The organism is Labrenzia sp. PHM005 (assembly GCF_006517275.1).
Lineage (GTDB): Bacteria > Pseudomonadota > Alphaproteobacteria > Rhizobiales > Stappiaceae > Roseibium.
The window spans coordinates 1545001-1775686 of record NZ_CP041191.1; the positions used below are offsets into that span (position 1 = coordinate 1545001).

Below are 230686 nucleotides of genomic sequence, written 5' to 3' on the forward strand. Positions count from 1 at the left end.
TACCGCCTTACTGATCCTAACCAAACTCCGAATACCGAGAAGTACTATCCGGCAGACACACAGTGGGTGCTAACGTCCATTGTGGAGAGGGAAACAACCCTGACCGCCAGTTAAGGTCCCTAAGTTATGGCTAAGTGGGAAAGGATGTAGGACTCCCAAAACAACCAGGATGTTGGCTTAGAAGCAGCCATCATTTAAAGAAAGCGTAACAGCTCACTGGTCTAAATAAGGGGTCCCGCGCCGAAAATGTACCGGGGCTCAAGCCATACACCGAAACTGCGGGTGCACACTTTGTGTGCGCGGTAGCGGAGCGTTCTGTAAGTCTGCGAAGGGAGACCCGCGAGGGCTCTTGGAGATATCAGAAGTGCGAATGCTGACATGAGTAACGATAAAGGGAGTGAGAGACTCCCTCGCCGAAAGTCCAAGGGTTCCTGCTCAACGCTAATCGGAGCAGGGTTAGTCGGCCCCTAAGGCGAGGCCGAAAGGCGTAGTCGATGGGAAACAGGTTAATATTCCTGTACTTGGTGGTAGTGACGGATGCCGTGTGTTGTATCTCCTTATTGGATTGGGGGTGCAGCGAAGGTGTTCCAGGAAATAGCTCCACCGTATAAACCGTACCCGAAACCGACACAGGTGGACTGGTAGAGAATACCAAGGCGCTTGAGAGAACTATGCTGAAGGAACTCGGCAAAATGCTCCCGTAAGTTCGCGAGAAGGGAGACCTCTGATCGGGCAACCGGTTAGGGGTGGCACAGACCAGGGGGTGGCGACTGTTTATCAAAAACACAGGGCTCTGCGAAGTCGCAAGACGACGTATAGGGTCTGACGCCTGCCCGGTGCTGGAAGGTTAAGAGGAGGTGTGCAAGCACCGAATTGAAGCCCCAGTAAACGGCGGCCGTAACTATAACGGTCCTAAGGTAGCGAAATTCCTTGTCGGGTAAGTTCCGACCTGCACGAATGGCGTAACGACTTCCCCGCTGTCTCCAGCATAGACTCAGTGAAATTGAATTCCCCGTGAAGATGCGGGGTTCCTGCGGTCAGACGGAAAGACCCCGTGCACCTTTACTACAGCTTCACACTGGTATTCGTAATGACATGTGTAGGATAGGTGGTAGACGTTGAAGCCTTTGCGCCAGCAGAGGTGGAGTCACCCTTGAAATACCACCCTTGTCCTTATGGATATCTAACCGCGGTACAACAATATCCGGGACCGTGTGTGGCGGGTAGTTTGACTGGGGCGGTCGCCTCCCAAATGGTAACGGAGGCGCGCGAAGGTGGGCTCAGAGCGGTCGGAAATCGCTCGTTGAGTGCAATGGCATAAGCCTGCCTGACTGCGAGACTGACAAGTCGAGCAGAGACGAAAGTCGGCCATAGTGATCCGGTGGTCCCTCGTGGAAGGGCCATCGCTCAACGGATAAAAGGTACGCCGGGGATAACAGGCTGATGATGCCCAAGAGTCCATATCGACGGCATTGTTTGGCACCTCGATGTCGACTCATCACATCCTGGGGCTGGAGCAGGTCCCAAGGGTTTGGCTGTTCGCCAATTAAAGTGGTACGTGAGTTGGGTTCAGAACGTCGCGAGACAGTTCGGTCCCTATCTGCCGTGGGTGTAGGAGAATTGAGAGGATCTGTCCCTAGTACGAGAGGACCGGGATGGACGTACCTCTGGTGGACCTGTTGTGGCGCCAGCCGCATTGCAGGGTAGCTATGTACGGAAGGGATAACCGCTGAAAGCATCTAAGCGGGAAACCCACCTCAAAACCAGTTCTCCCTGAAGAGCCGTGGAAGACCACCACGTCGATAGGAAGCGTGTGGAAGTGCGGCAACGCATGAAGCTTAGCTTTACTAATAGCTCGTTCGGCTTGATCCTCTCATTAGTCAATGTTCATCTTTTAAAAGGCGCTTTACGCGCCTTGTAAAAGGTAAGTTTTAGTGTGCTACCGGCCTTTGGCCTACTTGAGCACGCTGTTCTCGTCCCTTGCGGGCGAAAGATAAGACCAGTTTTACAACCAAATTGCCCTTCGCCGGCCTGGTGGCTCTAGCGGGGAGCCCCCACCCGATCCCATCCCGAACTCGGCCGTGAAACTCCCCAGCGCTAATGGTACTGCATCTTAAGGTGTGGGAGAGTAGGTCGCTGCCAGGCCTGCAAAGGACAATTTGGAAATTACTCTTCAACAAACTGGCGCTCACGCGCGCATCGCCCTCAGGGCTGCGCTCCGCGAGGGCGGCCTGACCGGCCGGCGGCCACTCGGCCTTGCCTCCGCTGCGCTCCGGATCTCTTGTTCCAAATCAGCGCAACACACCGGTCTCCTGAATTATTGTGCCGATTCCTTGAGGGAAACAGCACGCGCTCAAGCACCCCGAAGGGCGATAGCGCAAACAAATAACGCGGGATGGAGCAGTCCGGTAGCTCGTCAGGCTCATAACCTGAAGGTCGTAGGTTCAAATCCTACTCCCGCAACCAAATACAAAAATGGCCGCCCAAAAGGGCGGCCTTTTGTGTATTCGGGCGGGGGATATTGGTGAGGCCCTCAGCGGGCCCAATCAAGCAGGGCTGCGCCCGACGCAGAAGGGCAAAAAAGACAAATCAGACGCCCGCAACCAAATCCCCCCAAAATAAACAAAACCTCCCATAAAAGCGGGGCTATCTGCGTTTCCACACCGCTGCGATCCGAACTCTTGCTCCCTGCAAAACTTGGAAAAAAGAATCCTCAAAATCTAAATTAACACCAGTTCTAAAACAAAACTAAACAGCACGGAGCGAAAACGATTCATAAGACCGTACTCCGGTTCCTTAGACGGAGGAGAATAACGCGCCTTTGAGCGGAGCCACTTGGCAGGATAAATGCAATAATCAATCTCCAAAAAAATTGACTAGGTCCCATCAGGGGTCAGTTTTGATCATGGCCGAACGGACATTGGAAATAGCGTTGCCTAGATGTGCGCAAAAGTCCTTCGCGACGATAGAAATAGGCCGGTGTGTTGGAGTTAGAATAGATAAACCATTTAGAATCCGCGGTCGGAAGGGGCGAAATACAATCATTGGCGGCCCAAATCCCAACCGGCTTTTTTCTTGGGTCTCATAGGCGGTGATCATGTCGCAAATGAGCGCGCACAATCCAGCTTCGACAAATTTTAGGCCTGGTAGGGCCGTCTGAATTTCAAATCTTTGATTGAACTCAACCCCGGCATCGCGAAAGCGGGCAATCGTCTGACGGTGACTTCTATGTTCTGCATGCAACAGAGCTAATGGATAGCCGTCTAGGTCCGAAGGTGTAATGACTTCCTTTGAAGCGAGCGGATCGGTCGCAGACAGGGCGCACATGCATTCCAGATCGAAATCCGTCTGATCGTAGGAATTCCGGGACCGAGGTGTTTCGGCAATGCCGATATCAAAATGTTGGGCCGCGATGAGTTCTTCAATTTCCGAAGACGATCGGCTCGCCAAGGATATCTTGACACTGGCCTTGTCTTTAATAAACGAAGAAAGAACTGCAGGCAGGAAGTCATCCGCAATTTCCGGAATCCCGGCAATACGCAGTTGGCCGTGCTCACGGTTTGCAAGGCCTCTCAATGTGCGTTTGGAGATTTCCAAGCGTTTTAGGATTGCATCAGCTTCTTCGAGAAAAAACTCAGCTTCCGGTGTTGGAACAAGACGCCCTTGTTCTCTGACAAAGAGCTTGAGTTCCAATTCGGTTTCTAATCCGGAAATTGTGGAACTGATCGCGGGTTGTGTTCGCCCAAGCGTACGGGCCGCCTCTGAAATTGAGCCGCAGCGCATGACTTCGCGAAAGGTTGCCAACTGCCTGATTGAGAGATTCATGAGAACTCTATTGAACAATCCGGAAATTCGTCAGTACTGTGATCCTGAAAAGTGCTATCGTCAACTATTTGCGTGTATTGAGATATTTCCCAATAATTACCTTAACGTAAGACTTGTGGGGCTTTCAGGCATGTGCGTTGGGAGATAGATAGGCTTTCTAGATTTGGGTTAATCGCGCGCCTCTGGCCGCCAAAGTCTGTTGATTTGGAAGGCATTCACGTCCTGCAGCAACTCAATAAAACTCTTGGCCGCATGGTGGAGCGATTCTTGGCCCTTCTCCGCAGTCGCAGCAGCGGCGTTTCCAAGCGCGCCTTTCGGGTTAAGATCTTGGGCCTTCCAGCCGAATTGCGCTTTTCCGTGCCCTCTTAGATGTTTAAACTCGGCTAGAAACGTTTGTTGTTCTGAAGAAAAGTCTCTCGCCTCATCCATGCGGACAAGGTCAGGACGGAGCGCCAGCATGAGCGATGTTTCAATATCGCCGCCATGAATTCCATAAGTAAATTCTTCGGCTGGGAACAGGTCATCTGGCTGTCCAAAGCGCAACCAGTTGGTGGAGACAACAAACATCTCGTGTTTGATGCGCAGCTCCCTGGCCACGATGTCAAGTACAGGAACATTGCCGCCATGGGAGTTGATCAGCACCATTTTGCGGAGGCCCGCTCGCGCGACACACTCCCCAATTTCAATCCAGCAGCGGGTGACCGTTTCCCAGGAGAGCGTGAGTGTTCCCGGCGATGAGATATGTTCATCGGACTTGCCGATTTGCTGAATAGGCAAAAAAGTCACCGGTAGATCGTCTGGGAGCAGTTCTGTAACCTTTTGGATTTGTCCTTCGGCGAGAGTTGTATCGGTCGAGAGTGGCAGGTGTGGGCCATGCTGCTCGATCGCGGCAACGGGTAAGACAGCAATCCAATTTTCCTTACCCGGACAATCAAAGTCAGTCGTGGTCATGTCCTGCCAATACCGCTTGGGCAACATCTTGAAATTCCCGATCATCTCTGTCTGTCTTCCGATAGCCGTGCCATCTGCTGACAGATAAGTCCAGTCAAGCCAGCTTTTCACGCATTTATGATCCCGTTTCTTAATGGGAATTAACAATCTGGCGAGGATTTTCGGAGAAAACAAAGGGTATGATCGGCGCGTTGTTGTCCAATACGCCGGCGAACCTTTTGAGAGGCAGCGGGGTAGCCGGTGAGGTTGCACCCAGGTCCGGGGAAGTTGACCCAGGCCGGGATCCTTCGGCTGCGCGCGACAGCCAGGCTAGCCCGCGTGCTGCTGCTATAAGTGTTCAGAACGCTCCGACCCTGACCTCTCAGGCAATCCTTGCTCTTCAAGATGTCGAGTCCGCAGACGCTTCTGCAAAGCGGCCATCTCAGTCCGGCCCGTTGCAAGCGGAGCCGGACGATGCAGAGATCTCGAGCGCAGATCGGGCTCAAGACGGTGATAACCCAGCTTCAAAACCAATTGCTGAGGCAGATCGTGGTCAAGCACCGGACAACTCAGCAAATGCTGAGAATTCTGATGAAAAAGAAGACCCGGATGGTGACGGCCTGAATGAAGCGGAAGAAAAACAGGTCCAAGAGTTAAAGCAGCGCGACCGGGAAGTCCGCGCTCATGAGCAGGCTCATGCCCGTGTGGGCGGCGCGTATGCAAGTGCACCTAGTTACACCTTCCAGCAAGGACCAGATGGCAAGCGTTATGCCGTGGGCGGCGAAGTTCAGATTGATACAGCTAAAGAACGCACGCCAGAGGCGACCATCCGGAAAATGCGTGTGGTCATCAGTGCGGCTCTTGCTCCGGCCGAACCGTCCGGTCAGGATTTGAGCGTTGCTCAACAAGCCCGCTCCCAACTTTCTGAAGCGCAGGCGGAACTGCGTCAGCAGAAGCTGGAAGAGCTGAAAGGCGATGAGGGGGAGGCAGACGTCGCTGAAAACGTAGATGGCGCGATAGAAAATCCGGCCAGTTCGGCACCCTCCTCAACCGAACGGGAAGATGACAAAAAGGATGGGGCCCCAGACCGAACAGCACAGAGCGAAGAAGGCGCCGCCAGTAATTCGAGACGTCAACGCGCGGATAATGCAGAGTTTGATGCTTATAAGTCCGCTATCGAACGGGCAATGGCCCAACAGTCATCTATCAATTCATTGTTTGCTTGATAAGTCTGACTTTCCAAAAACAAACATCAAAGGGCTGCACCAATCGCCAGCCTTGCGGCCAGTTCCAATCCATCTTCCGTCAGAGACACCAGCCGCCGGCCGAACCCCGGCGGTTTGACATGGGTTGCAAGGCCCCGCTCGACCAGTTTTGAAATGATTGTTGCGGCTTGGTTGCTATGAAGGCCGCAGTCCTGCGCGATGCCATCGATCGTGCGGACCGTGAAATTGGCCGCTGCTTGCAACACAGCTTTTTCGAGATCGGTCAAAGAGCGCCCAATTTGCCCAAGTTTCGGCGGGAGCGGCTGTTCAGCCGTCGTTTCCATGTGATCTTTCGAATGCAGGGAATAGGCGAGATTGTCTTTGAGTTCCTGGATTTGGATCTGAGCCCGCTCTTCTCCGTCGGTCATTTTGTTTGTCAGTTCATGGATCACTTTGTCAGACAGAGTTGAGAGAAAGGCCTTGGCGGTAAATCCGGCCAAGATGTAGAAACCGGCGAAGATCAAATACGCTTCACTGTCCTGGCTGCTTTTAACATCATCCAGTAGTTTGGATTGCAGCAGCGACAAAAACAGCGGAACTGTTAGCGCAGCGATCATGCCCACCAAACAAAACCCAAAGGCCCCAAGGCGAACCTGGGACGCGGCCGGTTGAGCCGTGGTCAAGAAGGCCGCTAACCCGCCAAACCCGCCGGCGATGATCATCGTCAGGCTCAAAGGGAGGATGGCTTTTAGAAACTCCAGAAATTCAGTCATCACGTTCCGGGCCAGTCCGCGGGTTTGCGCAATGGGCTGGTCATTGCTGTCCCTCGAAGACGTTAGCCAGGTGTCTTTGTGACAGTTGAGGTGTCAGTAGATGATTAGCCGCCTTTCATTTTTTGTATATTTATCAAAATGATATAGCCGAACTTCAAGTGAAGTCCGGACTGTCATTTGACGGTTAAATAACTTGGCTAGTGTGCCCGCGAAGAAGATGGACGAATCGGACCATCGTGCGTTTGGGGACCTTTGGATGCCTTTCAATTACAAAAAGAGCATTACGTTTCGCTTGCTGCAGGCGGCCAAAGCGCAACGCGCCCGTTCGGGCGCTCATTTGATGCGCATCGGGCTGCATCCTGGTCAGGAACTGGTCTTGAAAGTTCTGGCGGATGCAGATGGGCGAACGATGAGCCAACTGGCTTTGGCGTTGGGAGTTCAACCGCCAACCGTCACTAAAATGGTCACACGGTTGTCCAGCCAGGGATACTTGCGCCGCCAGGTATCTGATACGGATGGGCGACTCGCTCGAGTCTATCTCACAGAGACTGGCCGGGAATTGGTTTTATCAGTAGACAAGGCTTGGAAACGGTTAGAGCGGGAAGCTATGGCCGGTATTGAAGACAAGGACCGGAAAAAACTGCGCAAGCTGCTGCGCCAAGTGGAAAAGAATCTGTCGATTTCCGTTGATGATGACCCGGAACATGAGGCGGACCTTGAACCGGATGGAGACGAGGTTTTAAGCAAATCAGGTACAGACAAGGAATTGTCGACAGTTTGATTGAGGACTGTCCGTTGGACAGCCGGATGTTACCCAACCTATCCGAATACTGTTTTCGCTAGGAAACCGAGCACAGCGGTTGCTCCCAGCACCGCAAACATGCTCCGTTTCGCCCAAAACACCAAAATCGCGGCGACAACTGCAATGGTCAGTAAGACGCCATCGAGGCTTGTAAAGACGGGCCAGAGCACAGTGATCGGACCGGCCGTTATGGTCTCGGTTTTTGCAAAAAGTACATTTAGTGCAAACCAGACCGCCAGATTGAGGATGGTGCCGGCGACCGCGGCGGTGATCGCCGACAAGGCGTTGCTGAGCCTTTGATTGCCATAGAGCCGTTCCATCCACGGTGCGCCAGCAAGCACAAACAAAAAGCTCGGTGCGAAGGTGACCCAGGTGGTCATGGCTGCTGCCAGAAAAGCCATCGCGGCAGGAGTAAACGGCTCGGGGTTCTGCCACCCGCCCAGAAACCCGACAAATTGGGTAACAAGGATTAAGGGCCCAGGTGTTGTTTCCGCCAAGCCCAGTCCATCGAGCATTTGCCCAGCCGACAGCCAGCCCTTGGTCTCGACAGCGACCTGAGCCATGTAGCTCAAGAGGGCATAGGCACCGCCGAAGCTTACAACAGCGAGGGTTGAGAAAAATCCGGCTACATCAATCAACACGGATTGTGGAGTGAGAAACAGCGCTGCCAACAGTGGCGGAGCAGCCCAGACGAGGCCGCCAATTGCCAGCGTCTTTGCCGTTTTCTTGAACGAAGCCTTTGTCGAATTCGTGGTGTTTTCATCCTTTTCCGATCCGGTTCCTCGGCCCAAAACGAGACCGATAACAGCTGCGCCGATGATCACCAGCGGGAACGGAATGGCAAAGAAGAACAAGGCACAAAAGGAGAGGGCACATAGGATCCGGCCAAGCCGGGTTTTGAGTGCTTTGGCGACGATGCGGAGGAGGGCTTGAACAACGATGGCAAGAACACCGGCTTTTATCCCGTAAAACACTGCTGAAATGACAGAAGTTTCGCCGTAAGCCGCATAAATGTAGCTCACAAGAGCCATGGCGAAAGCGCCGGGCAGAATGAACAAGAGGCCGGCAATCAATCCGCCTAATGTGCGGCCCGTCAACCAGCCGCAGTAGGTCGCCAATTGCTGGGCTTCAGGGCCTGGCAAAAGCATGCAGTAATTGAGCGCGTGGAGAAACCGGTCTTCTGAGAGCCACTTTTTGTTTTCGACGAACTCGTGGTGCATCACCGATATTTGCGCAGCCGGACCGCCGAAAGACAGTAGGCCGACTTTTGTTGCGACCCGGGTCAAGTCCGTCAGCGATGGCGCAGGTTGGCCGGAAGTGCTCTTGAGTTCAGTACCTTCTTGGCTGGCTGACATCCTGGGTCCGCTTGTTGTGTCCTGTGGTGGTCTCCTAAATCGGCTATGTGACCGCTGCAAGACAGGATTTCTTTCTCAAAACATTACAAAAAACTCATTTGCAATCACACTTAACGCACCCACCTCGTAATAAAGCGGTCTGCACCGCTTGAGAGGAGCGTCCTGAATGTCTGATCGAACACTCGATAATGATCGTGGTGCCAAGCGTGCTGAGGAACTGCGGCGGCGTTTTCAAAACGTGTCGGATGCTTCATTTGGCCGGCGCGGATTTTCTTTTCCTTCTGGTCGCGGAATGAAGGGACGTTGGAACACTGCAGGTGGCCAAGGCTCGGGCAGTGTTTACAAATTCTGGCTCGCCTGTGCCCTCTTGATAATGGCGGCAGCCTTGTTTCTTTAAATCAGGAACGGATAGCCGCCTTCGAGTTTCAACAAAGCTATTTTTGTATCGGTGCCTCCGGCTCCGGAGTAACCACCAAGCCCATTTGCAGACAATATGCGGTGACATGGGATAATGACCGGAATTGGATTTGCGCCGCACGCCTGGCCGATAGGCTGGCCATAAGTGTCAAGCTCCTTGGCGAGATCACCATACGTCCGGGTCTCGCCGTAGGGAATTGCCAGCATAGCCTTGAAAACAGCCTGATGAAGCTCACCGCCTTTCGGTTTCAACGGCAAGTCAAATTCTTTCAAGTTTCCATCCATATAAGCGGCCAGTTGCGAACAAGCTTCACGCAGCAAAGGTGTTTCTCCTTGGCTTGGTGTGCCATTCCAGTGTAGGTCGGTAATGGCCTCATTTTCTTCCGTGATAGTGAGGCACCCCAGCCATGTTTCAAGTCCAGCAACTGGCATCAAAACTCCTTGTGATTCCGGCTCTGCCAAATGGATGTGTCCAAAGGCCAGCAGCTAATTCTGCGTCATTGGTCCAGCCAAACACCATCCGCAGCTTTCTTGAAAGGTCAACCATCAATGTCGGCTGAAACAGGTGGTCAGCAAGCAAATGGGAAAGGCGGGCCTGCGTCTGCCGCGCCCATTGCCGGGATAGGATTGATTATTCTGGCCTGCCTTTGTTTTTCTGTGCTGGATGCCACCGCCAAATACCTGTCCACCAGCCTGCCTACATTGCAGATCGTCTGGGTGCGTTTTGTCAGCCATGTCGTGTTGTCGCTGGTTCTTTTCCAAGTCTGGAAATCTCCTCAACTGCTGAAGACGGACCGGTGGGGCCTGCAAATCATTCGGGCCTTTTGTCTGCTGGGCACGACAATTTTCAATTTCCTCGCTGTTCGCTATCTGCAATTGGCGGAAACCATGTCGATTATGTTCGCGGCACCATTTGTCATTACGGCCCTTGCTGGGCCTGTACTTGGCGAGTGGGCCGGAATCCGGCGCTGGGTAGCGATCATTGTTGGCTTTCTGGGTGTTCTGGTGGTGACGCGGCCCGGTCTTGGCGGATTGCATTGGGCCGTTATCTATTCGCTGGCCGCCATGTCGTTTTTTGCCACCTACGCCCTGTTAACTCGAAAGCTGGCTGCAACAGACAGTTCAGCTGGAATGCTGATTATTTCAGGGCTTGTGGCCTCGGTCGCCATGGCTCCGGTCGGTCTGTCGGTGTGGCAGGCGCCTGACGGGGCCTGGGAATGGGGGCTGCTGATTGCCACAGGCGCATTCGGCGGAGGCGGGCATTTTCTGTTTATCCTCGCGCACCGTCTTGCCCCGGCACCAGTTCTTGCGCCGATGACCTATGTCCAGATCGTCTGGATGGTGGCGCTTGGCTATCTCATATTCGGCGACATTCCGACGCTAACAACAATCTTGGGGGCTTCGATTGTTGTCGGTTCAGGCCTCTACATTCTCTATAGGGAGCAGGTGAAAGCTGGTTAGCAGAATTTCCTAACGGTTGACCGGTTGACCATGCAAGGATCTTGACGGCTTAATAACCTCCAGTTTGGAATGCTGGTCACTTCGATGGCCGGATTGCCTTGGAGGGCTGGGATGGAAATGAACCGCCGAACGCTGCTGAAAGGTGCAGTTGCGGTAACTGGAACACTGGCGTTGCCAGCAATTGCGCGCGCCAATGCAGCTGCGAACGCCTATTTTACCGGATACCAGGATGACAATGGTTTCCGGTACCGCCGGACTAATTTCAAAAAGATCGATAAGATCTGGCACCGGCAGATGGTCCAGTATTACAGCCCCGAACCTCCGGGAACAGTCGTGGTCGATACCACCAACCACTTCCTTTACTGGGTTTGGGAAAACAATACGGCGCTGCGATACGGCGTCGGTGTCGGCAAGGAAGGGTTCAAGTGGTACGGGCGGGCACGGATCGACCGTAAAGCTTTGTGGCCGCGCTGGGTGCCGCCGCCTGAAATGCTGAAACGCCAGCCGGATCTGCCACGCCGCGTGGAAGGTGGGGCGGCAAACAATCCGCTCGGACCGCGTGCTCTGTATCTTTATCGTGATGGAGTTGATCTCGGGTATAGGCTGCACAGCACGCTGGAGCCCTGGAGCATAGGTCATGATGTTTCAAGCGGATGCATCCGGATGTTTCCTGAGGACGTGATCGACCTGTATCAGCGCTGTCCAAAGGGAACTGGTGTACTTGTCCTGGAGCACCTCGGAGCAAATGCCGGTTGAGGCCGGAAGCAGGATACTTAGGAATTGGGGGCTTTTTTGACTACAAGACTTCGCCGCGTGAACAGCGGCATACTGCTGGCTGCCGTTTGCAGTTTCGGGCTTGCGGGCTGTAACACCGCGTCTAACCTGGCAACGCCGAATGTGACCAACGCACCCGCGGCAGGTTTTGCGTCTATTGAACCGGGGTCCGAAGAAGAATTTATCATCAATGTTGGCCGCCGGATCTATTTCGACAAAGGATCAGCGACAATCTCCAGTGAAGCCAAGATGACGATCGACAATCAAGCGGTCTGGCTGAAGCAGAACAAGAAGTGGCTGGTAAAGGTTCAGGGGCATGCGGATGATCCAGGCAGTGAAGCAGCACAGAAAACCCTGTCTGCAAAACGGGCAGCTGCGGTTCAGTCCGCTCTGGTTCAACGCGGCGTTGATCCAAAACGCATGTGGACGAAGGGATATGGTGTAGAGCGCCCTGTCACCGATTGTGACGAAGTGACATGTCAGTCCCAGAATCGCAGGGTAGTGGTAAATCTGAGGGATGAATTCGACGCTTCAGCACCGCAAAGAAACTGATAAACAGAAATCGTCTTTTATAGTCCAAGTTTCAGGCTGCTTCTGATAAGGCTGCCTGATAATTTGGCGTTTGAGTATACGGAATGTCTGACGGCACAGATAACAAGTCCTCTCCCGTTGCAGGAATGCAAAAGCCCGGAAAACGCCTCACATTGGGGCATATTGCCGATCAGCTGGGAATATCCACCGCGACCGTCTCATTGGCGCTGCGCGACAGTCCGCTTGTCGCGGAGGAAACGCGGGCAAAGGTTAAACGGACAGCTGAAGAAATTGGCTATATCTACAATCGGTCGGCTGCATCGCTCCGCACGTCCCGCAGTCAGATTGTCGGTGTCGCGGTTCACGACATTCTAAACCCCTTTTTTGCGGAGGTGTTTTCTGCCCTTGAAGATGTTCTCGAGGAACAAGGGCAGATGATTTTCATCTGTAACCACCGCGATGATGTGAAACGGCAAAAGGCGTTTGTGAACACCTTGCTCCAGCATCGGGCTGATGGGCTGATCTTGTGTCCGTCGGTCGGAACGTCGGCTGAAGATATCAACCGGCTGATTGACCAGGGAATACCGGTCACGCTGGTTGCCCGCGAGTTACCGGGAGTCTGGGCGCCATGTGTGCGTGGGGATGATCAGGCCGGAACCAACAGAATTACAAAACATTTGATTGAACAAGGGCACCGCAAAATAGCTATGGTGGGTGGACGCCGCGAAAGCTCGACCGGCCGTTACCGGCACATGGGCTGGCGCCAGGCTTTGGTCGATGCGGGTCTGGATCCGGAAAAGCAAGTCGACATGCCAGAGCTGATGACCCAGGCAGATGGGCGCGCGGCAGTTCCCGCTATGCTGGAGGCGGAAGAACGGCCCTCTGCCGTTGTATGTTTTAATGACCTTGTCGCTTTCGGGATGATGACCACCATGCGCCGGGCCGGCGTGGAGCCAGGGCCGGATATCGCCATCACCGGATATGATGACATAGATGGCGCAGATGCGCGCACGCCGGCACTGACAACCGTACATGCACATCCTGACAAGATCGGGCGGTTGGCCGCGCTGACCCTGTTGCGCCAGATCGCCGGCGACCGGGTTCCGAATACACCCATTGTCATTGAGCCGGAGCTGCGAGTGCGTGAAAGCTCCCCCCCGCCGGGTGTCCGGTTTGCACCTCGACTTGCGGATTGAGAAGATTGAAACCAAAAGCGGCTGCCAAACCTGGCAGCCGCTTTTGGTTTGTTTGGATCAACTCGATAGGATCAGTCGGCGAAGATAACGTCCAGACCTGAACTGTATTCGACGCACTTGTTCCGGCCGGTTGATTTGGCGTTGTAGAGCGCCATGTCGGCCCTTTGCATCAGGGTTGAAAACTCAACGTCTTCACGGACCACTACAGCAAGTCCCATACTGCAGGTGATGGTTTGTTCGATATCGTCGAATTGGCATTCGTTGACAATTTTTTCGCGTAAGCGTTCCGACACCAGCATCGCCTCTTCCATCGATGTGTTGTGCAAGATCATGCAGAACTCTTCGCCGCCGACCCGGCCGAAAACATCGACAGTTCGGAGCGCGCTTCCGATGATGCTGGTGAATTTCTCTAGCACCTCATCCCCTACCGAATGGCCATTGCGATCATTGATCAGTTTGAAGTTATCGATGTCAATCATAACCGCAGTAAATGGCCGCTTTGACCTGCGGAAACGTTGAATTTCCTTGTTGGCTGCTTCCAGGAAAGCCCGGCGGTTGAGAATGCCGGTCAAGTCGTCAACGCTGGCAATACGTTCCAGATTGACTTTGGCCTGCATCAGAGCATTGTGATCGCGGTCACGGGCGATTTCATGGCCGACCCAATCCGCAAATTGCCGGGTGATCTGGATGTCTGCCGCGGTGAAAGGACGTTTCCTTCTTTCCGGGGCATTAAAATTGATTGTTCCATAAACCTCACCGTCTACCAGCAACGGCGCGCCTATGTATGTTTCTAACTTAAAGGCCTGGTAACAAGGGTGTTTTGAAAATTCAGATTGTGATGCATGCGTAGTGGCCAGCGGACGATCTGCTTGTAGGGTCAAAGTGCAATAGGTATCTGCAAGTGGGAAGGTCATGCCGGGTTCCAGTTCGCTGCCCAAGCAATGAGCGTGTGTAACTGAGTAGTGATCATCGATCACATGACTGATGATGCCGCACGGCAAGTCCAAATGCTCGCATCCAAGGCGGAGGATCTCGGCAATCTTGTCTTCATAGCAGAGCTCGTTTGTTGAGGTGATGGCATAGAGCTCGGCGAGCGTGCGTTCTGTCTTTTTCTTGTCGGTAATGTCGACAATCATGACCACGAGGCCGCAAACGTTTCCGGCTTCGTCATATCGCGGATTGGATTCGAATTGGCATTCGCGGGTTATGCCGTCAGGGAAATGGAAACAGATTTCTTCCGAAGCCCTCTGGCCGCCATACGATTTCTGGAAACAATGTCGGACTTGCTCGCGTTCCTTCCAGGAAAGGCGCTCTCGCAGCCGCGTTCCGACCAACTCTTCCAGAGTACCATCAAACCATTCACAGCCTTTTTTGTTTATGAAGACACATCTGCCATCAAGGTCAACTTCGGTGATTGAGCAAGATATGATGTCTGCAATGAGTGAAAGATCCCGGTACGCCGATTCCGCCTGCGCTTTGGCCGTCTTCATTTCAGTGATATCTGCGCGTATACCCGCAGTGCCACCGTTGCGTGTTTTGGTTTCTGAAATCCGTAGCCAGCGCCCGTCACTAAGGGATTGCTCTATTACGCTCCCGTCGGCCGATTTGTGGTGGTCCAGACGGTTGGCCAACCATTCTTCCTTGCTGAGAGAACCGGTATCATATTGGTCTCGCTCCAAACCATAGCGCAAGATCGCCTCAAAATCGTTGCCCGGATACATAGCCGGGGCGGAAGGGGCATATATTTCCCGGTAATTATCGTTGCAAATGACTAACTTGTCTTCAGTGTCATAGATGGCAAAGCCTTCTGAGATTGCCTCCAGAGCGTCTTCGAGTGTTTGAGCAATATCCTTGGCACGGGTTTCGAGCGCAATCCGTTCCGATTGATCACGGGCAAAGAACAAAATACCGGTCAATTGATGGTCCGCGTCAAACAGCGGTGCGCTGACCACTTCGACGGGGATCAAATCACCCTCTCCGGTTATCATATCGAAAGAATATGCCTTGCGATGCCGTTGTTCGTTGGGAGAGTTGTAGAGTTCTCCCAGTTCTTCAAACTTTGACTTATCGGCAAAAAAGTTTTCAGTCGTTGTACCGATCAGATCGTCCCGGCTGACTTTTAATAAATCCTCTAGTGCCTTGTTGACAAAGAGGATCTTACGGTTCCGATCGGTAACCACAACGCAATCGTTGAGTTCACCAAAGGATTGCTCAAGATTCAGGGCGATATTCTCTGCCATTTCAAATCCCACCATCGTGCTTCGCATAGAGCATGGGTGACATTGAAAGATCTAAAGGTTTAATAAAAGGGTACGCAGGGTAATTTTGGATATTCTAAGGTAAATGTAATCCTAATCATTTAGATGACATAAGTAGTTATAGGGATGTTTGTTTTTCTTTGTTGGTTCCGAGAAATGTCCTTACTCTGTCAAGTGCGGTGTTAATGTTTGCCGTTGAGTTCGCGTAGCTTAGCCGGATATATCCTTCTCCAAGGACACCAAAGTCCGGCCCGCCAATGACAGCAACTCCAGCGTCTTCAAGCAGTGCAGAGGCGAGTTTCTTGGCTTTCCATCCAGTATTTTTGATGTTTGGGTAGGCATAAAAGGCACCAAGTGGTGTTTTGCAGGAGATACCGTCAATTGCGTTCAATCCATCGACGACCACTTTTCTACGCCGGTCAAATTCCTCAACCATTTCCAAAACGGCATCTTGTGGGCCGCTCAGGGCGGCAAGAGCAGCGTATTGTGCTGGTGCGTTGACGCAGGACCAGGCATTCACCGCAAGCTTTCGCGCTTTGTCGATCAATTGGTCCGGCCAAAGTGAAAAACCAAGGCGCCAACCGGTCATGGCATAGGTCTTGGACCAGCCATCCAGCAAGATCAGCCGGTCACGGATTGATGGGAAAGTTAGCAGGGAAACATGTTCCATCCCGTCATAAGTCATTTGGGAATAGATTTCGTCCGACAGGATTGCAGCTTCCGGATAGGCTTCCAGGCCGTTGACCAGTTTTTCGATCTCGGAGCGCGGTGTAATTCCCCCGGTCGGATTTGCTGGTGAATTGAGGATCAAAAGGCGGGTTTTGTCCGTCATTAGCGATAAGGTTTCTTCGGCTGAAAAAGCGAAGTTGTTCTCCTCTCGGATTGGAACTGGGACCGGCCGGGCGCCAGTAAACTCGATCATGGACCGATAAATGGGGAAGCCGGGATCCGGATACAGGATATCAACTCCCGGTTCTCCAAACATCAAAATCGCCATGAACATGGTGACCTTGCCGCCAGGCACGATCACCACCTCATCTGGATTGGTTTCAACGCCATGGCGTTTCAGGAGATCGGCCGAAACCGCTTCGCGCAAAGGGGCAATGCCGGTTGCTGGCGTATAACCGTGATGACCATCGCGGAGCGCCTTTACCGCAGCTTCGACTATGTGATCCGGTGTTTTGAAATCCGGTTGGCCAATGCCAAGATTAATGATGTCGTGGCCTTGAGACGCCAATTGGGTTGCGCGGGCCAGAACCGCAAAAGCATTCTCTTCGCCAATCCGGTCAAAGCCTGAAATTGTTATCATGACGTGCCCCTCCGCTCTTTGATCCCCAAGCCAATCGGAGTGATACCACGTCCATCGGGTTGGAACAGGCCGGAGGAAGCAAATGCGGTTCGCCTCATTCGTTTTATAATGCGGTGTGGGCTGACGAAGGAAAAACGGTTCTCCGCTCTCCCATTTCGGACGGGATGTGATTATATGAGCGTAACGCCCGTGGTTCTTTTGAACCCGCTCAATTTCAAGATTTCCAGGAAGATACGCAATGTCTGCGACCCAGGAGACACCGGCTCAGATCCCGGTGACCGTTTTGACAGGATATTTGGGAGCCGGCAAAACGACTTTGCTCAACCGGATTCTGACCGAAAATCATGGCCAGCGCTATGCGGTGATCGTCAATGAATTCGGTGAAGTCGGCATCGACAACGACCTTTTGGTCGAGTCGGATGAAGAAATTTTCGAAATGAACAACGGGTGCATTTGCTGCACGGTCCGCGGCGATCTGATCCGCACTGTTCAAAACTTGATGAAACGCAAGGGCGCCTTTGACGCGATTATCGTTGAGACCACTGGCGTTGCCGATCCTGCGCCGGTCGCTCAAACGTTTTTCATGGATGATGACGTTCGCGCCGCTGCCAAGCTGGATGCTGTGGTTGCGGTGGTGGATGCCCGCCACGTTTTGCAGCGTCTGGAAGACACGCAGGAAGCTGAAGATCAGGTTGCTTTCGCCGACGTCATCCTGATCAATAAAACTGACCTTGTTTCAGCTGAAGAATTGACAGCGGTCGAAACGCGTATCCGCTCGATCAATCCATATGCGATCCTTCATTACAGCGAGCGCTGCGGCATTGAGATTGCCAAGGTGCTCGATCGGGGTGCTTTCGATCTGGATCGGATCTTGTCGCTTGATCCGCATTTTCTGGAACATGGGCACCACGCTCATGAGTGCAGCGATGATTGCGATCATGATCACCATCATCATGGAGATGGCCATGGACATGATCATCACCATCATGACCATGAGGATAAACACTCCGTCAAAAGCATCTCGTTGACTGCTGGAGACCTTGATCCCGAAATGTTCTTTCCCTGGATCAACCAGGTGACCCAGGTGCAGGGCCCGAACATTTTGCGCATGAAAGGTATTCTTGCGTTCAAAGGAGACCCGCAGCGGTATGTCATCCAAGGCGTGCACATGATTGTCGAAGGTGATCATCAGCGTGATTGGAAAGATGATGAGCCTAGAGAAAGCCGGCTTGTCTTTATTGGACGCGATCTCAATTGGGACGTCCTGAAAGCCAACTTCCAATCTTGTGCCGCTGAATAGGAGCTGACTTTGCCAACCGTTGCTCCGATAGACGTGGACGGCTTTGTCGTCCGCGCCGGCTTTTTGGGTGAAACACCATATTTTGTAAGTGGAGAGGGCGAAATTCTCTTCCTTGAGAACGGCGGGCAACGGCTAAGCCCTCATAAAAGCGGGGTGCTTGCAGTTGAGCAGTCCCTTGATGACAAGGTTTTGGTGACCTCGGGAGATGATGGCGCGATATATTTGTCGTCGCCGGATGGGTCGTCAGACCTTGTTGCCGAGCGCCCGCGCAAATGGATTGACCTCATCGCCTGCGGACCGAATGGTGCGGTTGCCTTTGCAAGTGGGCGGACAGCCTGGGTGCGTCTTGCAGACGGGCGGGAAAAGGAATTCGCTCATGATCGGGCCGTTGGCGGGCTTGCGTTTGCCCCCAAGGGCATGCGCCTTGCCGTGTCCCGCTATGATGGGGCGACCCTCTGGTGGGCCGGAACCGATGGCGATCCGGTTAACTTGACCTGGAAAGGCGCACATCTCGGCATCAGTTTTTCTCCGGACGGCAAATACCTGGTCACGGCGATGCAGGAAAATGCCCTTCACGGCTGGCGCTTGTCCGACACGCAGGACATGCGCATGACTGGATATCCGGCGAAAGTGAAATCCTTCAGCTGGTCAGTCAAAGGCCGGTATCTTGCAACATCCGGTGCCAATGCTGCGATCCTGTGGCCATTCTTTGGAAAGACCGGGCCTATGGGTCAAGCGCCGTTGCAGTTGGGCACCAGAGGGGACGCCATGGTGACTGCCGTTGCCTGTCATCCGAAAGAAGACGTGGTCGCACTCGGGTATCAGGACGGCATGATCATGATGAGCCGTTTTGAAGACAATGCCGAAGTTTTATTGCGCCGGCCTGGTGGGCATCCGGTGTCAAGTTTGGGTTGGGATGCTGCGGGCTTGCGCTTGGCTTTCGGGACGGAAATGAGCGAAGCCGGTCTGATTTCTTTGCAGGACTAAGTTCGCTTCGTTGAGGTAAGAGAGATAAAGGCTGACGGGCGGCAACGCCATAATGGGGAGTGATAGCGATGCTGCGGATCTTCATGGTGGTGACGATGCTGGCCAGCGGGACGCTTACGTCCCAATTGCCTGAATTCGCGCAGCAGTACCGGCAGCGCCTTGGTGGCGCCATTGATGCACTCGAGCAGGTGCTTGCCGATTTTAAAGACGACGCTGAGACGTTTGGTCTGACAGTGCCAGAAGCGATTGCCCGCCAGAAAACGTCTAGCGACCCCTTCATTCAGGCGAGAGGTGTCAGTATGGAAACAGCTGATCTACGCTTGACCAATCTAAGATCTCAAAAGGCCGACTTTGAAGCAGCAGGGTCTTTTGAGAGGATACTGATTCTGCTCAAAAGCCCAGACCGTGATCTGACACAAGCAACTGCTGAAGACTATGTGCCAGCAATACCGGTCACTCCCGCTGGATTGGTCAGCGCAGGAATTGGCGCTGCCGGTGGATTTCTAATCATATGGTTTTTGTCGAGTATTTTGCGTATGACGCGCCGTAGGGCCGTGAGCTGAGTTGTGGTTGATTATTAAACAGCCGGTGTTGGTGGCACCTTAAATAAGTTGGAGACTTTGTTGGATGGATGCCTTAACGCGGATGCGTTGTTTTATTCAGGTGGTTGATTCAAAGGGATTTTCGGCTGCAGCCCGGGACATGGGGCGCTCAAAGGCGTTGGTATCCAAATATGTCAGCGAGCTTGAGGATGAACTCGGCGTCCGCCTTTTGAACCGCACCACACGCCAGGTGTCGCTGACCGAGGTCGGTGAATCCTATTACAAGGAAGCTTCAGAGATCTTGCTGCGGATCGACGACCTGCAGGCGTCGGTGCAATCATCTCATCATGAAATTCGCGGCCGGTTGCGCGTATCGGCGCCAAGGTCCATGGGCGATAAGTTACTAAATTCGGCCATGATGGAGTTTCTGGCCAAACATCCGGATGTGGTTCTGGACTTGAGGCTCGAAGACCGCTTCGTCGATTTGGTCGAAGAAGGGTTTGATGTTGCGGTACGGGTAACGCAATTGGAAGATTCCAGTCTTATTGCCCGCAAAATTGCCCCGTTCCAGACCGTGGTTTGTGCCAGCCCTGAAGCTCTGGAGAAATTTGGGGTGCCGAATACCCCAGCAGATCTGGCAAATCGTCCGTGCATCATCGATACCAATTACCGCTACAAGCAAAACTGGGTGTTCGATGTTCATGGCGAACGTCAAGTTGTTACGGTGAACGGCCCTTTGGAGGTCAATAGTGCGGCAGCCGTCTGCGAGGCGGCCGTTTTGGGGCTCGGGTTCATTAGAACACCGCTGTTTTTTGTTTCGGACTATATTGAGGATGGCCGCCTACTGGTCGTTCTTCAGGATTACGAAGAACCGTTGAAAGGTATTTATGCGGTGTACCCGCATCGTCGCCATTTGACTGTGAAGGTCCGCGCCTTCGTGGATTTTCTGGTCGACTGGTATGCTGCAAGAAGAAAGCTGCAAGTTGAAGCGTAGTCTTTTTAAGGGTTTGATGAGCAATAACAAAAAATTCATGTTGAACCCTGTGAAAAGTATCAGTTGCCTCTGCAAGTTTTTCTTGATTGCAGAAGAGTTCACGCTCACATTCGAATTATGAGTGACGCTAAGGAAAACATCGCTGCCGGATTAGAGCAGGTCTTCTGGAGCCGGGGTTTTGCCGAACCTAGTGTTCCCGATTTGCGTGCCGGCGTCGGTGTCAGCATGCGCACCCTCTACCGGTATTTTCCATCGCGTGAGGCGATGATTTTGGGGGCGCTGGAATTCCGGCACCAGCGCTACATGCGCTATGTCCATGAGGGCGTTGATGAGCCTGGAATCAGAGCGGCTGAGCAGCTGTTTGACAAATTGGGCGGATGGATGCGGATGACCGAAGGAAAGGAATGTTTCTTCCGGCAAGCTCTTGCGGCCAATCCAGATAGCGGTGAGATCGCTGAGACTGTGAAACGGCACAAATCGGAACTTCTCACGTTTTTTGGTGAACTCAGCGGTAAGATGGAGTTTGCGTCGACTCTCTACCTGCTCCACGAGGGTGTGACTGCGTCCTATGCAGAATTGGGTGAGACTGCTGTTGAAGACGCAAAAACCTTGGTGCGCGAAATGTTTAGGCGCTCCAATGAGAGCCGGCTTTCTTAAGGAAATCTTGGAAAGAAAAAGGCGGGAGTTTCCCGCCTTTTGAGATTTAATAAACCGGCTGTCTGATCACGCCTTTCTGGCAGCTGCCAAACGTTCTTCTGCCATTTTATCTGCGATTTGCTCTGGTGTGGAATTCTCGCGCTCTGCCCGGACAAAAATCTGAGACAGGGTTTTGCCGATTGCAATGGTCTTCTCACAGACCACGGTATCATTGCCGCCTGGTTCAACCTGTGTGATGGAAATGACGCCACCTGCGTTGATGGCGTAGTCCGGCGCATAAAGGATGCCTCGCTTCTTGAGGGCAATGCCATCAGCCGGGGTTTGCAGCTGATTGTTTGCCGCGCCAGCAACAATTTTCGCTTGGATGTGCGGAATGGTGCGCGAATTGAGGCCTGCACCCAAGGCGCAAGGCGTAAAGACATCCGCTTCAATCATATGCGCTTCCGCTGGGTCCACTGCTGTCGCGCCAAACGCTTCTATAGCTTTGAGCACGGCAGGTGCGTGAATGTCGGACACAATCAGCTTCGCACCTGCTTCATGCAGCTGGCGGGCAACATCATATCCGACATGACCAAGCCCTTGAACCGAAATGGTCCGACCCGTCAGATCAGCACTGCCGAATACATGCGCGACAGATGCCTTGATGCCCTCAAAGACGCCTAGCGCTGTATACGGGGAGGGATCGCCCAGACCGGTCGCTTTGGTTCCGCGAACATGATCAGTGAAGCGGGCCACAGCCTCCATATCATCGGGCGAAACACCAACATCTTCGGCGGTGATGTAAGTACCGGAAAGGCGGTCGACATGGCGACCGAAAGCCTCCATCAGGTCTACCGATTTGTCCTTGCGTGGATCTGCAATGATAACCGCTTTGCCGCCGCCAAGCGGCAGACCGGCAAGAGAGTTCTTGTAGGTCATTCCGCGGGACAGCCGGAGCGCGTCATTCAGTGCATCATAGGGCGAATCATACGGCCATACCCGGCATCCACCCAATGCGGGTCCAAGTGTCGTATCGTGGACTGCGATGATGGCTTTCAGGCCCGTCTGATGGTCTTGAGCGAAAACGATATTTTCATGGCCATCCATCTCCGGATGGTCAAAGACCGCCGAATGATGGATTGAGGTGTGCATAGCGTTCATGATCGGCTCAACTCTATAACAGTTGTTGTTGGATATATTTTAGACAAAAAAGCCGGAATGTGATGTCTATCTTGCTCAATTGACCAGAAAAGCAGGTTTGAATATTCTCAAAAAACACGTTTGTGCGTGAAAATAATTTTTCAGAAGTTTTGCGTCTGCGAACGTCTCGGGCCATTTTATCGCCGCCTTCTCCGGTGACAAAAATAATTGCCGGATTAGATGGAAATCGGACGAATGGCAGTATGATGTGCGCCAGCAAAGCGGTAGCGCAAATGGGGATTGGATGACCTTTTTTAGAGTTTTGTGCGCAGTGTTCTGGTTTGCCGCCCTGGGCGTCGTAGCCGTACAGGCGCACCCGCATGTCTTTGTTGAGGCGCGGTCGTCGTTGGTCTTCAATGATCAGGGCGAGGCCGTCGCCGTCCGGCATATCTTCAGATTTGATGATGCATTTTCAGCCTTTGCCATCCAGGGGTTCGACAAGAACCAGGACGGGGTCTATTCGCGTGAGGAGCTTGCGGAACTGGCCGACGTCAATATCGAGAGTATGGCTGACTTCGGCTATTTCACTTTCGGGGACAATACGCGTGTCGAACTCGATTTTGGAACGCCGACGGAATACTGGCTTGAGGTCGCAACTGTTTCCTTAAAAGACTATTGGGTGATGAAACCGCAGGACTTTGAGGCAATCCAGGAAGACATTGAGATGAATGGCGGCACAGCGCCACAGGATGTTGATCTCCTGGAATTGCATTTCGTGTTGCCACTCAAAGATCCAAGTGATGCGACGGCGCCGATTACCCTCGATGTCTATGATCCGACCTATTATGTTGACTTCCGCTTTGGCCGTGAAGACAGCGCGCTGGCAACAGTAAACGCCCCAGCGGCCTGTCAGATCACCCGCAAGGAGCCGCCGCCGCTGGACGACGCAACCGCTTATGCACTCGCTCAAATTGGCCCAGATCAGCGTGATTTACCGCCGGAGCTGCAGTCAGCTGCCGCATCCCAGATCAATCAGATGATCGTCACTTGCGCATCTGCTGCTGCAGCTTCTGCAGAAGACGGTGTGCTTTCAGCAGCTGATACCTCAACTGGCACGCAGAGCACGTCAACGGAAACAGTCCCAGAGACCTCTGTTGCCGCCGTAGAGACGCTCGTTTCCCAAGGTGTTGGCAGCGCCGCGACCTCACGAAGCGAGGAAGTCCTCCAGAACACCCAGCAAACAATCGTTATTGAGCCGAGCCTTATGGATCGAGTCTTCGGGTCAATTGCCCAGACGCAGAAGGATTTTTATCAAAAACTTGTCGCCAGCTTGCGGTCTTTCCGCAACAATCCAAATGCGTTCTGGCTTCTGGTCGGACTGTCCTTCGCTTATGGCGTGTTCCATGCGGCCGGTCCTGGGCATGGCAAGGCGATCATTACGTCCTATGTGGTTGCCAACAACGAGACATTGAAAAAAGGTATCGTCCTTTCATTTGCCTCAGCGTTTGCGCAGGCGGTGACCGCGATTGTGCTGGTTGGCGGTCTTGCTGTTGTGTTCAATCTCACCAGCATTGCCATTCAAGACACAGCGCGCTGGTTTGAAATCGGCTCTTACATCTTGATTACCGCGCTGGGCGCTTGGCTTTTGTGGCAGAAGGCCGCAAAGCCGCTTCTTGCCACCATTGCCAGTCGCAGTGGTAATGGCGCATTGGCGTTCGCAGGCGCTCATGGAGCCGGTCACCATCATCATGGACACGCGCATGACCATGACCACGGTCATCACCATCACCATCACCATCACCATCACCATCATCATGATCACGATCATACTATCGGGCCGGACGGCGTGTGCTCAACATGCGGTCACGCGCATGCGCCAACACCGGATATGCTTCAAGGAGAAATCACGGCTGCCAAAGCGGCTTCGATTATCCTGGCGGTTGGATTGCGGCCGTGTACAGGCGCCTTGGTTGTTCTGGTTTTTGCTTTATCTCAAGGCATGATTGCTGCCGGAGTTGCGTCGACTTTGGCCATGGCCGTTGGGACCGGGATCACGGTTTCCTTGCTGGCCGGCCTTGCTGTTTCGGCCAAGGAATTGGCAATCCGCCTGTTTGGGGAGGGCAGCCCGACAGCTGTCAAAATACACCGCACGATCGAGATTACCGGAGCCGCGGTCGTCTTTCTGCTCGGCGCGACCCTATTGATTGCTGCGGTCGGCTGGGGCTAATCAAGAAACATTCAGAAGGACTGGCGGCTACAGAGCCAGTCTTTTTGTCCTGTAGGTTCTCACCGCATCGCCAAAGGCCTCAAACAGCTTCTTCGACGGACCGTCAGTCATCACCCAATATTCCGGATGCCATTGGGTTGCCAGCACATAACCTGGAGCATCTTTCACAGTCATCGCTTCTATCGTGCCGTCTTCGGCCTTGGCTTCGATGGCCAATCCCTTGCCAAGGTCTCCGACCGCCTGCCGGTGCAGCGAATTCACCTCAAAGGGCTCGGTCCCAAGAACTGTTTCCAGCGGACCGCCCGGATTGATTTCAACAGTGTGCGCGATCTGGAACCGTTCGTCCTGACTGTCTGACGTCGGCGGACGGTGATCCTGACGACCTTCAATGTCTTGGACCTCTGTCAGAAGCGTACCGCCACAGGCAACGTTGAGCTCCTGCATGCCACGGCAAATCGCAAAGACCGGGACACCCCGATCGACCGCACGTTTTATCAGCGGGAGCGTTGTTGCATCCCTATCCGGATCATACGGGCCATTCGCTTCGGTCGGTTCTTGGCCATAAAGCTGCGGATTGACGTTTGAGCGAGACCCGGTGACCAAGACACCATCCACATTGTCGAGCGCTGCGTCCAGATCCAAATCCGCACCAAGCGCCGGCAGGATCATCGGAATGGCATCGGCACCTTTCAATACAGCTTGAAGGTAGGTTGAGATCACGGCATGCCAGTTGAAGCCATCGATGGATTTGACATCGGCGGTGACAAGAACCAGCGGTTTGGACATGTGACGACCCTAAGCGGTTGAATAGAAAGATGGACCAGATTGTTCTGAGAAATAGTTACCGGTAGCCGGTCAATCAAGCAATCCAAGATCTTGCGCTACTTTATAAAGCTGGGCGGCGTTTTTGTTGCCAACTTTCTCCCGGAGGTTCAGCCGGTGGGACTCCACCGTCCGGACACTGATGCCCAATTCCCTGGCGACCTCTTTGTTTGGTTGCCCCTTTGCAATGGCGGTGAGCACCTGCCGTTCCCGGTCCGTGAGACCATATGGATCTTCAATGGGAGTTGAGCTTGGTGTGCCGACGAGAGTCGGACCGACGGCCGAGGAGAAATAATACCCCCCGGAGGCAACACTCGAAATCGCCGTTATCATCTCAGTCGCTGAGATGTCCTTTAAGATGTAACCGCGAGCACCAGCTTGAACCACGCCGCGCACATATTCTGAGTTGTCGTAGACCGACAGAATCAAAACAGCGATTTGTGGCGCGGACCTGCGGATTTCGGATGCAGCCTCCAATCCATTCATCACTGGCATGGAGATATCCATCAAAAGGACATCTGGCTGGAGCTCCAATGATAGATCCAAAGCTTCTTTGCCATTCGTCGCTTCGCCAACGATCTCAATTTCGGGCACTTTGAGCAGCCGTGCCCGGATGCCGTCACGGACAAGTTCATGATCATCGGCCAGCAACACTTTGATTGGTTTTACGGCTGGTTCGATTTGACGTGAATGAGCGGTCATATTGGTATCATGCCGCTTTTGCCGTGGCGTTGTCGAGAGGCATTTCCACTTCTATCCGTGTCCCGCCAGTTTTGCCCCGGCCCAAGGAAAGCTGCCCGCCATAGGTTTCGATGCGTTCCCGCATGTTCCGAAACCCGAGGCCGCCGCCGCGTGGCAAGGGTTGGGGCAGGCCGATGCCGTCATCTTCGACGCAAAGATCAAGCGTATTCGGGCCGACTGACAGAGAAATACTGACTTCATCAGCCTCAGCATGACGTGCCACATTGGTCATACATTCTTGGACGACCCGATAAAGCGCAGTTTTAGCCCCTTCAGACAGCCGGGTGTGACAACGTTCGGCTTCGACATTTACGGTAATGCCCGATTGCATCTGGAACTCCTTGCCAAGGCTGCCAAGGGCTGCAGCCAACCCCATGTCATCCAGAACGCTTGGCCTGAGGTCTCTGGAGATACGCCTGACCTCAGTGATGGTGCCGTCCAAAATGGTGAGGCATTTGGCAGCCTGCGCCTGCAGTTCCGCATTTTGGTTGGCTTCGCTGTGGATCATCTCAACGCCATAACGAACAGACACAAGCAGTTGGGAAATACTGTCGTGAAGCTCGGTCGAAACGCGTTTTCGTTCTTGTTCCTGAACCTGCAAGATCCGGTTCGTCAGGGCCTTCAATCGGGTGTCTGCAAAACGCTGTTCTGAAAAGCGTACGCCCGCAATCAGCGTGCCGGCAATGATGATGGCAGCAAGAGTGATCAGGAAAATTACAAACAAGGTTTGCCGGATACTTCGGGCAAAATCGGCCCGGATGGCGGCAACTTCCTTGGCAATATCATCGGTATAAAGGCCGGTGCCCAGAACCCAGTTCCACTTATCGAGCAAAATGGCATAGCCGAGTTTTTCTTCCACCGTCCCGGTTGAAGGCTTATGCCAAACATAGCGGTGAAAGCCGCCGCCGTTCTTTGCCGCATTGATGAGGTTGCGGATGACATAGTCGCCGTTATCGTCCTGAAGATCCCACCAGTTGCCGCCGACGAGATGGGGCAGCTTCGGATGAACAATGCTGGTGCCGTCCAGCGTATAGGCAAAGAAATAGCCGTCATAGTCAAAGGTCAGGTTTCTTAAGATCCGCATGACCTCATCTTGAGCTACCATGCGTCCACCCGGTTGGTTCTCATAAATCTCTTCGATGGACGTCAGCGCCAGGCTGACATAGTTGCGAATTTCCTGCCGTTTCGAGGCGAGGATCCGTTTTTCGACAGCTTCGGTTTGCGCATCGATCAGCGTCCTTGAATGGTAGTAAGTCACGCTGCCGATCAGGATGGAAACGGCGATAAGGGGCAGGATAGTGATGAGCAGCAATTTTGTTTTAAAAGTCAAAGTCTCGTCCTTAAGTTGCTCAAATATCCAGCAGATTTCGAATCTCTTGCGCGAGTCTCAGTAATACTACCGAGAAGTTGCGCAGAACCACGAATAGCGCCGGTGCCGTGAGGTCAACTAGACATACGGCGAGATCGGTGCAAGGGTGTATTCCGGTCCGATATCAGGTCCGTTTAGGGAGGAAACTAATGGATCGTCGTTCGTTTATCAAAAAAGCTGGTCTTGGCGCCGGTGGTATTGCTGCTGGCTCGGCTCTTGCTGCTCCGGCGATCGCGCAGGGCACACAAGATATGGTGATTGTGTCCACCTGGCCGCGCGATTTCCCGGGTCTGGGTATTCCGGCACAGCGTCTGGCAGCTCGTATTGGTGAGCTCACAGATGGCCGCATTAATGTTCAGTATTTTGCTGCTGGTGAGCGCGTTGGTGCCTTTGACTCGTTTGACGAAGTCGCATCCGGCAATGCTCAAGCTTACATCGCTGCCGACTACTACTGGAAAGGTAAGCACCCGGGTTGGGCTGCGTTCACCGCTATTCCGTTCGGCTTGACCTACACTGAAATGGACGCCTGGATTAAGTATGGCGGCGGCCAGGAACTGTGGGATGAAATCGCTGGCGAATTTGGCCTGAAGAACTTTGCCTGTGGTAACACTGGCGTTCAGATGGGTGGCTGGTTCAACAAGGAAATCGAATCTGCTGACGACCTGAAAGGTCTGAAGATGCGTATCCCGGGTCAGGGCGGTGACGTTCTGGCGAAACTCGGCGCATCTCCGGTGTCCTTGCCAGGCGGCCAGATCTACGAAAACCTCGTCTCCGGCGCGATCGATGCTACCGAGTGGGTTGGTCCGTTCAACGACTACTTCATGAAGTTCTATGAAGCGGCCAAGTACTACTACTGGCCGGGTATGCACGAGCCGGGCGCACAGCTTGCAATGGGCATGAACAAAGCATGGTGGGATGGTCTGTCCAAGACAGACCAGGCAATCATCCAGGCTGCGTGTAATGAAGAAAACGCACGCACCATGGCTGAAACCAACGCCAACAACGGTCAGTACCTGAAGCGTCTTGTTGATGAGCACGGTGTAGAGCTGCGTGAATTCAACGACGAAATCTATGACGCCTTCGGTGAAGCTGCTCAGGAAGTCCTCGAAGAAGCGATGGATCATTCCCCGCTTGCTAAGAAGATCTTCGAAGCTAACATCAACGCACGTCAGGAAATCGGCAGCTGGATGTCGATCTCCGATATCGCTTACAGCAACAAGCGTAACCGCGTGCTTGGGATCGGCTCGTAAGTCTGCGGACTTCACAGAGGGACGGAAGCAATTCCGTCCCTCTTTTTGTATCTGACGAATAAAACATAAAGGCAGCGCTACGATGACGGCCTTGGACAACGTTCAAGACGGGTCGCACGCCACTGATTCCGCTTACGCATATTCTGCGGAAAGCGGGCGGATATTCCGGCTGTTCGCTTGGACAGTTTTAGCTCTGATGGCTGCGTTTCTGCTCAACAACTATCTGACCTACTGGCAAGACCTTCCGGGTGTCGCACCGATTTTTGGCGGGGTGGCCAACGGCTCGGCTCCGATGTTCTGGTCCTGGTTGCAGCTGGCACTGTATGTTGCCTTAGTGGCTTATGCCGCGTCCTATGTGTTCCGAACCGGCAAGACACTGCGTGAAGACAGCATCCGCATCAGCAATATCAATACCTATCTAATCCGGGCTGCCTTCTTCGCAGTCCTGATTGTCGGATTGGTCGATGCTGCGATTTCTTTTCTTCGTGTGGAAGGCTGGCTGGCGAGTGTTGTCGGCGACACCTTGGCGGAAGATCTTGGGAAATCCAGGTTCCGTGGCGCCTATGTGCATATGCCGTTGATCGGATTGTCGGTAGTCATTGCCGCCTTTACCCGAACTCTCGGCTTTACCTGGCTTGCCTTGCTGGTGGTTGTGGCTGAGCTTCTTATCGTGATCGGCCGGTTCGTGTTTTCTTACGAACAAGCGTTTCTGGCTGACCTTGTCCGCTTTTGGTATGCCGCTCTGTTCCTGTTTGCCAGTGCCTACACTCTGCTCGAAGAAGGACATGTACGCGTTGATGTCTTCTATGCGGGCATGGCAGCCAAGACCAAAGGTTATGTGAATGCCGTTGGTTCTGTTGTTCTTGGCATGGGGCTTTGCGCCACCATTCTGATCATCGGAATGGGCGGCAAGCAAAACATCATCAACAGCCCGATCATCAGTTACGAAGTGACCCAGGCAGGGTTTGGCCTCTATGTGAAATATCTCATGGCAGGCTTTCTTGGGGTCTTCGCCGTAACAATGATGGTTCAGTTTGTGTCCTATTTTCTCGATGCGATCGCCGATATCCGTGGCGAGCCTGGAGGACGGGACCATGACAGCCATACAATTCAATAACGCCTGACGAGACCGCTCGATATGGAACTCTTTTTCCTTCTTCTTCTTGTCGTCCTAATGGCGTTTGCGCTCGGGTCCGGTTTTCCGGTGGCCTTCGCTTTGCCAGGGTCTGCAATCCTCACAATCGGTATTGCTGCCGGTGCTGGCGCCTTGTTTGGCACCGGAGCTGATGCTTACTTCTCCCACGGCAGCGCTGGCCAGTGGTTGAGTGCAGGGGTCACCAACTTCCGCGGTATTTACTGGGAAGCTGAACGAGACACGCTGATCGCCATTCCACTGTTCGTGTTCATGGGCATTATGCTTCAGCGCTCGAAAATCGCTGAAGATCTGCTGGTGACCATGGCGCGTCTGTTCGGTCCTGTTCCAGGCGGCCTTGGGATTTCGGTTGTCTTCGTGGGAGCTCTTCTTGCAGCGACCACAGGTATTGTTGGTGCGACTGTGGTGGCGATGGGCCTCATCTCGCTGCCGGCCATGCTGCGGAACAATTATTCGGTGCCTTTGGCAACAGGTACGATTGCCGCATCTGGCACATTGGGCCAGATCATTCCGCCATCCATTGTTCTCATCATTCTTGCCGACCAGTTGGCAAGCGCGGTGGATCAGGCCGGGTCTTTGCGTCAGTCGCTCTATAAAGCGAATACGGGCGAGCTTTCCATGCCGTCCGATTTCTCTGTGGTTTCTACCAGTGCCGGCGAGATGTTCCTTGGCGCATTCCTGCCAGGTTTGGTGCTTGTCGGTCTCTACATGTTGTTCATCCTTGGCTTTGCTTTGATGAACCCGAAAGCAGCGCCGGCTGTTCATGAAGAGGGAACGTTCACTCGCAAATTCGCCGTTAAAGTCGTCATCACGCTGGTGCCGCCGCTGTCATTGATCTTCCTGGTTCTGGGGTCGATCATTGCCGGTATCGCTACCGTTAACCAGGCTGGTGCGATCGGCGCGGTTGGTGCCATGATCATGGCAGGTTATCGCCTGCGGGACGGCGAAAAGGGCGCCTATACGCCCGCCATCATCGGGATTATTGCCTTACTCGGCCTTGCAGTGGTGATCAGCTTCATCGGTGCAGTAAACATCAAGCTGATCCAAACCAGCCAGGACTTGCTCGGACTTGTGCTTGCGGTCATTGCAGTATCGCTGCTGATGATCGCCATCTTCTGGTCGGGTTGGCGGACGTTGAAGCTGGAAGACACGCTGCGCGGTGTCATGGTTGAGACGGCCAAGACAACGTCGCTAGTCTTCATCATTCTGCTTGGCGCGGCCATGCTGACCTCGGCCTTCCGCGCCTTTGGCGGTGAAGAGCTGGTCAAGGAGTTTTTGCAAGGGCTGCCTGGTGGGTTCTGGGCTCAGTTCCTGATTGTTATGTTGGTGATCTTCATCCTCGGCTTCTTCCTCGATTTCATCGAGATTGCCGTGGTTGTTGTGCCGATTGTCGCGCCGATTCTTCTGGCGGATCCGTCGGCAAACGTGACCGCTGTGTGGCTCGGTGTCATGATCGGTCTGAACATTCAGACCTCCTTCTTGACGCCACCTTTCGGCTTTGCGTTGTTCTATCTGCGTGGTGTCGCGCCTGCCGTGGTGAAAACAATCGATATGTATAAGGGCGTGATTGCCTTTATTGGTCTGCAGCTGATCGCGCTGGCCATTGTCGGTCTTTATCCGCAGCTGGTGAACTATCTGCCGAACCGCTCAACGCTTCTGTCTGAGACGGCACCGCCGCCGAAAAATCCGCGTCTGCAGTACTGCATGGAAACCCTTGTCTATGAGGATTTCCAGCAAAATGGCAGCAGCATTCTTGCGGCGATCGACAAGGCAGAAAGTGTCGATATGAGTTATCTGCCGAAGGATATTCAAAAGGATATGGCCAAGGGCTTTGAAAAAGCTCGTGAGGCTCTGCCTTTGATGAAAGAAATCCGCAGTGCGGAAGAAGCTGTGAACGCTGCTGCCGGCGACTATCGCCCGGTTCATAGAGAAGTGCGTGCGCTAGAGCGGGACGCCCGGCGGGTAGACGAGCATATCGCTGAGCTTGAAGTCGTGGTTCGGCGGTCAGGTGACAACGGTATCTACACCCAAGCTCAAGGCGATCGTGCTCAGGCAAAAATCGACGGGTTGACCGCAGAACGGGATGCTTTGCTTGCCCAAATTCCTGCCGAATGGGAGGATATTTATGGGAAGTTCTCAACGATCCAGAAAGCTGAAACAAAGGCAAGGCAGACTTATCGCCGAACTGTGGATCAGGCTTATGAGCCAATCCTGGAGTTGAAGGCGATTCTTCTGGATGCGGACAAGGTCGCCTCATTCGAAGCCGACATGGAAGCTCTGAAAACTGAGATTCCGCAGCTTGAGCCAAAAGCGGCCGTCGATGCGATCGCCGCATTGCGCTCCAAAGTCGGTGAAGCCGAAGGCACGAGTGATATCCGCAAAGGCCTGTCGGACGCTCGCAAAATCATGCGCAGCAAAACTCCGAATGCCGAGGAAGCAATTGCCAAGGTAGACGTTTCGATTGCAGCGCTGAAGGAAGATCTTGAGTGGCGCCGGAAGGCGGCAGCGGAAATTCTTCCGGCTTTGCAAAGCTATGACGGAGCCATCATCGACAGCATTGGCCTACGCCAGCAAAGGCGCTTGCCAAATGATATGGCGCTTGATGTTGCCAGCTGCCTCTCCGGACACAGAGACATCTCTCTAAGCTTCTAAAAACAAAAGGGCGGGAATCAAATCTCCCGCCCTTTTTTCTATCTGCTTTTTCCAGTGAGCTTCTTTGCCGAATTTACTCGGCGATCATCCCCATTTGACATCGCAGGCGAGCATGTAACCCGATCCATAAATGGTTCGGATATGTGCGGGGCCGTCTTTTCTGTTCAGTTTCTTGCGGATGCGCGAGATCCGTACGTCAATGGAGCGGTCAAGGCTCTCGTCCCGGCCGCCGTGTTCCAAAAGGTAATCCCGTGTCAGCACACGTTTGGGTGCGCGCAGCAGGGCTTCCAAAAGAGTTGCCTCTCCGGTGGACAGAAACGTTTCTTCGCCTTCCGGTGAAGTTAAGCAGTGGGAAGAGGGTTTATAGAGCCAACCCTCGAAACTCGCTTGTTCATCCTTGGCGGTTGGCCGGCTTGCTTCGCCGCCGGAACGCCTGAGAATGGACCTGATACGAGCGACAACTTCGCGCGGGTCAAAGGGCTTCACCACATAATCGTCGGCGCCTAACTCCAGGCCGAGCACACGGTCGGAAGAATGTGAACGGGCGGATAGGACGATAATCGGAACAGACGACTGGCGGCGGATTTCGTTGATCAATGCCATGCCTTCCATATCCGGCAGGCCAAGGTCGACGATACAAGCGTCTGGCGTTGTTTCCTGGAGGGCTGCAAGCATATCCGTCGCCGTCGAAAAAACACGGCCCTCCATGTCGAAAGGTTGCATTGCTTCTAAGAGAAGCCGCCCAATTTCCGGCTCATCATCAACGATGAATGCGGTGGTTTTTGCCGCTGTCATAGACATGTTTTGCAATGGAACCCTGGTTTTCGAATTAAAGTATTTTCCGAAGTGTTTCAGCGAGTTGATAGTCCCCAAATGGCTTAGCCAATACCGGAAATTCACAACTGCTGCTGTTGTCGGCCAAGGCCGACCAATCGGCGTATCCCGTCATCAGAGCGATGCCGAGCTCTGCCCGGTTCTGCCGGATCTCCCGGGCAAGCATCAGTCCATTCATCTGGCCGGGCATGATGATGTCACTTAAGACGCCTTTCAGCTCAGGCAGGTCTAGGGCAAGTTTACAGGCATCTTCGGCGTTCTCTGCCTTAAGGACTGCATAGCCGAGGCTCTGCAATTGGTCAGAAATTGTAGCGCTGACATCCGGGTCATCTTCAACCAGCAACAACAGTTCACCTTGGCCGCGCTTCAATGCCGGGAGCTCTGATGCGGTTGCACCGTTTGCATCTGGCCCTGTAAGATTTTTGAGTGGCAGATAAATCGTAAATGTAGTGCCTTCCCCAACCTTGCTGCGGACTTGGATCGCTCCACCTGATTGGCGGATGAAGCCATAGACCATGGATAATCCGAGACCGCTGCCCGTGCCGAATGTCTTGGTCGTGTAAAACGGTTCGAAAATCCTCAATTGGCTATCGTTGTCCATGCCGCTGCCGGTGTCCGCAACTGTGATCATTGCGTAGTCGCCAGCTGATACCGAAAGATCTTGAGCTTGGTAGGTATCCAGTTTGGTGGACGAAAGGGCAATGGAAAGCGATCCGCCGTCCGGCATGGCATCACGGGCATTGAAGGCCAGATTGATAAAGGTTGTTTCCATCTGTGTCGGATCGATCAGGGCACCAATGCTGCGATCGTCCGAGTCGATGGTGAAGTCAATCGACGAGGGAAGAGATCCTTCCAGTAGTTTAGCCGCTGTTCCTATCACATCCGAAATCGATACGGTCTGCGGGTCAATAGCTTTGCCCCGGCTGAAGGCTAAGAGACGCTGAATCAGATCAGAGCCGCGTTTGGCGGCTTCCAGCATTGGCGCAATTTTGCCGTCGAGTGTGTCCTTCTCAATAGGGGTTTCCAACCGGCCAAGCGCCAGCAAGTTGCCCATCAGAATAGCCAATAAGTTGTTGAAATCATGCGCTAAGCCGCCGGTAAGCTTACCGACAGCGTCCATGCGCTGAGATTGGACAAGAGCAGCTTCGGCCGCCTTCTGGTCCGTTGCATCGAGAGAAAGAACGAAGATCCCAAGCGTACGCCCATCCACTGTCATATCCGGGATGAGGGTAGACCTCATATAGGCTGTTGTTCCGTCTAAGCGCTCGCGCTGATATTCGTAGCTGACCGCATTCCCTTCAAAGGCGCGGTTAATATGCGGTAGAAGTTCGGCGAACAATTCTGCCCCGACTACTTCATGGGCAGACCGTCCAGCAATGGATGCAATTGAGTGTCCGAACCATTCCGCATAGCGCCTGTTGGCGAATCGGAACACAGGACCTGGTGCGAGGTAGGCAATGAGCGCTGGGATATTGTCAGTCACAAGACGCAGCCAGTCTTCACTTTGCTGAAGGGCGTGGGTGCGTTCTTCGACAGTGCGTTCAAGTTTCTCCTGGCGCCTGCGTTCCTCGGTTACATCGGAGTAAATCGTGACAAAGCCACCATTGGGCAATGGGGTGCCGGAGACCGCTATGATTTGCCCGTTCGGCCGGATACGTTCGAAATAATGCGGTTCGAATAATCTGGCGCGTTGGATCCGCCGTTCGATCTTGGCTTCGATGTCTCCGGGGCCATATTCGCCCCGTTCTGCATTAACGCGAATAAATTCTTCCAGGTGAGAACCGCGGCGCACAATACTCGATGGCATGTCGAGCATGTCGTACAAACCACGGTTCCAAGCGACCAGCCTGAGGTCGCTGTCAAAGACGGTAAATCCTTGATTAATATGATCAAGGGCCGCCTGCAGCAGGTCAAGCTGAGTCTTTAGGTGTTTGGTCTCCTCCATGGGGTGAAGACTAAGGCGGGAATCACTGTTTGGCTACCGGCTTGTTTCGCAGTTGCAGCGTACTTGCAACAATTCGATAAGATTTAAACATACTGCTGCAAAGCGCCCCTTTTAGCGTGAGATTGTCAGTTATGGGCTGGGCCCTGGGTAACCCCAAAACCAAATTCTGGTTGAATGGGATGGCCTCAGGCTGTTTCATACCTGACGAGAACGATCCCGGATAACCGGGGCGGCTTCTAAGGGAAGAAACATCTATGGTAGGGTCGGCCAGCGCTGGACAGCGCGCGGAGGACACCTTTCCGAAAATCCTTCTTCAAAACGGGAAGGTATTCGGGAACCGGACGGCGTTCCGGGAAAAGGATCTAGGAATCTGGCAAAGCTGGACCTGGTCCGAGGTGCTCGATGAAATCCGTGCTTTTTCAATCGGACTGCAATCTTTGGGGCTGAAGCCTGGAGACAAGATTGCAATTGTGGGGGCCAACAGGCCACGGCTCTATTGGTCCATGGTGGCAGCGCAAGCGCTGGGGGCAGTGCCGGTGCCGGTCTATTCCGACTCTGTCGCAGAAGAGATGGCCTATGTGCTGGGCCATGCGGAAGTCCGGTTTGCTGCGGTGGAAGATCAGGAGCAAGTCGACAAGCTGCTCAGCATGTCCGAAGAAGTTTCGTCGCTTGAGCATGTGATCTACGACGATCCGCGCGGCTTGCGGGACTACGAACATAGCCGTCTGAGTTATTTCAATACCGTTCAGGACAAGGGCCGCGAACTCTTGGCACAAAAGCCGGGTTTGGAAGCGGAATGGGTCGACGGGTTCTCGGGATATAAAGGCGATGACATCGCGGTCATGCTGTACACTTCCGGAACAACGGGCCGTCCAAAAGGGGTCATGCTTTCGTTTGACAACTTGGTAATATCGGCGCGCAACGGCAACGCCTTCGACAGTCTTGATGAGACTGAAGAAGTTCTTGCCTATCTGCCGATGGCTTGGATCGGAGACCATGTGTTCTCGCTGGCCCAGGCCTTTACCGCCGGGTACTGTGTAAACTGCCCGGAGAACATGGAAACGGTCGACACGGACCGGCTTGAAATCGCGCCAACCTACTTCTTCGCACCGCCGCGTGTTTATGAAAACATGCTGACCCGCATCATGGTGCAGATGGAGGACGCCGGGAAATTCAAGAAGAAGATGTTCGACTATTTCATGGGTGTTGCCCGGAAAGTCGGCGAGAAAATCTTGAACGGTGAGCAAGTCGCCTTCGGTGACCGGGTCCTCTACAGCATCGGCGAGTTCTGTGTATACGGCCCGTTGAAGAACCGGATGGGCCTGACCCGCTTGAAAGTGGGTTACACCGCCGGTGAGGCGATCGGTCCGGAAATCTTCCAGTTCTTCCGTTCGCTTGGCCTGAACCTCAAGCAGCTCTACGGTCAGACCGAAGCCAGCGTGTACATCACCCTTCAGCCGGATGGCGAAATCTTCGGTGATACCGTCGGCAAGCCTGCGCCGGATGTGGAGATCAAGATCGCTGACAATGGCGAAGTGATGTACCGCTCACCGGGCGTTTTTGTCGGATACTTCAAGAACGATGAGGCTACCGCCAGCACTAAGACGCCAGATGGCTGGGTGCATACAGGTGATGCCGGCATCATTGCCGACAACGGCCACCTGAAAATTATCGACCGGGCGAAAGACGTCGGCAAACTCAATGACGGGGCCTTGTTCGCGCCGAAATACATTGAGAACAAGCTGAAGTTCTTCCCGAACATCAAAGAGGCAGTTGCCTTCGGACATGAACGTGATGTGGCAACCGTCTTTATCAATATCGATCTGACCGCGGTTGGCTCGTGGGCTGAGCGGAACAACGTCAACTACGCGTCCTACCAAGAGCTGGCGGCAAATCCCGAAGTCTACGCGATGATTGAAAGTCATGTAGATCAGGTCAATCGCGATCTCTCCGCTGAGCCGATGATGGCCGGTGCCCAGATCAAACGCTTCCTGGTTCTACACAAAGAGCTGGATGCTGATGACGGCGAGCTGACACGGACGCAAAAAGTCCGCCGTTCATTCATCGCCGACCGTTATGCTCCATTGATCGAAGCCCTTTACGATGGGTCTACCAGCAAACATGTCCGCACCGAGGTCACCTTTGAAGATGGGCGCAAGGGCGCCATTGAGGCGACTGTCGAAATCCGCGACATGAGGATCTATGAGCCTGGCAAAGTGTTCCAGGAGGCAGCCGAATGAATGCCCTTGTAAGTGAAAAAAATATCTCGCCGGCTGCAACAGAAACCGCACCTCAGCGGGAAGAGCTGCTCCGCGTGGACAATGTTTCATTGTCCTTTGGCGGTGTGAAGGCGATCACCAACATCTCGTTCGACATCCAGAAAGGCGAGATCCGCGCGATCATCGGCCCGAACGGTGCCGGCAAGACGTCGATGCTGAACGTCATCAACGGCTTTTATCATCCGCAAGAAGGCACGATCACCTGGCAAGGCAAAGTGCGGCGGAAAATGAAGCCGTATGAGGCGGCCAGCAACGGCATCGCCCGGACGTTCCAGAATGTGGCGCTCTTCAAAGGCATGACCACGCTGGACAACATCATGTCCGGCCGGTCTTTGAAGATGAATAAGAATTTCTTCTGGCAGCTGCTGTGGCGCGGTCCTGCGGAAGCAGAAGAAATCGAGCATCGCCGCAAAGTCGAAGACATCATCGATTTCCTCGAAATTCAAGCAATCCGGAAAACGCCAGTCGGCAGGCTGCCTTATGGTTTGCAAAAACGGGTCGAGTTGGGCCGGGCATTGGCCATGGAGCCGGATCTTCTTCTTCTTGATGAGCCCATGGCGGGCATGAACCTGGAAGAAAAGGAAGACATGAGCCGCTTCATTCTCGACGTAAATCAGGAGTTTGGCACCACAATCGCCCTGATTGAACACGACATGGGCGTTGTTATGGACCTTTCCGACCGGGTGGTCGTGCTCGATTACGGCAAAAAAATTGCGGACGGTCCTCCCGAGGAAGTCCAGGCCAGCCAGGCCGTTATTGATGCGTATCTGGGCGTGAGCCACTAGCGGGGGGAACCAAATGCTCTACGATATTTTCATTGATCCCTTCGTCCAGATGTACGACATGCCGGATTTCTTCCTGCAGGTCCTCTGGGAAGGGTTTGTCGCCGGGATCCTTTATGCGCTGATCGCGCTTGGGTTCGTTCTGATCTTCAAGGCTTCTGGAGTTTTTAACTTCGCCCAAGGCATCATGGTGGTGTTCGCCGGCCTGACACTCGTCGGTCTGCACGAAAACGGTGTGCCGGCCTATCTCGCCCTAGCGTTGACAATTGCCGCTATGGGGATCTTGGCCTATGGGGTTGAGCGGGTCGTTATGCGGCCGCTGGTCAACCAGCCGGATATCATCTTGCTGATGGCAACCATCGGTCTGACCTATTTCCTGATCGGTTTTGGTGAATTTGTCTTCGGCGGTGAACCGAAACAGATGATCACCGAAGAACTCGGACTGCCGACAGGCTCTACCGCCATTGAATTCGGCGAGCGCGGCCTGGTTATCCTGCAGCACATCGATATCGCCGCGGCGGTCATCGCCGTGATCATGGTGGCGGCACTGGGTATCTTCTTCAACAAGACCCGCATCGGCCGCGCCCTGCGTGCGGTGGCTGATGATCACCAGGCAGCTCTGTCTGTCGGTATCTCACTCAATCAGATTTGGGCCATCGTCTGGTTCGCAGCCGGTCTAGTTGCTCTGGCAACCGGTATCATGTGGGGGGCGCGCTCTGACGTGTCCTTCGCCCTGGAAATCGTGGCCTTCAAGGCACTGCCGGTCCTAATCCTTGGCGGGTTTACTTCGATCCCTGGGGCGATTGTCGGCGGCTTGATCATCGGCTTCGGCGAGAAGATTGGCGAACTCTACTGGGGCGGTCTCGTCGGCGGCGGGATTGAATCCTGGCTTGCCTACATCATCGCACTCATTTTCCTGCTGTTCCGGCCGCAAGGGCTGTTCGGCGAAAAGATCATCGAGCGGGTTTGATTACATGTTTTATCGCGAAGCTGGCCAATTCAAAACGAGCTACCAGGCGGACCAGGCGCTCATGCCGATCCGTCAGGACCGGATCGGTCTGGCGGCAATCATCCTGATCGCTTTTGTCGCCATCCCGGCCTTTGCCAACGACTTCTTCTTAACATCCATCATGATCCCGTTCCTGGTGTTTGCACTGGCAGCGATCGGTTTGAACGTCTTGACCGGGTTCTGTGGACAGTTGTCCCTCGGGACAGGCGCGTTCATGGGCGTTGGCGCCTATGCAGCCTACAAGCTGACCACCATCTTCCCGGATGCGAATGTCATCTTGATGGTTCTTCTGTCAGGTGTGTTCTCAGCCGGTATTGGAGCGATCTTCGGTCTTCCAAGCTTGCGGATCAAAGGCCTCTACCTGGCCGTGACCACGCTGGCGGCCCAGTTCTTCCTGGAATGGTGTTTCATCCGTATTCCGTGGCTCTATAACAACAACGCTTCGGGTGCGATCGAAGTGCCGCACCGTGAGATGTTTGGGATTGTCGTCTCGGGTGCGGAAGCCTCACCGCTGGTGCGTTATTTCATCGTACTTTCAATCACAGTTGGCATTGCGGTCCTGATGGCAAACGTTCTGCGCGGCCGTATCGGGCGCTCCTGGATGATGATCCGTGACATGGATATTGCTGCGGAGCTGATGGGGATCCGTCCACTTCAGACCAAGCTGATGGCCTTTGCTGTGTCGTCCTACATCTGCGGTGTTGCCGGTGCAATGATGGTGTTCTTCTGGCTGAACGCTGCTGAACCGTCGTCTTATTCCATCAGCCTGTCGTTCCAGATCTTGTTCATGGTGATTCTGGGCGGTCTGGGCAGCTTGAGCGGATCCTTTATGGGTGCTGCCTTCATCTGGATCCTGCCGGTGTTCTTGAAATTCATTCCGGGTGTCATGGGCATGGATATTGCCGCTGAGACAGTCGAACACGTCACTTTCATGATTGTCGGTGCATTGATCATCTTCTTCCTGATTGTTGAACCGCACGGGTTTGCCCGGCTGTGGCAGATCGGGAAGCAAAAACTTAGGGTCTGGCCGTTTCCGTATTAAGGCGGCCAGCCTTTTCGCCCGCCATCCGGACTTGGACCGGTCCGGGGAGGAATGGCGTCACTGGTCTGGCGGTATTGGAAAATCCGAACCGCATGGGAGGAGTACAAAATGAACTTCAAGCAACTTGCTCTGGGAACAGCTGTTGCATTCGGTGTGGGACTGTCGGGCGCTATGACGTCTGTTGCCCAGGCTGAAGACAGCAACTATGTCCCGCTGCTGACTTACCGGACCGGCCCATTTGCTGCTTCCGGCATCCATATCGCCAACGGTATGAGTGACTACCTCAAAATGCTCAACGAGCGTGATGGTGGTATCGGTGGTGTCAAAATTGCCGTTGAAGAATGTGAAACCGGCTACAACGCGCAAAAAGGCGTTGAGTGCTACGAAGCCACCAAAGGCAAAGGCGCGCTGGTGTACAATCCGTATTCAACGGGGATTACGCTTCAGCTGATCCCGAAAGCCAGTGTCGACAAGATCCCGGTTCTATCCATGGGTTATGGCCTGTCTGCTGCGGCTGACGGCAACACCTTCCCGTGGGTCTTCAATGTGCCGGACACATATTGGGACGGTGCTTCTGTTGTCATCAAATACATTGGTGAACAAGAAGGCGGCCTGGAGAACCTGAAGGGCAAAAAAATCGGCTATATCTTCCTGGATGCCGGTTATGGCCGCGAGCCGATCCCGCTTCTGGAACAGCTTGCCGAAAAACACGGCTTTGAACTGGCGAAATACCCAGTTGGCATCAAAGAAATGCAGAACCAGTCTTCGCAGTGGCTGAACGTACGCCGTGACCGCCCGGACTACATGGTCATGTGGGGTTGGGGTGCTATGAACCCGACCGCGATCAAGGAAGCTGTGAAAATTCGCTATCCGATGGAGAAATTCATCGGCGTGTGGTGGTCCGCAGGTGATGACGATGCCGGTGCTGGCGGTGAAGGCGCTAAAGGCTACAAGGCTCTGAACTTCTCCGGCGTTGGCCGTGACTACAAGGCACTTGATGACATCCAGAAGCATGTTATCGATGCCGGCTTGTCTTCCACCGATGCCGAAACCGTTGGTCAAACTCTATACAACCGCGGTGTTTTGAACTCTGTCATCGTTGCTGAGGGTATCCGTACAGCCCAGGAACTGACCGGTAAGAAAGTGATCACCGGTGAAGATATGCGTATGGGTCTGGAAGCTCTGAACCTTGACGAAGCCCGTTTGGCCGAATTGGGCCTCACCGGTTTTGCTCACCCGATGAAAGTCACCTGTGACGACCACTCCGGTAGCCACCCTGTGTTCGTTCAGGAATGGACCGGTTCCAAGTGGCAACAGGCCTCTGGCTGGATTGAGCCGATGACTGACGTCGTTCGTCCGCTGATCGAAGCTGCGGCAAAAGAATATGCCGAGAAAAACGCTCCGTGGCCTGCACGGACTGAAGCCTGCCCGAACTAATCGGCAGCTTGCTCCGCCGCGCTTTTAGCGGCGGAGCTTCTCAGGAGAGGATGGAATGGCGTTATTGGATGTAGACACACCGAATTCGGAACCAGCTGCTGAGGCGGCGGAAACGATCCTGTCGGTCAACAATATTGAAGTGATCTATGATCACGTGATCCTGGTGCTAAAGGGTGTGTCTCTGACTGTGCCCAAAGGCGGAATTGTCGCTCTTCTCGGCGCTAATGGCGCTGGCAAGTCCACCACCTTGAAGGCCATATCCAATTTGCTGGGTGCTGAGCGCGGAGATGTGACGAAGGGCAAGATTCTCTTTGAAGGTGAAGAAGTCCAGGCCCTCTCTCCCAACGATCTCGTCCGTCGCGGATGTATTCAGGTCATGGAAGGCCGGCATTGTTTCGGTCACTTGTCGATCGAAGAAAACCTTTTGACCGGGGCCTATACCCGCAAAGATGGCCATGCTGCGGTCAAAGCTGACCTCGAGATGGTCTATGATTATTTCCCTCGTCTGCGTGAGCGCCGCCAAAGTCAGGCGGGTTACACCTCAGGCGGCGAGCAGCAGATGTGCGCAATCGGACGGGCGCTTATGAGTCGACCGAAGATGATCCTTCTGGATGAGCCGAGCATGGGTCTTGCTCCACAGCTCGTTGAAGAGATTTTCGAAATCGTACGCAAGCTCAATCAAAACGAAGGCGTTTCGTTCCTTCTGGCCGAACAGAACACCAACGTTGCGCTTAAATACGCGACCTACGGATACATTATGGAATCCGGCCGGATCGTTCTCGATGGGGATGGGAAATCTCTCCTTGAGAATGAGGACGTCAAGGAATTTTACCTGGGTGTGGGCGGAGAAGGACGAAGGTCGTTCAAGGACGTCAAACACTACAAACGAAGGAAGCGCTGGCTGGCCTAATTAGGGCTGAACAGTCGGAGACGACCATGAGCAATCAACCATTTGAGGCGCGCGAGCAGCAAGATGCGGCTCTGCGTGAACAGGATCTCTTTGCCCGGCTTCCGGAGCAACTCAGCGGCGCTAAACAAACCGCGCCAGGCTGGGCTGCGCAGCTGGATGGGGTTGATCCGGCTGCTGTAACCGACCGGTATGCGCTGGCTAAACTGCCCGTGCTGCGGAAGTCGGAGATGCTGGAAAAGCAGAAGCAGAAACCGCCTTTCGGTGGGTTTCTTGCCCAAAATGGCGAAACAGCCGCTCGTGTCTTCATGTCTCCGGGACCTATATGGGAGCCGCAAGCGCCGGGCCTTGATCCTTGGAACGGGGCGAGAGCGCTTCATGCCGCGGGCTTCAAAAAAGGCGATACAGTCCTCAATGCGTTTTCTTATCACCTGACCCCCGGTGGCTTCATTTTGGACCAGGCTGCAATTGCGATGGGGTGTTCGGTTTTCCCGGCAGGGGTTGGAAACACCGATATGCAGGCTGAAGCAGTTGAAATCCTAAAACCGTCCGGGTTTACCGGAACGCCCGATTACCTCAAGGTCCTCCTCGACCGTGGGGCTGAGCAAGGCCGGGATATGTCCTCCCTCAAGGTTGCCCTGGTCTCCGGCGGCGCCTTGTTCCCGGCTTTGCGGCAGGAATATGCCGATCGCGGCATTCAGGTTGCGCAGTGTTACGCGACCGCCGATCTTGGTGTGATCGCCTATGAGACGCCTGCACGAGAAGGCATGGTGGTCAACGAAGACTATATCGTTGAAATCGTGCGTCCGGGCACAGGCGAACCCGTTTCAGATGGCGAAGTGGGCGAGCTTGTCGTTACCAATTTCAATCCGCTTTACCCGTTGATCCGTTTCGGAACAGGGGATCTCTCCATGGTCATGCCAGGCCAGTCGCCGTGCGGGCGGACCAATATGCGGTTGGCTGGCTGGATGGGGCGGGCCGATCAACGGACCAAAATCAAAGGTATGTTTGTCGACCCGTCCCAGATCGCCCAAATAATTTCTGATCATCCAGAGGTTAAAAAAGCACGGCTTTCGGTGAGCAGAGTGGGGGCGGGTGACGCAATGAAGTTGGCTGTTGAAACTGAAGTAACAGGCAACGGTCTTGCTGATCGAGTGGCCGAATCTTTGCGTGATGTGACACGCCTGAAAGGGGATGTCGAATTGGTTGCGCCCGGCACGTTGCCCAATGATGGCAAAGTCATATCCGACGAGCGGGACTACGGCTAAAACCTGTTTCTTGGTGCAGTGAAGAAAAGATTCAGTGCACTTAAGATGCCGCATTGGCCTTCTGCTGGTGTTGTCCTATGTAAGGGGCCAGAAAGACGCCAGCTGAGGGTAGTGCAAGCAGATGACCGTTCAACCGACCGCTCCAATGATGGATCAGGCCTCCGAATTTCAGAAAGTTCGGCTTCCTGATGGGCACCCGGATACAAAATCCGGAAAGGTCGGAGTGCTACTTGTTAATTTAGGTACGCCTGACGCAACAGATTATTGGCCCATGCGCCGGTATTTGCGGGAATTCTTGTCCGACAAGCGGGTCATCGAATGGCCAAAAGCAATCTGGTATCCAATCCTTTACGGTATTGTTCTAATGACCCGGCCGGGTAAATCCGGCAAGGCGTATGATGAAATTTGGAACCACGATAAAAACGAATCTCCTCTGCGGACGATAACGCGTAGCCAGTCTGATAAATTGACCGAGATGCTCGGGGTTGAAAGTGGCCGTCTCAAAGTCGATTGGGCGATGCGCTATGGCCAGCCGTCCATTCCGGACAAGCTGAAGGCATTGAAAGAAGACGGCTGCGACCGGATCCTGGTTTTTCCGCTTTATCCTCAGTATTCGGCGACCACCACGGCAACCGTAAACGATGTTGTCTGCAAGACTTTGCTGGAGATGCGCTGGCAGCCGGCGATCCGGACGGTGCCGCCCTATCATGACGATCCGGCTTATGTGAATGCCTTGGCGAAATCCGTTGAGCGGCATCTGCAAAGCTTGGACTTTGAGCCGGAAACGATCCTGACGTCCTATCACGGTATTCCGCAGTCCTATTTCAAGCGCGGCGATCCATATCATTGCCATTGCATGAAAACCACACGGTTGATGCGTGAGGTGCTGGGCATGGATGAGCAAAAACTGCGGGTGACATTCCAATCCCGGTTCGGGCCTGAGGAATGGCTACAGCCCTACACCGACAAGACCGTTGAGCAGCTTGCCAAAGATGGCATGAAAAACATTGCGGTTATGAACCCGGGGTTTGTTGCCGATTGCCTGGAAACGCTTGAGGAAATTGCCGGTGAAGCAGGCGAGATTTTTGAGGAAGCCGGCGGCGAAAACTTTACCCATATTCCGTGTCTCAATGACAGCGACCTGGGGATGGACGTTTTAGAAACGATTGTCCGTCGGGAATTGGGTGGCTGGATCTGAATAAGTTGTCATAATCCAGCCAGGCTCAAGTGCGAAAGATCATCCTGAAAACTTACAGTGCGCGGTGACGTGCGGTGGTTCCGTCTGGAACTACGACGTTCCAGCGCGTAGTGTGTAGTTCTGGTCTTGATTTTAGGAGTTCGTGATGCCTCTTGCAGGATTTGATATTGTCCTGATCGGCTTGCTAGTGCTGGTCGTTCTTGTATTTTTTGCTGGGGTCAAAACGGTTCCCCAAGGATACAACTATACAATTGAACGGTTTGGCCGTTACCGGAAGACGCTGACACCCGGGTTGAATTTCATAGTTCCATTCATTGATCGGATTGGCCACAAGCTGAACATGATGGAACAGGTTCTGGATGTACCTTCGCAAGAAGTTATCACCCGGGACAATGCCACAGTTACGGCCGATGGCGTCACCTTCTATCAGGTCCTTGATGCGGCCCGGGCGGCCTATGAAGTCCTTGGGCTGCAAAACGCAATTCTCAACCTCACCATGACCAACATCCGGTCTGTCATGGGCTCAATGGATCTAGACAGCCTTCTGTCCAACAGGGATGAAATCAACGCCCAGATCCTGAGGGTGGTCGATGCAGCGGCCGAGCCTTGGGGAATCAAGATTACCCGGATTGAAATCAAGGACATCAACCCACCGCGGGATCTTGTAGATGCGATGGGCCGTCAGATGAAAGCCGAGCGTGAAAAGCGTGCATCGATTTTGGAAGCAGAAGGCAAGCGCCAATCGGAAATCTTGAAAGCCGAGGGCGAGAAGCAATCGCTCATTCTAGAAGCCGAAGGCCGGCGGGAATCCGCTTTTCGCGATGCTGAGGCCCGGGAACGTGAAGCGGAAGCGGAAGCCAAAGCCACACGTATGGTCAGTGACGCAATTGCCAGCGGAGACGTTCAGGCGATCAATTATTTCGTCGCAAACAAATATGTTGAGGCCTTTAAGGAATTGGCAACGTCACGCAACCAGAAAACCCTGATCCTGCCAATGGAAGCATCGTCCCTGCTCGGATCGTTGAGCGGTATCGGTGAAATCGCCAAGGAAGCCTTTGGCAAGGATGACCGGCCGACCAGATCATCGTCCGTTCCCGTGACAGGTTCTCCTGACGGAGACGAGAGATGAGCCTGACTGAAACGATCCTTGGCACGCTTGGGTACTGGAGTTGGATTGTCTTGGGGTTGCTCCTTTTGGGGCTGGAAATCCTGGCGCCGGGGACGATTTTCTTGTGGTTCGGCCTGTCCGCCATTGTTGTCGGAGTATTTGCGCTCGCTTTCGGCTTCAGTTGGCAGGTCCACGTTGCGCTGTTTGTTGTGCTTTCTTTGGTCAGTCTGCTGATTGGGCGAAAGTTGATGGTGCGCTCGGCGGCAGAAACCGGAGATCCTGGGCTCAACAAGCGCGGAAGCCGGTACATTGGCCGGGAATTCACCCTGACCGCGCCGCTCAGCGAAGGGGCCGGAAAATTGTCGATAGACGATACGATCTGGCGGATTTCTGGCCCTGACTTGCCCGCAGGAACCAAAGTGCGTGTCGACGCGGTCGATGGTGCTCGTTTGGTTGTTTCAGATGCAAATCCAGCCGCTGAGGCATAGGGCGTAACAAGCTTAAGCTTTTTTATAGCTTATGGCCCGGCGGGATTGGCGGTTCTTCTGCCATGAGCAAGATTCCCACCCGCCGGTTTGCAGCCAAGTATGGATCGTTGGGAAACAGCGGTTCGGTGTCTGACTTGCCAACGACAGAGTGGAACTGGCCGTCCGGAACGCCATATTCTGACAGGATCTGGCGAGCGACGTTGGCCCGTTCAGTGGACAGATCCCAACCGGTATAGCTCGGGTCTGTTGTAGACCGCCCAGCGGTGGTGTGTCCGGTAATCTCGATCCGGTTCGGCATGCGCGCCAACACCGGGGCCATCTTTGAAATCAGCCTCCGGGTGGTCTCATACGGATATTTTGACCCCTCGCGGAACATTGAGCGGCCATCCTGGTCGACCAGCATGATGTTGAGACCTTCTTCGGTCTCTTCCAGAATAATGTTGCTGGAGACTTCGGTGATTTCCGGCATTTCCTGCCAGGCCTGACGGAGGGAAGCGGCCGCTGTTGCAAATTGGCGCGGCTTTTCGATATCGGCTTCCATGGTATCATGGGTATTGGCTTCCGGTCCCTGTTTCCGACGTTTCTCGTGCCGTTCCTGGGAGAAGTCGGAATCCATTTCCTGTTCGACCTGGCTGATGTCCTTCATGTAATCGCGGATCGGGATGCCTTCGACTTCGATAATCCCGGTTTTGCGTGAGGTGTCCTTCACGCCGAAGGCTTCGCGCATGGAGCCAGCGACAACCTGAAGCTTTTCCTTGTCCTGAATGGAAAAGGAAATGATCAGAACGAAGAAACACACAAGCAGGGACATAAGATCGGCAAAGGTCACCAGCCAATCTGGTGCGCCGCCTCCGCCTTGTTGTTTCTTCTTTGCCATGTTTTGCTACCCGACCTTCGATCCGATTAAGCGGCTTCCGCCAATTCCTCACGTGCTTTTTCCGGCAGATAGGCGACCAGCATTTCCTTAATCAGGGCCGGGCTCTTGGATTCGCGGATTTGGCAAACACCATCGATGATCAATGTCTGATTCAGTTCATCGACATCAAATTTGGCATCAAGTTTATCAACCATCGGAAGGCAGATGATGTTCGAGATCAGAGCGCCGTAGAGGGTGGTCAACAGAGCGACAGCCATGGATGGGCCAATCGCTGCCGGGTCGTCCATGTTGGCAAGCATCTGCACCAGACCAACAAGCGTTCCGATCATGCCGAAGGCAGGAGCCGAATCGCCAAGCGCTTTCATGACGCGCTTGCCTTCCGAGAGACGGCTCAGCTGCAAATCGCGCTCACGCTCCATCGCCTCTTTGATGAATTCTAGCTCATAACCGTCGGCAATGTATTGAACGCCTTTGGCCAGAACCGGGTCCGAAACATCGACATTCTCCAGCCCGAGCGGACCGGATTTACGGACGATTTCACCCAAGTTTGTGATTTCGGAGATCAGATCACGCGGACTGGCGCCTTTGCCGGACAGGGCGACTTTAAAGGCGGTTACGAAAGCTGCAGCGATGTCAGATACTTGGAAACGGATCAATGTGGCGGCCAAACCACCGCCGATCACGATCAGCATCGACGGTACATCGATGAATTGGCCGAAACTCCCGCCTAGAAAAATAGCGGTGGTAACGATGCCAAAAGCACCCAGAATTCCCAGAAGGGTCGCGAGATCCATACTGCACACACACCAAGGTCTTGGGCGGTAAGCCCATTCAAACTTGTTGGGAGTTTAGGCCCTGTATGGCTAATCAATTGCTAATGCGGTCGTTTTAATTCTCGCTTGGCCGTAAATCATACAATCCGGCATTTGCAAGAGGAGGCGGAGCAAGTTGCCTAGGCCGCTCCAGCCCGCAGCAGATCGTGCATATGGATGATGCCTTGCGGGCGCCCGTCCTCGACAACAAAGACGGTCGTGATCTTGAGGCTGTTCAGCAATTCCAGAACTGAGGCAGACAATGCCGACGGGGCAACGGTCTTTGGCGACTTCGTCATGATTTCACCAGCCGTCTTTTCTAGAAGATTGGTTGTGACGTGGCGGCGCAAATCGCCATCCGTGATAACGCCAACCAACTGGTTCAACTCGTCGACAACCCCTAAAACGCCGAAGCTTTTTTGCGACATGACAAGAATGCCTTCGCTCATCAGCGTTGTCGCCGGGACAAGAGGCATGGCGTCGCCGCCATGCATGATGTCCTTGGCGGACTTCAGGCTTGCACCTAGGCGTCCACCTGGATGGAATACCTTATAGTCTTGAACGGTGAAGCCACGGCCTTCCAGGATCGCGACAGTCAGTGCGTCGCCGATCGCCAGTTGAACAAGTGCTGATGTTGTCGGTGCAAGACCATGCGGACAGGCCTCGGCAACACTTGGCAATTTCAAGACAATATCGGAAGCCTTGGCCAGCGTGCTGTCGGCCCGCGATGTCAGAGCAATAAGCGGCACTTTGAAACGCCGAGTGTAGGCAACGAGACTTGCCAGTTCTTGGGTTTCACCGGACCAGGACAGAGCTAGGACAACATCGTCCTTGGTGATCATGCCGAGATCGCCATGGCTTGCTTCTGTTGCGTGTACAAAAAATGCAGGCGTTCCGGTCGATGCGAGGCTGGCCGCGATTTTTGTGCCAATGTGCCCGCTTTTTCCGATCCCGGAGACGATGACACGGCCGAAAATGTTCTGGATCAGATCGCAGGTTTTTTGAAAAGGAACTGCCAACCCATCTTTCAGAGCTGCCCTGAGGGCGCTGAGCCCGGCCATTTCGGTTTCAAGGGCCCGTTCTGCGGATACCAGATATTCCATTGGCAGGTCAGTATCATCGTGCAGGTGTGGATTTTGAACCGGATTGGTCATAGAGTGCAGCCGTCCTTATTCTTTGGCGCTAGCATTAGGCCAGAGCAGGCTATCGTTCAAGAACCTGTTTTTTTTATGTCTAATCATTGCGGAAACGGTTAATTGCACTTGGCAAATTGCAAGACGGAAACGAAGCATTAACCATCCTTCGTCAGGTTGGGGCAGACCAAACCAATCGTCTTTTGGCTGTGAATGACTCGTTTTCTGACAATAATCTGCTGTGTTGCGCTAGCTACAGCGCAGGCTGAGCCGCTTTTTGCTCAGACGTTCACGACCGATTTGCGCGGAACAGACGATCCGGACAGCATCGGTTCTGAAGAAGCAGGCCGCGAAGAAGCTGAAGATCCTGCTGGTACAAACCCAACCCAATCGAATGTGTTTTCGCTCCGCCGGAATTCGAATATGGCCGAGGAAGAGGATGGGTCAACCGGTCTCGGGGCAGCCGGCCGTGTCGATCCTGTCAGACCTTTTTCTGACCGGATCAGGGCGGTTGAAAGAGCTGTGCCAATCAGCGAGGGCGGAATTGATGATACCGTGTTTGACGGCGATACCACCTTTGATGAACCAGAAGGCATTCGTCTTGGATCGTTTGTCCTTACACCGCAGCTCACTCTGACTGCCGGGTATTCCGACAACACATCACGCTCGGCAACCGGAGAAGCCGGGCCGCTCTACCGGATTGCGCCGGATATCGCTTTGTCATCGGATTGGATCCGGCACCAGTTTGACGCATCCTTGCGCGGCAGCTTCATCGGATATCCTAACAACAGTGATGACGATGATATCTTTGGCACGGCTGCTGCGAGCCTGAGGCTTGATATCAGTGAAGCGACACAGGTGGATGGTGACATCAGCTATAATATCAGTCGCGAGGAGACCGGCAGCGCAGAATCGTCCGGTGATGCAACGCTCATACACTCAGGCAATATCGATCTTGGGGTGACGCGCAGTGTTGGTTTGATCGCTGCAACGGCGGCTGTGGGCGCGGCTCGGACGCTTTATGATACTGACAATACGAGTGAAAGTGCCCGGGACAACACGGTCTATTCCGCGAGCTTGAGATTGGGCGGCAATTCGGGTGGAACCTTTTCGCCGTTTACACAAGGCTCGCTTCTGTTCCGCCGGTTTGATCAGACCTGCAGCGACAGCATTTGTGAGAAACGGGATGCAAATGGTTACGAGCTGCGCGGCGGACTTTCCATTGCAGCTGGTCCCAAATTGGTCGGTGAAGTCAGCGCGGGCTGGCGTCTTGAAAAACTTGAAGACAGCCGCTTGAAGGATCTTTCCGGATTGATCGTGAATGGGTCTTTGGTTTGGTCGCCAAGCCGTTTGACGACAGTCACCGCGGGTGTTGGTACCGATTTTTCGGCCACAGATATCGACAATGCCAGCGGCTCCATTATCTATTCTGCAGATCTACGCTTGGCACATGCTTTCTCTGACCGCTGGGTCGGGGAAGCCGGACTTGGCTACAGTTACCGGACCTATGAAGGCGTAGACATTGATGAGAGCACATTGACTGGCTTTGGCGGAATGACCTTTGCCGTAACGCAGAACGTTGCGCTCACGGCGAATTATCTACACCGCCGGTTCCAGAGCTCGGAAGAAGGCCGGGATTACAATGAAAACGCAATTGAAGCCGGTCTGCGGTTCCGGCATTAACGATACAGTAACCAAAGCTAGATCATTTGGACGGGCGGGGCAGTCAACTCAGGATAATGGGCGATAGGAGGTCCGGATGCGGCGTCTTTTTCGGCAAACCACACGCGTGATTGATGACATGTCTTTGCTTTTTTTGATGAAACCTTTCGGTCAATGCAAACGCCGGTCTGCCGCTGCTATCGCGGTCGGCCTGTCTGTGGGTTTGGGACTGTTTGCAGGACCAGCGCATGCAGATCAGGGGTTCAGCCGGTTCATTAGAGATTTCTGGCCAACTGCCGAGTCCGCCGGCATTTCAGCGCAGACTTACAATGCCGTCTTCACTGAAATGAAGCCGGATGACGACACGCTGCGGCTGATGAACAAGCAGTCGGAGTTTGTCAAACCAATCTGGGAATACCTTGATAGTGCGGTATCCGATACCCGGGTTGAGAAGGGCCGGGAGATGCTCATCCAGTATGAGCCGGTTCTCCGCCAAATCGAAGCCCGCTATGGTGTCGACCGCGAAGCCGTTCTGGCCATTTGGGGGATGGAGACCAACTACGGCGGCTACATGGGGCGCCACAATGTTATTCAGGCCCTCGCAACGCTCGCATACGCCGCGCCGAGACGGAAAAAGTTCTGGCGCAAAGAACTGGTGACCGCACTTGGAGTCGTTCAGGCAGGCCATGTCCGGTTTGAAGATATGGAAGGGTCCTGGGCCGGAGCCATGGGTCACACTCAATTCATGCCATCCAGCTGGAAGGCGTATGCTGCAGATTATGATGGTGACGGACGGCGGGACATTTGGACGTCTGTCCCAGATGCTTTGGCGTCCACGGCATCCTATCTCAAAAAACACGGCTGGCAGACCGGTAAGACTTGGGGCTACGAAGTCAAATTGCCGAGCGGGTTCAATTACCATCTGGCCGATGGCGACAAGACACTGACACTTGGTGAGTGGCAGCGTTATGGCATCCGGCGCTCCAATGGCAAATCTTTTCCCCGCCCCTCTGACAAGGGCATCTTGGTGTTGCCGGCAGGTGCCGCAGGTCCTGCCTTCCTCATGTTGCGTAATTTCTATGTGATCAAGCGTTATAACAATGCCACCGCGTATGCGTTGGCTGTTGGGCATCTGGCGGACCGCATCATTGGCGGTGGACCGCTAGCTGGGGACTGGTCCCGCAAACATCTTCCGTTGACACGGACCGAGACCAGCGAGTTGCAGGCTCTTTTGAACAGGCGTGGATTTTCTGTCGGCAAGGCTGATGGAAAAATCGGTCCGGCGACCCGCCGCGGAATTCGCGCTTATCAGCAGTCGCGAGGGCTGGTTCCAGATGGCTATGCATCCGTTGTTTTGCTGGCGCACCTGAAAATGGGCGGGTAAACTGGGCCGAACACAAACGGTATCGGGAAGCAACTGGTGATCTTCAGATCAATCAGATTTTGTGCAGGGCGGAGACGAACCCGGCTTACGGCTGCCGTTGCTGTTGTCGCGTTGCTTTTCGGCCATCCGGAATTATCTAAGGCGATTGCTCAATCTTCTGTTCCAAATAACCAGCAAGAAATCGTCGTCGCCCAAAATAGCGGCGGCGGCTTCAATCCGTTTCGGGCTTTGGGGCGAATTTTTGGTGGTGGTGATCGCAGGAAAAAGACAAAGGCACCTACACAACGTAAGACGCCCAGCCGGCCAGCGGGAACACCCCCAAAATTTGAGGAAACAGAAAAGGACCCGGATGCTGGGCTGATTCTGGTGGTTGGCGATCGTATGGCCCGCGGCGTAGCGGACGGACTTCGATTCACACTTGCCCAACAGCCCAAGATCAAAATTGAGAAAATCACCGAAGACAAACAGGGGTTTGCTGGCGAAACACCGCCGGTCTGGGCGACGAAAGTGCTGTCCAGAATCCGCGGCGCCGAAGTCAAAGCCGTTGTTGTCATGCTTGGCTGGCGGGATCGGGATAAGAGTTTCCCAGGCGAAGAGCCGATAGAGTATATGACCGGGGAGTGGTTGGAGGCCTATCGGAACAAGGTTTCCGCCTTGGTGCGAACCGTGCGCCAGGAAAAGATTCCGCTTGTCTGGGTTGGTTTGCCACCAACGAATGATGAACTTCTCAATGGAGACTTTACCCAGCTGAATTCGATTTATTCAGCTGCTGCGGCGGAACGGCGGGTTCGATATGTCGACTTATGGGACATCTTCTTGGCTGAAGACGGGTCCTATACATCTTACGGACCTGATGTAGACGGCAAAAACACTCGGCTGCGCACCAAAAACAGGATTGGCTTCACTTGGCCAGGATACCGCAAAGTGGCGTTTTTCGTAGAGCGGGAATTGTCCCGGCTTCTTGGCGGGTATGGCGGGCTTGCATTTGAAGGCGTAGAAGACGACCCGAACTTCATCGTTTTGACCGGACGAACCACGTCTCCGGAAGCCTTTCTTCTTGGCGGGGAAGATGACGCGGAAATTGACCCCGGCAGTATGGCCTACCGCTTCTTTGTCGAAGGTGAGCAATTGCCACCTGTCCGCGGGCGTGTCGATGATCCGCGCACCAAAGAAGAAGATTTATCCAGGCTGGGACTATCCAACGCGAATGGTTCCTGACGACGATCTAGAGCCTGTCGCATCTCATTACTTTCATTTGACCGTGACACATTTGATCTCTGGCTAGGCGTTTTGCGTGCAATGGTGTGATCACCATAAGCGCAAAACAACGACGCGAGTGAGCAAATGGGCCCGGCCCTTTTTCTTATGTCTTTTCATATAGAAGGGTGCACAAAAACGGCCCGTCGGCAGCGTTGCGCCGCTCACACGATCAACCAGATCGCGTATCGCGAACGCGCCTAGCCGAAGAAGCCGTTTTTCCGCATCAAATGGATCCGATTAGGTGCGACAGGCTCTAGGCAAAAGAAAAGCCCGCCAGAATACTGGCGGGCCTTTTTTGTTTTTCTGTAGCCGCTTAGCGCGGCAAGTCTGTTGTCCCGGTCAGGAATTCATCCACTGAACGGGCTGCCTGGCGGCCTTCGCGAATTGCCCAGACCACCAGCGACTGACCTTTGCGGACATCACCGGCGGCAAATACCTTGTCGATCGACGTTCTATAGTCATCGGTGTTAGCCTTCACGTTGGTGCGGCCATCCAGCTCCAACTTGTCACCGGCTTGAGCGATGTAGGTGTCGAGACGGGGGCCGGAGAAGCCGATAGCCGCGAACACCAGATCTGCGCGCAGGATGAATTCCGTTCCTTCGATTGGAACGCGCTTTTCATCGACGCGGGCGCATTTCACCCCAGTGACAACACCATCTTCATCGGCAACGAGGCCGAGCGTTGCGGCAGAGAATTCGCGCTCGGCGCCTTCAGCTTGCGACGAAGACGTGCGGAACTTCGTTGGCCAGTAAGGCCAGATGGTTAGCTTGTCTTCTTTCAGCGGCGGGATCGGGCGGATATCGAGCTGTGTGACAGACAAAGCGCCTTGACGGAACGCTGTACCGACACAGTCGGATGCGGTGTCGCCGCCGCCGATCACGACAACATGTTTGCCGCCCGCCCAGATCGGCGGTTCGTCGCCGCCCGGTTCGTTGCCTACCCGGCGGTTTTGCTGAACAAGGTAATCCATGGCCCAATGGCAGCCATGAAGATCCATGCCTTCAACGCCCGGATCGCGCGGGCGCTCGGCGCCAGCGCACAGAATTACAGCATCGTGGCGCTCGGCGAGCTCGTCCATACTGACCGTCACACCAACATTGACGTTGTAATGGAAGGTGACACCTTCGGCTTCCATCTGTTGGACACGCCGGTCGATGTAGTGCTTTTCCATCTTGAAGTCAGGGATGCCGTAGCGCAGCAGACCACCGGCTTTCGGTTCACGCTCATAGACATGCACCGTGTGGCCGGCGCGGGCCAGCTGTTGGGCCGCGGCCATACCTGCGGGGCCGGACCCGATGATGGCGACGGCCTTGCCGGTTTTGGTGGCAGACGGTTCTGGCACGATCCAGCCTTCTTCCCAACCCTTGTCGGCAAGCGCCTGTTCCACGCTTTTGATGTTGACCGGAATGTCTTCCAGGTTCAGCGTGCAGGCCTCTTCACAAGGAGCCGGGCAGATGCGGCCGGTGAACTCTGGGAAGTTGTTTGTGGAATGCAGGTTTCTAAGCGCGATGTCCCAGTCACCCTGAAACACCAGATCGTTCCAGTCCGGGATCTGGTTGTTGACCGGGCATCCGGTCGGGCCGTGACAGAACGGAATGCCGCAATCCATGCAGCGGGCTGCCTGGTTGGCAACTTCCTGATCGTTGAGCGGGATCGTGAATTCACGGAAATGACGGATTCGGTCAGAGGCAGGCTGATACTTCTGTTCCTGCCGATCGATTTCCAAAAAACCGGTTACCTTGCCCAAGGTGACCTCCTCAATTTTAGCGTCCTCAAGGTGGCTGCAATCGGCCGCGTTAGCGGCCGAGAGCCATTTGTTCTATGTGCCGGTTATTCAGCAGCGGCCATTCCGAGGCGCTGTTCTTCCATTTCCCTCAGCGCACGGCGGTATTCGACCGGCATGACCTTCACGAACTTCGGACGGTGGGTTGCCCAGTCTTCGATGATGGCTTTGGCTTTGGCCGAGCCCGTCAATTCGATGTGCTTGGCCAGCATTTGGCGCAGGCGCTCATCGTCGTGACGGGTCATGTCACAGGAAAGGTCAACCCGGCCTTTGTGCTCGATATCGCCGCCATGGTGATGGAGCTTTTCAAGCAGGTCGTCTTCTTCGGTGACTGGCTCCAGTTCGACCATCGCAAGGTTGCAGCGGGAGCCGAAGGTGCCGTCTTCATCGAGAACGTAAGCGATGCCGCCGGACATGCCAGCTGCGAAGTTCCTGCCGGTTTGGCCGATAACGACGACAACGCCGCCAGTCATATATTCACAGCCATGGTCGCCAACGCCTTCAACAACCGCGACTGCGCCGGAGTTACGCACTGCAAAGCGCTCGCCCGCGACACCGCGGAAATAACACTCACCTTCGGTCGCGCCATAGAGCACCGTGTTGCCGACAATGATGGAGTTTTCAGCAACGATGCGAGTGTTTTCCGGTGGGCGGACAATGATCTTGCCGCCGGAAAGGCCCTTGCCGACATAGTCGTTGGCATCGCCTTCCAGATCCATCGTGACGCCCTTGGCGACAAATGCGCCAAATGCCTGACCTGCTGTTCCTTTCAGCTTGACCGTCAAGGTATCTGGTTTCTTCAGACCCTTGTTGCCATAGCGTTTGGCGATTTCACCGGACAGCATCGCACCGGCTGAGCGGTCAACAGAACAGATGGTCTCTTCAATGACCGACGGTTCTTTGGTGTCGAGCGTATGCTGGGCTGCTGCGATCAAGCGGCGGTCGAGAATGTCGACAATCGGGTGGTCCTGCCGTTCGGTCCAGCGGGTTTCTTCCGGTTTTGCTTCCGGCTGGAAGAAGATCCGGGAGAAGTCCAGGCCATTGGCTTTCCAGTGGTCAAGCGCGGCTTCCTTGTCGAGGAAGTCTGAGCGGCCAATGAGGTCGTCCAATTTGGCAATACCAAGAGCGGCCATGATCTCGCGAACTTCTTCCGCAACATAGAAGAAGTAGTTGATCACGTGCTCCGGAGTGCCTTTGAAGCGCTTACGCAGAACCGGATCCTGCGTGGCGATGCCAACCGGGCAGGTGTTCAGATGACACTTGCGCATCATCAGACAGCCAGCTGCAATCAGAGGCGCTGTGGAGAAGCCGAATTCATCCGCACCGAGCAGCGCGCCGACGATAACGTCGCGGCCAGTCCGCAAGCCGCCGTCGACCTGCAAGGCAACACGGGACCGAAGTCCATTCAGAACCAGGGTTTGCTGGGTTTCGGCGAGGCCGATCTCCCACGGAGAACCGGCATGCTTCAGCGATGTCAGCGGTGAAGCACCCGTGCCGCCATCAAAACCGGAAATGGTGATGTGGTCCGCGCGGGCCTTTGCGACGCCAGCTGCAACCGTCCCAACACCAACTTCCGATACGAGTTTGACGGAAATGTCGGACACCGGATTGACGTTCTTCAGATCGTAGATCAGCTGAGCCAGATCTTCGATCGAATAAATGTCGTGGTGTGGCGGTGGTGAAATCAGGCCAACACCCGGAGTCGAGTGGCGGACTTTTGCGATTACCGCATCGACCTTGTGACCCGGCAGCTGACCGCCTTCACCCGGTTTTGCGCCCTGGGCAACCTTAATCTGGATCATGTCGGAGTTGACCAGATATTCCGTGGTCACGCCGAAACGCCCAGACGCCACTTGCTTGATTGCCGAGCGCTGCGGGTTCATCGAGCCATCGGGCAGCGGGTTGAAGCGCTCCGGCTCCTCACCACCTTCACCGGTGTTCGACTTGCCACCAATCTTGTTCATGGCAATCGCAAGACTGGAGTGTGCTTCCTTGGAGATCGATCCGAAGGACATGGCGCCGGTGACGAACCGCTTGACGATGCTGTCAGCGGATTCGACTTCGGTGATGTCGATTTCCTTGCGGCCAATCTCTTCGGCACTCTTGATGCGGAAATGACCACGGATTGCGAAACGTCCGCTCTCCTCGTTCACTTCCTTGGCGAACGCACGGTACATCTCCGGCAAATTGGCACGAACAGCATGCTGCAGATTTGCGATGGAGTCCGGCGTCCACATATGGCTTTCGCCGCGGGTCCGGTAAGCATATTCACCGCCAACATCCAGCGATCGGCGGAGGATAGCGACGTCGCCAAAGGCTTCTGCATGACGCAGGACGGTTTCTGCCGCCACTTCGCCAAGGCCGATGCCTTCGATCATGGTCGCGGTGCCGAAGAAATATTTTTCAACGAATTCGGATGACAGACCAACGGCATCGAAGATTTGCGCGCCGCAGTAGGACTGGTAGGTCGAAATGCCCATCTTGGACATGACCTTCAAGATGCCCTTGTCGATAGATTTGATATAACGCTCGACCACTTCGTATTGATCGACTTCTTCAGGGAAATCCATCTCCATGTGCATGGACAGAAGCGTTTCGAAGGCGAGGTACGGATTGATCGCTTCCGCACCGAAGCCGGCCAGAACACAGAAGTGATGCACTTCGCGGGCTTCACCGGTTTCAACAACCAGGCCGACAGAGGTGCGCAGACCCTTGCGGATCAGATGATGGTGCACGGCCGCGGTCGCCAGCAAGGCTGGGATCGCAATCCGGGACCGGCTGATCATGCGATCGGACAAGATGATGATGTTGTCCCCGTCCAGAACCGCTTTTTCGGCGCGTTCGCACAGGGCTGCAAGAGCTTTGTCCATCCCCTCGGCGCCTTTTTCGGCTTTGTAGGTGATGTCCAGGGTCTTGGCGGAGAACTGGTTGTCGGCGATGTCGCCGATGGCGCGGATCTTTTCCAGATCTTCGTTGGTCAGGATCGGCTGGCGGACTTCCAGGCGTTTTGAGGTCGATAGACCCTTGAGATCGAAGATATTCGGGCGCGGCCCAATGAAGGACACAAGGCTCATCACCAGTTCTTCGCGGATCGGATCGATCGGCGGGTTGGTGACCTGTGCGAAGTTCTGCTTGAAGTATGTGTAAAGCAGCTTCGACTTGTCGGACAACGCCGAAATTGGCGTGTCTGTGCCCATGGAGCCAATGGCTTCCTGACCGACGGTTGCCATCGGCGTCATCAGAAGTTTGATGTCTTCTTGAGTGTAACCAAAGGCCTGCTGGCGGTCGAGCAGGCTTTCACCGGCGACCGGAGCTAGCTGACGAACGCCTGGCAGGTCTTCCAGAACGATCTGGGTCTTGTGCAGCCAGTCCTTATAAGGATTGGCTGTCGACAGCTGCCGCTTAATTTCGTCGTCAGATACGATGCGGCCTTCTTCCAGGTCGATCAGCAGCATTTTGCCCGGCTGCAGGCGCCATTTCTGAACGATTTTCTCTTCTTCGACCGGTAGAACGCCGACTTCGGACGACATGATGACGAAATCGTCTTCGGTGACGATGTAACGGGCCGGACGCAGGCCATTCCGGTCCAGCGTCGCGCCAATCTGACGGCCATCGGTAAAGGCAACAGCAGCCGGTCCGTCCCACGGCTCCATCAGGGCCGCGTGGTATTCGTAGAAAGCGCGGCGGTTGTCATCCATCAGCGGATTGCCGGCCCAGGCTTCCGGGATCAGCATCATCGCTGCATGGGCCAGCGAATAACCGCCCATCACCAGGAATTCGAGCGCATTGTCGAAACACGCCGTATCCGACTGGCCTTCATAAGATATCGGCCAGAGCTTGGAAATATCGTCGCCAATCAGCGCAGAGGACACAGAAGCCTGGCGGGCCGCCATCCAATTGACGTTGCCACGCAGGGTGTTGATCTCACCATTGTGCGCCACCATCCGATAAGGGTGCGACAGATCCCAGGACGGGAAGGTGTTGGTTGAAAAGCGCTGGTGGACCAGGGCAAGAGCGGAGATGAAGCGCTCGTCCTTTAGGTCAGCGTAATAAGCGCCGAGCTGATAGGCGAGGAACATGCCCTTATAAACGACGGTCTGGCTGGACAGGGAAACAATATAGAAGCCCTTGGTGACCGCATCTGTTTCGGCACGGACCGTATTAGAGATGACCTTTCGCAGGACAAATAGTTTCCGCTCGAACGCGTCCTGGTCTTCGCTTTCACTGCGCTTGATAAAGACCTGACGGGAAACCGGCTCGGTTGCGGCAATGTCCGGTGCTTTGGAAAGAGAAGAGTTGTCGACCGGCACGTCCCGCCAGCCAATCAGTTCTTGACCTTCGTTCTTGATAACACGTTCGACGATTTCTTCGCATTTGGCGCGAAGGGCATCATCCTGAGGCATGAAAATGAAGGCAACGCCGTAGCCGCCAAAATCCGGAATTGGAGTGCCGGCGGCTTCCATTTCTTCTGAATAGAAGCTGTGCGGGATCTGAACCAGCATTCCGGCACCGTCGCCCATCAACGGGTCGGCACCGACTGCGCCGCGGTGGGTTAGGTTCTCCAGAACCTGCAGGCCATCGGCAACAATCTTATGAGACTTTTCGCCTTTCATATGGGCGACAAAGCCAACACCACAGGCATCGTGTTCGCGCGACGGATTGTAGAGCCCTTTGTCGGCGGCCGTGCCCAGTCGATCGGCAAGTGTCGCGGTTGCGGCGGTTTTTGTCTCCGCGCTACCGTCTTGCATGGCTGTGCTGGTCGTCAGCTCTTTATTCGTCATGTGCGCCCTCACTGTTACCCCAGTGTCTGCCGTCGTTTGGAGCGTCCGGTTTCGTTCGGGTCGCACTCCATCAAGAATGCGGCTCGGTGAACCCTGGCTCCAGCCCCGGCTCTGTCGATGTATTAACCGCGACGATCGCTTCTCGCAAACCGCCGCATTGCCGCAGCACCTTCAAAATTGCTGCTGAAACACATTTGTTTCACCTTGCTTTTGGTCCAATTAGGACCATGCAAGCGGCCGCCTGATTTTGTTCCTTGGTTGCCAGAGAACTGGCAGAAATTCCCTCAATTCAAATGGGACAGTATCCCTGTCCTATTCCAGGCGGCGCGAACATGACAGATTTCGCAGCAAGGGGCAAGTGTGTTTCTTTGTCGCTATTATAATTGTTTCGCGCGCAAAGTGCCATTCGTCCGTAATGGTCAATTTTGGAGGTGTTTGAGTAAGAATCTTTCGTTTGCTGTGTTTTATTGGCTTGCTCGCAAACGAGTCACAGGCGTTTGATTTCCCATTGATCAATATAACGGCCATGTAATTTCCGTAGCGGCTTTCGCCTGGGATCGGCGTTTGTTGCAGTGAATTGTATTTGACCAGAGGAGTTTGAAATGAAGCACAAGGCTATGTCTGCAGCCATCGTTGCAGGAGCCGTGGCGACCGCAGTTGCCGGTTTGACCGCAACGTCCACGACGCCGGCCCATGCCCAGGCAAAAGAAAAATGCTATGGGGTGTCCTTGAAAGGTCAAAATGACTGTAAAGCTGGTGCAGGCACCACATGTGCAGGCACGTCCACAGTGGATTATCAGGGTAATGCCTGGACGCTTGTTCCAAAGGGAACTTGTGTATCTATGGAGCTGCCGGACGGCCGCAAAGGCTCTTTGACCGAACTGGACCGGGATCTGCCGGAAGCCTGACCCATTTGTCAGCCAGGGCAGCGAGCTGGTTGATCCAATTCAGGCTGGCGGTTTGTACCGCCCGCCTGACACATTCATATGGGTGCAGGAGATTACCATGCAGTCCGACACTCTGAGCAATCTGAAATTCGGCGCTGCTTCTGCGGTTCCAAAATTGCCCGGGGCGGGTCTGAAGGCAGAGCATGTCGCTGAGATTCTGGAAAATCGTCCTCAGATTGGTTTTTTCGAAGTTCATGCGGAAAACTATATGGGTGCCGGTGGCCGTCCGCACCAGCAATTGACCGCGATCCGCGATGCTTATCCGTTGTCTCTTCATGGAGTCGGATTGTCGATTGGCGGAGAACAGCCTCTAGACAAAAAACATCTTCAACGCCTTGCTGATTTGAACCGGCGGTATGAGCCGGGCCTGTTTTCAGAGCATCTTGCCTGGTCGACCCATGACACGACCTTCTACAATGACCTGTTGCCGGTTCCCTATGACGAGGCAACGCTCAATCGCGTGTGTGATCATATTGACGAAGTGCAGGATGTTGTCGGTCGTCAGATGCTCCTGGAAAATCCATCGACCTATGTCGCTTTTGCTCAAAGCACCATGAGTGAGCTGGATTTTCTGAAGGAAGTCACTCGAAGAACCGGATGTGGGCTCCTGCTCGACGTTAACAATGTCTATGTGTCCTGCACCAATCACGCGCGGTCCGCGGAAAGTTATCTCGCAGACTTTCCGGTTCACCTTGTCGGTGAAATTCATCTTGGCGGACATGCGCCGGATGTCGATGAGGCTGGCAGGCCGCTTCTGATCGATGCCCATGACCGGGCTGTCGATGATGCCGTCTGGGCACTTTTTGAAACGGTCATTCAGCAAAATGGCGCTCTGCCGACCCTCATAGAATGGGATAATGATGTGCCAGCCTGGCCCGTTCTTCTCAAAGAGGCTCAGGCAGCCGGTGAGATCCTATCCCGGGCTGACGAAGCCGAATATAGGGCCGCCGGGTAAGATGAGCGTTCAGTCTACAGTGCCGAAGGTATCCACCGGTGGCTTCGGCGATGCCTTGTTTGATCCATCCGTCGGAACGCCCGAGGGTGTAATCGGGCCGGACGGGCAACCAGATGCCAAGCGTTTCAATGTTTACCGGAACAATGTTGTTGTCAGCCTGTGTGAAGCGCTGGGCGAGACTTTTCCGGCCATCAAGAATCTGCTGGGCGATGAATATTTTTCTGCGCTGGCCCGTGCGTTCGTCATGGACCATCCGCCGCGAAACCCGGTCCTGATGTGGTACGGGGCTGAGTTTGCGGATTTTATCGCGGCCTTTCCGCCTCTGGCATCCTATCCTTATCTCGGTGACGTCGCGCGTCTGGAGTGGGCATGGGGGCAGGCCTATCACGCGGCAGACATTCCGGTTCTGGAACCTGCTGTTCTGGGAGCGGTCCCGCCGGAAGAGCTTGGATCCGTCAAGTTTGTCAGACATGCCGCGGCGGCGCTGTTGACGTCGGAGTGGCCGGTTTGGGATCTGGTGCGGATCAACCGATTTGAAAAGGGAGCGCAGGCCGAAATCGACTTGTCGGCCGGTCAGACTGTCTTGGTAACACGGCCGGAATTTGATGTGGACGTGCACCTGTTGCTGGCAGGTGCCGATGAGTTTTCAAGCTGCTTGCTTTCTGGGAAGACTCTCGGAGAGGCAGCGGACGCAGCACTGTCCAACAATGCTGATTTTCCACTTTCCGACTGTTTGTCGGACTTACTAACAAATGGGGCGTTTGCTGATTTATACCGGCCCGAGGCAACCTGACGCCCGGTCCGGTGAGAAACAAGAAAAGAGACGATGATGGGTATGATTATTGGTTTGTGCGTGCGGCTCTATGCGATTGTTTTTAATACGTTGGAGCGCGTTACCGAAGGGTGGTTCCTCAGTCTGGCGTCCAGGGTGATTTTCGCAGCCATTTTGTTCCAATTCTTTTGGAATTCCGCCCTGACGAAAATCGGCGGAAGCATCATGAATATCTTTACGCCGACTGCAGGCGCTTATGCGCAAATGCTGCCCGCTCTGATGGAGCAAGTAAGTTACGACACCAGCCAGATCGCTTTTTTCCCTTATGGCTTGATTGTGCTTTTGGGAACTTGGGGCGAGTTCATTCTGCCAATTCTGGTCGTGATCGGCCTGTTCACCCGAGCCGCAAGCCTCGGCATGATCGTTTTCATTCTTGTGATGAGTTATGTCGACATCACTGGTCACGGTGCGGATGCCAAGACAATCGGTGCATTCTTTGATGGCGACCCTTATGCGAAAATCTTGGATGATCGTTTGCTCTGGATCTTCCTGTTGCTCGTGCCTACTCTCAAAGGTGGGGGTCTTTTCTCCCTAGATACTCTTCTTGGGGCCCAATACCGAAAACGGGAAATGTACTACTAGGATTTCAGTTGCCGGCCATTGTTCGTGGTGATTTAACGGCCTGATGAATTTTGCTAGTGACAATTGGGCGGGTGCGGCTCCGGCGGTGATGTCGGCGCTCTCCCGCCACAACAGTGGGTTCGCTCCGGCGTATGGGACAGATCCGCTAACCGAGAGTATTTCTCAGAAATTCAATGAGATTTTTGAGCGGGAGGTGGCTGTCTATTTCGTTGCGACCGGGACAGCTGCCAACTCCCTTGCGCTGGCGGCCTATGCAAAGCCTGGCGGAGCCATCTTCTGCCATCGCGATTCGCATATCCAGGTCGATGAATGCAATTGCCCTGAATTTATGACCAGCGGCGGTAAGCTTGTTTCCGTTTCGGGGGCGAATGGCAAATTCACTCCGGACGCCCTGCGGGACGCCATGGAAGCTTTTCCGGACGGTGTTGTGCATCACGGACAAGTTGCCAGCGTATCGATCAGCCAGGCCACGGAAAGCGGAACTGTCTACACTCTGGATGAAATCGCTGCTCTGAAAGACGTCGCCCAGTCGCGGAACGTTCCCTTGCATATGGACGGCGCACGGTTTGCCAATGCGCTGGCGACACTTGGATGTTCGGCGGCAGATATGACCTGGAAGTCTGGCGTCGATGTGCTCTCATTTGGCGCAACAAAGAACGGCTGCTGGTGCGCAGAGGCAGTTGTTTTCTTTGATTTGGAAGCAGCCAAAGGTTTTGAATATTTCCGCAAACGCGGCGGGCACCTGTTTTCCAAGAGCCGTTTTGTTGCCGCGCAATTCGATGGTTACTTTGAAAACGACAGCTGGCTGGAAACGGCAAATCACGCCAACGACATGGCCTTGAAGCTCGCGGAAGGCATCCGGGCAGCCGGTGGGCGGACCGCATGGCCAGTGGAAGCCAATGAGCTGTTTCCGATACTAAAGAGATCGCAGTTCGAAGCCTTGGAACGAGCTGGGGCAAAGCTCTACGAATGGCCTGCTAAGGACCTGGGCGATAATCTTTCTCCGAAGGACGATGAAGTCTGCTTGCGGCTGGTGTGCAGTTTTGCGACGGCCGAGGAAGAGGTTGAAGCGTTTTTGACAGTCTTGTCCGAAGTTCAGTGACATAAGACTTCTGACATCAAAAAGAGGCGCCTGAAAGTCAGGCGCCTCGCCACCGCTGTCAGCTTGAGGGGAAAGCTGCGGGGTCAGTGTGCGGTGGTTTCAAGCTGTTTTGCTGCGCCAGATGTGATCTCGATCTTGCGCGGTTTCATGGCTTCCGGCAGTTCACGGACAAGGTCCACGTGTAGAAGGCCATTTTCGAGGCTGGCACCGTTCACGCGGACATGTTCTGCGATTTGGAAACGGCGTTCAAAGGTCCGCGAAGCAATGCCGCGGTAAAGAATTTCACGATCGGCGGGCTCTTCGCCCTTTTCGCCCTTGATCGTTAGAACGTGTTCTTTGGCTTCTACAGAAAGTTCGTCTTCAGCGAACCCGGCAACCGCCATGGTAATGCGGTAGGAATTCTCGCCAGTACGTTCGATGTTATAGGGCGGATAACTTGGTGTTTCGCTGCCAGCTGCATCCAGCATTGAAAACAGGCGGTCAAAGCCGATGGTTGACCTGTGGAGCGGAGAAAAGTCGAAGTGACGCATGGTCTGTCCTCTCTTTGAGCAACTTATACTTCATGTGTTTTTGCGGACCTCTGTCCCCCATCATTGGCAGGACCGGCTCGCGGTGCAGACCCAATTTGGCGCCTGCAATTCATCAGGTGGGCATTCCTGTTTTTGAATTCAAGGGGGTTCTTTTGCGTTCATTTTTGCCTGGATGAACCGGAGATGAACAAGGTCTTCCGCTTCGGTTCAATCGGTCTCAGCCATTCTTCAGACAACGTCAGCGCGGGGCTGACGGAGTGAGGAGATGCAAGATGATCAATTCCTTCAGCAAAGAGATTTCCAGGAAATTTACTGCCCCAGTTGTAGCTGCCGTTTTTGTTATGGCGGCTGGCGCGGTTTCGGGGGCGCAGGCAATGCCACTTTCCGGCAAGGGAGCAATTCCAGCATCTCAAGCCGAACATATTGTCAACGTCGATCACCGCCGTGGTCCGGGAAAGGGATGGCGCGGTGGTCATGGCCGTCATCATCATGCAATGGGGCCGCGCCAGATACGGCGCAGCCTGCGCCATCGCGGATTCTACCGGATCAAGATCATTGACCGTCGCGGACCGATGTACATCATCAAAGCACATGGCTGGCGCGGATTCCCCATGCGGCTGGTGGTCGATTCGCGCAATGCGCATATAGTTCGAAGCCGTCCGCTTGGTCCCCGCTTCGATTGGAACTACAGCTGGTAAGGCCAAGAAACTGCATTTCAGAGGCCGGCTTTTTCAAAAGCCGGCCTGAAGTTTGTTGTGGACGCAAGGGCAGCAGATTATCACTTGGGAAACAACACGCGAATCGGACTGTCATGAGCCTGATTGATACCAAGGACAATCCCGTCCCGGACGGGGGCGTTTCGGGATTTCTTGAAACGAAAGACCGGATCAAGTTGCGCTATGCGCATTGGCCTGCCTTGGGAGCACCGCATCGCGGCACGGTCACCCTGCTTCAGGGGCGTGCGGAGTTTATCGAGAAATACTTCGAAGTTGTCTCTGATCTCCGAGCGCGTGGGTTTGCCGTTGTAGCGTTCGATTGGCGGGGGCAGGGAGGATCAGACCGGCTGACCCGCAGCCCGTTCCGTGGACATGTGTCCAGCTTCAAAAAGTATCAGATCGATCTTTTGACAATCTTGAAAGAAATTTCGCTCGCAACATATCCCGGACCTCATTTTGCACTTGCCCATTCAACCGGCGGCTTGATTTTGCTCACCGGTTCGCATCGCCTCCGGACAATGCTGGACCGTGCGGTGATCACAGCGCCGCTGCTGGGCCTTGCCGCGGAAGACTGGGGCGGAGACTTTCTGCCGCTGGGGCGGAAAGCCTTGCGGATCCTAACCCTCGGTTTTTTGGGAAAGCATCCATTGAAAGCAGCCCGGTCTGCAACAACAAGCATCACAGAGACGATCGGGTTTCCTATTGCACGGATTTGTTCCTGGCTGTTGCTTGGCCGGCTTTATGTTCCAGGTGGAAACAACAAGGTTACGGTGCCGTTCGACACCAACCGGCAAACCTCCGACAGGCAGCGCTTTCGACGGTTTTCAAAAGTGCTTGAAGACCATCCAGAACTCGGTATTGGATCTGCGACGATGGGCTGGCTGAATGCGGCCAGGGCGGCGATGATGTCGTTGCGCAAGCGCCGCGCTGGGCCGGAAATCAAACTGCCGTGTGTCATCTTGGCCGCCGGGCGTGACCGGATCGTGTCCACACCTGCCATTGAGGAGTTCGTCTCGCGGACGAAAACGGCCGCCTATATCGAAATCCCAGGAGCAGAGCACGAACTGCTCATGGAGGCTGATGCCTACCGCGACCAGGTCTGGGCGGCATTCGATGCGTTTATTCCAGGATATGAAGCAGATCTGGAACTGAAGAAAACCGGCGCGAACTGAAGGCTTTCGTCCTTATGCCGGTCTTCCTTAGGTGCTAGTCAGCTGCTTTGGAGAGTTCCTTCAGAAGAATGTCGTGCAGCCGCGGGTCTCCGGAAGCGACAATTTGCCCGCCCTCAGCTGGTGAACCGCCTGTCCAGGTGGTGACAACGCCGCCGGCGCCTTCTATGATCGGCACCAGGGCCACAATATCATAGGCTTGCAGTCCGGATTCAATCACCGCATCTCCATGCCCGGCGGCCACCATGCAATAAGCATAACAGTCGGTGCCGTAGCGGGTAAGTTGCGCTTCAGCTTCAAGTCGGTCAAAGGCGGGCCGTTCTGTTTTCGAAAACAGCGCTGGCGTGGTTGTGAACAGCGTTGCCTCTTTCAAGGAGGCGCAGGGCCGTGTCTTGAGATCTTTCGATCCCAATGGTCCCTGATACCAGGCGCGCTGGCCATCGCCGCTGAAGCGTTCGCCAATATAAGGCTGGGCCATCATGCCGAGGCTGGGTTTGCCCTCAGAGCGAAGCCCGATTAGGCAGCCCCATGTCGGAAGGCCGGTGATAAAGGCGCGTGTGCCGTCAATCGGATCCAGCACCCAGACGAGATCGGCTTCCAGGTTTTCCGCGCCATGCTCTTCACCCAGGATGCCGTGATCTGGATGATGTTGATTGATCAGGGCGCGCATGGCCGTTTCGCCGTTCTTGTCGGCGATGGTCACTGGGTCGAAGCCGCTCTCCAGTTTGTTGACGACCGAAAACCCCTGCCGGAAGTGCGGCATGATCGCAGCGCTGGCGGCATCGGCGAGCTGATCAAGAAACGGAGCCAGCGGGTTGATGCTGGCAGCAAGCGGCATGGACATGGTTCCTCCGGCCAATAAAGTGGGTTTATGGTTGATAGTGGCGCCAGGTGACTGTTTTATAACTTGAATTGCAAAAAAAGATATCGAAATACCTGAACGAATGCTCATATTTTGAGCATGAAGTAATCGCTTATAGGCTTGTAATTTGTGCGATGCAATGCAATCTTATTGCGGTGCGATAGAGTTTTCTGTCGCATCGCCCTCCTTGGGCGTTTCCTCCCTAGACTTCGGCCGCCTCTTTTGAGTGCGGCCTTTTTTTTTATTCGATTTAACGAAGGAGCTATTCGGCCGCGATCGGATCCGCGATCAGGCCAGCATCCGGCATGGCGGTGAGCTCGCGGACAAAATCCTTGAGATCGTGGAACAGCTGACCGAAGCCGTCCGTAGGCTTCTGCGTCGTTTCATCCATATAGAGGCCGCGATTGATTTCGATCTGCAGAGCATGCAGGCCGCTCGAGGGCCGGCCATAGTGTTCTGTAATAAAGCCGCCAGCATAGGGTTTGTTCCGGCTAACGCTGTAGCCTTTGTTTCGCAAGGCTTCAAAAGCAAAGTCGGTTAAGTCGCTGTTGCAGCTGGTGCCATAGCGGTCACCAAGAATGAAATCCGGCCGGCTGTCCGTGGACTGGCATTTTACGCTGGACGGCATGGAGTGGCAGTCGATCAGGACGGCATGGCCAAAGGTCACATGTGTTTGCGCCAAAAGCCGCCGAAGAGTGGAATGATATGGCTTGTAAATCGCTTCAACGCGGCCAAGAGCCTCTTCCACCGGGAGTTTGTGTTTATAGATCTCGTAGTTTTCGCTGACGATCCTGGCAATCGTTCCCAAACCGCCTGCGACCCGTATTGAGCGGATATTGGCATAGGACGGCAAGCGGCCATCGAACATCTTGGGATCGAGCTCATAGGGCTCCCGGTTAACATCCAGATAGGCCCGCGGGAAATGCGCTCTAAGCATGGGAGCACCCAGTGGCACCACATGTGCAAACAGGTCATCCACATAGGCATCTTCAGAGCGCCGGATCGACTGTTCGTCCAAACGGGAGGCGGCTAGAAAACTTTCCGGGTATTGCCGTCCAGAATGTGGCGAATTGAAAACGAAGGGAAGCCGTTGATCTGCGGGGCATAAAACTTCGAATGCGGGCAGGCCGTTGAAGTCGGTATCAAACAGGGCATTCGAGGTGCTTGGTGGTAAGCTTGTCAAATTCAATGTCCCGGCTAAGGCGATATCCTATGGTGCCAAGGAATCAACACACAGTCCACAGTGGTTCGGTCAAAAGCTTAGGACAACCAATTCTTCCTATCTTTCTTTTGATTTCGGGCTATAACCGGCAAAAGGTTTAATCGCTCCGCGAATTCAAAGGAAATTGGTTGCCCACTATGTCGCGAATCCTGCTTGCCGAAGATGATAATGACATGCGCCGCTTCCTGGCGAAGGCTTTGGAAAATGCCGGGCATGATGTCGTGTCCTTCGACAACGGCAAAAGCGCATATGAAAGATTGCGTGAAGAGCCGTTTTCACTTCTTTTGACGGACATCGTCATGCCAGAAATGGATGGCATCGAGCTGGCGCGCCGCGCGACGCAGCTGGACCCGGATCTGAAAGTGATGTTCATCACCGGTTTTGCAGCGGTTGCGCTCAATCCGGAATCGGACGCGCCGAAGGATGCCAAGGTCCTGTCAAAACCGTTCCATCTCAAAGATTTGGTTCAGGAAGTGGAGCGGATGCTGGCTGCTTGAGAGCGCCAATCAGTAGGGTTATCCGGTGCACAGGATTTTTTGACAGTTCAGTGAAAAGGGGGTTGCACTGGTTTTCGATCCCCGCTATATCGCACCCCACCACGGCGTTGGGGCGCCGGTGGCCGAAGAAATTCGGGCGTGTAGCTCAGCGGGAGAGCACTTCGTTGACATCGAAGGGGTCACAGGTTCAATCCCTGTCACGCCCACCATTATTACGCTGATTGATCTGATCAAGATGCGTAGGTGACTGGAAGACTAGCGCAGAAGACTGCAGCAACTTTCCGGAAACTGGTTGAGGATGTGAGCGCCTTGGGCGCTCATTTAGTTTGAAGTAGAAAACGACCCCACGGGGACAGTGACATGAAGATCAAGAACTCGCTCAAAGCGTTGATGACCCGTCACCGGGACAACCGCATGGTCCGCCGTAAGGGCCGCGTTTACATCATCAACAAGAAAAACCCGCGCTTTAAGGCACGTCAGGGCTAATCCTGCTTCGCGCGTTTCAGCTGGGAACGAATTGTTACGTCAATGGGATGCGCCTTATCGGCGCTGAGGTTGACAAATTGTTCGTAAACCGCAGAAACACGCGATAGTGTCAATATCCGGGATTGACCGCCGCATTCAACGACCCATAATCGTTGGATGCGGATTTTTGTGTTTGCCATTCTTCTCCTATTTGCTCCGGCTGCCGCCACAGCGCAGACGGTGCCTGATCTCGGTCCGGAGGCTGACATGCCGTCCGTCGAGGATTTTGATGCACTGCCTGATCCTGAGCCAGAGGCTGGCGGCCAAGTGGTGGTTGAAGACGAAGACCCCACTGAAACTCTTTCTAAACTCGACAGTCTTTACGCGGACCTTTCAGGAGCGGACGATCCAGCCGTGCGGGAGCGTGTGTCGCGCGATATCCGGCGGATCTGGATGGACTCAGGCTCCGATACCGTAAACTTGCTTATGGTACGGGCCGGACATGCGATACAAGCCAAAGACCATGGATTGGCGCTCGATCTGCTTGATGTGGTTGTTGTGCTGCGTCCCTCTTTTGCCGAAGGCTGGAACCGGCGCGCGACGGTTCATTATATGAAAGAAGATTTCGGCAAATCGCTGGTCGACATAGAACGCACGCTGGCGCTGGAGCCCCGGCATTGGGGTGCACTTTCGGGCCTTGCGATCATTCAGCGGCGCCTGGGTTTTGAAAACGAGTCTCTGGAAACATTCCGCCGGGCGCTTGAAATTCACCCAGGCTTGGAAAATGCCGAGAATGCAATAGAGGCGCTTGAAAAGGCCGCCGAAGGCGAACCAGTTTAATTAAGCCCGTATTTGACAAGCGTTTGCCCGCGTTTAGGCGCGAGCCATTTTCGGTCGGCGATTTAGAATTATGGTGGAAGGCTAATCGATTTAAAAAGGCGGCCAAAAAAAAGGCCGCCTTTTGTTTTGCTCAACGAACCGTCAAATGCCGCCCTGTCCGTCATTGCCAACAAATGCAATCCGCAACATGTTGGTGGAGCCCGGTGTTCCAAACGGGACACCAGCGGTGATGATGATCCGTTGACCTGGTTTTGCCCATCCTTCGGAATGAGAAATCCGGCAAGCACGGTCGATCATGTCTTCTTCGTTGGCAGCGTCTTCACTGACAACGCAGTGTAGGCCCCAGCCGAGCGATAGCCGGCGGGCGGTTGCCATGACCGGAGACAGAACGATGATCGGGCAAGACGGGCGTTCCCGCGATGCACGAAGGCCCGTAGCCCCAGACGTTGTGTAACAAACCACCGCAGCCAGATTGAGGGTCTCCGCGATTTGGCGAGCCGCAGCTGAAATCGCATCGGACCCTGTTGCTTCCGGTTCGGTGCGCTGAGCGTAGATGATGGTCCGGTAGTTGGGATCCTGCTCAACTTCTTGAGCGATCTTGTCCATGGTCGAGACTGCTTCTTCCGGAAAATCACCGGCAGCGGACTCGGCGGACAGCATGACCGCATCAGCGCCTTCGTACACTGCTGTGGCAACGTCCGAAACTTCTGCGCGGGTTGGAACCGGAGATGTAATCATCGATTCCAGCATCTGGGTCGCGATGACAACCGGCTTGCCGGCCCGGCGGCAGGCGCGGGTGATGCGCTTTTGCAAGCCTGGGACCTGTTCGAGAGGCATTTCCACGCCCAAGTCGCCACGAGCAACCATGATTGCGTCAGACAGCTCAATGATCTCATCCAGCCGGCCAATGGCCTGAGGTTTTTCGATCTTCGCCAATACGCCGGTGCGGCCGCGCGTGATCTTGCGGACTTCTGCAAGATCTTCAGGCCGTTGCACAAAGGACAGAGCAATCCAGTCAACGTTCTGGTCCAGTGCAGCAATCAGATCCTTGTGATCCTTTTCCGTCATCGCACTTGTGGCGATTTCAGAATCTGGAACACTGACGCCCTTGCGATCGGACAGCTTGCCGCCAACGATGACCTCGGTTACGGCCTTAGCCGCGGAAGCCTCAGTCACACGCAGTTGGATCTTGCCGTCGTCCAGCAACAGCCGGTGTCCGGGTTCCAGGGCTTTCAAGATTTCCGGGTGCGGTAGGTGGACCCGGTTGATATCGCCCGCAGAAGTATCTGCGTCCAAAGTAAAGACCGCTCCGTTTTCCAGCATCACTGGGCCATCGCCGAATGTGCCTACACGCAGCTTGGGTCCTTGAAGATCGGCCAAAATGCCGATCGGTCGTCCTACATTTTCCTCTACAGCACGGATGCGGGATACCAGCATCTTGAGACGGTCATGGTCAGTGTGGCTCATGTTGATACGGAACACGTCCGCGCCAGCACGATACAACTTTTCGATGATGTCTTGTTCTGAGGAGGAGGGTCCGAGAGTAGCTAGAATTTTAACTCGTCGGTTTCGCCTCATCGCCCACCTGTCCCTTGTTGCACGGGCTCGGTCAACTGGACCGTCCAGCTGCTCTGTTCGCCCGTGTCGATTTCGAAAAAGCCTGTCCGCTCGAAACCTCGAGCAACGCAGTCTTCAATTCCGCGGATGGTGAACTCTTTTTCCCGGGTGCACATGAACGCCCGGCCGCCCCATTCGCCGAATTGATCGTAATCGACCGCATAGATGTAATAGTAACGTGACACCAGAGAGCCGGGTACGAGAGTTTCACAGCTGTTGGATTCAAGATTCCACCAGCCTTCTGTGATCCAATCGGATTTATCTTTGTAGCCGATAGCTACTCCGACCTGGCTGTCCGTCTTGTTGCAAAGACGAAGGTCAGCCTTGGCGCTTCCGCTGTTAATAGCACTTATGAAGAGGGCAATACCAAAGGCGCATAAGGTCTTAATAGACGTGTTGATCCACGTCCGAGACCTGCCCTGGTGCCGTTCCCCTACCTCAAACATACGCAGTCGTTCACTTTGCTGCTTTACAGACATTGGCTTTTTGCGTGGACAACAGTGTCTTGTCAACGTCGTTAACAATATATGTGCAAGAGTAAAACCCTATTATTGCCGCACTGATACCCTTTTGGCCCACCCGGATAAAACCAAACTATCGTATGTGGTGATAATTGGGGCGGGAACATGACAGTAACCTTGTGGGTACAGCCCAGCTGTCAAAAAACGGTATACAAACACTTTCATCCACATCAAAAATATCCAGGTAATGATTGGGGTCAAAATTGCCCGCTGTTCAAAAACAGCGATTCGAGTGCCTGTTTTGCGGACATTGCGGATTATTCGGACTTGGTTCCCCGCCAGCTTTGGCGTACACCTGTCCGCCTGCCAATAATGCTGTTTTTCGTAATCAAGAAGATCTAGATGACTGATCCTGCGCTGATGCCGGACACTTCCTTTCAGCCGTATGAATATGTTCATGGTGATGAGAGCGCCGGGGTTTTGCTGCTGTGCGACCACGCCCGCAATACAGTGCCGCAAGAATATGGCGACCTGGGTGTTCCGGCCGCCCAGTTCGAGCGGCACATTGGATATGACATTGGTGCGCGTGCTGTAACACTCGAGCTGGCCCGAAGGCTCAACGCCCCGGCCTGCCTGTCGACGTTTTCAAGATTGCTGATCGACCCCAATCGGGGCGAAGATGATCCAACGCTGATCATGCGTCTGTCGGATGGCGCCGTGGTGCCCGGCAATGCGAAAGTCGACCAAGCTGAACGCCAGCGCCGGATCGACCGATTCCATAAACCTTATCATGGTCTGATCTCCGGGACCTTGGACCGAATGATGGCAGCCGCACCGGCGCCGGTTATTATTTCGATCCATAGCTTTACACCAGTTTGGCGGGGTGTGCCCCGTCCCTGGCACGTGACGGTGCTGTGGGACAGCGACCCGCGCGCTGTAACTCCCATGCTGGACGGTTTGCGGGCGCAAAGTGATTTGATCGTGGGGGACAACGAACCTTACGACGGCGCCCTTGAAAATGACACGATGTACCGGCACGCAACAAAACGGGGGCTGTCGCAAGCCCTTCTGGAAGTGCGCCAGGACCTGATCGCCGATGAGGCCGGGGCATTGGAATGGGCCGATCGGCTCGAGCCTATCTTAAGGAATTTGTCGCAGGCGCAAGATTGCCGGCAAGTCCGGCACTATGTATCCCGATGCGATAACAAGTGACAGGGTGTATGCCGGATAAGAGCTGAGGGAGATGAATTGATGGACGATCAAACCAAAACCGAACTGGAAGCCGCCGTCTTTCGCAGGCTTGTGGAACATCTTCGCGGACGCACGGATGTCCAAAACATCGACATGATGAACCTTGCTGGTTTTTGCCGCAATTGCCTGTCCAACTGGTATGCGGAAGCTGCCAATGAAAAAGGGCTGGATGTGGAAAAAGAAGCAGCGCGTGAGCTGGTCTATGGCATGCCTTATGCTGATTGGAAGGCCAAACACCAGACCGAAGCGACCGAGGAGCAAAAAGCGGCTTTCAAAAAGAGCCATCCTCACCACCACTGAGATGTACGGTTTGTTCCGGTTCGCTTGACGTCGCTGGCGAAGTCTGGCACGGCACGGGCCGGTTTCCTTGCAGCGGAATTCATATGTTGCCGCTGCAGATGTTTGCTGAAGAGATAAAAACTAACTAAGGAGTAACACTCGAATGTCCGATCCGGGTGGAGTCGCCGCAGATCAGCTGCGCGCATTTATTGAGCGCATTGAGCGACTGGAAGAAGAAAAGAAAGTCATCTCGGATGACATCAAGGATGTTTACGCAGAAGCCAAAGGCAATGGCTATGACGTTAAAATCCTGCGGAAAGTTGTTTCACTTCGCAAGAAACAGCCACATGAGCGGGAAGAGGAAGAGGCGGTACTCGACCTTTACCTTCATGCCCTCGGGATGGCTGGCCCAGGCCCGTCTGAAGGCTAAGGTTTTCTTGCTACAGAATGAAAAAAGGCTGGTTCTTGGAACCAGCCTTTTTTCTTTTCTCAGGTCCGACGATGGACCGGATTATCGAGCGAAGTGAACGGGCAGCACCACAATGGCCGGGCCCATAAATCGGTCGGTTCTAAGATCGCCATAGGGGGTCTGTTCGAAGCTTGCAGCGACAAAACGGTTGCCAGGTTTGATGACATTGGTCAGCTGGCGCTGGTTCGGGTGGCTCAGCCAAGCAAATGTCCGGTGGCGTGTCGTGTTGGCGCCAGTCAGCACAAGCGATTCTGACCTATCGGGGAGGCTCGCAAAGCCAGCCAGCGGGTCTACAATTTGATTGCGCGGTATCCGGCCAGAAACTGATGGACGGGCAATGGCTGCCTTGGGCGCCGCAACCGGGCGGTTATCGGAAGCTTTCTCTGGAGCTGCAACTGCCGTACCGCGTAGGGACCGGCTTAACTCAGGCGGTGTCGGTGCAGCAGAAGCATAAGCCAAGGTCGATCCAGGCCGAGGAGCTGGTTCCGGTGAGGGGACAGCGGTGCCTGTCGCGGCCGCAATGGCGGCTACAGGATCGTTAACTGAGGTGTTTGATGCAGTGCCACCGAGTTTTGCTGCTGCCGCTTGGGCCGCTGCCTGTAAGCCGGCAGCGGGTTTTTGTCCCGGCGCACCGGCGACAAGAAAACGATCGTTCAGAGGCTTGCTGGCAGCTGGTGGTTGGCCGGCGGCCAGTGCGGCCCGCTGACTGTCCAGAGTATTGGGTGCAGGCGTAGGTAAGGCAGCTGCCAATAGTACCGGCGCATCTATGTCAGGTTTCAACTCCGGCGCGGAGCTTGCAAGCACAACAGCTGGAGTGGCTTCTGGCGTTTCAAGAAGTTTCCGTCCGGGTACTGGTGGATTTTCGAGAACCGGAGAGACCGCGGCGGTTTGCGTTGCCGATTGGCGTCCGCCGACGGCACCTGGGCGGGTGGAATCTTTTGAACCCGCCCGGTTACCACCACCAAAGAGACTAGCAAACAGGTTGCCGCCACCGGTGTTTTCCCGTTCGACATTCGCTGGGGGTGTCGGTTTTGGTGCGGTTCTTACGCTTTGATTGCGGGTTGTAAGCACACTTGCGGATTCATCGCGCGTACTAGGAGCGCTCGCAGAACTCCGATCGTTAGACGCCACAAGGGTTGGTCGTGAACGTTTGCTGTTGCCGGATTTGGCCTGCGCGAGCGCCAGTTTGTAGCCTTTAAGCGGTTTGCCGTCAGACGGCACATGTAAGGTTTTTCCGTTCGGGAAAACTTTTACCAGCTGGGACCGGCTCATGCGCGGCCAGTGGCGGACCCGACCGGTATCCATATGAACGAACGGCGAGCCCGAACGCGGATAGTAGCCGACACCGCCGACGTGCTTGCGCAGACCCGCGGCGCGCAGTTTGGCAAGATTGACACCTGGAATATAGAAATCCATGGCCTTGCCGAGCGTATGCTGACTATTCCGGGCAACGCCCTTTGACCGCTTGCGCAACATGTTGTTGGTGGCCGGCGAGCGATAGCTGGAAACGACGTAGATATGATCTCTGGCGCGAACTTTCTGATAGACCTCCCAGACAAGGTCGAGCAGCTCGGGGTCGATTTTGGTGATTTCGTTGCGGCGCCAGTCACGCAAAAAACGATTGGCTTCCCGAAGACCGCCCGGAAGATACCGGCCGTTCTTTTTGAAAGTAATCGATACACGCTCTTTGGTGTGCGTGTTGTAAAGCTTTAAGGTTCTGGTTTCTGCTTCAGCCGAGCCTGCGAGCGTCAAAGCAAATGCCATGACCGCGGCCGCTGAAACTGCGGCGCGCCTCAACCAGGCGACGGCGTCGAAACCAACTGACCGTTTACGCAATCTCTATCCCGCCGTTTTGTGGTGGCTTACACCCATCCCGTGCTCCCCAGCAGACCGCAAGTTTATCTGCCGCAGGTTAAGAAGTTTTTACCCTAATTCCAGTTGTGTGGAAAACGTGGCAAAATTGCAACTCTGCGGCTGGTTATCCGCAGACATCTGCAAAAATTCCTGCCGACAGTGCCCTAGCGCGGGAATGTGTTCAAAAATCGTCGGATCTTGAACTTAAGCTTTGATATGAAACAGATTAAGCGGCGGCGTCAGTGCCGCCATCATCAAGCCCGTATTCCTTAAGTTTGCGGTAGAGGGTCGAGCGGCCAATCCCGAGCCGTTTGGCGACTTCGGTCATCCGGCCGGAATAATGCTTGATCGCAGCTCTGATGAGCTCTTCTTCAACATCTGTCAGCTTGCGGATATGGCCTTCTGGGTCGAGGTTGCGCATGAAACCGAACGGCGCGGAGCTTTCAAAGCCGGCCGGCGGTTGGGCCTGCGCAATTGCACCAGGACTTGCCGCAGCGGATTGCGGTGCGTGTGCCAAAGGCGGTGGGTCTGCAGGCGCCGGTGCTATCGGCGTCAAGGTGGCTGGGCTTGGGGCAGTGACACCATGGCCAACAGGCCGTTCAATTGCTGCTGCTACTTGAGGAAAGTCATCGAATGTCAGTTGGGGGCCGTCGCAAAGGACAACTGCTCTGAACATGGTGTTTTGCAGCTGGCGGATGTTGCCTGGCCAAGTGTACTCCTGCAGCATGGCAAGAGCATCGGACATGATGCCGGAAACCTGCGGTTTGCCTTCTTCGGCTGCAAATCTTGCAAGGAAATGGCGGGCCAGGGCCGGAATGTCTTCGCGCCGGTCGCGCAGCGGTGGGATCCAGATCGGAAAGACGTTCAGCCGGTAATAAAGGTCTTCCCGGAAAGCCCCTTCCTTGACCTGATCGATCAGGCGCCGGTTGGTTGCCGAGATCAACCGGAAATCGACCTTCACCGGACGGCGGGAACCGATCGGATCGATTTCGTTTTCCTGGATCGCGCGTAGAAGCTTGACTTGAACGTCCTGTGGCAGTTCGCCAACCTCGTCGAGAAACAGAGTTCCGCCGTGGGCTTCCTGGAATTTGCCTACATGTTTGTCGACAGCACCGGTAAAGGCACCTTTTTCGTGGCCGAACAGGATTGATTCCACGAGATTGTCCGGGATGGCACCACAGTTGACCGTGATCAGCGGTTTGGACTTGCGGTCGCTGGAGCCTTGGATTGCGCTGGCAATCATCTCCTTGCCAACGCCGCTTTCGCCTTCAATCAGGATCGGGATGTTGGAGGCGGCGGCGCGTTTGCCAAGATTGATCACCCGTTCCATAGCCGGGGAATGGGTGATGATATCCTTGAAGGTGAGTGTGCCGGAGGCCTTTTTCTGGATCCGGGTGATTTCGCCTTCAAGAGCCGATGTTTTCAAAAGGTTGCGGATCGAGACATTCAGCCGTTCCGGAGCCACAGGCTTAACCGCGAAATCCTGGGCGCCCGCGTTCATCACAGAGACCACGGTATCGATACCGCCATGGGCTGTCTGAACGATCACAGGTGTGGAGATCTTGTCTGAGCGCAGGCGCTCCAGCACGCCGAGGCCATCCAGTTCCGGCATCACCATGTCGAGAATGATCAGATCAATCTCGCTGGCTTCCGGCCCAGTCATGATCCGCACCGCTTCGGCGCCGTTTTCGGCAGTCTTGGAGCGGTAGCCGAATTTGGTTACGGCCTCTTGCAGCAGACGGCGCTGAATCGGGTCGTCGTCGACAATGAGAATTTTGCCACTGAGTGCTTGCATCAGATGCCTTCGATCATGCCAATGTGTTTCGTTTCGGGCCATTCTGGTGGCAAAGCGGTAAACAAATCCTCCAAGAGGGTCGAAAAAAGTTTCAGTTTTTCGATTGCGGCGCCCTGTGCGAACAGCCTACAAAATGCTTTCTAGTCCAAATGAAACGCCTTGACGTTTTTACCGATTTTCGGAGTGAACCATGCCGTTGCCGCACCCTGTCCTTGCGCCTCAAACCTCTGGATCGGTGGATCTCGGTGATTTGCCGGAATGGAATTTGACGGATCTTTATCCGTCCGTCGACGCGCCTGAAGTCGCTGCAGACCTGAAGGAAGCGCTCGACCGGGCCAAAACCTTCGAAGTCTCCTATAAGGGACGGCTGGCAGATTTGGCAGAAAACAATGTTGCCGCCCTCGTGACTGCAATCCGGGCTTATGAGGACCTAGAAGATCTGATGGGCCGGCTGATTTCTTTTGCCGGGCTTGTTTACGCGGGTAACACCACAGACCCGGCCTCCCAGAAATTTTATGGCGATGTGCAGGAGCAGATCACCACCGCCAGCTCACATCTCCTATTCTTTTCCCTGGAAATGAACCGGATTGATGACGGCATCGTCGATGCCGCTCTAGAAGACACACATCTCGCCCATTACCGGCCATGGATCGAGGACCTGCGCAAGGACAAGCCCTACCAACTGGAAGACCGGGTGGAGCAACTGTTTCACGAAAAATCGGTTACGGGCAGCGGTGCCTGGAACCGCCTTTTCGATGAAACCATGGCATCGCTCACGTTCGAAGTTTCGGGTGATGAGTTGCCCGTTGAACAGACTCTCAATCTTCTGACAGACGTATCGCCAGACAAACGTGCCGAAGCCTCCAAGGCTCTGATCAAGACGTTTTCTGAGAACCTCAGCACCTTCACCTTGATCACCAATACCTTGGCGAAGGACAAGGAGATTTCGGACCGTTGGCGGAATTTTTCCGACATTGCCGACAGCCGTCACCTGGCCAATCGAGTGGAGCGCGAAGTTGTCGACGCAATGGTCTCGGCTGTCCGGGAAGCCTATCCGCGCCTGTCGCACCGTTATTATAAGCTAAAAGCCAAATGGCTCGGCATGGACCAGCTCAATACCTGGGACAGAAATGCGCCGCTTCCGGATGCTGACACGCGCGTTATCCCTTGGGCCGAAGCCAAGGACACAGTGCTTTCCGCATATGAAACCTTTTCGCCGGATATGGCCGAAATCGCTGGACGCTTCTTTGACAAGGGCTGGATCGATGCGCCGGCGCGCTCCGGGAAGGCGCCCGGCGCCTTTGCTCATCCAACCGTTCCAAGTGCGCACCCTTATGTTCTTCTGAACTATCAGGGCAAGGTCCGCGATGTCATGACCTTGGCCCATGAATTGGGCCACGGGGTGCACCAGGTGCTGGCAGGGCCAAACGGTCCGCTGATGGCACCAACACCGTTGACCCTGGCCGAAACCGCAAGCGTTTTTGGCGAGATGCTGACATTCAAATCGATGCTGGCCAAAGCGGACAATCCGAAAACCAAAAAGGTCATGCTGGCGTCAAAAGCCGAGGACATGATCAACACGGTGGTCCGCCAGATCGCTTTTTATACCTTCGAGCGCAAACTCCACACCGAGCGGCGCAACGGTGAATTGACCGCTGATAAGATCGGAGAACTCTGGCTGTCTGTGCAGGGCGAGAGCCTAGGGCCTGCGATCAAGCTGAACGAAGGTTATGAGACTTTCTGGACCTATATTCCGCATTTCATTCATTCGCCGTTTTACGTCTATGCCTATGCATTCGGTGACTGCCTGGTGAACTCGCTTTATGCGGTCTATGAAGAAGCTGAAACCGGGTTCCAGGAGAAATACTTTAACCTTCTGAAGGCTGGCGGCACCAAGCATCATTCCGAGCTGCTGCAACCGTTCGGGTTGGACGCTGCCGATCCTGACTTCTGGAAGAAGGGCCTTTCGGTCATTGAGCGGCTGATCGATGAGCTGGAAGCGCTGGACCAGGACTAAGGTGTGAGCGCTTTTTGATGCATAAGCCAGCGCCCCCGTTTCAGCACACGCCGTATGATGGCACCAGCCTGCCGTTCACGATGGGTTTGAAACCGATTACGGAAGAAACCTGGCTAGAGCCGGATCCGTTTCTGGAGAAGCATCTGGCAGAGAAGGACCGGCTGCTTGAGGCTGATCGGGATGCTGTGTTTCGGGCTGAAGATGGCACGAGAAACGCGCAATATGAAATCCTAACGCTGATTGTTGAAAACCTGCAGCGCCATCACGGTGCAACGTATTCGATTCGTAAGAACCAAGGCATCATCAAAAGTACCGGCCGAACAGTCGATCTTGACGACGAGCCCGCTCTTCTGACGGCGGCGCGGCTGGTGCAGGAAGACCTTGTGCTGATGCGCCCCGGACCCGACGGTTATCGGCTTGCCGCAGCCTGTCTGTGTTTTCCATCATCGTGGTCGCTGGCAGAAAAGTTCGGTCAATCGATGAGCGGGATCCACAAACCTGTGCCGGGCTTCAACGGACACCGTATGGGCATGATGGTGGCGCGGCTGTTCGACAATCTGAAGGCCGGCCAGTACGTCTGCCGTTTTAATTGGTCGATCTATCCGGACGGTGAATTGCATCATCCGGAGGCGAAACAAATTGATATCGACAATGACGAGGCGGCGCTGCCGCGGTTGTTCTTACGGGTTGAACGGCAGACCCTGCGGCGGCTGCCGAAAAGCGGCGATGTGCTGTTCACGATCAAGATCCATCACGACCCGCTGACCGCTTTGCAAAACCAGCCAAATCGTGCCGCGCTTGCAGCTCATCTCAAAGATCAATTGATGGGATTGGACCTGGATCAGTTGGCCTATAAAGGGCTGACACGCGGCCGGGAAGCCCTGGTTGAGGCGCTCGCTGAAATTGCAGCCGAAGTCGAAGGCGCCTTGTAGAAACGGTGCTTCCTCAGGCCGCAGACTGGATTTTGGCTGGCTGATCTATATCTATCGATCAAACGCGTGACTGTATCGTCGAGGAGCCTCTGAGTTTATGCCGCAGGACAAGGACCGCGAAAGTAATCGTTTCAGTGCCCGTATGGGCCGCTACGCCAAGGTCGGGACCAATATGGGCGGGATCGCAGCCAAGGTTGCCGGCGCCAAGCTTTTGGGCATGGAACTCGACAACGGCAAAAATGCTTCGGATCTCGCTGCGGCACTTGGTGGCCTGAAGGGGCCGTTGATGAAGGTCGCGCAGCTTTTGTCGACCATTCCGGATGCTCTGCCACCGGAATATACCACCGAACTTGCCAAACTGCAGGCCAGTGCGCCGCCGATGGGCTGGGCTTTCGTCAAACGCCGCATGCGGGCTGAACTTGGGGCAGATTGGCAAAAGAAATTTGACAGTTTTGACCGGGAGCCGGCGGCGGCGGCCTCTTTGGGGCAGGTGCACCGGGCAGCCGGACATGACGGCCGGGTGCTAGCGTGTAAACTGCAATATCCGGATATGGCCTCAGCGGTAGAGGCAGATCTTAAACAATTGCAGATGCTGTTTTCCCTGCACCGGCGGATGAAACCTGCGATCGATACAAGCGAAATCGCCAAGGAGATCAGTGCCCGGGTGCGGGAAGAGCTCGATTATTACCGCGAAGCTGCCCACATCGATCTTTACCGGAACATCCTTGAAGATGCTCCGCATATCCGTGTTCCAAGTGTCGTGCAGGATCTGTCGACCAAACGTCTTTTGACCATGAACTGGCTGCATGGACGTCCGCTTTTGGATTACAAGGAACATTCCCAAGAAGACCGCAACCGTTTGGCTCAGACGATGTTTCATGCCTGGTGGCATCCGTTTAGCCACTATGGGGTCATCCACGGGGATCCGCATCTTGGGAACTACACCGTGTTTGAAGAAGATGGTGTCCCATCGGGTATCAACTTGCTCGATTATGGCTGTATCCGGATCTTCCCGGACGCTTTTGTCGAGGGGGTGGTGGATCTTTACAAAGGGCTTCTCGAAGAAGATCAGGATCGGGTCGTCTCGGCATACGAGCGCTGGGGCTTTCAAAATCTCAAAAAGGAGATCATTGAGGTCCTCAATATCTGGGCACGATTTATATATGGACCATTGCTAACAGACCGGGTGCGGTCCATTGCCGATGGTGTTTCAGCGGCTGAGTATGGGCGCAAAGAGGCGTTCCGAGTGCATTCGGCCTTGAAGGAACTCGGGCCAGTGACCGTGCCGCAGGAGTTTGTCTTTATGGACCGTGCAGCGATCGGTCTAGGCGGTGTTTTCTTGCATTTGCGGGCTCAGTTGAATTTCTTCCAGCTCTTTAATGAGCAAATCGAAGGATTTGAAGCTGCAAAGGTCCGCGACCGCCAAAGTGCTGCGCTTAAGTCTGCAGGTCTGCTAGGCGTTGGGGAAGCCGCATAATAAAGCCAGTGGCTATTCTGCGGCAAAGCGGCACGACAGAACAGAAAAGAACCCTGCCACAAAACGTATCCTGTTGGAGCATAAGAAATCGGCAAAACCCCGCCGGAAAATATTGCTCAATGGCAAGGCTTTCTGTATGGATGACATCGAATTTCGATTTTCTTGGGGGACTTAATGTCTAACGAAACTGCGCCGGCAATGGATTACGATTCGCACGAGCGGACCTACGAAGGCTTTATCAACTTCTCCAAAGTTGGAACCATCGCCGTTTTGAACATCGTGCTCTGTCTGATTCTGTTCAGCTTCGGTGGCACAACGGCCGTTGTCTTTGGTGCGCTGATGGTGCTGGCAACGATCGTTGCGTCTGGCATTGGTGTTGCGCTGGGCGCGAACGGCTGGGTACCGCCCGCAGTTATTTTTGGGCTGACCGGTGTCCTGTGCATTCTACTGGTCTAAGCGATAACTGACTTGTCTCCTCAGCCTTTGAGTCTTCGGGACTTCAAAATGGGCAAGAGGTTCTTGAAAAGGCGCGGCTTTGGCGGCGCCTTTTGTTTTTTCAATTACATTGTATAAGCCAGGCCATGAACCAGAGTGCCCCGGCCCCCTTTGTCTACAATCCGCCACTTGAGCCGTATTTGTCCGTGCTCCACGTGGATGAGGATCTCTTGATCGTCGACAAACCCAGCGGGTTGCTGAGTGTTCCGGGCAAAGCTCTAGAGCACAGCGATTGCGTCGAATCGCGGGCTCAAAAGACCTACCCGGATGCGCGAATTGTACACCGGCTGGATATGGACACCTCCGGGGTCATGGTTCTTGCTATGAATGCTGCAGCTCATCGTCACCTGGGGCTGCAATTCGAGCGGCGCAAAACGCAAAAAACCTATCTTGCGGAAGTTTGGGGGCATATTGCTGAAGACGAAGGCGAGGTGGACCTGCCGCTCATCTGTGACTGGCCCAACCGGCCGAAACAGATGGTGTGTTTTGAAAATGGCAAGCCTGCCCTGACGAAATGGCAAGTACTGGACCGGAGAGACCAGACAACCCGGCTCCGCTTGTTTCCCTATACCGGCCGTTCACACCAGCTTCGTGTGCATATGCTGGCTTTAGGGCATCCGATCATTGGCGACCGCTTTTACGCGAATGGGGAGGCGCTGGCAGCTTCATCCCGTCTAGCGCTGCATGCTGAAAGCCTGACACTGCATCATCCGGTGGGTGGGGAGCGGGTTCGATTTGAGGCCGCATGTCCGTTTTGAAACAGGTTCACCTACGCTAAGCAGATTTTCGGCCGAGGTCTTCCATCTTTTTCAGCCACCCGGAAACCGTCTTCTCATTTGCCTGCTCGACCATTCCGAGAAGCGTGGAGCGAACAGGCGCAAATCCAATGAAGCGGAATATGTTTCGCTCCAGGTTTTTGAGGCTGTGGGCGCCATACCAGAAACGGTAGACGAGGGCAGGCATACCCATGGTGACAATGATACGGGCCGATTTGCCTTTCATCTTGCCTTCGGGCCAAGCGTTGTCCGGCCCTTTTTCAAAAGCTGTGTCGTAGTGAAAAATCTGTTCCAGAAAGGCCTTTGTGTAGGCGGGCAACGTGCCGAGCCAAAGCGGGTAAACCAGCACAACATGATCGGCGGCCAGGATGAGATCTCTGGCCGGTTCCAAAGCCGTTGGTGTCGGCTGGTCTTGGAATTCGGATGGTTTCTGTAGAACGGGGAAATCTAAATCCGCGATCCGAATCAAATTAGCTTTATGGCCGGCCCGTGATGCGCCTTCCTCGTAGTGGGCAGCCAATGCATGGCATAGATGATGAGTGTTTGGATCCGGGTGGCCATCCAAAACGACAATTTGTTTGGGTGTGGTCATGACAACGCTCAAGTGTTGCTGTTGACCTAAGAAATCTATCCTGCGTCAAAAAGGCCGTCCTTGAGACGGATCAACAGCGCGCGCGCGTTTCTATTCCTCTGGCAGTCCCGGGCAGATCGCGATGAGCGATATTCGCGGAATTGTCTATTGGATTGTCATCTTGCTCGACTGCAACAAGTCGGGGCTTTCCGGATAGATTTCGGTCAACCGGTCTTGGCACAAATGCGCAATAATATGCAGCTCAACATCTGTCAGGGTTGCCGGGTCTTCATAGGAGAGCACCGGAGTTGGGTCCGTATCTGAGGCCGGTGTGTGCCGATTGACTTTCAAATCCGCTATCTCGCGCTGAATGTTCTTGAGACCCGAGAAGGCCTCCAGTTGACTGATCGCAGCGTCTTTATCTGCCAGAAACACTTCGAATTTGATCGGATGCAGCATGGCTGGAACACTCTCGAAGTTTTTCCGGCTGAGCGCGGCTATGACGTCGGTGTTGTTGATCCATTCTGTACAAGTCGCGATCAATTGATCTTCCGTGCTGATCAGCCCGAGGCTTTTCTGGGAGCGGACGACGTCAACAATGTTGCGATAGATATAAATGCACTTGAGGTCCGGTATGAAATCCGCGGCTTTGACGATGCTCAAGAAGGAGCTCTTCGGCGACTTGCAGGCCCAGACTTCTTTTTCAATGGCTTTTGTCGCTTCGTCGTAGTGTTGCTTGAAAAACATGAGTGCGCCAACCAATGCATGTTTCGGTAATTCGCCCGGAATTTCCAAGTCGGCTACACCAAAATCCTGATTTCCTGCCAGGAGATTTTGCAAATAGAAAGACTGCAGATCTCTGTGCTCCTGGAGTGCTAGGCATTCTGAATGTGTAAATTCACTGAGCATCAACAGTCGGCGTGCCGCATCTGCTCCATAACAGATGCCATTGTCCGAACTCGAGATTAGGCGTTGGATGAATGTGGCGCCTGAACACGCTGCTGGCGAGGAAACAATTATTGGGGAGTTGGACACTATGTTTTCCTAGTGGGAAAGAGAATCAGCCATCTCAGGGTACAGCTCATTCATGCGTGATTTGCAAATCTTGGCGATATTTTTAATTTCGTCACGAGATAGATCTGCAGGTTTAATATAATTGTTCGCGTTCCCTGGATCTGAATTCGAACCCGATGCAAAAGTATTGACTTTAACCTTAGCGACCTCCGGGTCGATCCCTTGTAGCCCAGAGAATTCCTGCAGCTTGTTTATCCCAACAGGCAAGTCCGAAACAAAATCCTCGTACTTAACAAGATGAAGGCGAGGTGTTCGCGCCGCATTTTCTGGTTTTGTCAACGGAAGGAAGGCTTGTGTATTTGCAACCCATTCTTTGCAGGAGAGTATGAGGTCGCGTTTGTTTTTGACCCAGCCCCTTGCTTTTTGGGATTTTACGACATCAACAATATTTCGATAAACATATATACAGTTTAGGTTTGGTATTAGACTTTGCATTACCAGCAAATTGTCGATGGACACCCTGGGAGATTTAGTTGCCCAGATATCTCTCTTAATAGACTTCGCTGAGTTCTGATAGGATTCACAGAAGGCTTCGATACAAGATAATAAGGCGCCTTTTGAGTATTCGACCGGTGGCTCCAGTGCGGCCATCCAGAATTGTACATCTCCAGATTTTACTTTGTCCCAGTCGTATTTCTGGCCCTGCATTTGTTCTTCGATGGTTTGAAGCTGAGTTTTGGTAAAAATGGAAAGAGCCAATAAGCGTCTGGCTGTGAATTCACCGTAGCAGATACCATTGTCAGCGCTCGATATGAGGCGTTGAATTAAAGTTGTTCCACATCGAGTGGTGGGGGCGCCTACATAGATTGGGCAGTTTTCCATAGGAGTATCCGCAAAGAATTAAAAGAAGATCAGATGAACTCATCCTGCTTTGCGGGAAAATGGAATGCAATAGACGTGGCCCGTTTCCGCAAAGAAAACGGGGAACTACTGGAATAGATTGGAGCGCTATTCTAGCCGCCGACGCGTCTCAGGCCTTCTCGGGCGATCTGGTTGGAATTGTCCAGGGTCAAAGCGCGGGTAAAGTTGCGGCGAGCATCTTTTGCGTTGCCCTGCATCTCCAGAGCGAGGCCTCTATTGGCCCAGGCGATAGACGAATCACGATCTAGATTGACGGCCATGGAAAGATCGGCAAATGCCGCGCTGGGATCATTCACGGCCAAATAGGAAATGCCGCGAGCAATATAGGGCGCACTGGCTTTTGGATTCAGGCCAATCGCAGTCGCAAAATCTTCGATGGCTTGCGCGTGCTGGTTCTGACCTTGGTAGATCAAGCCGCGGTTATAAAACGCCTTTGCATCACTGCTGTCGCGGGCAATGACCGAATTGAAATCGTTCAAAGCCGCGTTGAGATTGCCTTGCTGGCGGTAGATATTGCCGCGGCCGATATAGGCGACATCATAATCAGGCTTGATGTTGATGGCGCGGGTGTAGTCGGAGACGGCGAGATCGTTTTGCCCAAGACGCCGGTAGACCAACGCCCGGTTCGCATATGTCTGATAAGAGCGCGGGTTCAACTGCAGCGCCTGATTGAAATCTTCTATTGCCAAATCCAGTTTGCCGGCCTGGCCATAGGCGATGCCGCGTGTGCTGTAGGCATTGGCGTCTGACGGATTGGATTCAATGACAGAGGTCAGGGAGGCGATGTTCGTTGAAGAGCCGACAGAAGAATTGACCGGAACACCCTGATAGACACCACCGCCCTGACAGGCGCTTAAAAGCGTCGCCATTGCGAGAAGGGCGGCGTGCGGCAGGTGTTTGTTTATCCGGCTCATCGGACTCTTTTCAGCAAAACGAAGGAACATGCCGTTCATCTGCCTCCAATTGGGCGGTAATGTGACTGCGCTTTCCGCTTCAAATGCGGTGGAGCAGATTTCCCCGGCAAACGCCAAAAAGCCGACCGATCTGACGGCCGGCCTCTCGGCATATTAAGCAATGTGCAAAAAGCATGCTGCCAAAAAGCACGCTCAAGCCGCACTTAGCGGCGAGCGGATTTGCCCGGCAGAAGACCTTCGCGCTGAGCCCGCTTGCGAGCCAGCTTGCGTGCGCGGCGGATAGCTTCAGCTTTTTCGCGCGCTTTCTTTTCAGACGGCTTTTCAAAGTGACCGCGAAGTTTCATTTCACGGAAGATGCCTTCGCGCTGCATCTTTTTCTTGAGCGCCTTCAGCGCTTGATCGACATTGTTGTCGCGAACCAGAACCTGCACGCGTTTTTTCCCGTTTTTCATGCGCTGCGGTCAATTCCGCAGCTAATTAAAACCATGATGGAAGCGAGACTTCGTCAACAACCCTTGTGACTGCTCTGAACAACATGCAGTCAACGCAAGAGTGCATCCACTTGTGTACAGAAACCGGATCGCCGCTGACGCGTCGCTCACTTTGAGCCGGGTTATTATCAGAGGCCGTGGATTGAGTCCACACTCATTTGCAAAAGAAATGGCTCAAAACCCGCTTTTCGCACTTATAGCAGTTGGCTGGGCGCAAGCAAACGTGGTGGACATCAACGAATTTGGCGAGTAGAGGTGGATTCTGTTCTCCCGCCCGGTTTTTGGAGTGACGAATGGAGCAGCACGCTTCAGGGGCTCCTGATTCGATCAAAAAAGACTCTCTTTGGCACAGTGATATTCTGCCAACCCTTTCGCTCGGACTTCCGTTAGCCGGCGCACAGTTGGCGCAGATGGCGATCAACACGACCGATGTCCTAATGATCGGCCGCCTGGGAGCTGAGGAACTGGCAGCCTCCGTGCTGGCGTTCAATTTTTACATGCTCTTGTGGTTTTTCGGGATGGGCTTGCTGCAGGCCGTCATCCCGCTCGCTGCGCGCGCCCGTGGACAGCGCAAACCGCGGGATTTGCGCCGCGCTGTGCGCATGGGGTTCTGGGTGTCGGTTCTGTATTGCCTGCCGATCTGGGTGGTGCTTCTTTTCACAGAAGAGCTGCTGCTGCTGTTTGGCCAGGAACCTGAGCTGGCGCGGTTGGCCGGTCTTTATATGGGCGTCTTGCAATGGACCATGCTCCCGGCACTTTTGATCATGGCTGTTCGAGGGTTTTTGACCGTCATGGAGCGTACGCAAATCGTATTGTGGGCGACAATTGGCGGTGCCGTGGTCAATGCGATTCTGGACTATGTTCTGATTTTTGGTGAGTTCGGATTTCCGCGCCTGGAACTCATTGGCGCTGGCATTGCGTCTGTCTTCAGCGCGACCACGACGTTCTTGTTTCTGCTTTGTTATGCTTTGTACCATCGCAAACTGCGCCGCTATAACATTCTTGGACGGATATGGCGGTCGGATTGGCCGGTGTTTTGGCAGATCGTGCGGTTGGGTATCCCAATAGCGATTACAATCGTCGCAGAGGGGTCGTTATTTGCTGCTTCTGCAATCATGATCGGCTGGCTTGGAACAATACCGCTGGCGGGCCACGGGATCGCGCTACAGATTGCCTCCTTGACCTTCATGGTGCCTGTTGGCCTTTCCGTTGCCGCCATGACACGGGTCAGCCTTGCTGACGGCCGGGGCGATCGGGCCGGTGTTGGCCGGGCGGGCTGGACAGCGCTTGCTGTGACGATGGCTTTCATGGGGGCATTTGCCATCCTGTTTTGGACGGTTCCTGAAACCCTGGTCAGTCTTTATCTGGATTTGGACGACCCCCAATCGCAGGACGTGTTGGCCTATGGCGTGTCCTTCCTGCTTGTTGCAGCCCTCTTCCAGCTGGCCGATGGCGGGCAGATTATTGGCGTCAACAATCTTCGGGGGTTGGGCGATACGACCATCCCGTTGTTCTATGCGCTGTTCGGCTATTGGGTGATCGGCATCAGCTTGTCCCTCGGCCTGGGTTTCCTGGCCGGTTGGGGCGGGGTTGGTGTCTGGTGCGGCCTGGCCGGTGGTTTGGCGTCTGTTGCTTTACTATCCAACATGCGCTTCGCCCGGCGTGAAAAGCTGGGTTTGCTTCATCAAAGCTGATGTTTCCGATCAGCTGGTCTTGGCTGAAATCCGGTTCACATGGCCCATCTTCCGGCCATCCCGGATTTCCGATTTGCCATAAAGGTGCAGTTGCGCGGTCGGATCTTTCAGGATCTCATGCCAGCTTTCTGCATCCTGCCCAATCAGATTTTCCATCACGGCATCGGAGTGCCGATCCGACGGTCCGAGCGGCCAGCCGGCAACAGCGCGGATGTGCTGATCGAACTGGGATGTCAGGCATGCGTCCTGGGTCCAATGCCCGGAATTGTGAACGCGTGGTGCGATTTCGTTCACCAGAAGCTTTTCGGTGTCCCCGTCTTTGACCAGGAACATTTCGACACCCATGACACCGACATAGTCGAGGCCGGAGACGATCTGTTCTGCCATCTTCCGGGCAGCGCTTAACGTTTGCTCGGATACGCCAGCCGGAACTGTCGAGGTCTTTAGAATATGATTTTCGTGGTGGTTGCGGGCGATGTCATAACAGGCGCAGGTACCATCGAGGTCTCTTGCGACAATCACTGAGACTTCGCAGTCAAAGTCGATCAAGGCTTCTAGAACAGCAGGGACACCACCGATCTCTTCAAAAGCACCGCCGGCATCGGCGGCCGTACGGATCATCTTTTGGCCCTTGCCGTCATATCCAAACCGGCGGGTTTTCAGGACACCTTGTCCGCCGAATTGGGCTAGAGCTGATTCCAAATCAGCTTGGCCATTGATTTCGGCATAACCGGCGATGGCCACGCCGGAGCTGGACAAGAACTCTTTTTCAAAGAGCCGGTCTTGAGAGACTTCCAAGGCACGGACTCCGGGCCGTACCGGGCATCGGGATGCCAGGTGCTCTGCGGTCTTGCCGGGAACATTTTCAAACTCGTAAGTCACCACCGACACGGCGCTTGCAAACTGGTCAAGCGCGGCAATGTCCTCATAAGCTGCGATGGTTTGATCTGCGCTGACATCAAATGCCGGGCTGTTCGCGTCTGGGCAGAAGATATGGGTTTTGAGCCCCATACTCGCTGCCGATTGTGCGAGCATCCGTCCCAGTTGGCCGCCGCCAAGAATGCCGATCGTATCACCGGGCTGAAGGCGATTTTGTGCGCTCATGGCAGCAGTTCCTGAGTTTGATGTGTCAGTTCGTTTCGTCGACCGGAAATTCTGCAACCGCTGCGGTGCGGTTCGCGCGGTATGTGTCCAGTGCCGCTTCAATGTCCGTGTTTGTAAGAGCCAAAACAGCGGCTGCCAGCAGAGCGGCATTTGTTGCGCCGGCCTTGCCGATGGCCAAGGTGCCAACTGGAATGCCGCCTGGCATTTGAACAATGGACAAGAGACTGTCTTCGCCTGAAAGCGCGCGGCTTTCGACCGGGACACCGAAAACCGGGAGAGGTGTCAAAGCTGCGGTCATGCCGGGCAAATGCGCGGCACCGCCGGCCCCGGCGATAATAACTTTAAAACCCTCTGCCTTGACGTTCTTGGCAAAGTCATACATGCGGTCTGGGGTCCGGTGGGCGGAAACAATGCGCGCCTCGAAAGATACGCCCAACTCGGCAAGTGTATCGGCAGCGTGTTTCATCGTCGGCCAATCGGATTGACTGCCCATGATAATTGCGACGTCTGCCTGTGCCATATTTCACTCCAGAGTTTCACTGAGGCCGGAAGAGCCGCGGAGTATAGGCAGCGCGCGGCACTTCGCAAGCATCAATAGGTTTAAAGCCGCGATGCTTGAATATCAGTCTGGCAATTCGCTGCAAGTCCGGTGAGTTTAGGCAATAATGTCAGGGTGCAACTGGTCTTCCAGGACCATGATGCGATCCTTGATCATAAGCTTCTTTTTCTTCAATCGCTGAAGCTGAAGGACATCATGATTTGAAGTTGACGCCAGAGCTTCCACGGCGACGTCAAGATCTCTGTGTTCCTGACGAAGTTGAGCAAGTTCCATCCGCAGAGCATCGGTGTCCATACGTGCCATTCATTCCCCCAAAACTGGAACATAGTCCTAGTCTATTTTTATACTTGCCGGCAAGACAACATCGGCTTTTCGGTCTCATCCAGCGGCAAATGGTCACTGAAAAGTGGCTGCGCCTTTCTCCGTCCTCGGCAGTTTCTGAGGCCGCAAATTTGTCAGGGGCAATTTATATGAGTTTTCCAGAGCTTAAGTATGCGATCAAATTTAGGGAATCCTAAGGATAGCAGCCGGAAAGGCTGCTACGACGGCAAAACGTCTCTGATATGCAAAATCGGCAATCGACAAGGCCGGATTTTATATGGCAACATGCTGCCGTTGAGCCAACAGACAGGAGGTTTATCCATGTCAATGCAGTCGCATCTCGAGGAATTAGAGCGCCGCCACGCGGAAATGGAACGCAAAATCGAAGACGCTCTGTTACATCCGAGTACGGACTCCCTGAAATTGGCTGACATGAAACGGCAAAAACTCAAGATCAAGGACGAGATTGAGCGAATACGCAAGGATGTGACGATCCACTGATCGTCCAACTCTGTGGTATTTGGCGCCGCGCGGATTGCGCGGCGCTTTTTATTTGAACGGATGAATTTCGACTAAAGAGTTTTTGCCTGCTCCCGAAGGGCGAACTTCTGGATCTTTCCGGTAGAGGTTTTGGGTAGGTCGCAGAAGATCACAGTTTTAGGTGATTTGAAGCTCGCGAGATGCTCTTTGCAAAATGCCATGAGATCCTTGTCGCTCACCTCTGACCCGGCTTTCAGTTCTACGAAGGCGCAAGGTGTTTCACCCCATTTCTCATCCGGCCGGGCCACCACAGCAGCAGCCTGCACATCAGGGTGTTTGTAGAGAACATCTTCCACCTCAATTGAGGAGATGTTTTCGCCGCCGGAGATGATGATGTCCTTCGAGCGGTCCTTCAATTGGATGTAGCCGTCCGGATGCAGCACTCCGAGGTCGCCGGAGTGGAACCAGCCGCCCTTGAAGGCGTCTTGCGTAGCTTCCGGGTTCTTCAGATAGCCCTTCATAACGACGTTGCCACGGAACATCACTTCGCCGATGGTTTCGCCATCGGCTGGGACAGGTTCCAAAGTTTCCGGATCAAGAACCGTCAAATCTTCCAGTGCAACATAGCGGACCCCCTGGCGGGCTTTCTTTTGCGCTTGCTGATCAAGCGGTAAAGCATCCCACTCGCCCTTCCAGTCGTTGACAACAGCCGGGCCATAAACTTCGGTCAGTCCATAAAGGTGTGTGACATTGAACCCGGCTGTTTTCATCGCTGCCAGAACACTTTCTGGCGGCGGAGCGGCCGCGGTGAAAAACTCAATCTCCTGGTCCAGATCACGCTTGTCGTCTCCGGCATTCAGCAGGGTCGACATGATGATCGGTGCGCCGCACAGATGGGTAACACTTTCATCGGCGATCAGATCCCACATTGCCTTGGGCCGGACCCAGCGAAGACAAACGTGTGTGCCGGCCACGACCGACAAAGACCAGGGAAAACACCAGCCATTGCAATGGAACATCGGCAAGGTCCAAAGGTAGACCGGATGTTTGGCCATAGACGCGGTGATGACATTGGCCTGGGCAAGCAGATAAGCACCGCGGTGGTGGTAGACCACGCCCTTTGGGTTGCCTGTTGTTCCGGAGGTGTAATTCAGTGAGATGGCATCCCACTCATCATCCGGCAGCGACCATGCAAAATCCGGATCGCCAGATTGCAAGAATTCTTCATAATCGAGTTTGCCAAGCAGCTCACCGTCTTGCGGGAATTCCGGGTCTGAATAATCAATGACCGTCGGTTTGACTTTGGCCAGAGCCAGCGCTTCCTTGATGACAGCGGCATATTCCCGGTCCGTGATCAGGACTTTGCAGTTGGCATGGTCGAGCTGAAACGCAATGATCGCGGCATCGAGGCGTGTATTCAACGAATGCAGAACAGCCTTTGTCATCGGGACGCCGTAGTGGGCTTCCAGCATGGGCGGAACATTGGAGAGCATGACACTCACCGTATCGTCTTTGCCAATACCGTGTTTGCTGAGCGCGGAAGCCAGCTGTTTCGACCGTTTGTAGAAGGTTTGGTAGTCGGTGCGCTGTTTGCCATGGATGATCGCAATGCGCTCTGGAAACACGTCCGCTGCTCTTGCCAAAAAGCTTAAGGGACTAAGGGGCGCGTAATTGGCGTCGTTTTTTTCAAGCCCGCTCGAAAACGGGCTAACAGTGGCGTCCATTGTGATCCTCCTAAATAATTGCCGAGTATCAAACCCGGAAATTCACAAAGGTGCAATGCAACAATGGGCGCTTTTGACGCAGTCCGTTCAGATCAAAAAACCAGCGATGCCGTCATAGACCAGCTTTAGGCCAATCAGACCCATGACGACATAGATGATGTTGTAGAAGGTCTCTGCCTTAATAATCTTGACCAGCCGGACACCGGCAAGAGTTGCGACGAGCGCTACTGGGAACAGGGCTGCCGAGGTTGTCATGTTGGCGGTGTCGAATTGGCCTAGAAAGAAATACGGAATAACTTTTAAGGCATTGACAGTCGCAAAGAAAATAACTGCTGTTCCGGCAAACAGCATCGGTGGAAACCTGAGCGGCAGCATATAGAGCTGGAAGGGCGGCCCTCCGGTGTGGCTGATGAAGCTGGTGAAACCGGCAACAGTGCCCCAAAATGCCCCTTTGGGAATATTGTGTTCCAGCGCCCGGTCTTCTTTGCGGCGCTTGAACACGTAGTCAGCCACAAACGCTATTGAAATGAGACCGATCATCAAGGTGACAAACGTATCATTGACGTAGGACGCTGCACCCCAGCCGATGCAGATGCCGGCAACAGCGGCAGGTAGCAGTATCGCTAGGCTTTTCCAATCCGCTTTGCCCTTGTAGGCCATCAGCGCAATGGCATCCATCACCAGCAAGATCGGCAACATAATGCCGGCTGCCTGGAGCGGTGAAATCACCAAAGACATGATCGGAACGCCGAGCATGGCGAAGGTGCCGCCAAACCCCCCTTTGGACAGGCCGACACAAATGACGGCCGGGACTGCAGCTGCATAAAACCAGGGATCGGTGATGGGAAGCATGAACGGCACTACGGATGGGTGGGATCAAATGAGCGCGCAAACAAGCACGCCAGAAGGATTACGTAAAGGTCCGCTCATCGAATTGCTAAGTCTGGAAGGCTTGCAATTCCAATGTCTCCTGCAACACTCTAGGCCAAATGCTTGAGAGCTGCTGTTTGGGAGGATGATAATGGCAAGCCGGTATCACGACGTCTATCAGGGCTGGCACAATGATCCGTTGGGATTTTGGAAAAATGCCGCCTCTGAAATTGATTGGGTCAGCACGTCCGACAAGGTCTTTGATCCTGATCAGGGGCAGTATGGCCGTTGGTTCCCAGATTGGGAGTGCAACACCTGTTACAACTGCCTGGACCGTCATGTTGAGCGCGGCCGCCCGGGGCAGCCAGCCCTGATCTATGACAGCCCGATCACTGGCGCCAAAGCAACATACACCTACGCGGAACTTCTCGAGGAAGTAGAAGCGCTCTCTGCCGTGCTTCAAGATCAAGGGCTTCAGAAGGGCGATCGCGCGATCATCTACATGCCGATGATCCCGCAAGCGGTTATGGCCATGCTGGCCTGCGCCCGCCTTGGAGTGATCCACTCTGTCGTTTTTGGCGGATTTGCCGCCAACGAACTCGCCACCCGGATTGTTGATGCCACGCCGAAAACGATCATCGCAGCCTCCTGTGGCATCGAGCCGGGCCGGGTGATTGCCTATAAGCCGCTCATTGATGAGGCTATCGAGCTCTCAACGCACAAGCCGGACAGTGTATTCGTATTCCAGCGGGAAGCTGAAACCGCCTCGATGGTGGACGGCCGAGACCATGACATGGGTGTTCTGATGGAGGCTGCCAAAACAGCCGGCCGTAAAGTTGCACCAGTGCCGGTCAAGGCAAGCGATCCGCTGTATGTGCTCTACACGTCCGGCACGACCGGCCAGCCGAAAGGTGTCGTCCGCGACAACGGCGGCCACATGGTTGCACTCAAATGGTCCATGTCGAACCTTTACGACATCCAGCCGGGCGAGGTGTTTTGGGCAGCGTCTGATGTCGGCTGGGTGGTTGGCCACAGTTACATCGCCTATGCGCCGCTGCTCCATGGCTGTACGACCATCGTCTTTGAAGGAAAGCCGGTTGGAACACCGGATGCCGGGACCTTCTGGAGGGTGATTTCCGAGCACAACGTGGTGTCCCTATTCACCGCGCCGACCGCGTTCCGGGCGATCCGCAAGGAAGACCCGAACGGGGAGCTGATCAAAAAATACGATCTGTCATCGTATCGGTCGCTGTTCCTTGCTGGTGAACGTGCCGATCCGGAAACAGTTAATTGGGCGATCGACCAGTTGCAGGTGCCGGTGATCGACCACTGGTGGCAGACGGAAACCGGCTGGTGCATTGTCGGCAACCCGCTTGGCCTTGGCGCATTGCCGGTCAAACCGGGCTCTCCGACGGTTCCGATGCCCGGATATGATGTCCAGATCGTTGATGACGCCGGTCATCCGCTCGAAGCGAACACGCTTGGCAATATTGTCGTGAAGCTACCGCTGCCGCCGGGAGCTCTGCCGACATTGTGGAATGCGGACAAGCGCTTCTTTGATGCCTATCTCGCAGAATTTCCCGGATACTACAAAACTGCTGACGCCGGCATCATTGACGATGATGGGTACCTGTCGATCATGGCGCGCACCGACGACATCATCAACGTTGCTGGCCACCGTCTGTCGACCGGCGGTATGGAAGAGGTGTTGGCCACCCACCCGGATGTTGCCGAATGTGCGGTTATCGGGATCGCTGACAAGCTCAAGGGGCAGTTGCCGTGCGGATTTGTTGTTCTGAAAGCCGGTGTGGACCGCTCCCATGACGACATCGAAAAAGAGCTGATCAAACTCGTTCGTGAAAAGATCGGACCGGTTGCTGCTTTCAAGATTGCGATCACGGTCGACCGTTTGCCAAAAACCCGGTCTGGCAAGATCCTACGGGGCACAATGCGTCAAATCGCGGACGGGGAAGAGTATAAAATGCCCGCCACAATCGATGATCCGGCAATTCTCGATGAGATCACCGATGCTCTGAAATCTCATGGGATTTCAGCTTAAACAGGTGAAGTGACGCAACTGGAAGTGCGTAACAGGCATCGACAGATATGACTTTGGGACTTATGGTCGGGCCGCCGCGGAGCGGCCCGTCTCTTTTCTGCGGCGGTTCTAATTTGTGTAGCCGTGAGGTTTTCCGTGTCTTTAGAAAATAAGGTCGCCATCGTTACTGGGGCAGCCCGTGGAATCGGTTTTGCTGTCGCCAAGCGTTTTGTCATGGACGGCGCGAAGGTCGTGATCGCCGATGTCGATGATGAAGCCGGCGAGGCAGCTGTTGAGGATCTGAGCAGCCTCGGCACGGCGATGTATATCCATTGTAACGTTGCCGAGCGGTTGGACGTTCGCAATCTGGTCGCCGAGACGTTGAATGCCTATGGCGATATCGATGTCCTTGTTAACAATGCGGGCATTGTTGTCGGTGCCGATTTCCTGGATCTGGAAGAAGATGATTTCGACAAGGTCCTGTCGATCAACCTCAAGGGCGCGTTCCTGTGTTCTCAGGCTGTCGCCCGGCACATGGTCGAAAAAGTCGACAATGGCGGCGACCCCGGCTGCATCATCAATATGTCGTCGGTCAATTCCGTGCTCGCGATCCCCAATCAGATTCCTTACTGCGTGTCCAAAGGGGGCATGAGCCAGCTGACCAAAACAACGGCTTTGTCGCTGGCGCAATATGGAATCCGCGTCAATGCGATCGGACCTGGCTCGATCATGACGGAAATGCTGGCAACTGTGAATAGCGACCCGGCAGCGAAAAACCGGATCCTATCCCGCACGCCGATGCTGCGGGTTGGCGAGCCGTCTGAAATCGCAGGCGTTGCAGCGTTCCTGGCCTCTGAAGATGCCGGATATGTGACCGGCCAGACGATTTTCGCCGACGGCGGCCGCATGCCGCTGAACTATACGGTTGCGGTGCCTGAAGACGATTGATCCAATCGATAAACAGGAATTGAGTAGGAGAGGCGGACGCTAAACGGTTTCCGCCTCTTTTCCGTTTCCGAATTGCAGCTCTGCGAGCTTTGCATAAAGGCCGCCTGCAGCACTCAGATCCTGGTGGGTGCCGGTTTCCACGATCCGGCCTTGATCCATCACGACGATCCGGTCCGCTTTCAAGACGGTCGCCAGCCGGTGGGCGATGATCAGGGTCGTCCTGCCTTCCATTAGCTGATCAAGAGCGGTTTGCACCAGCTGTTCACTTTCGGCATCCAGCGCGCTGGTGGCCTCGTCCAATAAAAGGACCGGCGCATGTTTGAGGACCGCGCGGGCGATCGCGATACGCTGGCGTTGGCCGCCGGACAGAGTGATACCGCGTTCACCGACCATCGTGTCGTAGCCGTTTGTCATTTTTTCAATAAACGGAGCAGCGAGGGCGGCGGTAGCCGCCGCGACAATCTCGTCTCTGCCCGCCTCCGGTCTGCCATAGGCGATGTTGTCCGCAACACTGGCGCCAAAAACAGCCGTATCCTGTGGCACCATGGCGATATGGCGCCGAAGATTTTCAGGATCGAGCTTGGTAAGCTCCGCGCCGTTCATTTGGATATTGCCGCTTGTGGGATCGTAAAAGCGCATCAGCAGGCTGAAGAGTGTGGATTTGCCCGCGCCCGACGGGCCGACCACAGCCACTTTTTCTCCCGGCGCGATTGTCAGGCTCAGATCCCGGACAACCGGCATTTTTTCTGCATTCTCATAGGCAAACGACACGTTGTCGAAGACGATTTCGCCGCGCGGTGTCTCGGGAAGCGGGAGAGGATTGGCGGGGGCACGGATTGCAGGTTCGATTTCAAGCAATTCGGACAAGCGCTCGGCGGCGCCAGCCGCCTGCGAGAGTTCACCCCAAACTTCCGAAAGCGCTGCGAGCGACCCGGCTGCCAGGATCGAATAAAGCAGGAATTGGCTGAGTTCACCGCCTGTGATCCGTCCGGCAAAAACGTCACTGGCACCAATCCATAAGACGGCCACGATCGAAGAGCCGATCACAAGGATCGCAAATCCGGTCAGGGCCGCTCTTGCGACAAATGCCTGGCGGGCCGCTGAAAAGGCGGTTTCGACAGCCGTACTGTATCTATCTGAGCTGCGGCGTTCGTGGGTGAAAGCCTGCAGGGTTCGGACCGATCCAAGCATCTCGCCTGCATAGGCCGAGGCGTCGGCCAACATGTCCTGTGCGTAGCGGGACCGTTTGCGCACCTTCCGGCCAAATCCGAGGATCGGAATAAGGATCACCGGGATCGCCGCTAGGACAATGACGGACAGGCGCGGGCTGGTTACCACCATCATGACTGCAGCGCCGGTGAACATGATGGTGTTGCGCATGGCAAGGGAAGCGCTGGCGCCAAAGGCGGATTTGATTTGTGTGGTGTCGGCGGTCAGCCGCGAAAGGATTTCACCGGATTTGGCACTATCATAAAAAGAGGGACTGAGCCGGGTCAGATGGGCAAACACATCAGACCGCAATTCCGCGACAACCCGTTCGCCAAGCCACATGACCAGGAAATACCGGACTGAACTTGCACAGGCGAGCGCGCAGACAACTCCGATCAGAACGGCAAAATAGGAATTGACCAGCGCCGGATCTCCTGCGCCAAAACCGTAATCGATCATGCGGCGCACGGCAGCCGGAAGAACAAGCGTGATGACTGCGGCCGAGAACAAAGCCCCCAATGCGGCCAGGACCATCCCCTTGTGTTTAAGGAGATAGGGAAACAGCCGTGTTAAGGGCCGCAAAGACCGCCGGCGGTCGGAGGTGGCTTCGTTGGACATGTACACCCTTGTTCGTTCAGAAGACCAAGTTTTGTCTATAGCTTACTTAAGCGGCTGTGGGGCTTGTGCCAATCCCGGATACAGACTCTAGCCGGTTTGAAGGAGTGCAATTTTGACACATCTCAGTTTGTTTGCTGGATTTAGGAAATTGCTTGGAAAATGCGGGAACTTCGGTCTTGTCTTGTCTTGCGGCTTAGGGTATATCCCCGCCTCATGTTTCTAAGGGCGGCGTCCGCAACTGGATCGGCGGCCCTTTATCTCGTTTGCGTTCCATGGCGTTCTTTAAGATCGTGAAAGGACGCTGGAAAGGACCGGTCATGAAAGCGGATATCCATCCCGACTACCACACCATCAAGGTCGTAATGACCGATGGCACCGAATTCACCACCCGCTCCACCTATGGCGCGGAAGGCGACACCCTGCAGCTCGACATCGACCCGACGTCTCACCCGGCTTGGACCGGCGGAAACGCACAGTTGATGGACCGCGGCGGCCGCGTGTCCCGCTTCAAGAACAAGTTTGCTGGTTTCCTAGGTTCATAAGTCCCGGTTTCCTAGACGACTGTTTAAAACCCGGCCTCAAGGCCGGGTTTTTTTGTACCTCACTGAATGCGGACACGAAAAAAGCCGCCCCGAAGGACGGCTTACAAGGGCAGTTTTTGTAATTGAGGTGAGGCTTAGCCGATCTTACCGAAAGCGGCGTGCAGCTGACTGATCTGCGAGGCCACCGGGTTGTCGTTGTTGGCTTCTTCTTGCGGGGCGTTGTCTTCCACACGGTACAACATCTTGTCGAGATGTACGACGCGTTCCTGTAAGCGAGTGGAGCGCTCTACAAGAGTGCGCAGGGTTTCCGGCAAATCGTCCCAGGCCGGGCCGCCCATGGCGCTGCTCAACTTGTCCAAACGGACCTTGTTCTTGTCGCTGCCTGCCTGCTCGCGGGACATTTCGCCTTCGTTGACGGCACGCTGCAGCAAAAGCCAGGAGGCTAGCTGCATCAACCGCGTGGTCAGGCGCATGGATTCGGTTGCGTAGGCAAGAGATGCCGGGCGTGCCAATTGTTTGGCTTCCTCGCGGCCATCGCCATCCAGATAAAGAGCGGTTTCTTCGACCAGCGACATACCTTCCTGAAACAGGGTCTGGAAGTTATCCGAATTCGCCAAGTGGTGTGCGATATGCACTGCGCTTGTGGAAAGGTCCGCTTTTTTGAAATCTTCAGTCATGAGATTACTACGCCTCAGTTACATGTTCCGTCTGTGCCGCACCTTGTCCCATCGCCGGATGTGTCATCCCAGGTCAGGTGTTCCGTTTTGGAACGATGCGTGCCCTTGTCCCCTTTACTGAGCAATCCGCGTGCCAGCAGCAGCTGCCCAAGGGGCGTTAACCAGAACAAAGACAGCCTACTATGGCCGGTCGGCAAAAAAAAGAGCCGCTGGTGCGGCTCTAAGTCTTTAACAGGGAGGCGTCAAACAGAGTGGACAGTGGCCACTCCTATCCAGATGACTGGATGCCTATATTTATAATTTGGAAAGATTAATGAGTGGTAAATAAACAAAATTATAGCGATTTCGTTAAGGATAAAACCCTTTGATTTTTAATAAACAAACGAAAAATGTAAGATATTACAAGGCTATTTCTGAAAAAAAGCATCTGCGGCATCGCGAATATTGCTGCGTTGTTCAAGAGTGTTTTTGGTACGGTTAATCTCTTCGCTCAGTGCTTCGATCCGATCCCTAAGTTCATCCTCTGACAGTCTGGTGAGATCCTCCCCAACCGTGATCGGAGCGCTTTCAGTTTTTTTGGGGATATCATCATCAAAGAGGCTCATCTCAGATCTCCGCTACCATCCGACATTTAGCTGCCTTGCCGATTGGGAATTGATGCTAATAGTCTCAATCACCATTTACCATAGAAATGGGACAGGCGCTGTAAATCGTCCCAATATGAACCACAAGGATGACCTACAATGCAAAATCTGCCGGGCACAATGTCAGTCATTGCGATTTCCCAACCAGGCGGCCCGGAGGTTCTCGTTGTGGAACAGCGGCCGCTTCCGGATCTCAACGACGGAGAAATTCTGATCCGTGTCGAGGCAGCGGGTGTAAACCGCCCCGATGTACTTCAGCGGATGGGGGCCTATCCGCCGCCAAAGGGTGCGTCTGATTTGCCCGGACTGGAAGTTGCTGGTGAAGTGGTGGCTTTGGCAGATGGTGCAAGTGGCCACGTGATTGGCGATAAGGTGACCGCCCTTTGCCCCGGCGGCGGGTATGCCGATTATTGCAAAGTGCCTGCCGGTCACGCTCTGCCTGTGCCTTCCGGCCTATCAGCGATTGAGGCGGCATCGTTACCAGAGACGTTCTTTACGGTTTGGACGAATGTTTTTGACCGCTGCGGGCTCAAAGAGGGAGAGCGGTTTTTGGTGCATGGCGGCACGTCTGGGATCGGCACATGTGCAATCCAGTTGGCCAAGGCATTTGGAGCAGAGGTGTTCACGACAGTCGGTTCCGATGAAAAAGCAGACGCTGTCAAAGCGCTCGGGGCCGACCATGCGATCAATTACCGGGATGTGGCGTTCGAGAAAGTTGTACTGGAGCTGTCCGGCGGCAAAGGGGTCGATGTGATTCTTGATATGGTGGGCGGCGACTATGTGGAGCGCAATTGGAAAGCGGCTGCCGTTGAAGGCCGGATATGCCAAATCGCCACGTTGAACGGTGTCTCCCACGATGTGAATTTCTCCCGTCTCATGGTGAAACGTCTCACCCATACGGGCACGACGCTGCGACCGCGTGACAACGCTTTCAAGACTGCGATCGCGGATAACTTGAAATCCAAAGTCTGGCCGTTGATCGAATCGGGAAAGATCAAACCTGTGGTCGATTCCACTTATCCGCTGGCCGAGGCCGCCGAAGCGCATAGACGCATGGAAAGCTCTGGCCATATCGGAAAAATTGTTCTGACATTCGGGAGTTAAGGTGGTTTGCCGGTTGGCTGTGTGCGGTCTATGCGGACATGATTTGCGTTTCCGTCGCGTTCGGCATATATTCCCGGCAACTCCCATGATTTTGTAATGGAACACCGCTTTTCCGACCTGCCGGCCGGGGGAGCAGACAAGAGGAATTTGACCGATGGCGAATACGCCGCTTATGCCGAAGGCAACCGCCGTCTGGCTCGTGGACAACACTGCGTTGAGCTTCACGCAGATCGCGACGTTCTGCAAGCTGCATCCGCTTGAAGTGAAGGCCATTGCAGATGGTGAAGCCGCGCAGGGCATTAAGGGTCTCGACCCAATCCTGACCGGTCAGCTGACCCGTGAGGAAGTGGAGAAGGCGCAGAACGACCCGAACTACCAGCTGAAGCTGCAGGGTTCCAAAGTTGTCGTTCCGGAAACCAAACGTAAGGGTCCGCGTTACACACCGGTGTCCCGCCGCCAGGACCGTCCGAACGCAATCCTCTGGCTGGTGCGTAATCACCCGGAACTCAAAGACGCTCAGATTATGCGCCTTGTTGGGACGACCAAACCGACCATTGCCGCGATCCGCGAGCGCACGCACTGGAACTCCGCCAACCTGACACCGTCTGACCCGGTGACACTCGGCCTGTGCAGCCAGCTGGAACTCGACATCGAAGTTGAAAAGGCAGCCAAGAACGCACCGCAGCCAATGGTAGGTGAGCCGGTTGAAACGCTGATGCCGGTCGAAGACACCACCAGTGAAGACGCCATCGCAGCGGCGTTCTCGCTCGATCCGAATACGGCTCCGAAGCGTGAGGAAGAAGAAGAGATCGATGTTGACGCGGTCTTTGCGAACCTGTCTTCGCCAAAGAGCGAAGATGATGACGCGGATGAGGACGGCGAGAGCGACACAAAGCTCTAAGCCCTCAGAAAAGAATATAGTTTTAGAAGCCGCCGGTTGAACTCAGCCGGCGGCTTTTTGTTGGCAGCCTTCTGGTTTGAAGATGCGTTTTGAGGAGGTAGGATATCTGGCCAGTACAGCTGCCGGACGAATCGGCCTGGATTGAAGATTGCCGCCGCAGTTTGGGCAAACTCCGTTCAAGGTGTTTTCCACGCAATCACAGCAAAACGTACATTCAAACGTGCAGATCATTGCATCTGCAGCGTCTGGCGGCAGATCCTTGTTACAGCATTCACAATTTGGGCGAAGTTCCAGCATCACCTGCACCTCGGCGTTTCATATGGACTAGATCAGCGGCTGTTCAGGTGGAAACGCTTGAACAGCCACAAGCTGATCGATTTTAAAGTGGTAGAGCATCTTGTCTGGGTTCACCTGAACGCAGGATGCTCTAGCGTTCGGTCAGTTTCAATTCGATGCGCCGGTTCTTGGCAAGGGCTTCCGGTGTTTCACCTTCTTCCAAAGGTTGGAATTCACCAAAGCCGGCCGCAACAAGGCGTTTGGGATCGACACCCTTCTCAATCAGGTACCTGACAACGGAAATAGCGCGGGCAGCGGAGAGTTCCCAGTTGTTGCGCAGCCGTCCGGTGCCTGACAGCGGGCGAGCATCGGTGTGACCGTCGACACGCAAGACCCAATTGATCTCATCTGGGATTTGCCCGCTCAATTCGATGATGGCTTCCGCTAATTTGTCGAGCTCGGTCCGGCCTTCCGGATTGATGTCCTCAGAACCGGAATCAAACAGAACTTCCGATTGGAAGACGAAGCGGTCGCCAACAACAGAGATGTCGGAGCGCTGAGATAGAATTTCCCGCAAGCGGCCAAAGAAATCTGAGCGATACCGGGAAAGTTCCTGCACCCGTTGGACCAAGGCCGCATTCAGGCGCTTGCCGAGGCTGGCGATTTTGGCCTGGCTCTGCGCTTCTTTGGCTTCCGAGGCTTCCAGCGCTGCGTTTGCCGCTGCGATCTGGCGGCGCAGGGCTGCGATCTGTTGATTGAGCAGCTCGACTTGAGCCAAGGCTGCTTGGCTGACCTGGCGTTCGTCATCAAGAAGCGTTTCCAGCCGCGCGGCGCGGCCCCCGGCGGCCTCTGCATCGCCAGAGCTGCTTTCCAGAAGTCCCAGCAGGCGGCTCTGTTCAGCTTCAGCACTGCTTAGGCTGGCCTGAAGCCCAAGAATTGTGTCTTCCAATTCGCCTGATGACGCCCTCTCAAGCGCTAACAACTCGGTGAGTTCGCTGATTTGGGCATTGAGGCGGTTGAGGACTGTGTCCCTGCCGGAAAGCTGCTGCGATAAGAAGAATTGCGCGATCATGAAGATCGAGAGCAGGAAGATAATGACCAACAGCAACGTGGCCATGGCATCAACGAAGCCGGGCCAATAATCCGTTGTTTGGGCGCGGCGGCGCGATCTGAGGCTGCCAGCCATGCCGGTTACTCCTTGGCCCGGTCAAAGGCAGCGGAAATGGAGGACAGAAGGCCTTCGATCCGCTTTTGCTGTTCACCTTGGGATTCAGCCCAGTCCCGCATCATTTGCTGTTCGGAGCGCACATGTTTGACGAGGCCCTGAATGCCTTCTGCAAGGTTCGCCATGGCTTGGGCTGCGTTTTTGCTGCCGCCTTCTTCAACGCTCTTTTGCAAGGCCGAGATCGAGGCCTGGATGTGTTCCACGCCCGGGGAATCGCTTGAAGCAAAAACGCCGTCTTCCGGGTCTATGTCGGTGACCGTCGACAGCCAGTCTTCCAGTTCGGTGTAGAAGCGGTTTTGCGCTTGCCCAGCTTGCAGGTCCAGGAAGCCTAGAATCAGGGAGCCGGTGAGACCGAACAGAGAGGACGAGAAAGCAGTGCCCATGCCGGACAAGGGAGCCTCGAGCCCGGCTTTCAGATCCTCAAAGATAACGTTGGCATCACCTGAACCGACATCCAGTGACTGGATGGTCGCGCCGACGGAGCTAACGGTTTGCAAAAGACCCCAGAACGTTCCGAGCAGTCCGAGAAACACCAGTAGCCCGGTAAGGTAGCGAGATATTTCCCGGGATTCCTCCAGGCGCATGCCGATAGAATCGAGAATGGACCGGGCTGTGGTTGGCGTTAGGGCCATGTCGCCAGCCTTATTGCCCAAGAGCGCGGCCATAGGTGCTAGCAAAACTGGCGAGCGTGTATCCAGTGCGGGATCGCCGATACGGAAGCTGTTGACCCAGGAGATTTCCGGAAACAGTCGGATGACCCGGCCAAAAAGAAGCAGAATGCCAAAGCCGCCGACAAAGACGATCAGGCCATTCAGACCCGGGTTGCTCATGAAGGCGACTGATATCTGCGGAAACAGGATGAAGGCTATGAACGCGACGATCACCAGGAAGATGATCATGAAGGTCAGATAGGCCCTCGGACTGGACAGGCTATAAGGATCAAATTCACGTGCCATGTTTGCTGTCAATCACCTGTTTGCAGAGGTCATTGATTGATAGCGTGATTTTTAACAGGTTGGAAACCTAGAATCGGTGCTGCAGCCCCAATTATATTTGGATAGCGGAAAAACCGGCAGGTTCTGAAAACCTGCCGGTTGAAGCTTTTCACCTGAAAATGGAGAAGATCAGCTCTGTTGCGGGGCTTCTGCTTTTTTCAACAGACGCAGCAAATGCTTGTGGGCATCTTCATTGCCAACAACCACATCACCGCTTTCGAGCATTTTGTTCTTGCCGTTCAGATCGCTGGCAAACCCACCCGCTTCGCGGACCATCAACAGGCCGGCTGCAATGTCCCAGGAGTTCAGATTGCGTTCCCAGTAGCCATCTAGGCGGCCAGAAGCGGTCCAGGCAAGATCCAGCGCAGCAGCACCGGCGCGGCGGATACCGGCAACTTCCGGCATGATGTGTCGCAGTTCACGCAAAGTGCGGCCGTGGTCACCATGGCCAATGAATGGCAACCCGGTGCCAAACACCATTTCCGGCAGTTCGGTCCGACCGGCAACCCGCAGGCGGCGATCATTCAAAAAGGCTCCACGGCCGCGTTCGGCTGTGTAGAGCTCATCCATCACCGGATTGTAAATGACACCAGCAACGATTTCGCCGTTCCGCTCAAGAGCAATCGATGTTGCAAAGATCGGAATGCCATGCAGGAAATTGGTTGTACCGTCGAGCGGATCAATGTGCCAGCGGTGCTGGCCGTCGGTTCCTTCAACAACACCGCTTTCTTCCATCACCAGGCCGAAGGTCGGCCGGGCTTTGGTCAGTTCTGCGCGCACAATTTCCTCAGCCTTGCGATCTGCTGCGGACACAAAGTCACCAGGCCCTTTTCGGGAAACCTGAAGATTTTCAACTTCACCAAAATCGCGGACCAGGCTGCGGCCAGCCTTGGTCGCGGCTTGAACCATCACGTTGAGGAGTGCTGTGCGGGCCATGTTGTTTCACTTGTTGTTGGGCGCAGCCGAATATGACTGCGCCAAATGTTCTGACAGGTCAGAAATCAGTCTGCGCGCTTGACGTATTCCAGCGTGCCGGTGTCGACAATGATTTTTTCACCAGCCGTAATGAACGGCGGAACCATGACACGGACACCGTTTTCCATCAGCGCAGGCTTATAGGATGAAGACTGCGTCTGACCTTTGACGACGGCATCAGCTTCGGAAATTTCCAAGGTGACATGCTGCGGCAAAGTGATGCCGATTGGGCGTTCTTCATGCAGTTCTACAGTCACCATCATGCCGTCTTGCAGGAAGGCTGCCCGGTCACCGACGAATTCAGCCTGCAGTTCGAGCTGCTCGTAGGTTTCGGTATCCATGAAGATCAGCATGTCGTCTTGGGTGTAAAGGTACTGGAAGTCCTTTTGTTCCAAGCGGACGCGCTCGACCTTGTCTTCTGAGCGGAAGCGTTCATTCAGCTTGCGCCCGTCAATAAGGTTCTTCATTTCGACCTGGGCGAAAGCACCGCCCTTGCCAGGCTTAACGTGCTGGACCTTGACGACGGCCCACAGAGTGTCCTGATGCTGCAGCACGTTGCCCGGCTTGATTTCGTTACCGTTGATTTTCATGGAACGACCGATATTTGACTTGTTTGGATCTGAAACAGCGCAGGGACCGGCTCAAGCGGCCGCGCCAATAATGGTTTGCGCCTGTCCACCATAAATACTCGATGGATTCAAGGAAAAAAGCGCTTCGACAATACAATCCTTGCTTCAATTGCAAGGATTACGGAGAGCTGAGGATCGAATCGTCCGACGGTGCCATCAAGGTTGCCGAGTATCGCTCGGCCAGCTTGCGGGCTTCCGCTAACGTTTCGTCATCAAGTGTTCCGAAAATACCGTCGAGCGTCGGATCGGAGACCCCCAATGTTCGGGCGATGAGGTGCCAGCCGGCTGCCGCAGCGTTGTCGTGGTCTCGTCCACGGCCATAGGCGTAGATGCGGGCGAGCCGGTTCATTGCCACAGGATTTCCGGCCGTTGCGGCCCGTTCGAACCAGTCCGCGGCTTCGCTTTCATCCGGGTCAACTCCGCGGCCCTGGAACCGCAAAATGCCATAATAGACTTGCGCGAACGTATGGCCCCGCCGGGCCGCGCGCCCCATCCAGAAGGCGCCTTTCCCAGGTTCGTTTAAACCGCTTCCGGCTTCCAGGTAAGAAAGGGCGAGGGTGTATTGCGCTTCCGGATCGTTCAGCTTGGCGGCTTCCTCCAAAAGAGACCGCGCCTTGTTTTCATCGTAGGGCCGGCCTTCACCCTCTTGGTAGAGGATCGCAAGATTATACAGTGCTGAAGCGTTGCCTGCGTCCGCGGCTTGCTCAAAGAGGTCCGCCGCTTTGGCCTTGTCTTGCTCAACCTTATCTCCGAGCAAATAGAGTTGAGCCAATTGCAGCGCTGCGCCATTATCTCCTTGAGCAGCCGCCAGGCCATACCAGTCAGCCGCTTTGACCTTGTCCTGATGGATGCCAAGTCCGGCTTCATGAAGAACGCCCAACAGAGCCTGGGCGGCTTTGTCACCATTTTCTGCCAGTGGTGTCGCAAGGCCGAGAGCGGTCAGGTACCAGCCGCGCTGGAAGGCGCTATAGGCGGTTTTGGCCGATGCACTCTCGCCGTCTGCGAGTTGCGGCGGCCCCGCATCGAGCAAACTCTGGACAGATTTGTTTTGTGTCGTAACGTCGACGGCGACCGGAAGCTTCGAGGAACCAACTGCTTCGTCTCTGGGTGTTGCAGCCTCAGTCTTTTCTTGAGCCATGGCCAGAGGGGCGAGCGGCATTGCCATCAGCACTGCGGTGACCCCGAGAAAGGCTGCACGCCGGAGAACGAGCCGGTTCCTCAGATATGCAAAAAGTTTTGGTGTGCGGCCGGTCATCTGGCTGTCACTCAACCTCCGGGAACGGATGAGCTTCCAATATCTGATTGGCATCGGTGACTGTCTTGGCGATGTCTGCTGACGTCCAGACTGCATCTTTGAGTGCAACGAAATCCGCCCCGGTTGCTGCGACCTCTTTGAGGGTTTCGATTGTATTGCCAGCCAATGCCACGCAGGGCGTTTCAAACAATTCCGCCCACCAGCTTGCACCGGTCATGGTTTTGGCATGGGCGGTGTCTTTTTCTTCCAAGTCCAACTTGCCAAAGAACAGGTAATCAACACCGGATTCGGCCCATTCCATTGCATCGTGTTTGGTCTTGGTGCCGCCGGTGCCAACGACCCGATCTGGCTGAAAACTCTCGACCGCGAGTTTGACGTCTTCAAGAGACGTATCGATGTGCACCCCATCAGCGCCGCTGCGGCCGGCGGCTTGCGTATCACCATAAACAAGCGCAGCAGCGCCGCCGCCCTGGATAACTGGTACCAGGGCTTCGGCAGCCGCCTGGATATCCTTGGTGGAAGCGTCCGGCATATAGATCAGGACACACGCGATATCACCGCCGGAAAATGCCTGTTTGAGCTGATCGGCCAATGTGGCTGGATCAAACACTGGGGGCGTCACAAGAAAAAGGCGGGGTCGGTTCACGAATACGAATCCTGTTGAAGTGCAGTCAGGGCGGCGGCCGGATGCCGTTTGTTGTCCCTAAAGACGGCGAAAGAGGGACGCAAGGCCCCTCTTTCAAGAAATTGATCTGAACTGCAAGCAGGCTGAGATCTAATTTAGGCGATTTTTGGATCCAGGCTGCCATCCTGATAGCGGGCGGCCATATCCGATAGCGTGGTGATTTTTTTGATTTTTGACGCCTGTCCAGCCGTGTTGAAGGCTTCCAAGCGTGCCACACACAGCTTCTGCATAGCTTCGCGGGCCGGCTTCAGGTACTTGCGCGGATCGAATTCACCCGGGTTTTCCTGAAGGATCTTGCGGATCTGACCGGTCATGGCCATCCGGTTGTCGGTGTCGATGTTGACCTTGCGCACACCGTTCTTGATGCCGCGCTGGATTTCTTCGACCGGAACACCCCAAGTCTGCGGCATTTCCCCGCCGTACTGGTTGATGATGTCCTGAAGATCCTGCGGCACTGACGAGGAGCCGTGCATGACCAGGTGGGTTTCCGGCAGGCGGCGGTGGATCTCTTCGATCACGTGCATGGCCAGAATGTCGCCGTCCGGTTTGCGGGTGAACTTGTAAGCGCCGTGAGAGGTGCCCATGGCGATGGCCAACGCATCAACCTTGGTTTCCTTGACGAATTTTACCGCTTCTTCCGGATCGGTCAGAAGCTGCTCTTCGGTCAGCTTGCCTTCCGCGCCGTGGCCGTCTTCCTTGTCGCCCATGCCGGTTTCCAGAGAACCAAGAACACCAAGTTCGCCTTCAACGGAGATGCCACCAAGGTGGGCCATGTCGGTCACAGTTTTCGTGATACCAACATTATAGTCCCAGGACGCCGGGGTTTTGCCGTCTGCTTCGAGGGAACCGTCCATCATCACAGAAGTGAAACCGGCCTGGATCGCGGTCATGCAGGTCTGGGCCGCGTTGCCGTGGTCCAGGTGAACGCAAACCGGAATGTGCGGATAAATCTCGATCACCGCATCCATCATGTGCTTGAGCATGACGTCATGGGCGTAGGCACGGGCTCCGCGGGAGGCCTGAATGATCACCGGCGAATCGGTCTGGTCGGCTGCAGCCATAATGGCGAGCGCCTGTTCCATGTTGTTGATGTTGAAAGCCGGTACGCCGTAATCGTGTTCGGCAGCGTGATCAAGCAGCTGGCGGAGGGTAATGCGAGCCATTTATATCTCCCAAGATCCGGTATCGTGATAGCGCCGATCAAACAGCTATTTCACGTTCCGGGTGTTGCGGTGCGTCAATCTCTGGTGGTTCTACCAAGTTTCCCGCAGAGGGAAAGAGGGCAGAGCATCCTTAAATCAATTTAAATTCAAGGCGTCAGCGGTTTTCTTCTAAGTTGTAATTAATTTGCTGGGCGAATTAATTTGGGTGTCCGCCGTTCAATCAGGTGTCTGTCCGGATGAGCGAACTCACATCAACTGTGGTGCCTGCAGGATCGCTCAAAAGCATCCGGCGCTGTCCATACGGCATATCACGCGGCGCTTCGATGATGTCGGCACCCAGCCTGCGCGCTCTGTTGTAGACCGCGTCGCAATCGTCGACGACAAAGGTAAGGATGATGCCTAAAGGGCGATGCCGGACTGTCTTCGGCACGATCTCATGGTCTTTCAGGAGAATTCCGAGCTCTAGCCCGGATTGGTCCGGATCTTCGAGATTCATAAACCAGTCAGAAGAGAACTTTGCCGTCAAACCCAAGAGCTCTTGATAAAAGGCCGCGGTAACCGCGACCTCATCTGTCAGGATGTTTGTGAAAGCACGTTGCATTTTCACCTCCCGCGGTGCTGAAAATCAGCTCTCCAGCGCCTTGACCCCCGGCAACTCCTTGCCTTCCAGCCACTCCAGGAACGCACCGCCTGCGGTGGAAACATAAGAGAAGTCTCCCGCTGCGCCTGCATGGTTCAGGGCGGCCACCGTGTCTCCGCCGCCGGCAACGGAGTTGAGCTTGCCAGCTTTGGTGTTGTCGGCAGCATGTTTGGCTGCGGCCACAGTGGCAATGTCGAAAGGTGCGATTTCAAAGGCGCCGAGCGGGCCGTTCCAGACAAGGGTCTTGGCAGCATCGATTTTGGTTTTTACGACGTCAATGGAAGCTGCGCCAACATCCAGGATCATGCCATCGGACGGGATTGCGTCCAGACCAACGGTGTCGTTGTCAGCGCCAGCTTTGAATTCTTTCGCAACCACCGCATCAGCCGGCAGGACGATCTCGCAATTTGCGGTGTCTGCAGCAGCCATAATTTTCTTGGCTGTATCCGCCAGATCATGCTCACACAAAGATTTGCCGACATCGACGCCTTTGGCTGCCAGGAACGTGTTGGCCATGCCGCCACCGATCACAAGCATGTCGACCTTGGAGACAAGATTTTCCAGAAGATCGATCTTGGAAGACACTTTAGCGCCGCCGACAACGGCTAGCACGGGGCGCTCCGGTTCGCCAAGCGCTGAGCCAAGGGCTTCCAACTCTGCTTGCATGGTCCGGCCAGCATAGGCGGGCAGCAAGCGGGCAATGCCCTCGGTGGAGCCATGAGCGCGGTGGGCGGCCGAAAACGCATCATTGACAAAGATGTCGCCATTGGCCGCAAGCGCTTTTGCGAACTTCGGATCGTTTTTCTCTTCGCCCTTGTGGAAGCGGGTGTTTTCCATCAAGAGGACTTGGCCGTTCTGCATGACAGCCACGGCTCCAGCAGCAGCTGTGCCAATACAGTCGTTGGCAAACCCGACTGTTTTTCCAAGCAGATTGGATACCGCTTGGGTTACGGGTGCCAGGGACATGCTGTCGACTTTTTCGCCTTTTGGGCGGCCGAAATGCGCTAGTAGAATGACCTTGGCACCCTTGTCGGAGAGCTCTTTGATCGTTGGAAGAACCCGTTCAATACGAGTGGTGTCGGTGACCTTGCCGCCGTCCATAGGAACGTTCAGATCAACGCGGACAAGCGCGCGTTTCCCGGTCAGGTCGGAGATGTCGTCGAGTGTTTTGAAAGCCATGGTTTCCACCTAATTGGTTAGGGGCGAGACGTATTGGTGGTGACAGCAATACCGATCCCGAACAGGGTCAACAGGATGCCGAAAGAGCGTTCCATCCAAAGTTTCGCGCGGGTGAACTGCTGGCGTACCGGTGGAAGCGTGAAAAAGAAGGTGACGAGCACAAACCAAAGGAACACGCCGCTCGCCATGATCACGCCATAGCCGATCTGGGTCCAAAGTGGGGTCTCAGGGGAGGTCACCTGCAGGAAGACACTGAGCGCGAACATTGTGGCTTTGGGATTGGTCACATTGGTGAAAAAGCCCCAGCGCAACGCCTTGAGCGGCGGCATGCCTGCAAGATTGCTGTCAGCCGGCATTTCCCGGGATGCCGTCCGGTACATGGTCACGCCAAGGAAAATCAGATAGGCCGCGCCAATGAGCTTGAGCGCATTAAATAGGAAAATCGACTGCGACACGATCAAACCGATGCCGGCAAGCGCGTAGGTGACATGGACCCCAAGGGCTAGGCCAATCCCAAGTGCGGTCATGATGCCGGCAAGCCGGCCGCCGATCAGGGCGTTGCGGAGAACCACGGCGAAATCCGGGCCTGGAACAATGGCGACCACGATGGTCAGGGAAATGACGGTAAAAAGCTCGAGCAAACGTGCCCCCTAAAGCTGTTGCAGACAAATGAAAGGCGGATGCAGGTGTGCCGCATCCGCCTGTCGTTCATGAAGGATGGGTGTCCATCCCTATCATCATTTAGATCAGCTTTGCCATAGCAATGGCGGTGTCGGCCATGCGGTTGGAGAAGCCCCACTCGTTGTCATACCAGGACAGGACGGAAACCATCGTGCCTTCCATGACCTTGGTCTGATCCATGTGGAAGATGGAAGAATGCGGATCGTGGTTGAAGTCGATCGAAACGTTCTTGGCTTCAGTGTAGCCGAGAACGCCTTTGAGAGCTCCGTCCGCAGCTGCCTTGATCGCAGCGTTGATTTCCTCAACGGTGGTTTCGCGCTTGGCGATAAACTTCAAATCAACGACGGACACGTTCGGGGTTGGCACGCGCATCGCGAACCCGTCCAGTTTACCGTTCAGGTCCGGCAGCACCAGGCCAACAGCTTTCGCGGCGCCAGTTGACGTCGGGATCATGGACATGGCTGCCGCACGGCCGCGGTACAGATCCTTGTGCATGGTGTCCAGTGTCGGCTGATCGCCCGTGTAGGAGTGGATCGTGGTCATCATGCCCTTGTCGATGCCAACTGCATCATTAAGGACCTTGGCGACCGGGGACAGGCAGTTGGTGGTGCAGGACGCGTTGGAAACAACAAAGTCTTCTGCAGTCAGCGTGTCGTGGTTGACGCCGTAAACGATAGTTTTGTCAGCGCCGGCCGCCGGTGCGGAAACCAGAACCCGCTTGGCGCCTGCATCCAGATGCGCAGAAGCTTTTTCTTTGCTGTTGAAGATGCCGGTGCACTCCATGGCAACGTCAACACCGAGTTCGCCCCACGGCAGTTCTTTCGGGTCGCGGATCGCGGTTACTTTGATCGGCGTGCCACCATCGATGGAAATTGTTTCTCCCTCGACGGAAACGGTTGCCGGAAACTTGCCGTGTACCGAATCGTAACGCAGCAGGTGTGCATTGGTTTCAACCGGGCCGAGGTCGTTGATGCCGACAACTTCAATGTCGGTGCGTCCGGATTCGACGATGGCACGCAGGACATTGCGGCCGATGCGGCCGAAACCGTTGATTGCTACCTTCGTTACCATACTTTTCTCCCGCATTGTGGCGCCAGGGGAGGCCTGGCGCGATAAAAAGGCTACTGCATTTAATCGATTTAGTTAAAAAATAATAGTCCAAAACCCGGCGGAAATCGTAGGACACGATGCCGCCGGGAAATTCGATGAGTTAAGCGCCGAGTTTTTCTTTTGCTGCGGCAACAACAGCATCCTTGGTGATGCCGAAGTGCTCGTAGAGTTCTTTATATGGCGCGCTGGCGCCAAACCCGGTCATGCCGACAAAATGGCCGTCATTGCCAATGAAGCGGTCCCATCCCATACGGATACCCGCCTCGACAGCGATCTTTACCGGGCTGGAACCGATGACGGCATCCTGGTAGTCAGCGGACTGGGCCTCGAACAGTTCAAAGCTCGGTACAGACACGACACGTGCCGCAATACCTGCTTCGATCAATTCTTTGTGGGCTTCGACTGCGATTTCAACTTCAGACCCAGACGCAAAGATTGTGACCGCGGCATCGTCTTCACTTTCGATCAGAACATAGGCGCCATTGGCACATAGGTTCTTCTCTTCGTAGGATTTGCGCTGGGCCGGAAGGTTCTGGCGGGTGAGAGCCAGAACAGACGGGGCATCCTTGCTTTCCAGCGACAGCTGCCAGCACTCGAGAGTCTCGGTGACATCTGCCGGGCGGAAGAAGGTCAAGTTCGGGATCGCGCGCAGCGCTGCAAAATGTTCGACCGGCTGGTGGGTTGGGCCATCTTCGCCAAGACCGATAGAATCGTGGGTCATCACATGAATGACACGCTGGTTCATCAGGGCAGCAAGGCGGATAGACGGACGGCAGTAATCAGAGAAGATCAGGAAGCCTCCGGAATAAGGGATGAGCCCGCCGTGCAATGCCATACCGTTCATGGCAGCTGCCATGCCGTGTTCGCGAATGCCGTAGTGAATATAGCGGCCGGAGAAATCGTCCGGAGTCACCGGCAAGGTCTGGGCTGTCTTGGTGTTGTTGGAACCGGTCAGGTCGGCGGAGCCACCGATGGTTTCCGGGATGACTTCGTTCAAGACACCCAGAACCGCTTCCGAAGCCTTACGGGTTGCCATCGTCGGCAGGTCTTCGGAAAGTTGTTTTTTGTAATCCAGAACAGCCTGTTTCAGGCCTGACGGCAGATCGCCTCGGTTCCGGCGGTCAAATTCGGCACGCTGTTCTGCATCCGCATCATTGAAGCGCTTCTGCCAGTCTTTATGAGCCTGTGCGGAGCGCAGGCCAGCGATGCGCCAGGCATCGAGAATGTCGCTCGGAACTTCGAACGGCTCATGCGGCCAGTTCAGCGCATCGCGGGTGCCGGTGATCTCTTCTGCGCCGAGGGGGGCGCCGTGAACCTTTGCTGTGCCGGCCTTTGTCGGAGCGCCAAACCCGATGGTGGTTTTGGCCGCGATCATGGTCGGCTTGTCGCTTTCCTGCGCCTGGCGGATTGCAGAGGCAATGGCATCGGGGTCGTGACCATCGATGCTGATGGTGTTCCAGCCGGAAGCTTCGAAACGGGCAATCTGATTGGTCGAGTCGGTGATGCTAACAGCGCCATCAATGGAGATACCGTTGTCGTCCCAGATCACGATTAGCTTGTTTAGCTTCAAGTGGCCTGCCATCGACAAGGCTTCCTGGCTGATGCCTTCCATGAGGCAGCCGTCGCCCGCAAGAACATAGGTGAAGTGATTGACGAGGTCTTTGCCGAAACGCTCTTCTTGGAGGCGCTCTGCGATTGCCATGCCGACTGCGTTGCCGAGGCCCTGACCCAGCGGGCCGGTGGTTGTTTCGATGCCGGCGCCGTGGCCGTATTCCGGGTGGCCGGCAGTTTTTGCGCCCAGCTGGCGGAAGTTCTGCAACTCTTCGATCGGGAAGTCTTCATAGCCGAGCAGGTAAAGCAGGCTATAAAGCAGCATGGATCCGTGACCGGCGGACAGGACAAAACGGTCGCGGTCGGCCCAGTTCGGGGCGGTCGGATCGAATTTCAGAAATTCAGTGAACAGGACTGTGGCGATATCGGCCGCGCCCATTGGCAGTCCCGGGTGTCCGGATTTGGCCTTTTCAACGGCATCAATGGCAAGAAAGCGGATTGCATTTGCCATGCGCTGGTGTTTTTCAAGATCGCTCATCTTTGTCCCGTCGCTTGCGTTAGTGCTCCTGGCGCCAGCGTGGACCGTCCGGCGCGGAGAATGGTGTGGTGCGTTGCTTTAAAAAGATAACTGTCGTCAGTTTCGATCAGGCGCCAGACAAATATCAGGAACCGGCAGCGAGTCAATAAAGCGCTGACAGGGTTGTGAGGGAATAAATTCCGCATTCAGGGGTTATTGAATTGAGGAAATTAACAATGGTCCCATTGACGGAAAGAATATGCTGCACCTAATCTCGGCATCCGGTAACAGATTTACCTTTTTTGATTTGTCAGGTTGCCAAGGAAAGCGTGAAACCCGCAAGTTGTTTGCGGGCACATCATTTTTTGTGCGAAATAGCTATGCTGAATGTTGGTCTCTTTAAGGGGCTGGGTTCAGCCGCCACGATGGGGAATTGGGGTAACGCTTTATATGGCGGATGTCGATTGCATGGAAAAGACCAGCCTGGCCGATGCCGTAAAGCGCCTTGAAAATGCCTTAGGTCAACTGGAAACTGCGGTTCAACGCCGTTTGGATTCGGATCGCTCTCTCAATTCTTTGCAAGATGATTTGCAACGGATGGGTGAAGACCGGTCCCAATTGGCTGCCACTTTGGATGAGAGTGAGGCGAAGGCTTCTCGTCTGGAAGAGGCAAACAAGGATGTATCCCGCCGTCTGGTTACAGCGATGGAAACGATCCGCAGTGTTTTGGATGCACACGGAGGCTGATGGCACTTGGCCCAGATAAGCGTGACCATAAATGGCAAGTCGTTCCGGATGGCTTGCGACGATGGTGAAGAGCAGCGCCTGGAAGGCCTTGCGGCCCGTTTCGATGGCTGGATCGGAGAACTGAAGTCGGCATTTGGTGAGATCGGCGATCAACGCCTCACGGTCATGGCCGGGATCATGGCAACCGATCAGCTTTCCGAGCTGGAGCGGAAGGTGACGCGCCTGGAACAGGAACTGGCTGCGGCAAAAGACCAAGAAGCGGCGGCCGTCAACAACATGAGCCAGCACGAGGAAGATCTTTCCAGGGCGGTGAATACAGCCGCGGCACGGATTGAAAGCCTTGCTGAGGGCCTGAACAAAAGCCTGCGCAGCAATTCTGATTGACGGCGGCTTTTAAACATGTCCCCGTTTCGTTTGGGAACAAGAATATGCCGCTCTGGTAATTGCGCGGCGTTGTCTCTATATGCGGTAATCGTGGCTGCCCGATTTGTCAGGATATTTATCCCCGGGGCCTTACGCATTCCTTAGGGAGCTGTCCCTGCGCTGGGCCGTGGTCCGTTGCATACGGCGCCCACCTACTTTGTAGGTTCTCCGGGATTGCAGATCCAACGGTCGGGCGGCTACGCTGCTTGAGGACACTGCCTCAAGCCGGGTCACGCAAAAACACATGACATAAGACACCGATGACGACCCAGACTTCCCTCGCTCACGAAAAAGATCAGCTCCGAAAAGAGGCTCTTGCACGCCGTAAGGCCATGCCGGAAGTTGATCGGATCGAAAAAAGCCTGGCGCTTGCTGAGCATGGTTCCGGCCTGCCGATACCCCCTGGTGCTGTGGTTGCAGGATTTTGGCCAATCCGGGATGAAATTGACCCACGTCCGCTGATGGATCAATTACGTCAGGCGGGCCATCCCTTGTGTCTGCCCGTAGTCGCCGAGCCGCACCTGAAGTTCAGGAGACTGGAACGTGGCGCTGAAATGGAGCCGGCTGGGTTCGGCACTATGGCGCCAGGTTCTGAAGCTGAAGAGCTGCGGCCTGACGTTCTCTTGATGCCGCTGGCTGGTTTTGACAAGCATGGCAACCGGATCGGTTACGGAAAAGGCCATTACGATACTGCGATTGCTGCGTTGGAGAAGACCGGGCCGGTGGTGTGCATTGGCCTTGCTTTTGGCGTTCAAGAAGTTGACCTTGTCCCGGCCGAAGGACATGACAAAGCTTTGGCAGGCATTTTAACGGAAGACGGATACAGATCCTTCCGGTAAACCGGTGCCGGATTTGAAGTAGGCGTTCTGCGAGGTTTTATGCGTATTCTTTTTCTGGGGGATTTGGTCGGCCGGGTTGGCCGCACGGCGGTCATTGAGCAGCTGCCGGGCCTGGTGGAAGAACAGCAGCTGGATTTCGTGATTGTAAATGGCGAGAATTCCGCCTCCGGGTTCGGGATTACCGAAGCGATCTTGCAGGACGTTCTGGATGCAGGTGCAGATGTCGTCACCACGGGCAACCATGTTTGGGACCAGCGCGACACGCTGGTTTACATCGAACGGCAGGACCGGTTGCTGCGCCCGGTGAACTATCCGAAAGGTACTCCAGGGCGTGGTGCGCATCTTTATACCGCCCGCAATGGTGCCCAAGTCATGGTCGCCAACGTCATGGGCCGGGTCTATATGGACGCGCTCGACGATCCGTTTGCAGCGATGGACAAGGTGGTCAATGACTGTCCGCTGGGTCAGGTGGCGGATGCCATAATCGTTGATGTTCATGCAGAAGCGACCAGCGAAAAACAGGCGATGGGCCATTTTCTCGATGGCCGGGTAAGCCTCGTGGTTGGCACACATACGCATGTTCCGACGGCGGATCATCAGATCCTGGAGAATGGTACAGCCTACCTGTCAGATGCTGGCATGTGCGGTGCTTATGACAGTGTGCTGGGCATGGACAAGGAAGAGCCGGTCAATCGCTTCCAGCGTAAGATCCCTGGCTCAAGATTTACGCCAGCAACGGGTCCAGCCACCATTTGCGGCGTTGCGATTGAAACCGATGACCGCACGGGACTGGCGGAAAAAGTTGCCCCGCTTAGAATTGGCGGGCGTCTGGAGCCAGTGCTGCCGTCCTTCTGGACAGCTGATTGAGAGGTATCTATCTCCGCAATTTCCGGAACTGGATTTTCAGCGTCAACTTGCCTATAAGCGGGCGAGTTTTCTAATAAGCAATCCGACTGAGAGCCGAGAAGAGCCATGGCAGGCCATTCAAAATTCAAGAACATCATGCACCGCAAGGGACGTCAGGATGCCGTCCGCTCCAAGATGTTCTCCAAACTGTCCAAGGAAATCACCGTTGCCGCAAAAATGGGCGACCCGGATCCAGATTCCAATCCGCGTCTGCGTTTGGCGGTCAATAACGCCAAAGCCCAGTCCATGCCGAAGGACAACATCCAGCGGGCGATCAACAAGTCCCAGGCTGGTGATGCCGAAACATATGACGAGATCCGTTACGAGGGTTATGGTCCGGCGGGTGTCGCTGTTGTTGTTGAAGCCTTGACCGACAACCGCAACCGGTCCGCATCCAACATCCGGTCCTACTTCACAAAATGTGGCGGTTCACTTGGTGAAACCGGCTCGGTGTCCTTCATGTTCGACCGGGTTGGCGAGATCATCTACAAGCCGGAAGCTGGCGAAGCCGATGCCGTTCTGGAAGCGGCCATCGAAGCGGGTGCAGAAGACGTGCAGTCCGATGAAAACGGTCACACGATCTATACGGCCTTCGAAGATCTGAACGATGTCGGCAAGGCGCTTGAAGACGCGCTCGGTGAAGCCGACTCCACCAAGATCATCTGGAAGCCGCAGAACCTGACACCGGTCGATGCGGACAAGGCCCAGACGCTGATGAAACTGATCGACATGCTGGAAGATGATGATGACGTTCAAAACGTCTACACCAACTTCGATGTCGATGAAGAGACCATGGCACAGCTGGCCTCCTAAGAAGTCTCTAGTCACAGTCTGATCAACCCCGGCTTGGCCGGGGTTTTTCTTTTGGGAAATGCAATGCGCGAAATCTATGAACTTACCCAGCTTGACGGCAAATCATTGCAAGAACGGACGTTGAAACTGTCTGAAGAGTCAGGCGAACTGGCCCAAGCTGTATTGACCGTTACCAAAGCGCCCGGCAGCACCTACAAGAACCATTCCTTGGCAGATGTCCGCGAGGAAGCCGCAGACGCTGCAATTGTCGCGCTTAGTATTCTAGCGCAAACCTGTTCGTCTGAAGCTGAGTTTTCAGCGGAATTGGACCGGTTGATGGGTGCTAAGTGTGCCAAATGGAAATCTGTGCTCTCGCAAGGTTGATTGAAATTCCATTCATCCGGCGATGCTCTGTTCCAAAAACGATTGTCATCTGCTTCCAGAGTGTGAACTATCAAGTGAACACGAATGGGGAGAGAACAGATGTCTTGGTTGCCGACCTTGCTGACAGAAACGCCAGAAGATGGTTATGAGCTTGCGATCAAGCTCTCGCGGATGGCGGTCAAAAAAACTCAGCCTGATGACGCGGCGCGTGAAAAAATGCGCGCTGATTATGCGTTTAACGCCGACAGTCTAACGAATGTCTCTCAAGTCGTTGCGACCAATTTTCAGACCATTGCCCAAGCCAACAATTATTGGCGCGATTGATATGCTTTGATCACTGCCGTAAAACCGGATCAAGTGCGGGCAAACTTGCGAGAGCAGCGAGAGCAATCAATAGATTTGCGATCCAGCGGTAGAGACGCTGATCAGCCTTTTTGAATGCTCTGGAGCCTAGAAACAGCGAAATCCCATAGACCGGAACGGCGACAACAAGTAGGCGGCCGACTTCGAGCGTGAAAAACCCGTTCAGGATGTAAGCGATGAAGGTGCCGATGCTTGCCAGCGGAAAAAACAGGATAAGGTTTGCCCGGATAACCTCAGCACTATGATTGCTGGACAGCCAGAAGGCTGCGACTGGCGGCGCTGAAACTTGTGAAACACCGCCAAGAATACCGGAGACCGCTCCGACACCAAAGGAGACGGGTCTTGTCGGTTGTCGCTGATACCGCCAGCCGGAAACAACAAGCGCCAGCATCACGACGACGACAAAGCTGATGATCCAGCGCAACGCGAGCACATCCATGTTGGCGAGCATCCAGGCACCTGCATGCACAAAGATCACCGACCCAAAGACGGCCGGGAGAACCGTTGACCAGTCACACAGGCGGATGGCGCGTCTCACCAGAGGCAGAGAAACGATGCTGTCAATGAACAGGAAGGTTGCTGCCGCAGTAGATGGCAGCATGACGCTGGCAGCGACAGGCATGAAGATCATGCCGGCGCCAAATCCGGCGAACCCGCGGATATAACCGGCAATGAATAAAATGCCCGCCAGGAAAAGCAGCAAGTCTGGAGAGTAGGACGCAAAGATATCGAACATGCGGTCTCGCAAATTGCAGTAGTTTGTTGGTAAGCAGCGCTTTCACTGGCGTCAATGGGCAAGTTTTGTTACCGATTTGTTCCATGACACATGCGATTCGATTGCTGGGGATTGATCCCGGCCTGCGACGGACCGGATGGGGCATGATTGAGGCTTCGGGAAACCGGCTGTCTTTCATCGCTTCCGGGACTGTGACGTCGGACAATAAAAAGAGTCTCGCAGAACGGCTCGTTCAGTTGCACGACGGGTTAAGCGAGGTGGTGCGCCAGCATGATCCAGCGGAAGCAGCCGTCGAGCACACCTTCGTCAACAAGGATGCCGGTGCCACTCTGAAATTGGGGCAGGCACGCGGTATCGCTCTGCTAGTTCCATCACTTGCCGGGTTGTCCGTTGCTGAGTATGCACCGAACCTGGTCAAGAAAACAGTAGTCGGGACGGGGCATGCGGAAAAGGAACAAATCCGCGCCATGGTCAAGGTTTTGATGCCGCGTGCGACCTTTAATTCTGACGATGCGGCGGACGCCTTGGCGATTGCCATCTGTCATGCGCAGCACCGGGCGAGCAGCGCCGCCAAACTTGCAGCTTTGGGGGCGGCATGATCGGGAAACTCAAAGGGACCGTCGACAGCTATGGCGAGGATCATGTGATCCTGGATGTTCATGGAGTTGGATATCAGGTTCATTGCCCCTCGCGTATTTTGCAAGGCCTGCCGCGGGCTGGTGAAGCCGCCGTTCTGTTCATCGAGACCATCGTCCGTGAGGACATGATCCGCCTTTATGGATTTGGTCATGAATCGGAACGCGAATGGTTCCGGATCTTGATGACCGTTCAAGGCGTGGGAGCCAAAGTGGCGCTGGCGATCCTTGGAATTTTGAAAGCCAGTGAAGTGGCCAATGCAATTGCGTTGAACGACAAGGCGACGATTTCCCGCGCGCCCGGTGTTGGTAAACGTGTCGCAGAACGCATCATGACGGAATTGAAAGACAAGGCGCCCAGCCTGGCCAGTGTTGATCAGGAAACCATTGCCGTCTCACAAAACGTGGCGGACAATGTCGCCTCGCGTCCGGTGGCCGAAGCTGTGTCGGCCCTGACCAATCTCGGGTATGGCCAACCGCAAGCAAGCGCGGCTGTTGCCAAGGCGATGCAATCGGCTGGCGAAGATGCAACGACGGAAACCTTGATCCGCTTGGGCTTGAAGGAGCTGGCAGGATGATTGCCTTTACCTACGCCGTAATTGCGGTGGTCTTTGTCGTGCTTGGAATCGGCGGGATCATGTATCTGGATCACCGGTTTTCCCTGACTGTCGGCGACCGGCCGTTTGCGATCAAAGGGCGCCGGATTGAATCCGACGATCCATTCGTCGTCCGCCAGTTCAAGAAGTTCTATGCGCTTCGCGTGGCCTATTCGTTGTTCTTGCTTGTGATGCTGTTTGTGGTGGTCTCCCATGTCGGATGAATCGCGGATCGTTACTCCGGAAATCCGGGGTGACGAAATCGACAGCACCATGCGCCCGCAAGCGCTGGATGATTTTGTTGGCCAGGCCCAGGCCCGCGCCAATCTGAAAGTCTTCATCGGCGCTGCCAAAGCGCGCGGTGAAGCTCTCGACCACGTTCTTTTTGTCGGGCCTCCAGGACTTGGCAAAACCACGCTTGCTCAGATTATGGCGCGTGAGCTTGGGGTGAATTTTAGGGCAACCTCCGGTCCCGTGATTGCAAAAGCCGGCGATCTGGCCGCGCTTTTGACAAATCTGGAAGAGCGCGATGTTCTTTTCATCGATGAGATCCACCGGCTCAACCCGGCGGTCGAAGAAGTGCTCTACCCGGCGATGGAGGACTATCAGCTTGATCTGATCATCGGTGAAGGGCCGGCGGCGCGTTCCGTAAAGATTGATCTGGCCAAATTCACACTTGTGGCGGCAACCACCCGGCTCGGCCTATTGACGACGCCGCTGCGTGACCGTTTTGGCATTCCAGTCCGCTTGGAGTTTTATACGGTCCCGGAGCTGGAACACATCGTCAAACGTGGCGCATCGATCCTTGGCATTGGAATAGCAGAAGACGGCGCGCATGAAATTGCCAAACGATCCCGGGGAACACCCCGGATTGCTGGACGCCTGTTGCGCCGTGTCCGGGACTTTGCCGTGTTCGAAGGTGTCGAAAAAGTTGACCGAACGCTTGCAGATAAAGCGCTCCGCCAGCTGGAAGTCGATAGCGCCGGGCTCGACAGCCTTGACCGCCGGTATCTCAATCAGATCGCCGTCAATTTTGGTGGTGGGCCTGTTGGGATTGAAACAATTGCCGCCGCGCTTTCGGAGCCGCGTGATGCAATCGAAGAAATCGTGGAACCTTATCTCATTCAAAACGGATTCTTACAGCGCACACCGCGGGGGCGAATCCTCACACCAAATGCATTTGAGCATCTTGGCCTTGCTGCCCCGCCACGTCCAGATGGACCGCAAATGGGGCTTTTCATGGATTCGGATTAGGTGAAACCTAGTGAAATGTTATAGTTCTTTAGCAATTTTACTGATCTCAATTATAACTAGTTAACCTTTAGTTGGCGTTTTGCCCCTAGTTTGCCAGGAACTCCTGGGGGGAACTATGCGTAAGCGTTTATCTTCAAAACTTGCACTGATGTTTTTGGCCGGCGCAATGGTGATGTGTGTCGCTATTGTTGTTGTTACATCCACGATTTCCCGTGATGTAGCTAATGGTCAGGCTGATAGTGCTCTTAAAAGTGCGACCAATGCGAAGCTGAAAGTCTTGGACCTAGCGCTGGGTCAAGTCACCGACAGCGCCAAATTCTTCTCTACTCTGGAAGAAGCAAAAGACGGCCTGATGAAGACGCTGGTCGGCTGGAAAAACCTGAAGGAAAACCAGACTGCGATCCTTCGGAAAATGTTCGTTGAGGACAATCCGCACCCAGAACATGAGCGCCATCTGCTGCATGAACCATCGGAGTCGAATTACTATGTGAACAATCACAAAGTGATTCATCCGGCCTTTCAGGAGCTTATCGCTCAAGGACTGTTCTCCGACGTCGCGCTCGCAAATCCGGACGGCTTCATCACCTATTCCTATAACAAGGGCCCGGAATTCGCGTATCACTATGATGCTGCAGAAATCAGCGGGCATCCGGTTCAAACGGCTTTAAAGCCCCTGTTCGCAAAGATTCCGGATGAATCTTTGGAGTCTGGCCAGATCTTCACGTCTGGTTTTGTGACTATGGATAATGGTCAGGTTTCCCTCGTGCTCGCTGCGCCGGTCTTCTATCTCGACCGTTTCTTCGGTGCGATCGCATTCTCCGCGAATATGGAAAATCTCGCTGGACTTTTGAACGAACCGACTGGCCTTGCAGACAGCGAACAGATCTTCCTCATTGATGCCCTGAATCAACTCGTCAGCTTTGATGAGATGGGTAAGGTAAAAGAGCTCCATACGGCTGAAAGTGCCGCTCAAGATGGCCTCACCATGGAATTCCACGGCGAAGGTTACCGTTATGCCGAAGCCAAAAGCGCGTACGGCAACACGTCTTACGGCGTGGTCGATGCTGTGCGCCAGACCGAACTTTCGGCCGCTGCGGATCGAATCACTTACGGTGCTGTTATCTCCGGTATCTTGTGCCTGCTGCCAGTCGTCGGTTTGATTTGGTGGATCACCGGGCGGATGTTTGCACCGTTGGAGCGTTTGTCAGGTACTGCCCGCAAGATTGCGGACGGCGATCTTGATGTTGGTGTTGAAGCGACCGAACGCCAGGACGAAATCGGCCGCATGGCGCGCTGCATCGAGATTTTCAAAGAGAATTCGATTGAACGTGAACGTCTGGCTGAAGAACGGAAAGTCGGTCATATCGCCCGCGCAGAGCGTGAGCAAAAAATCGATGACTTGATCAATCATTTCCGGACCGAATCCCAATCGGTTCTGGAACTCGTGGAAACCAACATCATCCGGGTGGAAGAATTGTCCGACGCCTTGAGCACCCGGTCTTCATCGGCTGCTGATCAAGGGCAAACTGCGGTCACGTCTTCGGAAAATGCCTCTTCAAATGTTCAAGCGGTAGCATCTGCGACCGAAGAGCTGAATGCATCGATTTCGGAAATTTCCCGTCAGGTCGAAACGACGGCCACGATCGTGGAACAGACGACCGTTGCAGCGCAGAGCTCTAACTCCAAGATTTCTGGTCTTGCGGAAGCTGCCAACAAGATCGGCGATGTTGTCTCGTTGATTTCCGAAATTGCAGAACAGACCAATCTGCTTGCGCTTAACGCGACGATTGAAGCGGCGCGGGCAGGGGATGCTGGCAAAGGATTTGCCGTTGTTGCCTCTGAGGTGAAATCTTTGGCTGGTCAGACCGCCAAGGCAACTGAAGAAATTTCGACTCAGATCGCCGCAATTCAGGCGTCCACTACAGACGCGGTTGAGGAGATTGCTCGCGTGTCTGAATCTGTCGAAGAGGTCAATTCTTATACCGGAACGATCTCCGACGCGGTTCAGCAGCAAGGGGCGGCAACGAATGAGATTTCCAGAAACGTGGCTGAGGCTGCCGATGGAACCCGAAGCGTTGCCTCTACTGTTGTGTCGCTAAATCAGGGTGTTGCGGAAAACTCAGAAGCGGTTGGCGACATGTTGAATGCGACCATCGAAATGAAACAGCAGGCCGACCGCCTGCGGGGCTCAGTCGAAAAATTCCTGAGCGAGGTTGCGGCTGCATAACGCCGCACCTAGGTAAGACCTGCTGGGCTTCCCGGTTTTTGGACCGGGAAGCCCTTTTCGATTTTAGGAGTATGCAAAGTGAGCAACTGGCCGGATCTTGCGGGGCGCTTGGATGACAGTGGTCATGTTCTGCCGGTGCGGGTTTATTATGAAGACACCGATTTCACCGGGATCGTTTATCATGGTGCCTATGTCCGTTTCTTTGAGCGGGCAAGGTCCGACTTTCTCCGCTTGATCGGCATTCATCATAGCGAATTGGCAGAGGGGGACGATGGCCTTTCGCTGGCATTTGCCGTCCGCACAATGACGCTCGATTTCCAGAAGCCTGCGAAAATCGATGATGTTCTGGAGGTCCGAACCAGTCTTGCCGACTATAAAGGAGCCCGGATCAAGCTGGATCAGCTGATTTATCGAGGAGAGGACCTTTTGGTGTCCGCGGCCGTTACAGTTGCCGTTATTTCTTCTGAAGGTAAACCAACACGCCTGCCAACACCGCTGGCTGATAAACTCGGCCGCCACCGGCCCTCAGAGCAGAATTGACCTTCAAAACTCTGTAACTGTTGGACCAAGAGCAAATTCTGACCGGTTCAGGTAAAATATTACGATCCGGGCCGTCTTGTTAAGCTTGCAGTAACCTTAATTGATTCCTTTAGAAAAGGGGGCATTTGCGCCCCGTTAGTCCCAGTTTTGACAAAATCAAACGTCAGAGAGGCGTAGGCCCGAGGAGCAATCGCTCCCGTGACCGGTGCAATCGGGGCACCGGTTCTCTGAATGCAACATGCATCATGCGGCCGAGAGGTCATCGAGTTAATGGAAACACTAGTCGAAACGACATTGGCGGCGCCTGAGGGCGAGCTTTCTTTTTATGCCTTGTTCTGGCAGGCGCACATCGTGGTGCAGATTGTCATGTTGGGGCTATTGGCAGCATCGGTATGGTGCTGGGCAATCATCGTCGACAAAATCATGCTGTTCGGCAAGACGAGGCGCCAAATGAACCGGTTTGAAACCGTGTTCTGGTCTGGGCAATCCTTAGAAGAGCTTTATGGCACTTTGCACAACCGGGTGAACCATTCAATGGCAGCGCTATTTGTAGCTGCCATGCGCGAATGGAAGCGCAGCCACGAAGGCGCCCGGCCTGCCATTGGAAGTCTGCAGCAGCGCATTGACCGGGTAATGGATGTCACCATTCAGCGGGAACAGGAGCGTCTGGAAAACCGTTTGCTGATCCTTGCCACCGTCGGGTCCTCGGCTCCGTTCATCGGTCTCTTCGGCACGGTCTGGGGCATCATGACAGCCTTCCAGGCGATCGCGGCTTCAGAAAGCACAAACCTTGCTGTTGTTGCACCGGGGATTGCGGAAGCTCTGTTTGCGACGGCGCTTGGTCTTTTGGCTGCGATTCCAGCGGTTATTGCCTATAATAAATTCTCCTCCGATGTCGGTCGGACGGTCGCCCGGATGGAAGGCTTCGCCGACGAATTCTCCGCGATCTTATCGCGGCAGATCGACGAGAGGGGCTGATCTATGGCGATGCATGTCGGGTCTGGACAGGCTGGAAGCGGACGCCGCGGACGGCGCCGGCAGCGCAGCCTGCCGATGAGTGAGATCAACGTCACCCCGTTTGTCGATGTGATGCTGGTGCTCCTGATCATTTTTATGGTCGCCGCACCGCTACTCACTGTGGGTGTGCCGATCGATTTGCCCGAAACAAGAGCGAAAGCCTTGGAGGGAGACACGGAGCCGATCACCATCTCCATCAACTCGCTTGGCGAGATATACATCCAGGATACGCCAATTGCGATTGACGAAGTCGTCCCGAAACTCGAGGCGATTGCCGCCAATGGCTATGAAGAGCGCATTTATGTGCGCGGTGATCAGGATGCGGACTACGGCACCATGATGAAACTCATGGGCCGGATCAACGCTGCCGGCTTTAAACGGCTCGGCTTGGTTACTCTGGAAGAACGGGACTCGTAACGCGTCATGCGCGCAGGTCTCATCGCGTCTTTGGCCGGTCACACGGCCCTTATGCTCTGGGGCGTTGTCGCCTTTCCGGACGCGGAGAGCTTTACTGTCCCGCAGGTCGAATCACTGCCGGTAGACCTGGTGCCTGTCGAAGAATTCACTCAGCTGCGCATCGGCGAAAAAACTGCCGAAGTTCGGGAGGTCGCCGCCCTACAGCCGAGCGAAACGCCAACGGAAGAAACTCCGCAGCCAGCCGACAAACCTGGCGAGAGCCAGGTGCAGCAGCCGACACCGCCAACGCCATCTCCTGCACCCGAACCAGCGCCTCCCGAGCCGCAACAAGTTGCGGAGCCTGAGCCTGCAGCAGAACCGGCACCATCTCCGGAACCTGTGCCAGAACCAACACCAGCCACGGAACCAGAGCCAGCTCCGGAACCTGAACCTCAGCAGGAAGCAGCGCCCGCCGTGCAGCCGATCGTGACCAGTGTTGCGCCCCGGACAAAGCCGAAACCGCCGCGCCGGCAACCTGAAAACAACCGCGATGAATCAGTCGTGAGTGAAGTCGCAGCCTTGCTGAACAAGGTTGAACCGGCCGGGCATACCGGCAGTATCTCGGAGCAACCTGCGTCGCTCGGATCGCGCCAGGGCGCACCGAATATCAGGATGAGCCAATCCGAACTCGATGCATTACGCTCCCAGGTGGCCATGTGCTGGAATCCTCCGGTTGGTGCAGTTGGAGCTGAGGATCTAAAGGTCCGGGTCCGGTTCAACCTATCGCAAAGCGGCGAAGTGTCTGGCGGGCCGGAAGTTATAAATTCAAATGGCAATCCAGCGTTCCGGGCAGCCGCTAGCAGTGCTGTCCGGGCTGTGATGCGATGCCAGCCGTACTCTCTTCCTGTCGCCAAATACGAAGCCTGGCAGGAAGTGATCATTAATTTTGACCCGAGGGAAATGCTCGGTGGTTAGTCCGGTCAAAGATCCGGCAGTAAAAGGTAAGGGAGCTATTGTGCTCATGCGTGAGATGTTGAAGCGGTGTTTTTGTTTCGGTGGCTCGAAAGCCGCTGCGCTGCCAGTCATTCTTGTGTTGTTTGCTGCGCTACTTCCTCAACCTGCCGCTGCTTTGGTGGAAATCGACATCACACAAGGTAATGTCGAGCCGCTTCCAATCGCGCTGCCGCAGTTTTCTTCGGAAGGCGGGGACAACAAATTGGCAGCCGACATGACGTCGGTAATTGCCGCGGACCTGAAACGCTCCGGCCTTTTTAACCCCCTGGATCCGGCAAGCTTCATTCAAAAGAACATGAGCGTGAATTCCACACCACGCTTTGGCGACTGGCGCACGATCAGCGCCCAGGCCCTGGTGACCGGCACCGTGAGCAAACAGGCGGACGGTAGGCTGCGCGCCGAATTCCGTTTGTGGGATGTTTTCGCAGCAGAACAGATGCTTGGCCAACAGTTCTATACGACACCGGAAAACTGGCGGCGCCTGGCCCACATCATTGCCGATGCGGTTTATGAGCGTCTCACGGGTGAAAAAGGCTATTTCGATACGCGCATTGTGTTTGTTGACGAGACGGGTCCGAAGAACAAGCGCATCAAAAAGCTGGCTCTGATGGATCAGGATGGGGCCAATGTCAGGTATCTGACCCGTGGCGATGATCTTGTGCTGACACCACGTTTTTCGCCGACCAGCCAGGAAATCACCTACATGTCCTATGGCGGCAACGACCCGAGTGTCTATCTGCTCAATATCGAGACTGGACAACGGGAGATTGTCGGCAACTTCCCTGGAATGACCTTTGCACCGCGGTTCTCGCCGGATGGACAGAGTGTTGTTATGAGCCTGCAGCAGGGCGGCAATGCCAACATCTTCAAGATGGATTTGCGGTCCCGCCGGACAACGCGTCTCACCAATACAGCGGCCATTGACACCAGCCCGTCCTATTCGCCGGACAGCAAACGCATCGTTTTTGAATCGGACCGCGGTGGCTCTCAACAACTCTATGTGATGAGTGCTGCTGGCGGGCAGGCGCAGCGCATTTCCTTTGGGCCGGGGCGGTATTCGACGCCGGTCTGGTCTCCGCGCGGTGACCTGATTGCCTTCACCAAACAGCACCAGGGCCGGTTCATGATCGGCGTTATGCGCCCAGATGGCAAAGGCGAGCGGATCCTGACAGAGGGTTATCACAACGAAGGGCCTGCTTGGGCACCAAATGGCCGTGTTTTGGTGTTCTTCCGGGACACACCAGGGGCCAACGGCGGCCCGCAAGTTTGGACGGTTGATCTGACCGGGTACAACGAACAACGGCTGGAAACACCTGCCTTTGCGTCGGACCCGTCTTGGTCACCGTTGATCGACTAAGAAAATCAGTAAACGAGTATTAACCAGTCTTGTACAGAGCGCATTAACCGACTTTGACTAGAAAGCGTTTACCTAAATGCGGGGCGCATTTTGGTTTCAGGCTGACGGGCTGGGGTAAGGAGACGAGAATGTTCAATTTGGTGAGTGCGTCCAAGGGCGCGCGTTGGATTGCGGTCTGCTTCACCGTTTTGTTTGTTGCAGCCTGTGCGCAAACAAAGCCGGATGGACTGGCAACCAATGTCAAACCGGGGACAGGGCAGGATTTTGTCGTGAATGTCGGCGACCGGGTCTTTTTTGAAGAAGATCAGTCGACACTGAATTCACAAGGACAGGCAACGCTGGCCAATCAGGCGAAGTGGCTGAACCGCTATTCCAATTATACAATCACTTTGGAAGGTCATGCTGACGAGCGTGGAACCCGCCAATACAACATCGCTCTTGGTGCCCGCCGGGCTCAGGCTGCACGCGACTATCTGGTATCTCAAGGCGTGTCTGCATCGCGCATCAAGACGATTTCCTATGGCAAGGAACGTCCGGTCGCCGTTTGTAACGACAACAGCTGCTGGTCGCAAAACCGGCGGGCTGTCACGGTGTTGAACAACGCCACCAACTGATCTCAGCGTAAAAGCCGCAGGAACGCCGGGCCTTGGTCCGGCTTTTTGCGTTCTGATGTGCGGTTAACGTCGAACCAATCGAACGAACGACGGTCAAACTTTGGCCGAACTCGAAGCGCTTTGTGCTCTTGAGTGAACGCGCGGGCATGTTAAGACATTGGCTGCACAGCGGAGGGATGAATGAACACTTTTTATCGGCTGGCATGTCCGGTTCTGGCGGTGATGTTTTTCGCCGTGGCAACACCGTCCCATGCCCAGCTCTTTGGCAAACGGAAGGACGACTCGTCCGTCCGTATTGGCCAATTGGAAGAACGGATCCGCACGCTAACAGGTCAAATCGAACAAATGGCCTTTCAGATGCGTGAACTTCAGGACCAGTTGCGCCGGATGCAGGAAGACAATGAATACCGGTTTCAGCAGCTTGAAGGCGGAACTCCTGGAAAGCGGTCTGATGCCGCACCTGGTCTCGGCCAGGACGGAACGCCACAAACCGGCAACTTGATTGCACCGGGCGGCGGTTTTGCGACTGTTCCTGGAAATGGTTCTGGCGATGGGGATTGGGCGCAATCCGGAGGGTATGAAGCAGGCAGCGGCTTGCCAACAGACGGACCGATTGACCTGTCTTCACTCGCCAAGGGGCTGGAAACGGTGCCTGGTACTGCTCCTGCTGTGACACCAGGGCCGGAGTTTTCGACTGATGACGATGCCATTGCCGGGATTATCGGCAGCGGCGATCCGCGGACCGACTACGACCAAGCCTATTCTATGGCTGTGAACGGAGATTATTCTGCAGCAGAAACAGGATTTCGGACGTTCCTGGAAAGCTATCCGGACCATGAGCTGACAGCCAATGCGCAGTATTGGCTCGGCGAAAGCCTGTTGGCACAACAGAATTACCGCGAAGCGGCTGATGCGTTTCTGAAGACGTACCGGGATCATCCTGGCAATTCGAAAAGTCCGGACAGTTTGTTGAAGCTCGGTGTCTCTCTGCGGGGATTGGGTGAAACGGACGTTGCCTGTGCAACCTTCTCTGAACTTCTAAACAAATTCCCGAACGCCGCGCCTGCGGTTCTGTCGCAAGCCCGGGATGAGCGCCAACGTGCCCAATGCTCCTGAGAAGCCAGTTCAATATTCTGAACTTCGCGATGGCGACATTGACCAGCTTTTTGCTTCTTTCAAAGGTTTTTCAAAAATTGCTCTAGCGGTCTCCGGTGGCGCGGATTCAACCTGCCTGTTGATTGCTTTTCATGATTGGGTGTCCCGGAACAACTGGGACGGCACGTGTGAAGTTTTGACCGTGGATCATCAATTGCGGCCGGAAAGCAGTCAGGAAACCGGGTTCGTCCAGGATTTATGCAATTCTCTGGGCTTTGCTTGTTTTGTCCTCAAGTGGAAGGATGAAAAGCCGGCATCGGGATTGCAAGAGGCAGCAAGGGATGCCCGCTACCAATTGATTTCAGACCACCTTTCTCAATCTGGATCTGAGGCCGTTGTTCTTGCGCATCATCTTGATGACCAGGCCGAAACATTTCTTGACCGCTTGACACGTGGCAGCGGAATTTATGGCCTTGGAGCGATGGCACCGGATGAACCAAATGGACCCGCCGGACTGCGACTGATCCGGCCTTTCCTTGACGTGCCAAAGGAAAGTCTGATTGCGACCCTTGAAGCCCGGAACCAGGTCTGGTGCGAGGATTCGTCTAATCAGGACCCAAAATATAAGCGAAGCCGGCTCCGGAAGATTTCTGGCCATCTTGCCGATGAAGGGCTTTCTGCGAAACGGATTGCAACGACCGCACGGCAGATGAGACGGACCCGTGCAGCCATTGAAAGTGTCCTTGCCCACATTTTTTTTGATCATGTTGAAGAACATCCTGCTGGCCCTTTGCGTATTCAAAAACATGCATTTACGGCGCAAGCTGAGGAGTTCCGGCTACGCCTGTTGATTTTGATGATCGAGCGGGCAACAGGCCGGGCACATCTGCCAAAATTGCGAAAAATAGAAGCATTGGATCAATGGGTCTTAGCGCAAAAAAACGGGCGTCAGACCCTTGGCGGGGCAATGCTGGAAATCAAACGGGACGTGATTTTGGTTTGGAAAGAAGTTGGCCGTGCGCGCCCGGACACATTGGAAGCGATTTCCGGAAGTGGTTGTTGGGACAACAGGTTTCTTTATCGAATAGGCGCTCTGGATGCGAACTATTTGAACAAGACGCAACTCTGCCTTGGTCCGCTTTACAATGCTCCCGTTGACCAGCAGTCGCTCCCCTGGCCAGAGGGCTGGCCAAAGGAGGCATTTGAGTGTTCTCCGGTCTTCTGGACAGGGAATGGGGCCGTATGTGTGCGGTCGGCAGCTTCCCTCTTGTGGCAGGACCCACATGGCGGCCAATGCGATATTACGCTGCAGCGCATCCCGTTTCCGCCAAAATTGGCCGGTAACTATAGAACCGATCTTAAGGGATCTTAGTAATTCTGCAGTTTTCGCAGACGCGAACATCTGCTAGGGGTTTCCTTAAGAAAATAGTCAGCGTGCCTGTGCAATATGGCGCACCATCTTGGCAGCGGGCTATAGGCGACCTATCTTCGCTGAAAGAAATGTAACCGTGCGCAGTCAGTCGCGTAGGGCGGTTAAGGGATAGAAATGAACGCACATTTTCGCAACTTCGCGCTTTGGGTGATTATCGCCCTCTTGCTGATCGCATTGTTCCAGCTTTTTCAAAGCCCAACACAGAACAGTGCGACGGATGAGATTGCCTTTTCGGAATTCATGAACAAGGTCGACCGCGGTGATGTCCGATCGGTCACCATTCAGGAACAGAAAATCTCAGGCAGTTCGACAAGCGGGCCGTTCCAAACTTATGCGCCTGAAGGGGCTCAATATGTTGACGAACTTCGCTCTAAAGGCGTTCTAATCAACGCCCGTCCACCGGCGGAAAGCTCGCCGCTTCTTGGCGCTCTGTTCTCCTGGTTGCCGATGCTGATCATTCTCGGGATCTGGATCTTCGTCATGCGCCAGATGCAGGGATCCGGCGGCAAAGCGATGGGTTTTGGCAAGTCCAAAGCCAAATTGCTGACGGAAGCCCATGGCCGGGTCACCTTTGAAGATGTGGCCGGGATCGACGAGGCGAAGGAAGACCTTCAGGAAATCGTTGAGTTCCTGCGTGATCCGCAGAAGTTCCAGCGTCTTGGGGGCCGTATCCCGCGCGGTGTTCTGCTGGTTGGCCCTCCGGGTACCGGTAAAACGCTGACCGCCCGTGCTGTTGCCGGTGAAGCGAATGTTCCGTTCTTTACGATTTCAGGTTCTGACTTTGTCGAAATGTTTGTGGGTGTAGGCGCAAGCCGTGTCCGCGACATGTTCGAGCAAGCCAAGAAAAACGCGCCGTGCATCATCTTCATCGACGAGATCGACGCCGTTGGCCGTCACCGTGGTGCCGGTCTGGGCGGTGGCAACGACGAACGCGAACAGACACTCAACCAGTTGCTGGTCGAGATGGACGGCTTTGAGCCGAACGAAGGCATTATCATCATCGCGGCGACCAACCGTCCGGACGTTCTGGATCCTGCGCTGCTGCGCCCGGGCCGTTTCGACCGTCAGATCGTCGTGCCGAACCCGGATGTCACTGGCCGCGAGAAAATCCTCAAGGTGCACATGCGCAAAGTGCCGCTGGCACCGGACGTTGATGTTCGCACTCTCGCTCGAGGCACGCCAGGGTTCTCCGGTGCTGACTTGATGAATCTCGTTAATGAAGCCGCCCTTTTGGCTGCGCGCCGGTCCAAGCGCCTTGTGACCATGGCAGAGTTCGAGGATGCCAAGGACAAAGTCATGATGGGTGCGGAACGCCGCACACTGGTCATGACAGAGGAAGAAAAGAAACTGACTGCCTATCACGAGGCTGGCCACGCTTTGGTTGCGCTTCATCAGGAAGCCTCTGATCCGATCCACAAGGCGACCATCATTCCGCGCGGGCGTGCGCTTGGCATGGTGATGCGCTTGCCGGAAAAAGATCAGGTGTCGCTGACCCGGGCCAAGTGCAAGGCAGATCTGGCTGTAGCCATGGGCGGACGTGTGGCAGAAGAGATGATCTTCGGCTACGAAAAAGTCACGTCCGGGGCGTCCGGCGATATCCAAATGGCCACGAAGCTTGCCCGTGCCATGGCAACGCAATTCGGCATGTCCGACAAGCTTGGTCCGCTTCTTTACGGTGAAAACCAAGAAGAAGTCTTCCTTGGTCATTCGGTGGCGAAAAACCAGACGGTTGCCGATGAAACTCAGAAGATCGTCGATGCGGAAATCAAATCCTTCGTCAATCAAGGATATGAAACCGCGAAGAAGATCCTCGGTGATCATGAAGATCAGCTGCATACCATCGCCAAAGGTCTTCTGGAGTATGAGACCCTGTCCGGTGATGAGATAAAGGGGCTTCTGGATGGCAAGCCTCCGGTTCGCGACACCGATGACGATCAGCCGATTGGCCGCTCGTCAGCGGTTCCGTCTGCCGGCGCCAAACGCGGTGGCGACGAGCCAAGTGGTGGTATGGAGCCACAGCCGCAGGCTTAATCATTCAATAAATGGTTGATTTTAAAGTGCCCGGTAACTCACCGGGCATTTTTCATGTGGCGGCTTGTTTTGGGAGTGTCAGTGGATGGTAACATTTGCTCACACGAATTGACTCCGAGCGCCATTAAACTCGGTTACAACAGCGATGTTTCAGAACTCAAAAGGGTTGGTTTATGCGTAAGTTCTTCGGCACCGATGGGATCCGCGGAGAGGCCAATGCCTATCCTATGACCGCCGAGATGGCGCTTAAGGTGGGCATGGCCGCAGGCCTGGTGTTCAAGAACGGCGGTCATCGCCACCGTGTTGTGATCGGTAAAGACACGCGCTTGTCGGGTTATATGTTGGAGAACGCTCTTGTCGCGGGCTTCACTTCTGTTGGCATGGATGTGTTTTTGCTGGGCCCGTTGCCGACCCCAGCCGTTGCAATGCTGACACGGTCCCTGCGAACCGATCTGGGCGTGATGATCTCCGCCTCTCACAATCCTTACCAAGACAATGGAATAAAATTCTTTGGGCCGGATGGGTTCAAGCTCAGCGATGAGATTGAAAAAGAGATCGAGAGCCTCATCGAAATTGATGTAAGCGCACAGCTTTCCAGTGCCCATGACTTGGGGCGGGCCAAGCGTATTGATGGTGCACAGGAGCGCTATATCGAGTCGGCAAAACGCACCTTACCGCGGAAAATGAGCCTGGAAGGGCTTCGTGTGGTCATAGATTGTGCCAATGGTGCGGCCTATAAGGTTGCGCCGGAAGCGCTGTTTGAGCTTGGTGCCGATGTCATTCCAATGGGTGTCTCCCCGGACGGGTTCAACATCAACAAAGACTGTGGTTCAACATCTACGGATGCTTTGTCGAAGAAAGTCCATGAGGTCCGTGCGGATATCGGAATTGCGCTCGATGGTGATGCTGATCGGGTTATCATTGTCGATGAGCACGGCACGGTCGTAGATGGTGATCAGTTGATGGCTGTTGTCGCCCAATCCTGGCAAGCAGGTGACCGCTTGGCTGGTGATGGAATTGTGGCAACGGTCATGTCAAATCTTGGCCTGGAACGTTACCTGCAGGGCCTAGGGCTCAGCCTTGCACGGACAAAGGTTGGTGACCGGTATGTGGTCGAACACATGCGGGCAAACGGTTTCAATGTTGGCGGGGAACAGTCTGGTCATATTGTCTTGTCAGACTTTGCGACCACCGGTGATGGTTTGATTGCTGCACTTCAGGTCATGGCTTGCATCAAGGAGCAGGACAGACCGGTATCGGAAGTCTGCCGCCGTTTCGAACCCGTGCCACAGATCCTGAAGAACGTCCGGTATGCTGGTGGAACTCCGCTGGAAAAGGATCAAGTCAAATCGGCGATCGAAGATGGTGAAGCCCGGCTCGGCACATCCGGCCGGCTGGTGATCCGGGCATCTGGAACGGAACCGTTGATTCGCGTGATGGCAGAAGGTGACGATGCCGAGTTGGTCAAGCAAGTGGTTAATGATATCGCAGGTGTTGTTGCATCCTCCGCAGCGTAAGTGCGGCATAGGTCATAAATCAGAATTGATTTTGCGATAAAGCCAGCAGTTTTTGCTGGCTTTTTTTAATAAAAGGTAAAGTTCACTTTGAGTTGTTTACCATCTCTTAACGTAAAAAAACACGGTTAAAGAACACGGTTAAGTCAACCTTAATGAATACGGGTCATCTTCGTCGTGAGATTGGTGTGTCCGCTATGAACATGCAGACGCTATATCGGAAGAGGACGAGGACATGGACAATATATTTAAGCGTTTGTCTTTGACCGGCTTTGCTGTTGTGCTTTCTACTGCGGGCTATGCAGCTGATTTGCCGACACCGGTCATTGAACACGTTCCGGTTGCTCCGGCAGCCACTGGTGGCATCTACCTGCGCGGTGATATCGGGTATAAGATTTACAGCGATCCAAGTGGTAGCTTCAGCAACCCTGCGATTGGCGATCTGCGCTATGAGCGCGAAAGCCTCGACAATGCCTGGATGATTGGCGTTGGTGTCGGTTATCAGTTCAACAACTACTTCAGAAGTGATCTGACGATCGATTATGAGACCAAGGCTGGCGCTACGGGGTATGCACCGTGTGGCGGCTGTGTACCGGCCGGATCCTTCTCGACTGAAAAGGCGGACATCGACGTCTGGACAGTCATGTTGAACGGTTATGTTGATCTGGCAACCTGGAACAACATCACACCATATGTTGGTGCCGGTATTGGTGCGGCTTATGTCAATGCCAGCAACAAGACTTCGTACAACCCGGACGGCACCTCCTCAAGCTATGACGGCAGCAACGGCCAGTGGAATTTTGCTTGGGCTCTGATGGCAGGTGCAGAATATGCCATTACGCCGAACTGGAGTGTTGATGCCGGTTACCGGTACAAGAACCTCGGCGAAGCGAAAACCGTCCAGCTCCATAATGTTGGAACCGGTACCTCCCGCGAAGTCTGGGAAGACTTGACGGCGCATGAGTTCCGGCTTGGTGCCCGCTATACGTTCAATACAGCGGCGGCTCCGACCTACTACGCTCCGCAAGGGCCGATCTCGAGCAACTTCTGATAAAATCAGACAAAACACTTTGAAAGGGCCGGTCATCGACTGGCCCTTTCGTATGAGTAGACGCCATTTGATTTGACCTTTGTGCAATCAGGTCTTATCCCAGTAAGTGGGCCACCCCTCCCCAACGAGGGGCTCCTATCTGTGAGGGTAGACTTGAAATGAGCATGACTATCGCCAAGCCGGACGTCCGTCCGGCCAATCCCAATTTTTCTTCTGGTCCCTGTTCCAAACGTCCCGGCTGGTCGCTGGACGGTTTGTCGGATGCGCCGCTTGGCCGGTCGCACAGGGCCAAGCCCGGCAAGGCCAAATTGGCCGAGGCCATCGATCTCACCCGCAAGGTTCTGGGTGTTCCGGATGACTACCTGATCGGTATTGTTCCGGCATCCGACACTGGCGCTGTCGAAATGGCTTTGTGGTCGCTACTCGGCGCACGCGGTGTCGACATGCTTGCCTGGGAAAGTTTTGGTTCGGGCTGGGTGACCGATGTGGTCAAGCAGCTGAAGCTGGAAAACGTCCGCAAGCTGGAAGCGCCTTACGGCGAGTTGCCGGATCTCGGCACAGTCAATTTTGCGAATGATGTTGTCTTCACCTGGAACGGCACCACCTCCGGTGTCCGGGTGCCGGACGGCGACTGGATCCCGGCAGACCGGCAGGGCCTAACCATCTGCGATGCAACGTCCGCTGCTTTCGCGCAGGATCTCGATTTTGCCAAGCTCGATGTTGTGACCTTCTCCTGGCAAAAGGTTCTCGGTGGTGAAGCCGCACATGGTGTTTTGATCCTGAGCCCGCGTGCCGTGGAGCGTCTCGAATCCTATACGCCAGCCTGGCCTTTGCCAAAAATCTTCCGCCTCACCAAAGCCGGCAAGCTGATCGAGGGCGTTTTCCGCGGGGAGACAATCAACACCCCGTCGATGCTTTGCGTGGAAGACTATCTGGATGCTCTGAAATGGGCAGATAGCCTTGGAGGCCTGTCCGGTCTTATCAACCGCGCCGACAGCAATCTGAAAGTATTGGCGGACTGGGTAGCGGAAACGCCTTGGGCGGAGTTCCTGGCGAAAGACCCGGCGACCCGGTCGAACACGTCTGTTTGCCTGACCGTCGTCGATCCGGACATTTTGGCACTTGGCTCTGATCAACAAGCTGCCTTTGCCAAAGGGATGGCCGCACTGCTTGACGGCGAAGGTATCGCCTACGACATCGGTGCTTATCGGGATGCCCCGTCTGGTCTTAGAATCTGGGCGGGTGCCACGATCGAAAGCAGCGATCTTAAGGCACTGACGGCCTGGCTCGATTGGGCCTTCCAAACTGAAAAAGCAAAACTCGCTCGGGCTGCCTGAGCCTGTTCTTTGAACGGTAAGTCCTAAACCGGGCGGTGCGCTGCCCGGTCCGGTTTCGTTATAAAGGAGAGGCTCACATGGCCCCGAAAGTATTGATTTCTGATAAGTTGTCTCCCGCCGCCGTGCAGATCTTCAAGGATCGCGGTGTGGAGGTGGATTTCCTGCCCGATGTTGGCAAGGACAAGGAAAAGCTGCGCGAGATCATCGGCCAGTACGATGGTTTGGCAATCCGCTCAGCGACTAAAGTGACCGAGAAAATCATTGCGGCTGCCGATAATCTGAAAGTTGTTGGCCGCGCCGGCATTGGTGTCGACAACGTCGATATCCCGAAAGCCACTGCGCGCGGCATCATTGTGATGAACACGCCTTTTGGCAATGCCATCACGACGGCTGAACACGCCATCTCGATGATGATGGCGGTTGCCCGGCAAATCCCGGCAGCAGATGCCTCGACTCAAGCTGGCAAGTGGGAAAAGTCCCGTTTCATGGGCCGGGAAATCACTGGCAAAACCCTCGGCCTGATTGGTTGCGGCAACATTGGTTCCATCGTTGCGGAGCGGGCAATTGGCCTCAAGATGAAGGTTGTTGCCTTCGACCCATTCCTGACCCCGGAACGCGCCGTTTCGCTTGGTGTTGAAAAGGTCGAGCTCGACAATCTTCTTTCCCGGGCCGATGTCATCACGCTGCACACTCCGCTGACGGACAAAACCCGGCACATCATTGATGCAGCAGCGATCGCAAAAATGCGGATCGGGGCTTACCTCATCAACTGCGCCCGTGGAGGCCTGGCGGATGAGCATGCCGTTCGGGATGCTTTGGACAGCGGCAAACTGGCGGGTGCGGCCTTTGACGTGTTTGTTGATGAACCTGCTAAAGACAACGTCCTTTTCGGTGCACCTAACTTCGTCTCAACGCCTCATCTTGGAGCGTCGACTGAGGAAGCTCAGGAAAATGTCGCGCTGCAGGTGGCAGAACAAATGTGCGATTACCTCGTTGATGGGGCCGTCCGCAATGCATTGAACATGCCGTCGATCAGCGCCGAAGAAGCGCCGAAACTTGCGCCTTTTGTGCGCCTGGCTGAGCAGTTGGGGTCCTTTGCCGGGCAATTGACCGAAACGGCAATTGAGGGAATCCGGCTGGAATATGCTGGCGCCGTTGCGGACATGAACGTCAAAGCGCTGACGTCTGCGGCGCTGACAGGCTTGCTGACCCCTTTGCTGCAAACCGTCAATATGGTGTCAGCACCGACATTGGCTAAGGAGCGCGGGATCAAGATCGAAGAAGTCCGGCGCGACAAGCAAGGAGCTTACGAGACCTATATCCGGTTGACTGTTGAGACTGAGCGCCAAAGCCGCTCCGTTGCTGGCACCGTGTTTGCCGATGGCAAACCCCGCATCATCCAGGTGAAGGGCATCAATATGGAAGCCGAACTCGGCGAACATATGCTGTATATCACCAATGAAGATAAGCCTGGTTTCATCGGACAATTGGGAATGGAGCTTGGCAACAGCGACGTCAATATTGCAACCTTCAATCTGGGCCGGATTGGCCCTGGGGAAGGCGCGATCTGTTTGGTCGAAGTTGACGGTGAGGTTTCGGAAGATGTGATGGCCCGTTTGGAAGCGGTGTCTCACGTTAAACAGGTCAAAGCACTGAAATTTTAAGCATCGATAACGCCCGGATTTTGTTTAGTCCGGGCGTGAAGCTACCCATTGACCCTGGACTACGGACTTCATGTCTTGCCGCACCGGCCTTGAGCCGGTGCCAAGCCACCTGCAGTAACTATCTTTTGATCGTTATGTTTTGTGAGGATCCCGGATCGCAGTTTTGCTGCGTCCGGGAAAGCATGAGGATAGTTTGCCTGCAATTCGCCTCAACGCGTTTGTCTCGACGTTTCTTTCACGGCTTTGCTGTTCTTTCCTGACGGGTAAACAGACGGCCATCAAGCACGATCAGGCCTAAGAGCAGAATTGCAAAGCCGGTCAGCTGAATGGGTGAGAGATTTTCGCCCAACAATAGCCAGCCAAAAAACAACGCGCTCGCCGGCACCAGCAATGTGACGAGTGACGCATTGGTGGCGCCTGCTTCCGCAAGCAGGCGGAAGTAAATCAGGTAGGCCATAGCGGTTGCAAAGACACCTAGCGCCAGAACGTTCAGCCAGGCTGTCAAACTGGGATCAGAAAACGACCATCCGCCGGATGCAAAAACAGCGACTGGCAGCATGATTACGGTCGATCCTGACAGCTGACCGGTTGCTGAAACAAGTGGCGGTAGCGACTTGAAGCGTTTGGCAAAGGTTGCGGCAAAGGCATAGGAAACCGCAGCCCCAAGGCAGGCCATCTGTGCCCAAAGCGGGTCAGACACTATGCCGGAGAGTGAGCCGGACAGCATTGTCGCTACACCTGCTACACCAAGCAGAATTCCTGCAATTTTATTGACGCTGAGTGTTTCCTGGCGGAACAGGACACCGGCAACCAAAACGGTGAACACCGGTGTTGTTGCGTTTAAAATGGACGCAAGACCCGCGCCGATTGCAGTTTGTCCGGCAAACAACAACGAGAATGGAATCACGTTGTTCAAGAGACCCATCATCAAAAACGAAAGCGCCATCTTGATTGGAAACTGTTTCAGTGCGCCTTGAGCCCACAACACAGCCCACAGCACCGCGCATGCAGAAGCCACTCTGAAAAACACCAGTGTGAGCGGCGGAATTTCCGCGACCGCAACTTTGGCGAAGATAAAGGACCCACCCCAGACCGCACCGAGGACGATCAAAAGTATCCAGTGACGAAGAGACATTTTCAGAATTCCATTGTCAGTCTGCGCGAATCTCTGCCTAACATGGCCTCAACTTGTCAGACACCCGAAATGCGAGCCGGTTTGCGAAAGACGGGCGCAAGGATCGATAAACAACAATGAAAAATGAACTTGGCGGTGGCTCAATTGCCAACCGCATTTCCCCTCTTCTGGTAGCTGCGGCGTGTTTGCTGGGCGCCAATGGTCTTTCCATGACCATGATCGCGGTTCGCGGCCGGGCTGAAGGCCTGTCAGATGGCGGCATTGGACTGCTCGGGTCGGCCTATTATGCGGGGATGGTCGTTGGTGTTCTCTTGACGCCATGGCTGGTGGCGCGCGCCGGTCATATCCGGGTTTTTGCAGCCTTTGCGTCAATAAGTGCAATTTCCGTTCTCGCGATTGCATTCTTGCCGCCAGGCTGGAGCTGGATGGTTACGCGGCTTGTTAGTGGTGCTGCCTTCTGCGGCACAGCCATGGTTCTGGAAAGCTGGCTCAATTCGATTGCATCCAACAGCACCAGAGGGCGGATATTGTCCGTTTATAGGATTGTAGACTTGGGGGCTGCTATGGGCGGCCAGTTTATCCTGCCCGTATTCGGTGCCTCAGGTTCGGACATTTTGATGGTTCTGGCGGTTCTGTTCTGCTTTGCGCTTGTGCCAATTTCGCTATCGCGAAGCGACAATCCGCAAGCGCCGAGCGGTAAAATCGTCAATCCCTTGCTCTTGTGGCGGGTGTCGCCTGTCGTGATGGTCGGCGTTCTGACAATCGGGCTTACCAATGGCGCATTCCGTATGGTCGGGCCGATTTACGCGGAGACGATTGGGCTTGGGCTCGAGCTGGTTGCGGCTTTTATCGCAATCTGGGTGTTCGCCGGGGCCGTGTTTCAATATCCCGCCGGATGGATCTCGGACCGGATCGACCGCCGGATCATTCTGACAATTTTCACTGCGGCAGCCGGCTTGGCATGTCTGTTCATCTCCAGATCGATGACGGATACTGAACTTTTTATCGGTGTCTTTCTGTTCGGCGGGTTTGCTTTGCCGCTCTACTCCTTGCTTGCAGCCCATGCGAACGACCATGCAGAACCAGGCCAGTTTATTGACGTCGCGGCCGGATTGACCCTGGCTTATGGAATTGGGGCCGTATTCGGCCCTGTCATCGCATCGATGCTTATGGAAGTTTTTGGGCCTGGTGCCTTTTTCGTCTACACCGCCACATTGCATTTAGCGCTGGTGGTTTTCATTATCTTCCGTATGTCGAGCCGGTCGGCTGTTCCGGTCGATCAGCGCAGACGGTTTGTCTGGCTCCTGCGCAATTCGCCAGTGATCTTCCGCTTGGCTGGCGGTGCTAAAAATACGGACCCAACAGGGCTTGCAAGCGGGCGCGTTTCTGAAGAAGAAGCAGCAGATGAAAAAAGAGGCTGAAGCTGGGAATTAAATTGCTGTTGAAGACTCGCGCAGCCCGGCATTCATGGCTATAGTCCGCGCCGTTTGCCCCGGAACCATGTCCGGGGCTTGTTGTGTTGGTGCGGTTGAGCATCACGAACCTGCTTTAGGAGAGCAAAAGCTAGATGGCGAATGTGGTTGTTGTCGGTTCGCAATGGGGTGACGAAGGCAAAGGCAAGATTGTCGACTGGTTGTCGGAACAAGCCGATGTCATTGTAAGGTTCCAGGGCGGACACAATGCCGGGCATACACTCGTCATCGATGGCGTCAGCTACAAGCTCTCCCTGCTTCCGTCCGGTGTTGCGCGCCAGGGCAAGTTGTCGGTGATTGGCAATGGTGTGGTTCTGGACCCGCATGCACTGGCAGAAGAAGTTGAACGGCTTGGAGAACAAGGAGTTGTTGTAACTCCGGAGAGCCTCCGGGTCGCTGAAAACGCTACATTGATCCTATCTCTGCACCGCGAGTTGGACGCGCTGCGCGAAAACTCTAACACCGGTACAAAAATCGGTACGACCAAACGGGGCATCGGCCCGGCGTATGAAGACAAGGTTGGCCGCCGGGCGATCCGTCTGATGGACCTGAAAAATCTGACCACGCTTCCGGCAAAAATTGACCGCCTGCTGTCGCACCACAATGCGCTCCGCCGTGGTCTTGGACAAAATGAAGTCGCTGCCGACGTTATCTTCGAAGAGCTGACGAGTGTTGCCGACAAAGTCCTGCCGTATATGGACAAAGTCTGGTATCTGCTGGACGAACAGCGCCGCCAGGGTAAGCGGATCCTGTTTGAAGGGGCGCAAGGCGCGCTTCTTGATATCGACCACGGCACCTATCCGTTTGTAACCTCCTCCAATACAGTCGCCGGACAAGCTGCGACAGGTTGTGGCCTTGGCCCAGGTTCAGTCGATTATGTTCTTGGAATCACCAAGGCTTACACCACACGCGTTGGCGAAGGTCCTTTCCCGACCGAGCAGGAAAACGAAGTTGGAGAGTTCCTCGGAACCCGTGGTCATGAATTTGGCACGGTGACCGGCCGCCGCCGCCGATGTGGCTGGTTTGACGCTGTTCTGGTGCGCCAGACCGTCTGCACCTCCGGCATCAATGGTATTGCCTTGACCAAACTCGACGTTTTGGATGGTCTTGAAGAAATCAAGATCTGCGTTGGATATGAACTGGATGGCGAGCGGATCGACTATCTGCCTGCTTCTCAAGGTGCGCAGGAACGGGTTAAGCCGATTTACGAAACAATGCCGGGTTGGAAAGAATCCACTGAAGGCGCTCGAACCTGGGGCGAGTTGCCGGCGCAGGCGATCAAATATGTCCGCCACGTTGAAGAATTGATTGGTGCACCGGTCGCGATACTGTCCACCAGCCCGGAGCGGGATGATACAATTCTTGTGCAGAATCCTTTCCAGGATTGAGATATTTGCCGTAAACAGAACAATACTGGGAAGTAGAAATGGGGCGCCGCGATTCGTGGCGCGCCAAACGGAGTTTTGAGTTCCAGTGTTCTGGAACGAAAGTCGTGGTGGAGTATCGATTGCGCGTGCCGCCGGGCAGGGTGTAAAGAAGGCGGATAACTCTTCTAGAACTTGCTATAAGTCACAGAGTGATCGCAAACCTGAGCCAAGAGACGCAAAAGCGCAGTTGGCCAGTAGGCAGGAAGATGGCTGATTATTATTCGATATTAAAGAAAACGATCGCGTCCTTGCCCGAAAGCAACGGGGCCGCCCGCCGGAGTGTTTATAGCCGCGCGCGCAATGCCATCGTCAATCAGCTAAAAGCCTATGAACCGCCCCTGTCGCCTTCGGAAATCACAGCCGAACAGCTCCGCCTGGAAGAAGCGATCCGTAAGGTGGAAGCGGAAGCTGCCCGGGCGAGCTTAGGACTGGAACCACCTCCATCAGCAGCTCCTGCAACTCCGGCTGCGCCTGCTACCCCGTCTTCTGAACCACTGGCTGTTAGTGCATCTGCATCGGTATCTGAACCATCGGTTCCTGTGTCCGCACCAACAGAACCGGCTGTTGTTGCACATGAGCCTGCCGGCATTCAGGCTGAGGCACCGGTCAGTCCTCCGGTTCAGGCGCCGGTGGCCGACGTACCTGCGACTTCAGCCGAAGTGCCCGCCGCGACAGCTGCAGACGCCAGTGTTGCTGAAGCAGCTCCGGTTTCATCTGCTTTTGCTGCACCTGAAGATTTAGAGCCTCCACAGCATCAGTCCGCGGTTGAGGAAACTGCGCCGGAGCCTGAGAGCTCTGCGCTGTTTGAGGATGAAGATGCTGCTCTGGAAACCGCAACCGCCGGTCTTACTGAGCCGGGCATGGATGCTCGGAAAAGCCGCGTAAAACTGTCGGCATCTGAGGCGCTGCAGGGCGGTGAAGGCAAAAGCCGGCTCGTTCCAATTGCCGCAGCTGCGGCTGCCGTAATCCTCATTCTTGGCGGTGCAGCCTATTTTCTGCTGCCTGGCCCTTCAGGCGATACTTCAACCGAAACAGCGGTATCTGAGCCGAAGGAACAGCAAACTGCTGTTGTCACCGACACGACACCTGAGCCGGAAAAACCTGAAGTACCGGCGGTTCAACCAGTCGACGAGACACCTGCTCCGCAAGACGATGCTGATGCCGGTAAAAACACCGACCGTTTGCTGAATGAAAACGAAGATGATTTTGTAGCATCGGACGCGCGCAGCGTAACCACTACGACGATCAACCCGCAACCGGCTGCCCCAGTAACGCCGAGCCAGCCGTCAATCGTCACAAATGTGGAGAGCTCACCTTCTGCAGAACAGCCGGCATCAGAAAGCGGGCCCGTCGCTGGCGTTGGCGATCCAGTGCCGCAGGACAGCCTGGCGGCAGTCACGCCGCCGCAAGTTGCGCAGCAACCATCCGCTGAGGCTGCCGACACGGGCGCGCAGCGGTCAATTCTCTATGAAGAAGGTGCGGACGCCAGCGCAGCTGGCACGGCGGCACAAGGCGCCGTCATTTGGACACTGGGCGAGGAAACAGGTCTGGGTGGCCAAGCACAGTCGGTTCTGAGCGCCTCTGTTGAAATTCCGGAGCGGGACGTGAAAGTCGATATCCGGATTAAGCCGAACGATGATACGTCGCTGCCAGCGAGTCACTTGGTCGAGATCAAATATGAGTTCCCGGAGAACTTTTCCGCCGGCGATATCGTCAATGTGCCAGGCCTAGTCATGAAGCCGACCGAAGAAGCGCGGGGTGATGCGTTGATCGGCGCCTCTGTAAAGGTGTCTCCGGGTTTCTTCTGGATCGCCTTGTCAAGTCTGCCGAATGAGCAGCAGCGGAACTTGGCGCTCCTGCGGGAACGCGGCTGGATTGATATCCCGATGCTTTATGAGAACGGCAAGAGGGGTATCTTGACCCTCGAAAAAGGAACCGCTGGTGCGGACGCCGTAGAAAAAGCCGTCGCTGCCTGGCAAGCTGGCTAATCCAGCCAGACGAGTATCTGTGATGCGAGCGCGAAGAGATGGGCTTGCATTTTGATGAAGAGCGGGGCATTGTCCCGCTTGGTCCGAGGGGTGTTCCGGAAACCGGAACTGAGATGGCTTCTTGCCGAACCCTTAGAACCTGATCCGGGTCATGCCGGCGAAGGGACGGAAACCTTAGCCTCTTCCCGGATCTCCAATGTCATTTTCGGTATGCGCCGAAGACGGGAGATCCATATGTTTGCTTGTGCGCTTAAGCGCAAGTCGTGGGCCATGAATATGGCCTATGAACGCGATTATGAACGATGCCATCAATGCCTCCCTCGTTGCGGAGACGCATTGTGACAGTCGTGCATTTTCTCTTGAAACGGTGTGCCGGGCTGGCTGTCGCAGTTCTTATTTGGGCTGGACTTGTTCATCTGTTTGAAATTCCGCCCTTCATGCTGCCGAGCCCGGAACGGGTATTCTATGTGTTTCAAAACCAAGGTGCATTTCTGCTGCATCATGCAGGCATCACCTTTTCTGAAACTCTGCTTGGCTTTGTGTTTGGTGTTAGTGCCGGGTGCCTGCTGGCAGTCACGATCTGGCTGTTTCCCCTGGCAAAACGCGCAGTTATGCCAACCATCCTGGTCACCCAAGCGCTTCCCGTTTTTGCGATCGCGCCGATCTTGGTGCTTTGGTTGGGATTTGGCCTTGCTTCCAAAATTGTGATGGCCGTGCTCGTTATCTTCTTTGCTGTGACGTCAACCTTCTATGATGGATTGCGGCGCCTGGACCCTGGATTGGCCGACCTTAGCCGCCTTTATCGCATTTCAAGGCTGCGAGAACTCTGGGTTTTCCGGTTGCCTTCGGCCTTGCCATCGCTTGCATCCGGACTGCGTATTGCTGCCGTATTTGCCCCGATAGGCGCAATTGTCGGCGAGTGGGTCGGCGCCAAAGGCGGCCTTGCCTTCATCATGCTTCAGAGCAACGCGCGCATGCAGACTGATGTCATGTTTGCGGCCCTGATCCTGCTCGCTTTGATGGTGCTGACCTTACGGTTCGCCGTGGACCACTTCACACGTTTTCTTGTTCCCTGGCAGGTCGAAGACTGATCTGCTGTTCCTTGGAGGATTGAATGAAAAAAACACTGCTCTCAGTTGTTTTCGCCGCTGGGCTTCTGGCGTCGGCACAAGCCCAAGCCGCTGATAAACTAGTGGTATTGATGGATTGGTTCACCAACCCGGATCATGCTCCAGTCATCACGGCGCAGACCAAGGGCTTCTTTGAAGCCGAAGGTCTGGAAGTTGAACTGATTGAGCCGGCTGATCCTGCAATGCCGCCAAAGCTGGTTGCCGCCGGGCAGGGAGACATCGCGATCTCCTATCAGCCGACCTTGCATGCGCAGATCGAAGAGGGCCTGCCGTTGAAGCGGATCGGGACACTGGTTGAAACCCCGCTGAACTCTTTGATTGTTCTGAAAGACGGTCCGATCAAGGAGCTGAAAGACCTGAAGGGCAAAAAGATCGGCTTTTCTGTGTCCGGTTTTGAAGATGCCATGCTCGGTCAGATGTTGCGCTCTGTTGATCTGACGGTTGAGGACGTTGAACTGATCAACGTCAATTTTGCACTGTCACCCTCTCTGATGTCCGGTCAGGTTGATGCTGTCATCGGTGCATACCGGAACTTTGAGCTCACTCAGATTGAAATCGAGGGCAAGGAAGGCAAGGCATTCTATCCGGAAGAAAACGGTGTGCCGATCTTTGATGAGCTGATCTATGTGGTTCATAAGGACAAGACGGACGATCCGCGGTTTGAAAAATTCATGGCTGCCGTCGAAGCTGCGACCATCTATCTGACAAACCATCCGGACGAAGCCTGGAACGCGTTCATTGAAGCTTATCCGAACCTCAATGATGAACTGAACAAACGGGCCTGGGCCGATACCCTTCCGCGCTTTGCAAAACGCCCGTCTGCTCTGGATGCCGGCCGGTATCAGCGGTTTGCCGAGTTCATGGCGGAAAACAATCTGATTTCCAAGGTGGTTCCAGTCGAAAGCTACGCGGTCGAAATCCGCTAAGGCTGAACAATATCGTGGCAGCGCTTGGAAACTTCCGTGCTGCCACTTTGATGTCAATAAATGAGAAGCTAAGGCCTTCTAATCTTAGACAAATACGCCAGCGATGGCCTGCCGGTGTCCACACGGCCTAGGTGAGCCCAAATCCAATGCGATAACCAATGAACCGGGCGAGGGCGACCGGTGCTCAGGATGTTTTTCTCTGATCACGGGAACGTGAGTTCCGTGACTATTGTTAAAATTGCAATTGGAATCCTGTGAAGTTTTCACGTATTTCGATTGTTGTTATTTCTAGCTTAAAACGCAGAAAAAAATCGCATTCCATTACGTCATCTGTCCCGTAAACTTCTGATTTATATGTTTTAATTCACAATATTTACAGTGGGTGGCTCTCAAAAAAATCATTTTAACAAATGACTGTATCGGGGAAATTTTTTTGCAGATTCTCCATCAATTTGAATCGAATTTCAGAAATGAGTCTTTCACGAAAAAATTCTTCTATCTTTCTAAGTGAATTCCCCTAATATTGAATCATATTCATCTAAAATTGAAGTTTTGGGGGAAGCTATGACTGCTATTTATCGCTTTTTTAATCCCGCGACTGGTTCGCATTACTTTGCGTCAGGCGATACGGAGCGTGCTGTAATCGCTGCGCAGAATCCGACTTGGCTAAATGAAGGCAAAGCCTTTGATGCTGTTACGACCGCGGCTACCGGATTGGTCGGTGTTGAGCGGTGGTTCAACCCATCGTCCGGCAGGTATTTGTTTACGGCAGATGAGTTTGAACAGTCTGTACTCCCCGCAACCGGCTGGGTGAAACAATTAGACGCTGCCTGGTATGTGAGCCGGGGAGAAAGCGCTGATCTTGGATACACCTCTGGCGTATTCAGATTGTTCGTGCCGGCGTTAAACGGTCATGTCTATTCGTCCAATCAGACAGAAATAAACATTCTCACGACCACCCTGAACGCAACAAACGAAGGCCAGGCTTATTTTATCAGCCCGACCGGTGGGGAACCGGTCGTGAATACTATCGTTCTAACCACGAATACCGATATTCCAGGTGCCACGTCTCCGTCACAAGATACGACTGGCACGACTGGAGATGATGCTTATACCGGCCGGTATGACCCCACTGGGAATGCGACGACCTACTCAAACGCGGATGTTTTGTCCGGTGATACCGGCACAGACTCTATGACCGTGCTGGTCACCAGCACCGACGGCAATACGGTAGATTCTGTTTCGACCGGCGTGGAGAACTTCAACGTTACAAATCAGTCCACATCTGCCAATAGCTTCATTTGGAACTTCCAGAATATCCAGGGTGAAACGACAGTTACGGATTTGAGCTCAACAGGGACGGGGGGCAGCAACAGCATGCTGATCAACGTCGATTCGAGCGCAACCGCAGCGATGACAACCTCAAAGGGTTTGTTTGCGGTCAATTACTCCGGTGCAACATCCCGTACAGGGACTTCGGATTCATTTTCCCTTCAGCTGAATGGGTCTGGTGATTCCACAAGTTCTGCGCATTTCAGCACGGTAGACACCAGCGGCAACATTGATACCAGTTTTGAAGTCGCCAACATAACCAGCTCCACCGCTGCATCAACCGTGTCGCTTGGCACGGCTGGGAATGGCGGTGGAATGACGCTGACAACCGTCAATGTATCCGGTGATGCTGACTTGACGCTCACCGAGCATCAGAACTTCGCCGGGCTAACAACCGTGAACGCAAGCACCTTTACCGGCGCTTTGAACATCAACGCTAGTGGGTCGACGTCGTCCGGCTTTTCCTTCACAGGCGGCAGCGGAAATGACCGGATTTTGCTGGCCAACAACACGGTGAACTCGGCAACGACGCTGAATGGCAACGGTGGCACTGACACTCTCGCGACGTCGAACATAAACACCCTCACAACGTCGACTGTGAATGCGGCGACGAATTTTGAGGTTCTGGAAGATATCACCGGGGCTCGGAGCTTCACGGCATCGAACTTCACAAGTATCAACTCGTTCCTTTTCAGCACCGCCACAGCGACCAACCGGGCAACCATGTCCGGAATTGAGAACACGGACTCAATCGCGATATCGGCAGATATCACCTATGGTGGTGACGAAGGGTTGCGCTTGTCTGGTAACTCCGCCGGCACGACGGCAAATCTGGAACTCAGAGCGACCAGCGCAACCAATGGTGAAGTGGCAATAACGTCCAACAACAACAACAACGATGTATCCGGGATCGGGCTGGAAACAAATGTCTCCACCCTCAATCTCAGCAGTACACTGTCGTCGGGGACGCAAACCAATGCCAACTTGATCAAAGGAACTTCGACGAACGACAACTCCTACGGTATCGAAAACAGCAATGTCGCAAACGTCAACATTTCCGGGTCTCACGCTTTGACCATCAATGCTGACGCGGGGACGTCCCTTGCAAACGGACAGCAGGTCTACGGCTTCTCGTCGGGTGTAAATGCAGATGCCAGCAGCTTCACCGGTGTCTTGCGGATCGCTGGATCGTCCGCTGCAGACACGATCCAGGGCGGCTCGGCGGCGGATATCATTTATGGATTGGGCGGTGCCGATGTCATGACCGGTAATGGCGGGGCGGATCAATTCCGTCATGCGCATTACAACAATGCAGTTGACCGGATCACTGACTTTACCGTGGGGACCGACAAGATTGGTCTGAACCAGATCAACTTTGGCAACACGACAGCCACCCAGGCTGGAGCAACACTGAGCACAGCCGACTATGTCACCAACGTATCGACGGTCACGACCATCGGCGGCGGTGCCGCAAATACCGTGATTGAATTGCAAACATCGCAGTCCACAACGGATATGACCAATAATACCGGGTCTGCCGTTGCTGCTTATGTGCTGGTGCACAACTCTACGACCGGCAGGGGCGAGCTTTGGTACGATGCGGACTGGAGTACGACAGCGAGCCGCTCGCAAATCATGACATTCGACAACGTGACGTCACTGACCGGCATCCAGGCCTTTAGCAACACGGACTTTGTCGAATACAGCTTCTAAAGCCCACGTTGTCAGGCAGCGCCACTTCTTAGGACGTGGCGCTGTTGCTGTTTAGAGTTTTGTTTTTTCAGATATTTGGTCTTCAAACCGGTCGAAAAAAGTACTCAGAGCCGGCGCAAGTTTGCGGGCGACGGCGAGTTCCATTTCTGCAGATCTTGTCTCGCCGGATTTGACCGCAGACGTCAGACCGTCATGGACACGGGCAAGTTTCCGGTAGTCTTCAGTTGCGGCGTAAGTTTCATCGCCGATCAAAGCATAAAGGCGAACCGGTTCGCTTTTGCCTTTGAGCGGAATTTCGCCGGCTTCCAAAAAGGCAAGCTCGGGCGCCTGTGCTCTCGTTTCTTCAGAAACCAACAGTTCAGATCCCACCGCCTTGCAACTCGATTCAATTCGTGAGGCGACGTTCACCGCATCCCCGATCACCGAATAATTGAAGCGCCGTTCTGAACCCATATTGCCGACACAGGCATCGCCGCTGTTCAGGCCGATGCCGATCTTAACCGTCTGAGCCTTGAGATCGCGGGCTTTGAACCCGAACGCGTCCCGAGCGTTGAGATCCTCGACAATCTTGAGCATCGCAAGGCTGGCGCGGCAGGCTTTTTCGGCATGATCTGGGACCGCCAATGGCGCATTCCAAAACGCCATGATGCTGTCGCCAATATATTTGTCGATCGTGCCGCCTTCCGCCTGGATGGCATCGGACAAAGGCGACAGGAGAGTGTTCAAGAAAGCGACCAGTTCTGTCGGTGTAAGTTGCTCTGAGATTGGGGTGAAGCCACGGATATCCATGAACAGAATAGTCATCGGCCGGATTTCTCCGCCGAGCGTCAATTGATCCGGGGTCTTTTCAAGCTGAGTAACAAGATCAGGTGAAAGGTATTGGCTGAAGGCCTGGCGCACAAAGCGTTTTTCCCGCTCGGTAAGAAAATAGAGCATCGCAGTGGCGGCAGCAAAAACCATGAAGGCGGCAAGGCTCGGAAAAATTGGATCAATCAGCAGGCCATGTTCCAGAAACAAATAGAACGAGCCGCCAATCAGAACGGCTGTCACTGCCACACCGATCATCGCGGTGCCAAGACTGCCAATCATCGGCAAAATCAGAATGAAGAGCGAACCGGTCAGGATCGTTGTTAGGGTCTCCAGGCCCTCGGCCCAATCCGGCCGGTTCAAAAACTGACCATTAATCATTTGTTCCAACGCCTGGGCATGGACAGAGACTCCAGGTACCAAATCCCCAAGAGCCGTTGCACGGATGTCGCGAAGGCCGGCAGCCGATGTGCCCACCAACACGATATGGCCTTCAATCAGCGGTGCAAGGTCTGCGTGTTTGTCCCGAGCAAACAGTTCTTTTGACTGGATGTACCGGTCAGGTCGATCGGGGGTGTAGTAAACCCAGATTTCACCGGTGGCGGTGGTTGGAACTGTGAAAGCGCCGATTTTCAAATCGGTTATGGCCGGTGTGCCGCTGTCGATCTCACCGCTGGCACTTGTTGTGCGCACGATCAGTCCACTGGCGCCTTGCGCAACCCGCAAGGCTTCGGTGGCCAGCCCTGGATACACACTTGTCCCATCGCTCATGATGAGGGGTACCCGGCGGATGACACCGTCGCGGTCGTCTTGAGACACAGAAATTGAGCCAACGCCGCTGGCGCTTTCCTGAAGAATATCGAGGCTGGGAACCGCAGCGGGAAACGGAGGGAGGATGGTTACAGGATCAGCGCCGCCATAGGCCATTCCGGCTTTTTTTATCGGAACACGTCCTGTCGATTTGTCTGAAATCGCAAAGCCAAGAACGACCGGATATGAGGCAATTGTCTCGGCCAAAAACCCGTCATTGTCGGGCAAATCCTGCAGCGAATTTATGACATGATCCGGTGTTCCAGCCGGCAAGGATGCTTGAATTTGTGTCGGAGATGTCCGGTCTGGCTCCGGAAAGATGACGTCGAAAACAACGGTCGCAGCACCAAGCTCCATCAAAACATCGACCAGTTCGGCGATCTTGGTTCTCGGCCACGGCCATTGCCCGATATCCGAGATGGACGCTTCGTCAATATCGACGATACGTACGGGTGCCGGTTGATAGTCGCGGGGCTGGAACCGCTGATAATAGTCGAAGGTCAGCTCCCGGACCGCGACAAGAAAATCCGGATTGGCAATCCTCAGACCGGTCATGAGAATGAGGACGAGCGTCGCAGTCAACGCGACAAAACCACGGCGGGAGAAAATGGCTTTGATCTGAAAGGTCATACGGGCCTGACTTTTTGAAAATCAAGCAAACCTAGGACGTGGGTGGAGAGGGAGCAAGTGGACGGCCGTTCTCCGAATAAAAAACGCCGGGCTGTTGACCCGGCGTTGTGATGCTTATTTCTGCCGACGTTTAAGCGACCGGCTGTGGTTCCATCGTCCGCGCGCTGCTGCGGACAGCCTTTTGGACCTTTTCGAAGGCGCGGACCTCGATCTGGCGGACACGCTCGCGGCTGACACCGAATTCACCGGAAAGATCTTCCAGGGTCATTGGATCTTCAGACAGACGGCGGGCTTCGAAGATGCGGCGCTCTCGCTCATTCAAGACGCTCATGGCATCGCTGAGCATCTTCCGGCGCATGTCCAGCTCTTCCTGGTTGGCGAGCAGAGTTTCTTGGCTGTCGCTTTCGTCCACCAGCCAATCCTGCCATTCGCCGGCATCGGCTTCGGCCCGGATCGGTGCGTTGAGGCTGGCATCGCCGCCGAGGCGCCGGTTCATCGACACCACTTCGTCCTCAGACACGCCAAGACGGGTGGCTATCTCCTTGACCTGATGCGGTTTCAGATCGCCTTCGTCCAGGGCCTGGATTTTGCCTTTCAGGCGGCGGAGATTGAAGAACAACCGTTTCTGGTTGGCGGTCGTGCCCATTTTGACCAGGGACCAGGACCGCAGGATGTACTCTTGGATCGCTGCCTTGATCCACCACATGGCGTATGTCGCCAAACGGAATCCTTTGTCCGGCTCAAAACGTTTGACCGCCTGCATCAGGCCGACATTGCCCTCTGACACGACTTCGCCGATCGGCAATCCGTAGCCACGGTAACCCATAGCGATTTTGGCGACGAGGCGCAGGTGTGAATTGACCAGACGTTCGGCAGCCTGCGGATCCTCATGCTCTTTGTAGCGCTTGGCGAGCATGTACTCTTCCTGCGGCTGGAGCATCGGAAACTTGCGAATCTCATCCAGATATCGGCTGAGACCACCTTCACCTGCGGTGAGCGTCGGTAAATTTTGGGCCATTGAATGCACCCCCCTTCGTCAAATTCGCTCGGCGACCCTGATTGCCCCGCAAAGCGCAGACAAAGAAAACGGGCACGCCAAATGCACATCCCATGTCCATTCCGGCACACGGGAACTCATAATATAGGTTGGAATTTGCCGATTACATGGCCAGAAAGCGGAATGGCTTCCTAAAATTTTTGTAATGCAGACAAAAGCTTTGCAAAATCCTCAGGATATGGGCTCTCAAAACGCAAAGTTTTTCCTGTTATCGGATGTTCGAAAGCGAGCAAACCGGCATGCAATGCTTGACGTTGAAAATCGCCGACCAGGCTTTTCAGGGGCTCATCCAGCCGGTTGATTTTCGTTTTGAAGCCGGATCCGTAGTCGTCATCTCCCAGGAGCGGATGGCCGATATGAGCCATATGAACGCGGATTTGGTGGGTGCGGCCAGTCTCCAGGCGGCACTCCATGAGCGACGCCAGAGCCGCTTGATCTGAGGGGCCAAATCGTTCCTTAACTTGCCAATGGGTAATGGCCTGGCGTCCGCTTGTTTTTACAACGGCGATCTTCTGGCGGTTCGCTTGGGAGCGTGCCAGATTGGCATCAATGGTGCCTTTGAGGCTGGATGGCGCGCCCCAAACGAGCGCCGAATAGGCCCGTTCAAGCGGACCCGTCCGACCATGGTCGGCGAATTGTGCTGCAAGCCCTTGGTGAGCTTGATCCGTTTTGGCAACGACCAAAAGACCGGAAGTGTCCTTGTCAATCCGGTGCACGATACCGGGTCGTTTCACACCACCAATGCCAGATAGGCTGTCGCCGCAATGATGGATGAGGGCGTTGACAAGAGTGCCGGTCCAATTACCGGCGCCGGGATGAACAACCAGTCCGGCCGGTTTGTTAATCACGATTAAGTGCTCGTCCTCGAAAACGACCGACAACGGGATGTCTTCGCCTTTGGGCTCCGGGTCTTCCGGTTCCGGTAAGACCAAAGTAATCTCATTACCTTCATTGACCCGGAATTTCGGCTCCACTATTTTCGCGCCTCCGATGGAAACGCCACCAGCCTTGATCAGAGCTTGAATTCTGTTCCGGCTCAACGTTTCCAGATGCGCTGCAAGTACGGCATCAATTCGTTTGCCAGCGTCGTCAGGCTCAACCGTCATAGTGAAATCCGTGTCATCGCCGGCCGGATCGTCTTGGGAAAATTCTGTCATGTCTCAACCTGATTACCGGGATGAAGGTCCGGAAGAAGCGCCTCTGGATCCTGCTACCCAGCGGGTACAAGCAAAGCTGAAGCGGTTGCTGCTTGGCTCGTCCCTGATCATGTTTGCTGGGTTCATCGCTGTCTTTGCAGCAATCCTTTATAAGATCAACTCCTATGAAGCAGATCCTTACGGCATTGCGTTCACAGAAAGCGTGAATGTTGGGCCAGATGCAGAGGTTCTTCAGGTCACACTTGCCGATGGAATGATGCTGGTTCTTGTCCGCGAAGGGACCACAACAGCCTTGCTTCGCTTTGACCCGGCCAACGGAAAACTGTTGGGCCGGACAGCCTTTATTGGCAGATAGTGGTTATAAACAGCTTGTTGCTAAAAAAATGACGCAAGGGGCTTGCGTCCGGCGCTGAGCCCATTTATACGCACGGTCCTCGGCTTGAGGAACAACGTCTCTCGAGCTTGCGCGCCCATCGTCTAGCGGTTAGGACGCCGCCCTTTCACGGCGGAAACAGGGGTTCGATTCCCCTTGGGCGTGCCATTCTTCTTCTAAATGTAGAATAAACACAATCCACGCCTTTCGGCAGGTGCTATGCCGTGCGGCGAGACTTTCCGCCCGATCAACTGGTCTCTGGGTTTTCCGTTTCGATGAGTTTCGTGTCAGATTCAGCGGCGATCTCTGCAAATTCCGGACTGGGGCAGCGGTCGGTGACCAGGGTAGTTACCTGAGAAAGATGCCCGACGCGGACGGGTGCGGTCCGTTCGAACTTGGTGCTGTCGGCAGCCAGAATCACATGCCGTGCGTTTTCCATGATCGTCTTGGTGACTTTGACTTCCCGGTAGTCGTAGTCGAGCAGGGAACCATCCGGATCGATCGCCGATGCGCCAATAACAGCAAAATCCACCTTGAATTGGCGCATAAAATCCACGGCGGCTTCTCCAACAATACCGCCGTCGGCATGGCGCAGGACACCGCCGGCAACAACAACTTCGATCTGGGAATAGCCGCGCATCAGGCTGGCCACGTTGATGTTGTTAGTGATCACCATCAATCCGTGATGCTGAAGCAGCGCCTGTGCCACAGCCTCAGTCGTCGTGCCGATGTTGATGAAGATGGATGCATTATCTGGGATGAGGGCGGCAACGCTGGAGCCAATATCAGCCTTCTCTTTGCTGGAGATGATCCTGCGGGCTTCGTATCCCACATTTTCAATACCGGACGATAGAAGTGCGCCGCCATGTGTTCGTGCGAGCAGGCGGCGTTCGCATAGTTCGTTCAAATCTTTCCGGATCGTTTGCGGGCTGACTTCAAATCGTTTTGCCAGATCCTCAACGCTGACACGGCCCAATTGGCGGGCCAGTTCCAAAATCGCATTGTGGCGTTCAATCAGCATGAGGAAAGTGTCCAGTCGGCAGGAAGGTCAGTTGTTTCAATTAAAGATGCAGTGGCCTGCGTCAAGCTGCGGCACAGGGGGCGAGTCTTAGGCGACATCTTTGTTTTTTTGTTTTGTAACCCGAGGTTTCCGGCGCGTCTTTACTCCCTTCACCGCCGGAGTATCGGCAGACGCCACTTCTGTCTTATTTTCGACCTGCTCTTCTGGCTGAGCCGTTTTTCCGTCTGACTTGCGATTTGAGGCAACGATCCGGCTGACGAGAGCTTCTGCAGCAGACGCGATATCTGCGGTCGATGATGGGTCTGCTGGTTTCGCCGGGGGGGCGGTTTCTGCCTGAGGGGGCTGTGTGCGAGCAGATGGTCGGCGCACGCGCTTTTTCGGTTTCATGTCGGCCGGAGTGTCGGAACGTGTGGCGGAGGCTGCTGCTTTTGGGGCAGGTTTCGCGGGCGCTGTCTTTTTGGCGCTGCCCGATAGCTGCGTCACCAGATGACGGAAATCCTGGCGGATCTGTGTCAGCCCCGGGGTGGCGGCCAGATCTTGTTGCAATTTCCCGATTTGACCAGTCAGGCGCTGGACAGTGTGCTCCTTGGCCTTGAGTTGGGTTATTTGCTTGGCGTTTTCGGTTGCCAAGGCCTCCAGCTGGCTCGTCAGATGTTTCTGCAGATCACTTTCTTTTATGTCGCTTGCTTCCAGCTGCAGTGACAGCCGGGTGACTTCTGCCTGTGCCGTAATGAATTTTGATTCTGTATCGACCAGCTGCGCTTCTAGTTCTGCAAGTTTTGTTCTTGCCGTTTCTGCACGCTCGTTGTCCAGTTCTCCGGCGGCGGAAGGTTCATATTTCGCGAGTTTGGCCTTTAGGGTGGCGACCTCCGCTTCCAAGCCTGTAATTGTTGCGAGCGACATCGTATCTGCTGCCGGAAGCCAATCGTCATCTTTCTTGTCAGCTGCGCTCGCATCCTTTTTGGACTGGTTTTCAGACCAGCTTTCAGCCAAAGCCTGCTCAGCGTCGGCGAGTTTCTTTTTAAGTGCAGTGATCTCCGCGGATAGAAGGTCGATAGCGTTTTCGTCGTTTGTTTTTGCGTCAACTTCAGACTTGAGGCCGGCCAGCTCGGATTGATGAGCTTGCCCCAACGCATCGATCTCAGTTTTTAAGCGCGAGACTTCGATGTGACGTTCGGCTGCCTTTTCCCGCTCAACTTCCAACTGGCGTTCAACACGCCTCAAATCGACAGCATGTTGTGCACGTACCTGATCCTGCGCGGCCCGGACTTCAGCGTAACTTGATGGATTGACGGCGCGCAGTGCTTCTTCGGTCAGCCGGGCGGCGCGGCGATAAAAGGCTGGCAGAATTGCAAGGCAAAGCAGCCCAGCAGTGCAAAACCCGAGTGCCACATACATCGCCGCTTCTATCACATCAGGCTCCCAGATCGCCTTCTAACGCTCAATACGTTTCACCATCATTAGATGACCTATAAATAATAGCCAAGTCTCCTCTAAGGGAGGTGTCTTGCAATATTATATGTGGGTCATGGCCCTAAAAGGGGTTCCAAGTCGGTTTCTTTGTAAACTTGAGATAACCTATGTTGAGGCCGAGACGGGCGCCCACCCCAGCTTTGATGGGAACAACAAAAACTGAATTTTTTGACAAAACCGTCATTCCAACGCCACCGACCAAATAAGCAGACCCGTTGACACCGGAAAACCGGTCATAGACCCGGTCGACGCTGGGCAGATTGTAGATGAGCATCATGACTCGGGCTCCATCAGCACCAAAATCGAAACCGAGTGACGGTCCTTGCCAGAAAATCTTGTGATTGCCGGCATTGCGCGTATAGAGCTGACCCTCGCCATACCGTGCGCCAGCGACAAATGCGCCGGACCCTTCTTCTCCTAGGATATAGCCGTTTGGTTCGCCATAACTGGCAAAGGCTTTTTCAACGACTGAAGCCAATCCACCGGATACGGAGCCGAAAAACTGATGACCGGTCTGCAGGATTTGGTCTTGTTCATAGGTATTGACCGGTTGCGCTTGGCTGGGAGTGCTGTCCTGAGCCCAAGCGGAATTGGGAGCCGGTGCAATCATGAAAATCACTGCAGCCATAGACAAGAGGGTGAAAAAATGCCGGGACAGATATGTCATCCAGTGAACTCCTTGCCGCCGAATGGCGGTGTCTTTCTCGCCGCGCTGCGGGTCCTCAGTGTTAGACTTAACGAATACAGTGCTGATTCGCAGTTGAATTGAAGAGAACCGCTTACGCCGAATCAATGAAACGTTGGTCCCAAAAAAAGACCTGGATGTGTCTTTCTGCAATCCTGTTGATGGTTGTTTGCCTTTGGAATGTGGAAGGCATGGCCCGTCCACAGAGATTTGTGCCTGATCCAATCACCGGTTACGCGATTGGCGGACATGATCCGGTCAGCTATTTCGTTGATGGATATCCGCGCAAAGGGAGCCGGGAACATACTTATGCATGGGGCGGCACCGAATGGGTCTTTGTCAACAAAGGCAATCTTGAAGCCTTTAAACTACACCCGAACGCTTATGCACCCATGTTTGCTGCTTGTGGCGGCTATGGTTTGTCGGAGGGGTTTGCAACGGCGGGCAATCCATTCATCTATGCTGTTATCGAAGGTCGGTTGATGTTTTTTTATTCGGTGGTCAACCGGTTCCTCTTTATTGTCAGTTCAACCCAGCGCTTGAATGAAGCGCGCGAGAATGCAGCTAAGGTCGGCTGCACGCCTGGGTGATACACGTCTCATCGACCCTCGAAGTTCGCGAATAAGCCGTCTCAATAGGTATTTCTGTCACAAAACGCAGCAAATTAACTTGGATGAGCCGGAATTGCGGCGTTCTCGCGCCTTGGCAGCGGCTTTTAGGATGTGTAACTCTGACCTTGTGATCTGCGAATCAGATCGCTTTCCATAAATCCATAAAGAGCAACGCTGAGCCATGTCCGCACTTAAAGAGCTTTCCTCTCTGGATCTAGCAGCCCTGGTCGCCAGCCGGGTGTGCCACGATATTATTTCTCCAGTGGGTGCCATTACCAATGGCTTGGAGGTGCTGGATGAGGAAGGGTCAGAGGACATGCGCGAATTCGCCATGGACCTCATCCGAAAGAGTGCCCGCCAAGCCTCTGCGAAACTTCAGTTTGCCCGACTTGCATTTGGCGCTGCCGGTTCTGCCGGAGCGGAAATTGATCTTGGCGATGCCCAAGTGGTTGCCACAGGGTTTATGGAAAACGAAAAATCGAATCTAAATTGGCAACTCGATCGGCATCTGATGCCGAAAAATTATGTAAAGCTGCTGCTCAATCTTATCTTAATCGCCAACCAGTGTGTGCCGCGGGGCGGCGATATCAAGGTTGAAATGTCTGGCACACCACAATCGCCATCTTTCGAATTGATCGCAGCCGGTCTCAATCCGCGAATTCCTCTCGGAATGAAGGAAACTCTAGGCGGAGAAGAGCCTGAGCGGGTTGATGCTCATTCTGTACAGCCGATTTATAGTCTTCTTTTGGCTCGGGAATGCGGCATGGGGTTAACAATAGATAAAGAAGAAGAATTCGTAAAAATTACAGCTCTTCCGGTTGAATAACTTAGGTCTGAAAAGAATCTTTTTGTTTCAGCGTATCTTAACGGTTTGAGGCCAACCTACTCTCATGGACTTCCCGGTCCAGACATCCTTTTCAGGGTGCGGAACCAGTAACAAGTCGGGTGAGAGCAGGCCATGGACGACCTCCTCAGGGAATTTATTACCGAGACCAATGAGAGTCTCGATGTTGTTGATGTGGAGCTCGTAAAATTCGAGCAAGAACCAAACAACGCTACGATTCTAGACAACATATTCCGTCTGGTACACACGATCAAAGGTACCTGTGGATTCTTGGGCCTTCCCCGGCTTGAAGGAATTGCACACGCCGCTGAAACTCTCATGGGCAAATTCCGTGACGGTGCGCCGGTGACGCAGGATGCGGTATCGCTCATTTTGATATCCATTGACCAGATCAAGGATATTCTAGGTGAACTTGAAGCCGCTGAGGGTGAAGAACCGCAAGGCGATGACAGTGAGCTGATCGGCAAGCTGGAAGAGATGTCAGCGGCGGCTGATGCGGCAATGGCCGGCGGCGGCACAGCTGAAGAGCCAGCTGGCGGCGGAGAAGCCGAAGCCGTGGCCGAGGAAGCTGAACCTGCTATTGATGTTCCTGACCAGAGCCTGGAGCGGCCACTACGCCCCGGTGAAGTTTCTCTTGATGAACTGGAGCGCGCGTTCCAGGAAACTGAGATCGAAGTCGAGGTCGCCGAGAGTATCGAAGAAGAGGTGCTTGAGGAAGAGCTGGAAGCATCTCCTGCACCGGAGCCCGAACCCGAGGTCAAAGCCGAGCCTGTTGCAGCGAAGGCGGCAGAGAAGCCGGCTGAGAAAAAGCCTGCAGCTAAGGCAAAACCTGTCGGAGATGGGGCTGAGAAAAAAGCTGCCGGTGGCGGTGTTTCGAACCAGAGCATTCGTGTTGCCGTTGATACGCTTGAACACCTGATGACCATGGTGTCCGAGTTGGTGCTGACACGGAACCAGCTTCTGGAGATCGTCCGCCGGCACGAAGACAGCGAATTTAAGGTTCCTCTGCAGCGGCTGTCGAACGTCACTGCCGAACTGCAAGAAGGTGTCATGGCGACCCGGATGCAGCCGATCGGCAATGCCTGGCAGAAACTGCCTCGGATCGTTCGTGATCTTAGTCAGGAACTGGAAAAACCGATCGATCTGGAAATGATCGGTGCCGATACAGAACTGGACCGCCAAGTCCTTGAGATGATCAAGGACCCGCTGACCCATATGGTCCGGAACTCTGCCGACCACGGTTTGGAACTGCCGGAAGACCGGCGTGCCGCCGGTAAGCCGGAAAAGGGTATCATTACCCTGGCGGCGTACCATGAAGGTGGCCACATCATCATCGAAGTGCGCGATGATGGTAAAGGCATTGATGTCGACAAGGTGAAGGCCAAGATCCTCGAGCGGGGGCTTGCGACTGAAGCTGAAATCGAAAAGATGACGGACGCTCAAGTCCAAAAGTTCATCTTTGCAGCAGGCTTCTCTACCGCCGCGGAAGTGACCAGTGTCTCCGGACGTGGTGTCGGCATGGATGTTGTCCGCAACAACATCGAATTGATCGGTGGTACGGTTGATCTACGTTCGGTCTCGGGCAAAGGTTCAAGCTTCATCATCAAGATCCCGCTGACCTTGGCGATTGTATCCACGCTGATTGTCGAAGCCAGTGGTGACCGTTTCGCAATTCCGCAGCTGTCCGTTGTCGAGTTGGTTCGTGTTCAGACAAATTCTGAGCATCGGATCGAACGGATTAAGGACACGCCGGTTCTGCGTTTGCGCAATAAACTTCTGCCACTGGTTCACCTGTCTCAACTTCTCGGCATTTATGAAGGTGAGAACGTTGAACAGGCGATCGATGCCGACAACGGCTTTATCGTGGTGATGCAGGTTGGCAGCCAGACCTTCGGTGTTGTTGTCGACGGTGTCTTCCATACGGAGGAGATCGTGGTCAAACCGATGTCCACTATGCTGCGTAACCTGGACATGTTCTCCGGAAATACCATCCTCGGAGATGGTTCCGTGATCATGATCATCGATCCGAACGGGATCGCCGGTGCCATGGCTAGCCATGCTTCCAGCGCGGTTGCCGAGCACGGCGAAGATGAACACGAAGAACTGCAGCAAAAAGCGATGACTGGCCAGAATGCAATCTCGCTGCTTCTGTTCCGTGCAGGAGCGCCGGAACCGAAAGCGGTACCGCTCTCCTTGGTTACACGTCTCGAAGAGTTCGATGTTTCCAAGATCGAGCGGTCCAACGGCCGGGACCTCGTTCAGTACCGCGGTGCACTCATGCCGCTGGTTTACGTCAACGAGGGCGACAGCCTGAAGACGGAAGGCACACAGCCGATGCTAGTGTTCTCCGATGCCGGGCGCTCCATGGGTCTTGTTGTTGATGAAATCGTCGACATTGTTGAAGACCGCATGAACATCGAAGTGGGGTCCGAGCGGCCTGGTGTTCTTGGATCTGCCATCGTCAAGGAACGTGCAACAGAGATCATCGATCTCGGCTTCTATCTCCCGCAGGCCTTTGAAGACTGGTTCATGCGTAAGGAAATGGATATCGAGGCACTGACGAAGAAAGTTCTCTTTGTTGATGACTCCTCCTTCTTCCGAAACATGCTGACACCGGTTCTTAAAGCAGCTGGCTACGATGTCACGACTTGTGTCGGTGCGGGGCAAGCCTTCGAATTGCTTGAGAACGGTGACAAGTTCCACGCGATCGTCAGCGATATCGAAATGCCTGAGATCAATGGCTTCGAGTTCTGTGAATCGATCCGCCGTGACCCGCGCTTCCGGCAGATGCCGATCCTGGCGTTGTCGTCACTGGTCACTCCGGCGTCCATCGAACGAGGCCGTCAGGCCGGGTTTGATGACTATGTCGCCAAGTTCGACCGTCCTGGTCTGATTGCGGCCTTGAAAGATATCTTTGCCGGTGAGTTGGGAGCTGCAGCATGAGTGTGTTGGAGAACAAAGTAGCCGGTGACAACAGTGCCGGAAACGACATGATCCAATATGTCACCGTTGTGATCGGTGGCCAGTTATTTGGATTGCCTATCTCGCAGGTTCATGATGTATTTGTACCTGAGAGCGTGACCCGAGTGCCGATGTCGGCGCCGGAAGTTCAGGGTGTTCTCAATCTGCGCGGGCGCATTGTTACAGCCATCAACATGCGCCGGCGGCTGCACTTGCCGCCGTTGGAAGACGAGCAGATGATGGCCGTAGGTATCGAGTACAAACAGGAAAGTTATGGGCTGGTGATCGACACGGTTGGTGAGGTTCTGACCTTGCCGTCCAGTTCAGCTGAACCAAACCCATCAAACCTCGACCGGCGTTGGGCAGAAATCGCCGGCGGTGTTCACCGTCTCGATGGACAGTTGATGGTGATCTTGGACGTGGACCGCTTGCTCGGAGCGATGTTCACCGAACCTATGGCAGCAGCATAATAACAGGCCCAAAAGATGGCCGATAATGGAGTTACGCCTGATGAAACAGTGCCTTGTTGTAGATGACTCAAGCGTCATTCGGAAGGTGGCCCGTCGGATCTTGGAGGATATGAACTTTGAGATTACTGAAGCTGAGGACGGTCAGCAGGCGCTAGACGAATGCCGGAAGACAATGCCGGACGCCATCCTTTTGGATTGGAACATGCCGGTTATGGATGGGCTTGAGTTCCTGACCAGTTTGCGAGCCGAAGAAGGTGGTGAAGGTCCGGTAGTTGTTTTCTGTACAACGGAGAATGACGTTGCTCACATTGCGCGCGCTATTCGCGCGGGTGCGAATGAATACATCATGAAACCTTTCGATCGGGAAATCGTCGAAGCCAAGTTTCAGGAAGTCGGACTTATTTAGTACAGAGTTGGTCGTTCTCAATGGCATTTGCACAACGAAATGTGTCCGCTGGGGTTAATACGGGGGCTGACCCGATTAAAGTGATGGTGGTCGATGACGCGGTCGTGATCCGCGGACTTTTGACCCGTTGGCTCGGGGAAGACAAAGACCTTAAGGTCGTCAGTTCGCAGCGGAACGGCAAGCTGGCTGTCGAAGACATTGAAAAAAGCAATCCAGATGTCGTTGTTCTCGACATCGAGATGCCGGAAATGGATGGCTTGACGGCTCTGCCGCTGATGCTGGCCAAGAAACGCAATCTTGTCGTGATTATGGCATCTACGCTGACCCGCCGGAATGCGGAAATCAGCCTGAAGGCGTTGTCTCTTGGTGCTTCGGATTATGTCCCGAAGCCAGAGTCTACGTCCGAAGTCACCACCTCGATCGATTTCCGGCGCGAGCTGGTCGACAAAGTCAAGGCATTGGGTGCCCGGGCCGTACGCATGCGTACTCCCGTGCGGACGATGCGGGCTGAAACCCGTGCGGGCCGGACAGCGCAGCCAACGACCCGCCCCGCATCAGCCGCCGCCCGTCCTGCAGTGGATACACGGGCAAGCTTTCGTGGAGCTGGACAGCAAGCAGGTGCGGGCGGCAAATTCCAGCTGCGCCCCTATGCTTCGGTGCGGCCTCGTATTCTGGCGATCGGATCGTCGACCGGCGGCCCTCAGGCCCTGCAGGAAGTGATGAAAGAAGTCGGCACGGCGATGAATGATGTGCCGGTAGTCATCACGCAGCACATGCCGCCAACCTTCACCGCAATCCTTGCCGAACATATGGGTAAGGCCGCTTTGCGTCCCTCCAAGGAAGGCGAAGACGGCGAAGAACTCAAAGCCGGGAACATTTATGTGGCGCCCGGCGGCAAACATATGACCTTGGAAAAAGAAGGCGGTTCAGTAAAAATCCGTCTCAATGATGGGCCTCCAGTCAATTTTTGTAAGCCAGCCGTTGATCCGCTCTTCGATAGTGTTTCGAAAGTCTACGGATCTGCGTGTCTCGGGATCATCTTGACGGGTATGGGGTCCGATGGTGCGGGCGGTGTTCGCACAATTGCCGCAGGGGGCGGTAGCGTCATTACCCAGGATGAAGAAACCAGCGTTGTCTGGGGAATGCCCGGAGCAGCCGCACAAACCGGCATGTGTTCGGATGTTCTTCCGTTGAAGGATATTGGACCGAAAATCTCTCGCGTATTGAAGGGGAACACACGATGACCCCAAGTGAGTTTGATTTTCTGAAAAACTTCCTGAAAACGCGGTCCGGTCTGGTGTTGTCGAATGACAAGCAATATCTGGTCGAAAGCCGTTTGTTGCCGATTGCCCGCAATTCCAAACTGGAAACCTTAAGCAACCTGATTCAGGCTTTGCAAAAAGGTGGCAACCGGACCCTGGAAACCGACGTTGTTGAGGCAATGACGACCAATGAGTCGTTCTTCTTCCGCGACAAGACGCCGTTTGAGCATTTCAAGGAAACGATGCTTCCGGCGATGCTGCAGAACCGTGCTGCGCGCAAACAGATCAAGATCTGGTGTGCGGCGGCGTCCACTGGTCAGGAACCTTATTCGCTTGCGATCTGCCTGAAGGAAGCAGCTGCCAAGGTTGGCGGATGGCGTGTCCGGATATTAGGGACGGACCTTTCTCAGGAAGTTCTGGAGAAAGCCAAGACAGGTCTCTACAGCCAGTTTGAGGTTCAGCGGGGTCTGCCGATCCAGCTGCTCTTGAAATACTTCGATCAGAAAGGCGATATGTGGCAAATCAATGCTGGCATGCGCGCCATGATCGAGTGGAAAAAGCTCAATCTTCTGGAGCAGTTTTCTCATATCGGCGAGTTCGACATTGTCTTTTGCCGGAACGTTCTGATCTACTTTGATCAGGAAACCAAAACCGAAATTCTTAACCGGATTGCGAAATCCCTGCCGGATGATGGGTTTCTTGTGTTAGGGGCGGCGGAAACCGTGGTCGGTTTGACGGATGCGTTCAAGCCGGTCGCCGGAAAACGTGGTTTGTTCCAGAAGAAACAGGCTGCACAAACCGGAACCAGGCCAGCGCTTGCCACTGGTACGTCCAGGTTGGCTGCCGGCGGAACAACCTTCCGCTAAACACTGCAAAGACTTCGAATTGTGAGGCCTGGCTGATCGAAAATGATCAACCGGGCCTTTTCCTTACCTGGTATCTGTGAACGGGCGAAAGTTCTGAAGTACCTTTGAATGTTTCGGAATACCGTTGAAGTACTGAGTGTTTCAGGCAGGGTTCGGTGATCCGAGTTTGGCCGGTAACGTTCTAGGCCGTGGACGCGCGGTCATTTGATCCTGTTTTTTCTGAATTCTGCTCTGCCCAGCCGGTCACACGGCTGACATATCGTCGGCTCACCGGAATTTGCATGCCATCTTGCGTCTCAATCCGCGTGTTGTTGCCTTTTCGAATGACCTTTCGGATCGCTTCGTTCGCGATCCAGTGGCTTCGGTGAACCTGCATTCCAAGCGATGGAGGCAATTCCCGCAGAATGTCGCTGAACCTATAGAGGATCATCCGGGTTTCGGCAGTCCCGACAAGTTTGACATAGTGCTCTTGTGCTTCTGCGCGGAGCAATGTGCCAGTGAACGGCGGTGACAAGCTTTCAAAAAATGAGGTCTGACCTTGCAGGTTTTCGGTTAGCGCACCGCCATCTGCAAGTTCTTCCGATGTGGTTTCAAGCGCCTCTTGCGCAACGTTCGTGTGCTTGCCAATGCTTACGATCATTCTTGTTTCCGCCAAAAGCGGAAGGGAGAGCAGCCCGCACAAAAACGCGTGGTTGTCCAAGAGGTAGCCAAGTTCCAGGAGAAAGGCACCAACCCGCGGATCCGGTCCCCAAGCTGTTCCTGCTGTGGATCCAAGCTCAGGAAGCCCGAGCACGATATCCATCGCCGTGACCGAAAGAACAAAAGGCAAATAGCTGGCAAGTCCTGCCAGACATAGCACAGCCACTTTCCGCCTATTCAACGCTGGTATCAGTCCAACAAGAAGAAAGAACGCAAAAAACAGCGTGGCTTCAATCGATATCCGGACAAACCAATATCCGTATACGCTCAAGACATTCCAGCCATCCGGCCGTGTTTGCTGGTTCGCGGCAAGCAGAAAAGCGGCACAAATTGTCATGGCAATCAGCAACAGCAGGTTCTGCCGGGACATCGACTTTTCCTCTAGAAATGGCTCAATGCACTATACCATTGATGATGCATGAATGGCATTCCCCGTTAAGGCATTGAAATAATGTCAAATTCAATTCCGTTCAAGAACTCGCGAATTATCTCATTTAAACCCCGCATGGGAGGTTTCAACACTGCTATTTTATCCCAGATACCCCAAGAGCGATTGGAGCCACTGCCATTTGTTCTGGGATTTTGGCTTCCTTCGAGTTTTGGCAACCAAAGGAATAACCAATGAGTGAAATTCAGGTTCGACTGACACGGCGTGCTGCCTTGTTGGGAGCAGGGGCGACGGCATTAGGGGCTGGCGTCGCGTCGTCCGGAACGGTTCATGCTGCTGCCGAAAAGCAAGGCGCCATGGCAGCGCCGGTTGCACGTTACAATGTTGGTTCCTTTGAAGTGAACACTTTGCTTGATGGCGCGGTCACTGTTGGGGAACCCCAGAAGACGTTCGGCATGAACGTTGATGCCAGCACGTTCTCACAAGCGTCTTCGGATAACTTTATTCCCGATGATAGTTTCAAGGCGTTTTTTACACCCACACTGGTCAACACAGGGCAGGAGTTGATTCTCTTTGATACCGGAGTTGGAGAAGGAGGGCGTCCTGCACGCGGCAACATGCGCGCCGCGTTGATGAGCGCAGGCTATACGCCGGAGCAAGTCGATGTAGTCGTCATCACCCATATGCACCCAGATCATATCGGCGGCTTGATGGAGGCAGGCGCGCCTGCATTCCCAAATGCCCGCTATGTGACCGGCCAGAAGGAGTTTGACTTCTGGTCTGCTATGGACCCGGAAGCCAATGGCGTTACCAAGCTTATGGCAAAGAATGTCAAACCGCTTGCCGAGAAAATGACATTCCTGGGAGATGGCGGGTCAGTTGCGTCTGGGATTACAGCAGTGGCTGCACACGGTCACACACCTGGTCACACCCTCTATATGCTGGAAGATGGGGGGCAGCAGCTTCTTCTCGCGGCTGACCTTGCCAACCACTATGTCTGGTCATTGGCTCACCCAACGTGGGAAGTCCGGTTTGATATGGACAAAGAAGCGGCGGCTGCGACGAGGCAGTCCGTCTTGGGCATGCTGGCCAGCGATAAAGTTCCGTTTGTCGGCTACCATATGCCATTCCCAGCTGTTGGATATGTTTCCACTGAGGGAAGCGGGTTCCGCTACGTTCCAGCGTCTTATCAGCTCAATCTCTAGTGCACAGGCCCCATCATCCTGAGACATAGAGGAGGAAACGGCCGGGAGCCCACCCGGCCGTTTTTTCGTTTAGAGCGGGCCATGTTTATCTGAAAACAGGACGCATCGCTGGTTTGCCGTTGATGTCGGTGAGTTCAGCGAGTGAACATCAAACCCGCTTATACGGCATATGATCTATCTGAATTCTGCGCTCCAATCGAAAAGGGCGGACTCTTCATAAGACATTGGCCAGTGCGAAAAATGGGCCGGGATATGCGCGGTAGATACCAGGTCGCTGGCCGGAAAATACGGTTTGATATCGATGACCGGCGTCTCTGGGAGCGTGTCGATGTACGGTGTCGTAATGCTTCCGATCTTCAGATCCACGCCAGTGATCGCAATTGCCGAGAAACAGATTGGATTTGGCCGGTCCGGTGATCGGGAGGCGAACACGCCAACACCCTGGTCGCTGGACGTATAGGGGGCAGGGCAAGTGAGCGGGACCGTCCCGGGAGCATCGGTTCTGTCCGCAAGCCAGAGAACAAAAGCATGGCTGAATTGCTCTAGTCCGGTAAGTCCCTGCCGAAAGGCTTCGTCAATTCGAATCTCAAAGCCGTGTTCCGTCGGGCATACTTTCCCGATCACCGTCAAAACGTGTGTCATTCTTCTCGTCCTTGTATCGAAAATCAGTGATCAGGCCTGATGCAGGCAGCCTGCCGATACTTTATTGAAAGAACAAGAGGAAAGCAGAATCTCAGTGCTTTGCCGGATGCGTTGGGCCAACAAAAAACCCCGCCGGAGGCGGGGTTTCGTCATCTCATATTTGAGGAACTGCGTTATGCAGCGACCTCAACATCCGGTTCGCGCAGAACGTAGCCACGTCCCCAAACCGTTTCGATGTAATTCTTGCCAGATGTTGCCGCTGCAAGCTTCTTGCGAAGTTTACAGATGAAGACGTCGATGATCTTCAATTCTGGCTCGTCCATGCCACCATAAAGATGGTTCAGGAACATTTCCTTTGTCAGGGTCGTACCCTTGCGCAAGGAGAGAAGTTCCAGCATCTGATATTCCTTGCCGGTCAGATGCACACGCTGGCCGCCAACTTCCACCGTTTTGGTGTCCAAGTTGACCTTCAGGTCGCCGGTAACGATGACGGACTGAGCATGGCCTTTCGAGCGGCGGACAATCGCATGAATACGTGCCACCAGCTCGTCCTTGTGGAACGGCTTGGTCATATAGTCATCGGCGCCGAAGCCGAGACCGCGAACCTTGTCTTCAATACCGGCGTTGCCGGAAAGAATTAGGATCGGTGTCTTAACTTTCGAGACCCGAAGTGTGCGGAGAACCTCATAACCGGACATGTCCGGCAGGTTCAGATCCAGCATAATAATGTCATAATCGTACAGTTTGCCGAGGTCGATTCCTTCCTCGCCAAGATCTGTCGTGTAGACGTTGAAGTTCTCGGACTTCAGCATCAACTCGATGCTTTGCGCTGTCGCGTTATCATCCTCAATCAACAATACACGCATGCCAATCCCCTTGTTCTGCCTTTCCTGGGCAAGTCGCAACGGCTGTGTCGGCGCCTGCTACGTAGGACTGCTGTTAACCCCGACTCAATCTATCGATTAATGGTTAACAAATTCTATTTCATAGCGGCAAGGCTCGCGGAAACGTTTCTGTGAACAAAGCCCAACTAATTGAATCACTGGAAAGAATCCAGATTCATCTTTCTTAATGTTGAACTTTAAGAAATCGGCGTAACCGATTCCGTTCAGATTCCTTTCAACAAAGCCAGAATAACTTCGATATGACCCTCGCTCGTGCGGCTTTCAAAGGTTAAGATTAACCAGAGTCGTAAACGATCGGTTACCAAAACCGTTAACAGGGGAAAGAAATTAACGTGAAGGCGCTTTTTGCCGAGATTGATTCGCTCATGTCGACGGAAATTTATGGCCGCGTAACCGCGGTTCAGGGCCTTCTTGTTGAGATCGCCGGACCGATTCACGAAATGAGTGTCGGATCCCGTTTGATGATCGACAGTGGTGAGGATAACCCCAAAGTTCCTGCAGAAGTCGTTGGTTTTCGCGAGGGCCACGCCTTGTGTATGCCGTTTTCAGGCCTAGAAGGCGTCCGCATGGGCTGCAAGGCGGTGATCAGTTCCCGCGAGAGTGTCGTGCACCCCAGCAATGAATGGCTCGGGCGGGTGGTTAATGCACTTGGTGAACCGATTGATGGTAAAGGACCTCTTCCAAATGGCGGTCTGCCTCGCAAATTGCGAAGCGCACCACCGCCCGCTAACGAAAGATCCCGTGTTGGGCCTCCTCTTGATCTCGGGGTCCGGGCTCTAAATACCTTTGTGACTTGTTGCGAAGGGCAGCGGATGGGTATTTTCGCCGGCTCCGGTGTCGGTAAATCGGTTCTCATGTCGATGCTTGCTCGCAATACCAAATGTGACACGGCGGTCATTGGTCTGATCGGCGAACGTGGCCGCGAAGTGCAAGAGTTTATTGAAGACGACCTTGGCGAAGAGGGGTTGGCGCGGTCGGTCGTCGTTGTTGCGACCTCTGACGAAAGCGTTTTGATGCGCCGGCAGGCCGCCTATCTTGCGATGACGCTGGCCGAACACTTTCGCGATGAGGGTGACAAGGTTCTGTGCATGATGGATTCGGTGACCCGATTCGCTATGGCGCAGCGGGAAATCGGCCTGTCGATCGGCGAACCGCCTACATCTAAAGGGTATACCCCTACCGTCTTCACCGAATTGCCGCGTCTTTTAGAACGCGCGGGGCCGGGGAAAGTGGGGTCTGGATCGATCACGGGCTTATTTACGGTTCTTGTCGAAGGCGACAATCACAATGAACCGGTTGCCGATGCGGTGCGCGGCATTTTGGATGGGCACGTTGTCATGGAGCGGGGAATCGCGGAACGCGGGCGCTACCCAGCTATTAATGTGTTGAAATCTGTGTCCCGGACTATGCCGCGCTGCGTGCCATCAGATCAGCAGCCGGTCTTAAGAAAAGCCAAGCAACTTCTGTCCACTTATACGGACATGGAAGAACTGATCCGCCTTGGGGCTTATCGAAGAGGATCTGACCCAACCGTGGATGAAGCGATCCACCGATTCGGACCGATTGACGACTTTCTTAATCAAGGTAAGGATGAGGCGACGTCAATTTCTGACGGTTATGTCCAACTTGCCAACCTTTTGGAAATGACTCAGGGATAGACTGCCCATGTAAGGGGAGTATTGAGTAATGAAAACCCGAGACAGTTTGATCCGTTTGAAGCGGTTTCAAGTTGACGAAAAACGGCGGCAGCTCGCCCAGATCGAGAGTATGATATCCGAGTTTCACCGGATGGCAGACGAACTCGATGATCAGATTCGCACCGAACAGGAGCGGACCGGGATCACTGATGTGACGCATTTCGCCTATCCCACATTTGCAAAGGCTGCAGCGGACCGGAGAGACAATCTGCGTAATTCAGCACATGAGCTGGATGACCAGTTGCAACGGGCTCAGGACGAACTCAGTGAAGCGATCGAAGATCTGAAGAAGTTTGAGCAGCTGGAAGAACGGGATCAGCAGCGTGAACGGACGGCGCAGGAGATGGCCGAACAAGACCTTCTTGATGAAGTCGCTGCGCGCGGGCGGTCTAGGTTCTAGTTTTCGGGCCGAGCCGAGACATTTCAATATTAGATACTGCTAGCCGCCTCTTTCTGGCGGTAAGCCGTCTTTGTGCGGCGTGTTACATATAAGCTAGTAGATTGCCACCTCGCGATTGTTGTTTGTCGCGGGATCTGTTCCTATGTGATCTGTTGTTTCTTGGGTCAATAAGCATAAAAAGCTGACTGTATGCGCCTCGTTATCGCTTTTCTTCTGCCGATCGCGACCTTTTCCTTTGCTCTTGGTATCACGTTGCCAATGATGCGGCTGGAGAAGCTGTATTTTCTAGAAGAGCGGCCGTCTCTCATCGATGTTATTCAAGGACTTTGGGTTGAGGGGGATGCGGCATTGGCTGTTGTCATCGCCCTCTTTTCCGTCATTTTTCCGGCGGCGAAAATCGCATTGACCCATGTGGCCGCCGTGACAGGTGGCCGGTCCCGGTCGCTGGCGCTTTTATCCGCAGTCAGTAAATGGTCAATGCTGGACGTTATGCTCGTCGCGCTTGTTTTGTTCGCGGCCAAGACCAGCGGGCTGGCGGCGGCATCTCTCTTGCCAGGACTGTGGTTTTACGCCGGCGCAACGCTCGCTACGGCGCTGGCCGCGATGCTTTGCCAAAGAGCTTAGAGCGTTTTGCGCTCTAACAAGATCGGTCAAGCGATCGCGAGCTTTCCTGGGTCGCGGAGCTCTTTCTCCGAATCGCGGGTCTTCCGTTTGGCCTGAAAGTCTGTGCAACGCGCCCCTTTGCTAGCCTCAAGTTCTTTCAAATAGGCTGTATACGCACCAATCCAACTGGAGCCTTTTGCTGAGGGAATTCTCAGGTGATCGCAACGCGCCTTTACAAAGAGCGCGAACGTTTGCGCTTGAAGGCCACATCGGGCTGCAGTGCGCATGACGGTCTCAAGCTTGCCGTTAAAGATCGCATCTTTCAGCGACTTCAATGCGATGCGGCCCCGGATGCCCATCAGTTCGATGACATGATTGAACCGCTGATCTTGAAGCAGGAGAGTAATCAACTCGTCTGCCGTTGCTCCAGCGCGCTGTGCTTCCGCCCACAAGAGACTCATATCTTGATTGTCGAGCGCATGGCCAAGTTTGCGGCGCAGAGTTTTGAGCCGGGCAATTTGATCCAGTTGATCTTGTGAGAGAGCCCCCTGAATAATGGCGTTCAGGCGCTTTTTGGCTTCTTCATTCACAATTGGCAGCAGTTTTTGGCAGACTGCCGGTGTCAAATCGGATCTGAGTGATAGGTTCTCCCTGACAGCGACGTCTTCCGCCGCAATTCGAACCAGGCAAAGCATCGCGTCGCGGGACAAGCGGATTTCCCGATTGCCAGCCAGGATCCGGTGTATTGGTTTGTCGCCCTTTTGAGCTAGGGCATCTGAAACTTGCGCACTCAAATCGTTTCGCTGAGCAATAGCTTCTAAATGTCCATTGCTGAGTGCTTCCATCAGATCCAGCAGATCTTCTTGTGTAAATGCTGGAGAAGACGTCAGCACTGGCGAGGCCACTGAGACATCGTCGGCTGCGATTTTGCGAACTAGAGAAACCGGTGTTTTAGGGCAAGTTGATATTTTCTGGGCAAGTCGAGCCCGATCTTTTGTCGTGGCATCGCTATAGAGTTTCAATGCGACTTCAGCAAATATTGTAAGTTCTTGTGTGGTGCGCTGATCAAGGTCTTCGGTCACCAGCTTGCAAAGCTCACCGAACAACGTCGTACGTGCGGCGTCGGTCCCTTCTTCGGCAAGTTTGACTAGTGACAGTGACATTTTTCCTCCTGATCATGCAAAGAAGAAAGGCATTTTATTATTAATACGTTACCGTTTTCTCTATTATTGAAATGTGACCTAGCGGCAATTTTTTGTTTTTATTGATATTTCGCGACGATAATTGTTAAAATTGACAATATTCCATTTCTTTGCGAGATCGTGGCTTCTATGGTTGGCCGGCACCAGCCTCCTTGAGACATAGGAGAAGCCGGAGTACGTCATTTTTAGCGAGAACCGTTTTTCGCATGCCTGACCGTTCTGGTGGACCCTTCATGACACTTCTTCTCAACCGTCTTTTTCCGATCATCCTGATGTTTTGTGTTTGGGCCACATCGGCAGTTTCCCAAACGACGCCTGATGGGGCGAAACAGGCAAACGAGATTGGCCAAGCCAGGGAAGCGCTGATCCAGATATTGGAGGACCCAGATAGCCGGGCAGCTCTGATCAAACAGCTGACAGCAGAACAAGACGCCGGTGGCAATGAGCAGAGCCCCCCGCCTGAAACTGAAACGGAAGTTAATGTTTCTCGGTCTGCCAAGGATGGAATTGTTCTCACCATTGGCGAATACACGCGCGCAATCGCCGATCAGGCCGGTGTCCTACTCAATCAAGCGGGGCGCTCGATAAATGGTTTAGGGCTAATTGCGACAGGCCAAATTCCGGTCAAATGGGACCGGGTTCAGACAGTCCTTACACAAGTCATTTTCGTCTTGTTTGCTGCGTATGTGGTCTATGCGGCCGCTCAAGTGCTTGCCCGCAAATCCTACAAGCGATTGGCGGTGAAAGCCCGCTATGGCGGCGGTATCGCACGGACCAGTATTCTACTTTTTACAACCCTCATAGACACAACAACGGTCGCGCTAGGGCTAGGCGGAGGATATTTGTGCGCATTGGTTGCTTATGGCGGATTGGAAGCAGGTGTCACAATCCAGGAAAGCCTGGCACTCAATGCGTTCTTCGTTACTGGAATGGCAAACGTAGCACTGCGGTTTGTTTTTGCTCCAAACCGCCCGGAACTGCGTCTGTTGCCCTTTGATGATACCAGTTCAAACTACTGGTATGGCCGCTTGCGGCTTTATATGTACTGGACCAATTACGGCATCTTCCTAGCAGTTCCGGTTGCCAACATTGCAGTTTCCTTTGTCTTAGGAAATGCGCTGCGCTTCCTCGTGGTGTTGAGCGGGATGCTCTACCTGATGGCGCTGGTAATTCGAAACCGCACGACGGTCCGACAAGGCGCGTACCGTTACTCGGAAACGCTTCACAGCGTGTTGGCTCAACGGGCGATCGCCAATCTTGGCAAAGTTTGGCATCTGGCAGCCTTGGGTTACATCATCGCGATTTTCATCATTTGGGTTTCCCGCCCCTTTGATGCCACGACAATCATTTTGCGGGCGACCGGTTTGTCTGTTGTCACAGTGATGGCCGGCATGGCGTTGTCGTTGATCATGACCCGGGCAATCCGAGGCGGAATCCGATTGCCGGATAACTGGAATCAGGCGCTTCCAGCACTTCAATACCGTTTGAATGCGTTTGTGCCGCGGATTTTAAAACTTGTCCGATCGGCTGTGTTCCTGGGAACCGTCTTGATGCTGCTCGACATTTGGGGCGTGTTCCGTGTTCGCGCCTGGTTTGAGAGTGAGACCGGTGCCCGATTGCTCAGCAGCACAGGGTCCGCCCTGTTGGTTCTGTTAGTCGGCTTTGCTGTTTGGCTTGCTTTGATGTCATGGGTGGATTTGCGACTTCAATCCCGCAGCGGCCGGATCGTCACTGCCCGGGAGCGCACGCTGTTCCAGCTCTTCCGCAATGCGGCGACAGTTGTCATCCTGGTGATGTCATCACTTTTGGCTTTGTCTGAGCTGGGCATTGATATCGGCCCGCTAATTGCCGGTGCCGGTGTCGTTGGTTTGGCAATTTCTTTCGGTGCCCAAACACTGGTAAAGGACATCATCACAGGCGCCTTTATTCAGATTGAAAACGCGATCAATGAAGGGGATGTCGTGACCGTTGCCGGTATTACCGGAACGGTTGAAGGAATAACGGTTCGGTCGGTGCGGATCCGGGATCTCAATGGAACCTCTCACATTATCCCATTTTCGTCTGTCGACATGGTGTCGAACTTCATGCGCGGATTTTCCTATCATGTCGCGATCATTGGCGTGGCTTACGATACCGATGTTGCTGTTGCCAAAGACGCGATGCTCGAGGCGTTCCGCAGGCTGCGGGAAACAGACTATGGGGCGAAAATTCTTTCCGATATGGAGATGAACGGGGTGATTAATTTTGGTCCAAGCTCGATCGATATTCGAGCAAGGATCAAAACTCTGCCGGGTGATCAATGGTCTGTCGGGCGCGCTTACAACGAGTACGTCAAACAAGTGTTTGATGAGCGGAACATCGAAATCCCGTTCCCGCAGGTCACCTATCATGCGGCAACTCCGCCATTTGTTCGGGACGACGGAGAGAAGACCGCGAAACCGAAACTGCCGAAAAAACCGAAAGCCATATCGGGTGACGCGCCTCCAGGCGAAGGTGTCGAATAGGCGTAAATCTCCCAGTTTTTTGCCTAAAAATCTGGTTCAACTGCTAACCGGCTTTTGATGAAAGTTGGATGTGCGCTTGTGCGCGCATTTATTGTGATTGATTTTCGACTGGTTTCGAATTATTTTCGCTTTTGGAATAATCGCGCGAAAAGAACGGAGCCTTAGACGGACCATGGCAGCGGACTATGATCTTTTAATAATCGGTGGCGGAATTAACGGAGCAGGGATTGCCCGTGATGCTGTCGGCCGTGGAGCATCGGTGATGCTCGTTGAAATGGGGGATCTTGCCGGAGCCACATCATCGGCCTCGACCAAACTCATCCATGGCGGCCTGCGCTACTTAGAATACTATGAGTTCAATTTGGTGCGTAAAGCTTTGAAAGAACGGGAAGTTCTTTGGAAGTTGGCGCCGCATATTGCCTGGCCGCTGCGCTTCATTCTTCCGCACCACAAAGAGCTGCGCCCAGCATGGTTTCTACGCCTTGGTCTGTTCATGTATGACCACCTTGGTGGCCGTAAGCTGCTGCCGGCGACCAAAACAGTTCCGCTCGACCAGGGCATCTTCAGCAAGGGGTTGAAGAAGCTCTTTCAAAAGGGATTCGAATACTCCGATTGCTGGGTCGATGACGCGCGCCTTGTCGTCTTGAATGCGCGAGATGCGGCGGATCGCGGCGCGAATATTCAAACCCGTACAAAATGCGTCAGCGCACTGCGTGACGGAGATCATTGGCAAGTGGTCTTGAAGGACCTGACAACCGGTATCGAACGCACTGTCACCGCATCTGTTCTGGTAAATGCGGCTGGTCCCTGGGTTGCCGAAATGCTGCGTGGTGTTGTCGGGGCCAACAATTCTTCAGCTGTCCGGCTGGTCAAGGGCAGTCACATCATTGTGCCGCGCCAGTTTGATCATGACCGCTGTTTCATTTTCCAAAATGGGGATGGACGGATCGTCTTCGCCATTCCTTATGAAAACGACTTCACCTTGATCGGAACGACCGATGTCGATTTCGAAGGCGATCTTGGCAAGGTCTCAATTGCAGAAGATGAAATTGAGTATCTTTGCAAAGCTGTCAGCGAGTATCTGGAAAAACCCATTACCCCTGACGATGTCGTGCACACGTATTCGGGTGTCCGCCCGCTCTATGATGATGGTGCGAGCGAAGCAAAGGCGGCGACCCGGGATTATGTGCTGGAGTTGGATGCTGGCGAAAACAAACCAGCTGTTCTGTCTGTATTTGGCGGCAAAATCACCACCTATCGGAAACTCTCCGAACAGGTGTTGGAAAAGCTGACGCCGTTCCTGCCGTTCAAGCGCGGAACGTGGACGGATGAGGACGCGCTTCCAGGCGGCGATTTTGCGGTGACATCCTTTGACGACGAAGTGGAGCGTTTGTCTTCCGATTATCCGTTCCTCGGCAAGATTTTTGCGGCACGGCTGATCCGTCAATATGGGACGGATGCCCGAAAAATTCTAGGCAGTGCGAAGAAGGCTGCCGATCTGGGGCAATTCTTTGGCTACAACCTCTATGAGGCCGAAGTGAAATGGCTGGTAAGCCAGGAGTGGGCGCGCACGTCGGAGGACATTCTTTGGCGGCGGACCAAACTGGGTTTGCGGTTGAATTCCGATGAAATTGCGGCGCTGGACAGCTATCTGGGCGCTCATCTTGCAGAATTGGTCGGCACTGCTGCATAGTGCTGGGCTAGAAATCTAAGCCGCCGGCAACCGTCGGCGGTTCTTTTGAACAACAAACAAAAATGATGTGGGAGGAGCGCCATGGCCGGATCGGTATTGGCGATTGACCAAGGCACTACGTCAAGCCGTGCCATCGTCTTTGGCGAGGATTTTCAGCCGGTTAGTGTCGGCCAGCAGGAGTTTCCGCAACATTTCCCGAAATCGGGTTGGGTGGAGCACTCGCCATCTGATATCTGGACCAGCACCCTGCGCGTCTGCCGCGAAGCGATGGAAAAGGCGCCGGACAAGGGCGCGAACGTTGCGGCTATCGGAATTACCAACCAGCGTGAAACAACGCTGGTTTGGGACCGCAAGACAGGCGAGCCGGTCTATAACGCTATCGTTTGGCAAGATCGCCGCACAGCCGATTTCTGTGCGAAGTTGCGGAACGAGGGTCTGGAATCCAAGTTCACAGCCAAAACGGGCCTACTGCTGGATCCCTATTTTTCGGGCACCAAGATCGCCTGGATCCTCGACAACGTCGACGGCGTGCGCGAGCGGGCAGAGCGCGGCGAGCTGGCGTTTGGGACCGTAGACAGCTGGCTGATCTGGCATTTGACCGAAGGCGAGGTTCATGCAACCGATGCAACCAACGCCTCGCGCACTCTGATCTACAACATCCATGACAACGTCTGGGACACGGAGCTGTGTGAGGTTCTGAATATCCCGCTCAGCATGCTTCCGGAAGTCAAAGACAGCGCGGATGACTTCGGTGTTGCCAAGGCAGATTTGTTCGGCAGGGAGCTCCCGATTCTGGGTGTGGCTGGAGATCAGCAGGCGGCGACCGTGGGTCAAGCGTGTTTTGAACCAGGTATGGTCAAGTCGACCTACGGCACCGGATGTTTTGCCATTATGAACACGGGCACGACCCCGGTTCCGTCAGGCAACCGCATGCTGACAACTATTGCTTACCGGCTGAATGGCGAGACGACTTACGCCTTGGAAGGCTCGATCTTTATTGCTGGCGCTGCCGTGCAATGGTTGCGCGATGGCCTCGGTCTCATTGAAAGCGCCGGTGATACGCAAGGCTTGGCGGAACAGGCTGATCCCAATCAGGATGTGTATCTGGTTCCGGCATTTGTCGGGCTCGGTGCGCCTTATTGGGATGCGGATGCCCGCGGGGCCATGTTCGGCTTGACCCGGAATACAGGCCCTAAGGAAATCGCCCGGTCTGTCCTGCAGAGTGTTGGCTATCAGACCTGCGACCTTGTGTCCGCCATGCAGTCGGATTGGCCGGATGCCAAATCTCCGGTCTTGCGGGTCGATGGCGGCATGACGGCGTCCGATTGGACCATGCAATTCTTGTCGGACATTCTAGGTGCGCCTGTCGACCGGCCGACCGTTGCCGAAACAACGGCACTGGGTGCCGCCTGGCTCGCCGGGAGCAGGGCCGGTGTCTGGCCGGGGCAGAAAGAATTTTCCGCCAAATGGAAGCTTGAAAAAAGATTTGAGCCCCATTTGGAGCCGGAGCGGCGGGAAAAACTTCTCGCTGGTTGGAAAGACGCTGTACGACGAACACGGTCCAACCTGACATAATACGATCCATCAAGCTCCGGCAATCGCCGGAGCTTTTTGATTAATGACATCCCTTTAGCCTTTTCATCGTTCTCCCGGTCAAGTGTAGCGCGAGCCGGGACGTGGAGCCAAAAGACTTTCAACTTCAATTAGATAAAGACTGATAAGCCTGAATTCTCCGATCTCTGCTCTCCGCTTTACTGCCTTGGGGAGGGCCGGCCGGGGCTTTGTTTCATTTTTCGCTTTCAGTTTGCGGTCAGTCAGATAGCTGTTGCTTTGTTCGTTATTTCGGGTATTCTCGAAATATGGAAAAAGAAGATGCCCTGAGAGCTTTGGCGGCACTCGGTCAGGAAACCCGCCTCGACGTCTTTCGCCTGTTGGTGAAGGCGGGAAAAGACGGCATGGCAGCTGGCGCCATATCAGATGCTCTCAAGGTGCGTCCAAACACCCTGTCGACCCACTTGAGCGCCCTCTCCCGGTCCGGTCTCGTGCGAGCTGAACGGGATGGGCGCTCAATTCATTACCGGGCCGATCTTTCCATCATGGGCGCCTTGACGACCTATCTGCTGCAGGATTGCTGCGGCGGAAACCCGGAACTCTGCGCTCCGATCATGAATTTTCTGGATGACAGCGATTGTCATAACAAAGGCCGGTGCTGAATCCGGCAAGAGGTGGGGCTTCAATAACATGCGTAATGCCTTGTTTGTCTGCACGGCCAACTCCGCGCGCTCGGTTTTAGGCGAAGCGATCCTGCGCCATTTGGGTGAGGGGAAATTCCAAACATTTTCAGCCGGGTCGACGCCGCGCGGCATGGTCAACCCGGATGCAATTACCTGTCTTCAGGGGCGCGGTCTGCCAACGGATGGTTTCCGGTCCAAGAGCTGGGAAGAGTTCGTAGGGCCAGACGCTCCCAAGATGGATTTGATCATCACGGTTTGCGACAGCGCGGCAGGCGAAGCCTGCCCAGTCTGGCCGGGCCATCCGTTTGTGGTCCATTGGGGGATCCCGGACCCGGCGGGCGTTGAGGGCGATGATGCCACACGTGGCGCCGCCTTTGATCTCGCTTTTGACCGCCTGGAACGCCGTGTCAGTGCCATGTTGGCACTTGGCGATGCGGTGTTTTCTTCAGCTGACGGCAAGGCTCAACTGTCAGCCATCGGCACATCTGCCGACGACTAGGATCTTCAAAAAATGTCTGAATTCACTCTCTCCCGGCGCCTGGTTGCTGAAGCGCTTGGTACTGCGATGCTTGTTGGGGCCGTTGTTGGATCCGGGATCATGGCGGACAAATTGTCCGACGATGTCGCTGTTTCTCTTCTGGGCAACACTATTCCGACCGGCGCAATCCTGGTGGTTCTGATCACCTTGCTGGGGCCGATCTCAGGTGCCCACTTCAATCCGGCCGTGACATTTGTCTTCTGGTTGAAGCGGGAACTGACGGTTTCCATCGCACTTGCCTATATCGCTGTTCAGATCCTCGGCGGAATCTGCGGATCACTGATTGCCCATGTGATGTTTGAGCTGCCAGTCTGGCAGGCCTCCACCACGGTGCGGACAGGAAGTTCCCAATGGGTGGCGGAAGTGGTGGCAACCTTCGGGCTTCTGGCCAGTATTCTGGCCGGGATTAGGTTCCGCGCCGAGGCTGTGCCGTGGCTGGTGGGTCTTTACATTACCGCCGCCTATTGGTTTACCGCCTCGACTTCTTTTGCCAATCCGGCTGTGGCGATTTCTCGAGCCTTCACGGATACGTTCGCCGGGATCCGTCCGGTCGATGTGCCTGGGTTCATCGTCGCTCAGCTGATTGGTGCGGCTTTGGCGCTGGCTCTGTTTTCCTGGTTGCTGCAGGCAGAAAAATCCGTGCCAGAGGGCGAAAAGCTCCAAACTCAGAAAACTGGCTAAACCAGCTTTCGTCATCCTCTTCTGCGCTTGCAAAACACGGCAAGGATTGCTTGAAGGGATGGATGAGCAAACCAGACGTTTATGTCGTCGGAGCCGGTATTATCGGGCTGGCTGCCGCCGCGAATCTCCTGCAACGCGGATACCGGGTTACCGTTCTGGACAGGGAAGGTCCGGCCGCGGGCGCAAGCCAGGGCAACGCAGGTGGTATCGCCTGGACCGATGTTGCCCCAATGGCTGCGCCTGGAATGTGGAAGCAGGCCTTCAAATGGCTGATGGACCCGCTTGGGCCACTGACCGTCCGGCCGGCCTATGCCCATAAAATCCTGCCCTGGATGCTTCGGTTCCTGGCGGCGTCCAATCCGAAGCAGATGGAACGCAGCACCAGGGCGCTGGCAGCGCTGAATGCCGAAGCCTGGCCGTCCTGGGAGCGGCTGTGGCGGGTGTCCGGCACGCACAACCAGGTTCGCAAGGACGGCTGTCTGGAACTCTTTGATACACAGGCCTCCCTAGATGGTGCTCGGCCTGGCTGGGAAGAACAACGCCGGTTTGGCATTCAGATTGATGAGCTAGATGTCCAGGCGATCCGGGAACTGGAACCGTCGATATCTGACAAAGTCGTCGGCGGTGCTTTGTCACCTGAGTGGGCACAAGTTGATGATCCGAAAGCCTTGTGTCTTTCCTTGGCTGATTGGCTCAAAGGCCAGGGTGTTACATTCGACATAGGCGAGGTGAGCAAAGCTGAACGTCAAGGCGATGGGGCCGCACTCACACTCAAAGACGGGCGGACCATTGTTGCCGGCAAACTTGTGATCGCCTGTGGGGCTTGGTCGAAGAAACTTGCAGCGCAGTTGGGCGACAAAATCCCTTTGGATACGGAACGCGGCTACAACATCACCATTCCAGAGCCAGGCGTGACAGTGAACCGCTTTATCCTGCTGCCCGGTCACGGATTTGTCGTGTCTCCGCTTTCCATCGGATTGCGCGTTGGCGGGGCTGTTGAATTTGGTGGTCTGGATCTGCCGGAAAACTGGAAGCGTGTGGATGCCATGGTAACTAAGGCCCGCCGGTTTTTCCCGGATCTTCAAATAGACGGTGGCAAACGCTGGATGGGGTATCGGCCCTCTATCCCGGACAGCCTGCCGGTGATCGGTCCAGCTTCCGGCAGCAACGGGATTTATTATGCCTTCGGCCATGCGCACCACGGGCTGACGGAAGCGGCGGTGACCGGAGAAATGATCACCGATATGATTGATGGCAAAGCCCCAACGGTCGACCCGGAGCCGTTCCGCGCCGACCGGTTTTAGGCGAGATAGCGGTGGTCACTGTTTGGCCACCGTTTCACTTTGCTACAGCGTCATTTTTATCAGCGGCTGATGAGTGTCTTCGTCGATGTATTCGCCGGTCTCTCGAAACCCATAGGCTTTGTAGAATCCGCGCCCAATCGGATTTTCCTTGAAAACCTCGACGGTCAAGCGGCCTTTTTGGGACTTCGCGTAATCGACCAAGGCACGTCCGATGCCGTGGCCATGATAATCGGGATCGACGAACAGACCTCCGATGTGACCGTCCAGTAGGCCGATAAAACCGAGCAGTTTTTGGTCTTGGGCAAAGACGTGTGTTTCCGATATTGGCAGATAGAGAGAGCGGATTTTCTCTTCAGCCTCAGCAAGAAATGACGGGCTCAAGAACGGGTGGGCAAGGTCGCTGGCCTTGCGCCAGATCTCAAGGATACGATTCGTATCCGCTGTTTCATAAGTTCGGATCATTGGATAAAAGTGTCCTGTTCCGGCCGAAATCAGCCAGGTCAAAAGTTTTGATTTGGTTGGCAAACGCCGCTTGAGAACTCAAGCGGCTCTATGCTGCGGGTCCCTTTGGCACCCGTTCAATCAGGACATAAAATCTCCAAGTCAGGTGAAGACGGATATCACATAAGCGTCTGTTCGAAAACCGTTACATATGTTCCATCGGAGATTTCCGGCGTTCGCGGTAGAGCTGATCAAGCCGCCAGGTGACGATTGCAAAAACAATCCATCCTGTATGGAAAATCACCCCTGCCAACATAACGATCCAGCCCGGTATTGGACCAATCGCTGCGCGGGCAAAAGCTTCCGTCATATCGGTCAGCGGGACTGGATGAATGGCAACCTTGCCATAGTAGGCAACGGCTTGAATGGCCAGGATCCAGGAATAGTTGCTGCGCAGCCGGCGTCCGGCCGCACGGATGAAGCTGATGTGGTAATGCGGCGTTTCATAATCCTCGCCGAGCATCTCGCCCCAGGCGCCGTTCCATTTGACACCTTCGCCGCGCAGCAAAGGTGCATAAAGATCGATTTCCAGCAATCGGGCCCGCGCGCGAAACAGATTGTAGTACCGGTACCGGCGCGCCTCGAAGATCAAAAACACCGTCACCAAAAGCCCCACCAAGACCATTGGCAATGGAGACGCTGCTATGTTGGAAAATGTGGCGGACAACGCAATGCCAGTGGTCACCACGGCCCAATTGGTGGTGTTGTCGAGCCGGGTGCGCCAATGGGTGCTGCGGAAGACTTCGGCGCGATAGAGATGCGCCAACGCACCGAAGGCGGCAGGGTCGATTTCCTGCTGCTTCGTGGGGTGCGGTGTCTCTGTTTCTGGCATTTGAACAGTCTTGAGCTTGGGACTGGCAAAATGCTACTGCGATTTCGAAGGGTTGGCCAGTTTTCAGGCCCTTACCAAGCGAAGAAAATCGCCGGACATTGTGTCCGGCGATCTAGGGTCAGGACCCGTTAATTTGATTGGAATGGCACGGCAAACGGCGATGAGCTGCAAGGAAAAACGTGAAAAGCGGGCTTCTGCCCGGTTGAACGGTTAGACGCCGCAGATCGAAGCCGTTTTCGCGTCTTTTCAAGATAGGATGAATTTGCTCGGCAACTTCGTTGCAACCCTTTGAAAACCGGACGGTTTCCTGCAGATTTGCGTCTCGTATCCGAACAAATTCCTTCCTACCATTTCAAACAAATTAATGGGTCCTGACCCTAGGCCTATTTCTTTTTCTTGTTCATGGCGGCGGCTAGGGCTGCTGCCATGGCGTTGTTGCCGCTGTCATTGCCTGACTGTTTTGGCGCACCGCCTTTGGTGCCGCCGGGACTTGAGGGGCCCCGTCCGCCCGCTCCTGAACGGTTTTGTCCGCTGCGTTCGCGCTGACCCTGATAGTCGGCCTGGGATTTCATCGTCATGGAAATGCGCTTGCGCGGAATATCGACCTCCAAAATGGTGACTTTGACGATGTCTCCGGCTTTCACGACCTTGTGCGGATCGTCGACGAACCGGTCGGCCAGTTGTGAGACATGGACGAGCCCGTCCTGGTGAACGCCGACATCAACGAAGGCGCCAAAGTTAGTGACGTTTGTGACCGTGCCTTCCAGCTTCATGCCCGGCTTCAAGTCGGAAATTTCCTCAACGCCGTCTTGCAGGGCAGCTGTCTTGAATTCCGGGCGCGGATCCCGGCCCGGCTTTTCCAGCTCGGACAAGATGTCCTTCACCGTCGGCAGGCCGAATTTCTCGTCGGTGAAGTCAGACGGCTCGAGATTTTTCAAGACACTGTTGTCGCTCATCAGCTGGCGCACATCCCGGCCGCAGGCTTTGACGATGCGTTTGGCCAGCGGATAGGCCTCCGGGTGCACGGAGGAGGCGTCCAGTGGTTCCGCTCCCTCGGTGATGCGCAAGAAACCAGCGCAGAGTTCAAACGCTTTTGCTCCGAGGCGCGGAACGTCTTTGAGCTGAGAGCGTTTGTCGAACCGGCCAATCGCATCCCGGTGTTCAACTACGGCTTTCGCAAGGCTGCCAGACAGGCCTGAAATGCGTGACAAGAGGGCCGGGGAGGCGGTGTTGAGATCAACACCAACGGCATTCACCGCGTCTTCGACAACAGCATCCAATGCCCGTGCGAGCTTGGTCTGATTGACGTCGTGTTGATATTGGCCAACGCCGATGGACTTCGGTTCGATCTTGACCAGTTCGGCAAGCGGGTCCTGCAAGCGGCGGGCGATGGACGCAGCGCCGCGCAAGGACACATCGACATCCGGCATTTCCTTGGCAGCCAGTTCAGACGCGGAATAAACAGAAGCGCCGGCCTCGTTGACAATTACTTTGACCGGCCGCTGCGCGCTCGGAATGTCGGTCAGAACATCGCCGGTCAGCTTGTCGGTTTCCCGGCTCGCGGTGCCGTTGCCGATCGCGATCAGGCCAACTTTGTGTTTGGCAATCAGCGCCAGCAAGGTTGCCCGGGAACCCGCAACATCATTGCGCGGCTGGAACGGGTAGATCGTTGCCGTGTCGATCAGTTTACCGGTGTTGTCGACAACAGCGACTTTCACTCCGGTTCGGATGCCCGGGTCGAGGCCGAGCGTTGCTTTGGAACCGGCGGGCGCTGCAAGCAACAAGTCTTTGAGATTCCTGGCAAAGACCTGGATCGCTTCTTCTTCCGCCTTGTCCCGAAGGACACCCATAAGATCGAGTTCCAAATGGAGAGCCAATTTCACCTTCCAGGCAAAGCGGGCCACATCCATCAGCCACTTGTCTGCCGGGCGGCCACGATCGGCGATGCCGTAGGTGTCAGCGACCATTTTAACAGCTGGGAGAACTGGTGCCGGATCGTCGGCGTCGACCGTAAGATCGACAGACAGGATGCCTTCGTTGCGGCCGCGGAAGAGCGCAAGGGCCCGGTGGCTCGGGATCTTCGCCCAGCTTTCAGAATAGTCGAAATAATCGGCAAACTTGGCGCCCTTGTCCGCCATGCCGTCGATCAATTTGGATTGCACAACGCCGCGTTCTTCCACATAGCGGCGCAGACGGCCGACCAGTTCGGCGTTCTCCGCGAAACGCTCCATCAGAATCTGGCGAGCGCCATCAAGAGCCGCTTTGGTGTCGGCCACGCCCTTCCCTTCGTCGATGAAAGCAGCGGCTTCGGTTTCCGGCGTCTTGGTGGCATCGTCAAGCAGCATATCGGCTAGAGGTTCCAGGCCGGCTTCCCGAGCAATCTGGGCTTTGGTGCGCCGTTTCTTCTTGAACGGCAGATAGATGTCTTCGAGCTGTGATTTGGTTTCGGCGGTTTGAATGCTCGCAGTCAAGGCATCGGTCAGTTTGCCCTGCTCGTCGATCGATTTGGTGATGGCGGCGCGGCGATCCTCGAGCTCTCGCAGGTAGATGAGCCGCTCTTCCAATTTGCGCAGCTGGCTATCGTCCAGGCCGCCTGTGGCTTCCTTGCGGTAGCGGGCGATAAAAGGAACAGTCGAACCTTCGTCGAGCAGTTGAACGGTGGTGTTCACCTGGCCGGCCTTACAGCCGATTTCATCTGCGATCCGGTGCGCAATGCGCAGAGCGGTTTCCGCAGAAAGGGACTGCGCTGATTTTGTGGAGCCTGAATCCGAAGGTGTGACAGTTGCCATTTGGGATTTTCACTTTCACGGCAGAAAAACAAATCGGGACGATAATTCGGACGGGCTTGGCGTTAAAGCCATCTCGGAGCCTCATCCACCAGCAAATTCAAGCCGGTTTAGCGACCGCTGTTAACCGAAACATTGTCCATTCCGTAGAAAATATTTCCGAACAAGTATAATGGCGGTCCTAATTCGAACGAATTGCACATTTATACGTATTCTGGAAATCCGTTCGACTGGTAACATTCACTGGGTTCGTACTGGATTCGCATCCTGCCAAGGCGTGCTGATGAGACAATTCGCTTTTTTCAAAAGCGGCGTGGCATTCGCTTGCTGATGGTTTAATACCGGTTTGGGCGGTGCTAAAAAACAGAGGAGACTGGATCGTGACACGAGGCCGGCCCCGTAAGACGGAAAAAGAAGACGCTCTTTACGGCATTATGTGCGCCTTCTGGCAGCATGGATTTAAAGCCACATCCATGAATGATCTCGTCGAAGCCTCTGGAATGGCCAAACCTAGCTTATATGCCGCCTTCGGTGACAAGGAGGCGATGTTTGAGAAATCGCTCCTGCATTATTTCGATTGTTACGGGGATCTTGTTTTTGGTCCGCTGATGCGTGCTGAAAAACACTATCTCGTTGATGTCCGCAATCTGATACAGACCGTTGGCTATCTGGCTGCAGACAAATCCACGCCCTTGGGCTGTTTCCTGTTCAATGCGCAGGTTGAGAACGCCTACGGTACCGAAAAACATAAGGTTCTTTTGTCCGATCTGGCGCAGACACGGTATGGCGGCATCAGAACGCGTCTCCTTAAAGCGGTTGATGCCGGTGAGCTTTCGGACGATGCGGATATCGATGCTCTTGCAACTTATGTCGACGGCCAGCTCGGCGCAGTGTCCATTCTAGCCCGCACGGGGGCCGGCAAGGGGCAGATTGATCAATTTGTCGAAACAGCTTTGAAGGCGCTGCCGAGCGAAACGCCTTTCGATTTCGATGACCTTCCCGAGTTCACCTTACGACAGTGATCTTTTCTGCTGCACGGGTCACCGCTGTATAAAGCCAGCGGTCCCGATGTTCGCGGAACGCCCAGCTTTCATCGAACAGAACAACATCGTCCCACTGAGACCCCTGGGCTTTGTGGACCGTTAGAGCGTAGCCATAGTCGAATTCGTCGGCCTTGCGCCGGATGGCATAGGGGATACTCTCTGCGCCGTCTTCAAACATTGCCGGAAGCACTTTGACTTTGACCGCGGTCTTGATCAGTTCGTCCTCTGAAACAACATCAAAGCGCAATGTGTTGCCGCGCGGCTGGCGCAGGCGTTTCACCGTCCACAAACCGCCGTTCAACAAGGCTTTGCTCTTGTCATTGCGCAGGCAAACCAGCTTGTCGCCAACCGCCGGCATTGGGGTCGTAAAGTCTTTCAGTTCCCGGATCCGGCTGTTGTAAAGGCGACGTGTTTTGTTGGTGCCAACCAAAACCTGGTCTGCCGCTAGGATCTGATCCTTGTCGATCTGACGGCGGTTGATCACTTTGCTCTCGCCGAATTCGCCGTAGTCCAGGGATCCGCCTTCGCGGATGGTCATGGACATACGCACAATCGGATTGTCCTGCGCTTGGCGGTGGACCTCTGTCAGCATGATGTCGGGTTCGGCTTCGGTGAAAAAGCCTCCGCCTTTGACCGGTGGCAGCTGTGCCGGATCCCCCAGCACCAGTACCGGAGTGCCGAAGGACAGAAGGTCCCGGCCAAGTTCCTCATCCACCATGGAACACTCGTCGATGACAATCAGCCGGGCTGTTGCTGCCGCACTGTCCCGTTTGATGGCAAACTGCGGACCGGCGTCCTCCTCATCATCGTCAGTTAGCTCTTCTTCTTTGGCCGAGCGTGGACGGTAAATAAGTGAGTGAATGGTGCCGGCATCTTCACACCCTTTTTGGCGCAACACATGCGCGGCCTTGCCGGTAAAGGCGCCAAAACAGACATCGCCGTCAATGTCTGCAGCCAGATGCCGGGCGAGCGTGGTCTTACCGGTGCCGGCATAGCCAAACAAACGGAACACCTGGCGGTCTCCACGTTTCAGCCAGGCAGCAGTTTCCTGAAGAGCAGTGTCTTGTTGCGGCGACCAGGCCAAGTGGGTGCTCCGGGGTTTTCAAAGGGAGTTGCCTCCATAACCTGATTTGCCACCAAGCGCCAAGGGGAAGACGGACCATATTCTGCTAGCCAAGCACCGAGAATGAACTGTCCTGATTGATGCTGCGCTTTCTGGAGAAGGTCGCTGTGTTGATCGTATGATCGACGTGCGACAGCTTGAATTGCAGAGGGTCTTTGTCCTGCGCGCCGCCCTCCTCGCAATAGGTGATTAGCTCGGCCATCAGCCGGCCGGCAACGGGGGCGTTTTTGAACTGATTGCCGCTGGTTCCGATTGCCAGATAATAACCAGACACATCGCTGCAGTCGTAAATCGGCAACCAATCATCGGTGGCATCATAAAGATCCGCGACGCCAACGGGATGCTGGGACACACCCAGTTCAGGCAAACGCTGGGAATACCGATAGGCATAGGTGAGGGCCCGGTCGCTCAAATCGCGCGAAAAGTCATCCGGATCAACGTCCTGCGGAGGGTCGCAAGGAGGGTTTTCGCTGCCGATCATCAATTGGCCGCCGCTGCCAGGTTTGATGTAACAAGCGATGTCGTTGTCCGAAACGATCAAGCCTTCTCTTGAGTATCCGAGGGTGCCCGGTGGCGTGATCTGAACAACTTCCTGGCGCAGCGGGCGTGTCCGGATGTTCATGCCTGGGTCGCCCTGTAACAAGGCATTGACCTTGCCGGAATGCGGGCCGGCAGCATTTATGACAATCGGGGCGGCAACGGTCCGCCCGTCGTCCAGATCAACGCCGGTGATCCGGTTTTCCGGCACGGAGATGCCGGTCACTTTTGTCTTGAAGAAAAAGGTGCCACCGAGGGCTTCGGTTGCGGATTTGAGGTTGCGGGCCGCCAATTGCGGGTCATCGACATAACCGCCTTGGGGAAAGTAGACCCCGCCGGAGATTTCACCGCCGGAAGGCTCGCCAAAAGCTTCATCGTCCATCTTTTTCGCTGGGGCGTAACACTCCAGATTGTAGCCGGGCATGGCCTGCCGGATTTGATCTGCAGACCAATGTTCATGGCGAATGCCGAGCTGTTCTGCGCTTTTCAGTACTTTCTCAAGATAGCCATTGGCCGCGGTCTTCATCACCAATGTGCCGGTTTCAATGAAACGGGCGAGCTCAGGAGTGTCTTCACAGCCAAGGTACCCAGGCCAGTTTCTCCAGGCGTGATAGCCTTCAAATGCCATGGCAGAGCCGTCGAGGGTTGAATAATAAGTGCGGACGACGGCGGCTGAACTCGACGTCGAGCCATACCCAGCTGCGGGCAGCATATCGATATTCAGGGTCCGGTATCCCTTTCTGGCGAGATTAAACGCGATCGCGCAGCCAATTACGCCAGCTCCGATGATTACGGCGTCGAAGTGCAGGTCAGTGGGACCAGACGGGTTGGTTGGCGCGATCATATGAGTCTCCAGAAAAGGGTCCGACAAGATCACGAGCAACCCGCAGGTTTGTCCAGTGGAAAATCCGCCAGACTATGTTCAGAATTGGTCACATGCTCGTTGTTCAATTCGTCTAATTGATAACTATTTCCTGCATTGTTTAAAAAAGTCACCTCACTAGGGGGATTCTAAATGTTTGTAGAATTTGTTCCCAAGTCTCCCGTTGAACGTTCCACACGGTATTTGCATGATTTTTCAAGTGTTGTCGGTTTTGCCGACTTTTCAACAACTTGGAGATTGGTGTGCCGCTTGGGAAATTGTGCGAGTGGCCAACGCTGGGGCTCATATTGGCTTCTGCGATGGCTTGGGCTGGGGTGATTTGGTTTTATTCTGATTGGGGCGGATGGATTGTCTGCCCGCTGGCAGCGGTTTTGGTCACACTTCAGTCTTCCTTGCAGCATGAAGTTTTGCATGGTCACCCAACCAAAAGCGCCAAATTGAACGAGGCGCTGATCTACTGCAGCTTCGGTTTGTTTATTCCCTACCGGCGCTTCAAAGCACTGCATCTGCGCCACCACAATGATGACCGCTTGACGGACCCTTATGATGATCCAGAGGCCTTCTATCTCGCGTGGGGGGACTGGCAGAAGCTGCCAAAGGCAATTCAGGCGGTTCTAACTCTCAACAACACCCTTGCTGGAAGATTGCTGATCGGCCCGGCGGTCTCGCTGATCGGGTTTTATGGCTCCGAACTCCGGCTGCTGAAATCTGGCGATAAATCGGTGCGCCGGGCGTGGGGCCATCATATCTTGGGGCTGGTGCCGGTTGTTCTGTTCGTGACGCTTGTGGGTGGAATGCCGCTTTGGCTTTATGGTCTTGGAGTAGCTTACCCAGGCATGAGCCTGTTGATGCTGCGCACCTACGCCGAACACCGGGCCCACGAAGACACCGAAGCGCGGTCTGTCATCGTCGAGTTCTGCCCGATCTTTTCCTTGCTGTTTTTGAACAACAATCTCCACATCGTACATCATTCGTTCCCGCGCGCGCCGTGGTATGCTCTCCCGGGCCTTTACAGGTCCGCACGGGAGGAATGGCAGGCGCGCAATCAGGGCTATGTGTTCAAGAGCTATTTGGAGATGGCAAAGATTTATCTGTTTAAGTCCAAAGAACCGGTGCCGCATCCGCTGGTAAGACGCGAAGTCACAGACGCCGCGCGGTCGGCTTCATGACGGCTGCGGAGTTCCGCCCTGTTCGTCTGCCCATGTATGACTGGCCAGAGGTGGCAGATGAAACGCGTGTTTTGGAAGCAGCACTGACAGATGAGATTTGCCACGCACTTGCTATTGCTCCTTCTACGCTGCAGCCGTGGGAGCCGGACATTGATCTTTACGATCTTTGGAAAGACCCGGGTCTTTTGCTTGCACAGACCTGCGGCTATCCCTTCACCCATGATCTGAAGGGGAAGGTGTCCCTCATTGGCGCGCCGGAATATGAGGCGGCTGGCTGTTCTGGCCCCGCTTATTGCAGCCAGATCATTGTCGCTGCGAGCAGTCCGTTTCGGACCATGGCGGATCTAAAGGGGAGCCGGGCTGCCTTTAACGGACCTGACAGCCAATCCGGCATGAATACGTTTCGCCATGCCCTGGCGTCGCTGGCGGAAGGTGTGCCGTTTTTCGGGTCTGTAACTGAAAGTGGCGGTCACTTGGCCTCCATGGCAGCAGTCGCTGAAGGACGGGCAGATGTTGCCGCCATCGACGCTGTTTGCTGGGCGCTTGCCGGGCGCGAAAAACCTCAACTGGTCAGCGGGGTGCGCGCGCTCACACAAACCGCTCAAGCCCCGGGATTGCCGTACATTACGTCAGTCCGATTCAGCCCGGTGGAGAGACAAAAAATAGCCGAAGCTATAAGCAGTGTCTTTGCCAAAACTGAGACAGCAAAAAGCCGCGAGCGGCTGTGCATTCGCGGCTTTTCGAAACTGGTTCCAGAAGACTATGCGGTTATTCTGGAGATGGAGGCGCAAGCGGCAGCTGCCGGATATCCGGTGCTCGCTTAACGCCGTCCTTTTCGCCGATTAACGGCCGGTTTTGCGTGCTTTTTCAGCTTCGCTCAAACGCAGATTATAATTCATGCGGGCGAGTTCAGCAGCGGAGCGTACAGAGACAACACCCATGAGGTTGGTGCCGAGTGCTTGTGCAAGATAGGTCATGGTAATCCCAATCCTGAATAGGTTCGCAGTGTTAAAGTTGAAAGGGCGGTCCGCTGCCTAAATGACGGGCCGCTTGACTGCTATATGGGCATAACTTGCGATTCAATCAATCGAATAGTATTCATCGTATCGTTCAAAAAAATTGAACTGACAAAACGTCAGGATCTATCCATGGAAAAACTGCCAGGTACGGGTACCGAGCTGATCGATATGGAACTTTATCGTACGTTCCTTGTGATCGCAGAAACGTCAAGTTTTTCAAAAGCTTCAGATCTCATTGGGCGAACACCATCAGCGGTCTCCATGCAAATCAAAAAACTGGAGACCTTGTTGGGGGTTGCGGTTTTTGCAAGGGAGGGCCGCACAGTGCGCATAACTCCTGAAGGTGAAGCTCTCCTTGGATATGCGCGGCGTATCTTGATGTTGAATGAAGAGGCCGTGAGTCTGTTTGTTGCTCCCTCTGTCGAGGGGGAGGTTCGGTTCGGTGCGCCCGCCGATTTTGGCACCCGATTTCTGCCCAACATCCTGTCCAGGTTTGCCCGCTCCCATCCAGGCGTCAACGTCGATGTGCACTTGGATGGTAGTTCGACGCTGGATGAGAAAGTCCGCAAGGGCGAACTCGACCTCGTTTTATCCACGGTGAGACCTGGAGCGCCTTTGCCGTCAGCGACAGATATCGTTTTTTCTGAACCATTGGCCTGGGTTGGGATTGAAGGTGGCATCGCCTATGAGCGCGATCCGCTGCCGTTGGCTGTCTCCACGCCCGGCTGTCCTTGGCGGCGTGCGGCACGCAACGCCCTTGATGCGGCCCAAAAACCTTACCGGATTTCCTATACCAGTTTTCACAGTGCTGGTCAGGAAGCAGCACTTCTGGCCGACCTCGCCGTTGCCCCGTTTCCGGCGAGTGTAGTTGAGCCGCCACTGCAGATCCTGGATGACCGGCATGGCCTGCCAACGATCGGCGACTATCACATCGTCATGAAGGAACGGCCCCGGGCCGGGCAGGCGACACACGCGTTTGCCCAGCATGTCGAGGAGTGTTTCAAAGAGATTGCGCTCGGGACTGCATAAGGTTTCGATTTAGGGATTAACCATAAAGTTAACAGATCGTAAATATCCGTCGCTTCATAGTTAACAAAGGGTTACTCTCTTGCGGAATGCAAAATTCCGCGAAGGGACGAGGCGATCTATGAAAACCACAGCGAAGGCTTTGTTTGCGTCTGTATTAATCACGGCCTCCGGCTCTGCGCTGGCAGGCGACACCACGCGTATCCTCCATGATGAGCCTTATGGGGCCATTGTGACCAAGGAAGCTGGTGTACTTGTTTTCCGCGGCCTGCCGCCGACCCGCAAAGTGGTGGTCAATCCGGGCGGCAAAACCCCGGTCCAGTTGCGCCACACTGAAGTGAACGAAACGAATGTTGTGGTCATGTCTCAGGACGACTATGTGCGCGGCCTGGGCGCCAAAATTGTTCGCCTGAAGTAGCGATTTCATGCTGTTGGGTCGTCAGGATTGACGGCCTAAAAGACGATCATCATAGGGATAAGTGTTCAACCGCTCATATCCGGTTTCGGTGATCAGGAGCTGTTCTTCCAGCTTTACCCCTTCATGCCCGCCGTTGCGGCCGACATAACTTTCAACACAAACAACCATTCCGGGGTCCAGCACGCCGTCATACCCGCCATTAGCCCAATCCGCAGGGTAGGGTACAGCCGGGTATTCATCACACAAACCGACGCCGTGAAAGAGCACTGAATACCGGTTCGCCTGATACGCATCGGGAAGATTTTTTGCGCTGTGGGACAGATCAAAGAACCTGCGGCCCGGGGCGAGCATTTCGATGTTGGCCTCAATCTGGTCGACCGCCATCTGATAGAGAGATCTTTGTTCATTGGTTGGCTGTCCGTCGCCACACAGCCACGTCCGGGAAATGTCGCAACACATGCCGTATGGCCCAACGAGGTCGGTGTCGAACGCAACCAGTTCGCCTGCTTGAATTTCGCGCGCTGACGCTTCCTGAAACCATGGATTGGTCCGCGGTCCGGATGAAAGCAAATGGGTCTCGATCCACTCGCCGCCGCGCCGGATATTACCGGCATGCAGCAGCGCCCAGAGATCCCATTCGGTCATGCCCGGCTTAAGAGCGTCTTCCATTTCCCGCATGGCAGCTTCGCAGGCGGCAATTGACCGGCGCATCGCCTTGATCTCATCAGGGCATTTCACTGAACGGGCAAGTTCCATCACCTCTTCACCGTCATGCAACGTCAATCCGTGACCTTGAAGTGCGGCAATGCCCTCCCGGCGGCATTTGTCCACGGCTATGCGGGCTTTGGGTCCGCAATAGGCGTGGATCAAGTCTGCTAGTTCATCGGCCCATTTTTGGGCAAGTTCGGCGGAACGGGGTCCGGATTCAAAATAGAACCACGGCACGCCATGCCGGACCTCATCAACCAAATAGTTGTGTGCAGACAGGTGCTCGCAATTGTGAAAGTCAAACGCCACCACAGGCCCGTCCAGTGTCACCAGGGCATACCGAACCGCATTATGTGTGCTCCAGACTTGCATGTTTGTGGAATCTGTTGCGTACCGCACGTTCAGCGGATCACAGAGAATGGCGGCACTGAGATCGAACGCGGTCAATTGCTGGCGGATGCGTTGGAGACGGTATTCCCGCACCCTCTCCAGATCCGGTGCTGCCAGTCCAAGAGCGGACCACTCGGCTTCTGCGAGCTCGCCATAACCCAAGACATGACGATTGAGTGCAGAGGCCTTTTCGGTTGCATAAGCGGACAACGCTTCATACCCAGCTGTCTCACCCGGGTGATCCGGCAAGATAGCCGGCATGATCTTCCGCCGGTGCCGGCCAAAATGTTCCGTATTCATGAGCGCCTGCGTCTCCTCCAACGTTTGGCAAATTCTCTTTCGTTCCGGCAGTTACATCCGCATGCGTTCCGCTTTAGGGTCGAACGGCGGGTCCAGGAGGATTGTTGCTTTGCGGCGTTCGCCGAGGATTTCAACTTCGAAGGCGCCGCCATCGGTGATCTCGGCCAATTCAGATGGCACATAGCCCTGTGCCAATGATTTCTGGACGTGATGGGCATACCCGCCGGACGTGATCCAGCCGATTACCTTGTTCTGGTGCCAGATCGGTTCATCGCCCATGACATCCGCATCACCAGCGTCCACGTCAAAGGCGACGCGCTTGCGTTTTGGCCCTTCCTCAAATTCCTTCTGAGCGGCGGCCTTGCCAATAAACTCGGGCTTGTCGAGCTTCACGAACCGGCCGAGGTCTGCTTCAAAGGCGCCATAGACCGGACGGAACTCCCGGAACCAGGTGCCAAAGTTTTTCTCCAGCCGCAGGCAAAGAAGAGCTCGCATACCAAAATCTTTGATGCCAAATTCGGCACCGGCTTCCTTCAATGCCATATAGACCTGCCGTTCGTATTCCGGTGCCATCCAGATTTCATATCCGAGATCTCCGGTGTAGCTGATCCGGTTGACCTTGCAGGGCGCATTGGCAACATCCATTTCCCGGAAATCCATGAAGCGGAAGGCGGCATTGGAGACATCCTCGCCAACGACTTTTGTCAGGACGTCCCGGGATTTGGGACCGGCGATCGACAGGCCGACCCAGCCCAAGTTGATCGCCCGGATCACCACGCTGCCATCATCCGGCAGATGCTGTTCAAACCAGCGCATGTGATAGACCTCGGCTTGGGAAGACCCGAACATGTAAAAATGATCCTTGCTCACCCGGGCGATGGTAAAGTCGCCGATCAGTTTGCCGTTTTCATTCAACATCGGGGTCAGGATCAGACGTCCGATCTTGGGCATGGTGTTGGTCATCAGATTTGACAGAAAGCTCTCCGCCCCAGGGCCGGTGATCTCGTATTTCGCGAAATTGGCGATCTCGGTGATCCCAACACGTTCCCTCACCGCCCGGCATTCCGCGCCAATGGCGTCAAAATCGTTTGACCGTCGGAAGGAGACAATGTCTTCAGCCTTTTCGCCTTCCGGGGCAAACCAGAGCGGTGTTTCAAGACCCCAGCTGTCGCCCATGACCGCGCCCTGACTGAGCATCTTGTCATAGAGCGGCGTTGTCTGATGCGGGCGTCCGGCGGGCAGTTCTTCGTTGGGAAAACGGATGCGGAACCGGCGGCTGTAGTTCTCTTGCACCTTCTTGTTGGTGTAGGCGAGGGTGGCCCAATCTCCATACCGGGCGACATCCATGCCCCAGATGTCATATCCCGGGTCGCCGTCGATCATCCAATTCGCGAGCGTCAAACCGACGCCTCCACCTTGGCTGAAACCGGCCATGACCCCACAGGCGACCCAGTAATTTCTGAGGCCTCGGACCGGACCAACCAGCGGATTTCCGTCCGGTGCAAAGGTGAACGGGCCGTTGATGATCTGCTTAATGCCGGCATTTTGCAGAGCCGGGAAATGTTCAAAACCAACTTCCAGCTCCGGGGATATCCGGTCCAGATCGGGTGCCAGCAACTCGTGGCCAAAATCCCAAGGCGTTTCTCTTGGGCTCCAGGGACGGCAATTCTGCTCATAGGTGCCGAGCAGCATGCCCTTGCCTTCCTGGCGGGTGTAGATCTCGCCGCCGAAGTCGAGAATGCCGATCAGTTCCTTTCCCGTGGCCTCATTGTGCGCCACCACTTCCGGCATTTCATCGGTCAGGAGATACATGTGCTCCATGGCCAGAACTGGCAGCTCGATCCCGACCATCCGGCCGCATTCACGGGCCCAGAGCCCACCGGCATTGACGACATGTTCAGCCCGAATCGTGCCCTTGTCGGTGATCACATCCCAGGTGCCATCCGGGGTTTGGACAAGCTCCTCGACCTTGGTGTGTCGGTAGATTTCAGCGCCGTTGATCCGGGCGGCCTTGGCGTAGGCATGCGTCGTGCCTGACGGATCAAGATGGCCTTCGATCGGATCCCAGAGCGCGCCGATGAAGTATTTTTCATCCAGGATCGGGAACACTTTTTTGGCTTCGGCGACCGAGATCAGTTCCAGATCCATGCCGAGATAGCGGCCCTTGGCTTGGGCAAGGCGCAGAAAATCCATCCGTTCCGGCGTGTCCGCCAGCATGACCCCGCCGGTCAGATGCAGACTGCAAGATTGACCGGAGATTTCCTCCAGTTCCTTGTAGAGATCGACCGTATAACTCTGGAGCTGCGAGACGTTCGGATCGCCATTGAGGGTGTGAAACCCGCCGGCCGCATGCCAGGAGGAGCCGGAGGTCAGTTCGCTGCGCTCGACCAGAACCACGTCTTTCCAGCCAAGTTTGGTGAGGTGATAAAGCACGCTGCAGCCAACAACACCGCCACCAATCACGACGACCTGGGTATGGGATTTCATGTGTCTTTGCTCCAAAGGATATTTTCGTCTTGGGCTGGAAATGCCGGGAGTTAGAAGTCGGTCATCTAGAAGTCGGTTGGTGCACCGCCTTCTTCCTTGCGCTTGGCAACAAAGGCGGTGAGTTCTTCGTCAATGACCGGGTCGAGCGCTGGCGCCGCATAGGCTTCCAGGGCTTTCTTGTAGAGCGTGTTTGCCTTGTCATAAGCGACCGGGCTGCCCGCTTCTGCCCAAGTTTCATAATTGCGCCAGTCCGAGACGATCGGGGCGTAGAACGCATCCTTGTAGCGGGCCTGGGTGTGTTCTGTGCCGAAGAAGTGGCCGGCCGGGCCAACGTCCTTAATTGCTTCAAGAGCCAGCGCTTCGTCAGACACCTCCAGGGGCGTCAGATATTCGGCTAGCATTTGCAAAAGATCGACGTCGGCGATGAACTTTTCGAACCCCGCTGAGAGGCCGCCTTCAAGCCACCCGGCAGCGTGTTTGATCAGATTGCCGCCGCCGTTGATCGCCCCCCACTCCGACAACGTGGTTTCAAGGGCAGCCTGGTAATCGACAGTGTTAGCCGCGCAGACGCCGGAGGTCCGGAAGGGCAGGCTGTAGCGCCGGGCCAACTGCCCGCTGACCAAGGCTGCCTTGACATATTCCGGAGTGCCGAAGGCCGGGGAGCCGGACTTCATATCGACGTTTGAGGTGAACCCGCCATAGACCATCGGGGCACCAGGCTGGATCATCTGGGTGAAGGCAATCCCAGCGAGCGCCTCGGCGTTCTGCAAAGCCAGAGCGCCAGCAACCGTGACCGGAGCCATGGCACCGGCCAGAGTGAAAGGCGTAAGCACGCTGACTTGTCCCGCCAGGGCCATTTCGATCAGGCCTTGCAACATCGGCGTGTCCAGACGGAGTGGCGATGAGGAATTGATGACGGTGATGACGCTCGGCGTATTGCGGAACTCTGCTTCAGACAGACCCATGGCGATGCGGGTCATTTCCAGTCCGTCCTGGTTCCGTTCCTTTCCGAGCGAATAGATGTGAAACACCTTGTCCGTCAGGCGGATCATGTCGGCGACACAATCAAGGTGCCGAACGGAGGCATGTAGATCAACCGGTTCGACCGGATAGCCCATAACGCAGTGGATGATGTTGAAGAACTGAGCCAGTTTTAGAAAGTTGCGGTAGTCTTCCTGATTGCCGGGCCGTCTTCCGCCGTCCCGGTCCACTGCGTTCGGTGCGCTGGCAACACTAGAGAAAGAAATGTGATCCCCGCCCATGATCAGATTGTGGTTCGGGTTTCGGGCATGAACGGTGAACTCAGCCGGAGCTTTGGCAACAAACTCTTCGACCATTGCCTTATCTAGGCGGACCCGGTCGTTTCCAGGCGTCACATCTGCCCCAGCTGCCTTCAGGATTTCTTTTGCTTCGTCATGCAGGAAATCGATACCGATCTCTTCCAGAACCCGCATGGATGCATCATGGATGCTCTCCAGCTCATCGGCCGACACCGCCTCCACAGGCTTGTAGATATGGCGCGGCTGTTTGAACGGCTTTTGCGGAAAGAGATCTGGGCCTGCCTTGTCTCCCCCACCCCGCCTGCGCCGCCCGCGCCGGCCTCTGGCAGTGTCGCCGGTCTCTGCAGGATCGAGTAGGCTGGTCATAACAAGACACCTTTTGCTGGCCGGATGAGCGGAGTTGAACAAATTGCGGGCCGTGGAACATCATCGGTTGCTCTCAGTCTTCAACCTTAGCGGAAGGCGTATTTTTTTTAGGGCGTCTGAGACCGACGGCGGTTGCCACTATCGCGACATTTGACAAAATCACCCATGAAAGCCGGAAACGGCGCTTGCTTCAGGCTTGACGGCTGGTCTCTAAACAGACCAGAAAATGGAGCAACAATTGTAAGGTGTTACGTGAACGACCGGATGACAGACGCCGAACTGCTGGATTTTTTGCAAGGACGCTATCCGTTCGGCGATCTCAGCGGAACCTGGCTAAGACCTCTGCCGAGTTCCTACACCCACCGGTTTTGGCGCCTGCAGACACCGGACCGGGATTTCGTCATCAAGGAGTATTTTCCGGGGCTGGAAAGCAACCCGCTCTATCCGACACTCCCGGAAGAAGAAGCCACCGCGTTGATGCTTTTGGAGCGTCATCAGCTCGCTCCGCGCCTTGAAAGCTTTTTGACGAGTCCTGCTGGAAGGCCCCTTGTGGTCTATGGTTATGAACGCGGGGACGAGGCAGAAATCGATGTGCGCGATGCAGCAAAGCTTATCGGCCAGTTCGCGGCCCTGAACCTGAAGCCGGACGGCATCATGGAAGTCCCGTCCGGGTATCATCAGGTGCTGGCGCATGGTGACGCAATTCTGGGCGAGATTCCGAACAGCCGCCGCGCGGCGAACTTGAAGCGGCTGCGGCCCCAGGAAAGTGCAATCGAAAACACCGCATCTGTTGAACGGCGTCTCATTCACCGTTCGCTGTGTTTGGGCACCGTTCAAATGACGGCAGCCGGCCCGGCGCTGATCGACTGGCAATATGCTGGTTTGGGCGATCCGGTCGAAGATATTGCTTGCTTTCTGTCTCCCGGCCTCTTGACCCTCTATGGCCTGAAACCGCTGGTTCTTTACGCCGAGGACCTTTTTCTGGAAAACTATCCAGACCGGGATATCGTTGCGCGGTTTTATGAGGAACGTCCTGCCTATCATTGGCGTCTGGCCGCTTATTGCCTGTTCCGCCAGGAAACACTCACCCATGTGAATGCACCGGCATCGCGGGCGTATGCCCGTGCTTTGGAAGAGGAAGTGGATTTGCTGCTGCGGCTACGCAGCCGGTAACAAATGTCCTATCCGTGGGCGGCGGTCTGCCGATCTTTGACGGCCAGCACGGAGGACACCAGTGATACTGAGAACGGCACAAAGTACGTCAAAACGATCTTAAAGATGCCTGCTGTGTCCAGTGTGCCGAGCAGCAACCGGTCACCGTGATTGATGCAAGCCAGCAGGGTGCCGACAATGGCTGCGATGACCGCGGCGCGATTCAGGGCCGGTTTGCTGAGGGCTGTTTGGCGGGCAATTGGATCAAGCATTTTGGGGTTCTTGGGCAAATTGAAGACCCTTTCCATTAGGGAAGTGCCTTTGCCAACAACAAGGGACCTCGCGGCTAACTCGCCCGATCGTGACCTTCTGTCATCGGCGTTGGGAGTGTAATCTGCCTGTCATCGGCCTCGCATAGATGGTCGGCATGACCATACTGCTTTCTTCCGTCACAAAATCTTTCGGCACTCACAAAGCCCTAAATCATGTCGATCTGGAAATCGAAGACGGTGCGTTTTTTGTTGTTTTGGGTCCGTCCGGCTGTGGCAAGTCAACTCTGTTGAGGGCAATCGCCGGGCTTGAGCCGATCGACAGCGGCGAGATTGCGCTGGGCGGGGAGATGGTTGCTCGGGACGGCTTTCATCTGGAGCCTGAACGCCGACAGACAGGTGTGGTGTTCCAGTCCTATGCTTTGTGGCCGCATATGAGTGTAGCCGCAAACGTGGCCTTTCCGATGGAAACGGCTGGATTGAAAAAGGCGGAGATAAAAGCCCGGACCGCTGATCATTTGAAGACCGTTGAACTGACGCCGTTTCGCGACCGCAAACCGGCGGATCTGTCCGGCGGGCAGCGCCAGCGGGTGGCGTTGGCGCGCTGCCTGGCGCAAGGCGCAAAGACGGTTCTGATGGATGAACCGCTGGCCAATCTCGATCCGCATCTGCGCGGCGCCATGGAAGAGGAACTGGCAGCCTTCCACAAGATGAGTGGTGCAACCACACTGTTCATCACCCACGATCAACGTGAAGCAATGGCGCTGGCCGACAAGGTGGCGGTGATGTGGGACGGTGAGTTTCTGCAGGTAGATGAACCCGATACACTTTACCGGCGGCCGCACTCCGAGAAGGTCGCGGGATTTATCGGCCGCAGCAGTCTTGTGCCGGTACGGATCGAGCAAGTGGATGGGACTCGAGCCTGGGTACTCGTCGGGGAGCACCGGTTTGAGGCTGAGTGCGCACTTGGCACAACAACGGGTCTCGCAACGTTGTTGCTACGTCCTGAACACCTGGTGCTTGCACCCGGCGGTCATGGCCTCAAGGCAACGGTCGAGCGGACGATTTACCGCGGCGGCTTCTGGGAAGCCTTTGTTGCGATCGACGGCCTTTCAAAACCTTTGATGATGAACCTAAACCGAGCGGCCAAGATTGGTGAGAGCTTGTTCTTAGAGAACTTGCGGGGGTGGGTGCTGCCGAGTTGAGCCGATTACCTCAATTTTTTCCGCATGGCGCAGCGTTTTTCCGGGAAAGGAAGACCTGCGGAGCGTTCGTCCTGAACCAGTTTGAGCAGTCTTGGTTCACAGTCCTTGTCGGCCAGGATGTCAAAACCCAGTTTCTCATAGAACGGCGCATTCCAGGGCACATGGCTGAAGGTCGTCAGAGTCAGTTCTGACAGTCCTCGAGATCTGGCTTGCTCTTCCGCATGTGCCAAGAGCGCCTGGCCGATGCCCTGTTTTTGATGATCGAAATGGACAGAAATCTCATAGATATGCAGGGCGCCATCTTCAGGGAGCGCGGCGAGAAATCCGACCGGTTTGCCATCCTTTGTTTCGGCCAGCCAACTGGTTTGCGCTGCGATAGTTGGACAGTGCTGATCTTTTGTTGCACAGCTGCCGTCGGCGAAAGAAGCCAGGCCATCAATCGCTCTAAAGGCCTGGCTGGCGGAAATCTCCACCGCCTGAAGATCTGCAACGTCGCTTTCAACAGTTTTGCGGATTTTGAATGTTGAAGCCATCAGCGTGTGATCAATCTTTCCAGGGAATGGTTCCGGCCGGAACACGGTTGGCTAGGCTGTTCATCGCCAGCATGACGAAGATCGTCGCAAGAACAACCACAACAGACATAGCCGCCGCAAGGGTTGTATATCCGCCATCTTCATAGTTGAAAATGGTGGTGCCGATGGTTTCATTGCCCGTGGACCATAGGAGTGCAGAGACCGTCACCTCGTTATAGGCGGTCAGGAAAACGAGGATTGCGCCGGAAGCAGCAGAGGGTGCTGTGAGCGGAGCAAAAACCTTGACCACCCGCCGGGCGAAGCCAGCTCCGGAAACCTTGGCGGCATCTTCCAAGGACCGATCCATTTGCAGAAAGGCAGCGGCCACCGGTTTCAAGCCGACGGCCAGAAACACTGAGATATAGGCAATCAGGATGATCCAGAGCGTCCCGTAAAGGGAGACGTTCAAGACTGGCAGGGGCCGGATGAGCGCCAGAATAAAGGCGATCGACATGACCAGCCCGGGAACTGCAAAGGCAATCTCGGCTTGAGACGAGGCAAAGATGCTTGCTCCCCGGACCCGCTGATGCCGATGGCTAAGAAAGTATCCGAGTAGAATACTCATCGCCGCAATAAGGGTGGCGGCGACAGCGGCAACAAGTGTTGAATTGGCAAAAGCGCGCAGGGTCACGGATTGCCGCCACAGGACTTCGATAAAGTTTTCCAGCGTCAAGGTTTCGGCCGACAGGGGCAGGCCATAGGTCGTCACCAGGGAGGTCGCCAGCAGCGAGACTGCCGGTAGTAGGAGCACCAGCGCAACAAAGGTCCAGAGTGTCAGTTCGACCCAGATCCGTTTGCGCTTAAGAGATATGGCGAGCGGATCCTGCGGCAGGCCGATCAGACTGGACCGCATGCGCCGTTGCAAAAAGCTTTGGATGAGCAGTGCAACAAGTGCGACAGCCGCCAGAATGACCGAGATCACAGCAACGTTTGGCAGGACATCTGGGCCGAAGCTGGCAAGCCGCCGCCAGATCAATACCGGTAAGGTGGTGTAGCGCGCCGGAATGCCGATCAGAGCGTTGATGCCGAAATTGCCGAGCGCGGCGACAAATCCGAGCGCGAAGCTTGCCAGCAAGGCCGGACCGAGCAGGGGCAGGGTAATCCTTGTGAGCAGCCGGAAAGTGCCCGCGCCTGAGATACGGGCCGCGTCCGACAATTCCCGCGGAAAGGATCTGAGTGCTGCCCGGACCAACAAGAACACCAGCGGGCTGTGTTGCAGGGTCAACAGAAGCACCAGGCCTTCGCGGGAGTAGAGCGGATGAGTGGAGCCGAGTTCCGGCGCAAGTCCTATCCAGCGAAGCAACGGGCTTGCCGGTCCGAGCGCTTGTATCCAGGCAATTGCCGTCACATGCGGCGGGATCATCATTGGCAGAAGGATCAGGAACACCAGCAGGCCCTTGGCGCGCACATCGGTCAGTCCAATGATCAGAGCGAGCACCGTGCCGAGAACGGTCGCTGCCAAAGCAGACAAAAAGCTGCTTTCCATGGAGTGCCAGAGCGCGCGTTGAACCGATCGGCTAGCCAGCGCGTCGGTCAAGGGCCCAAGAGCAAACGCCCCCTCGTGGGTCAGTCCGATCTTGAACAGCAACAGGAGCGGCAGGCCGCACAGCAGCGTCGCGCAGACAACCAAAATGGCGAGAGACAGTCTCTCGCCATTCCAGACCTTATGATGAAAGGCTTGCGCCATTCGGAATTAACCGCCGAAGATTTCGGAGAACTTCATCTTGTTGGCTGTGTCCTGTTCCAGGGCCTTGGCCGGATCAAAATCCATCAGCTTGATCTGGTCGCGGGCCGGGAACCCCTCCGGAGCTGCAACAGCCGGATGGGCCGGCAGGTAGCCTTGGGAAGATGCCAGCTTCTGGCCGTCTTCAGACAAGAGGAAGTCGACAAAGGCTTTGGCCGCATCCGGATTTTGAGCGGTCGAGAGGATGGCAACCGGCTCGGTGACTGCGGAAACTCCTTCTTCCGGGAAGACGAATTCCACTGGAGCACCTTTCAGTTTTTCACGGATCGGCAGGAAGTCGACCACAAATCCATAGAGTTTTTCACCACCAGCAATCGCCTTGTAAGTGCCGCCGTTGCCGCCTTTCGGGTTGGCGCCCTGATCCGCCAAACCCTCATAATAGGCCCAGCCGAGATCCGGATTGGAAGTTAAAGCGGCCATGTGGATGGTTGCAGCGCCAGAGGTCAGCGGTGACGGCATTGCCAGCTTGTCCTTGGCCTCTGCTTTCAAAAGGTCTTTGTAGGAAGACGGCTTCATCGGCGCATTTGTGTTGTAGACGATGCCGGAGGTGATCAACTTGGTTGAGAAATAAGTTTTCTCTGCATCCATCAGGGCCGGGTCATAGGCAGAGATGTCAGCGCCGTCATGCGCCATCAAACGGCCTTCCTTCTTCAGACCTTCCATGGTGACCATGTCAGCGATTAGAAGAACGTCCGGCTTCGGGCTGCCGGCCTCGAATTCGGCACGGAGCTTGGCCATCATTTTGGTGGTGCCGTCGCGGACCCACTCCACTTCAACACCCGGGTGCTTGGCAGTGAACGCGTCGACCGTTGCCTGCGCGTCCTTGTTCGGCTGTGAGGTGTAGAGAACCAGTTTGCCAGAAACATCGCCGGCAAAAGCGGAAACAGTTGCGCCAGCGAGAAGGCCGGCTGCCATCAGAAACTTTTTCATGTCACGGATCCTTGTGCGAAGGGCCGCAGAAGCAATTGCGGATGGCCATCGCTAGCAGGGTTGTGTGACAGATTTTTTTGACTGCTAGGTAAAACTGCGTGGCCGCCGACATTGGCGGCCACATGTGTCTGAAACCAGGTGCATTTCTGTTGTCAGGTATAGGTTACTGGTGTTCCTTCAGAAACCAAGTCCAACCCATAAGGTGCACCATCGAGCGCTTCAGCAAGATGATGGATCGGTTCCAGATAGAGCTCATAAGTTGAGTGGTGCAGTGGCAGGATCTTCTTGGGTTTCAAGAGGGCAGCAAAAACGGCGACATCGCCGGCGTTCATGCTGATTTGGCCAAGCGGCCCGGTGGTGCCGACGCTGCCAAGGTGCGGGATGAAAAGGTCTGGAGATCCCAATGGTTCCAAAGCTGCGACGACCGGTTTGGTTCCAAATGTATCGCCGCCCCAATAGACGGAGTACGACCAGTCACCACGGTTGAACGTGAGCCAATACCCATTGCCTTCGCCCAAAATAGCTGCAATTTCCGGGTTTTCAGAGTGATCGGCCCGGATCGCCGTAATCTCAACGGTGACATCGCCTTTCGTGATGGTTTTTTTCTCGCCCCAGGCCAGGGAGGAGAGGTTGGAAAACCCTTTTTGGGTCAACGTATCCAAGTCGTGTGTGGGGGCCATCATGGGGATGTTCTTGGCAAGTCTTGCTTCGGCCTCCTGATCAAAATGATCTTCGTGCATATGGCTCACCAGAACATGATCCACGGTGTCGAGGTCTATCCCCTGGAAGGGTGTCAGCCGGCGGTGAAACTTTATGTTCGGTCCCTTCGCGAGATCAAACATTTCATTCGGATCGCCCATCTTGAACGCCTTGTCGCCCTCGCCAAAACAAGGGTCGGTCAACAGGGTCAGATCCCCGCAGGTCAACAACATGGTGGCACTGCCTAGCCAGGTGATGGTGAGTCCACCTTGGGACATGCTTCCAGCCGTGCTGGCAGACGTGGTGCCTGCAAGGGCCAAAGGCGCGGCAAGGCTGGCTGTGCCGGCCGTTTTTAAGAAATCTCTTCTTTTCATGACAATAGTCCTCTCTTTTGAACCATGACAGAGAGGTAGATCTGAAACTTTGTCTGATGTAGTCAGTTAAAAGTGGTTTATCTGTTCAAGAATTTCAGCCAATGACGACGCTCTCGCATTTTGAAACATTTGTGGAAGTGGCTCAAAGCGGTAGTTTTGCAGCGGCTGCCCGCACTTTGGCACTTCCCCGCTCGACCATCACCGCAAGGATCAAGACGCTGGAAAGCGCGCTTGGAACAGCGCTCTTTCATCGAACGACCCGTCAGGTGCGGCTGACGGCAGACGGCCAAACTTATCTGGCGCAAGTGCAGCCGGCACTGGCGGCACTTGCGGCGGCCGGAGAGAACCTGAAATCAAGTCAGGTGCCAAAAGGTCTTGTCCGGATGTCCGTGCCGGTCGACCTCGTTCAGCCGCTCTTCGCCCGTGCGCTCAGCGGCTTCCAGGAACAATACCCGGAGGTTCAGCTGGACGTGCATGTCAGTGACCAAACGGTTGACCTCGTCCGGGACGGATTTGATCTGGCCTTGCGTGGTCTTCGGGTAACCACGGACAATGCTGTCATGCGCAAGATCGCGTCCAATCGTATGGTTGCCGTTGCCCGTCCGGATGTTGCGGCCCGGGACGGATTTGAAGGCCTTATGGAGGCCGGGGCGGTTCTGGACCCCATAGGTGCGCTGGCGGAAACAAGCGCAAAACTTTTTGGGCTCAAGACGCGCAATTTTCAGCTGGCCAAGGAACTGCTCCTGACTATGGACATTGCCGGGCTGTTGCCCCGCGCGATTTGCGCAGATGAACTGGCCTGTGGTGATCTGGTTGAGCTCACAGTGGATATAGAGCTTCCCGAAATCCCGCTTTTTGTGGTTCTGCCCACCGGGCGTCATGTTCCAAAACGCGTTCGTTTGTTTGTTGATCATCTGGTTTCCGCATTCCGCTAACCGCTGCGAACGCGCCTCAAATGAAATCCAGTCGTTGCTGTTGGACTGAAGGTCGGGTATCACCGGCCTTAATCGATTAAATCTTCCAAAGAATAATGGGCACTGAGCATGACCTCTCAAGGCGCACAAGCGGATATCGGCCTGATCGGCCTTGGCACAATGGGCGGAAATCTCGCGCTCAACATTGCGGAGAACGGCTTCCGGATTTCGGTTTTCAACCGGACGCTTGAGAAAACCGATCAATTCATGGCCAAGGCGGGAGCGCTGGCGGAAAAGCTGGTGCCCAGCAAAACGCTGGAAGACTTTGTTGCTTCTATCGCCTCTCCGCGTGCCATCATTTTGATGGTACCGGCAGGAGACGCCGTTGATGCTCAAATTGCAGCTTTGCGGCCTCTTTTGGATGCAGAAGATCTGATCATCGATGCGGGCAACGCCAATTATCATGACACCAACCGCCGTGCAGCTGACGCTGAGACACAAGGCCCGCGTTTCATGGGTATTGGCGTTTCAGGCGGTGAAGAAGGCGCGCGGTTTGGTCCGTCGATCATGGGTGGCGGGGCCAAGGATGCCTGGGATCAGGTCGGCCATATTCTGGAAGCCATTTCCGCAAAACATGAGGACGAGCCTTGCGCTGCGTTCCTTGGCGCGGCTGGAGCCGGTCATCTGGTCAAGACCGTGCACAACGGTATCGAATATGCAGACATGCAGATGATTGCTGAAGTTTATGGTGTGATGCGCGACGGCTTCGGGATGTCGTCCAATGAAATCGGCGATGTTTTTGAAAAGTGGAACGGCGGCATTCTGCAGTCCTATCTGATCGAGATTTCCTACAAGGTGGCCAAGACAGCGGATCCGGAAACCGGCAAACCGATGCTGGACATCATTCTGGATAAGGCCGGCCAGAAAGGCACAGGCCGCTGGACAGCGATCGAAGCGTTGATGCTCGGCACGCCCGCCAGTGCCATCGAAGCGGCCGTTGCAACCCGGAACATGTCCGCGCGCCTGGATGAACGCAAGAAGGGCGAAGCTGAATTCGGTGCCGCTCCGAACGAGATGGACCGTGAAGCTGTGTCCATCGATGCGCTCGAAGCAGCGCTCGTTGCTGGCAAGATTATCTGTTATGCGCAAGGCTTTGGTTTGATCCTGGAAGCGGCCAAACAATACGGTTGGGCGATGCCTTTGCCGGAGATCGCCAAGATCTGGCGCAACGGCTGCATCATACGCTCGGCGATGTTGAACGACATGTCCGCAGCCTTGGCCGATGACGATGAACGGAACCTGATGCTGGCGCCGTTCTTTTCTGACAAGCTCAAGGAAACCGAAGCCATGCTGCGCCAGGTGGTGGCCCAAGCCGCGCTTCACGGACTGCCAGTACCGGCGCTGTCCGCAGCGCTGTCTTATTTTGACATCATGCGCACCGGCCGCTCAACGGCCAACATGCTGCAAGGCCAGCGTGATTTCTTCGGTGCGCATGGATTTGAGCGGACCGACAAGGACGGCAGCGGCTATCACGGCCCATGGGCGATGGGGTGATCCGGCACACCACCAGAGAGATCGTTGTTGGAAAGGCCGGGGTGATCCGGCCTTTTGCTATTTTGGCCAGCCGTTTTTCAAACCCGGACAATTGGAAGGTCGGGTATCTGGGGTGAAGAGTTGTCCAAGTCATCCCTCACTGCTTTTTCCGGATCTCCAAGCGGTCGGCGGCAACGGACAAGACCTCTAGGATTTCCACTTGATCTCCGTGTTCAATGCGGACCTTCAGGCCATCTTCTTCGTCAATTTCCCACCGGCCTTCGGTGACGTTGCTAACATCGGCAGGGCCGATCCCGGCTCCCGCATATGAGTTGTCGTTGTTGAGCCGGAAGGCCGCGCGCCCACGGCTCGGCGGTAGTTGATGTTGTGGCGGGCGGAACACCATTGAGTCAGCAGTGTCTTCCTCGCTTGAATGGATCCACTCTCCGAGCAAGGGCGTGGCCCCAGTTTTCTTCTGTCCCATGTGTCCTCGGTCTCAAAGCTGTAGGTTCCGTGCCGGCTATTTGAGACCGGCACAGCCTATTATCCAGTCTTGCTAGACCCAGGATACACCATCAAACATCAGTTCCGAATGTTCGCCCTGTTCGCTGGCCGTTTCGCGGCTCGCCATTGCTTCAGGGTTGATCAAATCACCAGCTACAAATGCTGGAGTTCCGACCGGAGTTAAGCCCTCCGACTCAGTTAAAGCTCTGCGCGGCCCTGCCAATGCGGCGTTCATGCGCGCAACTTGTCCCTTGGTGAACATGAACATTGCCGCATCGTTTACATAGTCCATATAATTCATGAACATGTCCCCATGAGGCCCGTTGTTACAGGACATTTTCGGGAAAGACGGGGTTCCGGTGTTGGAGCCCGCCTGGTTGGGTGTATCGACGACATTGTCTGACCCCTGACAACCGATGCCATCGTCTCCCCAGATATGTAAGAGATCCAGGTAATGGCCAACCTCGTGGACCGCTGTCCGGCCGAGATTAAACGGGGCATTTGCTGTGCCTTCCGAACCAAAGGCTGTGGTGTTGATCACCACCCCGTCCGTTGCCGCCGGACCTCCGGGAAATTGCGCGTATCCCAGCAACCCGCCTTCGATGTTACAGACCCACATGTTTAAATACCGGTCGGTCGGCCAGGCGGCTTTGCCGAACTCATCGTGTTTGATCGCGCTGTCCAACTTCGCGATTGCAGCCGGATCGAAGCGGTCATAGGGGAATTCTTCCATCGACGTCCAGGTGCGGGTAATGCCGGTGGTTTCGTTTCCCATCGGGTCCCGTATAGCCAGTGCAAATTCGATCATGGGATCGGCAACAAACGGTTTGAAGGGATCGGGTACTTTGCTGAGATCTGCATTTTTTGCCCGGTAATCTTCATTCAGAATTCTGATCTGACTGTCGATTTGGCTCTGCGAAATGTTCTCTTCCGTTTCGTTGAAGAGAATATGTACAACAACTGGAATTCTGACAATCGATGTGCGTTCGGCCAGTCTCGCAGTACGGGAAAATGTCTCGATCCGGCGGCGGTTGGTTTGGTAGGTTTCATTTGTCGCAGCGAGATATTTGTGATGTTCCATCACAGCGCAGTGCCTGGAGTGTTTGTCCGGTTTCGAACTCGCTTTCGCTTTCTTCGCCATAATATTCCTCCCAAAAGCAGGGTGTATGAAAAAGGGTTTTGAGATCAAATTTTACTACTTTTACGTGGGAATTGTGGCGGCAACACTTGGCTTTTGTCCAGAAAGTATCGTGTTTTTTCGTTGTGTCCGGCCGGTGAAATGTCTAAATGGCGGTGAAAACCACTTTCTGCAGTCTGGGATATTCCCGCTCACGCGAGTGTGATTTGGCGTGCATAGGTTCTCTTAACTCTCTTCGATAAAATCAGCTCATGTTTCGCATACTGCTCATCATTGGCCTTCTATTCGCTGGCGCAACCCAAGGGTTCGCGCGCAAGGTGGATGTTGCCGTTGACGATGTGCCGTCTTACCTCAGTCTGGACCAGGTTGTTGCTGAGCTTCGAGCTGCCGATTGTTGTGACGAAACCGTGGTGATTCAGGCGAAGTCGACCTATTGCAAATCCGACTGCAAAGGCGTGATCGCTGGTCTTTTGGCCGTGCCCCATAAATCCGCGCAAGTGCCGGATGGTCTGGTGTCTACGCGTCAGAGTTCTGTGTCCGATTACCTGGAGCCAGGCCCTCCCAAGTCCTGAAATTTCACAGTTTTGACGGATCAAAGAATCCGCCTCAAGATCAATGAAATTCAGGAGACATCCCGTGATTACCAGACGAGACCTGCTGCTTGGAAGTGCAGCCGTGCTTGCCGCCTCACAGCCGCTTGTGGCTGAAGCGCACCACACCGCGAAATACAAGAATTTTAAAGTCGATCCACAATATGAACCGCAGTCCGTGCGTTATGGTTTCCGCTATGAACGCGGAACCATCGTGGTCGACCCGAAGAACCATTTCCTCTACCTGATCGAAGGGTTTGGCAAGGCGCGCCGCTATGGCGTTGGTGTCGGCAAGGCCGGACTTGCCTTCAAGGGCAATGCGAGCGTGGAGCGCAAAGCCGAATGGCCTAGCTGGCGGCCGACCAAGAATATGATCCGCCGGGAGCCGGGAAAATACGCCAAATACGCCAAGGGTGTGCCAGGCGGTTTGAACAATCCGCTCGGGGCCCGCGCGCTGTATCTTTATAAGAACGGCCGGGACACCATGTACCGCATTCATGGAACCACACAGCCGAAGTCCATTGGCCGGTCGGTCTCCAACGGATGTATCCGTATGATCAACGATCATGTCATCGATCTCTATAACCGCGTTCCGCTCGGAACCAAGGTTGTGGTGCTTTAAAACTTATCGATCCGGATACATCTGAAATGACAAGAAACGTGACACGGCGTCAGGCCCTGTCCGGCGGTTTGGCCATGGTTGGCCTTGCGCTGGCTGGCTGTTCGCCAACACGCACAGCGCCCGCACCGCAACCGGTTCGGCCGCCGGTCGATCGTGACTTCATCTTAAATTATGGCTCGCGGCCGAACGAAGAGTTTCCGCTGCCGGCGATTGATCCAAAGGTCCTGGAACCGAAATTCCGCCGCACACGTGTGGCGTATCAGAGCAATGAGGACGACGGGACGATCATCGTCGATACGACCAGTTTCTATCTCTATCTGGTTGAACCGAGCGGGACGGCCATGCGGTATGGCGTTGGTCTCGGACGGCAAGGTTTTGAGTGGTCCGGACGGGCGCGGGTTGCCTGGAAACGGCCCTGGCCGACCTGGACGCCGCCAGCTGAAATGATTGCCCGGGAGCCGCATTTGGAAAAATACAGTGCCGAGAACGGCGGCATGCAACCCGGTTTGGGCAATCCGCTCGGAGCCCGGGCGCTGTACATCTTCCAGGGCAATGTCGACACGCTCTACCGTCTGCACGGCACCAACGAACCGGCCTCCATCGGCAAGGCTGTGTCCTCCGGATGTGTCCGCCTCATCAATCAGGATGTGATCGATCTTTACGACCGTGTCCGGCCCGGAGCCAAGATCGTGGTGACGTGATCTGGGCCGCAGTAGATCTCAAAAATTCGAACAGGTGACCTCATGAAAAAGCACAGGAAACCGAAGAAACAAACGTCTAATAAACCTCAGTTGCAGAAGGCCAAGACCAGGCATAATGATGTCTCTGCCGGGCGCCGCAATTTCCTGCGGCTCACCCGCAATATTGTCATCGGCGCAGGTGTCGTCGGCGGAGTTGGCTATGCGCTTGCCAGCAATGTCATCAACACCCTGAACGAACACGATCTGACGCGGGTTGGCAATGGGACGCCGACTATCGTGCAGGTCCATGATCCGAATTGCTCTTTGTGTCTGGCCTTGCAGAAGGAAACCCGATCCGCCTTGAAGCAGTTTCAGGACGGCCGGCTGGACTATGTGATTGCCAATATAAAGTCCGCGAGTGGCCGGGCCTTTGCCAACCGCTACGGTGTTCAGCATGTCACTCTCTTGCTGTTTAACGCGGACGGCGAACTCAAGAACATCTTGCAAGGACAGCGTGGATCGCATCAGCTGAGGGCCGAGTTTTCAAGATTATTAGCCGGGTAAGTATCTGGAGCGGCTACTGCTTGATCAGCGGTATGAAAACGAATAGCTGCCGCCCCGGACTTGATCCGGGGTCAAGTCTTGCTTGTAAACGGTCCCGGCTCGGAAGTCGGGACGGCAAAGCCGGAAAGCGCCAGCACCAAATCCGCCGCGAGGAGGCCCTCCGGCGTTTTGGCTAAAAGTTCTTTCCTAAGCCACAGGAGTGGCGGGGCGCGCCGGGCCTTGCCTGCGCAACATAAAAAACAAGAGTCTTCGGCAAAGCTTGACTGCCCCGCCCGGGCTGTTTGGTGCGCGCCGTGGCACAGCACCGGCCAGACTCGAAGTGCGGGGTGTCAATCCGCCCTCCGCAGCACGCCCAGCCGGCCGCTACTCGGTGTTGCCGCTGCAGGGTCACCGCCGTCCATTATCGCGCCGGACCCCGGTCCGGTTCGTTACACCGGCCCGTCAGCCCCGCCCGATCCGCTCCCTCATGAGGGACGGTCCCCCAAAAAGCCCGTGTGAGCGGATACACGATCATCATACGCTAGGGGAGTGGGGCGTGGATAAGAATTCTTTGTGTCAGGAAAGGCGTCCGTCTGTTGCCAAGAGCGCAAACGACGGATGTTCCGGAAAAACCGGACGCAGGCCCTATTGTCAGGGCTGTCGCGGCTGGAAAAACCACGTTGCCCTCATATCAGTCCCGCGGGGAGCTGTGTCGCCTGACTCCACTGTTTGGGCGATTGTCCATACAGGCGTTTGAATTCGCGGCTGAACTGTGAGGAACTCGCATAGCCCACGTCCCAGGCCGCTTCGCTCACGTTCATTCCGCCGGCAATCTTCATGGCGGCGTGATTCAAGCGCATGGATTTCGCGAACTGGATCGGTGACATCGAAGTTGCCTGTTTGAACTTGCGGTGAAACACGGCCCGGCTCATACCGGCGTGTGCGGCCATGTCATCAATGGTGACCAGTTCATTCAGGCGTGCTGACAGGAATTGAATGGTTCGGGCGATTTCGTTGCCAACCCCGAAAGCTCGGCGCGCGGCGATACCCGCGTCACCCTTCAAAACGGCATAATAGAGTTCGCGGAGCCTGCCTTCCCCGAGAACCGCTGCATCCAACGGGTTAGAGGCAAGTTGGATAAGCCTGTGCAGGGCATCGGTGAAGGCTGCATCCCACTCGGCAAGCGCCAGCCCCGGTGGCGGCGCGCCGCCGCCAGTTCTCTGGATAGAGCCAGTGGCGCTCTCAATCTCAATGGTCAGTTCGGTCATCACCCGCGTGTCAAGGGAGATTATGACGCCGAGGAGCGGTTTCTCCAGTGAGGCAGTTGGCGTGCCTGCCTCCACCGGCATCGACATCGGGCAACAAAGATACCGTCGGCTGTCATAAACATGCCGTTTGCCGTCCAGAATGGCTTCTTTGGCACCGTTGACAATGGCAACGACTGTAGGCTCGTAAACCGCAGGTGTGCAGGCTATCGGTTCTGTAACGCGGAAGAGCTGCACGCCCTTTACCCCGGTTTCGACCAATCCGGCATCTGGGAGGCAGGCGTCGATGATCTGTCTGATCTGTTGTCTGCTCATATCGTGGACTTGCCATGGGAAAGTGCCTAATGCAACTCTTTTGAGACAATCAGGCATGTTTTGAAGATTAATTCGCCTGCTTTTTCTCTGTTTCGATACCTATGTTTTATTTCATGTCGGCGGGAATGTCCCGCCGAAAACAAGTAGCCAGCCTTTGCTGGAAGGAGCATGACGTGGAAAATAGATTTGGGCCAAAAGGCTGGACACCGGAGCGCCTTGGGTCTCTTGCGGGCAAAACCTATGTGATCACCGGTGCAAACGGGGGCGCTGGTTTTGAGGCTTCGCGGGTATTCCTGTCAAAGGGCGCGCGCGTGGTGATGATGAACCGCAGTGCGGAGAAGTCAGTTGGGGCCATTGATGCTTTAAAACAGGAGTTCGGGCCGGACGCTGAGGTCAGTTTCATCCGCATGGACCTTGCCGTATTGGAAAGCGTGCGGGAGGCGGCAGCGGAAATCCGGTCAACAGTTCCCCAAATAGACGCCCTCATTTGCAACGCGGCCATAGCGCAGGTGGCCACACAACAGCTTACTGTGGACGGCTTTGAAAGCCAGCTTAGCGTGAATTACTTCGGTCATTTTCTGCTGTGTGGGTTGTTGTACGAGCGTGTTGAACAATCCAAGGGCAGGATCGTGGTGGTTGGCAGCAATGGCTATAAGATGGGCGACAAACGGATCCGGTTCGAAGACCTGAACTATGGCAAGGACTACTCCGCATGGAACGCCTACGCCCAGAGCAAACTGGCCCAGATGATATTTGGTTATGAGCTTCAGCGCCGGGGGCAGGCAGCTGGCAAGGCCGTACAGGTCCACGTTTGTCACCCCGGCGCGTCGCGAACCGGATTGATCCGCGACACGGCAAGTCTCACCACAAGGGTGCTGGCCACTTTGCTTTCGCCGCTGGCACAATCCGCAGAGCGAGGCTCCTGGCCAGAGGTCATGTGCGCCACGGAAGAGGGGCTGGAACCAGCAAAATATTACGGACCAACGAAGTTCGAAATGGTCGGCCCAGTTGGGGAGTGTGCGCTGGAAGCATTCGCTCTGGACCGAGAACAGGCTGCCAAGCTTTGGGCACTCTCCGAGGAGAAAACAGGATGGAACTGGTCGCTGTAGGCGGCACGTTTCTCGAGCGCCATTTGCTGGGCAGACCGCAGCTTTCGGATTTCTGCCGCATGTTGATGCTAAAAACGACGCCTGCGGAGGTGTGATCGTTATATGGCAAAAGGGGACGTGATCGTACTGGGTGGAACTGGGTTCCTCGGACACCGGGTCGTTCGGAAGCTGCTGGAGCGCGGACACTCAGTTGCTGTCGGGACCCGGTTTCCTGAAAAGATTGCTCGCCACTCCAAGATTTGGGGGCGTGAGGTTCGTCCGGTCAAGGTCGACCTGCTGAACGATGAGGTTTTGAGCCGCGCCCTTGATGGTGCGGGAACTGTGATCAACTGCATCGGGTTTTATGTTGAAACGCGCGATCAAACCTTCTGGGACGTTCATGTCGACGCGGCGTGCAAAATCGCAGACGCCGTCGAGGCTTCCGGGACTTGCAAGCTGATCCACATTTCCGGGATTGGGGCGTCTCCGATGGCCCGCTCAGCCTATGTTCGCGCGCGCGGTGAGGGCGATGAGGCGGTCCGCAGTGCCTGTGCAAATACCATCATCTTACGGCCAAGCGTTTTGTTCAGCCGTAGCGGCGCCTTTTTCGGTGACCTAGATGCAATCATACGGATGCTTCCAATTGTGCCGCTTTTCGGCACAGGCGGGACACGGCTTCAACCCGTTTTCGTTGGCGACGTCGCTGAAGCTATCTGCGAGGCTGCAGATCAGACCGATAATTCTGGAGCAATCTATGAGCTCGGCGGGCCTGACGTGTTCAGCTATCGTGAGATCGTGACCCGACTCGCCGCCCGCTCGGGCCGGCGCCGGTTGCTGCTGCCAGTGCCATTTCCAATCTGGTGGCTGCTTGCTGACCTGGCAAGCCATTTACCGCGCCCGCCGGTCACTTCTGGGCAGGTGGACCTGATGCAACGGGATAACATCGTTGCCACTTCGGCCAAGACCTTCGCAGACCTCTCAATTGTTCCAAAATCTGCCACGTCTCTGGATCTGGTTTGATAGGACTTGCTTCACGCGAAAACTGTATTCAGGGGGACGGTAACAGTTGACGCAGATAATACAAATTGCGTGGATCGAAGTGGAAACGATGTTCTGCTTGGTGAAATTCAGCCCGTCAACAGATCCGTCACACGTGTCATCAGCATCAAAAACTCGGCCTCCTTGCCAGGTGTTTTGACATCCAGATCCGCGTGATCGCGCAGGAAAACGTTTGGCTCCATTTCGCCTTCGGACATGGCCAGCAGCGCTTCATATCCGGTCGTGAAAATGAGATCTGGGTTTGCCGAAGCGGAGTACCGTGCGTTGATGGTGCCATTTTCAACCTGAAGATCGATTGCCTCGCCATCGACGCGCAGTTCTGCGCGGAAAGATAGATCGTCCGTTGGAACCCGCTTGGCTGCCGCGCCTAAGGTGGTGGCAACGGTCCTGAGATTTCCGGGTCTAATCGTTGGAACCTCCGGTTTGAACTGCCCGCCAAACATAGCCAGCTCAAAAATGACATTGCCGGTCTGCCGGCCAAGATCAGTCAGTTCATAAACAGTGGTGCCATGGCCAGCGTCCTGTTTTTCGATCAAGCCGTCGTCGGCAAGCTTGGCTAGCCGTTCGGTCAAAAGGTTCGCTGCGATACCGGTCAATCCCCGTTGAAGTTCTGAAAACCGGGCTGGGCCTGCATGCAGATCCCGCAGGATCAACAAGGTCCAGCGGTCTCCGATCCGGTCGAGCGCGCGAGCAATCGGGCACAGCAATTTGTAAGACCGGGCTTTGGTCATTTTGTCCTCACGGTTTTGTTACTTTAAAAAATAAAGTGATCACTTTATTTATCTAACCAGAAACTAGACAGGAGACCCGCCGTGTCAACACTGCCGAACATTCTGGTTACCAGCGCTGCCGGAAAAACCGGTTTGCCGCTCACCCTTCAACTGCTCGAAAAGGCCTTTCCTGTTCGGGCTTTCGTCCGCAAACGCGATAACCGGTCCGACCTGCTGGCCAAGGCAGGCGCTGAAATCATTGTCGGCGATCAATATGCCTTGAGCGACATGCGCAAAGCGATGGCCGGGATGCAACGGGCTTACCAATGTGCGCCGACCGCGCCGAATGGATTGCACTACAATGCGGTGTTCACTGTTGCTGCGGTCGAGGCACAGCTTGAGCATGTTGTGACTTTGGGCCAGTGGCTGTCGGCGGCCGATCATCCGTCCTTGTTCACCCGCGAAATCTATTTGTCTGACACACTCATTCGAATGCCATCCGGCATGACAGTGACCTCGGTCAATCCCGGCTGGTTCGCCGACAATTATCTGATGGTACTGGATATGGCCGCGCATCTCGGCCTGTTCGCGATGCCGCTCGGTGAGGGCAGCGTCAAAAAGAACGCTCCGCCGTCCAACGAGGACATCGCCAGCGTCGCAGCAGCAGCCTTGATCGACCCAACATCTCATGCGGGAAAAACCTATCGGCCGACCGGACCTGAGTTGTTGTCGCCCAACGACATCGCTGCGGCCATGGGCCGGGCGCTGGGCCGGAAAGTCTCCTATATGGACATTTCTGAAAAGATGATGACCAAGGCACTTCGGGCCCATCCGCCGTCCAACTACTCCGAAGCCGCGGTCTCACAGCTTGCCATTTATGCAGAAGAATACCGGCGCGGCGCCTTTGCCGTGACCGCGCCAACCGATCATGTTGCCAAGGTCGGTGGCCGACTACCTGAGACCTTTGAAAGCATTGTCCGGCGGACGATCGCGGAACGGCCAGATCTCAAGGCACGCTTTTCCAAGCGGATTGGCGCTTTGGCCGGTTTTGCAAAGATGCTGCTGACGCCTGCCTTGGACCTGGATGAGATCCAAAGAGAGCGGGACTACGTCCGGATTGCCCAACCCCAGTTCTGTCAGGACACACCGGAGTGGCAGGAAACCCATTCTTCTGCCGCGCTGAGGACACCGCTGCGGCAGGCATCCTGATTTTTCATGACATCTAAGACGACCTGATCCCAAACCTCCAGGAGATCCATCACATGACAGCCACTTCAATCTTGTTGGAACGTAACCAGGCTCTAGCCGAAGGTTTTGATGCCGCGGATCTACCGATCCTGCCGAAACTCGGTACCATGATCCTCACTTGTATCGATGCCCGGGTCGACCCAGCCCATATCCTTGGCCTGGAGCTTGGGGAAGCCGTTGTGATCCGCAACAACGGCGGACGGGTAACCGATGCTGTGATCCAGGAAATCGGTGCTATTGCCTTCATGGTCAAGCAGATGAGCGGTGGACAAGGGGGCGGGTTCGAGCTGGTGATCCTGCAGCATACTCAGTGTGGTGCGCAGCGTTTGGCTGATCCTGAGATGCAACAGGCGCTGAAAAAAAACCTCGGTATCGACGTGTCGCAGTCAGCAATCCATGATCATGAGGAGACGATGAAAGACGATATCAAGCGACTGCGCAGCGCCCCGGAAATCCCGGACAACATCGTTGTGTCTGCGCTGCTCTATGATGTGAAAACGGGCGCTGCACGCGAAATCGTTGCGCCAAAAATGCTTGGAGGGAGAGCTTAGAGCCTGTCGCATCTAATTGGTTTCATTTGACCGCGACACATTTGATCTCTGGCTAGGCGGTTTGCGTGCGATGGTGTGATCACCATAAGCGCAAAACAACGACGCAAGTGAGCAAATGTGTCCGGCCCTTTTTCTTTCGCTTTTTGATATTGATGGGTGTAGAAAATCGGCCCATCGGCAGCGTTGCGCCGCTCACACGATCAACCAGATCGCGTTTCACGAACGCGCCTAGCCGAAGGAGCCGTTTTTCAGCATCAAATGGATCCAATTAGATGCGACAGGCTCTAACTTCCCAGCTTATCTGAAAATAGGTTCGGGCTGGAAAGTTCCATAACCGATGCCCGGACCAAGATCTCAAAAACTCGCACTTAAATGATCGATCAGGGCACGGACCCGCCGAGTCAGATGCCGGTTGGGCGGATAGAGCGCGTAAAGACCAAAAACACTGGTTCGATAGTCCGGTAGAACCCTCTCCAAGCGGCCATTTTCCAGCTCGTCTTCGATCGCGTAATAGGGTGCAAGCGTGATGCCGAGACCGCCGATGGCCATGCGGGCCAGCGCTCCGGGAGAGTTGGTCTGAACGGCGCCGTGCAGCCGCACGACATGTTCCTGATCCCTGGAAAAGAACCGCCAGACATTTAGCTCAACCTGATTGTTGTCGACGAGGCAGACATGGGTGCTGAGGGCTTCCGGCGCGGACGGCCGGCCATGCCGATTGAGATAATCCGGTGCGGCGCATAGTACCAGCTCCATGTCGGAGAGCTTTTTCGCTATCAGTGTTGAATCCCGCAAGGCGCCAATTCGAACAGCCAAGTCAAACCCTTCTTCAACCAGAGCGACCCGGTTGTCCGTCAACTTCATGTCGAGTTCGACATCCGGATTTTCTTTCAAAAACGGGATCAATGCCTGTACGAGTTTTGTGCTGCCAAATCCTGTTGGTGCGGTTAGGCGGATGGGACCGGAGAGGGCGGTCTGGCGTTCGCGCACCAAAGAATCCAACTCATCCATCTGCTCCAGAAGTGGGCGGGAGCGTTCCAGATAAGCAGCGCCAACATCGGTCAGCGAAACACTGCGTGTGGTCCGGTTGAACAGCTGGGTCTGCAACTGGCTTTCGAGCTGTTGGACGTATTTGCTAACCAGCTTGGTTGACAAACCGAGACGGCGGCCGGCTCCGGTAAAGGACCCTTCTTGAGCCACAGCAACGAACGCTCTGATGGTTTCAATCTTGTCCACGTGGGGGCTCTCTTTGGCTATATTGTCTCCGTAATATACATAATCATTGAATAGATTGGAGTATTATATCTTTTTTGTGGATCTGCATATTTCGTTCAGCGCGACACCAAAGACAGTTCACGTGTTTCGCGATCATAAAATTTCAGGAGAACGAAATGTCCAATGCCGTCAAAGTTTACAGCTTCCCGCTGTCTGGTCACTCACATCGGATCGAGCTTTTTGCCAGCCTTGCCGGAATCAATCATGAGATCATCAAGGTTGATTTGGCCGTAGGTGAACACAAGCAGCAGCCGTTCCTCAAACTCAATCCGCTTGGCAAGGTGCCGGTGATCGAAGACGGTGATGTTGTCCTCTCGGATTCGAATGCAATTCTGGTCTATCTGGCCCGGAAATATGCATCCAACTGGTTGCCAACGGATCCCGTTGAAGAAGCTGAAGTCCAAAGAATTCTGTCGCTTGCGGCCAATGAAATCGCCAATGGACCGGCAGCAGCGCGGTTGGCAAATGTCTTTGGTGCGGACGTTGACACCGACCGGGCGAAGGGTATCGCAGCGGTCGTTTTCGAGTATTTCGAAACCCACCTGAATGACCGGGAGTGGCTTGTTGGCTCCAAGCCGACGATCGCAGATATCGCGGTCTATACCTACACGGCGCATGCACCGGAGGGAGATATTTCTCTCAAGGATTATCCGAAAATCCAGGCTCTGCTGGCCCGCATCGAAGCGTTGCCAGGGTTTGTGCCGATGCCGAAAACACCGGTTGGCTTGGCCGCATAAACTTTGCTTGGAGGAGGGGCATTTGCCCCTCCTTCCGCCGCAGTTTCCTAAGAAATTGTAGTCAGGATGAGTTTGATGACTGTGTTTCATTCACCGGAAGACACTGCCGGTACGCCGTCCCCGTTTCATTACGGAGAACAACAGGTACAGGAGCGGCTGGGCGTGCGGCAAATCGAAGATTTTGCCCGTAAGGTGATCCGGCCGTATATGCCCGATCAGCACCGCAACTTTTTTGAAGCGCAGCCGTTTCTGATCGTGTCTGCACGGGACAATCACGGACGACCGTGGGCCACGGTCCTGGAGGGCGCGGAAGGTTTTGTGGCATCTCCGGATCCAGAAACTCTGACGATTGGGGCCAGGCCGGTCCCTGGCGATGCGTTGGAGCAGTCATTTTCGACTGGGACCGATATCGGCATTCTTGGGATCGAACTGGAGACTCGCCGGCGCAATCGTGTCAACGGGCATGTCGCGGACAATCGCGACGGGCAGATTTCGTTTGCGGTCGGCCAATCCTTTGGCAATTGCCCGCAATACATTCGCGAACGTCCCTATTGGCGTGTCTCCGAGCGAACGCCAGGGCCGGTACAACGCGGGGGCGGATTGTCGGAGACCCAGCAGGACTGGATCCGGGCAGCGGATACCTTCTTCATTGCCAGCGGCTATCGCGGTGAGGGCGAAGACAGATCCTTTGGAATGGATGTCTCCCACCGCGGCGGGGAGCGTGGTTTTATTGAGGTGATCGATGACCGCACCATCCGGTTTCCGGACTATGCCGGGAACAATCATTACAACACGATCGGCAATCTGCTCGTTGATCCTAGGGCAGGGTTCCTGTTCCTGGACTTTTCCAGTGGCAGCTTGCTGCAACTGACCGGTACGGCCAGCATCGACTGGGAATCCGAGGATGTTGATGCCGTTCCAGGTGCGCGTCGCCTCATAACTTTGACGATCGAGGAGAGTGTAGAACTCCCTTCCGCCTTGCGTCTGCGCTGGCAGGAAGAAGCGGACTCAGCACGTTCGCTGCGGCTCGTTGAGAAGACACGGGAGAGCGCCGATGTCATGTCATTTGTTTTTGAAGCCCGGGACGGCGGCCCGCTTGCGCCTTTTAAGGCCGGGCAGCATTTGCCAATCGAACTTCAAATCCCAGGAGCCGGTGCGAAGATCAGCCGTTCCTACTCCTTGTCTGGCTCGCCAAAAGATAGCGGCTACCGCATCTCTGTAAAACGCGACCCGCATGGACTGGGCTCACGATATTTGCACGACGGGCTAGACGTCGGCAGTCTGGTGCAATCCCGCAAACCTGCCGGTGGTTTTGAGGTTTTGGATGGGGATGCGCCTCTGATTCTTGTGAGCGCGGGGATCGGCGTCACGCCTATGCTGAGCATATTGCATGAGGTGGCGGCTGAGCCGGGGTCCCGGCCTGTGTGGTTTGTGCACAGTGCGCGCGATGGCGCGCATCATCCATTCAGCGATGAGGTTATAAAACTGGCTGAAGGGCGCGAGTGGATCAATGTCCTGACCCACTACAGTCAACCGCAATCCTCTGATCGGCTGGGCGAGGATTATCACCGGAGTGGCCGGATCACGGCAGCCAGCCTGACCGAACTCATTCCCGGTCCCGGAACAGAATACCTTCTTTGTGGTCCAGCTGGTTTTACAGCCGAGATCAAGTCAGGTCTTGAAGCTCATGGGATACCGGAAACCCGGATCCATTCCGAGAGTTTCGGATAGCAGGCAAAAGCAAACCGCGCAGCCAGAGTGTGGTCCAGCTGCGCGGTTTTGTGGGTATCTTGTCAGGTAACGTTAGCCCGGGAGATAGGTCTGGCCGACAAACTTCGCAGTCGCGTCCGGAGCGGCAAGGAACTGCTCATAGAGCTGCGTTGAAGTCGGATCCGGGAAGACGTTTTCTTCTCCGTTTTCCAAAGCGTCGAGGATCTGACGAACAACCTCTTGTGGTGCGGTTTTGTCGGCATCGAATTGCTCGGCCATATCGGTGTCCACCGGCCCTGGATAGACGCCGACAACCTGTGTTCCCTGACCAGCGAGTTCAGCGCGCAGGCCCTGGGTAAGTGAATGAACGGCAGCTTTGGAGGCGCTATAGGTGCCCAGAACCGGGAAATTGATGTGCGAGGCGATGGAGCCAATGTTGATGATCGCGCCGCCGCCGTTTTCCTTCAGAACCGGAGCAAAAGCCTGGGACACATTCAGAGTGCCGAAGAAATTGGTTTCCATTTCAAGGCGGCCCCGCTCATCAGCGCCCGGCGTTGTGAAACTGGAAAAACCTGCGGTTCCGGCATTGTTGACGACAAGCGCGACGTCCTTGTTGGCAGCGGCCGCAGAAATATCTTCAGCGTTGGTGACATCAAGTTTGAGGGCCACCACCTTGCCGCCGTTCTCGGCGACCAGATCCTTCAAATTGTCGGTGTTGCGGGCACCGGCGTAAACCTTTGCCACGCCACGGGATAGGAGTTCTTCAACAAAAGCCCGGCCAATTCCGCGGTTTGCGCCAGTAACCAATGCTGCTTTTCCTTCGATTTTAGACATCAATCTGAGTTCCTTTTGGAGTCGGGTGTGGAATAAAGTACGCTTCGGTATTTTAATAAGATCTTGAATCCGGAATTCAAGAGAATAAAATACGGATTGGTACTTTAATTTGCCCCGATGATGGAAGTTTGATCCGATGCCCAGAGGCCGGCCGCGAAAAATCGACCCGCAAGATGCGCTGAAATCTGCCCTGCACACATTGTGGGAACAGGGCTATGACCGCACGTCTATGGCCGATCTTGTTAAAGCCACTGGCATGGCAAAGCCTGGTCTTTATGCAAACCTCGGCGATAAGGACGAAATCTTCCAAAAAGCCCTGGAGCTGTATCAGGACGAAATGGGCACTCCGATGATTGAGGCGCTGGTTCATTCTGACGAGGCGCTTAAAGACAGTCTGCGGGCAGCCCTGCGCGGGGTTGTCCATGCAAAAGAGGGTAGCGGATTGCCGGAGGGCTGTTTCATCATCAACAGCACGATCAATTGCGCGGCCCAGCCAGATCATATTCAAGATAAGATGCGCGCCATGAACATGGCACGGCGCGATGCTTTTCTTCAGCGCTTGGAGCGGGCGCAGACGGATCAAGAGCTGCCGGAAGGCACAGATATTGTCGCCCTTGCCAATTTCTTCGCAGGACAATCTGCGTCAATCTTCACCATGTCGCAGGCCGGCCTGCCGCTTGAAGATCTTGAAGCGATGATTGAGGTCAGCCTGTCGGTTCTGCCGGACGCCAGCGATTGACAAAAACAGCAAAACCGGCACGCCACTGCTGAAATCTGCTTATTGAAAGCAGACTTCAGATGATCTGTAATTGGCCCAAGAATCCGGTAGAGCCAAAACGGCTCTGGCAATTCGACAGGGCTAATGATGGCAGCGGAACATCGCGCAAAACGCAGAACCTTTCTGAAAGTCGTCCGCCGGGTCCTGATTGGTCTGGGCGGATTGATCGTGATTGCGGGCGCTGTGTTCGCTGCGGTTTTGACGTTGGATACGTTTTTGCCGCTACGCCAGGCGGTTGCCGGACAAATCCTGACCTCGCAGCTTGATCGCAATACCCAAGTGAAAGGCGCTGTTGCATTCGATCTCGGACGGGTTGTGACCGTGCGCATCGAAGATGCCGTTGTTGAACGGCTGAGCACAAACGACGGATCGCCAGGCCGGTTTTTCGAGTTTGTGCGCTTCGATTCCCCCTACCAGCTCTTTCTGGGGGATGTGTCTCAGATCTTCAATTTCGAGATGGCCGGTGCAGATATCGAGATTGCTGAGACCGCCGATAGACCGGGCGGGAAGGGATCGGAGTATTTCCAGCTTCCCTCCGATATCATCAACATGCCGGTGTTCGATACGTTGAAATTGTCCGACGTCACCTTTCATTATGTCGGTGCGACCGTTGGCTGGGATGAAACCCTTCATATTCAAACTCTGCAGATCGCACCTGCGGCCACTGCCGGAGAGCTCGCGATTATTTTTGATGCCGTGCTCAATGGAACTCCGCTGAAAATCTCCGGAGAGATCGCCCGGCCGCCAGATGGCGGGCCTTTAAAGGCAGGGCGCTTTGACCTCAATCTTCAGTTTCCTGGGCTGAGCACCAAAGTGTCCGGGACAATCGATACGTCAACAGAGGTTGCCGGTGTTGAGGGACGTGTCGAATGGGTCTCACCATCTTTGTCCGAAGCATTGGCCTCAGCAGGGATTACCAGTGAACTTGACGGTACCATCAATGCATCTTGGCAATTTTCGGGAACGCTCGATGCGCTAACGATCTCGCACATCGATATTGCTTTTGCCGGTCAGCATGAAGATCGTGTCCGGGTGTCCGGAGCGATTGAAAATGCGAGCATCGATCCAGTGCTTGATCTGGCGTTTGATGCATCGCTTGTTCCCATGGCGCATCCTGACAATGAATTGGCAATTGATGTCTTGGGTCTTTCTGGTGAGGTCCGCGGTCCGCTCAACGGCCTGGCGGTTGACAACGCCCAGCTGAAAACCAGCGCGGCTATTTTGGACATCGAAACGATTGGCCCAATCACCGTGGGCCGGATTGCAAAACAGGACGATGGCCGCATTAGCTTGGAAGAGCTGGTCATCAAAGATGGACCGCTGGAAAAACCCCATCTTGTCCTTTCCGGGCAAGTTGCCGACGTCATTGGGCTCACCGGTATCACCCTTTCCGGGAATTTCCAGTTTCCTGTGGCGCTGCTGTTGGAACCCAACGTGTCGCCCAAGCCGGATCTTGGCACCCTTGAAGGGGTCATCGAAATTAGCGATACGGCGAGCTGGCTTGGGCTTGAAACGCTCCAGGGGGCTGTGGTGGGGACGGATCTGCTCGATCTCAGCTTTGCGCTGACCGTGCCTGAACTTCGCCATGTCGATAAGTTGGCGTTTTCAACCGAGCTCAAAATTCCCGATCCTGCAGAATTGCTGAGATCAGGATTGATTGAGCCCGATCGGGAGTTACCGGCCATATCGTTCACAGGGGAAAGTTCATTGGATGCCGGACAGTTGGGTTTGGTCGGCGCTCTTGCATCCGGGTCCAGCCAGATTGAAGCGGACTTGTCCATGGGTTTTCAATCACAAGAAAACGTGTGGCTTTTGCAGGGCGGCATTTCCTCAGATGCCATAGATCTCTCCGAGATTTCCGGATTGGCTGATTTCGTTGAACTCGGGCTGGCGGGGCCCAAGGATGCGGTTTCGCTGACAGATGGGATTGCATCCAACGTCAAGGTTGATGTCGGTGTTGCGGCCAAAAGCCTTGTGTCCGGCAAGAAGAAAGCGGGGAACATTTCCGCGAATGTCCATTTTGAAAATGACATCCTGAAAGTTGCCGATCTCTCTATGGCGTATATTGGCGGCTTGGTGAAAGGCGATTTTGGCGTTGACTTTACCCAAGAAGCTGCACGCGGTTTTGCCAAAGGCCGGATGGAAAAATTTCCGCTGCGCAGCTTGATGACAGAGCTCGGTCTGGCCGCGCCGATTACCAGCACGGTCTACGCCAGTTTTGATCTATCTGGCGCGATGGGGTCTGAACGGGATCTCTTACGCACGCTGACTGGAAAACTGACAACGTCGCTCTGGGGCGGACACCTTCCCGACCGGATCGTGGAGTTGAGCGGATTGAGCGCTTTCACCTGGCTAGTGTCTGGATCGGGCGACAAGCGCGCAAAGCTGGTGTGCGCGGTGTTGCCTTTGCGTTTTAAGTCCGGCAGAGCGTCAGGAAATGCGTTGGTGGTGGAGACCGCAAATGTTCAGATCGTCGGTGGAGGATCTATTGATTTCCGCAACGGCGCACTGAACCTCGCCTTTCTGCCGCGGGCAAAGAAGAAGCAGCTGGTCCAGATCGTGTCACCCTTTGAAATCAAGGGAACACTCAAATCCCCCGAGTTGATCGTTAAAGAGGCAGGTGCCGGCCGGGCTGTTGGGGAAGTGTTGTCGTTGCCGCTCAATTTTCTGGGTCATATGTTCCGGGGATCGGGCGCCATCGACGAAAAGGCCCGTCCCTGTGTCATTCCGAAAAACTCCAAGCCGAAATAGGCGGCGCCGAGTGTCTACTGGGCCAGTCCCATGGCTTCCAGGTTGGCGATGGACGCAGGCAGACCGGACACATCGCGCAATTCGACGATCAGTCGCGGGTCACTGTTCAATCTGCCCAATTCCTTAAAGACCGAATGCCAGTTGATTGTGCCTTCGCCCAAGGTCCAGTGACGGTCTGCGTAACCGTCCGCGTCCTGCAAATGAATGTGGCGCAGGCGGTTGCCGGCAGCTTTGATGAAATAGTCGACCGGCGGAGCTCCGGTTGATCCATGAGCGTAATGCGCGTGCCCGGTGTCGATGGAAATTTTCACCGCATCCGAGCCGAAACTCTCGGCAAGCTCGATCCGCGCATAGGGATCCTTGTCTTCAATGTTCTCCAGGACCAGTTCACAACCGATGTCTTCGGCCCGTTTGACAGCTTCGTGCAGGGTCAAATGGCAGGCCTCGATCTTGCGTTCCCGGCCCTTGTCGTTGTTGTCGAGATTGTTGAAGTCCCAGGTGCTGTAGGGGCTGTGAACCACCATATGCGTTCCGCCAATCGCCTCACACACGGAAAGGCCTTGCAACAGGCGCTTTTTGACGATCTCGCGGATTTCCGGATCCATGGCGTCAATGGTGAAGCCCCAAAAGGGGCCATGTATTCCAAGGCGGCCTTTGTGGCCGTCCAGCAGTTTTTTGGCGTGTTCGGCGAGCGGCTGCCAATCGCCGTTCAGGACTTCGCCTTTCACGAAATCCTGCAGTTCCAGGTCCCTTTGCTTTTCCAGCATGAGGTCTTTGTGAACCTCATAGGAAGAAAGCGGCATGGCGGCAC

At 54.8% G+C, this 230686-nt stretch carries 209 protein-coding genes, 3 tRNA genes, 2 rRNA genes, 1 other RNA gene and 1 riboswitch (2 of these 216 running past the window's edge); of the genes, 131 read left to right on the forward strand and 84 right to left on the reverse strand.

The genetic code is table 11. From position 1 onward, the window contains the following. From FJ695_RS07030 to FJ695_RS07040, 3 genes are all read left to right on the forward strand, one after another. A 23S ribosomal RNA gene (locus FJ695_RS07030) occupies nt 1–1872 on the forward strand (it extends 854 nt beyond the left edge of the window). 158 nt (nt 1873–2030) lie between these two features. Beyond that, nucleotides 2031–2145, forward strand: a 5S ribosomal RNA gene (gene rrf, locus FJ695_RS07035). A gap of 244 nt (nt 2146–2389) precedes the next feature. Beyond that, nucleotides 2390–2466 (forward strand) — tRNA-Met (locus FJ695_RS07040). Between the two features lie 420 nt (nt 2467–2886). Here FJ695_RS07040 and FJ695_RS07045 read toward each other — a convergent pair. Then, complete coding sequence (locus FJ695_RS07045; RefSeq protein ID WP_141184773.1) at nt 2887–3825, reverse strand: LysR substrate-binding domain-containing protein; 939 nt, start codon at nt 3823–3825, stop codon at nt 2887–2889. 168 nt (nt 3826–3993) lie between these two features. Further along, complete coding sequence (locus tag FJ695_RS07050; RefSeq protein ID WP_141188617.1) at nt 3994–4803, reverse strand: creatininase family protein; 810 nt, start codon at nt 4801–4803, stop codon at nt 3994–3996. Between the two features lie 152 nt (nt 4804–4955). On the opposite strand from FJ695_RS07050, the gene FJ695_RS07055 reads away from it, so the two are divergent. Further along, nucleotides 4956–5981: a putative metalloprotease CJM1_0395 family protein gene (locus tag FJ695_RS07055; RefSeq protein ID WP_141184774.1), complete on the forward strand. Its 1026-nt coding sequence runs from the start codon at nt 4956–4958 to the stop codon at nt 5979–5981. A gap of 26 nt (nt 5982–6007) precedes the next feature. Here FJ695_RS07055 and FJ695_RS07060 read toward each other — a convergent pair whose 3' ends face one another. Continuing rightward, nucleotides 6008–6733: a YEATS-associated helix-containing protein gene (locus tag FJ695_RS07060; RefSeq protein WP_141184775.1), complete on the reverse strand. Its 726-nt coding sequence runs from the start codon at nt 6731–6733 to the stop codon at nt 6008–6010. 256 nt (nt 6734–6989) lie between these two features. Between FJ695_RS07060 and FJ695_RS07065 the strand changes: the two genes are divergently transcribed. Beyond that, the gene (locus FJ695_RS07065; protein WP_141184776.1) at nt 6990–7514 is read left to right on the forward strand and encodes a MarR family winged helix-turn-helix transcriptional regulator; all 525 of its coding nucleotides are present in this window, start codon (nt 6990–6992) and stop codon (nt 7512–7514) included. A 38-nt stretch (nt 7515–7552) separates the two neighbouring features. Here the strand turns inward: FJ695_RS07065 and chrA are convergent, their stop codons facing one another. Beyond that, nucleotides 7553–8890 (reverse strand): chromate efflux transporter, encoded by a 1338-nt coding sequence (chrA, locus tag FJ695_RS07070; protein ID WP_141184777.1) that lies wholly within the window; start codon nt 8888–8890, stop codon nt 7553–7555. 166 nt (nt 8891–9056) lie between these two features. Between chrA and FJ695_RS07075 the strand changes: the two genes are divergently transcribed. Further along, complete coding sequence (locus FJ695_RS07075; protein ID WP_141184778.1) at nt 9057–9287, forward strand: hypothetical protein; 231 nt, start codon at nt 9057–9059, stop codon at nt 9285–9287. Here FJ695_RS07075 and FJ695_RS07080 read toward each other — a convergent pair. Beyond that, nucleotides 9284–9739: a methylated-DNA--[protein]-cysteine S-methyltransferase gene (locus tag FJ695_RS07080; RefSeq protein WP_141184779.1), complete on the reverse strand. Its 456-nt coding sequence runs from the start codon at nt 9737–9739 to the stop codon at nt 9284–9286. The genes FJ695_RS07075 and FJ695_RS07080 overlap by 4 nt on opposite strands. Nucleotides 9740–9856: 117 nt before the next feature. On the opposite strand from FJ695_RS07080, the gene FJ695_RS07085 reads away from it, so the two are divergent. The 4 genes from FJ695_RS07085 to FJ695_RS07100 all read left to right on the forward strand — a co-directional run bounded on the left by FJ695_RS07085 (nt 9857) and on the right by FJ695_RS07100 (nt 13269). After that, nucleotides 9857–10768, forward strand: coding sequence for a DMT family transporter (locus FJ695_RS07085; protein WP_141184780.1), 912 nt, complete (start codon nt 9857–9859; stop codon nt 10766–10768). Between the two features lie 111 nt (nt 10769–10879). Beyond that, a complete protein-coding gene (locus tag FJ695_RS07090) occupies nt 10880–11524 on the forward strand; it encodes a L,D-transpeptidase family protein (RefSeq protein WP_141184781.1) in 645 nt (214 codons plus the stop codon). A gap of 36 nt (nt 11525–11560) precedes the next feature. Continuing rightward, the gene (locus FJ695_RS07095) at nt 11561–12094 is read left to right on the forward strand and encodes an OmpA family protein (RefSeq protein ID WP_247653805.1); all 534 of its coding nucleotides are present in this window, start codon (nt 11561–11563) and stop codon (nt 12092–12094) included. An 83-nt stretch (nt 12095–12177) separates the two neighbouring features. After that, nucleotides 12178–13269 (forward strand): LacI family DNA-binding transcriptional regulator, encoded by a 1092-nt coding sequence (locus tag FJ695_RS07100; RefSeq protein ID WP_247653806.1) that lies wholly within the window; start codon nt 12178–12180, stop codon nt 13267–13269. A 71-nt stretch (nt 13270–13340) separates the two neighbouring features. Here the strand turns inward: FJ695_RS07100 and FJ695_RS07105 are convergent, their stop codons facing one another. Continuing rightward, complete coding sequence (locus tag FJ695_RS07105) at nt 13341–15509, reverse strand: diguanylate cyclase (protein ID WP_141184783.1); 2169 nt, start codon at nt 15507–15509, stop codon at nt 13341–13343. A 136-nt stretch (nt 15510–15645) separates the two neighbouring features. Then, complete coding sequence (locus FJ695_RS07110; protein ID WP_141184784.1) at nt 15646–16836, reverse strand: pyridoxal phosphate-dependent aminotransferase; 1191 nt, start codon at nt 16834–16836, stop codon at nt 15646–15648. A 238-nt stretch (nt 16837–17074) separates the two neighbouring features. Here FJ695_RS07110 and FJ695_RS07115 point away from each other — a divergent pair, with 238 nt between their 5' ends. The 5 genes from FJ695_RS07115 (at nt 17075) to FJ695_RS07135 (ending at nt 21316) form a co-directional block, all read left to right on the forward strand. Continuing rightward, the gene (locus FJ695_RS07115) at nt 17075–18136 is read left to right on the forward strand and encodes a GTP-binding protein (RefSeq protein WP_141184785.1); all 1062 of its coding nucleotides are present in this window, start codon (nt 17075–17077) and stop codon (nt 18134–18136) included. A 9-nt stretch (nt 18137–18145) separates the two neighbouring features. After that, nucleotides 18146–19123, forward strand: coding sequence for a WD40 repeat domain-containing protein (locus FJ695_RS07120; protein ID WP_141184786.1), 978 nt, complete (start codon nt 18146–18148; stop codon nt 19121–19123). A 68-nt stretch (nt 19124–19191) separates the two neighbouring features. Beyond that, entirely contained in the window at nt 19192–19686 is a 495-nt protein-coding gene (locus tag FJ695_RS07125) for a DUF2937 family protein (protein ID WP_209010955.1), read from the forward strand. 64 nt (nt 19687–19750) lie between these two features. Then, nucleotides 19751–20659: a LysR family transcriptional regulator gene (locus FJ695_RS07130; protein WP_141184788.1), complete on the forward strand. Its 909-nt coding sequence runs from the start codon at nt 19751–19753 to the stop codon at nt 20657–20659. A 117-nt stretch (nt 20660–20776) separates the two neighbouring features. Further along, nucleotides 20777–21316, forward strand: coding sequence for a TetR/AcrR family transcriptional regulator (locus FJ695_RS07135; RefSeq protein WP_141184789.1), 540 nt, complete (start codon nt 20777–20779; stop codon nt 21314–21316). A gap of 66 nt (nt 21317–21382) precedes the next feature. Here FJ695_RS07135 and FJ695_RS07140 read toward each other — a convergent pair whose 3' ends face one another. Next, the gene (locus tag FJ695_RS07140; protein WP_141184790.1) at nt 21383–22456 is read right to left on the reverse strand and encodes a Glu/Leu/Phe/Val dehydrogenase dimerization domain-containing protein; all 1074 of its coding nucleotides are present in this window, start codon (nt 22454–22456) and stop codon (nt 21383–21385) included. A 283-nt stretch (nt 22457–22739) separates the two neighbouring features. Between FJ695_RS07140 and FJ695_RS07145 the strand changes: the two genes are divergently transcribed. Then, on the forward strand, nt 22740–24662 hold the full coding sequence (locus FJ695_RS07145; RefSeq protein WP_141184791.1) for a DUF1007 family protein: 1923 nt from the start codon (nt 22740–22742) through the stop codon (nt 24660–24662). Between the two features lie 27 nt (nt 24663–24689). Here FJ695_RS07145 and FJ695_RS07150 read toward each other — a convergent pair whose 3' ends face one another. The 3 genes from FJ695_RS07150 to FJ695_RS07160 form a co-directional block, all read right to left on the reverse strand. Then, nucleotides 24690–25448: a gamma-glutamyl-gamma-aminobutyrate hydrolase family protein gene (locus FJ695_RS07150; protein ID WP_141184792.1), complete on the reverse strand. Its 759-nt coding sequence runs from the start codon at nt 25446–25448 to the stop codon at nt 24690–24692. Nucleotides 25449–25517: 69 nt separating this feature from the next. Next, nucleotides 25518–26186, reverse strand: coding sequence for a response regulator transcription factor (locus tag FJ695_RS07155; RefSeq protein WP_141184793.1), 669 nt, complete (start codon nt 26184–26186; stop codon nt 25518–25520). Between the two features lie 7 nt (nt 26187–26193). Continuing rightward, a complete protein-coding gene (locus FJ695_RS07160; RefSeq protein ID WP_141184794.1) occupies nt 26194–27555 on the reverse strand; it encodes a cache domain-containing protein in 1362 nt (453 codons plus the stop codon). Between the two features lie 188 nt (nt 27556–27743). On the opposite strand from FJ695_RS07160, the gene FJ695_RS07165 reads away from it, so the two are divergent. The 3 genes from FJ695_RS07165 (at nt 27744) to FJ695_RS07175 (ending at nt 32649) form a co-directional block, all read left to right on the forward strand. Further along, nucleotides 27744–28844, forward strand: a complete 1101-nt coding sequence (locus tag FJ695_RS07165) for a TRAP transporter substrate-binding protein (RefSeq protein WP_141184795.1) — start codon at nt 27744–27746, stop codon at nt 28842–28844. 82 nt (nt 28845–28926) lie between these two features. After that, nucleotides 28927–29961 carry a TRAP transporter small permease subunit gene (locus FJ695_RS07170; RefSeq protein ID WP_141184796.1) on the forward strand — a complete coding sequence of 345 codons (1035 nt, stop codon included), beginning with the start codon at nt 28927–28929 and terminating at the stop codon, nt 29959–29961. Between the two features lie 21 nt (nt 29962–29982). Then, nucleotides 29983–32649, forward strand: coding sequence for a TRAP transporter large permease subunit (locus tag FJ695_RS07175; RefSeq protein ID WP_141184797.1), 2667 nt, complete (start codon nt 29983–29985; stop codon nt 32647–32649). A gap of 84 nt (nt 32650–32733) precedes the next feature. Here the strand turns inward: FJ695_RS07175 and FJ695_RS07180 are convergent, their stop codons facing one another. Both FJ695_RS07180 and FJ695_RS07185 read right to left on the reverse strand, forming a co-directional pair. Beyond that, on the reverse strand, nt 32734–33444 hold the full coding sequence (locus tag FJ695_RS07180) for a response regulator transcription factor (RefSeq protein WP_209010956.1): 711 nt from the start codon (nt 33442–33444) through the stop codon (nt 32734–32736). A gap of 34 nt (nt 33445–33478) precedes the next feature. Continuing rightward, a complete protein-coding gene (locus tag FJ695_RS07185; RefSeq protein WP_141184799.1) occupies nt 33479–35428 on the reverse strand; it encodes a PAS-domain containing protein in 1950 nt (649 codons plus the stop codon). Between the two features lie 254 nt (nt 35429–35682). Here FJ695_RS07185 and FJ695_RS07190 point away from each other — a divergent pair, with 254 nt between their 5' ends. From FJ695_RS07190 to FJ695_RS07235, 10 genes are all read left to right on the forward strand, one after another. Continuing rightward, complete coding sequence (locus FJ695_RS07190; protein ID WP_141184800.1) at nt 35683–37668, forward strand: AMP-binding protein; 1986 nt, start codon at nt 35683–35685, stop codon at nt 37666–37668. Further along, nucleotides 37665–38492, forward strand: coding sequence for an ABC transporter ATP-binding protein (locus FJ695_RS07195; protein WP_141184801.1), 828 nt, complete (start codon nt 37665–37667; stop codon nt 38490–38492). The genes FJ695_RS07190 and FJ695_RS07195 overlap by 4 nt, the downstream gene beginning before the upstream one ends. A gap of 13 nt (nt 38493–38505) precedes the next feature. Then, a complete protein-coding gene (locus FJ695_RS07200) occupies nt 38506–39459 on the forward strand; it encodes a branched-chain amino acid ABC transporter permease (protein ID WP_141184802.1) in 954 nt (317 codons plus the stop codon). Between the two features lie 4 nt (nt 39460–39463). Then, the gene (locus FJ695_RS07205; RefSeq protein WP_141184803.1) at nt 39464–40540 is read left to right on the forward strand and encodes a branched-chain amino acid ABC transporter permease; all 1077 of its coding nucleotides are present in this window, start codon (nt 39464–39466) and stop codon (nt 40538–40540) included. Nucleotides 40541–40648: 108 nt separating this feature from the next. Continuing rightward, entirely contained in the window at nt 40649–41977 is a 1329-nt protein-coding gene (locus FJ695_RS07210; RefSeq protein WP_141184804.1) for an ABC transporter substrate-binding protein, read from the forward strand. 55 nt (nt 41978–42032) lie between these two features. Then, nucleotides 42033–42887 carry an ABC transporter ATP-binding protein gene (locus tag FJ695_RS07215; protein ID WP_141184805.1) on the forward strand — a complete coding sequence of 285 codons (855 nt, stop codon included), beginning with the start codon at nt 42033–42035 and terminating at the stop codon, nt 42885–42887. A 26-nt stretch (nt 42888–42913) separates the two neighbouring features. Further along, a complete protein-coding gene (locus FJ695_RS07220; RefSeq protein ID WP_141184806.1) occupies nt 42914–44152 on the forward strand; it encodes a phenylacetate--CoA ligase family protein in 1239 nt (412 codons plus the stop codon). 121 nt (nt 44153–44273) lie between these two features. After that, a complete protein-coding gene (gene hemH / locus FJ695_RS07225; RefSeq protein WP_141184807.1) occupies nt 44274–45350 on the forward strand; it encodes a ferrochelatase in 1077 nt (358 codons plus the stop codon). Nucleotides 45351–45495: 145 nt separating this feature from the next. Further along, nucleotides 45496–46479 (forward strand): SPFH domain-containing protein, encoded by a 984-nt coding sequence (locus FJ695_RS07230; protein WP_141184808.1) that lies wholly within the window; start codon nt 45496–45498, stop codon nt 46477–46479. Then, a complete protein-coding gene (locus FJ695_RS07235) occupies nt 46476–46946 on the forward strand; it encodes an NfeD family protein (protein WP_141184809.1) in 471 nt (156 codons plus the stop codon). The genes FJ695_RS07230 and FJ695_RS07235 overlap by 4 nt, the downstream gene beginning before the upstream one ends. Nucleotides 46947–46968: 22 nt before the next feature. On the opposite strand, the gene FJ695_RS07240 is transcribed toward FJ695_RS07235, so the two are convergent. From FJ695_RS07240 to FJ695_RS07250, 3 genes are all read right to left on the reverse strand, one after another. After that, nucleotides 46969–47823 carry a flagellar motor protein MotB gene (locus tag FJ695_RS07240; RefSeq protein ID WP_141184810.1) on the reverse strand — a complete coding sequence of 285 codons (855 nt, stop codon included), beginning with the start codon at nt 47821–47823 and terminating at the stop codon, nt 46969–46971. A 26-nt stretch (nt 47824–47849) separates the two neighbouring features. Further along, nucleotides 47850–48617 carry a motility protein A gene (locus FJ695_RS07245; RefSeq protein ID WP_141184811.1) on the reverse strand — a complete coding sequence of 256 codons (768 nt, stop codon included), beginning with the start codon at nt 48615–48617 and terminating at the stop codon, nt 47850–47852. A gap of 158 nt (nt 48618–48775) precedes the next feature. Beyond that, nucleotides 48776–49789 (reverse strand): SIS domain-containing protein, encoded by a 1014-nt coding sequence (locus FJ695_RS07250; protein WP_141184812.1) that lies wholly within the window; start codon nt 49787–49789, stop codon nt 48776–48778. Nucleotides 49790–49981: 192 nt separating this feature from the next. Here FJ695_RS07250 and FJ695_RS07255 point away from each other — a divergent pair, with 192 nt between their 5' ends. From FJ695_RS07255 to FJ695_RS07265, 3 genes are all read left to right on the forward strand, one after another. After that, the gene (locus tag FJ695_RS07255; protein ID WP_141184813.1) at nt 49982–51451 is read left to right on the forward strand and encodes an outer membrane beta-barrel protein; all 1470 of its coding nucleotides are present in this window, start codon (nt 49982–49984) and stop codon (nt 51449–51451) included. 76 nt (nt 51452–51527) lie between these two features. Next, nucleotides 51528–52814 carry a lytic murein transglycosylase gene (locus tag FJ695_RS07260; protein ID WP_141184814.1) on the forward strand — a complete coding sequence of 429 codons (1287 nt, stop codon included), beginning with the start codon at nt 51528–51530 and terminating at the stop codon, nt 52812–52814. A 36-nt stretch (nt 52815–52850) separates the two neighbouring features. After that, nucleotides 52851–54032 carry a DUF459 domain-containing protein gene (locus FJ695_RS07265; RefSeq protein WP_209010957.1) on the forward strand — a complete coding sequence of 394 codons (1182 nt, stop codon included), beginning with the start codon at nt 52851–52853 and terminating at the stop codon, nt 54030–54032. Nucleotides 54033–54387: 355 nt separating this feature from the next. Here the strand turns inward: FJ695_RS07265 and FJ695_RS07270 are convergent, their stop codons facing one another. Together FJ695_RS07270 and gltB are read right to left on the reverse strand one after the other, a co-directional pair. After that, nucleotides 54388–55821 (reverse strand): glutamate synthase subunit beta, encoded by a 1434-nt coding sequence (locus FJ695_RS07270; RefSeq protein ID WP_141184815.1) that lies wholly within the window; start codon nt 55819–55821, stop codon nt 54388–54390. An 83-nt stretch (nt 55822–55904) separates the two neighbouring features. Beyond that, nucleotides 55905–60638, reverse strand: coding sequence for a glutamate synthase large subunit (gene gltB, locus FJ695_RS07275; protein WP_209010958.1), 4734 nt, complete (start codon nt 60636–60638; stop codon nt 55905–55907). 602 nt (nt 60639–61240) lie between these two features. Between gltB and FJ695_RS07280 the strand changes: the two genes are divergently transcribed. The 5 genes from FJ695_RS07280 to FJ695_RS07300 all read left to right on the forward strand — a co-directional run bounded on the left by FJ695_RS07280 (nt 61241) and on the right by FJ695_RS07300 (nt 65056). Then, a complete protein-coding gene (locus FJ695_RS07280) occupies nt 61241–61546 on the forward strand; it encodes a DUF2282 domain-containing protein (protein WP_141184816.1) in 306 nt (101 codons plus the stop codon). A gap of 97 nt (nt 61547–61643) precedes the next feature. Next, nucleotides 61644–62540: a DUF692 domain-containing protein gene (locus FJ695_RS07285; RefSeq protein ID WP_141184817.1), complete on the forward strand. Its 897-nt coding sequence runs from the start codon at nt 61644–61646 to the stop codon at nt 62538–62540. A 1-nt stretch (nt 62541) separates the two neighbouring features. Then, the gene (locus FJ695_RS07290) at nt 62542–63333 is read left to right on the forward strand and encodes a DUF2063 domain-containing protein (RefSeq protein WP_141184818.1); all 792 of its coding nucleotides are present in this window, start codon (nt 62542–62544) and stop codon (nt 63331–63333) included. Nucleotides 63334–63369: 36 nt separating this feature from the next. Beyond that, nucleotides 63370–63954 carry a DoxX family protein gene (locus FJ695_RS07295; protein ID WP_247653851.1) on the forward strand — a complete coding sequence of 195 codons (585 nt, stop codon included), beginning with the start codon at nt 63370–63372 and terminating at the stop codon, nt 63952–63954. A 43-nt stretch (nt 63955–63997) separates the two neighbouring features. Beyond that, entirely contained in the window at nt 63998–65056 is a 1059-nt protein-coding gene (locus FJ695_RS07300; RefSeq protein WP_141184819.1) for a low specificity L-threonine aldolase, read from the forward strand. An 83-nt stretch (nt 65057–65139) separates the two neighbouring features. Here FJ695_RS07300 and FJ695_RS07305 read toward each other — a convergent pair whose 3' ends face one another. Next, nucleotides 65140–65586: an Hsp20 family protein gene (locus FJ695_RS07305; RefSeq protein WP_141184820.1), complete on the reverse strand. Its 447-nt coding sequence runs from the start codon at nt 65584–65586 to the stop codon at nt 65140–65142. Nucleotides 65587–65858: 272 nt separating this feature from the next. On the opposite strand from FJ695_RS07305, the gene FJ695_RS07310 reads away from it, so the two are divergent. Beyond that, nucleotides 65859–66284, forward strand: coding sequence for a hypothetical protein (locus tag FJ695_RS07310; protein ID WP_141184821.1), 426 nt, complete (start codon nt 65859–65861; stop codon nt 66282–66284). Between the two features lie 113 nt (nt 66285–66397). Further along, nucleotides 66398–67474: an alpha/beta fold hydrolase gene (locus tag FJ695_RS07315; protein WP_141184822.1), complete on the forward strand. Its 1077-nt coding sequence runs from the start codon at nt 66398–66400 to the stop codon at nt 67472–67474. Between the two features lie 34 nt (nt 67475–67508). On the opposite strand, the gene hisN is transcribed toward FJ695_RS07315, so the two are convergent. Together hisN and FJ695_RS07325 are read right to left on the reverse strand one after the other, a co-directional pair. Then, a complete protein-coding gene (hisN, locus tag FJ695_RS07320) occupies nt 67509–68315 on the reverse strand; it encodes a histidinol-phosphatase (protein WP_141184823.1) in 807 nt (268 codons plus the stop codon). A 280-nt stretch (nt 68316–68595) separates the two neighbouring features. Next, on the reverse strand, nt 68596–69483 hold the full coding sequence (locus FJ695_RS07325; protein WP_141188622.1) for an N-formylglutamate amidohydrolase: 888 nt from the start codon (nt 69481–69483) through the stop codon (nt 68596–68598). Nucleotides 69484–69692: 209 nt separating this feature from the next. Between FJ695_RS07325 and cpdR the strand changes: the two genes are divergently transcribed. The 4 genes from cpdR (at nt 69693) to FJ695_RS07345 (ending at nt 71357) form a co-directional block, all read left to right on the forward strand. Next, on the forward strand, nt 69693–70052 hold the full coding sequence (gene cpdR, locus FJ695_RS07330; RefSeq protein WP_141184824.1) for a cell cycle two-component system response regulator CpdR: 360 nt from the start codon (nt 69693–69695) through the stop codon (nt 70050–70052). A 134-nt stretch (nt 70053–70186) separates the two neighbouring features. After that, a tRNA-Val gene (locus FJ695_RS07335) sits at nt 70187–70261 on the forward strand. 151 nt (nt 70262–70412) lie between these two features. Beyond that, nucleotides 70413–70538, forward strand: coding sequence for a type B 50S ribosomal protein L36 (gene ykgO / locus FJ695_RS07340; RefSeq protein ID WP_006932207.1), 126 nt, complete (start codon nt 70413–70415; stop codon nt 70536–70538). Between the two features lie 168 nt (nt 70539–70706). Continuing rightward, nucleotides 70707–71357, forward strand: a complete 651-nt coding sequence (locus tag FJ695_RS07345; RefSeq protein WP_209010960.1) for a tetratricopeptide repeat protein — start codon at nt 70707–70709, stop codon at nt 71355–71357. Nucleotides 71358–71498: 141 nt separating this feature from the next. On the opposite strand, the gene pyk is transcribed toward FJ695_RS07345, so the two are convergent. Together pyk and FJ695_RS07355 are read right to left on the reverse strand one after the other, a co-directional pair. Continuing rightward, nucleotides 71499–72935 carry a pyruvate kinase gene (gene pyk, locus FJ695_RS07350; protein ID WP_141184826.1) on the reverse strand — a complete coding sequence of 479 codons (1437 nt, stop codon included), beginning with the start codon at nt 72933–72935 and terminating at the stop codon, nt 71499–71501. Next, nucleotides 72932–73420, reverse strand: coding sequence for a DUF1036 domain-containing protein (locus FJ695_RS07355; RefSeq protein WP_209010961.1), 489 nt, complete (start codon nt 73418–73420; stop codon nt 72932–72934). The genes pyk and FJ695_RS07355 overlap by 4 nt, the downstream gene beginning before the upstream one ends. 417 nt (nt 73421–73837) lie before the next feature. On the opposite strand from FJ695_RS07355, the gene FJ695_RS07360 reads away from it, so the two are divergent. From FJ695_RS07360 to FJ695_RS07370, 3 genes are all read left to right on the forward strand, one after another. Then, on the forward strand, nt 73838–74647 hold the full coding sequence (locus FJ695_RS07360) for an N-formylglutamate amidohydrolase (protein ID WP_141184827.1): 810 nt from the start codon (nt 73838–73840) through the stop codon (nt 74645–74647). A 39-nt stretch (nt 74648–74686) separates the two neighbouring features. Beyond that, entirely contained in the window at nt 74687–74986 is a 300-nt protein-coding gene (locus FJ695_RS07365; protein WP_141184828.1) for a DUF1244 domain-containing protein, read from the forward strand. Nucleotides 74987–75128: 142 nt separating this feature from the next. Beyond that, nucleotides 75129–75395 carry a DUF2312 domain-containing protein gene (locus FJ695_RS07370; protein WP_133951361.1) on the forward strand — a complete coding sequence of 89 codons (267 nt, stop codon included), beginning with the start codon at nt 75129–75131 and terminating at the stop codon, nt 75393–75395. Between the two features lie 81 nt (nt 75396–75476). Here FJ695_RS07370 and FJ695_RS07375 read toward each other — a convergent pair whose 3' ends face one another. Together FJ695_RS07375 and FJ695_RS07380 are read right to left on the reverse strand one after the other, a co-directional pair. Then, nucleotides 75477–77270, reverse strand: a complete 1794-nt coding sequence (locus FJ695_RS07375; protein ID WP_371708976.1) for a DUF882 domain-containing protein — start codon at nt 77268–77270, stop codon at nt 75477–75479. Nucleotides 77271–77514: 244 nt separating this feature from the next. Next, a complete protein-coding gene (locus tag FJ695_RS07380; RefSeq protein ID WP_141184829.1) occupies nt 77515–79083 on the reverse strand; it encodes a sigma-54 dependent transcriptional regulator in 1569 nt (522 codons plus the stop codon). A 190-nt stretch (nt 79084–79273) separates the two neighbouring features. Here FJ695_RS07380 and FJ695_RS07385 point away from each other — a divergent pair, with 190 nt between their 5' ends. The 5 genes from FJ695_RS07385 (at nt 79274) to rluA (ending at nt 84762) form a co-directional block, all read left to right on the forward strand. Continuing rightward, entirely contained in the window at nt 79274–81100 is a 1827-nt protein-coding gene (locus tag FJ695_RS07385) for a M3 family oligoendopeptidase (protein WP_141184830.1), read from the forward strand. A gap of 17 nt (nt 81101–81117) precedes the next feature. After that, on the forward strand, nt 81118–82032 hold the full coding sequence (locus FJ695_RS07390; RefSeq protein WP_141184831.1) for a DUF3445 domain-containing protein: 915 nt from the start codon (nt 81118–81120) through the stop codon (nt 82030–82032). 97 nt (nt 82033–82129) lie between these two features. Beyond that, nucleotides 82130–83509, forward strand: coding sequence for an AarF/ABC1/UbiB kinase family protein (locus FJ695_RS07395; protein ID WP_141184832.1), 1380 nt, complete (start codon nt 82130–82132; stop codon nt 83507–83509). Between the two features lie 174 nt (nt 83510–83683). Next, on the forward strand, nt 83684–83965 hold the full coding sequence (locus FJ695_RS07400) for an aa3-type cytochrome c oxidase subunit IV (protein WP_141184833.1): 282 nt from the start codon (nt 83684–83686) through the stop codon (nt 83963–83965). A gap of 125 nt (nt 83966–84090) precedes the next feature. Next, the gene (gene rluA / locus FJ695_RS07405) at nt 84091–84762 is read left to right on the forward strand and encodes a bifunctional tRNA pseudouridine(32) synthase/23S rRNA pseudouridine(746) synthase RluA (RefSeq protein WP_141184834.1); all 672 of its coding nucleotides are present in this window, start codon (nt 84091–84093) and stop codon (nt 84760–84762) included. A gap of 16 nt (nt 84763–84778) precedes the next feature. Here rluA and FJ695_RS07410 read toward each other — a convergent pair whose 3' ends face one another. The 5 genes from FJ695_RS07410 to rpsU all read right to left on the reverse strand — a co-directional run bounded on the left by FJ695_RS07410 (nt 84779) and on the right by rpsU (nt 88631). Beyond that, a complete protein-coding gene (locus FJ695_RS07410; protein WP_141184835.1) occupies nt 84779–85372 on the reverse strand; it encodes an NAD(P)H-dependent oxidoreductase in 594 nt (197 codons plus the stop codon). Between the two features lie 144 nt (nt 85373–85516). Continuing rightward, nucleotides 85517–86386, reverse strand: a complete 870-nt coding sequence (locus FJ695_RS07415; RefSeq protein WP_168206287.1) for a sulfotransferase — start codon at nt 86384–86386, stop codon at nt 85517–85519. A 9-nt stretch (nt 86387–86395) separates the two neighbouring features. Continuing rightward, nucleotides 86396–87247, reverse strand: a complete 852-nt coding sequence (locus tag FJ695_RS07420; protein WP_141184837.1) for a sulfotransferase domain-containing protein — start codon at nt 87245–87247, stop codon at nt 86396–86398. Nucleotides 87248–87378: 131 nt separating this feature from the next. Continuing rightward, nucleotides 87379–88200 (reverse strand): tetratricopeptide repeat protein, encoded by an 822-nt coding sequence (locus FJ695_RS07425; protein WP_141184838.1) that lies wholly within the window; start codon nt 88198–88200, stop codon nt 87379–87381. 203 nt (nt 88201–88403) lie between these two features. Further along, nucleotides 88404–88631, reverse strand: a complete 228-nt coding sequence (rpsU, locus tag FJ695_RS07430) for a 30S ribosomal protein S21 (protein ID WP_008188883.1) — start codon at nt 88629–88631, stop codon at nt 88404–88406. A gap of 353 nt (nt 88632–88984) precedes the next feature. Here rpsU and FJ695_RS07435 point away from each other — a divergent pair, with 353 nt between their 5' ends. Further along, entirely contained in the window at nt 88985–90385 is a 1401-nt protein-coding gene (locus tag FJ695_RS07435; protein ID WP_141184839.1) for an MATE family efflux transporter, read from the forward strand. A 9-nt stretch (nt 90386–90394) separates the two neighbouring features. Here FJ695_RS07435 and FJ695_RS07440 read toward each other — a convergent pair whose 3' ends face one another. From FJ695_RS07440 to FJ695_RS07450, 3 genes are all read right to left on the reverse strand, one after another. After that, a complete protein-coding gene (locus FJ695_RS07440; protein WP_141184840.1) occupies nt 90395–91489 on the reverse strand; it encodes a 5-(carboxyamino)imidazole ribonucleotide synthase in 1095 nt (364 codons plus the stop codon). 25 nt (nt 91490–91514) lie between these two features. Beyond that, nucleotides 91515–92009: a 5-(carboxyamino)imidazole ribonucleotide mutase gene (purE, locus tag FJ695_RS07445; protein WP_141184841.1), complete on the reverse strand. Its 495-nt coding sequence runs from the start codon at nt 92007–92009 to the stop codon at nt 91515–91517. A gap of 135 nt (nt 92010–92144) precedes the next feature. Beyond that, complete coding sequence (locus FJ695_RS07450; RefSeq protein ID WP_168206288.1) at nt 92145–92351, reverse strand: DUF465 domain-containing protein; 207 nt, start codon at nt 92349–92351, stop codon at nt 92145–92147. Nucleotides 92352–92690: 339 nt separating this feature from the next. On the opposite strand from FJ695_RS07450, the gene FJ695_RS07455 reads away from it, so the two are divergent. Further along, nucleotides 92691–92870, forward strand: coding sequence for a YdcH family protein (locus tag FJ695_RS07455; protein ID WP_168206289.1), 180 nt, complete (start codon nt 92691–92693; stop codon nt 92868–92870). A gap of 71 nt (nt 92871–92941) precedes the next feature. Here the strand turns inward: FJ695_RS07455 and FJ695_RS07460 are convergent, their stop codons facing one another. After that, nucleotides 92942–94573 (reverse strand): acyl-CoA synthetase, encoded by a 1632-nt coding sequence (locus FJ695_RS07460; RefSeq protein ID WP_141184842.1) that lies wholly within the window; start codon nt 94571–94573, stop codon nt 92942–92944. A gap of 87 nt (nt 94574–94660) precedes the next feature. Beyond that, a complete protein-coding gene (locus FJ695_RS07465) occupies nt 94661–95425 on the reverse strand; it encodes a sulfite exporter TauE/SafE family protein (RefSeq protein ID WP_141184843.1) in 765 nt (254 codons plus the stop codon). Between the two features lie 169 nt (nt 95426–95594). Here FJ695_RS07465 and FJ695_RS07470 point away from each other — a divergent pair, with 169 nt between their 5' ends. Further along, on the forward strand, nt 95595–97502 hold the full coding sequence (locus FJ695_RS07470; RefSeq protein ID WP_141184844.1) for a propionyl-CoA synthetase: 1908 nt from the start codon (nt 95595–95597) through the stop codon (nt 97500–97502). Nucleotides 97503–97637: 135 nt separating this feature from the next. Then, nucleotides 97638–98429 (forward strand): SDR family NAD(P)-dependent oxidoreductase, encoded by a 792-nt coding sequence (locus tag FJ695_RS07475; protein WP_141184845.1) that lies wholly within the window; start codon nt 97638–97640, stop codon nt 98427–98429. A 39-nt stretch (nt 98430–98468) separates the two neighbouring features. Here the strand turns inward: FJ695_RS07475 and FJ695_RS07480 are convergent, their stop codons facing one another. Next, nucleotides 98469–100256, reverse strand: coding sequence for an ABC transporter transmembrane domain-containing protein (locus tag FJ695_RS07480; protein WP_141184846.1), 1788 nt, complete (start codon nt 100254–100256; stop codon nt 98469–98471). 317 nt (nt 100257–100573) lie between these two features. On the opposite strand from FJ695_RS07480, the gene rpmE reads away from it, so the two are divergent. Continuing rightward, the gene (gene rpmE / locus FJ695_RS07485; protein WP_141184847.1) at nt 100574–100798 is read left to right on the forward strand and encodes a 50S ribosomal protein L31; all 225 of its coding nucleotides are present in this window, start codon (nt 100574–100576) and stop codon (nt 100796–100798) included. A gap of 134 nt (nt 100799–100932) precedes the next feature. Here the strand turns inward: rpmE and FJ695_RS07490 are convergent, their stop codons facing one another. After that, nucleotides 100933–101475 carry a DUF1465 family protein gene (locus FJ695_RS07490; protein WP_141184848.1) on the reverse strand — a complete coding sequence of 181 codons (543 nt, stop codon included), beginning with the start codon at nt 101473–101475 and terminating at the stop codon, nt 100933–100935. A gap of 407 nt (nt 101476–101882) precedes the next feature. Beyond that, nucleotides 101883–102080: a DUF1192 domain-containing protein gene (locus FJ695_RS07495; RefSeq protein WP_141184849.1), complete on the reverse strand. Its 198-nt coding sequence runs from the start codon at nt 102078–102080 to the stop codon at nt 101883–101885. 138 nt (nt 102081–102218) lie between these two features. Between FJ695_RS07495 and FJ695_RS07500 the strand changes: the two genes are divergently transcribed. Next, nucleotides 102219–103223 (forward strand): NAD(P)H-quinone oxidoreductase, encoded by a 1005-nt coding sequence (locus FJ695_RS07500; protein ID WP_141184850.1) that lies wholly within the window; start codon nt 102219–102221, stop codon nt 103221–103223. A gap of 154 nt (nt 103224–103377) precedes the next feature. Next, a complete protein-coding gene (locus FJ695_RS07505; protein ID WP_141184851.1) occupies nt 103378–104124 on the forward strand; it encodes a DUF1013 domain-containing protein in 747 nt (248 codons plus the stop codon). A 42-nt stretch (nt 104125–104166) separates the two neighbouring features. On the opposite strand, the gene FJ695_RS07510 is transcribed toward FJ695_RS07505, so the two are convergent. The 13 genes from FJ695_RS07510 to tkt all read right to left on the reverse strand — a co-directional run bounded on the left by FJ695_RS07510 (nt 104167) and on the right by tkt (nt 117026). Then, the gene (locus FJ695_RS07510) at nt 104167–104421 is read right to left on the reverse strand and encodes a DUF1272 domain-containing protein (RefSeq protein WP_141188627.1); all 255 of its coding nucleotides are present in this window, start codon (nt 104419–104421) and stop codon (nt 104167–104169) included. Between the two features lie 130 nt (nt 104422–104551). Next, a complete protein-coding gene (locus FJ695_RS07515) occupies nt 104552–105586 on the reverse strand; it encodes a peptidoglycan -binding protein (RefSeq protein ID WP_141184852.1) in 1035 nt (344 codons plus the stop codon). A gap of 5 nt (nt 105587–105591) precedes the next feature. Then, nucleotides 105592–106581, reverse strand: coding sequence for a flagellar motor protein MotA (locus tag FJ695_RS07520; protein WP_141184853.1), 990 nt, complete (start codon nt 106579–106581; stop codon nt 105592–105594). A gap of 168 nt (nt 106582–106749) precedes the next feature. Further along, on the reverse strand, nt 106750–107556 hold the full coding sequence (locus FJ695_RS07525) for an inositol monophosphatase family protein (RefSeq protein WP_141184854.1): 807 nt from the start codon (nt 107554–107556) through the stop codon (nt 106750–106752). Between the two features lie 65 nt (nt 107557–107621). Then, nucleotides 107622–108185 (reverse strand): elongation factor P, encoded by a 564-nt coding sequence (gene efp / locus FJ695_RS07530; protein WP_141184855.1) that lies wholly within the window; start codon nt 108183–108185, stop codon nt 107622–107624. Nucleotides 108186–108342: 157 nt separating this feature from the next. Beyond that, complete coding sequence (locus FJ695_RS07535; protein ID WP_141184856.1) at nt 108343–109479, reverse strand: tetratricopeptide repeat protein; 1137 nt, start codon at nt 109477–109479, stop codon at nt 108343–108345. A gap of 7 nt (nt 109480–109486) precedes the next feature. Continuing rightward, nucleotides 109487–110125 carry a thiamine phosphate synthase gene (locus FJ695_RS07540; protein WP_141184857.1) on the reverse strand — a complete coding sequence of 213 codons (639 nt, stop codon included), beginning with the start codon at nt 110123–110125 and terminating at the stop codon, nt 109487–109489. Between the two features lie 134 nt (nt 110126–110259). Beyond that, nucleotides 110260–111327, reverse strand: a complete 1068-nt coding sequence (gene fba, locus FJ695_RS07545) for a class II fructose-bisphosphate aldolase (RefSeq protein ID WP_141184858.1) — start codon at nt 111325–111327, stop codon at nt 110260–110262. A 220-nt stretch (nt 111328–111547) separates the two neighbouring features. Continuing rightward, nucleotides 111548–111928 carry a VOC family protein gene (locus FJ695_RS07550; protein ID WP_141184859.1) on the reverse strand — a complete coding sequence of 127 codons (381 nt, stop codon included), beginning with the start codon at nt 111926–111928 and terminating at the stop codon, nt 111548–111550. Between the two features lie 24 nt (nt 111929–111952). Then, nucleotides 111953–113146 (reverse strand): phosphoglycerate kinase, encoded by a 1194-nt coding sequence (pgk, locus tag FJ695_RS07555; protein WP_141184860.1) that lies wholly within the window; start codon nt 113144–113146, stop codon nt 111953–111955. 17 nt (nt 113147–113163) lie between these two features. Further along, nucleotides 113164–113787: a LysE family translocator gene (locus FJ695_RS07560; RefSeq protein WP_141184861.1), complete on the reverse strand. Its 624-nt coding sequence runs from the start codon at nt 113785–113787 to the stop codon at nt 113164–113166. Between the two features lie 100 nt (nt 113788–113887). Further along, nucleotides 113888–114898 carry a type I glyceraldehyde-3-phosphate dehydrogenase gene (gene gap / locus FJ695_RS07565; RefSeq protein ID WP_141184862.1) on the reverse strand — a complete coding sequence of 337 codons (1011 nt, stop codon included), beginning with the start codon at nt 114896–114898 and terminating at the stop codon, nt 113888–113890. A 139-nt stretch (nt 114899–115037) separates the two neighbouring features. Continuing rightward, on the reverse strand, nt 115038–117026 hold the full coding sequence (gene tkt, locus FJ695_RS07570; protein ID WP_141184863.1) for a transketolase: 1989 nt from the start codon (nt 117024–117026) through the stop codon (nt 115038–115040). A 447-nt stretch (nt 117027–117473) separates the two neighbouring features. On the opposite strand from tkt, the gene FJ695_RS07575 reads away from it, so the two are divergent. From FJ695_RS07575 to FJ695_RS07610, 8 genes are all read left to right on the forward strand, one after another. After that, nucleotides 117474–117752, forward strand: a complete 279-nt coding sequence (locus FJ695_RS07575) for a DUF4164 domain-containing protein (RefSeq protein ID WP_168206290.1) — start codon at nt 117474–117476, stop codon at nt 117750–117752. Between the two features lie 6 nt (nt 117753–117758). Continuing rightward, entirely contained in the window at nt 117759–118136 is a 378-nt protein-coding gene (locus FJ695_RS07580) for a cell division protein ZapA (RefSeq protein WP_141184865.1), read from the forward strand. 88 nt (nt 118137–118224) lie between these two features. Then, a non-coding RNA gene (gene ssrS, locus FJ695_RS07585) (6S RNA) lies at nt 118225–118379 on the forward strand. 56 nt (nt 118380–118435) lie between these two features. Next, complete coding sequence (locus FJ695_RS07590; RefSeq protein ID WP_141184866.1) at nt 118436–119014, forward strand: 5-formyltetrahydrofolate cyclo-ligase; 579 nt, start codon at nt 118436–118438, stop codon at nt 119012–119014. Between the two features lie 39 nt (nt 119015–119053). Then, complete coding sequence (locus FJ695_RS07595) at nt 119054–119881, forward strand: TIGR00282 family metallophosphoesterase (protein WP_141184867.1); 828 nt, start codon at nt 119054–119056, stop codon at nt 119879–119881. 105 nt (nt 119882–119986) lie between these two features. Then, complete coding sequence (locus FJ695_RS07600; protein WP_141184868.1) at nt 119987–120733, forward strand: YebC/PmpR family DNA-binding transcriptional regulator; 747 nt, start codon at nt 119987–119989, stop codon at nt 120731–120733. 63 nt (nt 120734–120796) lie between these two features. Beyond that, nucleotides 120797–121096: a MazG-like family protein gene (locus FJ695_RS07605; protein ID WP_141184869.1), complete on the forward strand. Its 300-nt coding sequence runs from the start codon at nt 120797–120799 to the stop codon at nt 121094–121096. A gap of 99 nt (nt 121097–121195) precedes the next feature. Further along, a complete protein-coding gene (locus FJ695_RS07610; protein WP_141184870.1) occupies nt 121196–121420 on the forward strand; it encodes a hexameric tyrosine-coordinated heme protein in 225 nt (74 codons plus the stop codon). 10 nt (nt 121421–121430) lie between these two features. Here the strand turns inward: FJ695_RS07610 and FJ695_RS07615 are convergent, their stop codons facing one another. Continuing rightward, the gene (locus tag FJ695_RS07615) at nt 121431–122195 is read right to left on the reverse strand and encodes a sulfite exporter TauE/SafE family protein (protein ID WP_141184871.1); all 765 of its coding nucleotides are present in this window, start codon (nt 122193–122195) and stop codon (nt 121431–121433) included. Nucleotides 122196–122278: 83 nt separating this feature from the next. Here FJ695_RS07615 and ruvC point away from each other — a divergent pair, with 83 nt between their 5' ends. The 18 genes from ruvC (at nt 122279) to serA (ending at nt 141969) form a co-directional block, all read left to right on the forward strand. Beyond that, nucleotides 122279–122794 carry a crossover junction endodeoxyribonuclease RuvC gene (ruvC, locus tag FJ695_RS07620; RefSeq protein WP_141184872.1) on the forward strand — a complete coding sequence of 172 codons (516 nt, stop codon included), beginning with the start codon at nt 122279–122281 and terminating at the stop codon, nt 122792–122794. Further along, nucleotides 122791–123408: a Holliday junction branch migration protein RuvA gene (gene ruvA / locus FJ695_RS07625; protein ID WP_141184873.1), complete on the forward strand. Its 618-nt coding sequence runs from the start codon at nt 122791–122793 to the stop codon at nt 123406–123408. The genes ruvC and ruvA overlap by 4 nt, the downstream gene beginning before the upstream one ends. Continuing rightward, nucleotides 123405–123650: an endonuclease gene (locus FJ695_RS07630; protein ID WP_141184874.1), complete on the forward strand. Its 246-nt coding sequence runs from the start codon at nt 123405–123407 to the stop codon at nt 123648–123650. Before ruvA ends, FJ695_RS07630 begins: the two co-directional genes overlap by 4 nt. After that, nucleotides 123640–124680: a Holliday junction branch migration DNA helicase RuvB gene (gene ruvB / locus FJ695_RS07635; RefSeq protein WP_141184875.1), complete on the forward strand. Its 1041-nt coding sequence runs from the start codon at nt 123640–123642 to the stop codon at nt 124678–124680. Before FJ695_RS07630 ends, ruvB begins: the two co-directional genes overlap by 11 nt. A 115-nt stretch (nt 124681–124795) precedes the next feature. Next, nucleotides 124796–126907: a methyl-accepting chemotaxis protein gene (locus tag FJ695_RS07640; RefSeq protein ID WP_209010962.1), complete on the forward strand. Its 2112-nt coding sequence runs from the start codon at nt 124796–124798 to the stop codon at nt 126905–126907. 78 nt (nt 126908–126985) lie between these two features. Further along, a complete protein-coding gene (gene ybgC / locus FJ695_RS07645) occupies nt 126986–127447 on the forward strand; it encodes a tol-pal system-associated acyl-CoA thioesterase (RefSeq protein WP_141184876.1) in 462 nt (153 codons plus the stop codon). Nucleotides 127448–127717: 270 nt separating this feature from the next. Next, complete coding sequence (gene tolQ / locus FJ695_RS07650; protein ID WP_141184877.1) at nt 127718–128425, forward strand: protein TolQ; 708 nt, start codon at nt 127718–127720, stop codon at nt 128423–128425. A gap of 3 nt (nt 128426–128428) precedes the next feature. Next, on the forward strand, nt 128429–128881 hold the full coding sequence (tolR, locus tag FJ695_RS07655) for a protein TolR (RefSeq protein WP_141184878.1): 453 nt from the start codon (nt 128429–128431) through the stop codon (nt 128879–128881). A gap of 6 nt (nt 128882–128887) precedes the next feature. Continuing rightward, nucleotides 128888–129835 (forward strand): cell envelope biogenesis protein TolA, encoded by a 948-nt coding sequence (locus FJ695_RS07660; RefSeq protein WP_141184879.1) that lies wholly within the window; start codon nt 128888–128890, stop codon nt 129833–129835. 46 nt (nt 129836–129881) lie between these two features. Continuing rightward, on the forward strand, nt 129882–131231 hold the full coding sequence (gene tolB, locus FJ695_RS07665; protein ID WP_371708977.1) for a Tol-Pal system beta propeller repeat protein TolB: 1350 nt from the start codon (nt 129882–129884) through the stop codon (nt 131229–131231). 128 nt (nt 131232–131359) lie between these two features. After that, entirely contained in the window at nt 131360–131845 is a 486-nt protein-coding gene (pal, locus tag FJ695_RS07670) for a peptidoglycan-associated lipoprotein Pal (protein ID WP_141184880.1), read from the forward strand. A gap of 180 nt (nt 131846–132025) precedes the next feature. After that, nucleotides 132026–132961 carry a tol-pal system protein YbgF gene (gene ybgF, locus FJ695_RS07675; RefSeq protein WP_168206291.1) on the forward strand — a complete coding sequence of 312 codons (936 nt, stop codon included), beginning with the start codon at nt 132026–132028 and terminating at the stop codon, nt 132959–132961. After that, nucleotides 132933–134312, forward strand: coding sequence for a tRNA lysidine(34) synthetase TilS (tilS, locus tag FJ695_RS07680; RefSeq protein ID WP_141184881.1), 1380 nt, complete (start codon nt 132933–132935; stop codon nt 134310–134312). Before ybgF ends, tilS begins: the two co-directional genes overlap by 29 nt. A 174-nt stretch (nt 134313–134486) precedes the next feature. Continuing rightward, nucleotides 134487–136403, forward strand: coding sequence for an ATP-dependent zinc metalloprotease FtsH (gene ftsH / locus FJ695_RS07685; protein WP_141184882.1), 1917 nt, complete (start codon nt 134487–134489; stop codon nt 136401–136403). Nucleotides 136404–136576: 173 nt separating this feature from the next. Next, entirely contained in the window at nt 136577–137920 is a 1344-nt protein-coding gene (gene glmM, locus FJ695_RS07690) for a phosphoglucosamine mutase (RefSeq protein WP_141184883.1), read from the forward strand. A 232-nt stretch (nt 137921–138152) separates the two neighbouring features. Then, the gene (locus FJ695_RS07695; RefSeq protein WP_168206292.1) at nt 138153–138968 is read left to right on the forward strand and encodes an outer membrane protein; all 816 of its coding nucleotides are present in this window, start codon (nt 138153–138155) and stop codon (nt 138966–138968) included. Nucleotides 138969–139132: 164 nt separating this feature from the next. Beyond that, nucleotides 139133–140305 (forward strand): phosphoserine transaminase, encoded by a 1173-nt coding sequence (locus FJ695_RS07700; RefSeq protein WP_209011086.1) that lies wholly within the window; start codon nt 139133–139135, stop codon nt 140303–140305. 77 nt (nt 140306–140382) lie between these two features. Beyond that, nucleotides 140383–141969, forward strand: coding sequence for a phosphoglycerate dehydrogenase (serA, locus tag FJ695_RS07705; protein ID WP_141184885.1), 1587 nt, complete (start codon nt 140383–140385; stop codon nt 141967–141969). 235 nt (nt 141970–142204) lie between these two features. Here serA and FJ695_RS07710 read toward each other — a convergent pair whose 3' ends face one another. After that, nucleotides 142205–143104 (reverse strand): DMT family transporter, encoded by a 900-nt coding sequence (locus FJ695_RS07710; protein ID WP_141184886.1) that lies wholly within the window; start codon nt 143102–143104, stop codon nt 142205–142207. Between the two features lie 116 nt (nt 143105–143220). Between FJ695_RS07710 and FJ695_RS07715 the strand changes: the two genes are divergently transcribed. From FJ695_RS07715 to FJ695_RS07740, 6 genes are all read left to right on the forward strand, one after another. Further along, the gene (locus FJ695_RS07715) at nt 143221–144525 is read left to right on the forward strand and encodes an MFS transporter (protein WP_141184887.1); all 1305 of its coding nucleotides are present in this window, start codon (nt 143221–143223) and stop codon (nt 144523–144525) included. Between the two features lie 146 nt (nt 144526–144671). Further along, on the forward strand, nt 144672–145964 hold the full coding sequence (locus FJ695_RS07720; RefSeq protein WP_141184888.1) for an adenylosuccinate synthase: 1293 nt from the start codon (nt 144672–144674) through the stop codon (nt 145962–145964). Between the two features lie 245 nt (nt 145965–146209). Continuing rightward, a complete protein-coding gene (locus FJ695_RS07725) occupies nt 146210–147991 on the forward strand; it encodes a hypothetical protein (protein WP_141184889.1) in 1782 nt (593 codons plus the stop codon). Between the two features lie 76 nt (nt 147992–148067). Continuing rightward, nucleotides 148068–148174, forward strand: a riboswitch (TPP riboswitch). A 254-nt stretch (nt 148175–148428) separates the two neighbouring features. Further along, nucleotides 148429–149082, forward strand: coding sequence for an ABC transporter permease (locus FJ695_RS07730; RefSeq protein ID WP_247653853.1), 654 nt, complete (start codon nt 148429–148431; stop codon nt 149080–149082). 23 nt (nt 149083–149105) lie between these two features. After that, nucleotides 149106–150047: an ABC transporter substrate-binding protein gene (locus tag FJ695_RS07735; RefSeq protein WP_141184891.1), complete on the forward strand. Its 942-nt coding sequence runs from the start codon at nt 149106–149108 to the stop codon at nt 150045–150047. Between the two features lie 564 nt (nt 150048–150611). After that, nucleotides 150612–153092, forward strand: a complete 2481-nt coding sequence (locus tag FJ695_RS07740; protein WP_141184892.1) for a hypothetical protein — start codon at nt 150612–150614, stop codon at nt 153090–153092. 51 nt (nt 153093–153143) lie between these two features. Here FJ695_RS07740 and FJ695_RS07745 read toward each other — a convergent pair whose 3' ends face one another. From FJ695_RS07745 to FJ695_RS07755, 3 genes are all read right to left on the reverse strand, one after another. Then, nucleotides 153144–155339 carry a CHASE2 domain-containing protein gene (locus tag FJ695_RS07745; protein ID WP_141184893.1) on the reverse strand — a complete coding sequence of 732 codons (2196 nt, stop codon included), beginning with the start codon at nt 155337–155339 and terminating at the stop codon, nt 153144–153146. A 130-nt stretch (nt 155340–155469) separates the two neighbouring features. Then, nucleotides 155470–156357: an RNA polymerase sigma factor RpoH gene (gene rpoH / locus FJ695_RS07750; RefSeq protein WP_141184894.1), complete on the reverse strand. Its 888-nt coding sequence runs from the start codon at nt 156355–156357 to the stop codon at nt 155470–155472. A 170-nt stretch (nt 156358–156527) separates the two neighbouring features. Beyond that, on the reverse strand, nt 156528–157553 hold the full coding sequence (locus FJ695_RS07755; RefSeq protein ID WP_141184895.1) for an RluA family pseudouridine synthase: 1026 nt from the start codon (nt 157551–157553) through the stop codon (nt 156528–156530). Between FJ695_RS07755 and FJ695_RS07760 the strand changes: the two genes are divergently transcribed. Together FJ695_RS07760 and FJ695_RS07765 are read left to right on the forward strand one after the other, a co-directional pair. Then, nucleotides 157552–157908 carry a hypothetical protein gene (locus FJ695_RS07760; protein ID WP_141184896.1) on the forward strand — a complete coding sequence of 119 codons (357 nt, stop codon included), beginning with the start codon at nt 157552–157554 and terminating at the stop codon, nt 157906–157908. The genes FJ695_RS07755 and FJ695_RS07760 overlap by 2 nt on opposite strands. A 111-nt stretch (nt 157909–158019) precedes the next feature. Next, nucleotides 158020–158094 (forward strand) — tRNA-Glu (locus tag FJ695_RS07765). Nucleotides 158095–158173: 79 nt separating this feature from the next. On the opposite strand, the gene FJ695_RS07770 is transcribed toward FJ695_RS07765, so the two are convergent. The 3 genes from FJ695_RS07770 to FJ695_RS07780 form a co-directional block, all read right to left on the reverse strand. Continuing rightward, a complete protein-coding gene (locus FJ695_RS07770) occupies nt 158174–158947 on the reverse strand; it encodes a DeoR/GlpR family DNA-binding transcription regulator (RefSeq protein WP_141184897.1) in 774 nt (257 codons plus the stop codon). A gap of 87 nt (nt 158948–159034) precedes the next feature. Next, nucleotides 159035–160360: a hypothetical protein gene (locus tag FJ695_RS07775; protein WP_209010963.1), complete on the reverse strand. Its 1326-nt coding sequence runs from the start codon at nt 160358–160360 to the stop codon at nt 159035–159037. A gap of 121 nt (nt 160361–160481) precedes the next feature. After that, nucleotides 160482–161087, reverse strand: coding sequence for a DUF1134 domain-containing protein (locus FJ695_RS07780; protein WP_141184898.1), 606 nt, complete (start codon nt 161085–161087; stop codon nt 160482–160484). 155 nt (nt 161088–161242) lie between these two features. Here FJ695_RS07780 and FJ695_RS07785 point away from each other — a divergent pair, with 155 nt between their 5' ends. From FJ695_RS07785 to FJ695_RS07815, 7 genes are all read left to right on the forward strand, one after another. Continuing rightward, complete coding sequence (locus tag FJ695_RS07785) at nt 161243–161695, forward strand: YHS domain-containing (seleno)protein (RefSeq protein ID WP_141184899.1); 453 nt, start codon at nt 161243–161245, stop codon at nt 161693–161695. Nucleotides 161696–161897: 202 nt separating this feature from the next. After that, entirely contained in the window at nt 161898–162542 is a 645-nt protein-coding gene (gene chpT, locus FJ695_RS07790; RefSeq protein WP_141184900.1) for a histidine phosphotransferase ChpT, read from the forward strand. Nucleotides 162543–162674: 132 nt separating this feature from the next. Beyond that, nucleotides 162675–165503: a hybrid sensor histidine kinase/response regulator gene (locus tag FJ695_RS07795; RefSeq protein WP_141184901.1), complete on the forward strand. Its 2829-nt coding sequence runs from the start codon at nt 162675–162677 to the stop codon at nt 165501–165503. Next, nucleotides 165500–165991 (forward strand): chemotaxis protein CheW, encoded by a 492-nt coding sequence (locus FJ695_RS07800; RefSeq protein WP_141184902.1) that lies wholly within the window; start codon nt 165500–165502, stop codon nt 165989–165991. Before FJ695_RS07795 ends, FJ695_RS07800 begins: the two co-directional genes overlap by 4 nt. Nucleotides 165992–166031: 40 nt before the next feature. Beyond that, entirely contained in the window at nt 166032–166397 is a 366-nt protein-coding gene (locus FJ695_RS07805) for a PleD family two-component system response regulator (RefSeq protein ID WP_141184903.1), read from the forward strand. Nucleotides 166398–166417: 20 nt separating this feature from the next. Next, nucleotides 166418–167641, forward strand: coding sequence for a chemotaxis response regulator protein-glutamate methylesterase (locus tag FJ695_RS07810; protein ID WP_141184904.1), 1224 nt, complete (start codon nt 166418–166420; stop codon nt 167639–167641). Then, the gene (locus FJ695_RS07815; protein WP_141184905.1) at nt 167638–168525 is read left to right on the forward strand and encodes a protein-glutamate O-methyltransferase CheR; all 888 of its coding nucleotides are present in this window, start codon (nt 167638–167640) and stop codon (nt 168523–168525) included. The genes FJ695_RS07810 and FJ695_RS07815 overlap by 4 nt, the downstream gene beginning before the upstream one ends. Nucleotides 168526–168706: 181 nt before the next feature. Here FJ695_RS07815 and FJ695_RS07820 read toward each other — a convergent pair whose 3' ends face one another. Then, nucleotides 168707–169594, reverse strand: a complete 888-nt coding sequence (locus FJ695_RS07820) for a LytTR family DNA-binding domain-containing protein (protein WP_141184906.1) — start codon at nt 169592–169594, stop codon at nt 168707–168709. A 251-nt stretch (nt 169595–169845) separates the two neighbouring features. Here FJ695_RS07820 and FJ695_RS07825 point away from each other — a divergent pair, with 251 nt between their 5' ends. Then, a complete protein-coding gene (locus FJ695_RS07825) occupies nt 169846–170817 on the forward strand; it encodes an MBL fold metallo-hydrolase (protein WP_141184907.1) in 972 nt (323 codons plus the stop codon). 174 nt (nt 170818–170991) lie between these two features. On the opposite strand, the gene FJ695_RS07830 is transcribed toward FJ695_RS07825, so the two are convergent. Next, nucleotides 170992–171459: a TrmO family methyltransferase gene (locus FJ695_RS07830; RefSeq protein WP_141184908.1), complete on the reverse strand. Its 468-nt coding sequence runs from the start codon at nt 171457–171459 to the stop codon at nt 170992–170994. A 173-nt stretch (nt 171460–171632) separates the two neighbouring features. Then, nucleotides 171633–172325: a response regulator transcription factor CtrA gene (gene ctrA, locus FJ695_RS07835; protein WP_141184909.1), complete on the reverse strand. Its 693-nt coding sequence runs from the start codon at nt 172323–172325 to the stop codon at nt 171633–171635. A 371-nt stretch (nt 172326–172696) separates the two neighbouring features. On the opposite strand from ctrA, the gene fliI reads away from it, so the two are divergent. From fliI to FJ695_RS07850, 3 genes are all read left to right on the forward strand, one after another. Continuing rightward, nucleotides 172697–174022 carry a flagellar protein export ATPase FliI gene (fliI, locus tag FJ695_RS07840; RefSeq protein ID WP_141184910.1) on the forward strand — a complete coding sequence of 442 codons (1326 nt, stop codon included), beginning with the start codon at nt 172697–172699 and terminating at the stop codon, nt 174020–174022. Between the two features lie 28 nt (nt 174023–174050). After that, complete coding sequence (gene fliJ / locus FJ695_RS07845) at nt 174051–174461, forward strand: flagellar export protein FliJ (protein WP_141184911.1); 411 nt, start codon at nt 174051–174053, stop codon at nt 174459–174461. A gap of 189 nt (nt 174462–174650) precedes the next feature. Beyond that, nucleotides 174651–175085: a paraquat-inducible protein A gene (locus tag FJ695_RS07850; protein ID WP_141184912.1), complete on the forward strand. Its 435-nt coding sequence runs from the start codon at nt 174651–174653 to the stop codon at nt 175083–175085. A gap of 26 nt (nt 175086–175111) precedes the next feature. On the opposite strand, the gene FJ695_RS07855 is transcribed toward FJ695_RS07850, so the two are convergent. Then, the gene (locus tag FJ695_RS07855) at nt 175112–176227 is read right to left on the reverse strand and encodes a DUF2336 domain-containing protein (RefSeq protein ID WP_141184913.1); all 1116 of its coding nucleotides are present in this window, start codon (nt 176225–176227) and stop codon (nt 175112–175114) included. Between the two features lie 272 nt (nt 176228–176499). Between FJ695_RS07855 and FJ695_RS07860 the strand changes: the two genes are divergently transcribed. From FJ695_RS07860 to FJ695_RS07890, 7 genes are all read left to right on the forward strand, one after another. Continuing rightward, nucleotides 176500–178770 (forward strand): mechanosensitive ion channel domain-containing protein, encoded by a 2271-nt coding sequence (locus FJ695_RS07860; protein ID WP_209010964.1) that lies wholly within the window; start codon nt 176500–176502, stop codon nt 178768–178770. Nucleotides 178771–178942: 172 nt separating this feature from the next. Continuing rightward, entirely contained in the window at nt 178943–180463 is a 1521-nt protein-coding gene (gene glpD / locus FJ695_RS07865) for a glycerol-3-phosphate dehydrogenase (protein WP_141184915.1), read from the forward strand. A gap of 81 nt (nt 180464–180544) precedes the next feature. Beyond that, a complete protein-coding gene (gene glpK, locus FJ695_RS07870; protein WP_141184916.1) occupies nt 180545–182038 on the forward strand; it encodes a glycerol kinase GlpK in 1494 nt (497 codons plus the stop codon). 284 nt (nt 182039–182322) lie between these two features. Continuing rightward, on the forward strand, nt 182323–182676 hold the full coding sequence (locus FJ695_RS07875) for a helix-turn-helix transcriptional regulator (RefSeq protein WP_141184917.1): 354 nt from the start codon (nt 182323–182325) through the stop codon (nt 182674–182676). A gap of 28 nt (nt 182677–182704) precedes the next feature. Beyond that, complete coding sequence (locus FJ695_RS07880; RefSeq protein WP_141184918.1) at nt 182705–183196, forward strand: arsenate reductase ArsC; 492 nt, start codon at nt 182705–182707, stop codon at nt 183194–183196. Nucleotides 183197–183208: 12 nt separating this feature from the next. Beyond that, nucleotides 183209–183916, forward strand: a complete 708-nt coding sequence (locus tag FJ695_RS07885) for an MIP/aquaporin family protein (RefSeq protein WP_141184919.1) — start codon at nt 183209–183211, stop codon at nt 183914–183916. 62 nt (nt 183917–183978) lie between these two features. Further along, nucleotides 183979–185220, forward strand: a complete 1242-nt coding sequence (locus tag FJ695_RS07890) for an FAD-binding oxidoreductase (RefSeq protein WP_141184920.1) — start codon at nt 183979–183981, stop codon at nt 185218–185220. Nucleotides 185221–185262: 42 nt separating this feature from the next. Here the strand turns inward: FJ695_RS07890 and FJ695_RS07895 are convergent, their stop codons facing one another. The 3 genes from FJ695_RS07895 to FJ695_RS07905 all read right to left on the reverse strand — a co-directional run bounded on the left by FJ695_RS07895 (nt 185263) and on the right by FJ695_RS07905 (nt 189342). Continuing rightward, nucleotides 185263–185682: a GNAT family N-acetyltransferase gene (locus tag FJ695_RS07895; protein WP_141184921.1), complete on the reverse strand. Its 420-nt coding sequence runs from the start codon at nt 185680–185682 to the stop codon at nt 185263–185265. Between the two features lie 184 nt (nt 185683–185866). Next, a complete protein-coding gene (locus tag FJ695_RS07900) occupies nt 185867–186553 on the reverse strand; it encodes a DUF2270 domain-containing protein (RefSeq protein ID WP_141184922.1) in 687 nt (228 codons plus the stop codon). 383 nt (nt 186554–186936) lie between these two features. Next, on the reverse strand, nt 186937–189342 hold the full coding sequence (locus FJ695_RS07905; protein ID WP_141184923.1) for a Tex family protein: 2406 nt from the start codon (nt 189340–189342) through the stop codon (nt 186937–186939). Between the two features lie 377 nt (nt 189343–189719). Between FJ695_RS07905 and FJ695_RS07910 the strand changes: the two genes are divergently transcribed. Further along, complete coding sequence (locus FJ695_RS07910) at nt 189720–190361, forward strand: TetR/AcrR family transcriptional regulator (RefSeq protein WP_209010966.1); 642 nt, start codon at nt 189720–189722, stop codon at nt 190359–190361. Here FJ695_RS07910 and FJ695_RS07915 read toward each other — a convergent pair. Both FJ695_RS07915 and FJ695_RS07920 read right to left on the reverse strand, forming a co-directional pair. After that, the gene (locus FJ695_RS07915) at nt 190345–191466 is read right to left on the reverse strand and encodes an ATP-dependent RecD-like DNA helicase (RefSeq protein WP_141184924.1); all 1122 of its coding nucleotides are present in this window, start codon (nt 191464–191466) and stop codon (nt 190345–190347) included. The genes FJ695_RS07910 and FJ695_RS07915 overlap by 17 nt on opposite strands. An 85-nt stretch (nt 191467–191551) precedes the next feature. Then, on the reverse strand, nt 191552–192886 hold the full coding sequence (locus FJ695_RS07920; protein ID WP_141184925.1) for an FAD-binding oxidoreductase: 1335 nt from the start codon (nt 192884–192886) through the stop codon (nt 191552–191554). A gap of 281 nt (nt 192887–193167) precedes the next feature. Between FJ695_RS07920 and FJ695_RS07925 the strand changes: the two genes are divergently transcribed. Together FJ695_RS07925 and FJ695_RS07930 are read left to right on the forward strand one after the other, a co-directional pair. Continuing rightward, on the forward strand, nt 193168–194094 hold the full coding sequence (locus FJ695_RS07925) for a fatty acid desaturase (RefSeq protein ID WP_209010967.1): 927 nt from the start codon (nt 193168–193170) through the stop codon (nt 194092–194094). After that, nucleotides 194091–194918, forward strand: coding sequence for a phosphate/phosphite/phosphonate ABC transporter substrate-binding protein (locus FJ695_RS07930; protein WP_141184926.1), 828 nt, complete (start codon nt 194091–194093; stop codon nt 194916–194918). The genes FJ695_RS07925 and FJ695_RS07930 overlap by 4 nt, the downstream gene beginning before the upstream one ends. An 18-nt stretch (nt 194919–194936) precedes the next feature. Here FJ695_RS07930 and FJ695_RS28390 read toward each other — a convergent pair whose 3' ends face one another. After that, nucleotides 194937–195071, reverse strand: coding sequence for a hypothetical protein (locus FJ695_RS28390; RefSeq protein ID WP_256370147.1), 135 nt, complete (start codon nt 195069–195071; stop codon nt 194937–194939). 171 nt (nt 195072–195242) lie between these two features. Between FJ695_RS28390 and FJ695_RS07935 the strand changes: the two genes are divergently transcribed. After that, nucleotides 195243–196142, forward strand: coding sequence for a LysR family transcriptional regulator (locus tag FJ695_RS07935; RefSeq protein ID WP_141184927.1), 900 nt, complete (start codon nt 195243–195245; stop codon nt 196140–196142). 118 nt (nt 196143–196260) lie between these two features. Beyond that, entirely contained in the window at nt 196261–196557 is a 297-nt protein-coding gene (locus FJ695_RS07940; protein ID WP_141184928.1) for a hypothetical protein, read from the forward strand. Between the two features lie 21 nt (nt 196558–196578). On the opposite strand, the gene FJ695_RS07945 is transcribed toward FJ695_RS07940, so the two are convergent. The 3 genes from FJ695_RS07945 to FJ695_RS07955 all read right to left on the reverse strand — a co-directional run bounded on the left by FJ695_RS07945 (nt 196579) and on the right by FJ695_RS07955 (nt 202088). Further along, nucleotides 196579–197955, reverse strand: a complete 1377-nt coding sequence (locus FJ695_RS07945) for a Xaa-Pro peptidase family protein (protein WP_141184929.1) — start codon at nt 197953–197955, stop codon at nt 196579–196581. A 51-nt stretch (nt 197956–198006) separates the two neighbouring features. Next, nucleotides 198007–200442: an FAD-dependent oxidoreductase gene (locus FJ695_RS07950; protein WP_141184930.1), complete on the reverse strand. Its 2436-nt coding sequence runs from the start codon at nt 200440–200442 to the stop codon at nt 198007–198009. A gap of 65 nt (nt 200443–200507) precedes the next feature. Continuing rightward, a complete protein-coding gene (locus FJ695_RS07955) occupies nt 200508–202088 on the reverse strand; it encodes a trimethylamine methyltransferase family protein (RefSeq protein ID WP_141184931.1) in 1581 nt (526 codons plus the stop codon). 264 nt (nt 202089–202352) lie between these two features. Here FJ695_RS07955 and FJ695_RS07960 point away from each other — a divergent pair, with 264 nt between their 5' ends. Beyond that, entirely contained in the window at nt 202353–203261 is a 909-nt protein-coding gene (locus tag FJ695_RS07960) for an aminoglycoside phosphotransferase family protein (RefSeq protein WP_209010968.1), read from the forward strand. 8 nt (nt 203262–203269) lie between these two features. Here the strand turns inward: FJ695_RS07960 and nrtS are convergent, their stop codons facing one another. After that, nucleotides 203270–203512, reverse strand: a complete 243-nt coding sequence (gene nrtS, locus FJ695_RS07965) for a nitrate/nitrite transporter NrtS (RefSeq protein WP_141184933.1) — start codon at nt 203510–203512, stop codon at nt 203270–203272. A gap of 155 nt (nt 203513–203667) precedes the next feature. Here nrtS and FJ695_RS07970 point away from each other — a divergent pair, with 155 nt between their 5' ends. Continuing rightward, nucleotides 203668–204714: an ABC transporter ATP-binding protein gene (locus FJ695_RS07970; RefSeq protein WP_141184934.1), complete on the forward strand. Its 1047-nt coding sequence runs from the start codon at nt 203668–203670 to the stop codon at nt 204712–204714. 5 nt (nt 204715–204719) lie between these two features. Here the strand turns inward: FJ695_RS07970 and FJ695_RS07975 are convergent, their stop codons facing one another. The 4 genes from FJ695_RS07975 to FJ695_RS07990 all read right to left on the reverse strand — a co-directional run bounded on the left by FJ695_RS07975 (nt 204720) and on the right by FJ695_RS07990 (nt 209033). Continuing rightward, nucleotides 204720–205247: a GNAT family N-acetyltransferase gene (locus FJ695_RS07975; RefSeq protein WP_141184935.1), complete on the reverse strand. Its 528-nt coding sequence runs from the start codon at nt 205245–205247 to the stop codon at nt 204720–204722. A 10-nt stretch (nt 205248–205257) separates the two neighbouring features. After that, on the reverse strand, nt 205258–206973 hold the full coding sequence (locus FJ695_RS07980) for an iron ABC transporter permease (RefSeq protein ID WP_141184936.1): 1716 nt from the start codon (nt 206971–206973) through the stop codon (nt 205258–205260). Between the two features lie 6 nt (nt 206974–206979). Continuing rightward, complete coding sequence (locus FJ695_RS07985) at nt 206980–207960, reverse strand: ABC transporter substrate-binding protein (protein WP_141184937.1); 981 nt, start codon at nt 207958–207960, stop codon at nt 206980–206982. 152 nt (nt 207961–208112) lie between these two features. Continuing rightward, nucleotides 208113–209033 carry an MBL fold metallo-hydrolase gene (locus FJ695_RS07990; protein WP_141184938.1) on the reverse strand — a complete coding sequence of 307 codons (921 nt, stop codon included), beginning with the start codon at nt 209031–209033 and terminating at the stop codon, nt 208113–208115. 101 nt (nt 209034–209134) lie between these two features. Between FJ695_RS07990 and FJ695_RS07995 the strand changes: the two genes are divergently transcribed. After that, on the forward strand, nt 209135–209968 hold the full coding sequence (locus tag FJ695_RS07995; RefSeq protein WP_141184939.1) for a LysR family transcriptional regulator: 834 nt from the start codon (nt 209135–209137) through the stop codon (nt 209966–209968). 108 nt (nt 209969–210076) lie between these two features. Beyond that, nucleotides 210077–211501 carry an NADP-dependent phosphogluconate dehydrogenase gene (gndA, locus tag FJ695_RS08000; protein WP_141184940.1) on the forward strand — a complete coding sequence of 475 codons (1425 nt, stop codon included), beginning with the start codon at nt 210077–210079 and terminating at the stop codon, nt 211499–211501. Between the two features lie 136 nt (nt 211502–211637). Here gndA and FJ695_RS08005 read toward each other — a convergent pair whose 3' ends face one another. Further along, a complete protein-coding gene (locus FJ695_RS08005) occupies nt 211638–211964 on the reverse strand; it encodes a hypothetical protein (protein WP_141184941.1) in 327 nt (108 codons plus the stop codon). 72 nt (nt 211965–212036) lie between these two features. Further along, entirely contained in the window at nt 212037–213125 is a 1089-nt protein-coding gene (locus FJ695_RS08010) for a zinc metalloprotease (protein ID WP_209010969.1), read from the reverse strand. A 248-nt stretch (nt 213126–213373) separates the two neighbouring features. On the opposite strand from FJ695_RS08010, the gene FJ695_RS08015 reads away from it, so the two are divergent. The 4 genes from FJ695_RS08015 to FJ695_RS08030 are packed head-to-tail and all read left to right on the forward strand — an operon-like array spanning nt 213374 to nt 215578. Then, complete coding sequence (locus tag FJ695_RS08015; protein WP_141184942.1) at nt 213374–213694, forward strand: hypothetical protein; 321 nt, start codon at nt 213374–213376, stop codon at nt 213692–213694. 43 nt (nt 213695–213737) lie between these two features. Next, a complete protein-coding gene (locus tag FJ695_RS08020) occupies nt 213738–214334 on the forward strand; it encodes a L,D-transpeptidase (RefSeq protein WP_141184943.1) in 597 nt (198 codons plus the stop codon). Nucleotides 214335–214360: 26 nt separating this feature from the next. Next, nucleotides 214361–215035 (forward strand): L,D-transpeptidase, encoded by a 675-nt coding sequence (locus FJ695_RS08025; protein ID WP_141184944.1) that lies wholly within the window; start codon nt 214361–214363, stop codon nt 215033–215035. Nucleotides 215036–215077: 42 nt separating this feature from the next. Beyond that, nucleotides 215078–215578, forward strand: a complete 501-nt coding sequence (locus tag FJ695_RS08030) for a thioredoxin family protein (protein ID WP_141184945.1) — start codon at nt 215078–215080, stop codon at nt 215576–215578. Nucleotides 215579–216243: 665 nt separating this feature from the next. Here the strand turns inward: FJ695_RS08030 and FJ695_RS08035 are convergent. Then, on the reverse strand, nt 216244–217137 hold the full coding sequence (locus tag FJ695_RS08035) for an AraC family transcriptional regulator (protein ID WP_141184946.1): 894 nt from the start codon (nt 217135–217137) through the stop codon (nt 216244–216246). A 173-nt stretch (nt 217138–217310) separates the two neighbouring features. Here FJ695_RS08035 and FJ695_RS08040 point away from each other — a divergent pair, with 173 nt between their 5' ends. Both FJ695_RS08040 and FJ695_RS08045 read left to right on the forward strand, forming a co-directional pair. After that, nucleotides 217311–218246, forward strand: coding sequence for an SDR family oxidoreductase (locus FJ695_RS08040; RefSeq protein WP_209010970.1), 936 nt, complete (start codon nt 217311–217313; stop codon nt 218244–218246). Nucleotides 218247–218348: 102 nt separating this feature from the next. After that, nucleotides 218349–219245, forward strand: coding sequence for a complex I NDUFA9 subunit family protein (locus FJ695_RS08045; RefSeq protein WP_141184948.1), 897 nt, complete (start codon nt 218349–218351; stop codon nt 219243–219245). Between the two features lie 107 nt (nt 219246–219352). Here FJ695_RS08045 and FJ695_RS08050 read toward each other — a convergent pair whose 3' ends face one another. Next, nucleotides 219353–220015, reverse strand: coding sequence for a helix-turn-helix domain-containing protein (locus FJ695_RS08050; RefSeq protein WP_141184949.1), 663 nt, complete (start codon nt 220013–220015; stop codon nt 219353–219355). An 81-nt stretch (nt 220016–220096) separates the two neighbouring features. Here FJ695_RS08050 and FJ695_RS08055 point away from each other — a divergent pair, with 81 nt between their 5' ends. Both FJ695_RS08055 and FJ695_RS08060 read left to right on the forward strand, forming a co-directional pair. Then, nucleotides 220097–221203, forward strand: coding sequence for an NmrA family NAD(P)-binding protein (locus tag FJ695_RS08055; RefSeq protein ID WP_141184950.1), 1107 nt, complete (start codon nt 220097–220099; stop codon nt 221201–221203). A gap of 53 nt (nt 221204–221256) precedes the next feature. Further along, nucleotides 221257–221793 carry a carbonic anhydrase gene (locus FJ695_RS08060; protein ID WP_141184951.1) on the forward strand — a complete coding sequence of 179 codons (537 nt, stop codon included), beginning with the start codon at nt 221257–221259 and terminating at the stop codon, nt 221791–221793. A 354-nt stretch (nt 221794–222147) separates the two neighbouring features. On the opposite strand, the gene FJ695_RS08065 is transcribed toward FJ695_RS08060, so the two are convergent. Continuing rightward, nucleotides 222148–223026 carry a LysR family transcriptional regulator gene (locus tag FJ695_RS08065; protein ID WP_141184952.1) on the reverse strand — a complete coding sequence of 293 codons (879 nt, stop codon included), beginning with the start codon at nt 223024–223026 and terminating at the stop codon, nt 222148–222150. Between the two features lie 155 nt (nt 223027–223181). Here FJ695_RS08065 and FJ695_RS08070 point away from each other — a divergent pair, with 155 nt between their 5' ends. Together FJ695_RS08070 and FJ695_RS08075 are read left to right on the forward strand one after the other, a co-directional pair. Beyond that, complete coding sequence (locus FJ695_RS08070) at nt 223182–223802, forward strand: glutathione S-transferase family protein (RefSeq protein ID WP_141184953.1); 621 nt, start codon at nt 223182–223184, stop codon at nt 223800–223802. Nucleotides 223803–223877: 75 nt separating this feature from the next. Continuing rightward, complete coding sequence (locus FJ695_RS08075) at nt 223878–225533, forward strand: pyridoxamine 5'-phosphate oxidase family protein (protein ID WP_168206293.1); 1656 nt, start codon at nt 223878–223880, stop codon at nt 225531–225533. 72 nt (nt 225534–225605) lie between these two features. Here the strand turns inward: FJ695_RS08075 and FJ695_RS08080 are convergent, their stop codons facing one another. Further along, the gene (locus FJ695_RS08080; RefSeq protein ID WP_141184955.1) at nt 225606–226346 is read right to left on the reverse strand and encodes an SDR family oxidoreductase; all 741 of its coding nucleotides are present in this window, start codon (nt 226344–226346) and stop codon (nt 225606–225608) included. A gap of 136 nt (nt 226347–226482) precedes the next feature. On the opposite strand from FJ695_RS08080, the gene FJ695_RS08085 reads away from it, so the two are divergent. Next, nucleotides 226483–227085: a TetR/AcrR family transcriptional regulator gene (locus FJ695_RS08085; RefSeq protein WP_141184956.1), complete on the forward strand. Its 603-nt coding sequence runs from the start codon at nt 226483–226485 to the stop codon at nt 227083–227085. A gap of 123 nt (nt 227086–227208) precedes the next feature. Further along, the gene (locus tag FJ695_RS08090) at nt 227209–229875 is read left to right on the forward strand and encodes an AsmA-like C-terminal region-containing protein (RefSeq protein ID WP_141184957.1); all 2667 of its coding nucleotides are present in this window, start codon (nt 227209–227211) and stop codon (nt 229873–229875) included. 14 nt (nt 229876–229889) lie between these two features. Here FJ695_RS08090 and FJ695_RS08095 read toward each other — a convergent pair whose 3' ends face one another. Then, nucleotides 229890–230686, reverse strand: the 3' portion of a protein-coding gene (locus FJ695_RS08095; RefSeq protein ID WP_141184958.1) for a sugar phosphate isomerase/epimerase. The gene runs 22 nt beyond the window's last position; the window shows 797 of its 819 coding nt (coding positions 23–819); the start codon falls outside the window, past its right edge; its stop codon occupies nt 229890–229892.

Coding starts and splice junctions, on each gene's coding strand:
- FJ695_RS07365 (WP_141184828.1), top strand. CDS start 74,687: ATGGACGATCAAACCAAAACCGAACTGGAAGCCGCCGTCTTTCGCAGG.
- glpD (WP_141184915.1), top strand. CDS start 178,943: ATGGCAGCGGACTATGATCTTTTAATAATCGGTGGCGGAATTAACGGA.
- FJ695_RS07600 (WP_141184868.1), top strand. CDS start 119,987: ATGGCAGGCCATTCAAAATTCAAGAACATCATGCACCGCAAGGGACGT.
- FJ695_RS07695 (WP_168206292.1), top strand. CDS start 138,153: ATGGACAATATATTTAAGCGTTTGTCTTTGACCGGCTTTGCTGTTGTG.
- FJ695_RS07310 (WP_141184821.1), top strand. CDS start 65,859: ATGATCAATTCCTTCAGCAAAGAGATTTCCAGGAAATTTACTGCCCCA.
- chrA (WP_141184777.1), bottom strand. CDS start 8,890: ATGTCAGCCAGCCAAGAAGGTACTGAACTCAAGAGCACTTCCGGCCAA.
- tolR (WP_141184878.1), top strand. CDS start 128,429: ATGGCGATGCATGTCGGGTCTGGACAGGCTGGAAGCGGACGCCGCGGA.
- FJ695_RS07520 (WP_141184853.1), bottom strand. CDS start 106,581: ATGGCACGTGAATTTGATCCTTATAGCCTGTCCAGTCCGAGGGCCTAT.
- FJ695_RS07435 (WP_141184839.1), top strand. CDS start 88,985: ATGGAGCAGCACGCTTCAGGGGCTCCTGATTCGATCAAAAAAGACTCT.
- hisN (WP_141184823.1), bottom strand. CDS start 68,315: ATGTCCATGCCGCTTGCTGCCAGCATCAACCCGCTGGCTCCGTTTCTT.
- FJ695_RS07795 (WP_141184901.1), top strand. CDS start 162,675: ATGGACGACCTCCTCAGGGAATTTATTACCGAGACCAATGAGAGTCTC.
- FJ695_RS07510 (WP_141188627.1), bottom strand. CDS start 104,421: ATGCTGGAACTTCGCCCAAATTGTGAATGCTGTAACAAGGATCTGCCG.
- FJ695_RS07960 (WP_209010968.1), top strand. CDS start 202,353: ATGACAGACGCCGAACTGCTGGATTTTTTGCAAGGACGCTATCCGTTC.
- serA (WP_141184885.1), top strand. CDS start 140,383: ATGGCCCCGAAAGTATTGATTTCTGATAAGTTGTCTCCCGCCGCCGTG.
- FJ695_RS07725 (WP_141184889.1), top strand. CDS start 146,210: ATGGCTGATTATTATTCGATATTAAAGAAAACGATCGCGTCCTTGCCC.
- FJ695_RS08025 (WP_141184944.1), top strand. CDS start 214,361: ATGACAAGAAACGTGACACGGCGTCAGGCCCTGTCCGGCGGTTTGGCC.
- FJ695_RS07240 (WP_141184810.1), bottom strand. CDS start 47,823: ATGGCAAAGAAGAAACAACAAGGCGGAGGCGGCGCACCAGATTGGCTG.
- FJ695_RS07245 (WP_141184811.1), bottom strand. CDS start 48,617: ATGGATCTCGCGACCCTTCTGGGAATTCTGGGTGCTTTTGGCATCGTT.
- FJ695_RS07875 (WP_141184917.1), top strand. CDS start 182,323: ATGGAAAAAGAAGATGCCCTGAGAGCTTTGGCGGCACTCGGTCAGGAA.
- FJ695_RS07660 (WP_141184879.1), top strand. CDS start 128,888: ATGCGCGCAGGTCTCATCGCGTCTTTGGCCGGTCACACGGCCCTTATG.
- FJ695_RS07115 (WP_141184785.1), top strand. CDS start 17,075: ATGTCTGCGACCCAGGAGACACCGGCTCAGATCCCGGTGACCGTTTTG.
- FJ695_RS07440 (WP_141184840.1), bottom strand. CDS start 91,489: ATGAGCGCACAAAATCGCCTTCAGCCCGGTGATACGATCGGCATTCTT.
- glpK (WP_141184916.1), top strand. CDS start 180,545: ATGGCCGGATCGGTATTGGCGATTGACCAAGGCACTACGTCAAGCCGT.
- FJ695_RS07145 (WP_141184791.1), top strand. CDS start 22,740: ATGACCTTTTTTAGAGTTTTGTGCGCAGTGTTCTGGTTTGCCGCCCTG.
- FJ695_RS07500 (WP_141184850.1), top strand. CDS start 102,219: ATGCAAAATCTGCCGGGCACAATGTCAGTCATTGCGATTTCCCAACCA.
- FJ695_RS07255 (WP_141184813.1), top strand. CDS start 49,982: ATGACTCGTTTTCTGACAATAATCTGCTGTGTTGCGCTAGCTACAGCG.
- FJ695_RS07370 (WP_133951361.1), top strand. CDS start 75,129: ATGTCCGATCCGGGTGGAGTCGCCGCAGATCAGCTGCGCGCATTTATT.
- tkt (WP_141184863.1), bottom strand. CDS start 117,026: ATGAGCGATCTTGAAAAACACCAGCGCATGGCAAATGCAATCCGCTTT.
- FJ695_RS07730 (WP_247653853.1), top strand. CDS start 148,429: ATGCTGCCGAGCCCGGAACGGGTATTCTATGTGTTTCAAAACCAAGGT.
- FJ695_RS07480 (WP_141184846.1), bottom strand. CDS start 100,256: ATGTCCAACGAAGCCACCTCCGACCGCCGGCGGTCTTTGCGGCCCTTA.
- FJ695_RS07380 (WP_141184829.1), bottom strand. CDS start 79,083: ATGCAAGCACTCAGTGGCAAAATTCTCATTGTCGACGACGACCCGATT.
- FJ695_RS07200 (WP_141184802.1), top strand. CDS start 38,506: ATGCTCTACGATATTTTCATTGATCCCTTCGTCCAGATGTACGACATG.
- FJ695_RS07810 (WP_141184904.1), top strand. CDS start 166,418: ATGGCATTTGCACAACGAAATGTGTCCGCTGGGGTTAATACGGGGGCT.
- FJ695_RS07495 (WP_141184849.1), bottom strand. CDS start 102,080: ATGAGCCTCTTTGATGATGATATCCCCAAAAAAACTGAAAGCGCTCCG.
- fba (WP_141184858.1), bottom strand. CDS start 111,327: ATGGCTCGCATTACCCTCCGCCAGCTGCTTGATCACGCTGCCGAACAC.
- FJ695_RS07605 (WP_141184869.1), top strand. CDS start 120,797: ATGCGCGAAATCTATGAACTTACCCAGCTTGACGGCAAATCATTGCAA.
- FJ695_RS07740 (WP_141184892.1), top strand. CDS start 150,612: ATGACTGCTATTTATCGCTTTTTTAATCCCGCGACTGGTTCGCATTAC.
- ftsH (WP_141184882.1), top strand. CDS start 134,487: ATGAACGCACATTTTCGCAACTTCGCGCTTTGGGTGATTATCGCCCTC.
- FJ695_RS07830 (WP_141184908.1), bottom strand. CDS start 171,459: ATGACACACGTTTTGACGGTGATCGGGAAAGTATGCCCGACGGAACAC.
- FJ695_RS07215 (WP_141184805.1), top strand. CDS start 42,033: ATGGCGTTATTGGATGTAGACACACCGAATTCGGAACCAGCTGCTGAG.
- FJ695_RS08035 (WP_141184946.1), bottom strand. CDS start 217,137: ATGAGCAGACAACAGATCAGACAGATCATCGACGCCTGCCTCCCAGAT.
- FJ695_RS07945 (WP_141184929.1), bottom strand. CDS start 197,955: ATGAATACGGAACATTTTGGCCGGCACCGGCGGAAGATCATGCCGGCT.
- FJ695_RS07170 (WP_141184796.1), top strand. CDS start 28,927: ATGACGGCCTTGGACAACGTTCAAGACGGGTCGCACGCCACTGATTCC.
- ctrA (WP_141184909.1), bottom strand. CDS start 172,325: ATGCGTGTATTGTTGATTGAGGATGATAACGCGACAGCGCAAAGCATC.
- tolQ (WP_141184877.1), top strand. CDS start 127,718: ATGGAAACACTAGTCGAAACGACATTGGCGGCGCCTGAGGGCGAGCTT.
- FJ695_RS07575 (WP_168206290.1), top strand. CDS start 117,474: ATGGAAAAGACCAGCCTGGCCGATGCCGTAAAGCGCCTTGAAAATGCC.
- FJ695_RS08050 (WP_141184949.1), bottom strand. CDS start 220,015: ATGACCAAAGCCCGGTCTTACAAATTGCTGTGCCCGATTGCTCGCGCG.
- FJ695_RS07900 (WP_141184922.1), bottom strand. CDS start 186,553: ATGCCAGAAACAGAGACACCGCACCCCACGAAGCAGCAGGAAATCGAC.
- FJ695_RS07110 (WP_141184784.1), bottom strand. CDS start 16,836: ATGATAACAATTTCAGGCTTTGACCGGATTGGCGAAGAGAATGCTTTT.
- FJ695_RS07770 (WP_141184897.1), bottom strand. CDS start 158,947: ATGCTGATTGAACGCCACAATGCGATTTTGGAACTGGCCCGCCAATTG.
- FJ695_RS07720 (WP_141184888.1), top strand. CDS start 144,672: ATGGCGAATGTGGTTGTTGTCGGTTCGCAATGGGGTGACGAAGGCAAA.
- hemH (WP_141184807.1), top strand. CDS start 44,274: ATGACCGTTCAACCGACCGCTCCAATGATGGATCAGGCCTCCGAATTT.
- FJ695_RS07930 (WP_141184926.1), top strand. CDS start 194,091: ATGACGGCTGCGGAGTTCCGCCCTGTTCGTCTGCCCATGTATGACTGG.
- ruvB (WP_141184875.1), top strand. CDS start 123,640: ATGTCGGATGAATCGCGGATCGTTACTCCGGAAATCCGGGGTGACGAA.
- FJ695_RS07125 (WP_209010955.1), top strand. CDS start 19,192: ATGCTGCGGATCTTCATGGTGGTGACGATGCTGGCCAGCGGGACGCTT.
- glmM (WP_141184883.1), top strand. CDS start 136,577: ATGCGTAAGTTCTTCGGCACCGATGGGATCCGCGGAGAGGCCAATGCC.
- FJ695_RS07860 (WP_209010964.1), top strand. CDS start 176,500: ATGACACTTCTTCTCAACCGTCTTTTTCCGATCATCCTGATGTTTTGT.
- cpdR (WP_141184824.1), top strand. CDS start 69,693: ATGTCGCGAATCCTGCTTGCCGAAGATGATAATGACATGCGCCGCTTC.
- FJ695_RS07130 (WP_141184788.1), top strand. CDS start 19,751: ATGGATGCCTTAACGCGGATGCGTTGTTTTATTCAGGTGGTTGATTCA.
- FJ695_RS07820 (WP_141184906.1), bottom strand. CDS start 169,594: ATGTCCCGGCAGAACCTGCTGTTGCTGATTGCCATGACAATTTGTGCC.
- FJ695_RS08015 (WP_141184942.1), top strand. CDS start 213,374: ATGTTTCGCATACTGCTCATCATTGGCCTTCTATTCGCTGGCGCAACC.
- FJ695_RS07065 (WP_141184776.1), top strand. CDS start 6,990: ATGCCTTTCAATTACAAAAAGAGCATTACGTTTCGCTTGCTGCAGGCG.
- FJ695_RS07230 (WP_141184808.1), top strand. CDS start 45,496: ATGCCTCTTGCAGGATTTGATATTGTCCTGATCGGCTTGCTAGTGCTG.
- FJ695_RS07985 (WP_141184937.1), bottom strand. CDS start 207,960: ATGAAAAAGTTTCTGATGGCAGCCGGCCTTCTCGCTGGCGCAACTGTT.
- FJ695_RS07135 (WP_141184789.1), top strand. CDS start 20,777: ATGAGTGACGCTAAGGAAAACATCGCTGCCGGATTAGAGCAGGTCTTC.
- FJ695_RS07155 (WP_141184793.1), bottom strand. CDS start 26,186: ATGACCGCTCATTCACGTCAAATCGAACCAGCCGTAAAACCAATCAAA.
- FJ695_RS08045 (WP_141184948.1), top strand. CDS start 218,349: ATGGCAAAAGGGGACGTGATCGTACTGGGTGGAACTGGGTTCCTCGGA.
- FJ695_RS07905 (WP_141184923.1), bottom strand. CDS start 189,342: ATGGCAACTGTCACACCTTCGGATTCAGGCTCCACAAAATCAGCGCAG.
- FJ695_RS07465 (WP_141184843.1), bottom strand. CDS start 95,425: ATGCTTCCCATCACCGATCCCTGGTTTTATGCAGCTGCAGTCCCGGCC.
- FJ695_RS07885 (WP_141184919.1), top strand. CDS start 183,209: ATGTCTGAATTCACTCTCTCCCGGCGCCTGGTTGCTGAAGCGCTTGGT.
- FJ695_RS07525 (WP_141184854.1), bottom strand. CDS start 107,556: ATGGCCCGCACAGCACTCCTCAACGTGATGGTTCAAGCCGCGACCAAG.
- FJ695_RS07825 (WP_141184907.1), top strand. CDS start 169,846: ATGAGTGAAATTCAGGTTCGACTGACACGGCGTGCTGCCTTGTTGGGA.
- FJ695_RS08010 (WP_209010969.1), bottom strand. CDS start 213,125: ATGGCGAAGAAAGCGAAAGCGAGTTCGAAACCGGACAAACACTCCAGG.
- FJ695_RS08080 (WP_141184955.1), bottom strand. CDS start 226,346: ATGTCTAAAATCGAAGGAAAAGCAGCATTGGTTACTGGCGCAAACCGC.
- FJ695_RS07975 (WP_141184935.1), bottom strand. CDS start 205,247: ATGGCTTCAACATTCAAAATCCGCAAAACTGTTGAAAGCGACGTTGCA.
- FJ695_RS07195 (WP_141184801.1), top strand. CDS start 37,665: ATGAATGCCCTTGTAAGTGAAAAAAATATCTCGCCGGCTGCAACAGAA.
- pyk (WP_141184826.1), bottom strand. CDS start 72,935: ATGAGGCGAAACCGACGAGTTAAAATTCTAGCTACTCTCGGACCCTCC.
- ruvA (WP_141184873.1), top strand. CDS start 122,791: ATGATCGGGAAACTCAAAGGGACCGTCGACAGCTATGGCGAGGATCAT.
- FJ695_RS07180 (WP_209010956.1), bottom strand. CDS start 33,444: ATGACAGCGGCAAAAACCACCGCATTCATCGTTGATGATGAGCCGGAA.
- FJ695_RS08070 (WP_141184953.1), top strand. CDS start 223,182: ATGTCCAATGCCGTCAAAGTTTACAGCTTCCCGCTGTCTGGTCACTCA.
- FJ695_RS07715 (WP_141184887.1), top strand. CDS start 143,221: ATGAAAAATGAACTTGGCGGTGGCTCAATTGCCAACCGCATTTCCCCT.
- FJ695_RS07760 (WP_141184896.1), top strand. CDS start 157,552: ATGTCTCAACCTGATTACCGGGATGAAGGTCCGGAAGAAGCGCCTCTG.
- FJ695_RS07080 (WP_141184779.1), bottom strand. CDS start 9,739: ATGCCAGTTGCTGGACTTGAAACATGGCTGGGGTGCCTCACTATCACG.
- chpT (WP_141184900.1), top strand. CDS start 161,898: ATGTCCGCACTTAAAGAGCTTTCCTCTCTGGATCTAGCAGCCCTGGTC.
- FJ695_RS07260 (WP_141184814.1), top strand. CDS start 51,528: ATGCGGCGTCTTTTTCGGCAAACCACACGCGTGATTGATGACATGTCT.
- FJ695_RS07220 (WP_141184806.1), top strand. CDS start 42,914: ATGAGCAATCAACCATTTGAGGCGCGCGAGCAGCAAGATGCGGCTCTG.
- FJ695_RS07395 (WP_141184832.1), top strand. CDS start 82,130: ATGCCGCAGGACAAGGACCGCGAAAGTAATCGTTTCAGTGCCCGTATG.
- FJ695_RS07450 (WP_168206288.1), bottom strand. CDS start 92,351: ATGGCACGTATGGACACCGATGCTCTGCGGATGGAACTTGCTCAACTT.
- FJ695_RS07610 (WP_141184870.1), top strand. CDS start 121,196: ATGTCTTGGTTGCCGACCTTGCTGACAGAAACGCCAGAAGATGGTTAT.
- FJ695_RS07700 (WP_209011086.1), top strand. CDS start 139,133: ATGACTATCGCCAAGCCGGACGTCCGTCCGGCCAATCCCAATTTTTCT.
- FJ695_RS07250 (WP_141184812.1), bottom strand. CDS start 49,789: ATGACCAATCCGGTTCAAAATCCACACCTGCACGATGATACTGACCTG.
- FJ695_RS08060 (WP_141184951.1), top strand. CDS start 221,257: ATGACAGCCACTTCAATCTTGTTGGAACGTAACCAGGCTCTAGCCGAA.
- FJ695_RS07535 (WP_141184856.1), bottom strand. CDS start 109,479: ATGACCGGCCGCACACCAAAACTTTTTGCATATCTGAGGAACCGGCTC.
- FJ695_RS07150 (WP_141184792.1), bottom strand. CDS start 25,448: ATGTCCAAACCGCTGGTTCTTGTCACCGCCGATGTCAAATCCATCGAT.
- purE (WP_141184841.1), bottom strand. CDS start 92,009: ATGGCACAGGCAGACGTCGCAATTATCATGGGCAGTCAATCCGATTGG.
- FJ695_RS07210 (WP_141184804.1), top strand. CDS start 40,649: ATGAACTTCAAGCAACTTGCTCTGGGAACAGCTGTTGCATTCGGTGTG.
- FJ695_RS07305 (WP_141184820.1), bottom strand. CDS start 65,586: ATGCGTCACTTCGACTTTTCTCCGCTCCACAGGTCAACCATCGGCTTT.
- FJ695_RS07090 (WP_141184781.1), top strand. CDS start 10,880: ATGGAAATGAACCGCCGAACGCTGCTGAAAGGTGCAGTTGCGGTAACT.
- FJ695_RS07455 (WP_168206289.1), top strand. CDS start 92,691: ATGTCAATGCAGTCGCATCTCGAGGAATTAGAGCGCCGCCACGCGGAA.
- fliJ (WP_141184911.1), top strand. CDS start 174,051: ATGAAAACCCGAGACAGTTTGATCCGTTTGAAGCGGTTTCAAGTTGAC.
- efp (WP_141184855.1), bottom strand. CDS start 108,185: ATGAAAATCAACGGTAACGAAATCAAGCCGGGCAACGTGCTGCAGCAT.
- FJ695_RS07590 (WP_141184866.1), top strand. CDS start 118,436: ATGACGACCCAGACTTCCCTCGCTCACGAAAAAGATCAGCTCCGAAAA.
- FJ695_RS07175 (WP_141184797.1), top strand. CDS start 29,983: ATGGAACTCTTTTTCCTTCTTCTTCTTGTCGTCCTAATGGCGTTTGCG.
- FJ695_RS07050 (WP_141188617.1), bottom strand. CDS start 4,803: ATGTTGCCCAAGCGGTATTGGCAGGACATGACCACGACTGACTTTGAT.
- pal (WP_141184880.1), top strand. CDS start 131,360: ATGTTCAATTTGGTGAGTGCGTCCAAGGGCGCGCGTTGGATTGCGGTC.
- FJ695_RS07855 (WP_141184913.1), bottom strand. CDS start 176,227: ATGTCACTGTCACTAGTCAAACTTGCCGAAGAAGGGACCGACGCCGCA.
- FJ695_RS07280 (WP_141184816.1), top strand. CDS start 61,241: ATGAAGCACAAGGCTATGTCTGCAGCCATCGTTGCAGGAGCCGTGGCG.
- FJ695_RS08005 (WP_141184941.1), bottom strand. CDS start 211,964: ATGGGACAGAAGAAAACTGGGGCCACGCCCTTGCTCGGAGAGTGGATC.
- FJ695_RS07755 (WP_141184895.1), bottom strand. CDS start 157,553: ATGACAGAATTTTCCCAAGACGATCCGGCCGGCGATGACACGGATTTC.
- FJ695_RS07890 (WP_141184920.1), top strand. CDS start 183,979: ATGAGCAAACCAGACGTTTATGTCGTCGGAGCCGGTATTATCGGGCTG.
- FJ695_RS07360 (WP_141184827.1), top strand. CDS start 73,838: ATGACTGATCCTGCGCTGATGCCGGACACTTCCTTTCAGCCGTATGAA.
- FJ695_RS07780 (WP_141184898.1), bottom strand. CDS start 161,087: ATGACATATCTGTCCCGGCATTTTTTCACCCTCTTGTCTATGGCTGCA.
- FJ695_RS07060 (WP_141184775.1), bottom strand. CDS start 6,733: ATGACTGAATTTCTGGAGTTTCTAAAAGCCATCCTCCCTTTGAGCCTG.
- tilS (WP_141184881.1), top strand. CDS start 132,933: ATGAGCGCCAACGTGCCCAATGCTCCTGAGAAGCCAGTTCAATATTCT.
- gndA (WP_141184940.1), top strand. CDS start 210,077: ATGACCTCTCAAGGCGCACAAGCGGATATCGGCCTGATCGGCCTTGGC.
- ykgO (WP_006932207.1), top strand. CDS start 70,413: ATGAAGATCAAGAACTCGCTCAAAGCGTTGATGACCCGTCACCGGGAC.
- ruvC (WP_141184872.1), top strand. CDS start 122,279: ATGACACATGCGATTCGATTGCTGGGGATTGATCCCGGCCTGCGACGG.
- gap (WP_141184862.1), bottom strand. CDS start 114,898: ATGGTAACGAAGGTAGCAATCAACGGTTTCGGCCGCATCGGCCGCAAT.
- FJ695_RS28390 (WP_256370147.1), bottom strand. CDS start 195,071: ATGACCTATCTTGCACAAGCACTCGGCACCAACCTCATGGGTGTTGTC.
- FJ695_RS07205 (WP_141184803.1), top strand. CDS start 39,464: ATGTTTTATCGCGAAGCTGGCCAATTCAAAACGAGCTACCAGGCGGAC.
- FJ695_RS07710 (WP_141184886.1), bottom strand. CDS start 143,104: ATGTCTCTTCGTCACTGGATACTTTTGATCGTCCTCGGTGCGGTCTGG.
- FJ695_RS07785 (WP_141184899.1), top strand. CDS start 161,243: ATGTGTCTTTCTGCAATCCTGTTGATGGTTGTTTGCCTTTGGAATGTG.
- FJ695_RS08090 (WP_141184957.1), top strand. CDS start 227,209: ATGATGGCAGCGGAACATCGCGCAAAACGCAGAACCTTTCTGAAAGTC.
- FJ695_RS07075 (WP_141184778.1), top strand. CDS start 9,057: ATGTCTGATCGAACACTCGATAATGATCGTGGTGCCAAGCGTGCTGAG.
- rpmE (WP_141184847.1), top strand. CDS start 100,574: ATGAAAGCGGATATCCATCCCGACTACCACACCATCAAGGTCGTAATG.
- FJ695_RS08075 (WP_168206293.1), top strand. CDS start 223,878: ATGACTGTGTTTCATTCACCGGAAGACACTGCCGGTACGCCGTCCCCG.
- FJ695_RS07970 (WP_141184934.1), top strand. CDS start 203,668: ATGACCATACTGCTTTCTTCCGTCACAAAATCTTTCGGCACTCACAAA.
- FJ695_RS07735 (WP_141184891.1), top strand. CDS start 149,106: ATGAAAAAAACACTGCTCTCAGTTGTTTTCGCCGCTGGGCTTCTGGCG.
- gltB (WP_209010958.1), bottom strand. CDS start 60,638: ATGACGAATAAAGAGCTGACGACCAGCACAGCCATGCAAGACGGTAGC.
- FJ695_RS07295 (WP_247653851.1), top strand. CDS start 63,370: ATGGGTATGATTATTGGTTTGTGCGTGCGGCTCTATGCGATTGTTTTT.
- rpoH (WP_141184894.1), bottom strand. CDS start 156,357: ATGGCCCAAAATTTACCGACGCTCACCGCAGGTGAAGGTGGTCTCAGC.
- FJ695_RS08020 (WP_141184943.1), top strand. CDS start 213,738: ATGAAATTCAGGAGACATCCCGTGATTACCAGACGAGACCTGCTGCTT.
- FJ695_RS07190 (WP_141184800.1), top strand. CDS start 35,683: ATGGTAGGGTCGGCCAGCGCTGGACAGCGCGCGGAGGACACCTTTCCG.
- FJ695_RS07300 (WP_141184819.1), top strand. CDS start 63,998: ATGAATTTTGCTAGTGACAATTGGGCGGGTGCGGCTCCGGCGGTGATG.
- ybgF (WP_168206291.1), top strand. CDS start 132,026: ATGAACACTTTTTATCGGCTGGCATGTCCGGTTCTGGCGGTGATGTTT.
- FJ695_RS07285 (WP_141184817.1), top strand. CDS start 61,644: ATGCAGTCCGACACTCTGAGCAATCTGAAATTCGGCGCTGCTTCTGCG.
- FJ695_RS07850 (WP_141184912.1), top strand. CDS start 174,651: ATGCGCCTCGTTATCGCTTTTCTTCTGCCGATCGCGACCTTTTCCTTT.
- FJ695_RS07490 (WP_141184848.1), bottom strand. CDS start 101,475: ATGACTGAAGATTTCAAAAAAGCGGACCTTTCCACAAGCGCAGTGCAT.
- FJ695_RS07385 (WP_141184830.1), top strand. CDS start 79,274: ATGCCGTTGCCGCACCCTGTCCTTGCGCCTCAAACCTCTGGATCGGTG.
- FJ695_RS08085 (WP_141184956.1), top strand. CDS start 226,483: ATGCCCAGAGGCCGGCCGCGAAAAATCGACCCGCAAGATGCGCTGAAA.
- FJ695_RS07420 (WP_141184837.1), bottom strand. CDS start 87,247: ATGGAAAACTGCCCAATCTATGTAGGCGCCCCCACCACTCGATGTGGA.
- rluA (WP_141184834.1), top strand. CDS start 84,091: ATGAACCAGAGTGCCCCGGCCCCCTTTGTCTACAATCCGCCACTTGAG.
- FJ695_RS07460 (WP_141184842.1), bottom strand. CDS start 94,573: ATGGACGCCACTGTTAGCCCGTTTTCGAGCGGGCTTGAAAAAAACGAC.
- FJ695_RS07185 (WP_141184799.1), bottom strand. CDS start 35,428: ATGGAGGAGACCAAACACCTAAAGACTCAGCTTGACCTGCTGCAGGCG.
- nrtS (WP_141184933.1), bottom strand. CDS start 203,512: ATGCTTGATCCAATTGCCCGCCAAACAGCCCTCAGCAAACCGGCCCTG.
- FJ695_RS07055 (WP_141184774.1), top strand. CDS start 4,956: ATGATCGGCGCGTTGTTGTCCAATACGCCGGCGAACCTTTTGAGAGGC.
- FJ695_RS07955 (WP_141184931.1), bottom strand. CDS start 202,088: ATGACCAGCCTACTCGATCCTGCAGAGACCGGCGACACTGCCAGAGGC.
- FJ695_RS07410 (WP_141184835.1), bottom strand. CDS start 85,372: ATGACCACACCCAAACAAATTGTCGTTTTGGATGGCCACCCGGATCCA.
- FJ695_RS07815 (WP_141184905.1), top strand. CDS start 167,638: ATGACCCCAAGTGAGTTTGATTTTCTGAAAAACTTCCTGAAAACGCGG.
- FJ695_RS07140 (WP_141184790.1), bottom strand. CDS start 22,456: ATGAACGCTATGCACACCTCAATCCATCATTCGGCGGTCTTTGACCAT.
- FJ695_RS07745 (WP_141184893.1), bottom strand. CDS start 155,339: ATGACCTTTCAGATCAAAGCCATTTTCTCCCGCCGTGGTTTTGTCGCG.
- FJ695_RS07895 (WP_141184921.1), bottom strand. CDS start 185,682: ATGATCCGAACTTATGAAACAGCGGATACGAATCGTATCCTTGAGATC.
- FJ695_RS07990 (WP_141184938.1), bottom strand. CDS start 209,033: ATGAAAAGAAGAGATTTCTTAAAAACGGCCGGCACAGCCAGCCTTGCC.
- FJ695_RS07290 (WP_141184818.1), top strand. CDS start 62,542: ATGAGCGTTCAGTCTACAGTGCCGAAGGTATCCACCGGTGGCTTCGGC.
- FJ695_RS07470 (WP_141184844.1), top strand. CDS start 95,595: ATGGCAAGCCGGTATCACGACGTCTATCAGGGCTGGCACAATGATCCG.
- FJ695_RS07085 (WP_141184780.1), top strand. CDS start 9,857: ATGTCGGCTGAAACAGGTGGTCAGCAAGCAAATGGGAAAGGCGGGCCT.
- FJ695_RS07630 (WP_141184874.1), top strand. CDS start 123,405: ATGATTGCCTTTACCTACGCCGTAATTGCGGTGGTCTTTGTCGTGCTT.
- FJ695_RS07950 (WP_141184930.1), bottom strand. CDS start 200,442: ATGAAATCCCATACCCAGGTCGTCGTGATTGGTGGCGGTGTTGTTGGC.
- FJ695_RS07400 (WP_141184833.1), top strand. CDS start 83,684: ATGTCTAACGAAACTGCGCCGGCAATGGATTACGATTCGCACGAGCGG.
- FJ695_RS07100 (WP_247653806.1), top strand. CDS start 12,178: ATGTCTGACGGCACAGATAACAAGTCCTCTCCCGTTGCAGGAATGCAA.
- FJ695_RS07515 (WP_141184852.1), bottom strand. CDS start 105,586: ATGGCTGGCAGCCTCAGATCGCGCCGCCGCGCCCAAACAACGGATTAT.
- FJ695_RS07235 (WP_141184809.1), top strand. CDS start 46,476: ATGAGCCTGACTGAAACGATCCTTGGCACGCTTGGGTACTGGAGTTGG.
- FJ695_RS07805 (WP_141184903.1), top strand. CDS start 166,032: ATGAAACAGTGCCTTGTTGTAGATGACTCAAGCGTCATTCGGAAGGTG.
- FJ695_RS07615 (WP_141184871.1), bottom strand. CDS start 122,195: ATGTTCGATATCTTTGCGTCCTACTCTCCAGACTTGCTGCTTTTCCTG.
- FJ695_RS07920 (WP_141184925.1), bottom strand. CDS start 192,886: ATGATCGCGCCAACCAACCCGTCTGGTCCCACTGACCTGCACTTCGAC.
- FJ695_RS07550 (WP_141184859.1), bottom strand. CDS start 111,928: ATGCAACGTGCTTTCACAAACATCCTGACAGATGAGGTCGCGGTTACC.
- FJ695_RS07165 (WP_141184795.1), top strand. CDS start 27,744: ATGGATCGTCGTTCGTTTATCAAAAAAGCTGGTCTTGGCGCCGGTGGT.
- FJ695_RS07800 (WP_141184902.1), top strand. CDS start 165,500: ATGAGTGTGTTGGAGAACAAAGTAGCCGGTGACAACAGTGCCGGAAAC.
- FJ695_RS08030 (WP_141184945.1), top strand. CDS start 215,078: ATGAAAAAGCACAGGAAACCGAAGAAACAAACGTCTAATAAACCTCAG.
- FJ695_RS07880 (WP_141184918.1), top strand. CDS start 182,705: ATGCGTAATGCCTTGTTTGTCTGCACGGCCAACTCCGCGCGCTCGGTT.
- FJ695_RS07105 (WP_141184783.1), bottom strand. CDS start 15,509: ATGGCAGAGAATATCGCCCTGAATCTTGAGCAATCCTTTGGTGAACTC.
- FJ695_RS07355 (WP_209010961.1), bottom strand. CDS start 73,420: ATGTTTGAGGTAGGGGAACGGCACCAGGGCAGGTCTCGGACGTGGATC.
- FJ695_RS07640 (WP_209010962.1), top strand. CDS start 124,796: ATGCGTAAGCGTTTATCTTCAAAACTTGCACTGATGTTTTTGGCCGGC.
- FJ695_RS07980 (WP_141184936.1), bottom strand. CDS start 206,973: ATGGCGCAAGCCTTTCATCATAAGGTCTGGAATGGCGAGAGACTGTCT.
- FJ695_RS07505 (WP_141184851.1), top strand. CDS start 103,378: ATGGCGAATACGCCGCTTATGCCGAAGGCAACCGCCGTCTGGCTCGTG.
- FJ695_RS07045 (WP_141184773.1), bottom strand. CDS start 3,825: ATGAATCTCTCAATCAGGCAGTTGGCAACCTTTCGCGAAGTCATGCGC.
- FJ695_RS07390 (WP_141184831.1), top strand. CDS start 81,118: ATGCATAAGCCAGCGCCCCCGTTTCAGCACACGCCGTATGATGGCACC.
- FJ695_RS07995 (WP_141184939.1), top strand. CDS start 209,135: ATGACGACGCTCTCGCATTTTGAAACATTTGTGGAAGTGGCTCAAAGC.
- FJ695_RS07315 (WP_141184822.1), top strand. CDS start 66,398: ATGAGCCTGATTGATACCAAGGACAATCCCGTCCCGGACGGGGGCGTT.
- tolB (WP_371708977.1), top strand. CDS start 129,882: ATGCGTGAGATGTTGAAGCGGTGTTTTTGTTTCGGTGGCTCGAAAGCC.
- FJ695_RS07595 (WP_141184867.1), top strand. CDS start 119,054: ATGCGTATTCTTTTTCTGGGGGATTTGGTCGGCCGGGTTGGCCGCACG.
- FJ695_RS07940 (WP_141184928.1), top strand. CDS start 196,261: ATGAAAACCACAGCGAAGGCTTTGTTTGCGTCTGTATTAATCACGGCC.
- FJ695_RS07425 (WP_141184838.1), bottom strand. CDS start 88,200: ATGAGCCGGATAAACAAACACCTGCCGCACGCCGCCCTTCTCGCAATG.
- pgk (WP_141184860.1), bottom strand. CDS start 113,146: ATGGCTTTCAAAACACTCGACGACATCTCCGACCTGACCGGGAAACGC.
- FJ695_RS07935 (WP_141184927.1), top strand. CDS start 195,243: ATGGAAAAACTGCCAGGTACGGGTACCGAGCTGATCGATATGGAACTT.